The sequence below is a fragment of the Dyadobacter koreensis genome, assembly GCF_900108855.1.
Lineage (GTDB): Bacteria > Bacteroidota > Bacteroidia > Cytophagales > Spirosomataceae > Dyadobacter > Dyadobacter koreensis.
This window is the reverse complement of record NZ_FNXY01000003.1, coordinates 115,343-346,028: the sequence shown is the minus strand read 5'-3', so window position 1 is coordinate 346,028 and position 230,686 is coordinate 115,343. Positions and strand designations below refer to the sequence as shown.

At 40.6% G+C, this 230,686-nt stretch carries 200 protein-coding genes and 1 other RNA gene (2 of these 201 cut by a window edge); 131 read left to right on the top strand and 70 right to left on the bottom strand.

Annotated elements, in window-relative coordinates; genetic code table 11:
- Both BMY70_RS10185 and BMY70_RS10180 read right to left on the bottom strand, forming a co-directional pair.
- Positions 1–68: the 5' end (the start) of a DEAD/DEAH box helicase gene (locus BMY70_RS10185; RefSeq protein ID WP_090335071.1), read on the bottom strand. 1,075 nt of this gene lie to the left of the window's left edge; 68 of the gene's 1,143 nt are visible here — the first part of the coding sequence; its start codon is at positions 66–68; its stop codon lies off the left edge, out of view.
- A 496-nt stretch (positions 69–564) separates the two neighbouring features.
- On the bottom strand, positions 565–1,017 hold the full coding sequence (locus BMY70_RS10180) for a cupin domain-containing protein (RefSeq protein ID WP_090335070.1): 453 nt from the start codon (positions 1,015–1,017) through the stop codon (positions 565–567).
- Between the two features lie 111 nt (positions 1,018–1,128).
- Between BMY70_RS10180 and BMY70_RS10175 the strand changes: the two genes are divergently transcribed.
- Complete coding sequence (locus BMY70_RS10175) at positions 1,129–1,689, top strand: DUF1697 domain-containing protein (protein WP_090335069.1); 561 nt, start codon at positions 1,129–1,131, stop codon at positions 1,687–1,689.
- A 305-nt stretch (positions 1,690–1,994) separates the two neighbouring features.
- Positions 1,995–2,405 carry a Dabb family protein gene (locus tag BMY70_RS10170; RefSeq protein WP_090335068.1) on the top strand — a complete coding sequence of 137 codons (411 nt, stop codon included), beginning with the start codon at positions 1,995–1,997 and terminating at the stop codon, positions 2,403–2,405.
- Between the two features lie 38 nt (positions 2,406–2,443).
- Here the strand turns inward: BMY70_RS10170 and BMY70_RS10165 are convergent, their stop codons facing one another.
- Positions 2,444–3,295 (bottom strand): pirin family protein, encoded by an 852-nt coding sequence (locus BMY70_RS10165; protein ID WP_090335067.1) that lies wholly within the window; start codon positions 3,293–3,295, stop codon positions 2,444–2,446.
- Positions 3,296–3,656: 361 nt separating this feature from the next.
- Here BMY70_RS10165 and BMY70_RS10160 point away from each other — a divergent pair, with 361 nt between their 5' ends.
- Entirely contained in the window at positions 3,657–5,345 is a 1,689-nt protein-coding gene (locus BMY70_RS10160) for a glycoside hydrolase family 9 protein (protein ID WP_229209583.1), read from the top strand.
- A 71-nt stretch (positions 5,346–5,416) separates the two neighbouring features.
- On the opposite strand, the gene BMY70_RS10155 is transcribed toward BMY70_RS10160, so the two are convergent.
- Complete coding sequence (locus BMY70_RS10155) at positions 5,417–5,629, bottom strand: hypothetical protein (protein ID WP_090335066.1); 213 nt, start codon at positions 5,627–5,629, stop codon at positions 5,417–5,419.
- A gap of 259 nt (positions 5,630–5,888) precedes the next feature.
- On the opposite strand from BMY70_RS10155, the gene BMY70_RS10150 reads away from it, so the two are divergent.
- The 4 genes from BMY70_RS10150 (at position 5,889) to BMY70_RS10135 (ending at position 8,936) form a co-directional block, all read left to right on the top strand.
- On the top strand, positions 5,889–7,247 hold the full coding sequence (locus BMY70_RS10150) for an acyl-CoA dehydrogenase family protein (RefSeq protein WP_090335065.1): 1,359 nt from the start codon (positions 5,889–5,891) through the stop codon (positions 7,245–7,247).
- A 74-nt stretch (positions 7,248–7,321) separates the two neighbouring features.
- Positions 7,322–7,708 (top strand): hypothetical protein, encoded by a 387-nt coding sequence (locus tag BMY70_RS10145; protein ID WP_143072081.1) that lies wholly within the window; start codon positions 7,322–7,324, stop codon positions 7,706–7,708.
- 116 nt (positions 7,709–7,824) lie between these two features.
- Positions 7,825–8,484, top strand: a complete 660-nt coding sequence (locus BMY70_RS10140) for a Rossmann-fold NAD(P)-binding domain-containing protein (protein ID WP_090335063.1) — start codon at positions 7,825–7,827, stop codon at positions 8,482–8,484.
- Positions 8,485–8,495: 11 nt separating this feature from the next.
- Complete coding sequence (locus tag BMY70_RS10135; protein WP_229209559.1) at positions 8,496–8,936, top strand: GNAT family N-acetyltransferase; 441 nt, start codon at positions 8,496–8,498, stop codon at positions 8,934–8,936.
- Between the two features lie 73 nt (positions 8,937–9,009).
- Here the strand turns inward: BMY70_RS10135 and BMY70_RS10130 are convergent, their stop codons facing one another.
- Both BMY70_RS10130 and BMY70_RS10125 read right to left on the bottom strand, forming a co-directional pair.
- On the bottom strand, positions 9,010–9,405 hold the full coding sequence (locus tag BMY70_RS10130) for a hypothetical protein (RefSeq protein WP_090335062.1): 396 nt from the start codon (positions 9,403–9,405) through the stop codon (positions 9,010–9,012).
- 416 nt (positions 9,406–9,821) lie between these two features.
- Positions 9,822–10,559 carry a lysophospholipid acyltransferase family protein gene (locus BMY70_RS10125; protein WP_090335061.1) on the bottom strand — a complete coding sequence of 246 codons (738 nt, stop codon included), beginning with the start codon at positions 10,557–10,559 and terminating at the stop codon, positions 9,822–9,824.
- 141 nt (positions 10,560–10,700) lie between these two features.
- On the opposite strand from BMY70_RS10125, the gene BMY70_RS10120 reads away from it, so the two are divergent.
- Entirely contained in the window at positions 10,701–11,687 is a 987-nt protein-coding gene (locus BMY70_RS10120; RefSeq protein ID WP_090335060.1) for an acyl-ACP desaturase, read from the top strand.
- Positions 11,688–11,752: 65 nt separating this feature from the next.
- On the opposite strand, the gene BMY70_RS10115 is transcribed toward BMY70_RS10120, so the two are convergent.
- The 3 genes from BMY70_RS10115 to BMY70_RS10105 all read right to left on the bottom strand — a co-directional run bounded on the left by BMY70_RS10115 (position 11,753) and on the right by BMY70_RS10105 (position 15,416).
- On the bottom strand, positions 11,753–12,520 hold the full coding sequence (locus BMY70_RS10115; RefSeq protein ID WP_090335059.1) for an SGNH/GDSL hydrolase family protein: 768 nt from the start codon (positions 12,518–12,520) through the stop codon (positions 11,753–11,755).
- An 85-nt stretch (positions 12,521–12,605) separates the two neighbouring features.
- Complete coding sequence (locus BMY70_RS10110) at positions 12,606–13,448, bottom strand: endonuclease/exonuclease/phosphatase family protein (protein ID WP_090335058.1); 843 nt, start codon at positions 13,446–13,448, stop codon at positions 12,606–12,608.
- Positions 13,449–13,577: 129 nt separating this feature from the next.
- Positions 13,578–15,416: an alkaline phosphatase gene (locus tag BMY70_RS10105; protein WP_090335057.1), complete on the bottom strand. Its 1,839-nt coding sequence runs from the start codon at positions 15,414–15,416 to the stop codon at positions 13,578–13,580.
- A gap of 255 nt (positions 15,417–15,671) precedes the next feature.
- Between BMY70_RS10105 and BMY70_RS10100 the strand changes: the two genes are divergently transcribed.
- The 4 genes from BMY70_RS10100 (at position 15,672) to BMY70_RS10085 (ending at position 20,550) form a co-directional block, all read left to right on the top strand.
- Complete coding sequence (locus BMY70_RS10100) at positions 15,672–16,382, top strand: NUDIX hydrolase (protein ID WP_090335056.1); 711 nt, start codon at positions 15,672–15,674, stop codon at positions 16,380–16,382.
- 241 nt (positions 16,383–16,623) lie between these two features.
- A complete protein-coding gene (locus tag BMY70_RS10095) occupies positions 16,624–18,294 on the top strand; it encodes a ribulokinase (RefSeq protein ID WP_090335055.1) in 1,671 nt (556 codons plus the stop codon).
- Between the two features lie 42 nt (positions 18,295–18,336).
- Positions 18,337–19,827, top strand: a complete 1,491-nt coding sequence (gene araA / locus BMY70_RS10090) for an L-arabinose isomerase (RefSeq protein WP_090335054.1) — start codon at positions 18,337–18,339, stop codon at positions 19,825–19,827.
- 24 nt (positions 19,828–19,851) lie between these two features.
- Complete coding sequence (locus BMY70_RS10085; protein ID WP_090335053.1) at positions 19,852–20,550, top strand: L-ribulose-5-phosphate 4-epimerase; 699 nt, start codon at positions 19,852–19,854, stop codon at positions 20,548–20,550.
- Positions 20,551–20,603: 53 nt separating this feature from the next.
- Here the strand turns inward: BMY70_RS10085 and BMY70_RS30860 are convergent, their stop codons facing one another.
- From BMY70_RS30860 to BMY70_RS10055, 7 genes are all read right to left on the bottom strand, one after another.
- On the bottom strand, positions 20,604–20,747 hold the full coding sequence (locus BMY70_RS30860; protein WP_177196996.1) for a hypothetical protein: 144 nt from the start codon (positions 20,745–20,747) through the stop codon (positions 20,604–20,606).
- A gap of 189 nt (positions 20,748–20,936) precedes the next feature.
- The gene (locus BMY70_RS10080) at positions 20,937–21,119 is read right to left on the bottom strand and encodes a hypothetical protein (protein ID WP_090335052.1); all 183 of its coding nucleotides are present in this window, start codon (positions 21,117–21,119) and stop codon (positions 20,937–20,939) included.
- Between the two features lie 285 nt (positions 21,120–21,404).
- Positions 21,405–21,794 carry a response regulator gene (locus tag BMY70_RS10075; RefSeq protein WP_090335051.1) on the bottom strand — a complete coding sequence of 130 codons (390 nt, stop codon included), beginning with the start codon at positions 21,792–21,794 and terminating at the stop codon, positions 21,405–21,407.
- A 5-nt stretch (positions 21,795–21,799) separates the two neighbouring features.
- A complete protein-coding gene (locus tag BMY70_RS10070) occupies positions 21,800–22,891 on the bottom strand; it encodes a sensor histidine kinase (RefSeq protein WP_090335050.1) in 1,092 nt (363 codons plus the stop codon).
- Between the two features lie 3 nt (positions 22,892–22,894).
- Positions 22,895–25,054, bottom strand: a complete 2,160-nt coding sequence (locus BMY70_RS31460; RefSeq protein WP_090335049.1) for a sensor histidine kinase — start codon at positions 25,052–25,054, stop codon at positions 22,895–22,897.
- Positions 25,055–25,062: 8 nt separating this feature from the next.
- Positions 25,063–25,749: a hypothetical protein gene (locus BMY70_RS10060; protein WP_090335048.1), complete on the bottom strand. Its 687-nt coding sequence runs from the start codon at positions 25,747–25,749 to the stop codon at positions 25,063–25,065.
- Positions 25,749–28,046 carry an Rv1355c family protein gene (locus tag BMY70_RS10055; protein WP_090335047.1) on the bottom strand — a complete coding sequence of 766 codons (2,298 nt, stop codon included), beginning with the start codon at positions 28,044–28,046 and terminating at the stop codon, positions 25,749–25,751. The genes BMY70_RS10060 and BMY70_RS10055 overlap by 1 nt, the downstream gene beginning before the upstream one ends.
- A gap of 378 nt (positions 28,047–28,424) precedes the next feature.
- Between BMY70_RS10055 and BMY70_RS10050 the strand changes: the two genes are divergently transcribed.
- The gene (locus BMY70_RS10050; protein WP_090335046.1) at positions 28,425–28,892 is read left to right on the top strand and encodes a response regulator; all 468 of its coding nucleotides are present in this window, start codon (positions 28,425–28,427) and stop codon (positions 28,890–28,892) included.
- Between the two features lie 63 nt (positions 28,893–28,955).
- On the opposite strand, the gene BMY70_RS10045 is transcribed toward BMY70_RS10050, so the two are convergent.
- The gene (locus BMY70_RS10045) at positions 28,956–29,159 is read right to left on the bottom strand and encodes a hypothetical protein (RefSeq protein WP_090335045.1); all 204 of its coding nucleotides are present in this window, start codon (positions 29,157–29,159) and stop codon (positions 28,956–28,958) included.
- A 150-nt stretch (positions 29,160–29,309) separates the two neighbouring features.
- Here BMY70_RS10045 and BMY70_RS10040 point away from each other — a divergent pair, with 150 nt between their 5' ends.
- On the top strand, positions 29,310–29,525 hold the full coding sequence (locus BMY70_RS10040; protein ID WP_143072080.1) for a hypothetical protein: 216 nt from the start codon (positions 29,310–29,312) through the stop codon (positions 29,523–29,525).
- An 84-nt stretch (positions 29,526–29,609) separates the two neighbouring features.
- Here the strand turns inward: BMY70_RS10040 and namA are convergent, their stop codons facing one another.
- Complete coding sequence (gene namA / locus BMY70_RS10035; RefSeq protein ID WP_090335043.1) at positions 29,610–30,674, bottom strand: NADPH dehydrogenase NamA; 1,065 nt, start codon at positions 30,672–30,674, stop codon at positions 29,610–29,612.
- A gap of 178 nt (positions 30,675–30,852) precedes the next feature.
- On the opposite strand from namA, the gene BMY70_RS10025 reads away from it, so the two are divergent.
- Positions 30,853–32,994, top strand: a complete 2,142-nt coding sequence (locus BMY70_RS10025) for a right-handed parallel beta-helix repeat-containing protein (RefSeq protein WP_143072079.1) — start codon at positions 30,853–30,855, stop codon at positions 32,992–32,994.
- Between the two features lie 59 nt (positions 32,995–33,053).
- Here the strand turns inward: BMY70_RS10025 and BMY70_RS10020 are convergent, their stop codons facing one another.
- Entirely contained in the window at positions 33,054–33,911 is an 858-nt protein-coding gene (locus BMY70_RS10020) for a dienelactone hydrolase family protein (RefSeq protein ID WP_090335041.1), read from the bottom strand.
- A 46-nt stretch (positions 33,912–33,957) separates the two neighbouring features.
- Entirely contained in the window at positions 33,958–36,231 is a 2,274-nt protein-coding gene (locus BMY70_RS10015; protein WP_090335040.1) for a cation:proton antiporter domain-containing protein, read from the bottom strand.
- Between the two features lie 361 nt (positions 36,232–36,592).
- On the opposite strand from BMY70_RS10015, the gene BMY70_RS10010 reads away from it, so the two are divergent.
- Both BMY70_RS10010 and BMY70_RS10005 read left to right on the top strand, forming a co-directional pair.
- Positions 36,593–37,210, top strand: a complete 618-nt coding sequence (locus BMY70_RS10010; RefSeq protein WP_090335482.1) for a biliverdin-producing heme oxygenase — start codon at positions 36,593–36,595, stop codon at positions 37,208–37,210.
- A gap of 1 nt (position 37,211) precedes the next feature.
- Positions 37,212–39,521: an ATP-binding protein gene (locus BMY70_RS10005; RefSeq protein ID WP_090335039.1), complete on the top strand. Its 2,310-nt coding sequence runs from the start codon at positions 37,212–37,214 to the stop codon at positions 39,519–39,521.
- 52 nt (positions 39,522–39,573) lie between these two features.
- On the opposite strand, the gene BMY70_RS10000 is transcribed toward BMY70_RS10005, so the two are convergent.
- Genes BMY70_RS10000 through BMY70_RS09990 form a run of 3 tightly spaced genes read right to left on the bottom strand, consistent with a single transcriptional unit; the run spans position 39,574 to position 41,634 of the window.
- Positions 39,574–40,296, bottom strand: a complete 723-nt coding sequence (locus BMY70_RS10000) for a LytR/AlgR family response regulator transcription factor (RefSeq protein WP_090335038.1) — start codon at positions 40,294–40,296, stop codon at positions 39,574–39,576.
- Positions 40,262–41,032, bottom strand: coding sequence for a sensor histidine kinase (locus BMY70_RS09995; protein ID WP_090335037.1), 771 nt, complete (start codon positions 41,030–41,032; stop codon positions 40,262–40,264). Before BMY70_RS09995 ends, BMY70_RS10000 begins: the two co-directional genes overlap by 35 nt.
- Before the next feature lie 14 nt (positions 41,033–41,046).
- Positions 41,047–41,634, bottom strand: coding sequence for an outer membrane beta-barrel protein (locus BMY70_RS09990; RefSeq protein ID WP_090335036.1), 588 nt, complete (start codon positions 41,632–41,634; stop codon positions 41,047–41,049).
- 168 nt (positions 41,635–41,802) lie between these two features.
- On the opposite strand from BMY70_RS09990, the gene BMY70_RS09985 reads away from it, so the two are divergent.
- Entirely contained in the window at positions 41,803–42,135 is a 333-nt protein-coding gene (locus BMY70_RS09985) for a MerR family transcriptional regulator (RefSeq protein ID WP_090335035.1), read from the top strand.
- A gap of 18 nt (positions 42,136–42,153) precedes the next feature.
- Positions 42,154–43,383 carry a M20/M25/M40 family metallo-hydrolase gene (locus BMY70_RS09980; RefSeq protein ID WP_090335034.1) on the top strand — a complete coding sequence of 410 codons (1,230 nt, stop codon included), beginning with the start codon at positions 42,154–42,156 and terminating at the stop codon, positions 43,381–43,383.
- A 114-nt stretch (positions 43,384–43,497) separates the two neighbouring features.
- Here the strand turns inward: BMY70_RS09980 and BMY70_RS09975 are convergent, their stop codons facing one another.
- Entirely contained in the window at positions 43,498–44,010 is a 513-nt protein-coding gene (locus BMY70_RS09975; protein ID WP_090335033.1) for a metallophosphoesterase family protein, read from the bottom strand.
- A gap of 413 nt (positions 44,011–44,423) precedes the next feature.
- Between BMY70_RS09975 and BMY70_RS09970 the strand changes: the two genes are divergently transcribed.
- The 4 genes from BMY70_RS09970 to BMY70_RS09955 all read left to right on the top strand — a co-directional run bounded on the left by BMY70_RS09970 (position 44,424) and on the right by BMY70_RS09955 (position 50,542).
- Positions 44,424–47,150 carry an outer membrane beta-barrel family protein gene (locus BMY70_RS09970; RefSeq protein WP_090335032.1) on the top strand — a complete coding sequence of 909 codons (2,727 nt, stop codon included), beginning with the start codon at positions 44,424–44,426 and terminating at the stop codon, positions 47,148–47,150.
- Between the two features lie 45 nt (positions 47,151–47,195).
- The gene (locus tag BMY70_RS09965; protein WP_229209558.1) at positions 47,196–47,930 is read left to right on the top strand and encodes a GLPGLI family protein; all 735 of its coding nucleotides are present in this window, start codon (positions 47,196–47,198) and stop codon (positions 47,928–47,930) included.
- Positions 47,931–48,241: 311 nt separating this feature from the next.
- Complete coding sequence (locus tag BMY70_RS09960; protein ID WP_090335030.1) at positions 48,242–49,129, top strand: OmpA family protein; 888 nt, start codon at positions 48,242–48,244, stop codon at positions 49,127–49,129.
- A gap of 180 nt (positions 49,130–49,309) precedes the next feature.
- Entirely contained in the window at positions 49,310–50,542 is a 1,233-nt protein-coding gene (locus tag BMY70_RS09955; RefSeq protein WP_229209557.1) for a serine hydrolase domain-containing protein, read from the top strand.
- 82 nt (positions 50,543–50,624) lie between these two features.
- Here the strand turns inward: BMY70_RS09955 and BMY70_RS09950 are convergent, their stop codons facing one another.
- A complete protein-coding gene (locus BMY70_RS09950; RefSeq protein WP_090335481.1) occupies positions 50,625–52,298 on the bottom strand; it encodes a fatty acid--CoA ligase in 1,674 nt (557 codons plus the stop codon).
- 155 nt (positions 52,299–52,453) lie between these two features.
- On the opposite strand from BMY70_RS09950, the gene BMY70_RS09945 reads away from it, so the two are divergent.
- The 8 genes from BMY70_RS09945 to BMY70_RS09910 all read left to right on the top strand — a co-directional run bounded on the left by BMY70_RS09945 (position 52,454) and on the right by BMY70_RS09910 (position 60,658).
- Positions 52,454–53,407: a threonine ammonia-lyase gene (locus tag BMY70_RS09945; RefSeq protein WP_090335028.1), complete on the top strand. Its 954-nt coding sequence runs from the start codon at positions 52,454–52,456 to the stop codon at positions 53,405–53,407.
- 143 nt (positions 53,408–53,550) lie between these two features.
- Positions 53,551–54,027, top strand: coding sequence for a hypothetical protein (locus tag BMY70_RS09940; RefSeq protein WP_090335027.1), 477 nt, complete (start codon positions 53,551–53,553; stop codon positions 54,025–54,027).
- A 98-nt stretch (positions 54,028–54,125) separates the two neighbouring features.
- A complete protein-coding gene (locus tag BMY70_RS09935; protein WP_090335026.1) occupies positions 54,126–54,470 on the top strand; it encodes a DUF4174 domain-containing protein in 345 nt (114 codons plus the stop codon).
- A gap of 308 nt (positions 54,471–54,778) precedes the next feature.
- Entirely contained in the window at positions 54,779–58,348 is a 3,570-nt protein-coding gene (locus BMY70_RS09930; RefSeq protein ID WP_090335025.1) for a sensor histidine kinase, read from the top strand.
- A gap of 11 nt (positions 58,349–58,359) precedes the next feature.
- Positions 58,360–59,109: a LytR/AlgR family response regulator transcription factor gene (locus BMY70_RS09925; protein WP_090335024.1), complete on the top strand. Its 750-nt coding sequence runs from the start codon at positions 58,360–58,362 to the stop codon at positions 59,107–59,109.
- A gap of 95 nt (positions 59,110–59,204) precedes the next feature.
- Complete coding sequence (locus BMY70_RS09920) at positions 59,205–59,576, top strand: hypothetical protein (RefSeq protein ID WP_143072078.1); 372 nt, start codon at positions 59,205–59,207, stop codon at positions 59,574–59,576.
- Positions 59,577–59,696: 120 nt separating this feature from the next.
- Positions 59,697–60,434 (top strand): glycosyltransferase family 2 protein, encoded by a 738-nt coding sequence (locus BMY70_RS09915; protein WP_090335022.1) that lies wholly within the window; start codon positions 59,697–59,699, stop codon positions 60,432–60,434.
- Positions 60,435–60,460: 26 nt separating this feature from the next.
- The gene (locus BMY70_RS09910) at positions 60,461–60,658 is read left to right on the top strand and encodes a hypothetical protein (RefSeq protein WP_090335021.1); all 198 of its coding nucleotides are present in this window, start codon (positions 60,461–60,463) and stop codon (positions 60,656–60,658) included.
- Positions 60,659–60,663: 5 nt separating this feature from the next.
- On the opposite strand, the gene BMY70_RS09905 is transcribed toward BMY70_RS09910, so the two are convergent.
- From BMY70_RS09905 to lpxK, 3 genes are all read right to left on the bottom strand, one after another.
- Positions 60,664–63,576, bottom strand: coding sequence for a PD-(D/E)XK nuclease family protein (locus BMY70_RS09905; RefSeq protein ID WP_090335020.1), 2,913 nt, complete (start codon positions 63,574–63,576; stop codon positions 60,664–60,666).
- 113 nt (positions 63,577–63,689) lie between these two features.
- Complete coding sequence (locus tag BMY70_RS09900) at positions 63,690–65,588, bottom strand: putative porin (protein ID WP_229209556.1); 1,899 nt, start codon at positions 65,586–65,588, stop codon at positions 63,690–63,692.
- Between the two features lie 101 nt (positions 65,589–65,689).
- Positions 65,690–66,721: a tetraacyldisaccharide 4'-kinase gene (gene lpxK, locus BMY70_RS09895; RefSeq protein ID WP_090335018.1), complete on the bottom strand. Its 1,032-nt coding sequence runs from the start codon at positions 66,719–66,721 to the stop codon at positions 65,690–65,692.
- A 67-nt stretch (positions 66,722–66,788) separates the two neighbouring features.
- On the opposite strand from lpxK, the gene menC reads away from it, so the two are divergent.
- Complete coding sequence (menC, locus tag BMY70_RS09890; RefSeq protein WP_090335017.1) at positions 66,789–67,886, top strand: o-succinylbenzoate synthase; 1,098 nt, start codon at positions 66,789–66,791, stop codon at positions 67,884–67,886.
- 6 nt (positions 67,887–67,892) lie between these two features.
- Here menC and hemF read toward each other — a convergent pair whose 3' ends face one another.
- The 4 genes from hemF to BMY70_RS09870 form a co-directional block, all read right to left on the bottom strand.
- Positions 67,893–68,810 (bottom strand): oxygen-dependent coproporphyrinogen oxidase, encoded by a 918-nt coding sequence (hemF, locus tag BMY70_RS09885; protein ID WP_090335016.1) that lies wholly within the window; start codon positions 68,808–68,810, stop codon positions 67,893–67,895.
- Positions 68,811–68,911: 101 nt separating this feature from the next.
- Positions 68,912–69,346, bottom strand: coding sequence for a PepSY-like domain-containing protein (locus BMY70_RS09880; RefSeq protein ID WP_090335015.1), 435 nt, complete (start codon positions 69,344–69,346; stop codon positions 68,912–68,914).
- 83 nt (positions 69,347–69,429) lie between these two features.
- Complete coding sequence (locus BMY70_RS09875) at positions 69,430–70,821, bottom strand: M56 family metallopeptidase (RefSeq protein WP_090335014.1); 1,392 nt, start codon at positions 70,819–70,821, stop codon at positions 69,430–69,432.
- Entirely contained in the window at positions 70,814–71,188 is a 375-nt protein-coding gene (locus tag BMY70_RS09870; RefSeq protein WP_090335013.1) for a BlaI/MecI/CopY family transcriptional regulator, read from the bottom strand. Before BMY70_RS09870 ends, BMY70_RS09875 begins: the two co-directional genes overlap by 8 nt.
- A 189-nt stretch (positions 71,189–71,377) precedes the next feature.
- Here BMY70_RS09870 and BMY70_RS09865 point away from each other — a divergent pair, with 189 nt between their 5' ends.
- Positions 71,378–73,687 (top strand): TonB-dependent receptor, encoded by a 2,310-nt coding sequence (locus tag BMY70_RS09865; protein WP_090335012.1) that lies wholly within the window; start codon positions 71,378–71,380, stop codon positions 73,685–73,687.
- 7 nt (positions 73,688–73,694) lie between these two features.
- On the opposite strand, the gene BMY70_RS09860 is transcribed toward BMY70_RS09865, so the two are convergent.
- The gene (locus BMY70_RS09860; RefSeq protein WP_090335011.1) at positions 73,695–74,927 is read right to left on the bottom strand and encodes a C40 family peptidase; all 1,233 of its coding nucleotides are present in this window, start codon (positions 74,925–74,927) and stop codon (positions 73,695–73,697) included.
- Positions 74,928–75,195: 268 nt separating this feature from the next.
- Here BMY70_RS09860 and ssrA point away from each other — a divergent pair.
- From ssrA to BMY70_RS09805, 11 genes are all read left to right on the top strand, one after another.
- Positions 75,196–75,568: a transfer-messenger RNA gene (ssrA, locus tag BMY70_RS09855) on the top strand.
- Between the two features lie 59 nt (positions 75,569–75,627).
- Positions 75,628–75,852 carry a hypothetical protein gene (locus BMY70_RS09850; protein ID WP_090335010.1) on the top strand — a complete coding sequence of 75 codons (225 nt, stop codon included), beginning with the start codon at positions 75,628–75,630 and terminating at the stop codon, positions 75,850–75,852.
- A gap of 105 nt (positions 75,853–75,957) precedes the next feature.
- Entirely contained in the window at positions 75,958–76,176 is a 219-nt protein-coding gene (locus tag BMY70_RS30855) for a hypothetical protein (protein WP_090335009.1), read from the top strand.
- A gap of 19 nt (positions 76,177–76,195) precedes the next feature.
- Positions 76,196–77,506, top strand: a complete 1,311-nt coding sequence (locus BMY70_RS09840; RefSeq protein ID WP_229209555.1) for a hybrid sensor histidine kinase/response regulator transcription factor — start codon at positions 76,196–76,198, stop codon at positions 77,504–77,506.
- 446 nt (positions 77,507–77,952) lie between these two features.
- Positions 77,953–79,212: a hypothetical protein gene (locus tag BMY70_RS09835; RefSeq protein WP_090335007.1), complete on the top strand. Its 1,260-nt coding sequence runs from the start codon at positions 77,953–77,955 to the stop codon at positions 79,210–79,212.
- A 5-nt stretch (positions 79,213–79,217) separates the two neighbouring features.
- Positions 79,218–79,589, top strand: coding sequence for a hypothetical protein (locus tag BMY70_RS09830; protein WP_090335006.1), 372 nt, complete (start codon positions 79,218–79,220; stop codon positions 79,587–79,589).
- 21 nt (positions 79,590–79,610) lie between these two features.
- Positions 79,611–81,107, top strand: a complete 1,497-nt coding sequence (locus BMY70_RS09825; RefSeq protein WP_090335005.1) for an FtsZ/tubulin family protein — start codon at positions 79,611–79,613, stop codon at positions 81,105–81,107.
- 11 nt (positions 81,108–81,118) lie between these two features.
- On the top strand, positions 81,119–84,694 hold the full coding sequence (locus tag BMY70_RS09820) for an acetate and sugar kinases/Hsc70/actin family protein (RefSeq protein ID WP_143072077.1): 3,576 nt from the start codon (positions 81,119–81,121) through the stop codon (positions 84,692–84,694).
- Complete coding sequence (locus tag BMY70_RS09815; protein WP_090335003.1) at positions 84,694–85,905, top strand: hypothetical protein; 1,212 nt, start codon at positions 84,694–84,696, stop codon at positions 85,903–85,905. The genes BMY70_RS09820 and BMY70_RS09815 overlap by 1 nt, the downstream gene beginning before the upstream one ends.
- Before the next feature lie 18 nt (positions 85,906–85,923).
- Positions 85,924–87,633, top strand: a complete 1,710-nt coding sequence (locus BMY70_RS09810; protein ID WP_090335002.1) for a hypothetical protein — start codon at positions 85,924–85,926, stop codon at positions 87,631–87,633.
- Positions 87,630–87,938 (top strand): hypothetical protein, encoded by a 309-nt coding sequence (locus BMY70_RS09805; RefSeq protein ID WP_090335001.1) that lies wholly within the window; start codon positions 87,630–87,632, stop codon positions 87,936–87,938. The genes BMY70_RS09810 and BMY70_RS09805 overlap by 4 nt, the downstream gene beginning before the upstream one ends.
- A 182-nt stretch (positions 87,939–88,120) precedes the next feature.
- Here BMY70_RS09805 and BMY70_RS09800 read toward each other — a convergent pair whose 3' ends face one another.
- Positions 88,121–88,741: a hypothetical protein gene (locus tag BMY70_RS09800; protein ID WP_090335000.1), complete on the bottom strand. Its 621-nt coding sequence runs from the start codon at positions 88,739–88,741 to the stop codon at positions 88,121–88,123.
- A 145-nt stretch (positions 88,742–88,886) separates the two neighbouring features.
- Between BMY70_RS09800 and BMY70_RS09795 the strand changes: the two genes are divergently transcribed.
- The 7 genes from BMY70_RS09795 (at position 88,887) to BMY70_RS09770 (ending at position 97,947) form a co-directional block, all read left to right on the top strand.
- Positions 88,887–89,066 (top strand): hypothetical protein, encoded by a 180-nt coding sequence (locus BMY70_RS09795; protein ID WP_090334999.1) that lies wholly within the window; start codon positions 88,887–88,889, stop codon positions 89,064–89,066.
- Between the two features lie 193 nt (positions 89,067–89,259).
- Complete coding sequence (locus tag BMY70_RS31265; protein WP_229209554.1) at positions 89,260–89,652, top strand: hypothetical protein; 393 nt, start codon at positions 89,260–89,262, stop codon at positions 89,650–89,652.
- Between the two features lie 230 nt (positions 89,653–89,882).
- The gene (gene treZ / locus BMY70_RS09785) at positions 89,883–91,730 is read left to right on the top strand and encodes a malto-oligosyltrehalose trehalohydrolase (RefSeq protein ID WP_090334998.1); all 1,848 of its coding nucleotides are present in this window, start codon (positions 89,883–89,885) and stop codon (positions 91,728–91,730) included.
- A complete protein-coding gene (gene treY, locus BMY70_RS09780) occupies positions 91,723–95,946 on the top strand; it encodes a malto-oligosyltrehalose synthase (RefSeq protein WP_090334997.1) in 4,224 nt (1,407 codons plus the stop codon). Before treZ ends, treY begins: the two co-directional genes overlap by 8 nt.
- Positions 95,947–95,976: 30 nt before the next feature.
- On the top strand, positions 95,977–97,182 hold the full coding sequence (locus BMY70_RS09775) for a DUF748 domain-containing protein (RefSeq protein ID WP_090334996.1): 1,206 nt from the start codon (positions 95,977–95,979) through the stop codon (positions 97,180–97,182).
- Between the two features lie 18 nt (positions 97,183–97,200).
- Positions 97,201–97,374, top strand: a complete 174-nt coding sequence (locus tag BMY70_RS30850; protein WP_177196995.1) for a hypothetical protein — start codon at positions 97,201–97,203, stop codon at positions 97,372–97,374.
- A 30-nt stretch (positions 97,375–97,404) separates the two neighbouring features.
- Positions 97,405–97,947: a hypothetical protein gene (locus BMY70_RS09770; RefSeq protein WP_090334995.1), complete on the top strand. Its 543-nt coding sequence runs from the start codon at positions 97,405–97,407 to the stop codon at positions 97,945–97,947.
- A gap of 11 nt (positions 97,948–97,958) precedes the next feature.
- On the opposite strand, the gene BMY70_RS09765 is transcribed toward BMY70_RS09770, so the two are convergent.
- Positions 97,959–98,891 carry a glycerophosphodiester phosphodiesterase family protein gene (locus tag BMY70_RS09765; RefSeq protein WP_090334994.1) on the bottom strand — a complete coding sequence of 311 codons (933 nt, stop codon included), beginning with the start codon at positions 98,889–98,891 and terminating at the stop codon, positions 97,959–97,961.
- Between the two features lie 316 nt (positions 98,892–99,207).
- Here BMY70_RS09765 and BMY70_RS09760 point away from each other — a divergent pair, with 316 nt between their 5' ends.
- Complete coding sequence (locus BMY70_RS09760) at positions 99,208–99,903, top strand: hypothetical protein (RefSeq protein ID WP_090334993.1); 696 nt, start codon at positions 99,208–99,210, stop codon at positions 99,901–99,903.
- Between the two features lie 29 nt (positions 99,904–99,932).
- Here BMY70_RS09760 and BMY70_RS09755 read toward each other — a convergent pair whose 3' ends face one another.
- Complete coding sequence (locus tag BMY70_RS09755; RefSeq protein ID WP_090334992.1) at positions 99,933–102,230, bottom strand: GAF domain-containing protein; 2,298 nt, start codon at positions 102,228–102,230, stop codon at positions 99,933–99,935.
- A gap of 197 nt (positions 102,231–102,427) precedes the next feature.
- On the opposite strand from BMY70_RS09755, the gene BMY70_RS09750 reads away from it, so the two are divergent.
- The 9 genes from BMY70_RS09750 to BMY70_RS09705 all read left to right on the top strand — a co-directional run bounded on the left by BMY70_RS09750 (position 102,428) and on the right by BMY70_RS09705 (position 114,273).
- Complete coding sequence (locus tag BMY70_RS09750; RefSeq protein ID WP_090334991.1) at positions 102,428–102,937, top strand: RNA polymerase sigma factor; 510 nt, start codon at positions 102,428–102,430, stop codon at positions 102,935–102,937.
- 3 nt (positions 102,938–102,940) lie between these two features.
- Complete coding sequence (locus BMY70_RS09745) at positions 102,941–103,516, top strand: hypothetical protein (RefSeq protein WP_090334990.1); 576 nt, start codon at positions 102,941–102,943, stop codon at positions 103,514–103,516.
- Between the two features lie 9 nt (positions 103,517–103,525).
- On the top strand, positions 103,526–104,434 hold the full coding sequence (locus BMY70_RS09740) for a DUF4097 family beta strand repeat-containing protein (RefSeq protein WP_090334989.1): 909 nt from the start codon (positions 103,526–103,528) through the stop codon (positions 104,432–104,434).
- Between the two features lie 28 nt (positions 104,435–104,462).
- Complete coding sequence (locus tag BMY70_RS09735) at positions 104,463–105,719, top strand: hypothetical protein (RefSeq protein WP_090334988.1); 1,257 nt, start codon at positions 104,463–104,465, stop codon at positions 105,717–105,719.
- A 28-nt stretch (positions 105,720–105,747) separates the two neighbouring features.
- Positions 105,748–107,049 carry a hypothetical protein gene (locus tag BMY70_RS09730; RefSeq protein WP_090334987.1) on the top strand — a complete coding sequence of 434 codons (1,302 nt, stop codon included), beginning with the start codon at positions 105,748–105,750 and terminating at the stop codon, positions 107,047–107,049.
- A 167-nt stretch (positions 107,050–107,216) separates the two neighbouring features.
- Positions 107,217–107,630, top strand: coding sequence for a hypothetical protein (locus tag BMY70_RS09725; RefSeq protein WP_143072076.1), 414 nt, complete (start codon positions 107,217–107,219; stop codon positions 107,628–107,630).
- Between the two features lie 1,073 nt (positions 107,631–108,703).
- The gene (locus tag BMY70_RS09715) at positions 108,704–112,831 is read left to right on the top strand and encodes a PAS domain-containing protein (RefSeq protein ID WP_177196994.1); all 4,128 of its coding nucleotides are present in this window, start codon (positions 108,704–108,706) and stop codon (positions 112,829–112,831) included.
- Positions 112,828–113,259 (top strand): response regulator, encoded by a 432-nt coding sequence (locus tag BMY70_RS09710; RefSeq protein WP_090334983.1) that lies wholly within the window; start codon positions 112,828–112,830, stop codon positions 113,257–113,259. Before BMY70_RS09715 ends, BMY70_RS09710 begins: the two co-directional genes overlap by 4 nt.
- Positions 113,260–113,265: 6 nt before the next feature.
- Positions 113,266–114,273, top strand: coding sequence for a PAS domain S-box protein (locus BMY70_RS09705; RefSeq protein ID WP_090334982.1), 1,008 nt, complete (start codon positions 113,266–113,268; stop codon positions 114,271–114,273).
- A 34-nt stretch (positions 114,274–114,307) separates the two neighbouring features.
- Here BMY70_RS09705 and BMY70_RS09700 read toward each other — a convergent pair whose 3' ends face one another.
- Entirely contained in the window at positions 114,308–114,823 is a 516-nt protein-coding gene (locus BMY70_RS09700; protein WP_090334981.1) for a DinB family protein, read from the bottom strand.
- Positions 114,824–115,157: 334 nt separating this feature from the next.
- Between BMY70_RS09700 and BMY70_RS09695 the strand changes: the two genes are divergently transcribed.
- From BMY70_RS09695 to BMY70_RS09685, 3 genes are all read left to right on the top strand, one after another.
- On the top strand, positions 115,158–119,303 hold the full coding sequence (locus tag BMY70_RS09695; RefSeq protein ID WP_090334980.1) for a hybrid sensor histidine kinase/response regulator: 4,146 nt from the start codon (positions 115,158–115,160) through the stop codon (positions 119,301–119,303).
- Between the two features lie 733 nt (positions 119,304–120,036).
- On the top strand, positions 120,037–120,306 hold the full coding sequence (locus tag BMY70_RS09690) for an Ada metal-binding domain-containing protein (protein ID WP_090334979.1): 270 nt from the start codon (positions 120,037–120,039) through the stop codon (positions 120,304–120,306).
- 13 nt (positions 120,307–120,319) lie between these two features.
- Positions 120,320–120,862 (top strand): alpha-ketoglutarate-dependent dioxygenase AlkB family protein, encoded by a 543-nt coding sequence (locus BMY70_RS09685; RefSeq protein WP_229209553.1) that lies wholly within the window; start codon positions 120,320–120,322, stop codon positions 120,860–120,862.
- Here the strand turns inward: BMY70_RS09685 and BMY70_RS09680 are convergent.
- The 3 genes from BMY70_RS09680 to BMY70_RS09670 form a co-directional block, all read right to left on the bottom strand.
- Positions 120,859–121,803 (bottom strand): DNA-3-methyladenine glycosylase family protein, encoded by a 945-nt coding sequence (locus BMY70_RS09680; protein WP_090334978.1) that lies wholly within the window; start codon positions 121,801–121,803, stop codon positions 120,859–120,861. The two genes, BMY70_RS09685 and BMY70_RS09680, sit on opposite strands and share 4 nt — an antisense overlap.
- 177 nt (positions 121,804–121,980) lie before the next feature.
- Positions 121,981–122,949: an LLM class flavin-dependent oxidoreductase gene (locus BMY70_RS09675; protein WP_310590634.1), complete on the bottom strand. Its 969-nt coding sequence runs from the start codon at positions 122,947–122,949 to the stop codon at positions 121,981–121,983.
- Positions 122,950–123,386: 437 nt separating this feature from the next.
- Positions 123,387–123,581, bottom strand: coding sequence for a hypothetical protein (locus BMY70_RS09670; RefSeq protein WP_090334977.1), 195 nt, complete (start codon positions 123,579–123,581; stop codon positions 123,387–123,389).
- 415 nt (positions 123,582–123,996) lie between these two features.
- Here BMY70_RS09670 and BMY70_RS09665 point away from each other — a divergent pair, with 415 nt between their 5' ends.
- The 13 genes from BMY70_RS09665 (at position 123,997) to BMY70_RS09605 (ending at position 137,752) form a co-directional block, all read left to right on the top strand.
- The gene (locus BMY70_RS09665) at positions 123,997–124,599 is read left to right on the top strand and encodes a TetR/AcrR family transcriptional regulator (RefSeq protein WP_090334976.1); all 603 of its coding nucleotides are present in this window, start codon (positions 123,997–123,999) and stop codon (positions 124,597–124,599) included.
- A gap of 828 nt (positions 124,600–125,427) precedes the next feature.
- Positions 125,428–126,633 (top strand): serine palmitoyltransferase, encoded by a 1,206-nt coding sequence (spt, locus tag BMY70_RS09660; protein ID WP_090334975.1) that lies wholly within the window; start codon positions 125,428–125,430, stop codon positions 126,631–126,633.
- Positions 126,630–127,754 carry a GNAT family N-acetyltransferase gene (locus tag BMY70_RS09655; protein WP_090334974.1) on the top strand — a complete coding sequence of 375 codons (1,125 nt, stop codon included), beginning with the start codon at positions 126,630–126,632 and terminating at the stop codon, positions 127,752–127,754. Before spt ends, BMY70_RS09655 begins: the two co-directional genes overlap by 4 nt.
- Positions 127,751–128,743: an NAD-dependent epimerase/dehydratase family protein gene (locus tag BMY70_RS09650; protein WP_090334973.1), complete on the top strand. Its 993-nt coding sequence runs from the start codon at positions 127,751–127,753 to the stop codon at positions 128,741–128,743. The genes BMY70_RS09655 and BMY70_RS09650 overlap by 4 nt, the downstream gene beginning before the upstream one ends.
- Positions 128,744–128,936: 193 nt before the next feature.
- Complete coding sequence (locus BMY70_RS09645) at positions 128,937–129,395, top strand: phosphatidylglycerophosphatase A family protein (protein ID WP_090334972.1); 459 nt, start codon at positions 128,937–128,939, stop codon at positions 129,393–129,395.
- 1 nt (position 129,396) lies between these two features.
- On the top strand, positions 129,397–129,768 hold the full coding sequence (locus tag BMY70_RS09640; RefSeq protein ID WP_177196993.1) for a GtrA family protein: 372 nt from the start codon (positions 129,397–129,399) through the stop codon (positions 129,766–129,768).
- A 77-nt stretch (positions 129,769–129,845) separates the two neighbouring features.
- A complete protein-coding gene (locus BMY70_RS09635) occupies positions 129,846–132,401 on the top strand; it encodes a DUF5686 and carboxypeptidase-like regulatory domain-containing protein (RefSeq protein WP_090335479.1) in 2,556 nt (851 codons plus the stop codon).
- 15 nt (positions 132,402–132,416) lie between these two features.
- Positions 132,417–133,148, top strand: coding sequence for a CDP-alcohol phosphatidyltransferase family protein (locus BMY70_RS09630; protein WP_090334970.1), 732 nt, complete (start codon positions 132,417–132,419; stop codon positions 133,146–133,148).
- Entirely contained in the window at positions 133,126–133,695 is a 570-nt protein-coding gene (locus BMY70_RS09625; RefSeq protein WP_090334969.1) for a DUF4833 domain-containing protein, read from the top strand. The genes BMY70_RS09630 and BMY70_RS09625 overlap by 23 nt, the downstream gene beginning before the upstream one ends.
- A gap of 7 nt (positions 133,696–133,702) precedes the next feature.
- Positions 133,703–134,338, top strand: coding sequence for a sterol desaturase family protein (locus tag BMY70_RS09620; protein WP_090334968.1), 636 nt, complete (start codon positions 133,703–133,705; stop codon positions 134,336–134,338).
- Positions 134,331–135,254, top strand: a complete 924-nt coding sequence (locus BMY70_RS09615) for a phosphatase PAP2 family protein (protein ID WP_090334967.1) — start codon at positions 134,331–134,333, stop codon at positions 135,252–135,254. The genes BMY70_RS09620 and BMY70_RS09615 overlap by 8 nt, the downstream gene beginning before the upstream one ends.
- A gap of 134 nt (positions 135,255–135,388) precedes the next feature.
- The gene (locus tag BMY70_RS09610) at positions 135,389–136,777 is read left to right on the top strand and encodes a hypothetical protein (RefSeq protein ID WP_090334966.1); all 1,389 of its coding nucleotides are present in this window, start codon (positions 135,389–135,391) and stop codon (positions 136,775–136,777) included.
- Positions 136,778–136,858: 81 nt separating this feature from the next.
- Positions 136,859–137,752, top strand: coding sequence for a glycosyltransferase (locus BMY70_RS09605; RefSeq protein WP_090334965.1), 894 nt, complete (start codon positions 136,859–136,861; stop codon positions 137,750–137,752).
- Here BMY70_RS09605 and BMY70_RS09600 read toward each other — a convergent pair whose 3' ends face one another.
- Genes BMY70_RS09600 through BMY70_RS09590 form a run of 3 tightly spaced genes read right to left on the bottom strand, consistent with a single transcriptional unit; the run spans position 137,753 to position 141,537 of the window.
- Entirely contained in the window at positions 137,753–138,715 is a 963-nt protein-coding gene (locus BMY70_RS09600; protein ID WP_090334964.1) for a glycosyltransferase family 2 protein, read from the bottom strand.
- Positions 138,716–138,774: 59 nt separating this feature from the next.
- Positions 138,775–139,710, bottom strand: coding sequence for a glycosyltransferase family 2 protein (locus tag BMY70_RS09595; protein ID WP_090334963.1), 936 nt, complete (start codon positions 139,708–139,710; stop codon positions 138,775–138,777).
- Entirely contained in the window at positions 139,711–141,537 is a 1,827-nt protein-coding gene (locus BMY70_RS09590; protein WP_090334962.1) for an ABC transporter ATP-binding protein, read from the bottom strand. It abuts the gene before it with no gap.
- Positions 141,538–141,793: 256 nt separating this feature from the next.
- On the opposite strand from BMY70_RS09590, the gene BMY70_RS09585 reads away from it, so the two are divergent.
- Positions 141,794–142,723: an aldo/keto reductase gene (locus tag BMY70_RS09585; RefSeq protein WP_090334961.1), complete on the top strand. Its 930-nt coding sequence runs from the start codon at positions 141,794–141,796 to the stop codon at positions 142,721–142,723.
- A 216-nt stretch (positions 142,724–142,939) separates the two neighbouring features.
- On the top strand, positions 142,940–145,093 hold the full coding sequence (locus BMY70_RS09580) for a M43 family zinc metalloprotease (RefSeq protein ID WP_229209552.1): 2,154 nt from the start codon (positions 142,940–142,942) through the stop codon (positions 145,091–145,093).
- A gap of 88 nt (positions 145,094–145,181) precedes the next feature.
- On the opposite strand, the gene dinB is transcribed toward BMY70_RS09580, so the two are convergent.
- The 3 genes from dinB to BMY70_RS09565 form a co-directional block, all read right to left on the bottom strand.
- The gene (gene dinB, locus BMY70_RS09575; protein WP_090334960.1) at positions 145,182–146,285 is read right to left on the bottom strand and encodes a DNA polymerase IV; all 1,104 of its coding nucleotides are present in this window, start codon (positions 146,283–146,285) and stop codon (positions 145,182–145,184) included.
- 24 nt (positions 146,286–146,309) lie between these two features.
- Positions 146,310–146,912, bottom strand: a complete 603-nt coding sequence (locus tag BMY70_RS09570; protein WP_090334959.1) for a DUF1684 domain-containing protein — start codon at positions 146,910–146,912, stop codon at positions 146,310–146,312.
- A 96-nt stretch (positions 146,913–147,008) separates the two neighbouring features.
- On the bottom strand, positions 147,009–147,542 hold the full coding sequence (locus BMY70_RS09565) for a hypothetical protein (RefSeq protein WP_090334958.1): 534 nt from the start codon (positions 147,540–147,542) through the stop codon (positions 147,009–147,011).
- A 252-nt stretch (positions 147,543–147,794) separates the two neighbouring features.
- Here BMY70_RS09565 and BMY70_RS09560 point away from each other — a divergent pair, with 252 nt between their 5' ends.
- Entirely contained in the window at positions 147,795–148,217 is a 423-nt protein-coding gene (locus tag BMY70_RS09560) for an OsmC family protein (protein WP_090334957.1), read from the top strand.
- Positions 148,218–148,288: 71 nt separating this feature from the next.
- On the opposite strand, the gene BMY70_RS09555 is transcribed toward BMY70_RS09560, so the two are convergent.
- Positions 148,289–148,786: a DinB family protein gene (locus tag BMY70_RS09555; protein ID WP_090334956.1), complete on the bottom strand. Its 498-nt coding sequence runs from the start codon at positions 148,784–148,786 to the stop codon at positions 148,289–148,291.
- Between the two features lie 384 nt (positions 148,787–149,170).
- On the opposite strand from BMY70_RS09555, the gene BMY70_RS09550 reads away from it, so the two are divergent.
- The gene (locus BMY70_RS09550; RefSeq protein ID WP_177196992.1) at positions 149,171–150,622 is read left to right on the top strand and encodes a collagen-binding domain-containing protein; all 1,452 of its coding nucleotides are present in this window, start codon (positions 149,171–149,173) and stop codon (positions 150,620–150,622) included.
- Between the two features lie 82 nt (positions 150,623–150,704).
- Here BMY70_RS09550 and hemW read toward each other — a convergent pair whose 3' ends face one another.
- Together hemW and BMY70_RS09540 are read right to left on the bottom strand one after the other, a co-directional pair.
- Entirely contained in the window at positions 150,705–151,829 is a 1,125-nt protein-coding gene (hemW, locus tag BMY70_RS09545) for a radical SAM family heme chaperone HemW (RefSeq protein WP_090334954.1), read from the bottom strand.
- Positions 151,830–152,038: 209 nt separating this feature from the next.
- On the bottom strand, positions 152,039–154,105 hold the full coding sequence (locus tag BMY70_RS09540) for a TonB-dependent receptor (RefSeq protein ID WP_090334953.1): 2,067 nt from the start codon (positions 154,103–154,105) through the stop codon (positions 152,039–152,041).
- A gap of 278 nt (positions 154,106–154,383) precedes the next feature.
- On the opposite strand from BMY70_RS09540, the gene BMY70_RS09535 reads away from it, so the two are divergent.
- Positions 154,384–154,842, top strand: coding sequence for a phage major capsid protein (locus BMY70_RS09535; RefSeq protein WP_090334952.1), 459 nt, complete (start codon positions 154,384–154,386; stop codon positions 154,840–154,842).
- A gap of 61 nt (positions 154,843–154,903) precedes the next feature.
- Here the strand turns inward: BMY70_RS09535 and ctlX are convergent, their stop codons facing one another.
- Together ctlX and BMY70_RS09525 are read right to left on the bottom strand one after the other, a co-directional pair.
- Complete coding sequence (ctlX, locus tag BMY70_RS09530; protein WP_090334951.1) at positions 154,904–155,860, bottom strand: citrulline utilization hydrolase CtlX; 957 nt, start codon at positions 155,858–155,860, stop codon at positions 154,904–154,906.
- Between the two features lie 72 nt (positions 155,861–155,932).
- The gene (locus tag BMY70_RS09525; protein WP_090334950.1) at positions 155,933–157,384 is read right to left on the bottom strand and encodes an arginine deiminase family protein; all 1,452 of its coding nucleotides are present in this window, start codon (positions 157,382–157,384) and stop codon (positions 155,933–155,935) included.
- A gap of 263 nt (positions 157,385–157,647) precedes the next feature.
- Between BMY70_RS09525 and sufC the strand changes: the two genes are divergently transcribed.
- The 8 genes from sufC (at position 157,648) to BMY70_RS09485 (ending at position 164,128) form a co-directional block, all read left to right on the top strand.
- Positions 157,648–158,415, top strand: a complete 768-nt coding sequence (sufC, locus tag BMY70_RS09520) for a Fe-S cluster assembly ATPase SufC (protein WP_090334949.1) — start codon at positions 157,648–157,650, stop codon at positions 158,413–158,415.
- Positions 158,416–158,493: 78 nt separating this feature from the next.
- Positions 158,494–159,813 carry a Fe-S cluster assembly protein SufD gene (gene sufD, locus BMY70_RS09515; protein WP_090334948.1) on the top strand — a complete coding sequence of 440 codons (1,320 nt, stop codon included), beginning with the start codon at positions 158,494–158,496 and terminating at the stop codon, positions 159,811–159,813.
- 88 nt (positions 159,814–159,901) lie between these two features.
- Positions 159,902–161,128, top strand: a complete 1,227-nt coding sequence (locus BMY70_RS09510) for a cysteine desulfurase (protein ID WP_090334947.1) — start codon at positions 159,902–159,904, stop codon at positions 161,126–161,128.
- Positions 161,129–161,179: 51 nt separating this feature from the next.
- Positions 161,180–161,560, top strand: coding sequence for a DUF5618 family protein (locus BMY70_RS09505; RefSeq protein WP_090334946.1), 381 nt, complete (start codon positions 161,180–161,182; stop codon positions 161,558–161,560).
- A gap of 18 nt (positions 161,561–161,578) precedes the next feature.
- Positions 161,579–161,998, top strand: coding sequence for a SufE family protein (locus BMY70_RS09500; RefSeq protein WP_090334945.1), 420 nt, complete (start codon positions 161,579–161,581; stop codon positions 161,996–161,998).
- A 61-nt stretch (positions 161,999–162,059) separates the two neighbouring features.
- Positions 162,060–162,371, top strand: coding sequence for an SUF system Fe-S cluster assembly protein (locus tag BMY70_RS09495; RefSeq protein ID WP_090334944.1), 312 nt, complete (start codon positions 162,060–162,062; stop codon positions 162,369–162,371).
- A 123-nt stretch (positions 162,372–162,494) separates the two neighbouring features.
- Positions 162,495–162,923: a BrxA/BrxB family bacilliredoxin gene (locus BMY70_RS09490; RefSeq protein ID WP_090334943.1), complete on the top strand. Its 429-nt coding sequence runs from the start codon at positions 162,495–162,497 to the stop codon at positions 162,921–162,923.
- Positions 162,924–163,018: 95 nt separating this feature from the next.
- Complete coding sequence (locus tag BMY70_RS09485; RefSeq protein WP_090334942.1) at positions 163,019–164,128, top strand: vWA domain-containing protein; 1,110 nt, start codon at positions 163,019–163,021, stop codon at positions 164,126–164,128.
- Positions 164,129–164,151: 23 nt separating this feature from the next.
- On the opposite strand, the gene BMY70_RS09480 is transcribed toward BMY70_RS09485, so the two are convergent.
- Together BMY70_RS09480 and BMY70_RS09475 are read right to left on the bottom strand one after the other, a co-directional pair.
- Entirely contained in the window at positions 164,152–166,629 is a 2,478-nt protein-coding gene (locus BMY70_RS09480; protein ID WP_090334941.1) for a PIG-L family deacetylase, read from the bottom strand.
- Positions 166,630–166,699: 70 nt separating this feature from the next.
- On the bottom strand, positions 166,700–167,323 hold the full coding sequence (locus BMY70_RS09475; RefSeq protein ID WP_090334940.1) for a 4'-phosphopantetheinyl transferase family protein: 624 nt from the start codon (positions 167,321–167,323) through the stop codon (positions 166,700–166,702).
- 87 nt (positions 167,324–167,410) lie between these two features.
- On the opposite strand from BMY70_RS09475, the gene BMY70_RS09470 reads away from it, so the two are divergent.
- The 15 genes from BMY70_RS09470 to BMY70_RS09400 all read left to right on the top strand — a co-directional run bounded on the left by BMY70_RS09470 (position 167,411) and on the right by BMY70_RS09400 (position 181,329).
- Positions 167,411–169,096, top strand: a complete 1,686-nt coding sequence (locus BMY70_RS09470) for a C45 family autoproteolytic acyltransferase/hydrolase (RefSeq protein ID WP_090334939.1) — start codon at positions 167,411–167,413, stop codon at positions 169,094–169,096.
- A 47-nt stretch (positions 169,097–169,143) separates the two neighbouring features.
- Complete coding sequence (gene flxY, locus BMY70_RS09465) at positions 169,144–170,403, top strand: flexirubin biosynthesis putative acyl-CoA ligase FlxY (protein ID WP_090335477.1); 1,260 nt, start codon at positions 169,144–169,146, stop codon at positions 170,401–170,403.
- A 28-nt stretch (positions 170,404–170,431) separates the two neighbouring features.
- Positions 170,432–171,064 carry a hypothetical protein gene (locus tag BMY70_RS09460; RefSeq protein WP_090334938.1) on the top strand — a complete coding sequence of 211 codons (633 nt, stop codon included), beginning with the start codon at positions 170,432–170,434 and terminating at the stop codon, positions 171,062–171,064.
- 31 nt (positions 171,065–171,095) lie between these two features.
- Positions 171,096–171,725, top strand: coding sequence for a hypothetical protein (locus BMY70_RS09455; protein ID WP_090334937.1), 630 nt, complete (start codon positions 171,096–171,098; stop codon positions 171,723–171,725).
- Between the two features lie 146 nt (positions 171,726–171,871).
- Positions 171,872–172,558 (top strand): YdcF family protein, encoded by a 687-nt coding sequence (locus tag BMY70_RS09450; protein ID WP_229209551.1) that lies wholly within the window; start codon positions 171,872–171,874, stop codon positions 172,556–172,558.
- Between the two features lie 18 nt (positions 172,559–172,576).
- Complete coding sequence (locus tag BMY70_RS09445; RefSeq protein ID WP_090334936.1) at positions 172,577–173,638, top strand: methyltransferase; 1,062 nt, start codon at positions 172,577–172,579, stop codon at positions 173,636–173,638.
- A 55-nt stretch (positions 173,639–173,693) separates the two neighbouring features.
- Positions 173,694–174,176: a hypothetical protein gene (locus BMY70_RS09440; RefSeq protein ID WP_229209550.1), complete on the top strand. Its 483-nt coding sequence runs from the start codon at positions 173,694–173,696 to the stop codon at positions 174,174–174,176.
- A 37-nt stretch (positions 174,177–174,213) separates the two neighbouring features.
- Positions 174,214–175,116, top strand: a complete 903-nt coding sequence (locus tag BMY70_RS09435) for a hypothetical protein (RefSeq protein ID WP_090334935.1) — start codon at positions 174,214–174,216, stop codon at positions 175,114–175,116.
- 64 nt (positions 175,117–175,180) lie between these two features.
- Positions 175,181–176,323 (top strand): dialkylresorcinol biosynthesis protein DarB, encoded by a 1,143-nt coding sequence (gene darB, locus BMY70_RS09430; protein ID WP_090334934.1) that lies wholly within the window; start codon positions 175,181–175,183, stop codon positions 176,321–176,323.
- A 38-nt stretch (positions 176,324–176,361) separates the two neighbouring features.
- Positions 176,362–176,760, top strand: coding sequence for a flexirubin biosynthesis protein DarG (DarG, locus tag BMY70_RS09425; protein ID WP_090334933.1), 399 nt, complete (start codon positions 176,362–176,364; stop codon positions 176,758–176,760).
- Positions 176,761–176,764: 4 nt separating this feature from the next.
- On the top strand, positions 176,765–177,796 hold the full coding sequence (darH, locus tag BMY70_RS09420; protein ID WP_090334932.1) for a BtrH-related acyltransferase DarH: 1,032 nt from the start codon (positions 176,765–176,767) through the stop codon (positions 177,794–177,796).
- A 28-nt stretch (positions 177,797–177,824) separates the two neighbouring features.
- On the top strand, positions 177,825–178,574 hold the full coding sequence (locus tag BMY70_RS09415; protein WP_090334931.1) for an ABC transporter ATP-binding protein: 750 nt from the start codon (positions 177,825–177,827) through the stop codon (positions 178,572–178,574).
- Between the two features lie 4 nt (positions 178,575–178,578).
- Complete coding sequence (locus tag BMY70_RS09410) at positions 178,579–179,856, top strand: ABC transporter permease (protein WP_090334930.1); 1,278 nt, start codon at positions 178,579–178,581, stop codon at positions 179,854–179,856.
- Positions 179,857–179,861: 5 nt separating this feature from the next.
- Complete coding sequence (locus tag BMY70_RS09405; protein WP_090334929.1) at positions 179,862–180,128, top strand: phosphopantetheine-binding protein; 267 nt, start codon at positions 179,862–179,864, stop codon at positions 180,126–180,128.
- Positions 180,112–181,329 carry a beta-ketoacyl-[acyl-carrier-protein] synthase family protein gene (locus tag BMY70_RS09400; RefSeq protein ID WP_090334928.1) on the top strand — a complete coding sequence of 406 codons (1,218 nt, stop codon included), beginning with the start codon at positions 180,112–180,114 and terminating at the stop codon, positions 181,327–181,329. Before BMY70_RS09405 ends, BMY70_RS09400 begins: the two co-directional genes overlap by 17 nt.
- Here BMY70_RS09400 and scpA read toward each other — a convergent pair.
- Entirely contained in the window at positions 181,326–183,470 is a 2,145-nt protein-coding gene (gene scpA / locus BMY70_RS09395) for a methylmalonyl-CoA mutase (protein ID WP_090334927.1), read from the bottom strand. The genes BMY70_RS09400 and scpA overlap by 4 nt on opposite strands.
- 45 nt (positions 183,471–183,515) lie before the next feature.
- Positions 183,516–184,889 (bottom strand): methylmalonyl-CoA mutase family protein, encoded by a 1,374-nt coding sequence (locus tag BMY70_RS09390; RefSeq protein ID WP_090334926.1) that lies wholly within the window; start codon positions 184,887–184,889, stop codon positions 183,516–183,518.
- Positions 184,890–185,140: 251 nt separating this feature from the next.
- Between BMY70_RS09390 and dnaA the strand changes: the two genes are divergently transcribed.
- On the top strand, positions 185,141–186,595 hold the full coding sequence (gene dnaA / locus BMY70_RS09385; protein WP_090334925.1) for a chromosomal replication initiator protein DnaA: 1,455 nt from the start codon (positions 185,141–185,143) through the stop codon (positions 186,593–186,595).
- Positions 186,596–186,601: 6 nt separating this feature from the next.
- A complete protein-coding gene (locus BMY70_RS09380; protein ID WP_090334924.1) occupies positions 186,602–187,606 on the top strand; it encodes a hypothetical protein in 1,005 nt (334 codons plus the stop codon).
- Here the strand turns inward: BMY70_RS09380 and BMY70_RS09375 are convergent.
- The 3 genes from BMY70_RS09375 to BMY70_RS09365 form a co-directional block, all read right to left on the bottom strand.
- Positions 187,572–188,369 (bottom strand): DUF3108 domain-containing protein, encoded by a 798-nt coding sequence (locus BMY70_RS09375; RefSeq protein ID WP_229209549.1) that lies wholly within the window; start codon positions 188,367–188,369, stop codon positions 187,572–187,574. The genes BMY70_RS09380 and BMY70_RS09375 overlap by 35 nt on opposite strands.
- 12 nt (positions 188,370–188,381) lie before the next feature.
- Positions 188,382–189,419, bottom strand: a complete 1,038-nt coding sequence (locus BMY70_RS09370) for an aminopeptidase (RefSeq protein WP_090334923.1) — start codon at positions 189,417–189,419, stop codon at positions 188,382–188,384.
- Between the two features lie 179 nt (positions 189,420–189,598).
- Positions 189,599–190,345, bottom strand: coding sequence for an acyl-CoA desaturase (locus BMY70_RS09365; protein WP_090334922.1), 747 nt, complete (start codon positions 190,343–190,345; stop codon positions 189,599–189,601).
- Between the two features lie 241 nt (positions 190,346–190,586).
- On the opposite strand from BMY70_RS09365, the gene BMY70_RS09360 reads away from it, so the two are divergent.
- Entirely contained in the window at positions 190,587–192,071 is a 1,485-nt protein-coding gene (locus tag BMY70_RS09360) for a hypothetical protein (protein ID WP_090334921.1), read from the top strand.
- Positions 192,072–192,321: 250 nt separating this feature from the next.
- Positions 192,322–193,392 carry a recombinase RecA gene (gene recA / locus BMY70_RS09355; RefSeq protein WP_090334920.1) on the top strand — a complete coding sequence of 357 codons (1,071 nt, stop codon included), beginning with the start codon at positions 192,322–192,324 and terminating at the stop codon, positions 193,390–193,392.
- 85 nt (positions 193,393–193,477) lie between these two features.
- Here recA and BMY70_RS09350 read toward each other — a convergent pair whose 3' ends face one another.
- The 6 genes from BMY70_RS09350 to BMY70_RS09325 all read right to left on the bottom strand — a co-directional run bounded on the left by BMY70_RS09350 (position 193,478) and on the right by BMY70_RS09325 (position 200,770).
- Positions 193,478–195,013 carry a sigma 54-interacting transcriptional regulator gene (locus BMY70_RS09350; protein WP_090334919.1) on the bottom strand — a complete coding sequence of 512 codons (1,536 nt, stop codon included), beginning with the start codon at positions 195,011–195,013 and terminating at the stop codon, positions 193,478–193,480.
- A gap of 16 nt (positions 195,014–195,029) precedes the next feature.
- Positions 195,030–196,601, bottom strand: coding sequence for a ribonuclease Y (gene rny, locus BMY70_RS09345; protein WP_090334918.1), 1,572 nt, complete (start codon positions 196,599–196,601; stop codon positions 195,030–195,032).
- Positions 196,602–196,769: 168 nt separating this feature from the next.
- The gene (locus tag BMY70_RS09340) at positions 196,770–197,081 is read right to left on the bottom strand and encodes a cell division protein ZapA (RefSeq protein WP_090334917.1); all 312 of its coding nucleotides are present in this window, start codon (positions 197,079–197,081) and stop codon (positions 196,770–196,772) included.
- Positions 197,078–197,422, bottom strand: coding sequence for a hypothetical protein (locus BMY70_RS09335; protein WP_090334916.1), 345 nt, complete (start codon positions 197,420–197,422; stop codon positions 197,078–197,080). The genes BMY70_RS09340 and BMY70_RS09335 overlap by 4 nt, the downstream gene beginning before the upstream one ends.
- Before the next feature lie 138 nt (positions 197,423–197,560).
- A complete protein-coding gene (pheT, locus tag BMY70_RS09330) occupies positions 197,561–199,975 on the bottom strand; it encodes a phenylalanine--tRNA ligase subunit beta (RefSeq protein ID WP_090334915.1) in 2,415 nt (804 codons plus the stop codon).
- Between the two features lie 138 nt (positions 199,976–200,113).
- A complete protein-coding gene (locus BMY70_RS09325; RefSeq protein WP_090334914.1) occupies positions 200,114–200,770 on the bottom strand; it encodes a DUF1684 domain-containing protein in 657 nt (218 codons plus the stop codon).
- Between the two features lie 191 nt (positions 200,771–200,961).
- On the opposite strand from BMY70_RS09325, the gene BMY70_RS09320 reads away from it, so the two are divergent.
- The 7 genes from BMY70_RS09320 (at position 200,962) to rodA (ending at position 209,325) form a co-directional block, all read left to right on the top strand.
- Positions 200,962–201,339 carry a response regulator gene (locus BMY70_RS09320; protein WP_090334913.1) on the top strand — a complete coding sequence of 126 codons (378 nt, stop codon included), beginning with the start codon at positions 200,962–200,964 and terminating at the stop codon, positions 201,337–201,339.
- A gap of 8 nt (positions 201,340–201,347) precedes the next feature.
- A complete protein-coding gene (locus BMY70_RS09315; RefSeq protein ID WP_090334912.1) occupies positions 201,348–202,109 on the top strand; it encodes an MBL fold metallo-hydrolase in 762 nt (253 codons plus the stop codon).
- A 176-nt stretch (positions 202,110–202,285) separates the two neighbouring features.
- Positions 202,286–203,152: a CPBP family intramembrane glutamic endopeptidase gene (locus BMY70_RS09310; RefSeq protein ID WP_090334911.1), complete on the top strand. Its 867-nt coding sequence runs from the start codon at positions 202,286–202,288 to the stop codon at positions 203,150–203,152.
- A 132-nt stretch (positions 203,153–203,284) separates the two neighbouring features.
- Positions 203,285–204,355 (top strand): PLP-dependent cysteine synthase family protein, encoded by a 1,071-nt coding sequence (locus BMY70_RS09305; protein WP_090334910.1) that lies wholly within the window; start codon positions 203,285–203,287, stop codon positions 204,353–204,355.
- A gap of 38 nt (positions 204,356–204,393) precedes the next feature.
- A complete protein-coding gene (locus tag BMY70_RS09300; protein ID WP_090334909.1) occupies positions 204,394–205,968 on the top strand; it encodes an NFACT RNA binding domain-containing protein in 1,575 nt (524 codons plus the stop codon).
- Between the two features lie 94 nt (positions 205,969–206,062).
- On the top strand, positions 206,063–207,988 hold the full coding sequence (gene mrdA, locus BMY70_RS09295) for a penicillin-binding protein 2 (protein WP_090334908.1): 1,926 nt from the start codon (positions 206,063–206,065) through the stop codon (positions 207,986–207,988).
- A 53-nt stretch (positions 207,989–208,041) separates the two neighbouring features.
- The gene (gene rodA, locus BMY70_RS09290) at positions 208,042–209,325 is read left to right on the top strand and encodes a rod shape-determining protein RodA (protein WP_090334907.1); all 1,284 of its coding nucleotides are present in this window, start codon (positions 208,042–208,044) and stop codon (positions 209,323–209,325) included.
- Positions 209,326–209,388: 63 nt separating this feature from the next.
- Here the strand turns inward: rodA and BMY70_RS09285 are convergent, their stop codons facing one another.
- Positions 209,389–209,766 carry a DUF423 domain-containing protein gene (locus tag BMY70_RS09285; protein WP_090334906.1) on the bottom strand — a complete coding sequence of 126 codons (378 nt, stop codon included), beginning with the start codon at positions 209,764–209,766 and terminating at the stop codon, positions 209,389–209,391.
- Between the two features lie 186 nt (positions 209,767–209,952).
- On the opposite strand from BMY70_RS09285, the gene BMY70_RS09280 reads away from it, so the two are divergent.
- Positions 209,953–211,023 carry a glycosyltransferase family 9 protein gene (locus tag BMY70_RS09280; RefSeq protein ID WP_090334905.1) on the top strand — a complete coding sequence of 357 codons (1,071 nt, stop codon included), beginning with the start codon at positions 209,953–209,955 and terminating at the stop codon, positions 211,021–211,023.
- A 19-nt stretch (positions 211,024–211,042) separates the two neighbouring features.
- Here the strand turns inward: BMY70_RS09280 and BMY70_RS09275 are convergent, their stop codons facing one another.
- The gene (locus BMY70_RS09275) at positions 211,043–211,705 is read right to left on the bottom strand and encodes a YggS family pyridoxal phosphate-dependent enzyme (RefSeq protein WP_090334904.1); all 663 of its coding nucleotides are present in this window, start codon (positions 211,703–211,705) and stop codon (positions 211,043–211,045) included.
- 137 nt (positions 211,706–211,842) lie between these two features.
- On the opposite strand from BMY70_RS09275, the gene BMY70_RS09270 reads away from it, so the two are divergent.
- The 4 genes from BMY70_RS09270 to rplI all read left to right on the top strand — a co-directional run bounded on the left by BMY70_RS09270 (position 211,843) and on the right by rplI (position 214,026).
- A complete protein-coding gene (locus BMY70_RS09270; RefSeq protein ID WP_090334903.1) occupies positions 211,843–212,784 on the top strand; it encodes a DUF8428 domain-containing protein in 942 nt (313 codons plus the stop codon).
- 139 nt (positions 212,785–212,923) lie between these two features.
- Positions 212,924–213,304 (top strand): 30S ribosomal protein S6, encoded by a 381-nt coding sequence (gene rpsF / locus BMY70_RS09265; RefSeq protein WP_090334902.1) that lies wholly within the window; start codon positions 212,924–212,926, stop codon positions 213,302–213,304.
- Between the two features lie 3 nt (positions 213,305–213,307).
- Entirely contained in the window at positions 213,308–213,559 is a 252-nt protein-coding gene (rpsR, locus tag BMY70_RS09260) for a 30S ribosomal protein S18 (RefSeq protein ID WP_015811483.1), read from the top strand.
- Positions 213,560–213,579: 20 nt separating this feature from the next.
- A complete protein-coding gene (gene rplI / locus BMY70_RS09255) occupies positions 213,580–214,026 on the top strand; it encodes a 50S ribosomal protein L9 (RefSeq protein ID WP_090334901.1) in 447 nt (148 codons plus the stop codon).
- Between the two features lie 108 nt (positions 214,027–214,134).
- Here rplI and lysM read toward each other — a convergent pair whose 3' ends face one another.
- Positions 214,135–214,590 carry a peptidoglycan-binding protein LysM gene (lysM, locus tag BMY70_RS09250; protein WP_090334900.1) on the bottom strand — a complete coding sequence of 152 codons (456 nt, stop codon included), beginning with the start codon at positions 214,588–214,590 and terminating at the stop codon, positions 214,135–214,137.
- Between the two features lie 213 nt (positions 214,591–214,803).
- Here lysM and BMY70_RS09245 point away from each other — a divergent pair, with 213 nt between their 5' ends.
- Together BMY70_RS09245 and BMY70_RS09240 are read left to right on the top strand one after the other, a co-directional pair.
- Positions 214,804–216,450 (top strand): glycerol-3-phosphate dehydrogenase/oxidase, encoded by a 1,647-nt coding sequence (locus BMY70_RS09245; protein ID WP_090334899.1) that lies wholly within the window; start codon positions 214,804–214,806, stop codon positions 216,448–216,450.
- A gap of 24 nt (positions 216,451–216,474) precedes the next feature.
- Positions 216,475–217,521, top strand: a complete 1,047-nt coding sequence (locus BMY70_RS09240; RefSeq protein ID WP_090334898.1) for a beta-ketoacyl synthase chain length factor — start codon at positions 216,475–216,477, stop codon at positions 217,519–217,521.
- 61 nt (positions 217,522–217,582) lie between these two features.
- Here the strand turns inward: BMY70_RS09240 and BMY70_RS09235 are convergent, their stop codons facing one another.
- The 3 genes from BMY70_RS09235 to BMY70_RS09225 form a co-directional block, all read right to left on the bottom strand.
- Positions 217,583–218,824 carry an NAD(P)/FAD-dependent oxidoreductase gene (locus tag BMY70_RS09235; RefSeq protein ID WP_090334897.1) on the bottom strand — a complete coding sequence of 414 codons (1,242 nt, stop codon included), beginning with the start codon at positions 218,822–218,824 and terminating at the stop codon, positions 217,583–217,585.
- A 2-nt stretch (positions 218,825–218,826) separates the two neighbouring features.
- Positions 218,827–220,356 (bottom strand): phytoene desaturase family protein, encoded by a 1,530-nt coding sequence (locus BMY70_RS09230; protein ID WP_090334896.1) that lies wholly within the window; start codon positions 220,354–220,356, stop codon positions 218,827–218,829.
- A gap of 110 nt (positions 220,357–220,466) precedes the next feature.
- A complete protein-coding gene (locus BMY70_RS09225) occupies positions 220,467–224,264 on the bottom strand; it encodes a trifunctional MMPL family transporter/lysophospholipid acyltransferase/class I SAM-dependent methyltransferase (protein ID WP_229209548.1) in 3,798 nt (1,265 codons plus the stop codon).
- 213 nt (positions 224,265–224,477) lie between these two features.
- Between BMY70_RS09225 and flxA the strand changes: the two genes are divergently transcribed.
- The 8 genes from flxA to BMY70_RS09185 all read left to right on the top strand — a co-directional run.
- A complete protein-coding gene (flxA, locus tag BMY70_RS09220; protein WP_090334894.1) occupies positions 224,478–226,007 on the top strand; it encodes a flexirubin biosynthesis tyrosine ammonia-lyase FlxA in 1,530 nt (509 codons plus the stop codon).
- The gene (flxB, locus tag BMY70_RS09215; protein ID WP_090334893.1) at positions 226,004–226,735 is read left to right on the top strand and encodes a flexirubin biosynthesis SDR family reductase FlxB; all 732 of its coding nucleotides are present in this window, start codon (positions 226,004–226,006) and stop codon (positions 226,733–226,735) included. Before flxA ends, flxB begins: the two co-directional genes overlap by 4 nt.
- Position 226,736: 1 nt before the next feature.
- Complete coding sequence (locus tag BMY70_RS09210) at positions 226,737–227,954, top strand: beta-ketoacyl-[acyl-carrier-protein] synthase family protein (RefSeq protein ID WP_090334892.1); 1,218 nt, start codon at positions 226,737–226,739, stop codon at positions 227,952–227,954.
- Between the two features lie 280 nt (positions 227,955–228,234).
- Positions 228,235–228,501, top strand: coding sequence for an acyl carrier protein (locus BMY70_RS09205; protein WP_229209547.1), 267 nt, complete (start codon positions 228,235–228,237; stop codon positions 228,499–228,501).
- Positions 228,502–228,504: 3 nt separating this feature from the next.
- On the top strand, positions 228,505–229,374 hold the full coding sequence (locus BMY70_RS09200) for a lysophospholipid acyltransferase family protein (protein WP_090334891.1): 870 nt from the start codon (positions 228,505–228,507) through the stop codon (positions 229,372–229,374).
- Complete coding sequence (locus BMY70_RS09195) at positions 229,371–229,787, top strand: hotdog family protein (protein ID WP_090334890.1); 417 nt, start codon at positions 229,371–229,373, stop codon at positions 229,785–229,787. The genes BMY70_RS09200 and BMY70_RS09195 overlap by 4 nt, the downstream gene beginning before the upstream one ends.
- Before the next feature lie 40 nt (positions 229,788–229,827).
- The gene (locus BMY70_RS09190) at positions 229,828–230,241 is read left to right on the top strand and encodes an acyl-CoA thioesterase (RefSeq protein WP_090334889.1); all 414 of its coding nucleotides are present in this window, start codon (positions 229,828–229,830) and stop codon (positions 230,239–230,241) included.
- Between the two features lie 34 nt (positions 230,242–230,275).
- Positions 230,276–230,686, top strand: the 5' portion of a protein-coding gene (locus tag BMY70_RS09185) for a beta-ketoacyl-[acyl-carrier-protein] synthase family protein (RefSeq protein WP_090334888.1). It continues 672 nt past the right edge of the window; 411 of the gene's 1,083 nt are visible here — the first part of the coding sequence; the start codon lies at positions 230,276–230,278; its stop codon lies off the right edge, out of view.

Genomic DNA, 230,686 nt, shown 5'->3' with positions numbered 1-230,686 from the left:
GTGGTGTATCCTTCTTCTGTCAGAGCCTTTCTAATTGGCTCAATGAGATCTAAATCTTGAAATGTCATTTGGTTGTTTTAAGCTGCCCATGTGTATAGCTTTATGTATAAACAGAGCCGAAATAGTATTACGATACCTTTTTAGGTTCTACGGATAACAGCAATACGTTTTTTATCGTTCATTAAATTTTACTTATGACCTAACCGTTTTACAATAACTTTACATTTTGTATTCGCTATGTAATAATAATCATGTATTGTTTTCTATTATTGCTGTTGGGAGCTAATGTTACGCCTGGATTTCTAAAAAGCTTGATAGTTAATTCGTTTCTGGCCCTAACGGAGGAGGATATTACTATAACACTCAGAAAAATAACTTTCTCCTCGGATTATTGATCAACAATTACCTTAATTTCCACATTACTTCCCGGATAAATCTCGGGCTGAACGGCGGATTAGGCATGCGTTATCTCAATCGTACTAAGTCATCGTCGACAGGAATTTATGGAAACCAATTGGACGTAACGAGAGAATTTTCTTTCAGCTTCGGATTCGGATTTTAAAATCATTTTGCTGTTCCAGATTTCATTGTTCCCGGCGAGTGCCAGCTGAAAACGTGATACGTAGCACGGATCGTACCGACATTCCGGATGGAATGCATTTGATTCGAAGCCTGGAAAACTACCGAACCCGGACCAACCCTTTTCATTGTTCCGTTAACCAGAGCTTCCAGCGTGCCTTCCTTAATAATAATTATTTCTTCTTCCTGATGTTTGTGCGGCGGGTGAGAACTTTCATTCGGATTGAGCGTCGTTACGTGACATTCAAGTTCGTCCAGCGTAGCCGTCCGTGACCGGAAGAAGGTACGGACCGATCCCGTTTTTGTTTCTTTTACGGCTATATCATTCCAATCAAAAATAGAGGAATCGAGTGAGTCGATTCTGGAATTGGCAAATACAAATGTTAAAGTCAGTCCGGCTGTCACGACTGCAACGGTAATATCTCTTTTTGTCAACATCTTTTTCTCAGTATTTTAGTGGAGTATATTTAGAAGATCGATCTATGCGTATTATACTATTCTTTCAGATTTTTGAATTGAATAAAGAAATAATAAATAAGCCAGCACCAAATGAAGACTTATATAGCCATTTTAAGAGGGATAAATGTGAGCGGTCAGAAGCTGATCAAGATGACTGATCTCAAAAGGATGTTTGAATCTCTGAATTTAGAAGAGGTGAAAACCTATATCCAAAGTGGTAATATCGCGTTTAAAACAAAGGAGGAAAGTGAGGAAGTTTTGCAAAAGAAAATTCATGGAGCAATTCAAAAAACCTTTAATTTCGACGTTCCGGTGACAGTTTTGGATGAAACAGAATTGAAGAAGACGCAGCAGAATAATCCATTTATTAAGGAGGGGAAAGAGGACGAATCCCAACTTTATGTTACCTTTCTGTCGCAGGAACCGGAAAAAGGTGTGGTAGAAAAACTTAAAGAAACTGCTCAATTTTTACCTGATGAATGGATTTTGTCAGGACGCTCTGTTTATATTTTCTGTCCCGGAGGTTATGGAAAGACAAAACTGAACAATAATTTTTTTGAAAAGAAGCTTAAAGTAACTGCGACAACCAGGAACTGGAAAACAGTGAATGAGTTGGTGGCTATGGCAGGTACCAATGAAAACCAGGATTAATCACCCTTGCATTTAATTTTTATTAAATACGTGTAAAAAGTATATTGCATAAAACAAATCCTGTCATTGTCAAGAAAAGGAATTAGAACCGGCAACATTATTAAATCGCTAAAATGCTCTTTTAAAGCTCCGGAAAATTTTGATTACAAAGAAGAGCTGATCCAAAGTTTATCAGAAAAATATCTTGGGAAATGAAAGGGATCTTAATAGCATGAGCCAGATTTAGGTGTTAACGCCGGATGATTTTTTAAGATTAAAACGAGAATAATTAATTATAAAAAAAGTAATTGACCTACATCCAAATCATGGAAGATTCATCAAGACGCAAATTTTTACAAAACGCCGGATTGGCTTCACTGGTATCCATTTCTCCATTGGATGCTGCACCGGAAAGAACCAAGGAAGTTTTTATTCACCATGTTCTTTTCTATCTGAAAGATCCGAATAATGCTCAGGATGAGGCCAAGCTTTTAGAAGGGCTGAAAAAATTAGCGAAAGTTCCACAAATAAAATATGTGAACATCGGAAAACCTGCTCCAACAGATCGCTCTGTAATCGTGAAAGATTATACTTTTTCCTGGATGTGTTTTTTCGATAATATCATTGAGGAAGAGTTATATCAGACACATCCGATTCATGACGAATTCAGGAATAATTACGCTCACCTTTGGGAAAAGGTTGTTATTTATGACTCCGTTGGTCCAAAAAAGGTTTAGCATAAAGAGAATCGGCAGGTTTATTCCTGCCGATTTTTTTACTCTTCGATCAAAATTCCCATTTTACCCATTCGGTAATCCCGGTAAGCTTCCATGATCTCAATTTCCTTGCTTACCACGAAAGGGCCTTTTGCAATAATGGTCTCATCAATAGGCTCACCGCTCATAAATAATGCTTTTGTATTTTCCAGAATTTCAAGCTGTATACCATCTCCGTTGTTATCAAAAACAATCATATTTTGAGAATCAACCTGCTGGCCTGCAATTTTTACTTTTCCTGATAACACATATAAAAAAGCATTGTGTTTTACTGAAAAAGGAATAAAAACACTTCCTCCTTTATCCGCCCATATCATCGCCGAATTTATGTCTGTCAATGTTGGAACCGGGCCTTTTTTTCCTAATAAATCACCGCTCACAACTGATAATTTCACTTTTTGGTCATCACTTAAAACCTGAGGTGTGTTTTCGGCAGTTAGTGGGAAATAAGTTGGCTGATCCATTTTGTTTTTTGCAGGAGAATTGATCCACATTTGAATAATTTCCTGACGACCACTTTCCGCTGGTCGCTCGCTATGGATTATACCCATACCTGCATGCATCCACTGCACACCGCCCGTAAACACAGTACCTTTGTTGCCACGACTATCCTGATGATAAACCCCGCCTTCGAAGACAAAAGTCACAGGTGCAAAACCTCTGTGAGGATGTGGGGCAACACCGGAATGTTTCAAATTGAAATCTTCCGAAATCTCATTTTCTGCATGGTGCAATAATATAAAAGGATCTAAATAATCTACCTGGCTGGATGGGAGAGGCTGTTTTGCAACGATTTCACCCATATCTTGTACCTCCGCAAAAACGACTTTCAAAATTCCCCTGCTTTTCATAGTTTGTTTGTTTAGCATTAAAGTCAATTTATTGAGTATGGTTTATCGCATCCCTACTTTATTTCGTGGCGGGCTATTAACATTTGCTCAGTCTAAAATTGACATTACAAAGATCGCGAATTTTACTATATAATCGTAAGTAGTATACAATAGTATAGTACTATACTATTGGTAAGTAACACTTGAAATCCAGTAATTTATTACAACTCAAACCATATCATCATTGGGAAAATCGTTAAATATTTCAATTGCCATTTTATTATTGGCTAACTTATCTGCTCTGAGTAGTATTGCTCGCGGCGCTGCCGATACTAAAACAGAACTCCCTGATTCGTTACGTGTTTGGGAGAATGAAAAGCAAATCGCTCAGCCAACGAACGATATTCGATTGAATCAGGTTGGATTTTACCCGGTTGCTCAGAAAAAAGCTATTGTTGTGGGAGAAAAAGGTGCGGAATTTTTTTTACGCGATCTGAAAACCAAAAAAGTTATTTTTAAAGGTAAGCTTGGCCCTGTTCTCAAAAGTCCATACTCGGGAAAGAAGAGTCGTGTAGCTGATTTTTCCTCTGTCCAGAAAGTTGGAAAATATGTCCTGGAAGTATCATCGCTGGGTGTTTCGTATCCTTTCGAAATAAAGAATGAAATACATAAAAGTGTTGCCACTGCTGCAATCCGGGGATTTTATTATCAGAGAGCATCTGTTGCTTTGCCCGAAAAGTTTGCAGGGAAATGGGCACGTGCGGCTGGACATCCTGACGATAAAATCCTTATTCATCCTTCCGCTGCTTCGCCTGAACGTCCTGCGGGAACAGTGATGAGCTCACCCCGTGGCTGGTATGACGCCGGTGACTATAACAAATACATTGTCAATTCAGGAATAACGATGGGCACACTACTTTCGGTGTATGAAGATTTTCCTGTTTATTTTAAAAACTTGAAAACAAATATTCCTGAAAGTCAGAACGCCATTCCAGATTTGCTGGATGAAGTTTTATGGAATCTTCGCTGGATGCTTACCATGCAGGACCCAGCTGACGGAGGTGTTTACCACAAACTGACCAATCCCCGCTTTGACGGCATGATTATGCCGGATGCGTGTAAAAATCCTCGCTATGCAGTTCAAAAAAATACGATCGCGACGCTGGATTTTGTAGCCGTAATGGCCCAGGCAAGCCGTGTGTTTAAAGTATATGAAAAACAATTACCGGGATTATCCGATTCGTGTCAGATTGCTGCAACAAGAGGATGGGGCTGGGTCCAGAAAAATCCTGCCGTTCTATACAATCAAAATGAAATGAACACAAAATTTGATCCGGACGTCGTTACTGGTGGATATGAAGATAAAGATGGAAGCGATGAACTGATTTGGGCGGCTGCTGAAATGTATATCACGACTAAAGACGAAAATTATCTGAAAAATATTTCCTTTGAAACCGATAAGCCGATGCCGCTTCCTTCTTGGAGCCAGGTTAAGGCACTTGCTTATTACACAATCATCCGACATGAAAAACAGCTGGGGCCTGTCGATCAGCAATATTTGAGATCGATCAAGAATACTGTGCTTAATTTTTCAGATGACTTATTAAAAAATCTTGATAACCAACCTTATCAGACAGTGATGGGAAAAGTGGCGAAAGATTTTGCCTGGGGGAGCAGTGCAGTGGCTGCCAACCAGGGAATCGCTTTGATTCAGGCGTATAAACTGACAAAAGACAAAAATTATCTCAATGCTGCTTTAAGTAATCTGGATTATATTCTGGGCCGAAACGCGACAGGGTATTCGTTTTTGACGGGCTTTGGATCAAAACAGGTCATGCATCCGCACCACCGACCGTCGATTGCAGATGGAATTGTTGAGCCGGTTCCGGGACTTTTATCAGGAGGCCCTAATCCGGGTCAACAGGATAAATGCGAAGGATATCCGAATAAGTTCGCCGATGAGTCTTTTGTCGACGCGGATTGTTCCTATGCTTCCAACGAAATCGCCATAAACTGGAATGCGCCATTTGTATATCTTGCTGCTGCAATCGAAGCACTTTCTTACAAATAAAAGATATTGTAAATAAAAAATGACGCTCCATAGGGGCGTCATTTTCTGGTTATATGGTCGAATTATAGTTGTTATTTCTTCGTGCTTTTTACGGGGACGTTCGGGTCCGTCTCGTTATAACCTCTCTGGTCGGTCATGTTCTCCGACTCAGATTCGTCGATTGCTTCCTTCTTTATCTCCTTTGAAGGTTTTTGGCTATCATCCTCCTGTAAAATCTCGTCCCCTGGGCCGGATCTTGATGGCGAGCCACCTTCAACATTTTTATTTTTGTCTTCCTTGTTCATGACTTTGTCAGTTTTTATTAATGCGTTTCAAATCTTGTACCGGCTGTTTTTTAATGAAAATCAGGGTAGAAATCAACCCCGGTGTTCATAAAATTCTACATATTGACACAAGCCAGGATCGTTCAGAATCTATAAGAAATGGAAGCATCCTGATTTCGTCAGCGTTAGCTGCAAAGGATTTCTTCTAAAATTAAGGAATAGATTTATTGCCGTTCCTACTTCTTTAGGAATATCATTCAACAATCTTAAATCCATTCAGATGAGTTTCTTTGAATCTTTTTCTCAAATACGCGGAATTTTAAAAAGTATAGATTTAAATGCGGTTAGTAAATTGTCCAAAAGAGTTGACCTGAATAAATTGATGGCAACTGTCTCTAAAATGGACGATGCCGATCTCGCTAAAATGGTGAGGATGATGCAGGCCGGAGCTGCAAAAAAGAAAGAGCATCCTCCCGTCAATGGAGACTTTTATGAGCTTGATAAAACACTTACGGAAGAAGACCGGGAAATTCAGTTGAAAGTAAGGGAATTCATGAATAACGAGATTCGCCCTATTGCGAATGAATATTGGAACAAGGCACATTTTCCGATGCATATCATTCCGTTAATGGCAAAGTTGAATATTTGCGGGTTGACGTATCAGGGGTATGGATGTGCAGGAAAGTCAGCTTTGCTGGAAGGATTTATTGCTATGGAAATGGCGCGTGTCGATTCGTCTATTTCAACGTTTTTTGGCGTTCATAGTGGCCTTGCGATGGGTTCGATATATTTGTGTGGTTCAGAAGAACAGAAAGCATACTGGCTTCCTATTATGCAGCGCATGGAAATTATCGGCGCTTTCGGTTTAACTGAACCGGAAGTGGGCTCAGGTGCTGCCGGCGGCTTGACCACGACTTGCAAAAAGGTTGGTGACGAATGGGTTTTGAATGGTCAGAAAAAATGGATAGGTAACGCCACGTTCTCGGATATAACAATTATCTGGGCAAGAAATCTGGACGATAATCAGGTGAAAGGATTCATTGTTAAAAAGGACAATCCGGGTTTTGAAGCAAAAAAGATGGAGGACAAGATGGCTTTGAGAACCGTTCAGAATGCTCTTATTACGCTGACAGATTGTAAAGTGCCGGAAATGGACAGGCTTCAAAACGCCAATTCTTTTAAAGACACTGCCAATGTTTTAAGGATGACCAGAGCGGGCGTTGCCTGGCAGGCCGTTGGTTGTGGACGCGGCGCTTATGAACTTGCGCTGAAATATACCATGGAAAGAAAACAGTTTGGCCGTCCGATTGCGGGATTTCAATTGGTGCAGGATCTGCTGGTGACCATGCTGGGCGATCTGACGGCAATGCAAACGATGGTATATCGTCTGTCGCAATTGCAGGATAGTGAGCAACTTGCAGATGAACACGCTTCACTTGCCAAAGTTTTTTGCACGCTGCGTATGCGTTCAATAGTGGATCATGCCCGTGAGCTTTTTGGAGGAAATGGTATTTTGCTGGAATATGATATTGCCCGGTTCGTTGCGGACGCAGAGGCAATTTATTCTTATGAGGGAACCAAGGAAATTAATTCACTGATCGTGGGACGAGCTATCACAGGGGAAAGTGCTTTTGTATAATTTCTCCCACCGAGCTTATTACAACGTTTTTAAATTTATGTGTGTCATAGCTGTAATTCTAAATGAATAAATCTATGAGAGCTACTGCTATTGTTCTACTACTGGTTTTTGTTTTTTCTTGTAAAAAGGATGAAATAGAGAGAAATAAATCTGGCGCAATAAAGGCGACTGTCTGCGGAGTAAATTATCCGGTTCAGGAATTGCCATGGCTCCGTAAATTGATCCAAGAGGCAAAGGATCGAAAGGAAGATAATATTCTGACCGTCAAGCTTGTTGAAGTAAATGGCAATCCTATATTTAATTATTATACTAGTTATATGTCCTGCATTGGATGTATCAGTTACGGGTGCGATGGGAGCCGAATAGATATCAGTAAATTATCCGCTACGGAAACTCAGGAATACAATAATAAAATTATAAGCGGATCGGGGAAGGTCACTGTTCTTTGGCCCGAAAAATAAAATAGCTAAGTTTTAAATATGCAGTTAAAAATGTACGCGTTTTACGTATACATTTTTTGATATACTTGTCAACTTGACGGTATACTTTTTAAATTGCATTTTTTAAACGTTATGCTATGACTAACCCACGATATAAAACTGCATTATTGATAGGAGCTACCGGACTTGTCGGTAAACAAGTACTTCAAAATTTATTAAACTCAGAAGACTATGGTGAAGTAAAAATTCTGACCAGGCGAGATACCGGAATACAACACCAGAAACTAAATGAGATTTTCTTCAACTTCGATAATCCCGATGCGTCACTTGTTAAGGCGGATGATATTTTTTGCTGTCTGGGAACGACTATAAAGAAAGCCCGATCAGAAGAATCTTTCAAAAAAGTAGATTTTCTCTATCCTCTGCAAATTGGCCGGCTTGGCAAATTGAACGGTTCCACAAAATATCTGCTTGTCTCTTCCATGGGCGCTGATGCAAAATCCATGATTTTCTATAATCGGGTGAAAGGGGAAATTGAAAGAGAACTTACAGACCTTCATTTTGAAACATTACATATTTTAAGACCATCACTGCTATTAGGAGATCGCGGCGAAACCCGTACGGGGGAAAAAATTGGCGAGATATTATCGAAAATTTTGAATCCTGTTATGATTGGCCCATTAAAAAAATATGCAGCGATCGAATCATCCAAGGTTGCAAATGGAATGGTAAGATTAGCTCAGTTACCGGACAAAGGTACATTTATTCACGATTCGGCGGAGTTACAGCAATACTAATCAACTGATCTATGATTTCTTCTAAACTTCATATTCGAACGGCAACAGACAAGGATGAAGAAATTATTTACAATATGATCTGCCATCTTGAAAATAAAATTTTAAGCCGGGAGTCGTTTAATTTTGTTTTTCGTCATAACCTTGCGCAGCCACATATTTGTTACCTAATTGCCGAGTTTGACCAGGAACCGGTTGGGATGGGTAGTTGTCACGTTCAGCCGTTGCTGCATCACGTTTGTATGGTCGCGGAAATCCAGGAAATGTTTGTGAAGGAGGAGTATCGTTCAAAAGAGATCGGTAAGGCATTAGTCGAAGCCTTGGTTTTTTTTGCCAAAAGTAAATCTGCTTTACAGATCGAGGTAACTTCAAATAATGTTCGTGAAAATGCCCACCGATTTTATCAAAAAGAAGGTTTTAAAAAATCCCATGTGAAGCTGGTGCGATATTTCTGAATAAAAAAAGCATTTCCCAAAACCGGGAAATGCTTTTTCGAATTACCTAAACCTTCAACTGCTCTTCAATTTTTTAGTATCTGCCTCTTGGGCTTCTTGCCCAATTGTCGCCTCCACGTCTGTGACTCATCTGACGTGTTTCTGCCATTAATCTCTCCAGATCGTTGGTTAATTTTCTGGCTTCTTTTGGAGACAAACGCCCGTGAGAACTATATCTTCTTTCACGATCGGCAATGCGGTCGTATTCGTTCATCAGGATGGCTGCCTCGCGTGAATTCAAAGTTCCCCGCTGAATGCCCGCTGCGATTTGCTGACGTGCTTCTCTCTGCAAAGAATTTACCCCGAAATCACGCTGTTCACGCGGGCTATTGCGGTATACGTCACCCCGGCCCCGGTCGTAGCCGTATTGAGCTGATGCGTTAGTAAAACCAAATGCTAAAATTGCGGCTACAAAAAGTATCTTTTTCATGGTAGTAATTTTTAAAGTTCGTCGGTTAGAGGCACATTTTTAAGATAGGTTTAAAGCGCACTTGTTAATGATTGTTAAGGCAATAAATAAAGATAAAGTTGAATTTTTTGGTGTTTTCCAACTGCTTTATTATCAGGGTAATGCACAGTGGTGTTGTTCGGAATTATAACGGTAGCAGTGGTTGATCTGGCGAGATACTTTCGCTGTTGGGAGAAGAACAATATTTAAAGTAATAACACCTGTTACGGGTTTTCGGATATTGTTTCGTTCGGTTTTTCCATAATTATTCCATCACTTCGGGATTTGGTATCCGAAATGCAGAATAGTATATAAGAATTGTGCGAAAGCAATTAGCAGCAATTCACAACCCGGCAAAGGTTTAAGTACGTAGTTAGTTTAAATTTAAGGCAAGAGTTCTACCCTAATTTCAATTCTGCCCGGATCGCTTCCTGGGCCTCAATCAAAATCTCCTCTACTTTTCTTCCGGCAGGTTCGATAGCCGGCAATGCTGTCCATGACAATTTAGAAAAAGACTTCAATGGAAAAATTCCTTTTGGATTAAATGCCCCGGTTCCAGCGACGGCAATTGGAATAATAAGCGAATTGGGAGCTTTTTTTAGCAAAGTTGCCACACCACCTGCAACAAACGGCTTCATTATACCGCTGGCCGTACGCGTTCCTTCCGGAAATATAATGGCAGCACCAGTTGTTTCTTTTATCAGATTTCCTAAACGTAAAATTTCACTGACTGCCTGTTTTCCATCTTTTCGATTGATTAACGCCGCGCCGCTTTTTCGAAGGTTATAGGAGATGCTCGGAATTCCTTTTGCAAGTTCTATTTTCGAAACAAACAGAGGATGACGTTTTCTCAAAAACCAGATCAGCGCCGGGATGTCGAAAGTGCTTTGGTGATTGGCTACAAAAATAATTGGGCGATCGTCGGGGATAACTGTTCGATTTTTCAGGGAAACTGTTGAGCCGGTAAAATACAAACCATAGGTCAGAAAAAAATTAAGATAATCAACTACTTTTTCATGTGCTTTCTTCCCGAAAATATTGAGCGCTATAACCTGTAACGCATGAAAAATCAATAACGTAAGCCCGAAATGGATAAGGTAAATAATGCTCAGGAGGTAGTCTATAATTTTTTTCATTCCCTTTTTTACACAAAAATAATCCAAATGTACACCGATTGTGAAAATTTGTAAAGCATGAAATGAGATTTGTCATGTATAACTTACATTAAATTCACGTACTTTGTGAAAGTATAATATGAGTTTAAAATTGAATCAACAATGGAAACCGAACTTTCAGCAGCACGACTAGAAGTCATGCAACATGTAGGAAAGGACCTCGATGCCCTGATGGCAGAATATCTGAAACCGATTGATCAAAATTGGCAGCCAACTGATTTTTTGCCGGACGCCAGTAATGAAAACTTTTTCAGCGAAGTGAAATTATTGCAGGAAAGTTGCAGGGATTTACCGTACGATTATATAGCAGTTTTGATCGGAGATACGATCACCGAAGAGGCACTTCCTACCTACGAATCGTGGTTAATGGACGTGATTGGCGTAGATCAGGTGGATAATCCTTCCGGATGGTCGAAATGGGTGAGGGCCTGGACAGCAGAGGAAAACCGTCACGGAGATTTACTGAACAAGTATTTATATCTATCGGGCCGCGTGAACATGCGTGCGATGGAAGTGTCAACACAATATTTAATCGCCGATGGTTTCGACATTGGAACAGACCGCGATCCATACCGTAACTTTATTTATACTTCGTTCCAGGAATTAGCCACGAACGTATCTCACCGCCGTACAGCCACACTTTCTAAGCAGTTTGGTAATCCGCATCTTTCGAAAATCTGCGGTGTGATCGCTTCCGATGAGATGCGTCATGCAAAAGCTTACAAAGCATTTGTAAGCCGTATTTTGGCAGTCGATCCTTCTGAACTGATATTGGCACTGGAGGATATGATGAAGAAAAAAATTGTAATGCCAGCTCATTTCCTTCGTGAAACAGGCGTGAAAATGGGAGATACATTCTCACATTTCTCGGATGCTGCCCAGCGTCTTGGAGTTTATACAACGATGGACTATATTGAAATCCTTGAATCTTTGCTTGCAGAATGGGAAATCGGAACTGTAAGAGATCTTAATTCAGGTGCAGAAAAGGCACGTGATTATTTGATGGCTTTGCCTGCACGTTTACGCCGCATTGCAGATCGCACACGTATTCCCGAATTGCAATACGAATTCAGCTGGATAAGCAGATAAAATACATAGAAAATATGAAAAGCAGAAAACCGGACAAAATGCCCGGTTTTCTGCTTTTAGATAATTCATTTTATGAATTTTATATTTCTATGCACTTCTTTTATCCAGACTCTTGCCATTAATTCATGTCCGGCTGGCATAGGATGAATGCCGTCCCAGATCCAGTAATCCGCCGGGGCTTTTGTCAAAGCGTGATCAAATTCCGCCTGAAAATCAATTTCTATGGCGCTGAATTCTTTTGCCAGTTTTCGAACAATTTCCTGTCTTGGTTTTAGTTCGTTCTGATAAATTTCCAGCTTGTCTTTTACTCGTCCGACAGGTAGTATAAACGGAATTCCCAGGACGATCTGAATTTCCGGTAATTCTTTCTTTGTCCGTTCCAAAAGCGCGCGATAGTCTGATTCAAATTGTTTTAGCGTCTGTTCTTTATTGCCTTTCACAGCGGCTTCTGTATCGTTGATACCTGCCAGAATATTAATCAGATCCGGTTTCAGATCGATTGTATCTGCCTGCCATCGTGCTGCAAGATCAGTGATTTTATTTCCGCTAACTCCACGGTTGAAGAATTGAAATTTCCTTTCAGGATCATCAAACCAAAGTCGGCTGGCTATCAGGTAAGCAAAGCCGTGGCCCATCACATGGTTCCAATCTGTATTTCTCGTCCTGTTTCCATCTGTTATGGAATCGCCCTGGAATAAAATGGTGTAACCGGTCGCCTCTTTTTCAGGAAACTTTTGTCGCTGCGAAAATTCTGCTGATGAAATCGTTGGAGCTACTATCGCCGCGGCACTTCCCAAAAAGGCCTTCCTCAAAAATTCTCTTCGTAATGACATGAAAAATCCTTGTAGTGATTGAGATTTACTTCAATAACCACAAGGATTTTCTAGGTCATTCTACTGGTCAGGCCTTTAAATTCTGTTAATTAATGATCGCTTTGATTACCACAGGTTGGTGGTCCGATGGATAACGCTGCTCTTTTGCATCAGTAAGGACCCCGTATTTCAAAACTCTGATGGGTTTGCTCACAAAAATATAATCGATTCTCTTGTCCATTGGAGCATCAAATTCAAAACTGTTGAACGTTCCTTCCGGACCATATTTCGGTTGTTCTGTCACTTCGTGAGAATCGCTCAAAAGTGTCTGGATCGCTTTAATCTGTTCAGTTTCCGGTGTGGAGTTAAAATCACCCGTTAAAATTGTCGGTGAATTTCCGGCGATTTCCTTTATCTTTTTAACCATAAGAGTCCCTGACTGGCGACGTGCTTCTACGCCCTGATGGTCAAAGTGAACGTTAAAGAAATAAAATTCTTTTTTTGTGTTAAAATCCTGGAATTTAGCCCATGAACAAATTCTGTTACAGCAGGTGGCATCCCAGCCCTTGCCAGGTTTATCAGGAGTTTCGCTCAGCCAGAAGTCACCATTTTTTAATACTTTGAAACGATCTTTTTTATAAAAAATAGCTGAATGTTCTCCGCCTTCTTTTCCGTCATCACGACCTTTGCCAAGGAAAGCAAATTCTTTTAGTTCTTCGACGTCATGCAGCTGATTGATCAATACTTCCTGTGTCCCGAAGATATCAAATTCGTGGAACCGTATCAGGCCTTTAACCATTTCCTTACGGTTAGGCCATGCATTAATACCATCACCTTTATTGTCATAGCGCAGGTTGTAAGATGCAATATTAATAGTTTCAGGTTTTTTCTGCGCATAAACAGCCGTTGTAATTACCAGAGCCAGCAGAATTAAAAATACGTTTTTCATTAGTAAGAATTTAGTAGTAAAAAATTGGTAAAAGTATGGATACGAAGTAAAGAGGTAAAATTAACAGGTCTTTACTCTGATCCGGTTTGCTCTTTGAATGGACGAAATTTTCCTGATTGATTTTGTATATTATTTCTTGCTGTATTTCCTGAAGATCGTAAGCATCTTATTGAAGATTTCAGTGTTTTCATAAATACCACGGAAATCTATTGCATGAGGGCCATATGCAAAAACAGGAACCATTACGGCGGTATGATCATTCGTACTAAAACTTCCGTCTACATAACCCTTTTTCAAATCACCGTCCAGCAATGTTAAACCGCCTGTTTCGTGGTCGGCCGTGACAATAACCAGGGTTTCGCCATTAGTATCGGCAAACCGTAAAGCTTCGCCGATAAGCTGATCGAAATCGAGCATTTCTGTTACCACATATGGGATTTTATTGGCGTGTCCACCGTAGTCGATCTGCGCTCCCTCTGCCATTATAAAAAAGCCTTTTCCTGATTTAGAAAGAGTTTGCTGTGTTTTTGCAAATGATTCAGTGAGAGAATTTCCTCTTCCTTTCAACATGGAAACCGTCTTTGAATCATCTAAAAGTACAAATGGTGCTTTTAAAGAAGTCAGATCTTGCCATTGATTGGAAACCTGAAATCCTTTGGTACGAAGTGAGTCTGAAACTTTATTTTTGTTGAAAACGCCTGCACCGCCTCCGATCATAATGTCGACAGTTGATTTTAAAAAATCAAGTGCGATGGTACTGTCCATACTGCGTTCCGGTTGATGAGCATAAAAAGCAGCGGGTGTGGCATCCGTGATATTACCGGCAGAAATTAAACCTGTCTTGATCCCCAATGGTTTGATTATATCCGGAAGATTTTTCAATGGAATATTATTGGTATCGACACCAATTGCCCTGTTTCGGGCTTTTTGTCCGGTTGCCATCGCAGTTGCGCCAGCAGCAGAATCGGTAATGTAGCTATCAGCCGCATTGGTTTTGGAAAAACCAATATTTAAAAATTGGGAAAGGTTAAGTTCTCCGCGATTAGCTGTAAGGCCTGAATATATCTGAGCCAGACCCATTCCATCACCTATCAATAAAATGATATTTTTAACCCTGGATGCTTTGTCATTATTCTTGTAAGATGGTTTGTAAATAGGGTGTGCCTGTGATGCGGTATACTCAGCGTTAGCCCGGTTTCTAAGGTATGGTCCCAGTTCTTCGACTTTGTCTGTATTCAAATAATCTAAACCCATATTCATCAGCATCTTCCATGCGTTTACTTCGTCAGGTGTGGCCCAAAACCGGATTTTTTTTCCTTGCCCGTGAACCTGCCTGATTACGGCTTCAAGAGCCTCTTTTTCTTTTTTGACCAGAATTCCCTTGCCGTTCCATTTTGTATAATTTGTAAATGACTGACTGATTAAGCCGATACGTTCCAGCTCCGCTTTGGTATATTGAATGTCCGGGCGGCCATCAAAAAATATATAATCAGGGTATTGACTGAACTGTGCTGGTGGCGGCGTATCACCGCTCAAAACAATTTTAACCGGCCCTTCTGGAGCAAGTATTGAAGCATAGGGCTGCAGCTCTTTAACAAGCGCCGGAATTGTTACGCTCCCAGGCGTTTTCAGATCGACCAGCAATTGCAATCCCAACTTTTTGTCGGGATAGATACTCCCGTTATTTTTCTTGATCAGTGCTAAGATCGGTTTCAGATAGAGATTGGAAAATGTATTTTCTGACGTAATATATTTCTGATCATGAGCGACAAAAAGGCTGTCATTCCTCAAAAAAATATCTGCTTCGATTGACCCGAATTGTTGATGATAAGCGCGTAGAAAAGGAATATTTTGTTCGTAATCGTTATGCGAATGTGCTTGTGCAGTGGTATAACGAAGAGGTGCCTGGGCAAAAATTGCTGTCTTGAAAAACAGAATAAAGAAAAAAGTGTAAATAATAGATTTCATAATTAGCGTCAGAATACGGACGAACGAGATAAAATTCAATACTTGTTAAAGGCAGTACAACCTGAAAAGAAAACTTTGGCAAAAATCACTCTAAAAATGTTCTTATATTTTACTTAAATGTTAAGTCAGTCCGGGATTTTACGCCTTTCAATAACTTTCCGTTAACAAAACTTAATTTTTTTACTGAATTTCGTAACTCTGATAATTCGTGTTTAATTTGCCCGGACGTTTTCCGCTTCACAAGTTTTGTATTTTATGTATACTTATCCTCTCTCTTCCAGAATTCTGCTTGCTATCGATTGTATCATATTTGGCTTTGACGGGAAAGATATCAAGTTGCTTCTCATCAAAAGAAATTTTGAACCTGAGAAAGGAAACTGGTCTTTGATGGGCGGTTTCCTGAAAGAAGAAGAAGACCTGGAAGCAGGTGCCGGGAGAATCCTTCACGATCTTACCGGTCTCACAAATATTTACGTTGAGCAGCTGGAAGTTTTTGGTAAAATCAATCGCGATCCGGCAGAAAGAACAGTTTCCGTTGTGTTTTTTGCATTAATTCAAATTGATGAACATGATGCCGAAGCTGTAAAAAGTCATAATGCCTCCTGGATCAGCCTGGATAAACGCCCGCAACTTATTTTTGATCATAATCAGATGGTTGACCGGGCGATTGAACATCTGCGTTATAAAGCCGCACTGCATCCGATCGGTTTTGAACTCTTACCGGAAAATTTCACCATTCCACAGCTTCAGAAACTTTACGAAGCAATTTATAACACACCGCTTGACCGTCGTAATTTCAGCAGAAAGCTGCTTTCAACAGGTCTTTTGATCGACACAGGATTCAAGAATAACAACTCGGCTACGAAGAAAGCAACTTTGTATAGGCTTGACACAATCCGATATAAAGAAAAATTTCACGCGTTCTGGAATTTTATGCCAGATGCGATGAAGACGCCGCAGTCCTGATCTTCTGAAAACGTCATTTCAAAACTGTTAAAATTTCCAGTTTAAAAATAAAAATATTAATTGTGTCAATTTTACACCATAAATAAAATATATTATATTTACAGGCCGATTATTTATAGAAATGAAAATGCTTGTGAGAAGAAAATCCGGTGAAGCAACTTTTATCTTGTCAATAATATTCATAATCAGTTGATTGAATTTTGTATCATAACTAACCTTATTTCGTGTTCCGCAGCGTGATATGAAGAATAAATATGTAATTGGAATAGATTATGGAACCGACTCTGTAAGAGCTTTGGTCGTCAATGCTCACACTGGAGAAACTGCCGGAACTTCGGTTTTCGAATATCCCCGGTGGAAAGCGGGAAAGTATTGCGACCCGGCGGTTTCACGTTTCAGGCAACATCCCCTGGATTATCTGGAAGGTTTAGAGTCATCTGTTGCCGGTGCGTTGAAAAACGTAGATGCCGAAGTCAGGCAAAATATTACGGGAATTTCAATTGATACGACGGGTTCTACACCGGTTGCTGTGAACAGAAATGGAACACCATTGGCTTTACTTACCGAATTTGCTGAAAATCCTAATGGTATGTTTATCCTCTGGAAAGATCATACAGCCAATGCGGAAGCAGAGGAGATCAATGAGCTTGCGCACAGTCTGGAAACGGATTACACAAAATACGTGGGCGGTATTTACTCTTCGGAATGGTTTTGGTCAAAAATATTAAAGACACTGCGAATTGATGAAAAGGTTCGGGAAAAAGCTTTTTCCTGGGTCGAACATTGTGACTGGATTTCTGCTGAATTGACTGGAAATACTGATCCCTTAACGATGCGCAGATCACGCTGTGCCGCCGGCCACAAAGCATTATGGCATAGTGAATACGGTGGGTTGCCTCCAGAGGCATTTTTTGCCACGCTTGATCCGCTTTTGACGGGACTGCGTGAGAGGTTGTTCAGTGAAACTGAAACTTCGGATAAACCAATGGGGACAATTTCTTCTCTCTGGGCAGAAAAACTGGGCATTCCTTCTGACGTAGTGATTGGCGTCGGCGCATTCGATTGTCATATGGGTGCTGTGGGTGCTTTGATTGAGCCATACTCACTCTGCAAAGTGATCGGAACTTCTACCTGCGATATGCTTGTAGCGCCAAATGAAGAAATCGGACATTTGCTGATCAACGGAATTTGTGGTCAGGTGGATGGATCTATCGTTCCGGGGATGCTTGGGATGGAAGCTGGACAATCCGGTTTTGGCGATATTTACGCCTGGTTTGCAAAATTGATAACCACGCCTGTTTCTGATCTTTTAGGGGAAGAAACGGCAAGGCAGCTTTCAGATAAACTTCTTCCGCATTTGGCCAAACAAGCCAGCCTTTTACCTGTCACGGAAAATGATATCATAGCGATCGACTGGTGGAACGGAAGGAGAACGCCGGACGCCAACCATACTTTAAAAGGAGCAATTCTGGGCTTAAATCTGGCTAGTGACAGTGCGCATGTTTTCAAAGCACTTGTAGAGGCAACTGCTTTCGGTTCAAGAAATATAGCCGATCGTTTCAGGAGCGAAGGTGTTCCGATCAATGAAGTGATTGCGATCGGCGGCGTTGCGAAAAAATCGACTTTCGTTATGCAGACGCTCTCTGACGTATTGAATATGCCTATTAAAGTAGCATCGTCAGATCAGGCCTGTGCGCTGGGTGCGGCAATGTTTGCGGCGGTAGCGTCAGGCGTGCATCCCACATTGCAGGATGCACAGAAAGCAATGAGTTCCGGCTTTGATGCTGAATATCACCCGAGACCGGAGGTTGTGGAAGTCTATGAAAAATTATATCAAAAATATCTCAGGGCCGGCGACTTTGTTGAGCATGAAACGAAGGCACGAAAAGTTATGGACTTGAAAACAGCCTAATGAAAGCTCATTCCCATTCTAAATATTTATCAGTTATTATCAATGTTGGATTTAAAGCAATTTGAAATTTGGTTTGTCACAGGTAGTCAGGATTTATACGGAGAAGATACACTTCGGCAGGTTGACGAACATTCCAAAATAATAAGTGAATTTTTTGACGGGAAAACCGAAATTCCGGTTCGTGTCATATTTAAACCTGTAGTAAAATCTTCAGACGAAATTTACAGGATTTGTCAGGATGCGAATGTTACGCCAGATTGTATTGGAATCGTTGCCTGGATGCACACGTTTTCCCCAGCGAAAATGTGGATTCGCGGTTTACAGATTCTTCAGAAACCTTTGCTTCACCTGCATACACAGTTTAACCGCGATATCCCCTGGGCAGATATTGATATGGATTTTATGAACCTGAACCAGTCTGCCCACGGCGACCGTGAATTTGGTTTTATCATGACCAGAATGCGGTTAAACAGAAAAGTGGTAGTAGGGCACTGGCAGCAGGACGATGTAATATCTTCCATTGCGGACTGGACCCGTGTCGCAGCCGCCAGACATGATTTGAAAGGAGCAAAATTTGCACGTTTCGGTGATAACATGCGCCAGGTCGCCGTAACCGACGGAGATAAAGTTGCTGCCGAAATGACTTTTGGTTTTTCTGTGAACACTTACGCAGTGGGAGATCTTGTTTCGGTGATCAATCAGGTTTCTGATGAGGCCGTGAATCAATTGACAGAGGAGTATGAAAACACATACAGTCTTGTTTCTTCACTGCGCAGGGGAGGAGAACGATTTCAGGCTTTGCAGGATGCCGCACGTATTGAATTGGGGATGAAATATTTTCTCCAGGACGGTGGGTTCAAAGGTTATACCAATACTTTCGAGGACTTGCACGGCATGAAACAATTGCCGGGAATCGGATCTCAACGAATGATGGCTGCCGGGTTTGGATACGCCGGCGAAGGAGACTGGAAAACTTCGGCAATGGTTCGTGCGCTCAAAGTCATGGGGAGCGGATTATCTGGTGGCAATTCCTTCATGGAGGATTATACGTATCATTTTAATCCTGCAAACAATCTCGTGCTGGGTTCGCATATGCTTGAAATTTGCCCAAGTATTGCCGAAGGAAAGCCGTCCTGCGAAATTCATGCACTCGGAATCGGTGGAAAAGAAGATCCTGTTCGTTTAGTATTTAATGCTCCGGCGGGTCCGGCAATAAATGTTTCGCTGATAGACATGGGTAATCGTTTCCGACTTTTGGTCAATGAAGTTGAAGCTGTGGCCGTTGAGGAAGCACTTCCAAAATTGCCGGTTGCAAGAGCTGTCTGGAAACCAGCGCCGGACATGAAAACAGGTTGTGCAGCCTGGATTTACGCGGGCGGAGCGCACCATACCGTTTACAGCCAGAACCTTACCACAGACCATATCGAATCTTTCGCAGAGATGGTCAGAGTGGAATTGGTCGTAATTGATAAAAATACAAACCTTCGCCAGTTCAAAAATGAATTGCGATGGAGCGAGGCATCTTTTAAATAAACATCGTCGTTAAAAAAATCAGTAATGGCATATACCTATTTGAAAGAGCTGGTCTACGAGGCCAATATGGAAATCCCGAAGGAGGAACTAGCGATTGTTACTTTCGGAAATGTAAGTGGGATCGACCGGGCTGCCGGAGTTATTGCCATAAAGCCGAGCGGTGTTCCTTATAGAAAACTGAAGGTTGAAGACATCGTCATCGTTGATCTTGATAATAAACTGGTTGAAGGTTCGATGCGTCCGTCTTCTGATACAAAAACTCATACCCTTTTGTATAAAAATTTCCCAACAGTCGGTGGCGTGTGCCATACGCATTCAACCTATGCAGTCGCTTGGGCGCAGGCAAAACGAGCGATTCCGAACTTGGGAACCACGCACGCTGATCACCTGGTTCAGCCTGTTCCGGTGACCGAAATCATGTCGGATGAAATGATTATGAATGATTATGAACATGAAACAGGAAATCAGATTCTGGATCTTTTTACAAAAGAAGGATTAAGTGCGGAAGAGGTGGAGATGGTATTGGTGGCTTGTCATGGACCGTTTACCTGGGGGAAGGATCCTGCGAAGGCTGTTTATAATGCCGTTGTCCTCGAAGAAATTGCAAAAATGGCATATCTAACCTTGCAGATAAATCCTGAATGCCCAACGATCAAACAAACGTTAATCGATAAACATTTTTTTCGGAAGCACGGAAAGAACGCATATTACGGACAGGAATAAATAATTAAGGGTAAACTTCTGCCGTTGAGCTGTTGTTTACCCTTAATTAAATTTTACTTTTTGCCTGATTTTTTAGCCAATTCTCTCATTTGCTGGAATGCTTCCTGACGCGTCATACGCTTTTCACTGGATTTTGCTGCCTGAATCGAGTCTTTATCAAAACGCCCTTTCAAAAAATTTAGCAATGCGAGTATCATGTTCTAGGTATTAAATTTCTTGTAATTACCAACTTAACTATGCTCAAAGCTAAGTAAAGAAACTGAAAATATCTAGTTAAAAAGGTGTCAAGGTGAAGTGTCGATAATACTTTTTCAAATGTTTCAGCCGAAAGCAAGAGGCTGCGTCAGTGGAACCATCAGTGGAATCAAAAGCTAGATCAGAGGCTCTTAAATTTGCTTTTTCAGCTTAGCTCCCGGCACAAAATCACCGCCGATCCATCTAACGAAATTTTTGGAGTGAGATTTGTAAATCTCCATTGAAAGAGGTTTTATTCCGCTGAATTCTACCTCTTGTACATACTGGTCATGAAGTTTTTGAATTTCAGTTAACGTTTTACTGTCGGTTTTCATGCGGGGTTATGGTAGTTAAGGTTAATGTAATTAGAGCCGTTTGAAATAAAAAATATACCTGTTTCAGTACTTTTATTCTTTATGGGTAAATATTTATATAATAAGTCGGTATTATTATACTTAACTACCTGATTCAAATTTAATTCTTCTGGTTATCGTACCTGAACTGTTGAATAAAGATACAAATTGGGCATATTCCGGAAAATGCTCGGGAATTGGAGAAGTATAAGATATGAAAAGTCTTTCTGGCTTATCAGCGATTTTCGAATGGTAAGGAGCGTTGGCCTAATCCTGAAGTATAGCTTTCAAAGTTCCTATTTCCAGAGGTTTAGAAAGCAACTCTATAATGTGTATGCTGGCCTTCGCTTTCTCTATATCGCGGGTGTCAATTGTAGAAGAAAGCATGTAAATTTTAATTTGACTTTTCAAAGATACTGGAAGCAGGTCAAACTGATCGATAAACTCAAACCCGTTCATGCCTGGCATCTGCAAATCCAGCAGAATAACAGTTTTGGGCAGCCGGTCTCCCTCTCCCGTCAAATATTCCAATGCGTCTTGTGCGGAGTTGAAAGGGCGCACAGAATTACCGATGCCACTTTTTAAAATTAATTTTTCATAAATAAATAAATCAAAAGCGCTATCATCAATTAAAATAAAATCAAATTGACTGGTCATAGTTTCTATTTATTTACTGAAGGAATATTTATCTCAAAAATACTCCCTTCACCTGCAGTCGAAGTTACATTGATAGAACCTTGAAGCTTCGTAATGGCTTCGTGAACTATGTAAAGTCCTATTCCTGAGCCGCTATTTGTTGCCCCTGCACGATAAAACATTTTGAATATCTTTTCTATATCGTCTTTTTTTATACCTAGTCCGTTATCTTCAAAAGTAATTTTTGTATGCTCGGGTGTAGCATCGACTGTAAGTTTAATAAAAGGGCTTTCTTTTTTTATATCCTGAAACTTTACCGCGTTCGTAATCAAATTATTGAAAATGATCCGCAGTTTCATTGCGTCTGAATAGAATACTCCGGTTTGATTGATTTTGGTAACCATATCAATTTTACCGAATTCCGGCAAAAATTTAATCGCTTCGGTTACGTCATTAACAAGTTGATTGAAATCTATTTCTGTTATTGCCTGGACACCCCGGGCATTTTTATAATAATCAATGATGTTAATAATGAAAGTATCAAGTTTTTTTACTGACTGTTTGATCAGATCGAGATATTCATTTTGCGACTGTACGTCGTCTTCCATCAGGGCAAGGTTCACGATTCCCAAAACGGACATCAATGGAGCACGTAAGTCATGAGAAGCACTGTACACAAATTTATCGAGCTCTTCATATGCTTTCTGTAAATCGAGGTTTCTTTGTTTTAATTCAGCACGCGTTTTGTAGATATCATATGCATGAGTAATCGCATTTTCGACGTAAGTGTAATCCCATGGTTTGTCAATAAATCTAAAAACTTCGCCCTTGTTTATCGCATCGATAGCAGCACTGATGTCTGTGTGTCCGGTGATGAGTATTCGTATGGATTCAGGAAATTTGCTTCTTATTTTCTCAAAAAATTGTACGCCCGTCATACCTGGCATTCGCTGGTCGGCGAGGAGAACATGAAATTCCTGATTTTCCATAATCTCTTCCGCCTCTACAACCGAAATTGTTGTAGTGATATCATATTGCCTCCGGAAAGATGCCTTAAACGATTGTAAGTTATGCTCTTCGTCGTCTATGTATAAAATACGTATCTTGCTGTCACTCATTTATTATGATAGGGCTAATTTCTTAGTTATTGGAAGTGTAATTACAAATTCTGTTCCTTTGTTGACTTCGGATATTACTTCAATTGTGCCGTAATGTACCTCAATAATTTTAAAAACTATAGACAATCCTAATCCGGTACCCTCACCAACATCTTTAGTGGTGAAAAACGGATCATAAATTTTGGCCTTGACCTCAGGACTCATGCCGATTCCGTTGTCTTTAATCGAAATCGTGATATGTTCACTGTCTTTCAGGAAGGTACGCACCCAGATAGTCGGTTTTCGGTCAATCAGGTCTTCTTTCTGAACAGCATAGATAGAATTGGTCAGAATATTCATAAAAACCTGATTCATTTTACCACCATAACATTCAACGTTTGGTATGCTTCCCAAATCTTTTATCAAATTGAGGTTTGTCCCCATCTGATAATTTAGAATAACTAATGTAGATTCAATTCCCTCGTTAATGTTCACAAAGTTAAGATCAGATTCATCGACTCTGGAAAAAACTTTCAGACCTTTTACAATTTCTACTGTACGGCGCGCACCATCCTCCATTCCGGTCAGTAACTGTCCAAGCTCCGTCTTGATGTATTCAATATCAAGGTCAGCTTTTAGCTTTTCAATTTCGCCCATTTTTTTATGAACGCCTTCTATGGAATCGATCTGACGGATTTCGTTGTAAGAATCCAGAATTTCCATAACATCGTCTATATCTCTTCTGAGTGGCCGTATATTGGAGCTGACAAAGTTGATTGGATTATTTATTTCATGTGCAATTCCGGCGGTCAGCTGACCAAGAGAAGCCATTTTTTCGGACTCAATAAGTTGGGACTGTGCGTCTTTAAGTTTTGTGAGCGTGTCGTTCAGGTCGGAATAGGACTTTCTCAATTCAACAGTTCGTTCATCAACTCTTTTTTCCAAAACAATATTTTGCTCTTTGATTATTTTCTGATTTTCCAAAGAAACGCGAAGTGCCTGTTCCTGAGATAATTCTCTTTCTTTTTTCAGAATATTAATCTTGTCTGCAAGTGCAAAAGATAGCAGAATTACTTCAATGGCAGTCCCGAACTGCATCGTGTAATTCGTAAAAACATTATATTGAAGTAAGTTCAGATTGCGCATCACAAACAGGATCAATCCCAATAGGAAAATCGACCAGGCGAGTAGAAAAAATTTCGCAGGTCGATAGCCAAGCAAAGAAAGCTTCAAAGCGATTACAAAGGTTAAAATGGCACCTGTAAGCCCTCCCAGATCTACAAAACGGTAGCTTAACATCCCATTCCCCGTTATTGCAAAAAATACGGCTATCACATAAAGCGCAACAATAACGTAAAGCAGTTTTCCCCAAATCGGTGCACGTTCGGAAATGTGTAGGAATTCTTTGATGAAAAATATGGCAAAAATTCCCGCCAGGGCAGAAAACCAAACAATTGCTGTATTGTTAAAATAATGCGCCTGAGGCCACAAATATTTAAAAGTATATCCGTTTAACGTTGTTTGGGCAAGACCGATAAAGAGTATATAAAGTACGTAATACAGATAACTTTTATCACGGGTTGAAAAGTAGATAAACAAGTTATAGAGAATCATTACGAGAATAATCCCTATAAAAATTCCTGTTATAATTTCGCTGAGAAGCGCCGACTGAAAAAATCCGTTTTCTGATCTCAGGATCAACGGAAGCACAACTTGCCTGCCTCCTTTGATCTTAAGATAAAAAGTTTTGGCAGAGCCCTTATTGATCAGTAACTTAAAAACGATACTTTGATGATTTACCTCCCGTTCACGGAAAGAATAGGTTTCCAGAATGGACCTGCTCTCAATTTTACCGGAATCCAGCGAAAAAAGTTCGCAGGAATGCAGCATCGGGTAGGCCAGTTCGAGAAATATTTTTGGATCCTCACTTGTATTCCGGACCGTAAATTTTATCCAGTACGTTGATTTACTTAAACCCAGATTTGGCGTTTCAAATTCACTTCTGACAAATTTTACTGTTTTCGGAAAATTAGGAAAATCGTAATTATTGTTTGTGTCTTCTGCCATCTCCAGATATTTCCCGATCAGGATATCCTTTCCGTCAAAATCTATTTCCTCTGCTTTCAGGGAAGATGAAAATAAAACGAACAAAGGCAAAAAAACAAATCTGATGAAATTCATCATTTCAATAATTACAATTTAGTATGATAGATAATATTCATTTCACCTTTTGGGCCTTTCTCGATTGCTTCCTGGTTTGGGGTTTCACGAAGATCAAAAATGCGTTCTCTTTCCTCAGAATTGGCGCCTGGCAGGTTTACGATATCTTTGATAATCAGTGCTGTTGCAACCAAACCTTCTTTCGGATAGTAAAATGTTCCGTTGTTCCCAAGTTCACGGATAATTTCAAATCCAACGCGGGCACAATTTCTTAAAGTTGCAGGAGAACACAAAGCCATCAGGTATTGGACATCGACCTGCGTAGCGATTGCTACACCGATACGCCCCAGAAAAATGCTTCCGATCCCGTATCCGGCAACTTCCTTTGAATTGAAAAGACCACAGAATTCTGCAACGCTCTGGCTTCCGACATTATCAACGTAATCATAAATCCCTTTATCGATTTTCGCGATTGCGTCCTCCATCGGCATTTTCATTTCCTGTGTCCTGATCTGAATCCTGCCTCCGCCATAAATTTTATCCCCGTCTTCGGACTCCACCAGGACAACATAGGTCTGCGGGTCATGCAGCCAGTCGACACTTGCCGATGTAACTTTCTTAACACCGTAAGACTCTAAAACTTTTCTATGTCCCTCAACGTAACGAAGGCTCGTTTCAACATCATCCGGAGATTTGAATGCTCTGATTTTGGCTACCATTATAATGCTTTGTTTTCAATAAACAATATCTCAGATAAGGGTAGTCGTTTTGATTTTATCGCAGGCTTATCTGCCTTGGCGATCTTGAATAGGAACGTTTCTGCCACATCTTTTCTGACCGGGATTATATCCAAAAATTTTGTGCGCAGCTCTCGTATTTGTTCTATCTCTTTTGGATCCAGGGTTTCATCCTGATTTGAGTTCAGGCGGGCAAATAAGTATAGCGGCGCATTAAGAGGATGAATTGCGAAGCCCATTTTTTCCGCTTTCAACCAGAGCCGCTGTAAGGCTATTCCTCCGGCAAAGTAATCAGCTGAACTTGTGCCAGCAACGGTAACAAGGCCAATTCCGGAAGCGAGACTCGCTGTTCGTAAGGCGCCGTCAACAAGCGCATTGGCTCCACCGATGGTTTTCAGCACTTCGGCTATTTTGGGCTCCTTAATAATTGACAGTGCAGCTATCTGGGCAGGAACCATCCCCATGCCGCGGATATCTATTCCGTCGCCCGACTTTTCTGTATGGTCTGGTGTCCAGCGAATATTTCTTTCGTAGAAATCTTTGTGACCGGCTTTATTCAGCAATGTGATACGCTCGCTTTCGCCAATTATCTTTCCGAGCAGTAGAATTTTTTCTCGGTCCGTTATGAAATGAATTTCCCCTCCCTGCACACTTTTAACAGACTCAGTCAGACTTTCCAATTCTGCCTGCGTAATTTCTACTGGCTGAGAGAGGTTTCGATTGGATGATCTGTTCGCAATAAACGCAACTGATTCCGGAGAATATATAGTTTCGAAAACGGTTTCATTTTCTTCCTTATAGAAATCAACAATCGCAACGAGGCTCTTGTCATTCTTCAAGGGGAACAGCTCACTTTTAACTTTTAAATTGTGCTGATTCGTTTTTAAAAGCAGATTTTCATAGGCGGCACCCAACGAAACATGCGCTGAAATATCAGAGAAATTGGCAAAAGAAAATGATCTCTTTTCGTCATGAAAGAGGAATAGTCTTCCGTTTCGGTATACCCACTTCCAGGGTTGGTCGTTCGCATTTGAAGGCGCCAGGCCAGCGGCTTCAACAATTTCGGATACTATTTCAGGAGCGGGAGAGTAAGAATTTTCCGGAACCGGAAAAGTATCTGCAAGTTTTATGGCGTCTTGAAGCGAGAACGTCGGGTGAGGATTGTCAGCGTTCCAGGATTTATCAACCGGTTTCTTGTTTCCAATTATTTTTTCAAGATCGACGTAATATCTTCCGGATTCATTGTACTGATCCAGAAGAATTCTTCGGCATACATCAGTAACTACTCCGCCTCCCAGCGTCACGGCACTCGCTAGTTGTGGCCATGTGCTGATCGATTGTCCAACCTCAATTAAGGAAAGCTGGCCTCTCAGCGAACTGTTTTTAGCGTCGACTATTTTCAGCACCAACGGAATTCTGTCTTCCGGACTTATATTTTTTAATCTTTCCGGCGGGACGTCGTCAAGAAATCCATGCAAAATCGATCGGTCGGCTTCCAGATCAAAACGCTCGACATCCAGCATGCCTTTGTCGCTCGTTTCCATAACAACCGGGATTTGATATTTTTTTGCCATCTGACGGCTGGCGATTTTCATTTCAAGACCATCACACTCGTCAATCAGGATATCCAGCTTTCCGCCTTCAAGTAAAAAGGCTTCCAGATTCTCATCGGTAAGCCCTTCCTGGTAACATTCAATTTTAATAAAGGGGTCGATCTCAGCGATTTCGCGCGCAGTGACAATACATTTGTTGAGTCCAATATTTTGTATTCCGGTTTTTATCCGGTTCAGGTTGCTAAGTTCAATGGTGTCAAAGTCGGCCAGTTTCAACGTACTGCAAATCCGCTCGGTGGCGATACTCAGCGCCACGGCATGACCCACGGAAAGACCGATTATTCCGATTTTTTTATTAAACAGACTACTCTGTTCGGATGGCGTGATCTTGAATTGATTCCGGCTGGTCCTTAATTCGATGAACTCCTCCTTACTTAATGTATGGATCATCTTATTCAGCCAGGGGTAGTAAACCCACGTGCCCTCATTCTCGAGACTCCTACCTTCTGTCCAGGTGTTGTAGAGCGCATCCAGATCATCAGGTGATAATCGTTTTTTAGGGCTTCGGATTTTAAAGATTTCTTTTTTCTGGGAAGCAAACAAATCCAGGATTATTCTGTCGGTCTGAGCTGATATGATATCGCTGAATTTTTCCTTGTCCGCCTCCTGGCTCAATTCAAATAAAACTGGTAAATAGGTTTCATTTAATTCTAAATCTTGATACATCTTTAAGCTTGCGTTGAGCGGTTATATTCCGGAAATTTTCATAAAAAACTCGCATATATCTGACAATCTAAACATAATTTCAGAAGAACAATAATTACTCAGGCAAGTTATTCGAAAGTTAGTCCGGTTAGGTAACCGTTGATAACGCAGTCCATGTTAAAGAAACGGAATACATTGAACAGATACTGTCGCTCTGATAACAATATCACCGCGGATTTGTTCTATTATTCTTAGAATATGTTAATTTATAATCAAACATATATATTTGTAAGGATACAATAAAATTACCGTAGAAATAATATTACCTTATTTGAAAATAATCTTGTATTTTTAGAAACATGAATTTATAAGTTTATTTCAGAGTTTACAACCAAAAAAATGGAAAGCCCCGAGAAAATTAGTATCCTCTATGTGGATGATGAAGTAAATAATTTGAATTCTTTTAAAGCGGCATTCAGAAGAGATTTTAATGTGCTGACCGTTACTTCGGGCAAGGAAGGATTGGAAGTTTTGAAGTCTAACAAAGTTCATGTAATTATTACTGATCAGCGTATGCCGGAGATGACCGGAGTTGATTTTTTAATCGAAGTTTTAAAGGAGTACACAGACCCTATCCGTATATTGCTGACCGGATATTCTGATATCACTGCTGTAATTGATGCTGTGAATAAAGGACACATTTACTATTATCTCAACAAGCCCTGGGACGAACAGCAACTTCGCATTATCATCAAAAATGCTTACGAAATATTTAGTCTGAGAGAGAAAAACAGGGATCTTTTGGAAAAACTGATCGACGCAAATAATCAGCTGGAGTTCCTGCTAAGACAAAAACTTATTTCCTGATCAATCAGTAGTTTGCTTAAAATTTTGATTGCTTTATATTAAGAACGATCAACCCTAATTAAATTATCTCCTTCTGAAATTGATACCTTTTTTAAGAAGAGGTGTCAATTTTATCTCTTTTACCACATAACCCAAAATGTAGTAAATTGTGGTAAAAATCAACGCTGAAAATAGAATTGCAGCAATAAATAGGTTGCCCAAAACCTGCATAAAAGTGAGTAAATCGGCCATAACGTTTGTTGATGAAGTGTTTTTGTATGTTTTCATTAAGAGATTTTTAAAAAACTGTTCCCATGTTTTTCGGGAAGGCAATTCCCCAAAGGCTTCAAGTACAGAAGCTTGGGTGATTGGTATCTTTTTTGCAGAACATTTTCTGTTGGAAAAAACAAAATACTCTATATCAACAAACTGAAAAAGATGATGAAGAAGCTAATATCCACTTTAATATGCGCGTCGATTTTCACAACATTTATGCTTTCTTCCTGCTCCCACAGGATGGAAAAAAATAAAAGCAAGGTTCAAGCGACTGAAAACAAGGTTCAAGCGACTGAAAATAAGACAGAAGGTTACTTGTATTATCAGAATGATCATAGCCTGAAAGGCGATTCGACAACTGTTAAAAAGACGCCTTGAAACAAGTAATTGACAATCTTCATCCGTTAAATTTTCATTTCACGGATGAAGATTAGGTAAACAGCTTAATTATAAAGGATGTAGTCAGGGTTTAGATCTTTCATACTGGATCGGCCACTCAACTTCGTCGTGAAGTTCTTTTGCAGCCTGCAAAGGAAAGTATGGATTTCGAAGTATTTCGCGCGCCATGATGATCATATCTGCATCTTCATTTACGAGTATTGTCTCTGATTGGGCAGAATTTGTGATCAGTCCAACCGTACCGGTTAGCATACCGGTTTCCTTTTTTATTCTGGAAGCAAAAGGAAGTTGATACGCTGGACCGACTGGAATTTTCTGATGAGACGCCAAACCGCCAGTCGACACGTCAATCAGGTCCACTTTTTCCTCTTTAAGTTGTAGAGCTAGTTTGACAGATTCTTCGATCGTCCAGCCTCCTTCGGCCCAGTCTGTCGCTGAAATTCTTACAAAAATCGGCAGGTCTGATGGCCAGACTTTTTTTACGCTATCTATGATTTGTAATAAAAACCGGATTCTGTTTTCAAAGCTTCCGCCGTAGCTGTCGGTACGCTGATTACTTAGCGGCGACAGGAACTGATGAATCAGATATCCGTGGGCTGCATGTATTTCTACAACTTTAAAACCTGCATCAAGTGCTCTTTTCGCAGCATTGGTAAAATCCAAAATCACTTTATCAATTCCTTCCTGATCGAGAGCAACCGGCATCGGATAAGAATCAGAAAAAGCAATTGCCGACGGCGCTACTGGCTGCCATCCACCATCCTCTGCTTTAACTTTACCTCGACCGAGCCAGGGAGTGGCTGTGCTCGCTTTTCTGCCTGCATGGCTCAGCTGGATTCCCGGTACGGTTCCATGCTGCGAAATGAAGGAAGTAATTTGTGCTAATTTCTCAATATGATCATCCTTCCAGATACCTAAATCTTGTGGAGAAATTCTGCCTTCCGGTGAGACTGCAGTGGCTTCCGAAATTATTAATCCAGCCCCTCCAACAGCGCGACTTCCAAGGTGAACAAGGTGCCAGTCGTTTGCAAACCCGTCAACGGATGAATATTGGCACATCGGGGAAACTGTAATTCTGTTTTTTAATTTAATGCTCTTTATTTCAAGAGGAGAAAAAAGCTTTGACATATTTTGTGATTTTGACTTAATTTTTAAAATCTGGTATCAATTAATTTTTTCTGACGTTATAAATTTTGAGCCAATCGCTGGTTTTCTGGTCCGTAAAGTTGCAGAAACGATGTATGTGCTTGAATTTTGTACTCAAGTTTCCAATTTTTAACAAGTTTTTAGTATAAAAGAGTCCTTTATGGCCAGTAGTATCAGAAAGTTTTTAAGCAAAATTGCCGCTTTTTTTATATTGCTGATGATTACATCGGCGAGTTGGGCAGCTGATACTTTTTTCGTTTCATTGAGTGGCAGCGATACCAATCCGGGAACTAAGGAAAATCCGTTTGCAACAATTGCAAGAGCAAAATCTGCTACGCGAAATTCAGGACGGGAAACAGAACCTTCGATTATTTACGTCAGAGGAGGTACTTATATTTTTCAAAAGACTCTTGAATTTGATGAGGGTGATAAGCATCTTCTGATCAAACCATGGCAGGGTGAATCTGTCTATTTTACAGGGGGGATCTCGGTTAATCCCACGAAGGTGAAGCGGCTCAGCCGGACGGAATACAGAAGTGAGTTTCCAGAGTCATTACAAGATAAAATAGGAGTATTAAATCTTCGGGAGTTGGAGATTTCAGATTACGGTAAGTTGAGAAGTGTTGGTTTTGCCAGACCCTATGCACCCGCCTGGCTCGAAATATTTATAAACAATAATCCGGGTCGCCTGGCGCGCTGGCCCAACGATTCGACGGTAGCGATGGGTAGAGTCCTAGATAAGGGATCAGTCGTTCGCGAGGGTGATAAGACAAACCGAGGAGGGAAATTTGCTTATGAGACAAGCCGCCCTTCGGGCTGGAAAAATTCAAAAGATATCTGGCTTTCAGGTTATTTTAATGTAGGTTATGCCGAAGATGCAGTCAGAATTGCAAGTACGGATACGCTTGCCAAAACCTTTACAACGGGCCAGCCACACATTTATGGATTTGCTTCCGGCAAAGCCTGGAACCGCTGGTATGCATACAATATTCCCGAGGAAATTGATCAGAATGGAGAATATTATCTGGATAGAGAGCGGGGGCTGCTGTTCTTTTTCTTGCCGTCTGTTATCTATAAACTGGATTTGTCGATACTTCAAACGCCGATTGTTTCGATAGCAGGCTCTGAAAATATTACTTTTCAGGGAATTACCTTTGAAGTTTCCAGAGGCATTGGGGTTTACATGGAGCGATCTGAAAGCTGTATCATAACCGATTGTGTATTTCGAAATCTCGGTTCCGTTGCAGTTTCGATAGGTAAAGGTATAGTGGCTTTTGATGATCAAAAACACGAAGGGACTGGAAAAGAAGCCCCTCAACTGATCGGAAGCCTGGATCAGCATATGTACGAAAATTCAACATTTGAACGGGAAGGCGGCAAGAATAACCGGATCGTTAATTGTCACATTTATTACACTGGCGCAGGTGGAATCAGGCTAGGCGGAGGCGATCGTAAAACATTAACACCTGCTGGCAATAGCGTTGAAAATTGCCGGATTCATGATTTTAATCGTATTGAAAAATCCTATCGCCCGGGTGTTGGGATTGACGGCGTTGGCAACAGTATCTTGAACTGCGAGATTTATAACGCGCCAAGTATGGCGATTTTGCTGCACGGCAACGACCATAGTCTGGAATATAATAACATCTACGATGTATGCCGTGAAGTCGACGATCAGGGAGCATTTTATTACGGTCGGGACCCGTCCGAAAGAGGGAATAAGCTGAGATTTAATTACTTCCATCATCTTGGAAATAACCACCGGACATCCGCGGTTTATCATGACGACGGAGCGTCTGGCATGGAGGTTTTCGGGAATATATTTTATAAAGCGGGAACTATACCCGTGTTGATCGGCGGCGGCCAGGATATATCCTACAAGAACAACTTGTTCATCGACAGTCCTTTGGGTATCCATGTCGACAATAGGTTTCAGAACTGGTCGAAGGCTGCACTGGCAAAAGACGGTGTGATTGATAAGCGCTTGAAAGCTGTAAAATTTGAACAGCCGCCTTATGCAACAAAATATGCCGAACTGCCTCAATACTGGAAACAGGATCCCTCAATGCCGAAGCGTTTATATTTTGATACTAATGTTTTTGTCAAAGTTGCGACAACGAGAAAAGGGGAGGACAACTGGTATAACTGGTCAGATAACAACCGGGTGTTGGACACTTATCCATACAATTGGAAAATGATGGACAGCAGACATTTTATCCCGGACGATTCGCAATTGATCACACCGTCGGGCTGGCAAACGTTACCTGTCGAAAAAATCGGGATTCTTAAAAATTACAAATAGCAAAAAAGCTTTTCTTATGAATTAGATGAGCCTTTTTGCTATTGTTCATAAAGCTAAAATCAGGAGATGTGATCTTTAAAAGCTTTTAATGTTCGTTCCCACGCAAGTTTGGCAGCTTCCGGATTGTAACGCGTCGGAGCTGAATCGTTGAGAAATGCATGCTGCGCACCTTCATAAATATAAACCTCATACTTCACGCCAGCCGCTTTTAACGCTTCTTCGTAAGCGGGAATTCCTGCATTTATCCTTTCGTCAAGTCCTCCATAATGAAGCTGCACAAATGCTTTGATTTTAGGCACATCCGCAGCTTCCGGCTGACGGCCGTAATACGCCACTGCTGTCTTTAAAGTGGGCGAATGAACGGCCAGTTGGTTAGACAAAGCGCCTCCCCAGCAAAATCCAACGCAGGCTGTTTTACCATTACTTTCCGGTCTGCCTTTCAGGTAATCAAGTCCTTTCAGAAAATTATTCAGGTTTTTTGTGACGTCGATTTTCGCGAATAAGGCGCGTGCTTCATCCTCATTCCCTGGCGTTCCGCCAAAGGGTGCGAGTGCATCAGCAGCAAGTGCAATATAACCCGCCTTTGCAATTCTCCGGGCGATATCCTTTGTATGCGGATTCAGGCCGCGGTTCTCATGAATAACCAGGACTGCTCCAAATTTACCAGGCTTTTTAGGTCTTGCCAGGTAGCCCCCCATCGGGGATCCGTCGCCATCATATTTGATGTCTTCTGTAATGATATCTTCGTCGGTTTCAGCTACAGTTGCTGCGTTGGCATAATTTACTTCTAACAGCGGAAGCAATGCCAATGCGGCTGTCGTCCCGCCGGCAAGATTTGCCAGTCGCTTCAAAAAGGTATCGCGGCTTAACGGCTTATGCGTATACTCGTCGAAAAGGTTAATTATTCGTTGATCCATGCGGATTTTGGGTTAGTGATAACAGGTAAATATATCGAAATTTTCGTTATGACCTGATCATCAAAACTGATGGTGAATGTGATAGCCACAAACTGTGGGTTTCGACGGCTTTCTTCCAGCTGTCCAGGCTGATGAGCATAAGATCCTGTTGCTCCAGAAATTCTTTTTCAATTTTTTTGTCGTGATATAAAGCGATATGATTTGGTGCTATCTGTTCAATCGCTGAAATGGTTTCTTTCAATTCCGGATTTTGGCGAATGACACCAGTAGCATCCAGAATGATCACGCGGGCATCGCTGTGATGGATAAGTTTTTGCGCGAAAACCAGAAGAAAACTGTCACTCAGAGAGAATATAGGAATGAAGATATTCTCAATTTTTGTAAGATTTTTTTCTACTAAAATTCCGACCGGGACCTTGACAGATTTTATGATATGCTTGGTCCGATCGTCAAAAACACTGTAATCAAAAAATTTTTCCTTGCCGGTTATGGTATCGTATAACCTTTCCGGACTGATTATTTTGGTGGTAAACCCTAAAACTTTCCCTAGAATTGTACCTTCAAAAACGTTTCTGCCAATCCCAACGAGCAAAAGGTCAAAGTTTCCCAGGTTGGCCGTCTCAATGATATCGCGGTCGATGTCCTGAGAAGGTTTGAACAGTGTAATCAAAGGAAGTTTCAGCTGCTGAGCTTCCTGTCTGATGGGCTCAAAACTTTCCTGTTCATACTCATCCGAGTTAAACTGGTTAAGGTCATTGCTTGGAGATAAGTGCAGGGCAGTAATGCTTGCATTCGACGGTGCTTTTCTGATAAAACTATGGGCAAGCCGCAGCATGGACCTGCCGCTTTGCGGACTGCCGAAAGATACCAGTATTGTATATTTGCCTGTTTGAACAACAGAATCAGGGAGTTCTATATTTTTTTCAGGAAAATACCGGTTAACCAGGTCCAGTGCCGGGCCTGTCATACATGTGGTCACTAAGGCCATTATCACCATCATTGCGAAAATTTCCGGGGTCAGAACACCGAGGTCGTAACCGATGTTCAAAACGACGAGTTCCATCAGCCCGCGTGTGTTCATCAAGGCACCCAGCACAAGACTATCACGCCAGTCCTGCCCGACAAATCTGGCAGCAATCGTGCTTCCTGCAAATTTTCCAATAACGGCCGCAGCGATGATAAGTCCTGTGATCTGCCATAGGTAAGGATCATTCAAAAGACCAATCTGTGTCCTCAGACCTGTAAAAACGAAGAATAGCGGAAGCAATAAAACCAGGGCGACGTCTTCTACCTTTTCTATGAAAATATTCCGGAAATTCTGATTGGCCGGCATGATGACGCCTGCCATAAACGCACCGAAAAGTGCATGGATCCCAATGACTTCTGTTGCATAAGAAGAAACGAGCAGTGTAATGAAAAATATGGCGACAACGGGTTTTGTCAAGCCTTCCTTGTAAGAATAAACGTCACCTAGTTTTTTCAAAAATGGCTGAACGACTTTTAGCATGACCAGTACATAACTTCCGGCCATTAATATTGTGTAGACTGAGCTTACCACAGATCCTGCCTTTACGATTGCAATCACAGCGGCCAACAGACACCATGCAGTAATATCATCTGTTGCAGCGCAGGTTATGGCCAGTGTTCCCAGCTTCGTTTTGGATAATCCTCTTTCTTGTACAATGCGGGCAAGTACCGGAAAGGCTGTGATACTCAGGGCTATACCTGTAAACAGGGCAAAAGATAAAAAGTTAACTTCGGTTGGCGCAAATTGTTTGTAGATAACAAACGCTAGTCCGATACCTAAGGCAAAAGGAAAAATAATACTGGCGTGACTGACCACAACAGCTTCCTGCGCTTTGTTTTTCAGTATTTTCAAATCAAGTTCCATACCGATCACGAACATAAAAAGTATCAGCCCGATCTGGCTTAGAAACTGGAGATTGCCCAGTGACTTCAGCGGAAACAGAAATCCTGAAAATTCCGGATAGTACATGCCTATAAAAGAAGGCCCCAGAAAAATGCCGGCCGCAATTTCACCGATTACGGTAGGCTGTTTTATTTTTTTGCACAGATAACCAAATGCTCGGGCAACCACGATAATCGTGATGATCTGCAATAGTAAAATGGCTAACGGGCTGGTGATGTTCTGCTGATAAGTTTCGATGAACTGCTGCCAGGAGGAAGTCGTTTCCGCAGCTTTTTTTATTGTGACTTTGCCAATTTCGAGCTCTTCTCCCTGGACAATAATGACGTACATTAGCCCAGAAAACAGACCGATTGTAAGGGTATAGAAAAGTAGATTTCTGATGTTCTTCATACTTTGATCTTGAAGTAAGAAATGAGGCAAAACGAGAATGCTGATGCCTTTTGTCGCTGTAAATTTACGTCTTTAAACGACTCAATTTCCCCTTGACAGTGCTGCAGCCACCTTTTATGTAACAAAGAGGAAGTATTATGTAATAAAAAATGCGAATGACAAATCGTCGTATTGAGATACGCGTTCAAAAGATTGACCAAAATGAAATTCGATACTAATTTGAAAATCTGGTGTTTTAGAAAGACAAAGATTTTATATTTTGCCATAATAAATTAAAGTTACCCTAAACCAAGGGTTGTTGTCTTCTGGTGGAACAATTTTTGTATCGGTTTTTTTAATACACAATTTCAAGTTGAACAGCATGGAGGAAATAGTTGTTTCTAAGGAGAAGCAGGATCTGTTTTTGAAAAACTTAAGAAAAAAGACAGACGAAAGTCATAAGCGTTTAGAGGAAAATCGTTATTCAAAAGCAATTCTGGATCCGTCCGTTACGCTGGCTGACTATCAAACTTATATAGCCAAACTTTATGGTGTTACACGCGCATGTGAGCGCGATATATTTCCTGAAATTGCATCTGTACTGCCTGATTTAGAGGAGCGTTACAAATCGGGATTAATAGTGAAGGATTTGGCCAATACCGGATTTTCGAGAATAGCTATTGATAATATTCCGGTTTTTCAATTTACCACGACTGGGATCGCCAAGGCTTTGGGCGTAATGTATGTACTAGAAGGTTCGACACTCGGTGGGAAGTTTTTATACCAACAGATAAATCATACGCTAGGACTCAACAGCGAAACAGGCGCGGCCTATTTCTGGGGATACGGGCAAAAAACCGGGATGTTGTGGAAAAGATTCATCTCTTCGCTTGCAGAATTTGCTGTAGAAGAAAACTGTGAACAGGAAATTATTAAAAGTGCAGTCCATACATTCACGACAATAGACAAATGGCTCAACGAAGCAGAAATAATTTTTTAAGATGAATATTACCGATATCGTTAACAGGGATATTGTAAATCTGACCAACTGCGAAAGCGAGCCGATTCATATTCCAGGAAGTATACAGCCACATGGATTTTTATTGGGGCTGAAAGCTGATGATCATTTGATTGATTTTTGCAGTGCCAATGCTGAGAAGTTTTTAGAGCTCTCTCCTGAAAAATTATTAGGGAAATCTCTGACCGAAATCTTTTCCGAAATACAATACGACAATTTCGTAACCTATCTGAGTGAGGACAAATCGAATCAGGCAAGGCCCTTTGTTTTTACTTTTGAAAATATTCCCTACAATACGTCTGTCAATATTAGCGGCGTTAATATTATTCTGGAACTCGAACCATTTCCCGACGGAACGCTCGACCTTCCAAATCTTTATAATCAAACAAGAAATTTTGTTTCGCTGATGGAGCAACACAGCTCCCTCTTGGAATTATGCAATGATATCGCCGTCGAAACGCGAAGAATTACTGGCTATGACCGTGTGATGATCTATCGTTTCGATGAGGAATATAATGGCGAAGTTGTTGCCGAAAACAAACGCGAGGACCTGGTTTCCTTTGCCCGGCAAAAATATCCGCATACTGATATTCCCGCTCAGGCAAGAGAGCTGTATTTGCGAAGCCCGTTACGGATGATCGCCGATGTATATTATGAACCTGTGCCTCTTCTGACCTTAAATGAAAGCGGCAATAAAAGTAATAAGTCGCTGGACCTGAGTTTGTCTGGTTTGCGAAGCGTTTCGCCAATCCATATCGAATATTTGAAAAATATGGGCGTTGGTGCTACGTTGACAATATCACTTTTACAAAACAATAAACTCTGGGGTCTGATTGCCTGCCATCATTATTCTCCCAAAATTTTACCGCATTATACCAGGTTGGCAGCATTGCTGCAGGGACATTTTCTTACCTCTCAAATCTCGGTTAGAGAAGTGGCTGAGGAATTTCAAATTGCGCAGGCTTCAGATAAAGCGCTTTTGGAGTCACTGACTCTGCTCCATGAAAACGAAAACTTTATTGGAGAAAAACATACTTCAAAGTCGTTATTGAGTCTTGCAAACGCGCATGGTTTTGTGATTTATACACAAGGGAAATTCTATAAGAATGGGTTAGTGCCCTCGGACGGAGAATTGACCCCATTGATGAGAGCATTATCTGAAAAATATCCAAATACGGGATTCCATACGGAGCAGCTGATAGAGGATTTTCCAGAATATGAGCGGCTTTCAAAATATGCTGCTGGAGTTATTTACCATTCGCTTGCTGCCGGCACGCCGGACGGGGTTTTATGGATGCGTGCTGAACGTCCCGAAACGATTAATTGGGCTGGGAATCCACATAAGGCAGTTGTCCATAAAGACGGCAAGGATGGCTTAGCACGTCTCTCTCCAAGAAAATCCTTCGAATTATGGCTTGAAGAAGTAAAGAATAAAAGTGCAAAATGGAGAAAAGCGGAGCTCAATTCTTCGGCAAGTTTCACCTACGCGCTTCAAAAACATATCAATCTGCATTACGTCAGGGCACAGGAAAATAAGAACAGGATCCTAAATGAAGAATTAAAAGCGGCTAATAAGGAGCTTGCGAACCTAAACTGGATCAGTACACACGATTTAAAAGAGCCGCTTCGAAAAATCCAGATTTTTGCATCCAAGGTGCTTGACAGAGAGAATCCTGATTTGTCAACTCAGGTGAAAGATTCAGTAGAACGGATGCGGTTTGCAGCTGAAAAAATGCAGCTATTGATTGAAGATATTCTGACCTATTCCAAAACCGGCAATATGGAAAAGGTTTTTGAAGAAACCGATCTTAACGAGCTGTTGAAAAAAGTGCTTGCTGAATTGTGCGATAACGTCGATGAAAAGAACGCGTTGATCGCTGCTTCACCGCTGCCGGCTCTGAAAGTTATTCCATTCCAGATTCATCAGCTTTTTGTAAATCTGATCACCAACGCGCTGAAATTTTCGAAACACGATGTTGCTCCAATGATTACCATTGGCGTGGATGTTGTCCGGGAAGATCAGGTTCCGAGTGATAAGGCCCATAAGTTTGAGTCCTATTATTCGATCTCGTTTGTCGATAACGGCATTGGATTCGAGAAAGAATATGAGCAAAGGATTTTTGATGTTTTTCAGAGGTTACATCCTGCCCACAAGTATCCGGGAACAGGTATTGGTCTGGCTATCTGTAAAAAAATCATGGAAAATCATGCAGGGTATATCGTTGCAGATTCTGAGTTAGGACAGGGTTCCAGATTTACATTGTTTTTCCCGATTACTGATGATAATTTTTGAGTATAAAAAAAGTTGCATGCTCGGTGGGACGGCGACCAGGCCTGTAACTTTTTTATCCTGAAACTTTATCCAAAAAATCTTTTCGAAAGTTTTCACCGAGTGAAAGGACCAGTTCTTTGTCAGAATTTTCGGGAAGAATGGTCGTTTTAATTTCCTGGTGCGTGAAAAATTTTACAGCTCTCAATGCGATAATATCCTTTTTACTTACCCTGCAAAAACCGTCGGAAGGAAGCAGAGACAAAAGCTGTTCGAAAGAAATATTCTTTAGCGTGATTTCGTGGCCGGTATCGAGATAGGCAAGTTTGTCCCGTTTATCTTTTTCGGCGGAAGTGATTAAAAGTAATTGATCAAAAGCAACGAGAGCCTTCCCTTTATTGGTATTCAGCTGCATAAATTGTTTTTCAATTTTTTCTTTCTCGATCAGTCTGGCGGCTTTGAAAATTGCCTTTTCCAGGCGCTCTTTTTGAATCGGTTTCCGGATATAATCAACTGCGTCAAGGTCAAAAGCCTCGGCTGCAAACTCTTTGTAGGCCGTGATGAAGATCACCTGTTTTCCTTTTAATAATTGAGCTAATTCCAGTCCGCTAAGTCCCGGCATTTCAATATCGGTAATACACAGATCAAATTCCAGATCTGCGCTGGCCTGTAAAAGTTTCAGCGGATCGTTGAATGCCTTGACTACTTCAAGTTCAGGAATTTGTTCGCAAAGCATACGCAGATACGTCAATCCCGGTAATTCATCATCCAGCAGCAGGCATTTGAGCTTTGTGTTCAAGCAGATTAATTTTCAGATGAGCAATGTACACATCATTTTCAACGGTGTGTTCCAGTGTATAGTTCGATCGGTAGACCAAATCAAGCCTTTTCCGCAGATTCTCTTTTCCAAAACCGCTTTTTTCCTTTTTTAGTATAGGTTTTGCGCTGATTTTATTGGAAACAATGAGAGAAAAAGTCGTTTCGTTCAGGTCAAAAACAATCGAAATGAAGGCGTCCGGATTTTGAATGTCTGCATGTTTAAAGGCATTTTCGATTAAATCGATTGTAATCAGCGGAGCGATCACTTTTGCATTAACGAACTGATTATTAGAGTCAACCTTGTTTTTTATTCTTAGATCGAATAACGGACTGACTTTTAACCGGTTGATTTCGATCAGATTTAATGCAAAATCAGTTTCTTCTTTTAAAGAAACATACTCGCAATCACTTTCGTAGAGAATATAATCCAGCACATTCGAAAGCTTATCCAGTGCGTAATAACTTTGATAAGCGTGCGATTGAATAGAGTTCAGTACATTTTTAAACAAATGAGGATTGAGTTTTGACTTGATCGTTTCAAGTTCAAAATTTTCTTTCCTTGCATCTGTATCACGGAGTTTGTGTTCAAAAAAAAGTTTTTGATTGGTTTCCGATTTTAGTCTGACAACAAGAAAAGTTATCAGCAAAAAGCTGACGATCAACGCCAGGATCAATAAATAGAGCAGAAGGCCAGATATCGTGACAGTACTTTCCATTCTGCAAATTAAGTTCAAAAACGGTATCCAACACCAAACCGGATGCCCGCTTCTATAAGTCGCTCCTGATATTTTGCTTTTTCAATAGCAATGATCGCATGTTGCTGCAGGAATGGGTTGATCGAAATCATGATATGTTTGAACTCATATTTTCCACCGATTCCAACACCGAGACCAACACCTGATTGTCTGTCGACGGTGTCAGTTTTTCTTTTGTTAATTTGAAAGTCTGCGATCACACCTCCGTTTACAAAAAGATATTTGGCGAAAGTATAACGGGCATAAAGCGGAACTGATACGAACTCAACATTTTCTTTTCGAGCCGTCATATCGATATCAGGATGATAAGCAGGTTTTATCGAAAATTTAAAACGGGAATATTCCAGACCTGTTTCCAGTGACATTTTTCCATCTGTCGAGCGGATATAACGTAAACCGATAACATTTCCACCCTTTCCGTCTTGGCTCCCGCCTCCTTCCAGGCTTTTTCCAACCAACACCTGGCTGCTGATTCCGTAATTGACAATCAGGTGGTTGGCGGGTTGACTATAAGAATTAACAACCGAAATAAGAATAAATAAAATAACGTAGTGATTTTTCATGTTCGAAGATATCGGTAATTTTAGGGAGTTACATGGAAACTTTTGAAGTTACATAGGGCTTTTTAATTAATTGGTAAGTTGGCTAAGTTTAATAATTTTCAACTTATTGTTTAGAATAATTATAATTAACAAAAATAGGTTAGTACATTTGTTAAGACCAGGATTGATATGGAACCCAACACAAAACTTTATTACGACACCAATGAAGTTGCCGCCATGGTAGGATGCGAAGCTTCTGCCTTACGTTTCTGGGAAAAAAAATTTCCGCAGCTGGCTCCCAAAAGAGATTCCCGAAATCGGCGTAGGTATACCGAACGCGATATTGAAGTGATTCGTAAGATCATGCATCAAAAGGAGAAGCAGGGAAGGACAATCAAAGGTGCAAGAGAGCAGCTTCGCAGAAAGGAGGAGTCGCAATTAATGATTTACAGACTTACCAGAGTGAGACAATTTCTGGCCGAATTCCGGGAAGCTTTGTCGATTCCGGAAAAACCGCTTTAATGATTATAATTAAATAAAATGAAAAAAATACTTCTCTCAATTGCGCTGTTTGCGGCAGCTGATAGTTTGGTACATGCTCAGAAAATCACAGCTTCTGACGTGAAAAAACATATTGATCTTCTTGCTTCTGATGAGTTTGAAGGAAGGGGGACGGCCACTTTGGGAGAGATCAAAGCAGCGAATTATATTGCAGGATTATTCAAAAAATCGGGTCTGAAACCGGCAGGAACCGAGGGGACTTATTTTCAGCCTTTTCAGCTGACAGCAGGAGTGGACGGCGTTTCTCACAAAATGACAGCGAGAAATGTAGTTGGATTTTTGGATAACGGGGCTGAAAAAACGATTGTAATTGGTGGGCATTATGATCACTTGGGGAAGGGCTATCAGAGCGGATCTCTATCACCTGATAGTAAAAATTATATCCATAACGGTGCAGATGATAATGCGTCCGGAACTGCCGGGGTGATTGAACTGGCGAGATATTTCTCATCCAATCCAGCCAAAGAAAAACATAACTTTTTATTTATTGCCTTCTCGGGGGAAGAACTCGGGCTTTTGGGCTCGAAACATTTCACTGAATCGCCAACGATTCCGCTTACTTCTGTTTCGGCCATGATCAACATGGATATGATCGGTAGATTGAACGATGAAAAAGGATTGATCATCTCGGGTTGGGGGACCAGCCCTGCATGGGGAAGAATAATTCCGGATCTGGCCAGAAAGCAAGGCTTGAAGTATACGATTGATTCGTCAGGTGTTGGTGCTTCAGATCACACGTCTTTTTATCTGAAAAATATTCCGGTGTTACAGTTCTTCACAGGCGTGCACAGCGATTATCACAAAATCAGCGATGATGCACAAAAGATTAACGCAGAAGGGGAGGTGAAGATTCTGAAACTGATTTCTGATATGGTTGAAAAATTGGATAGTGAGCAAACTGAGCCAGCTTTTTCGACAGCGGGCAATCCTCACCAGGGATCAACAACTTCTAATTTCAAGGTAACTTTGGGCGTTATGCCTGATTATAGTTTTTCTGGAAAAGGTTTGAAAATTGATGCGGTTTCAAAGGCACGTCCAGCTGAAATAGCCGGAATTTTGGCGGGTGACGTCATTATAAAACTGGCTGGAAAAACGATCAATACGATTTACGATTACATGGAAGTGCTTGGGGAATATGAAAAAGGTCAGCAGGTGGAAGCAGAGTTTTTGCGCGGTACCGAAAAAAAGGTAGCTAAGGTGACTTTTTAGCGTTGAAATTTTAAGCCTGTCGTCGGCGTTCCTTAGCTAACCAAAGAGGCCGGGTTTTATAAAATCCGGCCTCTTTTTAGTCTAATCCTTCACCAGTGATCCGGAGATTGTCAGTTACACCTCGATAGCCCCGCGTTTCCCTAGCTCGATCACTTCCATTTGAGTAATCAATCCTTCGTGTAAATTGAAGCGTAAAAGCGTTCTGATCTTGTGAAAACCTTCACGGCCAGCCGCGCCTGGATTAATATAAAGCATATTTTTTAAATCCTTATCCCGAATTACGCGCAGGATATGTGAATGTCCGCAAATAAAAATATCAGGTGTATCTTCTCGTAAAGTCGGCATAACCATTGGATTATAACGAGGTGGAGCCCCGCCGATGTGAGTCATCCAGACACGAAATCCTTCCAGCTCGAAAAACAGATTTTCATGACTACGCAGCTGCACCGCTTTGTCGTCAATATTTCCAAAAACAATACGCGTAGGTTTGAAGGCCTCTAATTGTTCAATTATTGCTACTGAGCCAATATCGCCCGCGTGCCAAACTTCATCACAGTTGGCAAAATATTCAAATATGCGGGGATCAAGATATCCATGTGTGTCAGAAAGCAATCCTATACTTTTCATTTATTGTGTTTGAACATTCGGTGTAATCTGGTGTCTTTATTGCAATAATTGGACTATCCCAATTTTAATTTTAAATATAAATTTCCTTTTTATCTTAAAGTCACGCAAATTAAGTAATTATTATTTTAATAATTTTAATGTCACCCTTTGTTGCAAAAGTGTACATTTGTTAAATTATCTTTCATAATAAAAGTTAAAATATTATTGAATGGTTACAAAAATTGATAAAAACTAAGTATTTAGTTGTATATGATGCCTTGATTTTATATTATTGTGCAATGCAATTGTTATAAAAATTCCCTCTTACGTATTCACCTTAATTTAATTTATTAGCCTTGAAAAAAATCCTACTTCTACTCTTTAGTAGTCTCATTTGTCTTGCCTCGTATGGGCAAAACACGGGACGTTTTACCATGAAAGGAATCGTCGCAGACACTGCCGGCGCCGGCCTTCCCGAAGCTACTGTTATGCTGCTGCTTCCTAAGGATTCTTCGCTCGTCAATTTTGGCCGAACAGCCAAAGACGGGTCTTTTGAATTCAAAAATCTTCGAAGGATTTCTTACCTTTTAAAAGTGTCTTACGTTGGCTATTTGCCTTATCAACAAAATGTTACGCCGAATGATGGCGATGTTACGAACGTGGGTAAGCTGGATATGAAATTTCTGAATCAGGATCTTTATGAAGTCGTAATCAAAACGGCTCGGGCACCATTGAGTATTCGTGGAGATACGGTCGAATATGACCCGCGGGCTTTTAAAGTGCCACCCGGATCAACGGTTGAGGATCTGATCCGTAAGTTACCCGGGATGCAGGTAGATGCTGATGGCAACATAAAAGCACAAGGCGAAGAGGTCAAACGTGTGACGGTCGACGGTAAGCGTTTTTTTGGGGATGATCCCAAGATGGCTACCAAAAACCTTCCCGCCGAAGCAATTAATAAAGTTCAGGTTTTTAATGGAAAGACAGAGCAATCGAAAGTGACCGGTGTTGACGACGGGAAACGTGAAAAAACAGTCAATCTGGAATTGAAAGACAGTCATAAAAAAGGTGGTTTTGGAAAAGCGGTGGCAGGAGTCGGGACAGATTCCAGGGTAGAAGGAAAGGTAAGTTACAACCGCTTTGATGACAAACAGCAATTCGCAGTGCTCGGTTTTGGAAACAATACCAATCAATCAGGAATTGCACGAAATGATTATCAGGATTTTAAAGGAAGCCAGTCTTTTAATTGGGGCGATGACGGCGATTTCGGATTTTCCGGCGGTATAAGGTATTTTGGGGGCGAGGGAGACGGGATCACGATCTCACCAAGTTACGGCAGCGGTTCGCCTGGATTTACGAAAAACTGGGCGGGAGGAGCTAACTATAATTATGATACTAAAAAGACGAAAGTAAGCAGCAGCTATTTCTATAATTCAACGGATGCCATTACAGATGTGATGTCCAGCAGGGATAACTTTTTAAATAACAGTACTTTTAAATCGACTGATAAGAATATAACCAAAGCCTTCAGTGGAAATCACAGACCAAGTTTTCGACTGGAAAAAGTACTCGATTCTCTAAATACGATCATCCTGATCAGTAATTCCAGGATCAACAATGGCGATAGCGACTACGATAGTTTCCAGCAATATTTCAGAGGCGGTGATACTTTATCGAATCGGTCGACGATCGATAACAGTAGTTTATATAATTCCTTCGCGATGTCGAACCTGCTTTTGTACCGGCATAAGTTTAAGAAAAAAGGAAGAAATTTCGCTGCCAGTGTCGGATATAATATCAATAATTCGGATGGGAGCTCACACCTGAATTCTATTAATGAGTTTTTCCTGGACCCTTCCAAAAACAGTTCAATCAATCAGCAAAACGAAACAGAGAGCAAGCGTAACCAGTTTAAAGGAAGTTTGTCCTTTATCGAGCCTTTCGCTAAAAAGTTTTACTGGGAAACATTTTACAATTTCAGTTTACGGAAAGACGAGGTTGACAGAAATGTTTTTGATGTAAAGGACAATGACCTTCTGGGTAATGACTTTCTCACGCGATATTATACCAACGATTTTACTTACAATCGCCTAGGTTCGAGTGTGCGTTATTCAAATAAAGGCCTTAACATTTCTCTCGGTCTTGCTGCGCAGCAGTTTGACTTGAAGGGGAAATTTGGAAAAGACCAGACTTCCACGAATTTCTCATACGTAGACAGGTCCTTTTTTAAAGTTACCCCAAATGTGACATTGAATTATGATTTAAAACAGAACCGGTATCTGTTCATGGAGTATGGACTAAGTGTTCAGGAGCCGACAATTGCCGATCTTCAGCCCGTAGTGGACAACAGCAATCCTTTAAATATTGTGGAAGGAAATCCTGATCTTATCCCGCAGTCGAACCATCACGTTTTTGCAGGATATAATATGTTTAACCCGGCGAGTTTTACGAATTTATATGTCAATGTAAATTATAGTTACAATGTAGACCAGATTGTTTACAACAAAACAATTGACGAAAATCTGATCACCACAACGAAACCGATGAACATTTCGGGCGGAAAAAATTATGGAACCTACGTATATCTTGGCTTTCCGTTGAAAAAGACAAAGGTATCAATGAATGTGAATGCTGGAATTAATTTCAGGGATAACCCGATTTACATAAATAACGTAATCAACAAAACGAAAACAGATGCGTACAATTTTGGTGCGCGTCTTGACATTACGCCAAGTGATTTTTTTACCTTGTATACCAATGCAAACTGGAATATCGCTGATACACGTTATTCTATTAATACGAACCAGAACCAGAAAGTTATCAACTCGACTTATGGGGCGGATATGAATATAAAAATGCCGAAAGAGATATACTTTAACGCGCGTTTTAATTATAATAGTTATGTCAACAACCAGTTTGGTTTCGATCAGAAACAGCCAATCCTAAATCTTTCAGTTTATAAAATTGTGCTGAAAAATAAGCGTGGAGAGGTTCGTTTAACAGCTAATGATGTGTTTAAAAAGAACCTCGGGATTTCTCAGTCGGCTACTTCCAATTATTATATGGAAACGAGGACGAGGACTTTATCACGTTATTTTATGCTGAGTTTTACCTACAATATGAGGGGAATGTCAGCATCGGTAAAGCGTAGTAACTATTAATGCAAATATCGGGTACAGTTCCTTGAACTTTTCAAATATAATCCAATGAAACTACTTGTAATAATGTTTTTTTTGTCCGTTTCAGTAGCCTTTGCTCAGAAAATGGAAGGGGAGATAATCTATGAAAAAGTGACATCCTGGCCAAAACTTTATGGTACACTGACCTACATGAGCAATGAAGAAAGGGACAGGATCAAACAAACCTGGGGCGACGATGAATCGAAACAGGAAATGAGACTTCTGTTCAGCGGAGATAAAAGTTTTTATACCACTTCAAAACATCTGGACAATGACGCAGGGTGGTCTTGGAATGACAAGGAATACAAGATTTATCGTGATATGGAAACAGAAAAACGGACCGATATTATTGAAATGCTGGGCAAAATTTATATTGTCGAGGACTCCGTCCGTGCGCCTAAATGGAAGATAATGAACAAGATTAAAGAAATCGGTGGTTATATGTGTATGATGGCGGTCACGGAGGACACTGTTAAAAAACAAAGAATAACTGCATGGTTTGCAGACAATATTCCACTTGGCGTCGGACCGGATCTTTATGGAGGATTGCCGGGGATGATCCTGGAACTTGATATTAACGACGGAATCGTAGTAACGACCGCCAAAAAGATCGAAATGAAGCCCATCACCGAAGATATTAATGTGCCGAAAAAAATGAAAGGCAGGAAGATCAATGAGCAACAGTATAATACATTGGTGACCAATCATGTCAAGGATAGTTTCAAGGCCCGGCGCGCATTTTTCTGGGCCATGCCATATTAACAAATCTATCAGCTGTTAAGATTTATTAACAAAAGAAAAAAAGATCATTGAGACAGAATTAAATCTTTGTTTTTGTACCTTTGCGGTCTGAAAGTGAAGTTAACAGATTGCTAGACTAAGCATTATCTCTTCAAAAACAGGGGGTAATGCTTATTTTTTATGAGACTGAATGGCCCATTTCCGGTATTGTAAGTAATAATTGTACACTTTGGAAATGGAAAAATAAGGAAGCGTGGCACGGTTTTCTTCATCAGTTCTCTATAAACTATGTCGAACTTTAAATTGTATTATTTTTATAACCCTGAATAACTATGAAAAAAACGCTCTTAGCTGTTGCTATGCTGTTTGTACTTGGCTCATGTGCAAGCAAAAAGAAAATGACTGCCGCTGTTAACAAAGCAAATGAAATTCAAATTCAGCTTGATAAAGCAAGAGCTGATCTAAACGATTGTGACAGTAGAACTGCAAGTTTGAACAATGATATTAAGCTTAAAAATGACGAGCTTACTACTAAAAATAACAAACTTAAAGAATTAGAAGACCAGGTTGAGTTTTTGAAGAAAAACAACAACAGCCTTCTTGACCGTATGTCTGATCTTTCTGTGATCAGCAAGGAAGGTTCTGAAAGTATTAAGAAATCACTTGAAATGATGAACGTACAGGGTGGCCAGATCCGCGACCTCAATGCGAGCATTCAACGTAAAGATTCTTTAAACATGGCACTTGTCTTGAACCTGAAACGTTCTTTGGCAGATGTTAGCGATGAAGATGTTCAGATCGAAGTAAAAAAGGGTGTGGTTTACGTATCATTATCTGACAAAATGCTTTTCAGATCAGGAAGTTCTGTAATCAACAGCCAGGCTGAAACGGTGTTGGCGAAAGTTGCTAAAATCCTGAATGACTACAAAGAAATCGAAATTCTTATCGAAGGTCACACCGATAATGTACCTATTGCTACTGATAAAGTGGCTGATAACTGGGATTTGAGCGTTTTGCGTGCGACGTCTGTTGCTCGTACACTTCAAAAGAAATACGGTGTTGAGCCGGTTCGTTTGATCGCTGGCGGCCGTGGAGAATATCTTCCTAAGGTTGCGAATGATTCTCCTGCAAATCGCAGCCTGAACCGTCGTACTGAAATTATCATCACGCCTAAATTGGATCAGTTCTTTAATCTGTATACTCCAAACGCAGGTAAATAAAAATAAACGATCTAATATAATGAGGCCCGTCGGATTTTCTGACGGGCTTTTTTTATCTTGAATTTGAAAAATTTGTACTACTTTGCTAATCTTTTAAACACAAAACTGTCGTCGCTTATGGCCTTGATTTTATCTTTCACAAAGCGGAATATTGTTAGATTTTTATGTCTTCTAATTTTTTTGCCCACACAATCGCTTCATGCTCAGGTACTCGTTGAAGCCAAGCCGGAAAGTGTAGGGATCAGTAGTGAAAGGTTAAAAAGAGTGGATAATGTTTTACAGGAATATATTGATAAGCAGGAAGTTGCCGGCGCTGTCGCATTGCTTGTAAAAAACGGAAAAATCGTTTACCACAAAGGATTTGGGCAAGACGACGTGAATGCGAAAACGCCGCTGAAACAGGACGCGATATTCAGGATTGCTTCGCAAACAAAAGCGATTACTAGCACAGCGGTAATGATCTTGTTTGAAGAAGGCAAATTTCTATTGGATGATCCGATTTCAAAATATATTCCTTCGTTTCAAAATCCGAAAATTCTGAGCAAATTCAATCGTGCGGATTCTACTTACACGACAAAACCAGCGAAGCGTGAAATTACAATTCGTGATCTGCTGACCCATACATCCGGAATTAGTTACGCGCTTATTGGTTCGAAAGAAGCGACAGCAATTTATGCAAAAAATGATATTCCAAGCGGTATCGGAACCCCCGATTACGTTCTTGCCGATGTTATTAAGCGACTTGGGAAAATGCCTTTGGTTCATGAGCCGGGCGAGCGTTTTACATATGGCTTAAATTCGGACGTGCTTGGATATCTGGTAGAAGTGGTTTCTGGGAAATCACTTAGTGACTTTTTTAAAGAGCGGATTTTTGAGCCTCTTGGTATGAAAGATACGTATTTTTATCTGCCTGAAAACAAGAAGAACCGACTGGCAAGATTATACACGCAGGACGATAATGGAAAGATGATTTTTGCCGAAAACCGCCCTGATTTCAATAATGATTTTCCGAAAGAGAATGGAAAATTCTATCCTGGAGGGGCAGGTCTTTCATCAACAGCATACGACTATGCGATCTTTTTACAAATGTTGTTAAACGGCGGAGAATACGACGGAAAACGTATACTGAGTCCTGCTGTGGTAAGTCTAATGATTAGAAATCAGATAGGAGATTTGAATCAGGGGAAAAACAAATTTGGGCTGGGTTTCTCGATTGCGTCCGCAAAAGAGGCTGCAAGAATACCAATTCCTGAAAATACATTTGAATGGGGCGGTATTTTTGGTACAACTTATTGGGCTGATCCAAAAAATAAAATTATCGGGCTATTAATGACCCAGAAATTTCCAAACAGTAGCTGGGGAGAGATGCAGGATAAGTTTAAAGTTCTTGTTTATCAGTCGGTTATGGAATAATTCTGCTGAGGTTAAGTATCATAGATAAAAAGCCGGGACGAAAAATTGGAATACCCTACGTCCGGCTTTTTATTTTCTTCCTCTAAACTTTCTCCGCGAGCTCTTTACGGATTTTCTTCTTGTCTATTTTTCCGACGCTGGTCTTCGGGATTTCTTTTACTAACTGGATCTGATCGGGAACATACCATTTATTGATCTTGCCTGATGTTACCCGTTTTAACATTTCCTCTTTCAACAAGTCGGCGGTGACATAATCCTGATACTCCGGTTTCAAGACAACATATGCATAAGGTCGCTCACCCCATTTTACATCGGACACACCAACAACTGCAACCTCGGCAACGCCTTCGATCTGGGAAAGTAAATTTTCAATATCCAGCGACGAAACCCATTCACCTCCTGTTTTAATGACATCTTTAACCCGGTCGGAAATTGTCAGGTAATACTCATGATCAATAGACCCGACGTCTCCCGTATGTAACCAACCGTTACCCCAAAGTTTTTCTGAATTTTCCGGATCTTTGAAATATCCCTGGGTCATCCACGGACTGCGGCCAACAATTTCTCCAACCGACTTGCCGTCATGCGGCAGAAAATTTCCTTCCTCGTCCACGATGCGAAGTTCGGAGAACGGAGAGATTCTTCCTGCTTTGGTCGTATATTTTAATCGTTCTTCTGCTGGCAATTTTTTTTGCTCTTCACTAAGATGCGCGACCGATAAAACCGGTGCGGTTTCGGACATGCCGTAGCCGGCTGAGACTGTTATCCCCATCGCACTTGCGGCTTTGGAAAGGCCGATCGTGAGCGCAGAGCCACCTATTAAAACTTTCCATTTAGACAAATCGGTCTGTTTGGCGAGCGGGCAATTGATGACCATTGTCATCACCGTTGGAACGCAATGCGAAAGTGTCACCTGATGTTGAGCTAGCAGGCTTGCAATCATGTCAGGCTCATATTTTCCCGGGTAAACCTGCTTGTTATTCAGCATGGTTGCGACAAACGGAAACCCCCAGGCGTGGACGTGAAACAAAGGCGTCAGTGGCATATACACGTCTTCATCCGTAAAAGGCAATGCCCGATAGCTGCAGAAATATGCCATTACACTCATAGTATGCATGAATAACTGGCGATGCGAGAAATAGACACCCTTTGGCTCGCCGGTCGTACCCGTAGTGTAAAATGTCGTCGCCCAGGTATTTTCATCAAAATCCTGAAACTCGTACGTATCATTTTGTTCAGAGATTAATTGCTCGTACTCGCCTGAAACCTCGAAGGTGGTTTTTGAAATTTCAGATGTTAAATCCTTGTAAACCTTATCGCTAAGAATTATGTATTTTTCAACAGTTGTTATCTTTTCGTTTATGCCCTCAATAATTGGCAGGAAATCTTCATGAACCAGGATGATCTTATCCTCTGCATGATTAATCGTGTATAAAATTTGTTCAGGCGAAAGTCTGACATTGATCGTATGCAAAATTGCACCATAACACGGTACTGCGAAGAAACTTTCCAGATACCGGTGGCTATCCCAATCCATAACGCCGACTACATCTCCCGGTTTCAAGCCCAGGCTTTCAAATAGACTGGCAAGTCTTTTTACTCTTTTATTAAATTCGTAATAATCCATCCGAAACAAATTCCGATAGATAATTTCCCGCTGCGGGTTATATTTCAAGGTTTGTGCAAGAATGGATTTTATAAGTAATGGCATATCATAAGCCGACGGAGTTCTGGGAATTAATCGTGTTTGAATCATATTTTTGGTACTTTTAAATACAATGGTTCCGATAACTGTTTTTATGTTCCGGAAAAACTGATAATTTGAAATCCTGTTTTCCGGTGTCGGCAAAAGTAGATTTGTATTTGCTGTAATTGTAAAAATAAAAGAAAAAACGTAAGATTATTTATATTATGGGCGAAAGTATTCCAGATAAAGCGGTTATTGAAAAAGCGCACAAACTTATTACTCCATACATTCACAGAACGCCTGTCTTAACATCTCAATTTATAAATCAGCTAGCCGGAGCGGAACTGTTTTTCAAGTGTGAAAATTTTCAGAAAATTGGAGCTTTCAAGGCAAGAGGCGGTCTGAATGCTATTTTATCTCTTTCGGAAGAACAGCTGAAAAACGGGGTAACAACACATTCTTCCGGTAACCATGCACAAGCGATAGCTTTTGCGGCAGCCAAAGTCGGCGCAAAAGCCTACATTGTAATGCCGGATAACTCCGCCACTGTTAAGGTGAACGCCGTGGAAGGTTATGGTGCAGAAATCACATTTTGCCCCAATACACCAGAGGACAGGCAAGGCGCTGTGGATAAGATTATAGAAGCGAAAGGAGCGGCTTTTGTACATCCTTTCAATAATTATGAGGTCATAGCCGGGCAAGGCACAGCTGCGAAGGAGTTGATTGAAGATGTAGGCGTTCATCTGGATGCGATCATCGCCCCGGTTGGCGGCGGAGGTTTGCTTAGCGGAACAGCCTTATCGGCCCACTATTTTTCTCCGGGAACAGAAGTTTTTGCAGGGGAACCGGAAGGCGCTGCGGACGCGGTTTTGTCATTCAAAAGTGGTAATGTAGAAAAGGCACCTTATGTCAAAACAATAGCCGACGGTTTGTTGACACCGCTCGGACCAAAGAATCTGGAAATAATCCGCGAGTATGTAACAGACATTTTAACCGTTTCAGACGATGAAATTATTGCAGCCATGCGGCTTATGTGGGAACGAATGAAAATTGTTGTTGAACCTTCGGGAGCGGTTGTGCTCGCGGCTGTATTGAAGAATAAAGAAGTTTTTAAAGAAAAAAAGGTGGGCGTTATCATATCCGGTGGAAATGTGGATCTTGGTAAATTGCCTTTTTAATCAGTTATTTACCAAAATAAAATACATCCGTATCAATAAAAATTTTGCCCGCGGTTATGCATATTTGATAATATTACCGTTATAACTGGAATATATTTAATGTGTAATTAAATTTGCGTCATCAAACTACTTTAAAATTTAACATGAGAAAATTATTTGTTCTGTGTCTGATTGTTTTGTTCACTTCTTGTAAGGATAAAGACAATAGTTCCACGCCTGAACCGGATTATGCACCTGAGTTTGCAGGCACTTATTCAACCACTACGGTGGCGGGGATAGAGACTACCGTTCAGGATTGGGTTGTTACAAACACGGATAAAAATATTCTGGCAATTGATTATACGAAAAGTATCAAGATAACTACCTCAGGAACTACGTTAACTGCTGTTCAGATTCGCAAATTGAAAGATGTCAAAGTAACGTCTGCTGATAGCTTTACCATCAACGAAGTGGTTGATGTAGAGCAGACAACGCAAGGTGCTCTGACGCAAAAGCTTGAAGGAACTGCTGCGAAAATAACGAACGCCAGTGGGACACCTCAAATTAACGTGACTATTAAGTTTACGAATTCTGGTGGCGGCGCACCGACAGAAGAATATCTCGAATTCAAGAAAAAGTAACTTATTAGAAATACTAAAAACGGCCTGGTGATTATTTTTCATCAGGCCGTTTTTGCTTTTGGAACAGTTATTTAGGTTTTTCCAAAAACATTTCAATCATGAAAATATTACTGATAGTCTTAATGCTATTACTGACCGACCAGCCCCGGAGGGTATTGTTGTTTTATAAGAATGAAAACAAAGAAGTTTGGAATAAACAAACTGCTGAACTGGAAGCTAATAAGGCTGGGGTAAAAGACCGTGATATTAATATAGAATCATACGAATTTTCTAAAAATCCGGAGCTTTGGAAAAAATGGAAAATTGACCCTTCCAAGTCTTTTACATTTATCCTGATTGGCCGTGACGGAGGGGAAAAACATCGGTCGGAAAAGGTCGTGTCGCATCAGGAATTGTTCGGTAAAATTGATGCGATGCCTATGCGGAAGAATGAGGTAAGGTAGCTGAGTTTTGATATTTGTTAGGTTTTGTTTCTGCATATTGCGTTGCAAATGCTTCACCATGGCGCTACCGATTGCAGGTCGGTGTCAGCGGTGTGTAAGCCGTTTATGCTAAATAGCTAACGGTTAGTTTACTGCTTTTTATTTTGTCATCTTGCCGTCGATTAGAATAAAATTTTCAGAAAATCTGATTGTATTATTAACTAAAAAAATGAAAGTATTTTTAGTTAAATTACTGATCGTATTGGTTCCGTAAAGGAATTAACACGATCAAATCAGCTCAGCATGGCGGGACTTAACAACTCAACAATATGTATAGGAAGATTTTTACAATTGTATTGTTTTGTTTTTTTCCTTTCTTATCGATCGCTCAGACCATATTTCAAAATCTCAAATGGCAGGATGGTTTGAGCGCCAAACAGGTTAGGGGACTATATAAGGATAAGGAAGGTTTTTTGTGGATTGGTACTACCAATGGTTTGAACCGTTACGATGGTGCTGTTATCAAACAATACAAAAATGGCAATTTCAAAAGTCTTTATATCAATGCAGTAGAACCATTCGGAAATGATAGTTTGCTGATCGGTACGCGAAAAGGACTTTTTCTGTTTGATAAAAAGACTGGACTTTTTTATGACGATGAACGTTTTTCTGAGCTGAGAGAACATGTAATCGTTTGTATAAAACAGGATGGCCGTGGGCGTATCTGGATAGGCACTCGTTATCTTACATCTTCTAAAATTTATATCTGCGACCAAAATAAACTTCTGCCGGTCGAGGCTGTTTATCCTGATGCGAAGGTTTTTAACAAACACGATTTCGCGCTCTCCATTATGGTGTATGATACTGCTCGGCAGGGATTCTGGATTGCCGCTAGTAAGCCCTTTTTTATAGATTTTAGGAACAGAACGGTGTATCATCGCGATAATAACCCGCTTCATTTTCCGCCGCTAAAAGTTGATAACGTGAATGCTATTGCTGTCGATAGCAAAAGTAATGTGTGGTATGGCTGCGACGATGACCCTTCGCTGAATTTCTGGGATTGGCGAAAAAATATCATTGAAAAATATTTTCAGCTTGATGGGACCGTAATCAATGAAGGATGTAACCGTCTATTTATTGACAGCAGAGATCGCTTATGGATTTCAACCTGGCTGTTTTCTGCATACATCAAGGAGCCTGGCAAACCGATAAAAAAAATACCATACAGCCAGAATGAAACTTATACCATTGGTTATGGTCATTTTCGCGAGGCTATTGAGGATGAGGAAGGTAATGTCTGGCTCGGTACGATTAACGGGGTTAGTAAAAGCCAGGATAATTATCCGCTCCTTGCAATTTATCAGTTGCCCAGTTTTCGGTTCTTCCTGCAAACAGGTTTTGCGCAGGCCAATCATATCAGCGTTTGGGGAGATACGATTATGGCAAGTAAAGAGGAGGGGATTGTGGCATATAACATGGCAGATGGAAGTTATAAAAGATTTATTGTACCGACCTTACTTCGAAACCGCTTTTTAATGTCGGTAAGGCAAAACGATACATGGTGGTTTGCAGGAGACGAAGGGTTGTACAAATTGAAGAACGGAAGTTCCCGACTTGAAAAACTGAATTTGTTTAGAAAAGACCCATCTAAAAAATTTACCAATTTTGTATTTGTGGATCACGAAAAAAAGGTTTGGTTTCAAGTCATGGATGATGCTGTTTATTGCTTCGATCCCCAGACAAAAAAGCTGGAACGTTTTGACGGGAAGGATGAAACCCGCGGAATTTTCACATTTGCCAATTGCCAGAGTTTTGTGCAGCTGAGAAATAACAATATTTATTTTTCAAGGAATGGAAGAGGGTTTTTAAAGTTTGACTATGCTGCAAAAAAGTTTTCTGAACTTCCCGTTTTTAATCCAAATGAGTTTTATGTAAGTAAGCTGGTCGAAGATTCAGACGGAAATATCTGGGCATCAGCAGCGGGAAGAGGTATTTTGAAAATGAATCAAAAAGGCGCTGTCCTGGACAGCATTGATACGAGCAGCGGGCTTTTGTTTGATCATATCGCCAGTATTGGAATCGACGACCGTGGCGCCGTCTGGGCAGCCAGCAGAGAGGGTCTGATGTTTTTTAATCCAAAAACAAAAGCTGTTACCAAGGTGGAAATTGATCTTGGAAAAACTTTGCAGGATTACTGGAATAATCTCACGATTGCTAATGGAAAGGTTTATGCGGTAATGCTCGACCATGTTGTCGTGATTGATCCGTTTCGATTCGCTGTCATGCCAGTGAAAAAAGCTCCTCACATTACCTCGGTTAAAATTTTTGGCACTGAAAAAACGCCTTATGAAAATGAGGGGATCCTCGAACTAGAGCCTACGGAAGACGATATGACATTTCAATATGCGTCATTGAGTCATCGCGATATTCCCTGGCTGCAATATAGTTTTCAGCTGGAAGGAGTTGACAAACATTGGGTCAACGCTGGCCGGCGGATCGTGGCTTCTTACACGAACCTTATGCCTGGAAAATATACCTTTAAAGTACGCAGCACAGACGAAAAAGGGCAGTGGATGAAAGAAGAGACGGTCTTAAAAGTGCATATCAAACCAAACTGGTGGCAGACCTGGTGGTTCACGGCACTTTGTCTTTTGGTGCTGCTGCTGATTTCCTATATGTTTTATCGGGACGCAAATTCCCGTAAAGAAAAGCGGCGGATCGATAAAACGATCGACTATTTTGCCAATTCCGTATATGGCGAAAATTCGGTGAATGAAATATGCTGGGACATTGCGCGAAACTGCATTTCACAGCTTCGTTTTGAGGATTGTGTTGTATATCTGCTGGACGAAGAGAAAAACCGGCTGGTGCAAAAAGCTGCCTACGGGCCTAAAAATCCGAAAGGGCATGAAATTATAAATCCGATTGAGATCGATATTGGCATGGGTATCGTTGGAGCTGCTGCGGCAAGCGGAAAACCGCTGATTATCGGCGATACGACGAAAGATGACCGATACATTATCGACGATGAAGTCAGGTATTCTGAAATCGCGGTACCCATTCATCATGACGGAAAAGTGATCGGAGTTATTGATTCTGAGCATAGCAGGAAATATTTTTTTACGGATGAGCATGCCAAGGCGCTGACAACCATTGCTTCCATCAGTGCCAATAAAATCTCGGAGGCAATCGCGGAAGGTCAGGCGCAGGAGAAGGAGATTATGCTGCTGGAAATAAATAAAATGCTCGCGGAAAGTCAGCTGATGGCGTTACGTGCACAAATGAATCCGCATTTTGTTTTTAATTGCCTTAACAGCATTCAGGAATGTATCGTCACGCAGAAGTATGGGGAAGCTAGTAAGTACCTGAATAAATTCTCCAAGCTTTTCCGGATGGTTCTGAATAATTCGGGTAAAAATCTTGTAACCGTTGAAGAGGAGCGCGAGGTACTGGAACTGTACTTGGAATTAGAGCAAATGCGTTTTGAAAATAGCTTTTGCTATAATATTATTATGGACGAAACACTGGAAGAAGATCAAATATCGCTTCCTTCAATGCTCGTGCAGCCCTATGTAGAAAACGCGCTTTGGCATGGATTGATGCATAAAAGCGGAGAGCGAAGGCTGACAATTGAATTTAAAAGAGTAGACGAAGAGACTTTTGTCTGCCGGATTGATGATAACGGAATTGGACGTAAAAAATCCTTTGAGCTCAAAGAAAAAAACAGCAAATCGAAGCGGCATGAATCCAGAGGCCTGGCAATTTCCCAGGACAGAATTGATTTACTTCAGCGCCAGGGAAATCATGCCCGTTTAACCATCACTGATAAATATGATGAGGGAAAGGCCATCGGAACGTTGGTCGAAATTGAATTATCAACTTACCTGAAAAATCTTTAACCCAGGACATTATGATAAAAACTTTAATAATCGATGACGAGGCCAAAGCCAGAAATGTATTAAATCATTATTTATTGAATCTGGTGCCTGAAATTACAGAGATAAGGCAGGCGGACTCTGTGGACGCTGCGTTGGAAATACTGAAAACGTATCATCCCGGCATTGTTTTCCTGGATGTAGAAATGCCATACAAAACCGGATTCGACTTTTTACTGGCACTTAAAGAACCAACATTTGAAATTATTTTTACAACTGCCTATAATCAGTATGCGATCCAGGCGATAAGGTTCAGCGCATTGGATTATCTTTTAAAACCGGTAGATCCTGACGACCTAAGAAACGCGATCAATCGCTACCTTGAAAAACAAAAGCCCGCTAAACAGAAGAAGGAGTTGTTTGATAATCTGGTTCAAAACATTGGCAAAAAGGAAGTTAAAGATTTTAAGCTTGCCGTGCCGTCCAGTCAGGGCGTATTCTTTTTTACTTTGGATGAGATTCTCCGTTTAGAGGCAGATAGAAATTATACGATTATTCATCTCGTAGGAAAACGACCTTTCGTGGCCAGTAAAACATTAAAACATTTTGAAGAAATGCTGGAAGAATTCAGTTTTATCCGCACTCATAAATCCCATCTTGTAAACTCTTTTCATATTGTCCGGTTGAGCAATGATCATGAATATGTGTTGCTCTCTGACGGTGCTAAGATTGAGATATCCCGGAGAAAGAAAGACGAAGTGCAGCAGCAGCTAAATTTCCGGTAACCTTTACCATTCGTTCTCCCACAGCCCGCCGTTAAATTACTATTGTTGACCACCGAGACGTCCTGATGTTTCTTTGTAATGTCAAAGCAAACAAAATGGAATTAATAGCAATACAGATCGTGGGAATATTGGAAGGGGCGATTGTTATAATGATGCTTCTGGCAGCCTGGCGACTTGTCAAAATGTTGGGGCGCCCCCGGAAAATGACCTTACAGGAAATTGAAAAGAACGGAACTCTCGCCGAAGCTATCGTTTTAGATGTAAACGAGACTGGCATGATAATCAATGATCTTCCGCAGGTAAAATTGCAAATGCAGGTCTTACCGGAAAAGGGAAGAAACTTTGTAGCCGAGGTTAAACAGGTTCTACCCAACTCGTTAAAGACGTTATTACATTCGGGAAGTAAAATTATGGTGAAATATGATCCGGGAAATCCGCGGGAAGTTGTAGTTTTACGCGCATTATAGGCATAGAATGTGTTGTATTTAGCCAGAAATAAATATCTCGAATTTATTCTATGACTTTTTCAGTCAAAATTACGATCTTCGTTCGTATCTCGGAAACGTTGTGAAATTTAACCTTAGCAAATGATCAGTAATCCTTTTACCAAGCTTTCTATAATTATTCCCGCTTACAATGAGGCCAGAACGGTACATTTTATCCTTGATAAGATTAAGGCAGTTCAGCTGAATCATAATATCGAAAAAGAGGTGATTATCGTCAACGATTTTTCAAGCGATGGTACAGAACAGGCGATTCTGAATTACAAGGCTAATAACCCGGAACTAAATATCAGATATCTCAAGCATGAGGTTAACAAGGGAAAAGGAGCGGCTCTGCATACTGGCATCCAGCACGCGACAGGCGAATATCTGATCATTCAGGATGCGGATCTGGAGTATGATCCTGAAGAATACAATATACTTATACAGCCAATCTGGGACGGTCATGCAGACGTAGTATTTGGTTCCAGATTTATCGGCGGTAAACCTCACAGAATTTTATTTTTCTGGCATACAATCGGAAACAAATTCGTGCTGACTTTCTTATCGAATATGGCCACGAACCTGAATCTGACCGATATGGAAACTTGCTATAAGTTATTCCAAACCAGTGTAATACAGAAATTAAATCTAACCGAAACAAGATTTGGTTTCGAACCGGAAGTAACTGCGAAAATTGCCCGCGTTCCAGGGTTGAGAATTTATGAAGTGGGGATTTCATATTACGGACGCACTTATGCAGAAGGGAAAAAGATCAATTGGAAAGACGGTGTTCGGGCGATTTATTGTATCTTCAAATATGGCTTCTTTAACGCCAAATAACGATACATACAAAACCTTCGCATAAAATGGAATTTGAAGAATATTTGACGGCTAAAAAAATTGACAGCGTCGCTTTTAAAAAAGCAGATCAGGATCGGTTTGCAGAGTGGGAGAAGATTTTTCAAACCATGCATCCGGAAAGTTTTACTGCTCAGAAAAAGTTTTTAATCAACGACATCAGAAGGAGATATCACCTGAATGACCAGGCGATATCTGCATCCTGATTATGTTATCTTCCACAAATTCCGACAAAATCACAATAGGTGCAGACATTCAGATCTTCTGTTTTACGGAACGGGATCTGAGGGTCGAGCAGATCGTTGAGGATTTCGGACAACAATCTTTCCGAACGCTGAATGAAATGTTCGGCGTCCAGCCCTTCAGTTAACTCCAAAGGATTGGCGATAAGGTTTGTTGGATCACGGAATGAGTAAAAACCTGATTTTACAAGATACTTACCAAATTCATAGGTTTTTCCGCCGATGGTCAGGCCTTTCTCGTCCTGCATTTTCCGGTACATCAGATATTCATAAAGCCATAACTGACGGACATAACCAGCTTTTCTATCCGGATCTGTCCTTATAATTTCTTCTTTTCTTTCCGGATCAGATACTTTTTGTTTTCCCGTGAGCTCCACACTGCCGGTTTTGTAATCCATGACGTACAGTGTATTTTCTCCGCTCAATTCGATCCGGTCAATTTTTCCTCCGATATTCACCAGAGTATCTTCGTTTTGAAGATTCATCGTCAGAGCGGTTCGGAGCGGCTGTTCCGCGGCTAGTATTTTACGCCTGGATTCCTGGTTGATCTGGTGTGTCATGAATGCAAGAATCTGCTGCTCGCCGACGTGATAATATATTTTATTCAGCCCCAGATCTGTAATGTATCCCTTAAATAAATCGTCAAATTCTTCTTTCAGGATGATCTTAATCTGTTCTACTGTCGGATCTTTTTCGAGAAGGAAAAAATCCTGGTCGAGTCGTTCCAGACAGGCGTGAATCCATGTTCCGATTTTATCCATACCCAATTCTTCCTCCACATCTTCAGCTTCTTTAACGCCGACGATATGTTTTAGATAAAATTGCATGGAGCAGCGTATCAGCTCGTTCAGGTGCGTAGGATAAATTCCCTTTCCTGAAAGATATCTGCGAATCGCTGCGAGCATTGCAGCATCTTTCGGAACATCTTCACTCAGTTCCTTCGAAGGCTCTTTAGAAAAAGAAACAGTTTTATTCTGAATTTTTATTTTAGGATTATATGAAGAAAGTTCGTACTCCACTTGCTGAATAAAACGGCTTTTTTCTCCTCCGCCCGGCGCGTCATTCGTACTTGTGTAAAGCATGTGAATTTCTGAGGCGCGCTGTAATAAACGGTAAAAATGATAAGACATCACAGCTTCCTGATGCTGGTGTGTCGGTAGTCCGACAGCTTGCGCTGCGTCGTAAGGAATAAGTGAATTCTGACGTTTTGCTTGCGGAAGCGTGCCTTCGTTGAGTGACAGAATAATAATCCGGTCAAAATCCAGCGCGCGGGTTTCAAGCATACCCAAAATCTGAAGAGAGCTGATCGGTTCCCCGCTGAATGGAATTCTGGTCTGTTTGATCAATTCGAACATAAAAGACCGGAGTGTTTTCAAGGTAATAACTTCCGGGCGATCTTCCAGTGTTTGTTCAAATTGTTTGAGAAGGGTATAAAACAAATATAAATATTCCGTTTCCAGCGCGTTTTTATATTCCTTATAAACCTCACGCAAAATATCGATAAGCGTGTAAAACGTCTGGATGACGCGTTTGGAATTATTTTTTGGCCAGTGTGTAAATAATGTTTCGAAAAGGAGATTTCCCTGACCCAATTCCCGCATTTCATCGGCACTTAAAAATACGCGGTTTCCATCGGTAATTTGCCAAAGCGTTTCCTGAACAATGGTGTTCGTCTGGCTTGTCGAAGGTCTTAAAACAGCATGTTCGTAGTGACGGATAAAGGGATGATTCAGGACTTTACTGATCGATTTGTGGTTAAATTTTGGTATCCGTACATTTCGACCAGACTTGTTTTTAAACTCTACAACATTCTGCTGCAATTCGAATACACTATCGATCAGCGTATAGAGCATCGAATTCCTGAGCGACAAGCCCATCGTGATATTGAAGTCCGTCACGCCTTCGTCGAGCGAATAGATCATCGGAAGCAGCAGGTTTTCATCCGCCAGAACAATAGCTGTCGAGATCGGTTCATCGGGATTATCGCCCGCTTTCATCGCAGCATAAAGTTGCCCGGCAACCTTGGTCTGCAAAGTCGCGTTAGGAACCCCATAGATGGTTATATCTTTTTTTGTGGTCAAAAGATTATTATCCGTCCAGTTCCAGTCACGAAAAATTTTCTGGCTTTGATATTCACGAAGACTTTTTCCTGCTTCCACACCCGTATTTTCAGACATGTAGTAGCGGTCCGTATCCCATAAAACTTCCGCTTTTTCAGCTTTGATCAACGCCGTGATGATCCTTTTTTCAGATTCTGTAAACGCGTTGAAACCGGCAAAATAAATTCTGTCGTTATCACTTTTGTTAAGCAGCAAATCGTCAACATTTTCCGCCAATTGCCGATAAGCCATACCCCGGTATGCTTTTCCGTTTGCCAGCAAACGATCTCTAAATGTGCTGTAAACCTGTTTTATATTCTCAAAAAGCGTGAAATACTGTTTCGTCCCGGAGCTGTCTTTCAGTGTTTTTCCTTCGGGAAGATTTTCCTGCCAGCGGTTGATCGCTTTTGCCTCTGATAAATAATCAAAGAGATAATCGGTACGGACAAGATACTGGTCAATTTTATCCAGGTCACTCAGTAAAACAGAAGCCCAGCCCATAAACCGGTCAAACTGAACATCCGGATCTATTTCCTTGAATGTCTCGTAAAGCTCAAAAAAAAGATGAACTGAATCCTCAATTTCAAGCGTGCAGATTCCTTCAACGAAATCATCAACCGCTTCAATTTTCGGGCTCATAACCGCTTTTGTCGTACTATTTGCCAGTTCCTGCATGAGGAAAAAGGCAGCCCGGCGTGTGGGCACAACAATTCGTACACGGTCTAGTTGGGTACCGTTTTGTTCAAGAATGTGATTGGCAACCTGATTTAAGAATGACGGCATGGAGCTTTGGTGGCTGACAGCAATTAGCTTTTAGCTTTTGGCAAAAATAAGCTTTTGGCTAGGTAAATAATTTTAAAGAAGAAACTTTTAATATTAACACTTTCGCTAACAGCTTAATCAAACAAGGGCCAGTTGATTCCGAATGAAAAGGCACGTCTGAGCCCGAGATAACCCGGTGTCTGATAATATCCCGGTGCTCCAAAACCCTGATTCACATGTGCCATTTTGAAAGACAGCCTGATCCGTTTGATACGGACATTTGCGAATACGTCGGCAACGGTATATTGATCAACCATGAATGTGTTCTGCAAGTGAAATTGCTGTGTAATAGGCATATAAGCATCCGCAAAATAGGATGACCGGTACATGGCAGAAAGTCCAACCTGAATGAAAAGCACCTTTGCATACGTAAAATCATACGTGACCTGGCCACTTGCAAAATACTTGGGCATTCTGATAATATCGCTATTTGAATTGGCCGTATAATATCCCATTCCTGAAAAAGTCCATTTTCCAAGCGGGATGTTAAAGGTCGCACCCATCCGTAAGATACTGAATGCACCACTAAATTGCCGGGGAAGTGAGGCCGTATCATAATAAACATAATTGTTTACCAGATTATACTGAACCTCCGGTGTGAACAGAATATTTTTTGTTCGAAGCGGTAAGAAACCGTAAATAGTATTAGTCCCGGTCAGCTTAAAATTGTTTTGCCAGTCGAAATGATTGCCAATATAATTTTGGGCAATTAAATCGGGCGAAGTAAAAATGGTTTGATATCCGACTTTTGCCCATTTGGTATCAAGCTCTCCTTTTAATCTGAAATCACGCCCGAGAATATGCTCTCCTTCGGCTGTCAGATGCTGAACCGAATCCTTCAAATAATAGCTAAGCCAAAGCCCGACAATATTATCAAATTTTACGCCAGTTCTGTATTCCGTACTTACCGTCCCGACCGTATTAGGAGACTGGCTAAATACGCGCATTCCATACAATCGCTGTCGGATATAAGCCCGGTAGTTGAAGCCGGAAAATGTACCTTTTATCCCGATTTTATTATCGAATAATTTAAAAAAGATATCCTGTCTCGTAGTGTCGGCATTGTATCGGTATGCCGGGTAAATTCCTTTTTCTATACCACGCGTTATATCATAATCTGAATACCTGTTGATGGTGCTCTGGTAGTCCGTTTGCGCGAAAACCTGAAAACCATTAACCAGCTTATACTGCTGATAAATGTGAAATGCATTCCGTCTTTCCCAGGAGTTGGCATCATCACTTATCCTCGCTGCGCCGTCATACGTCCAGATACCTTTTCCGTCTGGCAGTGTGTCGGGAATAACACCGCCCTGCTCCCTTGCTTTTTGGTTTAAATAGCGGTAATTAGCCAGTAGAAGATATTTTTTATCTTTCGAGAAATAATGTCCATGTGCCAGAAATGTCCAGTTTTGCCCAAGCAAAGCTTCCGAAACCACGCCGGTGTAAGCACCATATTGCTTATTGGAAGTAAGTCGCGCTCCTCTGATGCCAAAATTGAAACGGGAATGTACATTTTGGGAATAACCAAAACTGCCGAGCGTAGTTTTTCGCCCGCCCGACCGGAATGTCAAATCGGTGTACTGCGATTTAGTATCAATATATTGAACGTCATCCTGTTGAATGGCATAAGGATCATAGGCACGCATACCAAGCTGTGCACCAATATCCTGACGTGGTGTGAAAAATAAATTCCGCGTTGCCGTAGCCGTATTTCCAAGATCTACCAATTTTCCATAGGAGCGGTCAACGGGTGTCCAACGATTAAAATCCGGCAACAACGTATCGACACGGTACCGAACGGAATCGCGGTTATTAATAATGTCATTTTCGAAAAAATGGAGCGTGGTTTTTGGACCGTAAATGGTTTTGGTACTATCGTCAAGTATGGCTCCGCCACCTTTTCCACCTTGCGCGCCACCACTTCCGCCGCCTGTTGGCATTCTGATGCCGCCGGGAAGTTGGACTTGTGCCATAGCAGTATGTTGGAAGAGCAGAAAGCTACACGAAATCCAAAAAACAACAGCAAATATAATTCTCATAAACGATTCAATAATTCCACCGATTTAAGGACGGGTCAAGGGGTGTTTTTTAAAATCCATTGATCAAAAGCTTCGGAATCGGCCCCGAAATCCATTTCCATTGGTAAATATGCAAAACGATCTGCAACTCCCGACAAGACAGCAAGTGGTTTTAATTTCACCATATCCTTTTCAGTCGTAACTACAAAAGTATCGTTTTTTATGTACTTAATTAGATGTTCCAGATCGGCAATTGTGTAATTATGATGATCTGGAAAAATTATCTCATCAATAACGTGATACTGAGTCCGAAGGTATACAGTAAAGGGCAGGGGATTAGCTATGCCAGCGACGATTATAACATTTTTTAACAAAACATGGGACCAATCATAGCCAACCGGCGCCGAATAACGGATGGTTGTAAAAAAAATCGGAGCCGTCTTTCTGCAATAAGTCCGGATTGCTTTGCGAATTTCTTCCTTATTTAGTTCCGGTAATTCCTTTGGCGCTTTGGTGACAATAATTGCATCTGCTCTGTTTGCACCCCGCCTTGTCTCCCGCAGCCGCCCGGCAGGAAAGGGGAGATCTTTATAAAAAGGCCGGTTGAAATCATTTAATAAGATATTGATCTGCCGCTGGATGGCTCGGTGCTGATAGGCGTCATCAAGTAGGAGCAGATCTCGCTCCGGACTTATTTCGTTTATGGCGAGAGCGCCATTTATACGTTTTTCAGAGACTGCAACAACAATATTTTTTCCAAATTTTGAAAAATATTGCAAAGGTTCATCACCGATATCTGAAGCGCTGGAAGACGCGTCCGCAAAAACCAGGCCCTTTGTTTTCCGGCCATAGCCCCGGCTTAGAATCGCAACCTTGTATTTTCGGGATAAAAGTTTGGTAAGATATTCAACGACAGGTGTTTTTCCCGTACCGCCAACGGTTAGGTTTCCTACGGATATGGTGAATTGAGGTGCTTTTTGGGTTGATAAAAATCCCTGGGCGTAAAGGAAATTTCGCAGCAGGGTTATCAAACCATACACCCACGAAAAGGGGGTTAATATTAATTTTATCCAATTATGTTCTGCCATATTATCTGCATAATTACATATTTTTTGGTTAATATTGTTCCCCGAAAAAAAACTGACACTGCAAAATATGCCTTTAAGAATTGTGTTTCAACCCTATACACTTCATTTTCGAATGGAGGCTGGTACTTCACGAGGGGTGCTGAAACAAAAAACTTCCTGGATTCTTAAAGTTACGGACGAGGAGCAGCCGGGCGTTGTCGGTTATGGTGAGTGCGGGCCGCTACCCGGATTGAGCGTTGATGATATTCCTGATTTCGGAGCGCAGCTAGCAGAAGTTTGCGAGCTTTTTAATCAGTTGGACCTGGAAGTTTTTCCATTTAATCTGTCTATTATTCTGGAGCAGGTTGTTCCTGAACATTTGCCATCTGTTCGTTTCGGAATTGAAATGGCATTGCTGGATTATATGAATGGGGGAGAGAAAATGCAGTATAAAAATGCGTTTTCGAAAGGGGAAAAAGGAATTTCGATGAACGGCCTGATCTGGATGGGATCTTATGATCACATGGTCAGTCAGATCGAAGATAAGCTGGCCCAGGGGTATACGACACTTAAAATGAAGGTTGGCGCGATCGATTTTGATCAGGAATGTCGTGTTCTGCAATCTGTAAGGTCGCGATTTTCTCCTTCTGAAATTACTTTGCGTGTGGATGCGAACGGCGCTTTTCAGCCAGAGGATGTGCATGAAAAGCTAAAACGTTTATCCGGGTTTGACCTCCATTCCATCGAGCAGCCGATTCGTGCGGGACAGACAGAATTACTCGCGGAACTATGTGTTTCGTCGCCGGTACCTATTGCTCTGGACGAAGAATTAATCGGGATTTTTGATTATCGCAAGAAGTTTGCTCTGCTAAAAAAAACGCAGCCGCCATTCATAATTTTAAAGCCAACCTTACTGGGAGGTTTTCAGCATTGCAAGGAGTGGATCGAGATCGCAACGAGACTTTCGATTGGTTGGTGGATGACTTCTGCACTTGAATCAAATATTGGCTTAAATGCAATTTCCCAGTTTACGGCTTCTTTCGATAATCAATTACCACAGGGTTTAGGAACGGGCCAGTTGTATCATAATAATTTTGCATCACCACTTAAAACGGATCAAGGTTATTTGTTTTATGACAAACAGGAAAACTGGGATCTTTCTTCACTTGGTGATGCTTGGGAATGAAACTGCTTATTTGGCCCAGTCAATTCCTTTTCTCAACAATGTCAAAGTTTTTGCTTCCAAAGAGTTTTCTTCCGGAATAAAGTTATATTCCCAATTCGCCTGCGGCGGCAGGCTCATCAGAATCGATTCTGTGCGACCGTTTGTTTCCAACCCGAATTTCGTCCCACGATCCCAAACCAGATTGAATTCCACATATCTTCCACGGCGCAAGTACTGCCACTGTTTCTGTTCTTCCGTAAAAGAATAATCTTTGTATTTGGTCATCAGGTTTGTATAAAACGGCGCAAAGCTTTCTCCGATTTCCTTAACAAAAGCAAACAATTCCTCTTTTGACAAATTGCTTCCATAGCCTGCTTCGTCGGGTTTCAGATAATCAAAAAAGACACCGCCAATGCCACGGGTTTCATTTCGGTGTTGTATAAAAAAGTAATCATCCGCCCAGGTTTTAAATTTTGTGTAAAAATCGGGATGATGTTTGTCGCAGGCTGATTTTAAGACATTATGAAAAACAATAGCATCTTCTTCGATCACGTAATGAGGTGTCAGATCAATTCCGCCTCCGAACCAGCAGGTTCCGTTACTAAGTTCAAAGTAGCGGACGTTCATATGAATGATCGGCACGTGCGGGTTTCTGGGATGCATTACAATGGATACACCTGTTGCTGTAAAATGAAAGTCATCGGTATCTCCCAGCTGCATTTGCTGACGAAGTCTTGGATGAACCTCGCCCTTTACACTTGAAAAATTAACTCCGCCTTTTTCAATAACGTTTCCGTTTTGAATGAGCCGTGTCCTTCCGCCGCCGCCGGAATGGTGTTCCCATAAATCTTCTTTGAATTTACCTGCTCCGTCAGCGTCTTCAACCGACAGACAAATTCTGTCTTGTAAATCTTTGAAAAATGACTCTATATCTTCAACCTTCATTCTAAATCTGAAATTGTACTCGCCAAAATTACGATAATTTTGAACGCTGACCGGTTGGAAACAAAAAAACGGAGCATTTGCTCCGTTTTTTTGTTTGGTTTTTATTTATCGATTCGTAGAAAAGTCCCGCTCAGATCAAATTTCAGTTCGAGGTTGTTGGACAATTTAACTTCCTGATCAGTCCTGTCCTTTTCCCATTCGATGATTTGATGATCTGGATAATTTTCTGTCACGTATTCCAAAACTTTTGCAGGAATGACAGAGTCCGGCAATTTTGTTCTGCTTTCGATATCTTCCACATTGCCGTCTTTGTCGAACGCCAGCCTCGTACCATTGTCAAGAGTTACATCATAATCAACTTCGTTATTATCCTTATCCCGAACTACCTGATTTACTTTCGCAGCCGGAAAGTGGGTTTGTACAAATTCCTGGGCAACAGTCGGAAGCCTGGTTTCATCTACTATTTCATCTTTGTCATTGTCACAAGACATGCAAAATACGAATACAATTAAGGCGAGTGTCAGTAAGTTTTTCATAAATTAAAAATTGGTGCAACAAATAATTTTGTTCCATGACAACTCAGATCAGACATCCCCCTATGCGATAGTAAACTTTTTTTTTATTTTTTTGGAATTGATTCGTAAGGAATCTGGGCATCATGCCATTTTTTGAAATATTCTGGTGTGGACAAATCGATTTGAAAATAGTGTTTACCGTAATTTATCGCATTTTTTTCGAGTTTGCTTAAAGAGAAGTGCGCGAAGTCGGCGGCGGCATAGTGCGTTAATTTTTGATTGCTAATTCGTTTGCCATCGACCCAAACCCCATATTTTTTCCCATCTTTCCAATCATTTAGTTGTTGCTCCGTAGGTGGTTCAGGGTCTGTCGGAGGAGACATTGGTATAAAAAACACTTTTGTAGCCAACGCCTGCTGGGTTGTGTTCATTGACCGGTAAATAATATCCATTCTCCTGACATCGATAATTTCCAGGTCATAAAATGTACGCGGCTTTCCATATTTAGATGTTCCTAACCGCGTCCCTCTTTTCAGGGTATTTTGATATTCATCGAAATGTTCTTGCGATACGCCGCTGTTATTGAAAGCAGGTTTTGTTAATTCGGATTTCGCATTTGGCTGCTGCGCGGTTACCTTAGTAATAAGAGCAAAAGTTAGGATCGCCAAAGTTGGGATTAAAGCTATTGTTTTAATAATAGCGGCTGTTTGGGAAGTTTTTTTAGTCATCATGGCTAATCGTTTTTTGGTTATGGAATAATTAAAACTACTTGTAAGGCCGACATGATGGCGGTATAGTATCTTGTCTAAAAGCAGGAGTTTGTAGGTTTTGGGATCCTGGTATTTCAGCAAAACAGCCTCATCTGCCAAAAATTCATGATTAAGCATAATCGCTTTTTTAAATAAAAAAACGAACGGGTTAAACCAGAAAAAAATGATGATTAACTCGATGAAAATAATGTCAAAAGTATGTTTCTGCTGAACATGCGCCAGTTCATGTGTAAGAATTTCCTCTTCAATCTCTTTGTTGTAAAAGTCGGAGCTACTTACGAAGACATAATTAAAAAAAGTATATGTAACCGCATTTTCAGAGAGTAAAATGAACTTAGCTTTCCGGTAATGGACTATTTCATTTCTATGCTTTTTTATTAAAACAGAATAAAGATTTCGAATGAACCGAGCTAGTAAGAATGCCGCAACCAGGCTGTATACCAGAACCAGCCAATCAGTTGATTTCACACTGTTTTCTTCTGGAACAAAGGCTGTGCTCTTCTCAGGCTTATCGAGAACTTCAATCGGAACTTGTTTATAAACTTGTGCAATTGCATCATTTTGAACTGTTTTTACAGAAATAAGTGGAATTGCCAGACTGAACATAATACTGAAAAGCAAATAAAAACGGTTGAACCGATATGTATTTTCCTTTTCCAATAACTGATGATAAAAAAGGAGCAGTATGCCGGAGCAAATCACAAATTTGATAATATAGCTAGTCATTTTTCTTTCTCTTGATTTCTTCGTCTATAACTTTTCTAAGTTCTTTTAATTCGTCTACATTGAGATTCGCGTCTTTTGCGAAAAATGAACCGAACTGAGAGGCGGAGTCATTAAAGAAATTTTTGATAAGTCCGTTGACATGTTTCGCGAAATAGTCTGTTTTACTTACCAGCGCACGATACTCGCGGGAATTTCCATATAGAGTGTATCCAACAAAACCCTTATCCTGCATTCTTTTCAACAGAGTGGCCACTGTTGTCGTAGCCGGTTTAGGCTCAGGAAAGGAATCGATAAGATCCTTCATAAAAGCTTTTTTTAGCTTCCATAAGTAATGCATAAGTTGTTCTTCTGTTTTTGTCAACTCCATGATTCTACGAGTTTAGAATATACTCTACAAATGTAGAGTATAAATTCAAAAAGTCAAATATTGTGTTGAAATATTTTTAATTTCGTTGTAGGGAATTTTTTAGGAAAATATCTTTTAGCCTTTTGATTAGTTCAAACCAGCAAGCGTCTTATATTCATATTGGAAAGATATCCACCTTAATCAGCCGCAATGCATATCCGTTTACTGTTTTTATTCTTGTTAATATCTTTCGCTGCAAAAGCTCAAAATATAACTTCAACAATTCGCGGTACGATAAAAGATGCCGATACCGGGGTGCCGCTCGCCGGTGCAAATGTTCAATTATCACCTTTACAAAAAGGAAATGTCACTGACGCTTCGGGAGCTTTTCGATTTGATAATCTTGCGTCAGGGCGTTATTTTTTAACAGTTTCATTTGTGGGGTATGACAAACTTGCGGTGCCGGAAATATTATTAGAGTCGGGAAAGGAAAGTGTGCAGGACTTAAAGCTGGGTATACATTCCGGAGAGTTGGCGGAAGCGACTGTCGTGTCTTCGCGCCCGGTTGCTTTCAATAGTGTGCAGGCAATTACCATAGAACAGACACTTCGTTACGCAGCTACGTATCTGGATCCCGCGCGTGTAACGACTTCATTCGCCGGCGTGGCGACAACTAATGACCAGGCGAACGGTTTGGTCATCCGCGGGAATTCTCCCAATAGTATGCAATGGAGACTGGAAGGAGTCGAAATTGTAAATCCCAATCACCTTTCCAATGCCGGAACATTCAGTGATCGCGCTACACAAACGGGTGGGGGAGTGAATATTTTGAGTACACAATTGCTTGGAACATCGTATTTCCTGACGGGTGCTTTTCCGGCACAGTACGGCAACGCATTGTCGGGAGTGCTGGATATGAATTTGCGTAAAGGAAACGATGAAAAAACTGAATTTACAGCGCAGGCAGGATTGATTGGACTTGATCTTGCAGCCGAGGGGCCTTTTTCAAAGAAATCGAGAGCATCTTACCTGGCCAATTATCGCTATTCGTTCACGGGGCTATTGGGAGCGATGGGCGTAAATTTTGGTGGAGAGGATATCAGGTTTCAGGATTTTTCATTCAATATTAATTTACCAACAGTCAAGGCAGGAACTTTTACTTTTTTTGGTTTAGGCGGAATCAGCAGCAATACTTTTAACGCTGATACGGATACCACAACCTGGGAATTTGAAAAAGACCGGCAGGACATTATTTACAAGAATAAAATGGGCGCGGCCGGAGCGACGCATCGTGTGTCACTTGGGTCCCGATCATCATTAAATTCAACGATCGTTGCATCCGGTTTGAAAATGTCACGGTCGGGATTTCTTGTAAATCCTTCAAATGTTGATGAGAAAAGCTTATTCGAGCGTGACGAACAAACGAAAGGACGGATATCTTTTAGTAGTATCCTGACTTACAGGTTCAGTGAAAAGAGCCGCCTTAAAACCGGGCTTTATGCAACATGGCAAACAGACGGAATTGCATCACCTGATATTAGCAGCAAGGTAATGAACAAAGTTGATGGATTTATAATACAGCCTTTTGCGAGCTGGAATTATAATGTATCGTCACGTTTGAGCACGGAGATCGGCGTTCATAATCTTTATTATACAACTTCAAAGAGCAATTCCATTGAGCCGCGCGCAGCTGTACGTTTTCAGGTTAGTACTTCGCAGCAAGTTAGTTTTTCTTACGGACTTCATAGTCAGTTACAGCTTCAGCAGGTTTATATTTCCGGAAAAAATCAGGATTCTCCTCTTCGTGATAATCTGTTTCTGGGGCCGAATAAATCGCATCATTTTGTTTTTGGTTATCAGAAAAATTTCAGTCATAGTACCTATTTGAAAGTTGAAGTTTATGATCAGGAATTATATAATATTCCTGTCAGTGCTGCCAATGGATCGTTTTCGACACTTAACCTGGTTGAAACTTTTATAGATCAAAAGTTATCAGATACTGGAAGAGGAAGAAATTACGGAGTCGAAGTAACCTTTCAAAAACTGCTGACCGGGCAATACTATTACGTAGTATCGGGTTCTCTGTATAGTGCCACCTACCTGGGCGCCGATGGGATCAGGAGAAAAAGCCGATTTGATGGAAGACACACATTTAGCTTTACCGGCGGGAAAGAATTTAAATCCGGAGAAAATACCTGGGGAGTAAACGCCAAAATTTTATGGATAGGAGGGTTTCGGGAAACGCCGATAAATGTGGAAGCATCTACTTTTGAAAACAAAACCCTATATGAAGAAAACCAGGCATTCTCGTTAAAAATGAAAGACTATTTCCGGCCGGATCTAAGAATCTACTGGAAAAAAAGCAGGGCAAAATACAGCCGGACACTTGCGCTTGATATGCAGAATGTTTCAGGAACTAAAAACGAAGCATATAGCTATTTTGATACTTTTCAGAAACAGGTAGTTCGCAAAGATCAACTTGGCCTGATTCCTGTATTAAGTTATCGCTGGGAATTTTAAAACTGATTTATTTTTGCATATAGGCAGGATGTTTGAGCAATGGCGTAATTCCTGCCGTACCGATATTCCCGATATAGCGTCTTGCTGCGACCACGGTTCGTGTTTCAAAATCACCATAATTCGGAGCGTCGGGTTTCATACTATTGATTCGTACCTGTCCGGCCGAATGGATAAACTCGCCATTACCGAGATACATTGCAACGTGAGTGACACGCGCATTAGATGGCCTGTTTTTCCCGCCTGCAAAGAATATTAAGTCCCCCGGTTTTAGGTTTTTGAGCGCGTCAGTCAAATTTAAAACTCCATTTTTTAGAATAGTCACTGAATCGCCAACAAGCACCTGCTGTGATGCATCTCGGGGAATTACTACGCCGTTCATGAAAAAAGCTGTCTTCGTAAAGCCACTGCAATCAACTCCTTTTACGGAGGTTCCACCCCATAAATAGGGTACGCCGATCATCGTTTTGGCAACTTCTATCACCTGAACGGAATTTGGTGCTGGCTTCTTCGTCCATTCATTAAAATTTTTAACCTGATTTTGCGGGATAAAGCCTTCCCTTCCATCAGGGTAAATTACTTTAATAAAATCCTTCTGGCTGGCAGTCTTAACCAGCACATCGCCCATAACCAAATCCGATATTCTTTGTGATTTAAGATTAGGTTTTTCGTAAGAATGACCATAATCTGCAACGAAAACTACCTTGTTGCTAAGCTTCCAGGCTTCCATTTCAGAGTCTGTTTTGAAAGCAATTGCACCCGCATCAAGCCAGGAAATGTAGCCATCCGGTGTGCGGACCAGATAATAGTAACCTTCCTTTTTAAGAATATCCAAAGGAGTACCAAGTAATGCTTGTGTTGCCAATTCAGCCGCATTACGCGGATCGGATCTGACATTGCCTACAGAAACATTGACCAGCCCAAACTTTTTATCCGCAAGTTCTTTCGCGGGAAGTGTTTTTATTGGAATCGGAATTTTAATTCCCTGGCTGACTATCGTATCGGCCAATTTTTTAGCCGCTTCAAATTCCGTTGTTTCGAAAAAATGGTTTCCTGTACTGTCTTTTAAAATTTGGAAAAGCGCAGTCCGCTTGTCGGGAGCATATACTTTCCGAACAGCTTCTGAAAGATCGAAGATTTTTCTTATTTGTAAAGAATCTGCCGCAACCGTCTGACCCACAACTTTTGAAGTGAAACAGGTCAATAATAAATAAAGGGGCAGAGTAGCGAAACAAATTTTCATAGTAAGGCAATTAAGAGGGAAAGCTACTATATAAGGAAAAAGAATGCAAGCTGTGGCTGAACTTAAAATCTGTTCTTTTTATGAATAAAAAAGTGAATTTCAAGAATAATGGATAGGGCTGATTTTGAGTTTGTTAATATCCGCATATGTCGACATCACAAGACTTATGCTACTATTTTAAAAAAATAATGAACTATTCGAACTTCATTCTTGTAATTTACCCGCAGCCAACCGTGTGATTAGTCACCGGAAATTTCTGCGCCGCACTGGGGGCGACTGGAATTGACAGCGGGTTGGAGTTCTGTGTGTAAGCATGTCGGGAGCTGGGGGTACCTCCCGTAAATAATACCTTTCAAACAATAACTGGCGAAAATACTTACGCCATGGCTGCCTAATCCGGAGGATTTAGCAAATGCCATCATCCCTCCAACCTACGCACTGATGGTTGGGCTCCGGGGTGTCGCAAATCAGTGCTGGTTGGAATAGTGGTACGGAAATCCAACGAGACCCTAGTATCTAAGGCCAAGACGCGGGTCCGCCGTGAACCTTGTCTGGCTCGAAAATTTAATCGCGGATAAGCATGTAGAAGGCGCAGGGTTTCCCTGTTCTGGACGAGGGTTCGAATCCCTCCGTCTCCACAACCCGTAAATATCTTTAAGCCAGATAGTTACGGGTTTTTTAGTGACCGAAAAGTACCTCTGTGCCAGTTTTGTGCCACAACATTATCGAAAGCCAGGGAATTGCTATAAGTACTGATAAGGGAAATTATCCTTTCAGGGAAGCAGTTTTATCAGATTATAAAGGAGATTTATCAAAAACGTGGTGGGTTGATTATTACGTAAGGTCAGAGCTAAAAGGTGCACTTGTACTTAAAAGATCACGATTCAGCCAGCCAACCGAAAAAGAGCGTTACGAACAAGCCTAAGAATTTATTGCAATTATTGACGATACACTAACGGAAGGTCGATTTGTTGATGAAATTACAGCCCAAAATATTGGATCAGACAAAAGGAGTTCGGTTAAATCTGCGATGGAATCCTACCTTAACGCCAAAAAGAAAGTTGTTTCGCAATACACGATTGAAAAATATATCAAAGATCTGAAAAGTTTCAGGATTGTCATGTATCCTTCGCCTCTGGACTTCCGTGGTGAGTATCCGGATGTTTTAAGGTTTCCCACCCGCACATTCGATGAAATTTCTTGTCACGGAATGAAGTCTGAAAATACTCCCATTACATCTTTACAATAAATTTCGGGTAATTAAAACCGTGATCGCATCATTTGAGCATATGGCCAGCGAGAAAGATATTGAAACAACCTTCGTTAGTCCGGAAACGCCGGTAATGTTATGGTTTGATATAGCTCAGATACAGAAGGTATTTTATAATCTGCTAAGTAACGCCTACAAATTCACACCCGAGGGCGGCAAGGTTACAATATCAATTATAGAAATTTCGAACGAAGTGATCATTTCTGTGGTCGACAATGGCAAAGGTATATCTGATGATCACTTGCGGAAACTGTTTACCTATTATTATCAGGCAGATTCTGAAAAGCCCGGCTACGGCATCGGGCTGGCGTTGTCCAAAAGTATTGTTGAAGAGCATCGTGGTTACCTGACCGCCGAGAGCCGTCTGGCCACGGATTCATCACCGGGCGGAACGAAACTAACCGTCCGGTTGCTGCGTGAAAACAGTCACTTTTCCCAGGATCAGATTGCTGCGAATGGCGGAGATACTTTTGATAAAATGATGGCGGAGACAGTTGTCACTCCGGAAGCTAGCACTGTTTCTCAGACAAAACGGGCTAAAACAATCCTGATTATCGAAGATAATGACCAGTTAAGAGTTTTTATCAGGGAGCTCTTTGAAGGGGAGTATATGACGCTGGAAGCTGAAAATGGTCTCAAAGGAATAGAAATGGCCTATGAATATGTTCCGGACCTCATCTTGTCTGACGTGATGATGCCTGAGTTGGATGGTTTAGAAGTTTGCAGACAACTGAAAAACAACATTGTTACGTCGCATATTCCGGTCGTGCTGCTGACAGCCAGAACACAAAACTACCAAATTATCGAGGGGCTTTCAACGGGAGCAGATGACTACCTGATCAAGCCCTTTGATCCTAGAATTCTCGAGTTAAAGGTTGGTAATCTGATCCGGCTGAGAGATCAGGAAAAACAAAGATATCGTCAGTCCGTTTTAACGAATAATTATGCAGCCGAAAGCATTGCCAAAAATGTAAATGATGTTTTTATTGCAAAACTCAGAGACCAGGTTCTTGAAAATCTGTCAGATCCTGGTTTTGGTGTAAATGAACTGGCCATGCAAATGGGTATGAGCGTTTCAGTGTTATATAGAAAGATGAAATCCCTTACCGGCATGACGGTAAATGATTTCGTAAAATCTATTCGTTTTAACGAAGCTCTAAAACTTCTGGAATCGGGCGTTTATCAGGCAAATGAAGTTGCCATGATGACAGGTTTTGAGGATAGTAAATATTTCAGCAAAGAATTCAGAAAAGTGTTTGGAAAGACACCCAATGAGATCAAAAAACCTGCCACAAGTCCCGGATTATAATTGTGAACGATACTGACAGTACAATTACTGTTACATCGTATTTTTCAAATCAGCAAGGTCAGCCCTCGTCAGCTTAGCGAACCGGAAGTGCCACAATGAAGCTAATCCGTCTGTGACATTATATAAAGGAGGCTAGATATCAGTCCCTCCATATGTTTTTCAGAAATTCCGACTGTTCGAAACATCAGGTTCGAGCCATTTTTGTCTCATCGAGGTCAGCCACATCACTATAAAACCGTGTCAGTAAGGTCACTTGTGTAAAAGCCTGGAAATGTCTTCGCGACCAGCTAAAATAATCCGCACTTCCGTTCGTACTAATTCTGAAAATTTGTTGTGGAAAGTCTGTTTATTTGCCTGGAAGGGTATTCTGAGGAATAAATGTCGTCAGCAACCAACAAATATCTCTATATTGGTGATCAATTAGCCTCAATATAATATTATAATCGATGAAGAAATATTTTTATTTGCTTGCTTTGTTAATCGTGGTTGTCAGTTGCACGAAAAAAGAGCACAAGGAAGAAAAAGAACCTGTTAAGGAAGTTGGCAAGATTAACTTTTTTATGGAAACCTCAGCCAGTATGGCTGGTTATTTCAGCGGCTCTACGCAATTTGTGAAAGACATTCCAAATCTTCTGGTTGATATCGAAGGAAAGGAATCTTTTGGAAAAGAACCTCTGAAAATTTATTATGTAGCAGATTCATTAACGCCATACAAAGGCTCCACAAAAGATTTTATCCGCGAGATTTCTACAACAAAAGTTGCAGGCGAGAAAAGCTCTGAGATGCACAAAATCCTGGAAATGATTGCCAGTAAAACAGATTCGAATGATATTTCTCTTTTTGTTTCTGACTGCATTTTATCTTATCCGGATAATGTCATCAAAACGAATTCTGAAATTAATAAGCAAAAAGCTCAGGGAGAACTGAAGGCGTTGGTGAAATCTACTTTTTTGAAATTAAAAAGAGATAACATTTCGGCTTCATTGTACGGGTTCAATTCTGCGTTTTATGGTAATTATTACACCTATCAGAATGCAAAATTGAAGCTGGACGGGCAGGAGAGACCTTATTATTTATGGGTTATCGGTAACAAAGAACTTGTCGGCAAATTCAACAAAAATCTGGCTGAGCTAAACAATTTCAAACCTGTGCTGGATCTTAACTTTGGATTATTTGACAAAACCATTGATGATTTTGAAACTTTCTATACCTACGAAAGAGTCGGAAACTGGAAAGCCGAGGATAAAAGCATTTCTGATCTGGAAGCAAGCAAAAAGAAACCTTCCACATTTGCTATTGCCATAGATTTGTCTGCGCTGCCAAATTCGATCAGTGCGCCGGATTATTTGACTCAACATCTGAAAACTTCATCTGAAAATCTGGAATTTAAGATCAAAAATATTCTATTCACAAAGGATCTTGACAAGTCTAAATTGAAGCCGAGAGAGAAGGAATATCTGGAAGATAATACCCACGTCATTGTGATAGAAGTTTCGGATATCTACAAAGACAAGGGAAATATCGATCTCAAACTTCCGCTGGTTTATGACAATGGATACAAAGCCATGTCGACGATGGATGACAGAAATATAGATTCGATTCCCGGAAAAACCTTCGCTTTTGAACATCTGATCGACGGCGTGCGTGAGGCTTACGAAAATTCGAATGACAACTTTATTCACATTTCAATACCTGTAAAAAAATAGCTTCCATGTTTGAATTTCTTTATGAGCTGCTTTGCGGACAAAATCCGGATCCCATTTTTGCCTCTGATATTTACCCATTTGTGGGTTTGTTTACGCTGGTTTTTGCCTTTGTTTTCACGCTTGTATTTTATATTGTTTTGGGCAGGAGTAAGCCAATCTGGGACAAAACCATTCACTGGGTCATCACAATGATCATTTTGCTGATCATCGCTTTTGGCTTCGCCTATAATCACGCGCAGACAGTTACGGAAGAAGAGGAGAATTCTTTCTTCTATACTTTTGCAATGGTCAACACGCTCTACGCGTTTATTTACTACATCCTGTTTTCAATCTTGTTGAAAAGATTTTCGATTTTCGCCAAGCGCACTCCCTTTTAACCCGTCGATACAGCACAGATTATGCCTACAAGAAATACGTTTGTTTTTGGAATTGGTGGAACAGGGGCCAGGATTGTCCGATCGCTGACAATGCTGCTTGCGGCTGGTACAAAACTTAATGATACCAATAAAATAATCCCCATCATCATCGATGTGGATGCTGATAATGCCGATACGAGCCGGGCGTTGGCGGCGCTGAAAACCTATAAATATATCCGCTCTCACGGTTACAGCAATACCGAAGAAATTCGAGATGGTTTCTTCAATGCGAACCTGAATACGCTGAGTTCGATTACTAATGAAAATGATTATTCAGAAGGGCTGGATGATTCTTTTCAGCTGCAATTTGAAAATCTTGAAAAATCGTTCATCGAATATCTTGATCCAAGGGGCGAGCTCGTTGGCGATATCAATATGGATTTGCTGGAAGCGCTTTATGATAATTCAAGCCACGATGATCCGAATACGGAACTGAACCTGAAATTAAACCAGGGTTTTAAAGGGAATCCAAACATCGGTTCTGTTGTTTTTAATAATCTTTCCAATACGAAGGAATTTAAATTTGTATTGAAAAGTATCGGTGAAAATGACCGGATCTTCATCGTGAGTTCTATTTTCGGCGGAACGGGTTCTTCCGGATTTCCGCAATTGGTGAAACTGCTGCAACAGGAAGAAAAACTGCGTGGCAATAAATACGGGGCGCTTACGGTGATGCCTTATTTCAATGTGACGGACGATAGCAAAAGTGCGATCAACTCGGATATGTTTAATTCCAAAACCGAGGCTGCACTTTCTTATTATCTCAAATATTTGAACGGTAAGATCAACTGTTTCTACCAGCTGTGGGATCGACCATTGAAACAATACGAAAACAAACAAGGCGGAATCGAACAAAAAAACAGTGCGCATTTAATAGAATTAATTGGAGCCACCGCGATCATTGATTTCGTTAATAAACCGGATGGTAATTTTGCTTCAAAAGGTCAGACGCAGTATTTTGATTTTGGAATAAAAAAAGAAGATCAGGTTATTGACATCAGGCATTTTTATCCGAATACAGCAAAAACGGTGATGGAGCCGCTCACGCTTCTGACGTACGCGATGAAAGTTTATCTGGAAACAATTCCCGATATGCGCAACGAGGCTTTTTTCAAGGAATTAGATTTGGGCGATAAAATTCCAAACAATGCATTTTATCAAAATCTCACGGCTTTCCTTTCCATCCATTACAAAAACTGGCTGGTAGAAATGTCCGGAAATGAACGGACTTTTCAGCCTTTCAACCTGACGCAGGATCTGAATGCTTTGGTAAGGGAAAAACCGATTGAAGTTAAAAAAGTTTTAGGGATCGTAACCAAGCCGGGAATTTCAGAAGCGTTTCTGAAAACTGAACTTGGAAAACTGGAAGACGAATTGAAGAAAAGTATCCCCGATCAGGACAAGCGTTTCTTTAAACTGCTCAACCGTATTTCTATGGAATGCTACAAAAAACTGGAAGCACTTCCATCCATGATCTAAATTTCAAAGCCATGTCTTCATACATTTTTAGAAAATATCCGGGTTATAATCCAAACGAAATACAAGACTGGAGCCAAAGCACGGGAATTGATCCTGCAAGTTTTGATCCTGATAATATAGCTTTTGGCAGAGGTGCCTCCAAGGCGGGAACTTCCATTCCGTCGCCCATGGCAAGACTTGAACTTTTTGATACTGCCTTTCAAATTGTCGCTTCGGACCGTGGAAATCTCGATGGAAATACCATTTATCATCAATTGGTGTCCGATTGTCTGGATGTTTTTCAGCTTTTGTTCAATGCCAAGAATTCTGAGATCGGACCGGGGAAGAAGATTTGGTTTAAGGAATGGAAAGTGCAGGAAAACATTGGCAGACTGAAAGAAAGAGGAAAAGATCATCCGCATAACTTGCTTGCCAAATCGCTTGAACAGATTTTCAATGACAGAGACAGCAGCAGATTTTCGGAAACAGACAGTCTGTTCCTGATTTTTTATGAGAATAAATTATTGGGCGGGACTTCACCGCTTTCTCTGTTTTTTACCACGCCAAACTGGGCAAGGTATATCAAAAACAATGATATCAAGACAGTTCCGCAGAGCGCTGACGGTAAATTATTTTTCAGTAATGATTACAGGCCGCTCTACAAAAGGGATCAGGAATTCATTGAATATATTTACAAACTTTCGCTTCAATTCAAACACGCATTTGCCAAAGCAGACGGGTTCCGGAAGTATCTTAATAAAACGGTAGACCGCTATTTTCCTGATTTCAGACATCAGTTCACTGACTATCAGCAGGCTGGAACAAGCCTGATGGATAATGAATACAGCAAAATTAAAACGAATGTAGACGGTAAGTTTCTGACTGTCAATGGACTTTTCTTTTTCCACCAAAAAGAGGAAAAGGAAAAAGAAAAAATTAAGTCTGTCAGCGACTTTATTATCCGCGCTACCGAATCAAAGTTTAAGGATCAATACAATGATAAAAACGAGCAGCAGCTTGTTGAGCCGCCATTGGTTTTGGTCGACGGGATGAATATTCCGGGGGACTATATGGAGAAAAATATTCCATGGAATTCATCAACCAGAGTTAAAGATTTTTATCACCGGGGCGTTCCTTTGTTTGAGAGGAAACTGCCGCAGGGAAATGCGCTGACGACGGTTACTTATCCATTCCTTACCATTGACGATTTTCTGGAAGATGCACTGGTAGAAATGCCGTTTAACATCAACAGAGGGAAATTTTATACTGGTTTTGGCGGAGATTTTAAGTATCTGTTACCTATCAGAAAAGAATATTTCAACTTCTTTAACCTGTCAGATTTAAAGAATAATCTGTCGGTTGAAGTGAACGACGGGCAGGTTACAGCGAATCTTAAAATTCCTGTAAAAAACAGAAAGGGAGTTTCTGAAATCGTTTTTTCAAGGAAGTATGAAAAGGGGAAATCCATTGTCGAGTACCGCTCGGATTTGGGGATTTTTCCTTTTTATCAGATAAACGATCCGGATCCGAGATTAAAAGAGCTGAACGATTATACCATTCTTTTAGCAGAGAGAAATGAAAGAATGGCGCTTAAAAAATTGGAGTTTTATTCTTTCAAAAACTTTGCTTCCGACACTACGAATCTTAATGCGACTGTGGATGAGCGCTCAACCTGGTCTGATATCAACGCAGGGAATTCTGGTTCAACGTCAAGGTTTTATAAAATTAAAGAAGCTTTTGATTATATCCAGTTGGCCTATACCGACCCAAACGGCATCGATTCCAGCGGGTTGATCATCCCGAATTTTGAAACAAAAACTTTCAATAAAGACAACCTGACCAAGGCATTTACTTTCGCCATAGATTTTGGTACATCGAACACACACATTGCTTACATGCAAAATGGCGAGGCATTGCCAAGGCCATTTGACATCGGTGAGCCGGACCAACAAATGGTACTGCTAAACGCGCCTGGAAGAAATGAATCGGGAGGAAATAAATTTGATTCCTACGGAAATTCCGGTTGGATGGATTTGACGTTAAGAAGGGAATTTTTGCCGCCACTTTTGGGACCGGGCCAAAACATTTCTTATCCCTTCAAAACGGCAACCTGCGAGATTGTTTCTTTTAACAATATTCAAAATAAATCGCTGTTCAGCCACATCAACATCGGTTATTATATTGATCAGGAAGAAGTTCAGGCGAGTAACGTGAATTACACGACCAATTTGAAATGGTTGCTGGAAAACGATAATAACGATTCCAATAAGAGCCGCGTAAGTGCTTTTTTAAAACAGCTTTTGCTTCAAATCAGGGCGAAAATAATTCTGAATTACGGTAATCCTGCTGACCTGAAAGTGGTATGGTCTGTTCCGCTAAGTATGGAACGTGGTATTAAATCAGAATTAAGAAAAGTGCTGGACGGCGCTTTTAAGGATGTGTTTAAAAATTCCGGGGCCAAATTGCTGGATCCAATTCCGGAGTCCGTTGCGCCTTATTTCTTCCTGACTAAATCTGACACGGATATTCAGGATACAGCCAATGTGATAAACGTGGATATTGGTGGCGGAACGACGGACGTGATGATGTTTATGGAATCGTCCGGTAACCGGGTGGATAAATATCTGACCACTTCTTTCCGTTTTGCTGGAAGTGATATCTGGGGGAATGGCTATCGTAATAAGCTGAAAGACAACGGTTTTATTCGGAATTACCTAAGTTATCAGAAGAAAAATTACATCAGTCCGAACGAGATAAAATATTTCAATAAAGTAAAGGATGATACCAATCTGAGCGCGGACGATCTGGTAAGTTTGCTTTTCCGATATGATGATTTCAAATTCAGTGATTCTATTACAATAGGAAATCCCGATCTGCTGATTATTCCTTATCTGCATTACAGCGCTATTATTTTCCATTTGGTGCAGTTGATCGAGATTAAGGATTATCCTTTGCCGAGATATTTGTCATTTACAGGGAAAGGAAGTCAGTATATCAAACTGCTTTGCGGCGGAGATGAACGCGATCTGGAAGATTTTACCCGTCTGCTCATCAATGCTTACACAACCAAAACGCTGCAATCCGGATTTAAAATTCATTTGAATACAAATCCAAAAGAGATCACGGCCAATGGTTCGATTCTGTATGCACTGGCTTCTGAGGATGAGAAGGAAAAGTATAGAAAAAACATGGATTTTATACATCCGGGTTTTGATCCTAAGACAAATTCTGAACTTGAATTAAAGCTTTCGACCGGTACAGGCAAATTTAACATTTCTGATACATTTGAAATTGACAGTCCACTGAATGTGGCGGTGCTGAACAATCTAAATGAGTTTTTAGAGAAAACGCTCAGTAATCCGGAAATCTCCCGGTTCCTGAAAGACTTTAAAATAAACGGTCTGAAAGAGTCGTTGCGGCTCCTGCAGTGGAATCATAATATTTTCAACGGGGAAGGTTTGATCTACGATAGTTACCGTAAGGTTTTGCAGGATCTGCATAAGCAGGAAGGTGAAAACGAAATTGCTGAATCACTGTTTTTCTTTGCTTTGAAAGATGCTTTATATCGTCTTTCAAAAAGTATAACGGAAATTAAACCAGTTGTTTAATGAAGAAGTGGGTGATTCTCTTTGTGCTTCTGGTTTTTCAAATTTCGGTAAAGGCTGAAAATGGAGCCGGTATGCAAATCAAAGAAGCCAAATTTCAGATTGTAAAAGCGACCATTGAATTTTTAGCTTCTGATAAAGAAACGTTTAGGGAGGTAAAGGAAAAGCAATGTGTGAATTGTAAAGGTTATGAAGATCTTTTAAAATTCGTTGAAAAAAATAAGATCAGAAAAGCGGATGCGCTTATCGGCGAATGGAAAAAAGTTTCTGTGGATACGTCTTTTTCTAATTGGGAAAAAAGTATAGAGAAATTTAAGAATCTTGTGGTCAATGATATCACATCCGGGATAAAGAGTAAGCGCAAGAAGCTTTCCGGTTATTCGAATTACGAAGGGAAACTTGAATCAATCATAGCAAATATTTCCATTTCTGAACCGATTGAAGATGTGCCCGATATTCAAAAAATAGAAGAAGCGCCAGAACCTGTTGTTGTACAAAAAGTAACGGAACCAGTTAAAATAATGTCAGAAAAATCTTCGGAAACAGCCAGCTTTTTTGCGTTTTTGCCAGACATTTCAAAAGATATGTCTTACACAATTATCCTGCTCCTTTTGCTTGGAATCCTGTTTTTGTTATGGATCCTTCGTAATAAAAGCGAGATCATAGAAAAGAATAGCAGGGAGTTAAAAGATCACCTGCACAGAAGCGGAAGCACGGAATGGCAATCTAAAAACATAAGCAATGAACTGAAAGCGGTTAAGCATAAACTTAAAGAAGCAGAAGCTGAAATTGCGATTCTTCGGGATAATGTCAGAGCTGAAATGGAAAGAAATGAAAGGCTTTCTGTTGTGACGGAAATTGAAAAACCGGTTGAACAAGTTGCAGAGCCTGTTTTGGAATCACCGATAAAATATGCAAGATATGCGGATCAGGGAGACGGATTTTCTGTTCAGGAATTATTGGAGGAAGAGGATAGTGAAACCATTTTTGAGCTGACAATTTTATCTCCAAATACTGCTTCTTTTAAAATATCGAACAACCAGAATGCGCAACGTTACGCGCTCTCAAACTCTCCTTACTTTCTTGGGAAAACAAGTCAGTATGATATATTTCCATCCGGTAACAGTTTGATTAATACGGATATACCTGGTGAATTAAAACTTCAAGGTAACAAGTGGCTGATTGTGAAGCCGGCCCAGATCAGTTTTAGTTAACGGAAATATTCGAAAATAATGGCGTCAATTGAAAGTCTGAAACAGCAGTTAAAAGATCTGCTGATATTAAATCATGGAGATATAAAGATTACCGAATATCCTAATCTGGTATACGAGGGAAGGGAACTTGATTTTAATCTCGGACAATTAAATCAGCTGATTCAACAGGTTTATTCAGAAATTGACTGGCGGCCGTATGAGATAATTAATACAAAACTTGAACTGGTTATTAGAAAAGGAATTTTGTCCACGGATCAGTTTGAAGAAATCGTTTCCTTGGTCGGCGACAGTATCAATAGAAATATTGTCGAGCAATACATAGTTGCGGAATTAACCAAAAGAAATTTTAAACCACGTGAGATCAATCACCCGGATCCGTTATCCATTCAGAATAAATGGATGACAGATGTGGTCTGGCCGGAATATAAAGAAAGTCTGATCGAAGTGGAGTGGCTTGGTGAAAAGGCCAGTTCTCTAAGCAAATTGGCTGATATCTCGTTCAATAATAGGGATGATGCGAAATATTTTTTAAGAAATGGAAATTACCTGCCTGGTCTGGTCACAGCCTTAACAAAAAGCGCGACAAGGGCGGATGAATTTGCCAGAATTATTGAGGAGGAATTTGATTCGGAAAAACGTTATTTACGTATTCTTTACAAGTTAAATCCACGTTTGCCGTTTCGGTTTGAGGATGAATTGTATTCAGATGTATCTGTTTTATTACAAAAAGCTTGTGACACTCCGCAAGGATATCATGCCTTATTGGAATCTTACAGAAAAGGGATACTTCAAATCTGGATTCAGGAAGCGGATCCGGTTGTTGCCTTAAATCTTTCAACACAATATGATCTGAACAGCTTTTTGAGATTTTTATACAAGACGGATTCGACGCTCCCATTTTATATAGAAAATCATCGGTTCTTAACGCCTGATGCACTGGCGGATTATGCAAAAAAAGACTTTTCTATCTGGCTGTCCGTGGCCGAATCCATGGCTGCTAAAAATATCCAGGAATGGTTTACGGGGATAGGGAAAGAAGATTGGAATGATCAGATCACCGACAGCTATGCCTTTCTTTCGCATGCCGGATATTATTCGGAACGTGAAATCAGGCTTGCAATGGTTCAGGCTTTGTTTCATATTATCAATCTGCTTTCGGATAAACCAAGGCTCAAAATTGATCAGGAAAAAGTGCAGCTTTTATCCGTAAATGGCGGCGCTGTTTTAAATCATCAAATCAGCATTAGTTTGAAAAATGAAGGATATGTCAAAGTAAAACTTTATTTCAAATTTCTCAAAGAAGGGATTTCGGTTAGTAAGGATATCCTGGAATTCAACAATCTGGAAGGCAAGTTGAGAGAGAACATTGACATTGTAATTGATACTTTTTTATTTCAAAAAGATCAGCTTTATAATCTGGAACTTGTAGTTTCTTCAGTATATGAAGACATTACTGTACCTGTTGAAATAAAAGTAATTTTCCCTAAGAAAGCATATATCACTAAGCTTGTTTTGTACGGATTTATGACTGCATGTTACTTCGGAGCTTTCAGATTTCTCCTTGGTGTTTTTTTAGATTATAAGGGTTGGCTGGTTCATAACCCTGAAATTGGGAACCCCGATGACGTGCTCGGTAATTCACCCCTGTTGTCATTTTTTCTATTCGCTATGTTTATTTTAGGAGGCGTGTTTTCTTTCAGTCTGGTTAAAAAATACGAGAAGATATGAAAGACGGGAAATCAGTATTCGTGGTATTGGCGCTGATCGTATTCGTGGTTTACGTGATGCGCAATTTTCTGGGTAAGCTGAGCGCATTTTTCTTTGTTCCAGTCGATAACTTGTTGTTCATCTCTCAAAGTATCCCGCCCGTTATAATGTGGATGATATTAGGGTTGCTCGTCGGACTTATCTACGGTTCCTTCGTTTCGATCAAGAAATTTAAGCTTGATTATAAGCTACTTGTGTATCCTGGTTTGGCTTTGCTCATTGGTGTGAGTTTGATTTTGATAGCGTCATTTATTGTGAAAAAATGAGTGACTACCGCAGATATAAGCAAAGCAATGCGGTGGAACGAAAGTCTACAAAAGAAGATGTGCACCTGGAAGTTGATCAAAACAGTGCTGATCGATCAGACAAGGGCAAACCTGGTCGATGTGGCCAGGGTAGCTAAAAGATAGAGCCTGCCAAAATACAAAAACAACAGCAAGACTATGTCTTAGCAGTTATTATCTTTTATCAAGCCGTCCGTTAGGCTCTCCCATTGAATTTTGGAAAATGCGAGAATTCCCACTGCTCCTGTCAGCATATTTCTGAGCTTGTCCAGAAAACCAAGATCGTCCGTGTTGGCTTTTGTATTCCGGTCATAAACAGCTGCGGTAACCTTTGTGTTTTCCCTAGTAATTGTAAATGTACTTGTAGTCTGTGGTGAGTAAAAATGAGCGATTTCCTGATCCATATTTTTGGGGTTTGACGCCGGACGAACTCTTATTCCTATACTTTCGATGTCTTCCAGCTGATATTCGCTTATTTTTTCAACAAGGACCCAATCGAAACCATTGCCGGTTTTAGTGCCGGGACCAGGGATATCAATCCGAAAATACATGCCTTCCTGAACAGGACCTGATACCTCATTACCGTTGGAATCTGTAAGGCTGAATTCTGCTATGGGTTGTTTGGAGATTTCCTTCCAGTTATTTACATCCAGCAATCTTTTTCGCGCCGCAATAAACAATGCTTTTGCAGCGGCGATATTATGCAGTTCCGCAACACGCTCAGCATTAATATTCCCCCCATCAAATTTTTCGGGAACTGTGCCGGTATAATCTTTCTCCTCCATGCCTTAAAAGTTTAGGCTTTACCCTGTTAAAAAGCTGTGCCACAAGTATTTTTGAAATGAATTGATTGCAAATCAATTAAGTGATTCAAAATTGTGCTGGCATTATTTTGATTTGTATTTGATAGATAAACTTTAATCAAAGAATATGAAACCATCAGATACTCCCGACAACGGTGCCTTAGTGAAGTTTAAGCGAATTGATGATGACCAGTGGAGAGACGGTGAGTTTGATCTCGAAAATCAAATGTATATCGAAATCTATTCTGCTGAATTAACTACCCACAACCGGAGCGATGTCGAAAAATGGGAATACGTCAAAGACTAAATACCCGGATAATCTGAAAATTTTTTATTCGTAATATCCGGTTTTAGCATTCTCCGGTTAGCATATTTATGTTGCCTTTTGGACCCGGTTCAGGTTAGGTAATCTTGTAAAATAAAATTTTGAAAAAATAGAATATACGTTTTTTTAAGGCATACTTTTTTTAATTATGTCTGCAAATCAAAACTTTAACGTCATGGCAACAGCAACAGTTAAACATACAAAACAGTCTTCTGAAACGGACAAACCTAAGGCTAAGGCTTCGGCTAAGAAAAGTACTACCAAGACCGGCGCGGCGAAGGATTCGGGCAGTGCGAAATCATTAACAACAACGGATCATAAGAAAATCCAGAAATGGGTTGAAGCGCGTGGAGGAAAACCTGCAACCGTTAAAGGAACGGAGGAGAAGGACGAAACGGGAATTCTGAGGATTGATTTTCCCGGATATTCCGGAAAAGATACGCTGGAAGAGATAAGTTGGGATGACTTTTTTGCCAAGTTCGATGAGAGCAATCTGGAATTCTTATATCAGGAAAAAACAGCCGACGGAAAGGAAAGCCGGTTTAGCAAATTTGTCTCAAAAAAATAGGATTGTGTAAGCCGGATAACTATCTGGCCTGAAAGATTGAGGCGGTTTTTCGATTCAAGTAGTGTGTGATTTCGTAGGTGGTTAACAGGAAAGCTGATTCAGCTTTCCTGTTTTTTATTAAAAACCTTATGTGACAACAATTAACACGGGATGATTAGCAGACTGGCACAGTAATTTATCAGGGAAGACTCGACTGAGACTCAGAAAAAATTCAGTCCTATATAAATCCTATGGAAGAAATTGATGTAGAAAAACGCAGATTAGGAGTAAATTTTAACAAAGAGGGGAAAGCCGAGATTGCCTTATGGGCGCCCAAGGTCGAATGTGCCGAGATATATTATGTTAATAAAGATAGAAGCGAGCCGCTCCGTGGTGACAGTTATGGATTATGGACATTAACAACAGAAACCTTAAAGCCTGGCGATCTTTACTTCTACCAGCTCGACGGAAAAGTTCAGTTTCCTGATCCGGCTTCTTTATCACAGCCTGACGGTGTGCACGGGGCTTCGCAGGCATACGACATTCTGGATTTTGGCTGGACCGATGACAAATGGAGAAATTTTCCGCTTAAAGATTATATATTTTACGAACTGCATACAGGTACTTTTACGCAGGAAGGGACATTTGCAGAGATTGAGAAAAAGCTGGATTATTTGATCGATCTGGGCATCACAGCCATCGAGATTATGCCTGTTGCTCAATTTTCCGGAGACCGAAACTGGGGATATGATGGTGTTTTCCCTTTTTGTGTTCAGAATTCCTACGGCGGTGCAAAGGGTCTGCAGATGCTGGTTGATACCTGCCATAACAAAGGTCTGGCCGTCGTTCTTGACGTGGTTTTTAATCACGTTGGTCCGGAAGGAAATCATTTTGAGAACTTTGGGCATTATTTTACCGATAAATACCATACGCCATGGGGAAACGCGATCAATTTTGACGATGCCTGGTGTGATTATGTAAGGAAGTTTTTTATCGAAAATACGCTTATGTGGTTTCGTGATTTTCATATTGACGGACTACGGATGGACGCAGTTCATGCGATAAAAGATTTTAGTCCGGTTCATATTTTACAGGAAATCAAGCAGCATGTTGACGTCCTGATCCGCGAAACCGGGCGGAATCATTATCTTATCGCTGAGCTTGACCTCAATGATACAAGGTATATTAATCCTATCAACAAGGGTGGCTTCGGGCTGGACGCGCAATGGATTGACGAGTTTCATCATGCGTTACGTGTGAGTTCCGGTCAACCAAAAACCGGATATTACTCAGATTTCGAAAGCGTAGTCTCGCTGGCAAAATCGTATGAAGATGCTTACGTATATGATGGTTCGTATTCAGATCACCGTAAGAAAAAATTCGGAGTAAAGGCAGCGGAAAATCCAGGACAGCAGTTTATTGTTTTTTCCCAGAATCACGATCATGTGGGTAATCGGATGTTAGGCGAAAGAACGAGTGTTTTGGTGAGTTTTGAAATGCAGAAATTGCTTGCAGGAGCGGTTCTTGTCAGCCCATATCTGCCCATGCTGTTTATGGGCGAGGAATATGGTGAGAGTAACCCGTTTCAGTACTTTGTCAGCCATACCGATCCTGAACTTGCCGAGGCAGTGCGGAAAGGCCGAAAGAAAGAATTTGAAGCATTCCATATAGAAGGTGATGCGCCAGACCCGATGTCAGAGGAAACTTTTGAAAATTCAAAACTGCAATGGGACTTAATCGGGCAGGAGCCGCATAAAACGATGCTCAGTTATTATAAAAAATTAATCACTATCAGAAAGGAGCACGCGGCTCTGCATATTTTGAACCGGAAAGATGTCTCTGTCGAATATACGGCTGATCAGGGTGTGATTGTTTTACAAAGACAACATAAAATTCAACATACAATCTGTATGATGAATTTTTCAAAAGAACCGCAACAGGTTAAAGTTCCGGTTTTTGCAACGACTTGGCACAAATTACTCGCTTCATCTGACCTGAAATGGAAAGGTACAGAAGATTTGCCAAGAACTATTTCAGAAGAAATTTCCCTGGTTTTACCTCCAGAATCTTTTACCCTTTACAGCAACGAGCATGAATAATCCAATCGCTACATATCGATTACAGTTTCATAAAGATTTTACGTTTAACGACCTGGAAAAACTGATTCCATATCTAAAAAAACTGGGAGTAAGTACCATTTACGCATCACCAGTTTTCAGATCGACGGCTGGCAGCATGCACGGATATGACGGTGTAAATCCAAATAAAATTGATCCTGAAATTGGCAATTTAGACATGTTGAAGTCAATCAGTGAGCAATTAAAGCAACAACAAATGGGATGGCTTCAAGACATTGTACCTAACCATATGGCTTTCCACTCAGAAAATCCATGGCTAATGGATATGCTCGAAAAGGGCACAAAATCCATGTATTCTACGTTTTTTGACGTAGCTTGGAACAGCAGGTTGTTTCAGGGAAAGCTAATGGTGCCCTTTTTGGGATCGGATCTGGAAGAACTGATAAGGGATGGAAAAGTGAAATTGAAATACGATTCAAACCGTCTGGTGATCAAGTATGAAGACTCGGTTTTTCCTGTTAATCCCAGGTCTTATCTGAAAATATTATCTTCGGAACCGGTTTCTAAAAGCCAGGCCGTTGAACAGATTATTTCTCAAATTCAGGAAGCAAAGGAAATCGAAGATTCGTACTTATTTTCGCAGCGATGGAATGAAATTCTTCTACAGCTAAAATCACTGCTGACTGACGGGAACGTCAAACTCTGGCTTGATGAAAAATTAGCCGAAATCAATAATGATGAGTCGAAGCTTTTGGATCTTGTGGACAACCAGACCTATGCTTTATGTCATTGGCAAAAAACCGAACAGCAAATAAATTTTCGCCGTTTCTTTACCGTTAATGGCCTGATCTGCCTAAATATCCAGAATGAAGAAGTTTTTCAGGAATACCATCAATTAACTAAGACACTGATCGAAGAAGGAATTTTTCAGGGGATACGTATCGATCATATCGACGGATTGTATGACCCAGACCTTTATCTTGAACAAATCAGGGAACTGACGGGAGATGAAACTTATGTCGTCGTTGAAAAAATTCTAGGTCAGGATGAAGAGATGCCCCGCCAATGGCCGATTCAGGGAACTACCGGTTATGAATTTCTGGCGACAGTCAACAATGTCCTCACGAAGGCTTCGGCAGAAAAACAGTTCACAGATTTTTATCACGAGTTAACCTTTGAGCAGGAGTCGGCGCAAACGCAACTTTTAGAGAAGAAAGCATATATTCTTTACGAGCATATGGGTGGTGAGCTCGAAAATCTTTATCAGCTATTCGTTGAATTAAATTTAACGGAACAGGAGCGTATAGAAAAACTGGGCAAAGAAAATATAAAAAATGCGATAGGTGAATTTCTGATTCACTGTTCTGTCTACCGTTATTATGGTTCTTTACCTTTCGAAGACGACGAGAAGTCAGCTTTAAAAAATATTTTTACGGAAGTAAAAGCGATTCATCCTCAACTTTCTGATGCCATTGAGTTATTGGAATCTTGTTTCTTTTCTGTTTCGGAGAGCGACGTAGAAGATTACAATCAACGATTAGCGGAATTTTATCATAGATGTATGCAGTTCACCGGTCCGATTATGGCGAAGGGTGGGGAAGATACGTTGATGTATACCTATAACCGCTTTATCGGTCACAGCGATGTGGGTGATTCTCCTGAAAGTTTTGGAATTTCTGTGGAGGCTTTTCATAAAAAAATGAAATACCGGAAAAAGCACTGGCCGTTGTCTTTGAATACAACATCTACGCACGACACGAAGAGGGGAGAGGATGTGCGTGCCCGCCTGAACGTTTTGACGGACCTCAGTGAAGAATGGTTTGCGAATGTCAGGGAATGGCAAAAAATAAATGCTTCGCTGAAAGAAGCGCCTTCGACGCCGGATATCAATGACGAATATTTTATCTATCAAAACCTTCTCGGAGCGTATCCGATGCCTGGTGAAGGTGAAGACGATTTTGGAAGCCGCTTCGAAGAATATCTTCAAAAAGCGTTTCGGGAAGCTAAGGTGAAAACGAACTACACTGAACCAAACGAGGAATATGAAGCCGGGGTCAGGACTTTTACAAAAAACCTGTTAAATAAACAGAATCCATTTTGGGGGAAATTTTCAGCGTTCCAGGGGAAAATATCTGATTATGGAATTATCAATTCTTTAAGTCAGCTTTTATTGAAATTCACATGCCCGGGTATCCCAGATGTATATCAGGGGTGTGAAATGTGGGATTTAAGCTTGGTTGATCCTGATAACCGCCGGAAAGTTGATTTTACAAAAAGATCCGAAGCGTTGAAAAGTTTTGACGACTATGAAGATCAGGATAGATTATTGGAAAAGCTCTGGGAAAACAGAAATAATGGAGCAGTCAAACTGTGGTTGACTCATCAGCTTTTCGATTTACGCAGGAACAATAGCGCACTTTTTGCAGAGGGAAAATATACACCCTTAAAAGTTGAAGGTGTTTACAAAAATAACCTTCTGGCTTTTACAAGGTCTTATAAACAATCGGTTATTGTTACGGTTGTACCGTTGAACACTGCTTCGCTTTGTAAGGAACAAAATAAAGATTTCTTCGAACTTGATTGGGGAAATACACGTGTCATTTTGCCCGAAGGGCTCAATAGCGAATGGGAAAATCTGGTGTCAGGAAATCAGCAAGAATTTCAGCATAAAATTGCACTGGGGAATTTATTTACAAATCTGCCAGTTGGGATATTAAAAGGCACAAAAGTGGATAAGAAGCGGAATGCGGGTATTTTAATCCATATTTCCTCTTTACCTTCTCCTTTCGGAATAGGTGATATGGGTCCCGAGGCATATGCATTCGCCGACTTTTTACATCGGAGTAATCAAAAAGTGTGGCAGTTGCTTCCCTTGAACCCGACGGAATCTTCGCAGGGGAATTCGCCTTACAGCGCCCTTTCAAGCCGTGCCGGAAACCCGATACTAATCAGTCCGGAAGTGCTAGCCAGAGATGGATTGCTACCAGATGTTGATCTTTCTGGTTATCATCTGGCGACGACAGATAAGGCAGATTACAGTTCAGCAGAAAGGATCAAAATGGAACTGCTGCATAAGGCATATGCCGTTTTTAATGAGGGGAAAGATTCATCTTTCGTAGATGAATTTGATAAATTCTGTGAAGAAAACGAAGAATGGCTGAATGACTTCTCGCTTTATATGGTGATACGAAATCATCACGACGGAAAGCCCTGGATCGAGTGGGAGGACGAGTATAAACTTCGGGATACTGAAACACTGGGAAACTTGACAAAAACGGATGCGGAAAAAATTCGTTTTGTGAAATGGGTGCAGTATATTTTTGATAAGCAATGGAAGTCGCTACGGAAATATTGTAATGAGAGCGACATCGAATTTCTGGGAGATCTTCCCTTTTATGTAAGTTATAATTCGGCTGACGTCTGGGCACACAGAGATTTATTCTTGTTGGACGATCATGGAAAAATAACCGGCGTGGCCGGTGTGCCTCCTGATGCTTTTTCAGAAAGCGGACAACTATGGGGTATGCCTGTTTTTGACTGGGATGCGCTAAAAAAACAACGTTATCAATGGTGGATCGATAGATTGAAAAAGAATATTGAACTTTTTGATGTCGTGCGTCTGGATCATTTTCGTGCCTTTGCAGATTACTGGGTCGTTCCGGGTGGTGAAAAGACAGCTGAAAACGGAGAGTGGAAATTAGGTCCCGGCGATAAGTTTTTCGAGATACTACAAAATGCTCTTGGAAGTCTGCCTTTTGTAGCAGAAGATCTGGGCGAGAGCAGCCCGGCAGTTTATGAGCTACGCGACAAACTGCATCTTCCTGGCATGAAAGTGTTGCAGTTTGCATTTGAGGAGAATATGCCGCAATCAGAATATATTCCTCATCGCTATAAAGAGAATTTTATCGCTTATACTGGCACGCATGACAACAATACAATCAGGGGATGGTTTAGGCAAGATATTGATGATGAGACCAAAACCAGGCTCGAAAGTTATGTGGGGATGCCATTAAAGGAAGAAAATATTTACGCTGTTATGGCAAGACTTGCTTATGCATCGGTGGCGAAAACGGCGATCTTGCCCATTCAGGATGTATTGAATTTAGATGAAAGCAGCAAAATGAATAGTCCTGGTTCAGGAGATGATAATTGGCTCTGGCGGCTTGTACCCGGGCAAATTACGACTGAAAATGAATCCTTTTTGAAACAATTAACGATTTTATTCGACCGGGATTAGCGGTTAAAATTACCACGAAACGAACAGACTATGGAAACGCGTAAGCCAAGGCATCGCAAGCGAAAAGCATTTTATTTCTTTGTTGGGTTCATCGTATTGATCGTGATTGCTAGGCTTGTGTTGCCTTATGTGGTTCTTCATCTGGTAAACAAAAACCTGGCGACTATGAAAGGTTACTATGGCCATGTTAAAGATATTGACCTGTCGATCATTCGCGGCGCGTACAAGGTTGACAGTATTTATCTGGATAAAAGAGATACGGTGACTAATAAGCAAACGCCTTTTTTCGCGGCTTCGGTTATTGATCTGTCTGTTGAATGGAAATCTTTGTTCAAAGGATCCATTGTGGGAGAAGTTGCTTTGAAGGAACCCACGATCCGTTTTACAAAAGACAAGGTAGAGCCGAAGGATGTTGCAAAAGACTCCTCGGCATTGAAAGAGCTGCTGGATGATTTTATGCCGCTTCGAATCAACCGTTGTGAGATTATTAACGGGAAAGTGCAATATATCGACGAGTCGACGAAGCCGAAAGTTGATCTCCAGATGACCGAACTTCACATCCTGGCTCAGAACCTTACAAACAGCTATGATTCGACGGTTGTCTTACCTGCTACAATCGATGCATCGGCGAATTTATATGAGGGAACTTTAACTTTCGATGCAAAGGCGAATCCATTGGCCGTTTCGCCGACCTTTGATATGAGTGCCGAGCTGAAAAATACAAACATGGTCAAACTGAATGATTTTTTTCAGGCTTATGCCAAAATTGACGTGAATAAAGGAACGTTTGGTTTGTATACAGAAGTTGCAGCAAAGGAGAAGAAGTTTGCGGGTTATTTAAAGCCGATCATCAAAGATCTTGATGTGTTGGGAAAGGAGGACAGAAAAGATAATCTGCTTCAAAAATTGTGGGAAGGCGCAGCAGGAACAGTAGCTGAGATCTTTGAAAATCAGCCGAAAGATCAGCTTGCGACGAAAATCCCATTCAAGGGAGATCTTGCCGATCCTCAGACAAATGTCTGGTACGCTTTGTCGAATGTGTTGCAAAACGCGTTTATACATGCGCTGCAACCGGCGATTGATAATGAAATTTCGATTGGGTCGGTTAAAGTCGGAAAAGACGAAAACAAGACTTTCCTGCAAAAGATCTTCTCGAAAAATGATAGTAAGGACAAAGCCGGCAAAGACAAAAAAGACAAGGATAAAGAAGGTAAGAAAAAAGATAGTAATAAATAACATAAAACCAAACGAATTATGAGCAGTCCAAAATTTGAAGAAGGAACCTGGGTGAAGGAAAAAACCGGAACCACTGGAATGACCGTGATCAGCAACATAGACGGAGAAGTACGCTGTAAATTTGATGACGAAAATGGTGAGCCGACAGAAAATACTTTTCGGGAAGAAGATCTTGTTCCGTTGAATGATTAAATCAATAAATTACAGAAAAAATAAACATCGATGGCAAATTCTGGTTTTTCGGCAGGTTCTCTTGGGACAGTCTCAGCGGTATTTTTCAATAAGATAGATGCTGATAACGCTTACAATGCGCTGATCAGACGCGGACATACGCCTGATGACATCTCAGTTTTGATGTCGGATGAGACACTGAGCAAACATGAAAACGAAGTGGTTCAGACTTCCGATGATGTCGAAAAACCGGAATCGGCCGTCGAAAAAGCGACGGACGCAATCGCAGATGCCATTATTTCGATCACCTCTATGATCTCGTTGCCCGGGCTTGGTATTGCGATTTCCAAAACACTATTTAAAAAAATAACGATTACGAAACCCGGAGAGGTAAAAGAGGAGATTGATAAGGAAAAAGCCTCAAAATTAATGGAGGATCATACCGATTCTTATGGTGACAGTATGAAGGAAGGCGGAATAATTGTGAGCGTCGATCCGCGAAGTTTCGAGGAAAAGAAAGCGATTGTTAAAGATTTTCATGACAATAATGGGCATGATATTCTTGGAGACGACGGCTACACCGAACTCGACTAAAAGTCAGAAACTTACTTTCTGCCAAAGAATTTTTGTTTGGATTTACCCGCTTTTTGGAAATCACGAATTGCTTCCGCAGCCTCAATCGGCATATCGGTTTCGAGAATGGATGCTCCGTCTTTTGCAATGGAAACATATGCCCCTTTTCTTTCTTCCGGATCTTTTAGTTTGTCATATGAAGATGCCGAAGAAATCATGCACATAGTTCCTTTTTTATGCAGAAGCCGATATAATTCCAGGTTTTCAGGTTTGACCAGCGGGCCGATATAGGCTATTAACTGAGAAAATGGGATTCCTGAATTTTCGTAGTCCTCAAACTCTTTTTTGTTTCTGATAAAAGCTGAAAACATCCGGTCTTTATTATCTGCCAGATAAAATTTTGCCTCCGAAGAACTGTGAACAGTCAGCATCATGAAGGCATCCGCATTGTGTTTTCGAAGCAAATCTGCCGTCATTTGAAGTGGAACATCTTTATGGTCCAGATTTAGTACTGTCTTTCCGCGCGCCCAATCAATGGTTTCTGTGAGCGTTGGAATAGAATATTTTGTAACATTTCCCTCAGCATCTTTCAGACGAAACTGATTCAATTCCTCAAAAGTATAATCTGACAACTTTCCTTTTCCGGTAGTGGTTCTGTCCAGAGTTGCGTCATGAAGCAACACGATCACGCTATCCTTAGTCAAACGCGGATCAATCTCGAAAAACGCCGGCGTATGTCTGAGTGTATTTTCAAATGTCGCGATGGAGTTTTCTGGGAAACCCGGAACCATACCTCCACGATGCCCGGAAATCAAAATAATATCATTACCTGTATATCTGAAAAGGTCATGTAAATCCTTAGGCGATTTCAGCTTCAAAACATTCATTTTCTCCTGTGCTTTGACAGAACAAACGGAAGATAGAAGGACAAATAAAGCAGTAAGTCTGATCATTTTGGCTTTCATTGCTAATATCAATTATTACGGTCTGATAAAGACGCAATATTACGATAATACTGAGACGTGTGGTGTTAATAAATTGTGATGTATCGTATAGAAATGACGTATACCGACGACCTGATTTTTAAACATTTTATCGAACCGGTTTTAATTAATAAGTATTTAAAAAATAATTTTATTTCCTGCAAATAGAGTATAACAAATTAAAAATGACATCCTTATAGCAGATCATTAAAATTGCATTGAAGTAAGAAAAAATAATAGCTAGCGTGCATTTTGCTTTTGAATTCCAACGAGTCTATCAAATCTAAACAGCCTGGGCATGAAAAAGACACCTGTTCTACTATTGTTGGTTATAGCCTTTTTACAACCTGATTTTATTGTCGCGAAGGCAAAGCATAATTGCCCTGAGCTTAGTCATTCAGCAGAAGGGAAGTACCAGTTTGATGAATTTAAGGATGGAAAAGTGCATTTTAAGAACGGAAAGTTCACGAAGGCTAAATTGAATTACAATTACCTTCTCGGCGCGATTGAATTCATCTCTAATGGAAAGGATACGCTCATTATAACCAACAAGTCGCGTGTAGACTACATCGCTCTTAATGAAAGTATTTTTTATTCACAGGAAGGTCAAGGTGATATGGAATTGGTGGCGGAATTTGGGACGGTATTACTAGCAAAAAAGACGCATTTGGTAATAAAAGGCAGTAAAGCAAATTCATCAGAGCAAAAATATATTTCGAATCCTGAAAGTGTTACACCGACTTCGTTATTGATCTCTAATCAGACAGGAGAGTTTCGCTGGCAAAATACGACCGCAAAACCAGAATATAAATACAAAACTGATTATTTTCTCATTGATCAGAACCGATTATTTCATCTTGCAAAAAAATCCAACTTTATGAAAATTTACGGGAAACACAGAAGCGCGCTGTCGGATTATTTTCGGAAAAATGATGTGGACTTTAATAATCAGGATGCGCTGAGATCGCTTCTCAGATATTGTAGTTCGCTTTGATTATCTAAAACAGACAAACTTGTTCATTTTTATTGATGGAAAAGTTTTATCCGCAAAGCTTTAAGACCGGAAATACCTTGTAAATCTTCAATCTCAAATTTTTCTATTACATCTTCCAGCAAATTTTCTGCCTGGAGTAGCTTAATATATCCGACATACTCTTCCTTATGACTATCGTTGGAGTAAACAATCGTGACATGACCTACCTGTGTGATACGCTCGTTTGTACCCAGGATGCATGCTTTATCGATTCGTTTTTTTACTATTTCAAATCGTGTGTTATAGCTTCCGTGTACGTCGAAGCGTTTTTCATCCATTCGGAATCGAATGTCAATCGTTGAATGGTAGACTAAAACCAGTGTCGTTACGTCTAGTGGATAGGGCAAATAAGGTTTAATGTGCGAATGGGCGATTTCCATTTCGCAAAGGACGCGAAGCTGCCACAAACGGATCGCATAAAGCTTATCTAGGTGAAACGCTATTTTTGGGGCAATCGATTGTCCGATGTAAAGATTATGTTCTACACCGTCTGTCTTAAATCTTTCATAGTAATGTGGATAAACAGACTGCGCGTCTGTTTGTCTTTTGTCAAGAATAGCTGCAACCTTGTTATTGATTTTGGAAATTGTCATTTCATATTTTCTGCGCGCAATATGAAAATCTCCGTTTTCTTTGTGGGTTTGGGCAAAGTAATTTTGAATCAGTGGTGCCAGTTCAGGATGAGATATTTTATACAGTTTGAGATGGATATCACCTTCAAGATAGCTGTTTATGTATTGTTCAGTACTTGCCTTCACAGAGAGTGCCAATTCGGCAAGATAACTAGTTATTCGCTCGGTTTCCGCCTGGAATAATCCGGCCGTTTCGTTATGATTATCAAATTCCTGCAAAAGCAGCAGTAAGGATTTTAAGTGATATTTCAGATCTTTCTGAACACTTGAATTGCGTGCTTCGGAAGAGCCCTTGATATCGATTTGACCATATAATGGAAAAACATCAGGGAAAGTAATTTCCTTCAGATCGTATTCTTCTCCAACTTGCCGGTGGTCGATCAGTTGCTGTGCTTCTGAATGAAACTTCCATAGAACACTTTCGTGAATGGAAGTGTATTTATCCTGAATAACTGCCTGAACCTGATTTTGAAGCTCATAAGCCAATCTTTCGATGCTGTCAACAAGAAAAGGCATGACGATTTCAAGCTTTTTGACATTGACACTATGCAATTCTTTTTTCCGGTGTGATACAACTTCCAGTATACCAAATAATCGGCCGTTTTTGGCTATCGGAGCCAGAATGAAACTCTGTATATTTTGGGATAAAAAATTGATGGCTAAGGGACTTTCAGGATTGTTTGCCAGAAAATCTTCGGTGTCGGAAACTGCAAAATCCTGTTGTTTTACAATCAGCATCTCCTTCGATTTGTCACAAAGCATCTTCCTGACATCGGTGGATTTATTGTGTTGTAAAATAAAACTCGGCATCTGCTGACCAAATGTGTCCGGGCTCAGTTTATCTTCTTCATGATTGAAAACAGTAAAACCAACCTGAATTCCAGGTATTTGATAAATGGACTGGAAAATGGATTCTATGCTCTTCCGAAAACCGGCTGCGTTAATCGCGAGCAATTTTTCTTTGAGCAGGGAAACAGCACTTTCGATTGTAGCATCAAACAATGTCATGATGGAAAAACCTTTTAGCAGCCAGCTGTCTTTCGGAAATTTCGATTTCCACAAATCCAGATTGTCATAGCTATCCATCAGCAAATCGATATCCTCCTGCGTAATAGGAAGTGATCTTTCAGTTGGCATAATTTCCAGGAAATCAGCATTGTACAGTATCCTGTAATGTTTTATTATTCCTTTCGCGGTAGGAATATCATAAAAAAATGGCCGGTTGAAATCAAGACTTGCCCCGTAATGCTCATACAATATCATACAGCAGCTGATGACGTAGAATTGGTGTTCATCAAAATCCCGTATGAGGACATTAAAATCAGGTCCCGCAGCTTTTAAAATATTTTTAAACCGCTGCGTGTGGTTGAATACCATCTGTGCATAAGGGATATTAACCGCTTTTATCTCATTTAATGTAAGATCTTTGGCGAAATAGGGAGCAAGCAGTCGGGCAATAATATCTTCGAGCTCATTAATCTGGGACATATCCGTAATTCCATTTCTTAACTCCGGATATTGCAGAACTTCATCCAGCAAAGCCTGGTCGCGAGCCCGATATTCATTTGTCGAATCAGCAGCTGATTTTTCAAGTTTTTCGATAACCTGGTCAAAGCAAAGCTGAAGTTTAAATGGAGTTTCGAGTGAAAGGTTCATGGCAGTGATATTATCTTACCGGTAAAAGTATACCTTAATTTGTCCGGCATGATAAAATTAAATATTTACCCGAACTTATAAAAGTGTATCCGGATACACAAAATTTCATTTTAGCAGTTCTGAAAAAAATATTTTGGCACTATACAACCATTTGGTATGCTGCCTGCCTCTTTAAAACAAATACTTAAAAACTCCCTATGACGACGGAGGCAGAATTGATTACTGGTTGCCTGTTACATGATCGGATTGCCCAGCGGCGTTTGTACGACCGTTATAAAAACGCTATGTACACACTTGCTTACCGCATCACGGGGGATTATGATGACGCAAACGATGTATTGCAGGATGCTTTTCTGGAAGTTTTTAAACACCTCGACCAGTTCAGAGGAGATGCGACGCTGGGCGCCTGGATCAAGCAGATTGTCATAAGAAAGTCGACGAAAAAGAAAAAGATTGTCATCTGGCAAAACATCGAAGAAGAGAGTTGCGAAAATATAGACTGGGCGGAAGTTGATATGAATGTGGCCCATCTTCAAACGGCGATCTTATCGCTCTCCGACGGGTTTCGGGCCATTTTTGTGCTGGCTGAAATTGAAGGATATACACACCGCGAAATCGCCGCGATGCTGAATATTTCGGAAGGCACTTCTAAGTCACAGCTTTTTCATGCAAAAAGAAAGTTACGAAGCATGCTAACATCGAAATAACTTATGGAAAAGAATATTAACATATTAAAAGAAATGCTCGCAAAACTTCCGTCTTCGGGCCCGTCAGATTTTGTCTGGACGGAAATTGACCGGAAGCTCAATGAATTTCCATTGAAAAATGCTTTGGGGCAGCTGCCGGAATTCGAACCGGATGAATTTGTTTGGGAAAGTATTGAAAATAAAGCTTCACGTTCAAAATTGAAAAATACGAACTGGTGGTTTGCAGCCGCCGTATTGCTCGTTGCAGGCATCGGCGGACTGTGGATATCCCGGGAAAATTCGGCCCCTGGTATTGCCTTTTCGCAGGAGTTGATCGACAAGCGGCTGCAACCTCAGAACGAGCAGATTACTGATGAACAATATGCAAAATTGAAAGCCTATTGTGAAGCTGAGACGACGGTATGCAGTAATCAGAACTTTAGGCGGCTGCAGCATGAATATGAGACGCTTCAGACAGCCGCAGAGCAATTGCAGCAAGCCATGGGAGAATATAATACGGAGCCCGAATTGGTGCGTCAGTTCAGTGTTGTAGAGCGGGAAAAAGCGGAAGTTTTGAATGAAATGGCTAAAATGATTTAACTCGGTATCATGAAATTATATAACAATATTTTTCGAAAACTGACGGTTCTTGTACTCCTCTTTTATTGGGTTGCTGTCAACGGTTTTCAATCAGTTTATAGCCAGAGTATATTGCAGGTGGCGACTAAATCGATTGAAAAAACCGTGACAGCACGCACTATACGCACACTTTACATTAATGCAGAAAAAGCAGATATTGAACTTATCTCCTGGGATAAAGCGGAAATTACCGTTTTGATGGAGCTTTCGGCCAGGCATCCTGATAAACGCACGGCCGCCTCGGATCTTGGTAAAGTTCAATATGTAGCAGAGCGCAGCGGAAAGGATTACTTTCTGAGAAATTACATTTTACTTCGGGAAGGAGAAAGTAAGCCTTCGTCAAATCTGAAAGCGCGTTATACCATTCACCTTCCTTCTAATTGTTCGGTTGATCTGAAAAATACTTTTGGAACCATTCAGATGAAAGGGCTGACAAATAATTTAAAACTGAGTGCAGATTTTTGCACGACCTCGCTTGCAAATATTAAAGGAAAGGGACTTCTGGAAACAACTTTTGGAGAACTTAGAGCCATCGAAATTTCAGGAACTTTTTCTTTTACCAGTGATCATACCAATCTGCAACTGGAAAACATCGCCGGGGCTATTCGCATGAGTACTCTTTATGGAAATGTTGAAATCGTTCCATCCGCCGGGTTGACAAGCCTTTCGATCCAGTCAAAAAAGGCAGTAGTCACCATGATTACGAAAAACTGGCAGCACTTTGACTACGATATCAACAGCGCATACACGACAATGAAACTACCCAACGGGTTCAAATGGAAACGAAATACGCCGGATTTTAAGGATGCATTTTTTTCCAGAAATCAATTGGCGAATGTGCAGATCAGCACCGAATTTGGCAACCTGACAATCAGATAAGTCTCTCGCTTACCCTCAACAATTGGCCATGAAAAGAATTATCCTCTTTTTGATTTCATTATTTTTAGTTAAATCAGCATTAGGACAAGACTCAACAAAGATCATTTTTACAGAGGAACCGGATACGCTTGTAAATCAGCGTTTTATTGACCGCTATGACAATGTTTTCATGACGAAGGTGCCGACGCGGCATATGTTTAAGATTGGGATTTCGCAGTATTATCAGGCTATTCCTTTCACACTGCATGATGACTTTTTGTGGAATAACACTTCACTACAAGTGGGGTATGAGTTTAAATTTTTACCGGCTTTTTCCGTAGCAATTTCCGGGCACATCCCATTTTATGGTAAGGAAATTCCGTTCAGACGAGCTTGGGGAAACAGTGTCATCGATGCACAATTGCGATGGTTTTTTAACATGCGCAATAGAATTCAAGTTGGGAAAAGTGCAAACAATTTTAGTGGAAATTATCTTGCTTTAAATTATACACTGCCCAGTACTATTCAAGACAATCCTACAATAGGAATAAAATTAGGATTTCAAAGACGGTTTCTTAATAATGGATTCATGGACTTTGCGATTGCATTGCAACAGGAAGTGCCTTGGTTTCATTATGGGATTCTTGATAACTGGGCGTTTTCGTCCCAGGCCAATTTTGGGTTTGCCTTTGGAGATTGGAAAAAGGCTGACAAGACTCCGCTTTGCGATCTGTTACTGTGTGATGAATTTGTTGTCGACCAGTTAAAAATAAAATTGCCAGAGCTAACTTTTGGTTACAATTTAAATAGGATAAGACTTGGTGTTGCCTACGAGCGTAAGATTAAAACTTCCCCGTTTTCTTTAAACGTTCAATTCGATATCGGTCTGAGCAAGGGTTATAATTATATGAAAATGGAGAAAATCCGCTATCCGGATTTTTACGGTACTTTCGATAGGTTCCTTTCAAAAGAAATGTCAATGATAATTGCAGCTCAGCCCCGGTATTATTTTCTTCAAAACAGGCAACGGTTGCGGGCAAGAGGTGGAAATGGACTGTCCGGTGTGTACGCTGGAATAAACACGGAATATAACTTCTACTCAGGCAGGCATAATGAGATCTTTAAGCGAGACAAGGTTATTCAACGAAAGGTTATTAGTTATGGTCCTTTAGCCGGTTTCCAGCAAAGACTTTTTGAGCATGGGTATGTAGATTTAAATATTTCTTATAATGTTCATAATGAAGTGAATAAGAATGAGCGTTCGTTGGGTTTTCGCGGCAATTTGGGACTTGGATTTGCATTTTAACAACATTTAAAAATATCGACGTGATCCAATGAAAAAGATAGTAGCCCTGATTTTTTTTAGTTTGCTTATAAACATATCCTTCGCGCAGGATACCACGAGAATATTCTTTAAAGAGGAAAGTGATACGCTTGTAAAACAACGGTTTATTGACAGGTATGAGAACGTTTTCATGACGAAGGTGCCTACACGGCATATGCTGAAAGTTGGTTTATCACAATACTATCAGGCGGTACCTTATCCATTGACCGATGATAAGACATTGAATAACTTGTCGCTTCACGTCGGTTATGAGGTTAAATTTCTTCCCGCATTTTCATTGGCATTATCAGGTCATTTCCCCTTGTATGGAGTTCACAGACCCGTTAAAGAGTCTATTCAAAATACTGTATTAGACGCGCAGCTGCGTTGGTTTGTCAATATGCGTAAAAGAATCAAATTGGGAAAAAGTGCGAATAATTTCAGCGGCAACTATATGGCCCTCTTTTACAATATTCCAGGAACACTCAATAATGATCCCAAGGCAGGACTTAAACTTGGGTTTCAAAGAAGGTTCTTGAATCATGGATTCATGGACTTTTCATTTGCTGTATTCAAACCCGTCTCTGATTACTACAATTATGGGTTTGGAACCCTTGGGTTGCAATTTTCAACGCAAGCCAGCTTTGGCTTTGCTATTGGAGATTGGAAGAAATCAGCTACCGCACCTTTTTGTGATATCCTGTTCTGTGACGAATTCCAAGGGCAACAATGGAAAATCCGGCTTCCTGAAATTACTGTTGGCTATTACCTGAACAGGATCAGAGCAGGTGTGGCCTTCGAGCGAAAGATCAAAACCTCTCCCTGGACTATCAATGCGCAGTTGGATGCCGCAATGAACAATGGTTTCAATTATATCAGATATGATCACGATGTCACAATAGGATATAATGAAACTGATCAACTAATTACAATGACAGTACCTTACGCTAATGTCTACTCGCGAGAAAAGATTTTAATTCTTTCTGTACAGCCAAGATATTATTTTTTACAAAAACGGCAGAGGCAAAAAGGTAAGGGAGGAAATGGACTTTCAGGTTGGTATACCGGATTAAATACCGAATATAGCTATTATAAGGGCAAACATAGCGGCTGGCAGATTCCAGGGGAAGACTTAAAAAGCGAAACAAACATAATCCAGGCGGGTCCATTGTTAGGCTTCCAGCTTCGCGTATTTCGGCGCGGATATCTGGACATAAATACTTCCTACAACTTCAAAGACCAATTGAAAAGTACAGAAACCTCTTTCGGTTTTAGAACAAATATTGGCATCGGATTAGCACTTGGACGGTAATAATAAGATAACTCAATTAAATTAAAGTAATGGTGAAGCAGCTGAATTGCGAAACTGGCATTGGTTTCAAAATGTGATTTGGATTAGCCTTTTAGTTTATATATGCATATGTCTTAAATCGAATGCAAAAGTTTTCCAATACTATATTAGCCATAATAATTTTAATCATGCTGTCAACAATCGCGTATTTACAGAATCAGGGTGCAGTTACGTCACCGGTTAGCAAAATGAGTCGTAACGAAACGGGATTTTATCAAGGGATATCTAAGATTAGCGAATACCTTTTTCACCTTGGCAACGAATGCCGTCGTGGGCAGTTTGAAGTCGCCCAGAATACTTTTCTGGATATGCAACAGCACTGGCAACGGCTCGATGTATTGATAAATTCAATGCCAGATTCCTCAATTCAGAAGAACTATTGGCCATCAGATAGTTTGCAGATTCTAGAAAAACACCTGAACGAAATTTATTTGTGCGAAGATCAGGAGAAATATCCTTTTGAAATATTAAAGGAGATAAACAGGATAAGCAGTAAAGTTGAGCATATACAAGACTTGAAAATTTGCCGTAGAACATTTTAAAAGACGACATTTATTTCTGTTCCCACACCCTTAGCCAAAGTTTTAAGCCAGCTGCGATTAAGGGTGTGGTTTTTTTCTAATTAAGATAGTGAAACCGAATGAGGAATCCATCTCTCCTTGACATCAGCACTCCCTCCGGCGCGGCGTACCAGCCCATGTCATATAGTCGAAAACATTCATAATTTAATTCGGGCGGTATTTCAGACATTCGGTAATGGTCATTCCCTTTTGAAAACATCAGCCCGGAACATTAAAAAAAGGTGGCCAATTCCCGCACCCAGAGTTAAGCAATAACTCCATCTCCCGTATGCCATTTACGCAGATTCGATCTTCTTTGAAAGATTAGGATGAGCGATTGCCGAGAGCATCAAGTGAATGTCGTTGTTCGATGGAAATACTTTTTTTCTTTTTGTGCGAAAGTGAAAAACGAAATGAAAAATAAAAGAATCGGCAGATATCCCGGGTTCATTTGAATGGATATCCGGAGCGTATCCAACGTTGAAGATCATTGGAATATACGAAGATGTAAATTTTCTTCCCAAAATTATTCGTTTCGGGGATGTTATAAAATCGTATTTGTAACCGATAATTACATTGATGTTATATAAGTCTAGTTCATCAGGCTTTATTGAGTGAAGTTCGGTGAAACGATTTTTTTAATTATGTTTTAGCAATGAAAATATCCTTCCAAGAGAAGATTATCACACCATAAAACAATAAATCCTACCTTTTTCGTATATACAACATAGTTAGAATATCCTCAGATCATTTGGTATGTTTCAAGTATCTTAAACCGTTTGATCAATGAAAGGATCCGTTAAATAAGTGTTGTAAGCAAGATTTCGTTGAGTCATTAAAATGTGTTACAAGCTTTGGTTTTTTCTGGAAATTGCAAATCAATAATTTGTGAATTGTTTAATTTGTACTACATAAAGTAGAAAGTTTTTGACTTTTATTTTTTAATTTTAATCTTTATAGGAATTAAAATTATTCTAACTTAGAATTTAACCCTCTTGCAGCAAGTTCTTATCAATAACTTGAAAACTGCGTTGTGATTATCAAGGATGGATTATGTGGACCAGAATTTTCCGGAATCAGTATTTAAGGCGTTGCCAACGCCGATGATCGTTTTGTTGCCAGATTCTCCCAAGTTCACTATCGTTTGTGCGAATGATGCCTACAGGGAAATTGTGCAACTGGATGTTTCAGACCTGGTGGGCCGAGGTTTTTTTGATGCTTTTCCTGATCATCCTTATTTCAGATCGCCGGAGTGGCAAAATCTATTAGAAAAACTTCTTGAAGACAAAAAACCTAACAAAACTCCCGTATTTGAATTCCCTGTGCCAGACAGAATAACCGGTGAGGTGCAGCTCAAAAGCCTTATGTCGTCGAATACGCCTGTCTTTGACGAAAATAACGAGATGAAATACATCATTCGTTCCGTTTCGGATGTTACGGAATTAATCAAAACAGAGAAAAGCGAACAAACATCGACAGCGAGTCTTGCAAAAAATGAACAATTTCTCTCAGAAACGCAAAGGATAGCAAAAGTTGGAAGTTGGGAGGCTGATCTGGTGAATTATGTTTTGATCTGGACGGATGTTGCAAGAGATATTCATGAAGTGGAATCGGGAAATCAGATTGATTTCGAAACCGTAAGTAGTTTTTATAATCAGGGAAAGGATTGGCAATCGTTGGTTTTCGTAATCAGGAAAGCAATCGAGCTTGGAGAATTTTTCGATCTGGAAGTGACGATGATCAGCGCAAAAGGAAATTTGCGTTGGGTTCGGGTAACAGGTGTGGGAGATTTGAAAGACGGCCGGTTTACTCGTCTGTATGGTTCCATGCAAGACATTACAGACCGCAAAATAATTGAAGAAGAACTTCTGGAATCCAAAAACAAGTTCGAATCGCTAATCCAGACCGTTGATGGAATTGTCTGGGAAATGGACGTGGTAACGCATACCTTCACTTTTGTGAGTGATCAGGCTGAGGCAATTTTAGGTTATACACCGGAAGAATGGGTGAGTGGTCCCGAATTCTGGGAAAGCCACATTCATCCTGAAGATCGCGCGGAGGCGGTGAGATTTTGCACTGAAAAATCAAAGATAACGTCGAATTATGATTTCGATTACCGGATGATCCATGCTGACGGAAGCCTGGTCTGGATCAAGGATATGGTGTCGGTGATTCAGGAAAACGGAAAAATCTCGAAACTTCGCGGTGTAATGATCGATATCACCGAAGCAAAACGTTTTACAGAATTGGAACGTTTGGAAAAATCGGTATTGGAATTGAATTCACAGAGGAATTCGTCGATCGAGGATGTACTCACGACTTACATTCTTGGGATTGAAAATATCTTCCCAAAAATGATCTGCTCTGTTCTTCAGGAAAAAAATAACAGACTTTACAATTGGGCTTCGCCTTCCTTACCTCAAGAGTATATCGATTCTATTGAAGGAATACCAGTCGCAGAAAACATGGGTTCGTGCGGTACTGCTGCCTATCTGAAGGAAAAAATTTTTGCAAATGATATTGAATGCGATCGACATTGGACGGACTTTAAACATCTGGCGCTTCCATTTAATCTTCGAGCCTGCTGGTCACATCCAGTGATCAATTCCGAAGGCAGCGTAATGGCCACATTTGGTATTTACTACCGGGAAGTGAGGGTTCCGGACGCTGAGGAAATTGAGACAATCGGGAGATTTATGGCCATTCTCAAAATTATTCTAGAAAACAGGTATAGCTCCGAACTTTTGGAAGAGAATACTTTTTTAATGAAACAAGGGCAGGAACTGGCCCGGTTGGGCAATTGGCAATGGGACATTATAAATGATAAAGTGACCTGGTCAGATTCGCTTTACGAAATTTATGGAATAGAAAAATCGCTTTTCAAAGCTAGTTTCGAGGGATACAAATCGATGTTACATCCAGCCGACAGAGAACGTGTCATCGATACCATTTATGATGTTCTGGCAACTAGAAAAGACGTCGTTTTTGAAGAAAGTATTATTCGGCCAAACGGTGAAATCAGAAACCTAAAATCATGGGGACGGTTAAAAACAGATGAAAAGGGGCTGCCTGTAAAGATGATAGGAGCCTGTCTGGATATTACAGAAAGCAAAAAAGTACAGCAAGAGCTGGTTTTAAGTGAATCGCGTCTGCGGACGATGGTGGATGCTTTGAAGTTAAGTAATGAACGATATGAATACGTAAACAAAGCGACGCGGGATGCGATTTATGACTGGGATATGGCGACAGACCATATTGCCTGGGGCGATGGATTTTATCGTCTCTTTGGTCATGAAATGAGTAATGAACGATTTCCTGTGCAAAAATGGCTGGATCTGATCCACGATACGGACAAAGACTTCGTTAATAAAACTTTAACAACTGCTTTGGCAAATCATTCGCTCAACAACTGGCGAGCGGAATATCAGCTTCAGAAGGTGAACGGCAATTATTCCTTCGTACAGGAAAACGGATACATCATTAGAAATTCTGAGGGCGAGGCGGTCAGGATGATTGGGGTGCTCAGAGATGTTTCGCAACGAAAAAAAACACAGCTTAAACTACTCCGTAAATCCGGATTGCTTGCGGCAATTGCAGAGGTCAATAGTTGTCTTTTACTGTATGACGACTGGTTGTCTGCTATTGACCATTCTTTTAATCTGGTTGGAAAAGCGGTAGATGCAGACCGGGTTTATTATTTCGAAAATTATACCGATCCTGAATCTGGTAAAGTATTTTGCAATCAGAAACTGGAATGGAATTCGGGTGAATTTCAACCACAGATCAACAATTCGGACTTACAGCATGTTCCGCATGAAACCTTACAGGAATTGGTCTCTTTGTTGACGAGAAAAAAGCCGTATTTGGGTATTGTCAGTAACTTACCAGATTCAGAGTTTAAATCCGGACTCATTGCTCAAGAGATAAAATCTCTGCTTATTTTTCCGGTTTTTGTTAAAAATAAATTTTTCGGGTATATCGGTTTTGATGATTGCAAGAGTGAGAGAAAGTGGAACGATGATGAAATTTCTTTTCTCAAAACAATCTCTGTAAATCTGGCGAAAGCGATCGAAACAGAGGAAGCTGACAGGGCACTTTTAAATGCTTACGAAGAAAAAAACAAGACGCTTGAAAGTATTAGAGACGGATTTTTCTCAGTTTCGAAAAACTGGACTGTAACGTACTGGAACCGGGAAGCGGAGAATCTTACTGGTATAGAACGGGAAGAAATAGTTGGCAAAAGTATTTGGAAAACATATTACCGGACGATTCCTCTGCGCTTTTATAATCTTTATTTAAAGGCCATCAAAGATAATATCCCTGTGCGTTTTGAAGAGCATTCTAACCGACTGAATAAATGGTTTGAGGTCAATGCATATCCAACCGGCGATGGCCTGACGGTGTATTTTAAAGATATAACGGACAGGAAAACGACAGAGTCACAGTTGAAGGAAATGCATGAAGAATTGGAAAAACACCTTAAAGTGCTGGCTGCTTCAAATTTAGAGCTCGAGCAGTTTGCTTACGTAGCTTCACACGATTTGCAGGAACCGCTGCGGATGATTACCAGTTTTCTGACATTACTGGAAAAAAAGTATAGCGAATCTCTGGACGATAAAGCCAAAGTCTATATTTACTATGCTGTGGATGGTGCCAAAAGGATGCGTCAGATCATCCTTGACCTGCTCGATTTTTCGAGGGCTGGCAAGACTAAGGAAATCCCGGAAAAAGTTGATGTGGGCGAAGTGATCCATGAAATCCAGACATTATATCAGAAAAAAATAAAAGATAAGAAGGCCAGGATCGAATATTCAGAAATGCCTCAATTGATGGCATTTAGAGCTCCTTTGCGGCAGGTTTTCCAAAACCTGATAAGCAATGCGTTGAAATATCATAAAAAAGATCAAATACCGCATATCCGGATTTTAAGTACTGAAACGCCTACGCATTGGCAATTTTGTGTAGCTGACAATGGAATAGGCATTGATAAGCAGTATTTCGAGAAGATTTTCATTATCTTTCAACGTCTACACAACCGGGAAGAATATTCAGGGACTGGTATGGGGCTGGCAATCACAAAAAAAATTGTAGAAACCCTCGGGGGGGAAATTTGGGTAGAATCCGAAGAAAAGAAGGGAAGCAGCTTTTATTTTACTATTGCTAAGAACTTGACAGCGTTATGAAAAGCATTCATATTTTACTGGTAGAAGACAATGAGGGTGATATTTTACTGACGACGGAAGCGTTGCTGGAGGGGAAAACTGTTAATAAAGTCAGTGTGGTCCGAGATGGAGAACAAGCCCTTGATTTTTTAAACCAGAAACGCAAATTTGTAAGTGCTGACGCCCCTGATTTAATTTTACTTGATGTAAATCTTCCCAGAAAAAACGGGCACGAGGTACTTCACTACATCAAAACAAATGAAAAATTAAAGCATATCCCTGTCATCATGCTAACTACATCATCATCAGACACGGATATAAATAAATCTTACAGCAATCACGCGAACTGTTATATAACCAAGCCGGTCGAGTCTGAAAGTTTTTTGAACGTGGTTTCCACTATCGAGAATTTCTGGATCAATGTCGTCAAACTTCCGTCAGCTAAATAACAGTAGATGGAAAAGGATAATAACATATATCGGATACTGGTCATTGAGGATAACCCCGGAGATTTTGCTCTGATCGAGGATTTTCTAGAAGATCAAATCTATCTTCCGGAGATTTTTCAGGCTAAAAACTTCAAAGAGGGAGAGCAATTTTTGAAAGAAACGGGTTGGGCTATCAACGTAATCCTGCTTGACCTTTCGTTGCCAGACAAAAGCGGGGAGGAATTAATTACGGAGATCCTTGCGATTAGTTCGGGGATACCGATAATTATCCTTACCGGCTATCCCGATGTCGCATTCAGTGTCAGATCTCTTTCGCTCGGTGTCGCTGATTATTTGCTTAAAGACGATCTTACTGCTTCTTCTCTTTTTAAAAGTATTCTGTACAGCATAGAGCGTAAAAAGAAATCGCTCGAACTTGAAGAATCTCAAAAACGATACAGCGATCTTTTTCAGCTTAGTCCGCAGCCGATGTGGGTTTATGATATCAATACGCTTCGCTTTCTAAATGTCAATAATGCGGCAATCAGGCATTATGGATATAGCTACGAGGAATTTCTGACAATGACTATTCGTGAGATCAGGCCGGTCGAAGATTTGCCAAAACTTGATGAGCAAATCTCCCTTTTGCGGAACAAGACCGATGTTCATTATGGCGGCATTTTCAGGCACTGCAAGAAAAACGGAGAGATTATATGGGCCGAAATTCAAAGTAATGCAATTCAGCTTGACAACATCGACGGCCGGGTTGTATTGGTTAATGACGTTACTGAACGTTTGAAATACATCCTCGAAATTGAAGATAAAAATAAAAAGTTACGGGAAATTGCCTGGATGCAATCCCATGTCTTCAGAGCACCTGTAGCGAGGTTGATGAGCCTGATCGATCTGGCTACCAATTATGAAAACACTGAAGTTGAGCAAAGGGAGTTTCTTGACAAAATGCTTACTTCCGTAAAGGAGCTGGATACTGTGATCCGATGTATAGCAGGAAAAACCGACGAAATAGATCAGTAGGTCCGGTACCGGACCTACCATATAGTAATTATTATTAGCTTCTGTCCCAGAACGCAGGAGGTTCAATGTCGAGTGCGCGGAGATAAACGTAACACTGGCCACGATGGTGAACTTCGTTTTCGATCATATAAAACAGCATATATTGAACGGTGCCCTCATACATGCCAAAGGCCAGATCATTTTCCTGGAACCGGCCTGCCGGGATTTGCGGCCATAATTCATTGATCTCTTCAGTTACCGAGTCCCAAAGAGTGAGGACTTCTTTTTTTGTCGCCGGTGGTGGTGTTGAAAAGTCGGACGGGAATTTTTCAGATGACCAATTTCCTGAAACGATTCCGTTGATACCGGGAGCAGCAAGTACAATCATTTCCATAGTAAGTTTAGCAAAAGGGCGCATACCTCCAATGGAAAAATTGTAAAAATCATCCTCAGGAAATGCTTCAATAGCCCGACGGGTAAGGCGCCGGTGCGCTTGCCAGTGTTCCAACAACACTTCGGGAGTAATAACCAGGTTCGACAGTGTTTCCGAAGACTTTACATTCGTTTCCATATTTCAAAGATTTAATTAATGATGATATGCAAATCACGCACGGTGAAATGACAACTGTGTGTCAGCAGTGAAAAATTAAGTTTTTCCATCATCATTTGGAAAACCGAAATAGTGGTATGGTATTTTCTGTTAAAAAAATAGTAATACTTTCGGATCGTAAGGTTAGAAGTTTCAAACTGTCTGATCAATCGCAGAAGGTAATATTGCAAGCCAAAAAAGATCTAGAAACAAGAAATATGTTTAAATTTAGAATATGATAGAACTTGTTCTATTTTGAATTGGCCAGCGTTTTTAAAGATTTAAGACTCCTCAGATAATAATAGCCCAACACGCGATGAAAGCAAAATTACCTGTTACTGTTGTATGGCTTTTTTTATTAGGTTCTTGTCCCTGTTTTGCACAAATACCAAATCCCAGATTTAAACATATAACCACAAATGATGGTCTGTCACAGAGCCATATCAGTGCTATTTTGAAAGATAGGCGAGGGTTTATGTGGTTTGGCAGTGAGGATGGTCTCAATAAATATGACGGCTATGAATTTATACATTACAAACATGACCCGAATGACAGTTCGAGCATAACTGACAGCTACATTCAGGATATTCTTGAAGACAAAGAAGGAAATCTATGGATCGGTACGTCGAACGGTCTCGATAAATTTGATCGGGAAAAAAACAGTTTTGTTCACTATCCGGATAAAAATGGGAATCATGATATTCAAGATATTTTTCAGGACAGTAAAAACCGGATTTGGCTGGCTACCAATCAAGGTTTGTTTCTTTTTAATGTTCAAACCGGAAAGTATATTTCCTATCAACACATAGGCAAGAAAAGATATGGATTAGCCTATGCGTATGTATATCAGGTCACAGAAGACAAAAACGGAGCACTATGGCTGGGCACAGATCAAGGTCTTTTTAAATTTGAGCTGCCGGGCGGTAAAACTACTGGTTACTTCAATGATTCAGAGAATAAAAAGAGTCTGGTATCGGACTGGATCATAACCCTCTTTACCGACAGCCGGGGAAATCTGTGGGTAGGCACCCACGGAGGGGGAGTGTCGCTTTACAATTTTAAGACGGATTCTTTTACGAATTTTCTCAACAATCCGAAGGATGGCAGCAGTATAGCCCACAACGATATTCTTGCGATTAATGAATCAGACGATGGGAATATCTGGATTGGTACGGAAAACGGAGGTGTAAGCGTTTATAGTTTTCGAACGGGACGTTTTACCAATTATTCGCAAAATCCTAACGACAATTCCACACTCAGCAATAATTCTATTTACTCCATTTACCCGGATGATGCCGGAAATGTTTGGTTAGGTACTTATGCCGGAGGAGTTAACTTTTTGCCGAAATTCGGTGAAAAATTTACGTCATATAAACAGATTCCCGGTAATCCCAACAGTTTGAGCAACAACACCGTACTGGCAATTAAGGGAGATTTAATCGATGATTATATATGGATCGGTACCGATGGCGGTGGCTTAGATCTCTTCAACAGGAAAACTAAAACATTCAGGCATTTCAGAAATGATGCAAGCAATCCAAAATCAATAAGTAATGATTACGTCATTGCAATCACCCAGATCTCACAGGATGTACTTGCCCTGGGGTTCCACAACGGTGGGTTTGATTTTTTTAATGTAAAAACAGGCGTTGCAGAACATCACCTGCCCAAAGAAAATGATCAGAACAGTCTGTCCATTTCAGATGTAAATAACATTTTCAGAGACCGAGACGGGAATATCTGGCTGGGGACATGGAAGGGCGGACTGAATTTTTATGACAATAAAACAGGAAAAATAACAAGGTATCGCCATAATCCGCTGTCCAAAACAAGTTTAAGCGACGATATTGTAACTACTGTTTTTCAGGACAGGAAAGGCAATATATGGGTAGGTACATACAACGGACTCAATCTGCTTACGCCGGACAGAAAACATTTTATACATTATCAAAGAGATGTTCGTAATAAAAAAAGTCTTTCACACGATAAAATTCAATCAATTCTTGAAGCGGATAATGGAAATTTATGGCTGGGTACCGTCGGTGGAGGGTTGAATTATTTTGACAGGAAAAATCAGACTTTCACATCTTTTACAGAAAAAGACGGGCTGGCGAGCAACGTTGTTTTTGCAATCAGGAAAGATAAGGATAATGATTTGTGGCTCAGTACAAACAAAGGTCTGTCTCAGTTTAATCCTGATAAAAAAACTTTCAAAAATTTTTCACCATCCGATGGCTTGCAAGGAAATGAATTCCGGGATAATTCTTCTTTCCAGACAGCAGATGGACAGATGTTTTTTGGCGGAGTCAACGGTTTCACTACCTTTTATCCCGACAGTATCAGAGAAAATAGTTTTATCCCGCCGGTCTACATTACAGGGTTTCAGATTTTTAATAAGCCGGTCGCTGCAGGAGATGAAACCGGCACCCTGGAAAAGGATATTAATGAAACTAAAAGAATTACATTGTCCTACGATCAATCCGTTTTTACTTTCGAATTTGCTGCATTAAGCTATACTGTTCCGTCTAAAAACAGATATGCCTACAAATTGGAAGGATTTGATAAAGACTGGAACTATATTGGAAACAAGCGAACGGCAACATATACGAACTTGAATCCGGGAACATATATTTTTCGTGTTAAAGGGTCCAATAACGATGGTGTCTGGAACGAACTGGGAAATTCTGTCGAGGTTATCATAACGCCTCCTTTCTGGCTGACATGGTGGTTTAAACTCGGTGGGTTCATACTTCTAATCGGTTCAGCAATCGCATTTTACAAAATAAGGACCTATTCCATCAGAGTGCAGAAGAGGGCACTGGAGAAGCAGATCCGAGAGCGTACGCAACAATTGGAATATTCAATTATTGAGGAGAAAAAAGCAGTTCAAAAGGCTGAACTGGCTAATAACGCGAAAAGTGCTTTCTTAGCAACGATGAGCCACGAGATCAGGACACCGATGAACGGCGTGATCGGGATGTCTGCCCTGCTGGCGGAAACTCCCCTGAATGAAGAACAACAAAATTTTACGAAATCTATTCGGGCCTGCGGGGAAGATCTTCTGGCAGTTATAAATGATATTCTGGATTTTTCCAAGATTGAGTCTGGTAATATGGAATTAGAACGAGGAGATTTCAATATCAGAACTTGTGTTGAGGAGGTAATGGATTTGGTTGTGACAAGCATTGCTGATCCAAAGCTTGATTTGATTTACCAGATTGATCAGGATGTTCCTGTTCAGCTTATAGGTGATGGTTTGCGTCTTCGACAGGTATTGATTAATCTGATCGGCAATGCACTTAAGTTCACCAGAGAAGGAGAAGTTTTTTTACATGTAAGTCTGGCTAACAGCGGGGTTGATTTTGTGGAAGTTGGGTTTGACGTACGTGATACAGGAATAGGTATCCCTGAAAATAAAATGGATCGATTGTTCAAAGCTTTTTCGCAAGTCGATTCGTCAACCACGAGGCAGTATGGAGGTACTGGTTTGGGTCTTGCAATCTGTGAAAAACTGGTAGGGTTAATGGGTGGGGAAATTAGCGTTAAAAGTATTGACGGTAAAGGTAGTAACTTTCATTTTTCGATTATTGTTGGCGTTAATCGGGCGCTGCGGTCGGGATATGAACTTGATTTTCTAAAAGATTTTGAGGGAAGTAAAATCTTGATCGTCGACGATAATCTTACAAGTCTACGCGTTCTGAAAGAACAGCTTGTGTTGTGGAAGCTTAGTCCGGTATTAGCCAATTCGGGCAGGCAGGCACTTGATATTCTGAAAAGTGAGGAGTTTTCTCTTGTGATTACAGACAATGAAATGCCGGAAATGGACGGAATTGAACTAGGTAATCTGATCTCTGAAAATTATCATGGCTTACCCGTAATTCTATTAAGTTCGCGCTTCGGCGAAACGCAAGTGAACAATCCGGAATTATTCTGCTCAGTGTTATCGAAACCTGTCAAACAGGATACTTTGTTGAAGGCACTGATGAGTGAGCTGGTAAAAGTCAAGACTTTGACCAAGCTTCCAACAGGGATATCCAAAGAATCAAAAAATATTCTCCACTTGGATTTTTCCAAGAAATATCCTTTATCAATTCTTGTGGCGGAAGATAACCGTGTAAATCAGATTTTTATCATGAATGCCCTTTCCAAGTTAGGATACGCAGCGGCTTTGGTTGAGGACGGTTTAAAAGCTATCAAAATCAGTGAGCAGAAACATCTTGACATTATTTTTATGGATGTTCAGATGCCGATAATGGATGGCCTGGAAGCGACGCAACGCATCAAGATAAAGTTTCCCGTAAAACCTTATATCATCGCTATGACGGCTAATGCTTTGCAGGAAGACAAGGATCGATGTCTTGCAGCGGGAATGGATGATTATATTAGCAAGCCTGTGAAATTGGAAGAACTGATTCTGATGTTGGAGAAGTGGTCGCTTCAGTTGCAGATCGCAACTTCCTGAAATATTGTCTTGAGTGTTTGATAGCAATTGATCAGCTCGTATTTTACGTACAGAGTTGTCTGTTTAGATTTTCAGCAGAGGCTTCTGCTTGGTGAAGGCCGCCTTTTTGGTTGTCGAATTTATAAGTTCAAAAAGCCTCAGCTTGCATAACGGCTTTCATTTTCAGCAGTTCCATAAGGTATAATCGCTGGAGATTTTCACTGCGTCGCTGACCAGAAAGAACAATGTGCTTCAAAATCCCAATAACAATATGGCAGAGTATTCCCTGGCTGATAAATCATTGACACAAATCAGATTTTAGCTGGATTTAAGATCTGACGTAACAATTTCCTTCATCAGTTTTGGACGGAGAAAGTCTTGGATATCAACTGTTTTCTGTCTGCATTGCTGTAAATGCGGCGCATGGGATGCTCCGTGATCCATGTCATGATTATGCTGACAATATATACGCTAATCAGGTCAGGGTGAGAAGAGCGGTCGGTGGTATTTTTAACTTTTGATGGCGAAATCTTTTACGATAACAAAACCGAAAAGTGGTTATTTATGATGCATCAATTTGATATAATTATTTAAAATTAATCAAAGAATGTACGTTCCTGATTCAGTTGAATAAACGCCTGGATAGTCTGGGAATTTACCTTCATAGCGGTATAGAGACGAATAGGTTTTTAGCAAGATTCAGGTTTGGCAAGATTTTAGGAAAGCATACTTTTGAAAAAAATAGTTTTAAAGCATGGTCCGTCATAGCGAACTGGGGGAAAACAGGGAAGAAAGAAAGAGGAGCCTGGCGAAACTTATAAAGGAGGGTGAGGTGACTTTGGGCGGATATCGAAAAGCCAAAATTTACGGAACTTTAAGGTGTGGATCAGGAAAGCAGATGAAGCTTGAAAACCGCGTTTTTTTCAAAAACGAACAGGAAGCGCTAAGCGAAGGTTACCGGCCATGCGGAAACTGTCTGCCTGAAAAATATAAACTTTGGAAAGCAGGAAAGAACTGGATTTGAATAAAAAAAGCAAATGAGGCCTGAAAATTTATTATCGCAGGAGGGAGAAGTATATTTTTATCCTGACTTTTTCAGTGAAGGTGAGAGCCGGGAATTATTTGAAATACTGAAAGAGACTATTCAATGGAAGCAAGAGCCGATAAAAATTATGGGGAAGGAAATTATGCAGCCTCGCCTGACTGCTTGGTATGGCGAACAAAAAACATACCGTTATTCGGGAATCACCATGTTGCCACAAATCTGGACGAAGGAATTACTGATGATCAAAGAGCGAATAGAAAGTGAAGCGGGTTGCAATTTCACGAATGTTTTATTGAATTATTATCGAGATGGGAACGATAGTATGGGCTGGCATAAAGACAATGAAAAAGAGCTTGGCCCAAATCCCGTCATCGGCTCGGTGAGTTTTGGAGTTTCCAGAAGTTTTCAGTTCAAGAACAAATCCGATCAAAATCTGAAAGAAAAAGTACTTTTGAGCAGTGGCAGCTTTTGCTCATGGCTGGTTCTACGCAACATCATTGGTATCACCGTGTTCCAAAGGAGCCAAAAATTTTAGAAAGCCGAATCAATCTGACCTTTAGAAGAATTATCTAACTGGTCATTTTTTGCCAGGCTTCTCCACAAATAAAAGACAAGATAACTTTCCCAACCCTCGAAATTTGTAAAAAACTTTTCAACGGGCGCGTAGTCTTTCTTATGCTCGATAATCTGATGGGTGAATAGTGCCTGCATCAGTCCTGTATCTCCATAGGGAATGCTGGTTTGTTCTTTCAAGCATTTCATCAAAGCATAATTAGCCGTCCAGACTCCGATTCCTTTTATGGAGGTCAATGCCTTTTGCCGGGCAGCCACATCTGGTAACAATTTTAATATACCCTTGCTAAGTTTTCCATCGGTAAAAATTTGTGCGAGTCCGATAATATATTCTGCTTTTTTAGAAGAAAACTGCATTGCTTTTAAGTCTTGCAAATCAGCTTTTGCAAGAACTTCGCAGCTTGGAAAAATGTGGTAGGCTTCGTTTTCGAACTCCATCTGTGTTCCATATTTTTCAACAAGTCTGCGTTTCAATTTGTAAGCGAATGTCAGATTTATTTGTTGTCCGATGATACCCCAGCACAACGCTTCGAAAAGGTCAGGTATGCCAACCAGCCGAAGTCCGGCAAACGAGAGTGTCATATATGACAGTCGTTCGTCACTGTTTAGCAGTTTGTAAAAGAAAGAAACGTCGCGATCGAGATCAAGCCATTCGATTATGTAAGCAGAGATTTCTGATTCGTCCTCATTCTGATAGTCACCCGATAAAATTTCAATTTGCAATGAATCATTCTTTTGTGCAATTTCAAGTAACAACGGTTTGTTGTTGATCAGCAAAGCCTTTCTGACAAGATTTGTGGAAACGGAGTGAAGACAATCGTCGAAATTTCGGTTCAAAAACCATAGAGATTCGTTAAAACTAAATGTGTATCCAATCGGTATTGAAATGAAATTTGGCTGCATAAGTTTTGTGCGGAGATGTAAATTTCGAGGCAAAATTAAATTATTCCCGTAACTGGTCCGAACCGGATCTTGCGTTTGTGGTAAGAAATAGTCGTGTTTCAATTGCAAATTTTATCCGGCAAAAACATTTGCCGGACAAAATTTGCAATTAAAGGTATTTGTGGAAAATCTACCGGTTTAAATTATTTTAGGAGATATGCCCAGTTCTTTTCTTACCGCGGGCGCTACTTTTGTTCCATACAATTCAATAGCTCGTAAAACATTCTTATGTGAAATATAGCCAGTTACAAGCTGTGCCAGAAATCGGGTGTTATTAAAAAGCTCGTGTTGGTAAAGAATTTTGTCAATGACTTGCTGCTCGTTGCCAACCATAAGCGGGCCGTCGTTGCGCATGTACTCAAATTGCGGACGGCTAAGCGGAGACCAGCCTCTTTCGCGCCCGACACGATTCATCAGGATTTCATAAGAGGGGTAAAATTCCTCAACCGCGCGCTGTTCATTATCAGCTACATAGAACTGAGAACTGATTGCCAGCTGCAATTTATCAACATCATGACCAGCATTTTTTGCCGTTTCACGGTAAAGATTGACAAAAGGAACAAACTGGTCAGCTCTGCCGCCCAATAGTGCAACAGTCATCGGGAGATTCATTTTGCCCGCACGAATTGCAGAGGCCGGCGTTCCGCCGACAGCAAGCCAGATAGGTAATTTTTCCTGCAAAGGCCTCGGATAAACCCCTTTATTATCTATTGGAGCCCGCAGTTTTCCTTTCCAGGAAACCTTCTCACTTTGATTAATTTTAACAAGCAGATCAAGCTTTTCAGTAAATAATTCGTCATAATCATTTAGGTCATATCCAAAAAGCGGAAATGATTCGATGAAAGAGCCGCGTCCGGCCATAATCTCCGCCCGCCCGTCGGAGAGAAGGTCCACGGTAGCGAAATTTTGAAAAGTCCGGACAGGATCTGCTGAGCTAAGCACAGTTACTGAACTTGATAATTTTATATTTTTAGTTATCGCGGCGGCGGCTCCAAGAATAACCTCAGGGGCAGAAATTACAAAATCCGGACGATGATGTTCGCCAAATGCAAAAACATCAAGACCGACTTCGTCGGCTAGCTTAACTTCTTCAAGCAGTTCTTTCATGCGCTGGTGCGCGTTGATCGCTTTTCCTGAAACACCATCCGGCTTTACTTCTCAAAAGTACTTATTCCTAATTCCATCGTTTTTAATTGTCTTGATTTAACAATTTAATCCTCAGGGTGATTATCGCATACTGAATCAGCGTCGACTTCCCTTGTTGGGGAGACAACGTCAGCCTTCGCGGTTTTGGTTTCTTTCAACCTCGCACTTTCTGAGTTGAAACAGAAACCAGGATGTTTTTGAGATTTCGAAAGGTTTGGGTGAATGTTTTGATTCTATTCGAACCGCTCGCTTCAAAAATTTAAAGAAAATTATTTTATCTGATGAGAAAACCAACGAATTCGACAAAGATGAAATTGAAGATGCGTAGGAGCGGGATGCTCCGGGTATTTTAAGAGGAATGCCGAAGGCCTATAGTGTGTGTAATGTGTCCTTAAAAATTAGCTCAATAGTTCGTTTGCTTTTTTGAGCCTGCCGCCAGGAACAAATTCACCTTCGATCCAGCGAACAAAGTTTTTTGCGTGCGTCAGGTAGATATTTGCTGCTAAAGGTTTCAGTTCAGAGCTTTCAATTTCTGACATGTACTTTTCGAGCAGTCGATTAATCTCGGTAAATGAATTTTCATCAGTTTTCATACGTCTGGGTTAAATAAGATGGTTGGAGATGTTACCTGTACTTTATTAAGAATGTTGCTGGTATTTATTTGGAACCCAAGTTGGCCCTTATTTACTTAATTGCCTAACCGTTAAATAAATGCAATTTGTTAGGTTTTGATTTTTCTCAATAATAGCATACCCATTCATTCGCTCAGAATGGCATTTTGTCACCGTTTATAGGAAATTTGGAAGCTATTTTATGAGATATTTCAGTTATTGTCCGGTAATATTTTAATCGATTGCATTTTCGTGAAAAGAGTTAAATAATGAGAAGAGTTTATAGCATTTTATTTAGAACATTTGAAATTATTATGAATATTATATTGTTCTGTAACAGGCATAAGTTAATTTTGGACCGTAATACGGTTTTAGTCGAAAAAACAGTTAAGACCAGATGTTAAATAAAGATGAAATAATTAAGGCAAAAATTTTGGAAGGCGCTGACCGATTGTTCCAGCGATACGGTTTGAGCAAAACCACGATGGAAGATATTGCCAAAGACGCCGGTAAGGGGAAGAGCACGCTTTATTATTATTTCAAGAGTAAAGAAGAGATTTTTGACGCGATCATAAGCAGGGAAAAAGATGAGTTTTTCCAAATGCTTAAAGGCGAAATTTCAAAGGCTCCGACTGCGCTTGAAAAATTCAAGACCTTTTATGTGAAGCGTTTTGAGATGATGAAGAAGATGGCTAATCTGTACACCGTTCTGGTGTCAGAGACGAGGGACGCAATGTTTTCGGTAGGAGGAGATTGTACTTGGCGAAAAAAATACGATGAGAAGGAGATGATTATTCTTAAAAGTATTCTCGAATACGGAATGATCAGCGGGGAATTTAGGATTTTAAACGAAAGTGAACTTGAAAAATTAGCCTTCGTTATGGCCAGTGCTCAAAGGGGAATCGAGTTTGATCTTTTAATGTATGATAAATTGGAAGAAATGCATGACTATTTAAGTTTGCTTATGCAGCTTGTCATGAATGGAATTAAAAAGTGTTAGGCTTTTCACCGGTCGCTTCGACCCGCATAAATTTACCGTTTATCGTTTTATACTTCGTCGTATCTGGCAAGAATTATAAGGTATAGATTTGCAACAGACTTACGGCCAGAATCATTGTAACATCTTTGTCTTTCAGGCCAGCGTTAATTCTGGTACATTCAAACGAAAGAAATTGAAAAGCGTTGCTGCTTAATCGTTTATTAATGCTTATTTTAGTGAGAACTTGGATTTCTATATCTGGATTTCAACAAGATTTGAATGCCATTCCAACATTAAATAGAAATTAAAATATTCAGATTCTGAATTGTTAATCAGGTTAAGTTAGGTAAATGCATTTTCTTTGCCGGTTAATAATTTCTTATTGATTCGATAATATTGTTTGGTACATGATATGAATTAATTGAAGTATGGAACGTATTAAAATACAATTTATCTATCTTTGCAGGAACAGTATTAAAACAGTTCTAAATAGTGATATTCGGTAACGAAAATGTGAGCTAACAGCGTGACTATGATCTGATTTTGCGCTAATTATTATGTTGACAGGCTTTTATAATGCTAGCTCGAAACAGAAAAAATTGTCTGAAAACAATTCGCTAATATTCCCGGTATTTCAATAAAAACTGTTTTTGTTATAAATTTTTTAAATAAATCAATTCAAGTAAAAACCTTTATTGAAGTAAACATGTTAGGTAATGCAGGCGAAATACTGAGTTAACATTGCCGAAATCTGATAAAAATTACTTTTTAATGATGAACACGATACATAACCCACTTGAACGAGTTGAAAATCAGGAAGTAGGTGCATGTTTCTGACACTAAATATTTATGGGGAATAAACTACATGCCCGGGTTTCTGAATTCAGAGATTCGAAGGTAATTAAGGAGAAGGGGCTGTACCCTTATTTTAGACCAATTGAGTCTGGTCAGGATACTGAGGTCTATATCCATGGTAAAAAGGTGCTGATGTTTGGTTCTAATTCCTATTTGGGACTTACAAATCACCCAAAGGTTATGGAGGCAGCTCGTGAGGCCATCAGTAAATATGGGACAGGATGCGCGGGCTCCCGTTTCCTGAACGGCACGCTTGACATCCATGAAGAATTAGAGGAGAAACTCGCAGTTTACACTGGAAAAGAGGCGTCTGTTCTTTTTAGTACGGGATTCCAGGCAAATTTAGGCGCGCTTTCCTGTATTACAGGAAGAAATGACTACCTGATACTTGATGATGCAAACCATGCATCTATTATTGATGGCAGCCGTTTGTCGTTCTCCAAAGTGGTTAAATATCAGCATAACAATATGGCTGATCTTCGAAACAAGCTCCGCAATCTTCCGGAAGATGCAATTAAGTTGATTGCTACAGACGGAATTTTCAGCATGGAAGGTGATATTGTGAAACTTCCTGAAATGGTAGAAGTTGCAGAAGAAGTTGGTGCAAATATCATGGTTGATGATGCGCACAGTTTGGGTGTTATTGGAAAGAATGGTGCTGGAACTGCTTCACACTTCGGGCTGACTGAAAAAGCGGACCTTATCATGGGAACATTCAGTAAATCTTTTGCGTCTCTTGGCGGATTTATCGCTGCGGATGCCGAAACAATAGAATTTTTAAAGCATCGGGCACGTGCATTGATGTTCAGCGCCAGCATGACGCCTTCGTCGGTTGCGAGCGTTCTGGCATGTTTGGAAATTGTTCAGACGGAACCGGAACATATCGAAAAACTCTGGGCTAATACAGATTATGCGAAAAGGCTTTTGCTTGAAAGCGGATTCGATCTAGGGCGTACAGAAAGTCCGATCCTGCCGATTTATATCCGTGATAATGAAAAGACTTTCCATATCACCAAGCTTTTACAGGAAGATGGTGTATTTGTTAATCCGGTAGTCTCACCAGCTGTTCATACTACAGAATCATTAATTCGTTTCTCACTGATGGCTACGCATACTTTTGACCAAATTGATGAAGCGGTCGAAAAAATGTCGAAAGCGTACAAGCAAATATACTCTTATCCTGTTACCGAAACCGTATGACCAGAGTTTTACCCGTTACCTCTAAAAAGGATTTAGACCGATTCGTGGATTTTCCTCATGATTTATATAAAAATGATGTCAATTACGTGCCGGAAATTTTTATCGGACAAAGAGATTTGCTCACACCTGGTAAACATCCTTTTTACGAACATTCAAAAGCCCAGTTGTTTCTGGCTTTTGATGGCGACAAGATAACGGGACGGATCGCTGCGATAAATAACAGAAATCATAACGAATTTATCGGTGCAAAAGATGGTTTTTTCGGTTTTTTCGATTGTATTGATGACCAGGAAACGGCCAATTTGTTGTTTGATAGTGCAATCAGCTGGTTGAAAAGTGAAGGGCTTAATAAAATTCAAGGTCCTGCAAATCCTTCAACCAATGATGTTTGCGGAATGCTCGTGGATGGCTTTGATATGCCTCCGGTTGCGATGATGCCTTACAATGCTCCGTATTATTTAAAGCTTGTTGAGAATATAGGTCTGAAGAAGAAGACGGATTTGCTGGCTTATAAGGTAATGCATGAGTCTGTAAATGATAAATCACTCAGGATGCTGGAGACGCTCCAGAACCGTTTGCTCGAAAGGCATGGTATCGTGATCAGGAAAGTAAATCTGAAAGATTTTAAGAACGAGGTAGTTAAGATCCGTGAGATCTATAACATTGCCTGGGCGGAAAATCTGGGATTTGTGCCGACAACAGAAGCAGAATTTGAATATCTGGCAAAAGATCTGAAAATGATCCTGAATCCTGATTATTGTCTGCTGGCAGAAAAGGATAACAAAATAGTTGGATTTATTCTCGCCATCCCGGATATCAACCAGATTCTGATTAAGATAAAAAAGGGAAGATTGTTGCCGACGGGTATTTTTAAGCTTCTGTTTTTGAAGAAAAATATTGACATGTTGCGTATTCTCACGCTGGGAGTGGTTGATGGTTATCGGAAAATGGGTATTGAAGCGTGTCTATATGGTGGAATAATCAAGAATTCTAAGGGCACCAAAATTAAGGGAGGGGAATGCTCCTGGATGTTGGAGGACAATTATATGATGAACCGTGCGCTGGATCAGATGAACGGAGAGCTTTATAAACGTTACCGGCTTTTTGAAAAAGAAATATGAGTGAACGAATTCTGATAACAGGTGCGAGTGGTTTTATAGGATATCATCTTATAAAAGCAGCACAAAAGGCCGGCTTGGAAGTCCATGCTGCCGTGCGTGCAACGAGCAAGTTATCACATCTGGATTCTCTTGCTCCTAAATATATATATCCAGATTTCAGATCGAAAGAGTCACTTGTTAAAAGTCTGGAAGAAGGACAATACGCATACATTGTTCATGCTGCCGGAGCAACCAAGGCAAAGGATGAGCGTGAGTACAACACAATCAATGCAGATTATACAAAAAATCTGGCATTGGCTGCGAAAGAGGCCAATATTCCTCTTAAAAAGTTTGTTTTTTTAAGCAGTCTTGCTGCCCTTGGGCCCTCAGCTTATCAGGATCATCATCTATTCAAGGAAGATAGGAGACCGAATCCTGTGACAGCTTATGGGAAAAGCAAACTGTTGGCTGAGCAATATTTGAAAGAAATTGAGTTGCCGAAAGCCGTCTTACGACCTACGGCAGTGTATGGCCCGGGAGAAAAAGACCTGTTTATTGTCTTTAAAATGTTGCAGGATGGGCTGGATGCTTATATCGGAAACAGTCCCCAGCGGTTCAGTTTTGTATACGTACAGGATTTGGTGAATGCCACGATGCTGTCGTTAAAGTCTGAAAATAAGAAGGATCATACATATAATATTTCGGACGGGAATGTATATAACCGTTACGAACTCGCCGATACTTTTAAAGATCTTACAGGAAAGAAGACGGTGCGTTTTCATATTCCGGTAGGTCTGGTAAAAGTAGTGGCAAATATGCTGGAACTGATGTATTTGAATTCTAAGAAAACTCCGGTTCTTAATAAGGAAAAGTTGAATGAACTAACGGCACCCAATTGGGCTTGTAGTATTGAAGCAGCAAAAAAGGATCTGAATTATCGGCCTGTTTATAATTTAAAAACGGGATTGGCGGAATCAATGCCTTGGTATACAGAGAATAAATGGCTTTAAAATCACCTCTTACACGAAAAATATATGATCGATATTGACCAGCACATCAGACCGCCGGGAGTTGTGGGCGGTATTATGCTTTCCTGACTTGGAGCATAATCATAAACAGAAATCAAAAGGTCAGGGACAAAAGATTGGTTCGCTTCTCAAATGAGATGCAGGAACCTTGTAGAGTAGATTTAACCTGAAAATAATGAGTCAGTTGCATAAATTAATTGCAACATCCTTGGGAATAGGATACGTCGGAAAGGGTGGAGGAACAGTTGCTGCTGTTTTCACATGTATTTGCTGGTATTTTTGGCATGAACATTTTATGCCAAACCTGTGGCTGGCGGTAGGGATAACGCTCGTTATTACCGTAATTGGGATTATTTCTTCGGATGCTGTTGAGCCTTTTTGGGGAAAAGATGATAAAAAAGTGGTGATCGACGAGGTCGCGGGAATGTGTATCAGCTTATTATTTTTACCTGCATCAATTGTCTACATCGTAGCAGGGCTCGTCTTGTTTAGGTTTTTCGATATCGTAAAACCCTTATATATCAGAAAAGCAGAAAAATTACCCGGAGGTCTGGGGGTTATGCTTGATGATGTGTTGGCCGGTGTTTGTGCAAACATACTTCTACAAATCGTATTCAGATTCAATCTCTTGTAAAATGTTAACGTTTATCAAGGCGCAAGCTTCTTCTTTGATAGCAACATTTATCGACTTTTCGACTACAATCGTTCTGTTGAACTTTTTTTTGCAAGAACCGTTTATCAGTAGTATAGTCGGTACAACCTGCGGAGGCATAGCCAATTTCATGATAAACCGGTATTGGGTTTTCGAGGCGACAGAAAATAAAATGAGCGGTCAAGCTTTCAAATATTTTCTTGTTTGGGTCGGAAACTTAGGTCTTAACGCCGCAGGAATGTATATGATATTACACGGAACAGAATGGAACTATGTCATCTCAAAGGCAGCGATAGCACTTGTTGTAGGTTTTGGCTATAACTATGTCTTTCAGAAAAAACTGGTTTTCAGATAGCACGTGAAGAATAAAATTAGATGAAAGATTCTCCTGCATTTAAAGCCCGCAGCAGGAGACGGCAAAAAAAAATAGAAATGATAGTACGATTTAAAATAGTTGCTGTATTCTTCCTGATTCTGTTTGGAGCAGACTTTGTCAGTGCACAAACTACAATCATCAGGGGAGTACTTACAGATTCTGCATCTAAGGAGACTTTGCCTTATGCGAACGTTCTCATTCCAGGCACCACTATCGGTACGCTGGCTGATGACGAAGGCCGTTATGCCATCAAACTCGAAGGCACTTACACAAAGATTCAATTTGGCTATATTGGTTATAATACCGCTGTCAGAACCATCGAGCCTGGTAAAGATCAGGTTATCAATGTAAAACTGAGTGTCAATACTTCCATGCTGACCGAGGTAGTCATCAAAGGGAAGGCGCGATATAGAAATCGTAACAACCCTGCGGTTGAGCTGATCCAGAAAGTGATTGACCATAAGAAGGAAAATCAGATGGAGGCTAATGATTATGTGCAGTATGAACAATACGAAAAAATATCACTGGCACTGAGTAACTTATCTGATAAATTCAGGGAGAAAAGAATTTTTAGAAATTACCAGTTCCTATTTACTGAACAAGATTCCAGCACCATTGGAGGCAAGAATATGCTGCCTGCTTATTTAAGAGAACGTCTTTCGCAGATATATTTTCGTAAAAATCCATACAAGAAAAAGCAGAGAGTTCTGGCGGATCAACGTGCAGAATACGATGCACGATTTATTGATAATGATGGTTTAAGCACGTATTTCAACAGGCTTTATGAAGATATCAATATTTACAACAACAATATTTCTGTCGTTACCAATCTGTTATTGAGCCCGATAGCCAATAGTGCTCCTACTTTTTACAAGTTTTTTATTACTGATACAATCAAAACCCAGCAGCCTTGGCTGGTCGAACTGAGCTTCATTCCTCGTAATAAAACCGATCTTCTTTTTCAGGGAAAACTTTATGTTACGCTCGATGGGCATTATGGAGTTCAGCATGCGTATCTGACAGTAAATAAGGATATTAACCTGAATTTTATGCGCGACCTTGAAGCCAAGCTGGAATTTGAGAAAAGTTCGGATGGAAGGTATCACATGAGCAAGAGCACGCTTGGAATGGAATTCGCCTTTGGAGATAAAGGGGGAGGGCTATATGGAGAGCGGACGGTTACATTCAGAGATTATGAGATAAATAGAGCGCAGAAGGACAGCGTTTATCAGGGGCCTGCTGAGGAGATTATGTACAACCCTGATGAAAAGAAGAATCCTGACTTCTGGGTGAACTCGAGACATATCCCGCTGGAACGAAGGGAAGTGGAGATATATAAAAATGTAGATACACTTCAGACAATTAAATCTTTTAAACGTACAATGGATATCGGTACGTTATTGTTTGCTGGCTATAAAACACTTGGGCCGCTTGAAATCGGACCGGTTAATACATTCTATAGTTTTAATCCGGTTGAAGGGTTAAGATTACGTTTCGGAGGAAGAACGACGCCTCAGTTTAGCAAACGGCTTTACTTTGAAACCTACGCTGCGTATGGGTTTAAGGATATGAAATGGAAATATTTTGTCAGCGGTACCTATTCGCTGAACAATAAATCCGTTTATCATTTTCCGCTCCATTATTTCCGGGTAAGTTATCAGCACGATACCAAGATTCCAGGCCAGGAATTGCAGTTCGTTCAGGAGGACAATTTCCTTTTGTCATTTAAAAGAGGAAACAATGATCGCTGGCTTTATAATGATATTTATAAATTCGAATACGTTCGTGAGTTTCCAAGCCGCATTTCCTATAAATTAGGTTTTACACAGTGGGCGCAAAGTCCGGCTGGTGCCTTGGTATACCAACGCTATGATACCACAAGCGATGGATTGATCAATATTCCTAAATTGTCAAATTCTGAGGTGAGTCTTGAACTTCGGTATGCGCCGAAAGAACAATACTATCAGGGAAAATTATATCGTATTCCGATCCCTAATAAATATCCTGTTTTCACTTTCCGGTACGCGGCCGGGATCAAAGGTTTTCTTGACGGGGAAACGAGCTATCATAATTTCACCGGAAACATCGCCAAACGCTTTTTCCTTTCTCAGTTTGGTTACGCGGACGTGACTGCCGAAGGCGGTTATCTGATTGGAAAAAATATTCCTTTTCCGTTACTGACGATCCACCGGGCTAACCAGAGTTATGCGTATCAGCTAAGTTCTTACAACCTGATGAACTTTTTAGAGTTTGTCAGTGACCACTACGCAAGTCTGGGTGTCGAATATTATCTGAACGGATTTCTGTTTAATAAAATACCTTTGTTAAAAAGATTGAAGCTTAGAGAAGTCGTGGCGTTCAAAGGACTTTATGGTGGATTAAGAAATGAAAATAATCCGGCAAATAACCCCGAATTGTACCGCTTTTTAAGAAATGATGACGGAACATCGGCCACCTATTCTCTTAATAAAGAACCCTATATGGAAGGAAGTGTAGGGATCGCGAACATTTTTAAATTATTAAGAGTTGATTTGGTTAAGCGCTTCAACTATCTTGACAACCCTAATGTTTCAGAATGGGGGATTAGGGCAAGAGTAAAGTTGGATTTTTAGTATAAAGGTAAAAAAATGAATAAGGACGAATTAAGGGTGGCCTTGCAACAGGGTATATATAAAGTAATCAATCCGTTTGTAAGGTTTTTAATCAAAGCCGGACTAACTCCCAATATGGTAACAACCATTGGTTTAATCCTGAATATCGGGGTTGCCGTGATTTTTATTTTGGGAGTTGAGGAAGGAAACAGGGGAGATTTTGACTACGTTGGCTGGGCTGGGTTTCTGGTTTTATTCGCCGGAATCTTTGATATGCTCGACGGGCAAGTAGCCAGACTTGGGAATATGAGCTCAACTTTCGGAGCTTTTTATGATTCTGTTCTGGACAGATACAGCGAAATGGTGATGTTTCTGGGAATCTGTTATTATCTGGTTGGTCATCACTATTTTTTTAGTTCGCTGTTTGCTTTTATTGCTCTGATCGGATCTGTGATGGTAAGCTACACGCGCGCCAGGGCAGAAGGCCTCAGGGTTGAATGTAAAGAAGGGTTAATGCAACGTCCTGAACGGGTTGTTTTGGTAGGGATTTCCGCAATTTCCTGCGGCGTGGCATCTAACTATATTGGTGGGGATTATAAATTATTTATTCCCGGAATACCTTTCCATGTATTTGAAACAATGTCAATTTTTACAATTCCCATTACAATCATGGCTGTTCTCACCAATATCACCGCTGTTAATCGATTGTTAAGTGTAAAAAAAATATTGGATAAAAAAGATTCCGATGAGATTTCTATTAATCGTTAGTTTGTTTGCATTTTTTGCAACAACTGACAACGCGTTTGCTGACAAAAAAAATGGGGAGAACGTAGCTGTCATGCCTGTTGATACTTTCCCGGTTCCAAGAGTTGCTAATCTTCTCTTTTACATCCAAAGAGATCCTAACACCAACACGATCTGTTATGAACTTAATGTTAATGACAAGGGGCAGTTGGATGAAGAAAATCCGGTTCACCCTTTCTGGATCCGTTATCCCGAGGGAGGAATGCGCAAAGAATTGAACTATGTTCAGCGCAAATTTGCTTACGGTATAGTAGTGAAAAAATCCGGTAAAGATTATTACCAGTTAAAATCAGTTGCCTACGCTAAAACTCCGTTATATTTAAAAAGAGGTACGAACAACAAATATCAGGTTTTCATGCAGATCAACCAGAAACAGTGCGTGCTGACCAAAATTTTTGTAAGAATCGATGGAGGAACTTTCTGGGTTCCCAACGTTAAATATATAGAAGTTACAGGTACTGATCCCTCAACTGGTAAAACCGTAGTCGAAAGAATTACTAAATTTTCCTGATGTTGTCATGCCCAAGAACTATGTATCCAACTCCAAAGAATCGGTTAGGATGTTCAAAAGCGATCTCCTAGAATCCGTTTCGAAAGTGCACTATTCTGTGCCATTATTCATTTTTGTTCCGGTAATTATTTATTTCTGCTGGAAAGCAATCTGGGAGCAGCAGCTTTCTGCCGTACAATTTGCCGAATTTTACCTTTTAGGTTTGTTTATCTGGACATTGACGGAGTATGTAATGCATCGTTTTGTTTTTCATTGGGAACCCAAGAAGGGAAATAAAATGCTGGAACGAATCCATTTTATTTTTCATGGTGTTCATCATGATTACCCAAGTGATGCGCACAGGCTGGTGATGCCTCCGTCGGTAAGTATACCACTATCGGCCGCCTTCTATTTTCTGTTCTCGCTTTTTCTGGAAACGGGGCCGCTGGCAGCATTTTTTTCAGCATTTATGACGGGTTATTTGTTCTACGACATGACACATTACATGCTGCATCATGCTAATTTTAAAAATAAATTCTGGAAGAAACTGAAAAAACATCATATGTTGCATCACTATGATGACGCCTCCAAAGGATATGGAGTGAGTTCTCCATTGTGGGACAAAGTTTTCAGCTCCGATTTTTTAAATAAAAAAGATGATTAACAATTTAGAAAGCCCGGTAACGAGTATTACGAAAAGCGATTTTTACGGCCCGAAAGCAATTCTGATGATGCTGGGATTATCCGCGGGTTATCTTTTATTATCAAGGTATCTTATCGGCTTCCGTAGTGAGCAGGTTGTTTTATTAGTACTAACCAACGGATTTTACTTCTTTTCCGACGCAACACGTAAATTCATTACCGCATTTTCTATCTTCATTGTGTACTGGATTTTGTTTGATTATATGAAGGCTTTCCCGAATTATAATTATAACACGGTGCACATTAAAAGTTTATATGATCTTGAAAAATCGATTTTTGGTATTAAATCCGGCCTTACGGTGTTGACTCCAAATGAATTCTGGATCAAACATCAGCATCCCTTTTTGGATGTAATGTCCGGCTTGTTTTATCTGACCTGGATTCCTCTGCCATTGTCACTGGCGGGATATCTTTTTTTTAAAAATCGTTCTCAGTTTTTCAGTTTCGCTTTTACTTTTTTATTGGTAAACCTCATTGGTTTTGTGATTTATTATCTGTACCCTGCTGCTCCGCCCTGGTACAGCCAGCAATATGGTTTTGAATTTATCGCAAACACACCGGGAAACACGGCGGGGTTGTCAAGATTTGATTCATTCTTTAATGTCGGGATTTTTAAGTCGATATACGAAAAAAGCTCAAACGTGTTCGCTGCAATGCCGTCTTTGCACTCATCGTATCCGCTGATCGCATTATACTATGCAATAAAAAGCAAAATCAGTTTAGGGCTGACGATCATTATTGGAATAACACTGCCCGGGATCTGGTTTGCAGCGGTTTACACAAGTCACCACTATGTTTTGGATGTTTTGGCAGGAGTTGCCTGTGCGATCGCTGGAATTATTCTGGTAAATTTGTTTATAGCAAAACGGTTTCGTTAGAATAAATATAGATTTTAACCGACGAAAGTTGAAGATAACCCGGGTTGTGCGTTATCTTCAACTTTTTGTTTTAAGCCAACTGTCAGCAATTTCATCATCAAGGTGAATTGTCATGAAAAGTATGATTTTCTAAAATGTATAATAAAGACTTTCAGCTTAAATGGCGCCAGCAAATCGAAGAACATAAAGAAATCCTGAACGCTTTATTTTATGTTATCTTTGCCGCTGTAATCATTATACCGCGGTGGTGGTATCTTCAAAAATATGGTTTGTCATTTCCGTTCTGGGATCAGTGGGACGCCGAGGGGGAAGATGTGGTCAGGCCGCTGGTAGAGGGACGTTTCAAAATTTCAAATCTCTGGCTCGCGCACAATGAGCACCGCGTTTTTCCAACAAGGATAGTGACATTGCTCTGCTTCAAACTTACAGGTGTTTGGAGCAATCTGAACGAAGCGAGAGTAAATGTATTTATTGCAGCATTAACTCCCGTATTTCTGGTTTGGCTGATGCGCTTTAAAAACGAATTGTATGGACTCAGATGGCTTGTCCTGCCAATCATTATTTCGCAATTTGTCCTTCCGTTTGGCTGGGAGAATATCCTGGTCGGTTTCCAAAGCCAGTTTTTCTTTTTGATGTTTTTTGCGTTGTCAGGTTTTACGCTTGCAACATTCAAACCGGAAAATGTCTGGGCTTTTACGGGCGTTATATCCCTAAGTATATTGAGTATTCTAACCATGGCATCTGGCGTGCTTTTGCCATTGATCGCGTGTGGGATTTATATTTTTCACAGCATCGTCGATCGCCGGAATTATCTGCTGACCCTTGTTTTTGTTTTGCTCTTATTAGTAGTAGCCGTTACGGGATATCAGATGGTTTCCCATGTTGACGGTCATGAAAGGCTTCATGCGACCGATTTTAATCAGTTTTTTGACGGATTTACAAGGATGCTAAGCTGGCCTTCAAGGCTCAACCGATGGTTGGCTGTACCTCTCTGGCTGCCGGTTTTTATAGGCATTCCGATTTTGTTGATAAGGAAAAGTTTTACTGGATTTGACTTGTTGATGACAGCCTGCTTTGCCTGGACCATGGCTCAGGTTTTGGCTATTTCCTATGGACGAGGCCATGAACTTGCTCAGGTAACTTCCCGGTATAGGGATCTTCTTACGCTTGGACTTATCAGTGTGAGTTGGTTTTCGGTTCGTTTACTGGATGAATTTCAACGAAATGCCCGGGTTTGGGTGCTAATGTTCGCTGTTGGCCTTTCTTTTTACATCACACTGTACAAGGCTCACAAACTACGTTTTGCTGATGATGTTATCGATATGAAAAATCAGTATGCTTTGATGTCACTAGAAGTGAGTAACGTCGCCGCTTATTACAAAACGCATGATAAATCGGCGCTTGATAAGCCTCGTTTTGAGATACCATATCCTGATAAAGAGCGGCTTCAACAGATGCTGGACCTGAAAACGTATCAATCCGTACTGCCGAAAATCGATAAGGGTATTAAAAACAACAAATAATTTATTCAGCATCTCGAACCTCGTCCTTATCACACAGGATAAGCTGACAATAATTTTACTTTTTCAAACCGTCTAAAATAAATGATATCCATAGTAATCTGTTCGGCTAACGCAAATGATTTAAGGTTGGTTTCTCGCAACATCGAGCAAACCATTGGCGTCCCGTTTGAAATTATTTCATTTGATAATAGCGATGGGAAGAAAGGTATTTGTGAGCTTTATAACATAGGCAGAAACAATGCAAAGTATGATATTATATGTTTCATGCATGAAGATATCCGGATTGATACGTCGGACTGGGGGAAACTTGTACTGGATAAATTTGCCGGCAAGGCTGAAATCGGTGTCGTTGGCGTCGCCGGTGGTGGATATAAATCTCTTACGCCGTCTGGTTGGTATTGTCTTGAATATAAATCGGTCGATCGTTACTTCCAGAATCTTTTACAGGGTTTCAAGCTTGATGATAAAGATGAAATACTCGCTTATCACAATCCTTATGACCAGAAAATTTCAGAGGTTATCTGCGTAGATGGCTTGTGGTTTTGTGCGAGAAAAGAAATTTTAGACGAAAAGCCGTTCGATGAAGATTTGTTGAAAGGTTTCCATGGCTACGATATCGATTTTTGTCTCAATATTTATGGTAAACATAAAATCGTTGTTGTGTATGATGTTCTGATGAAACATGCTTCGGAAGGGAATTTTAACAGCAGCTGGTTGAACGAAATTTTAAAGGTCCACAGAAAATGGACAAAGAGCCTGCCCTTGACTATTTCTGACATTTCCGATATGGAACTATATGATACAGAAAAGGCCGCTCTGAAAAATCTGGTAGAGCAAATGATCGAATGGAAATATTCATTTTACCAGATTCACCGGATGCTTTTGACTGTCGGTAAATCTGGTAAAATGCCTTTAAGATTGTTTTTCAAGGGTTACGTTCATCTGGTGGAGCAGAAATTAGGGATTAGGAAATAATTACCCGAAGATCCTGGTCCAAAGAAGTTTGGCTCTCATACCCCAGATATGGCGGTTAATAAATCCCTTTTTATTTGACTTTCTGTATCTTGGAATGTAATACAATGAATCATAATCTTCACGCAGCAAATTCGAGTATTCGAACGAAAAGAAAGTGTCAAGGCGTTCTTCGAACAACGTAACAAGTTTGTTTACAAACTCGGGATACTTGTTGTATTTGTAACCGTTGCAATGTTTCAGCCATTTGAGCTCTTTTCTCATTTTGACGATATCCCGGTTCTCGTGGTATTTCTTGTTAACTTTTTTACGTTTGTTCAAAATATCCGTAGAGCTCGAACTATGCTGTCGATATTGAACAAGACATTGATTTATTACGGCAATACTCCCGACATTTGCTGCCACGTAAGCGAGCCATTGGTCATGGAAAAAGTCTTTGTGAAAAGGTAACGCCCAGGAAAGAAGCTCTTTTTTGATCATGCAGCTGTGCCCCGAAATACAGTTGAAAAGCAGGAAAATTTTTGGGTTATCGCCGCTATACAAGTTAACGATATCCGACATTTTCTTATCCGCATCGGATCCGTCTTCATTGATCAGCGCAGAATCGTGATAGATCAAAAGGCTGTCACCAATTCCCTCGACCTGCAGCCTTATTTTATCCAGATCCCAGATATCATCCTGATCCGAAAGTGCAATTAAGTCGCCTTGGCATAAATTAACCGCCTTCTCAAAATTCTTTACGTAGCCAAGATTCTGCTCGTTCTCAAAAATTTTGATAAAAGGGAATCTTTGCTGGTATTCGCGCACGATGGCCATTGAGGAATCGCTGCTGCGGTCATCAACAGCAATAATTTCAATGTTCCGGTACGTTTGATTAACAAGTGAATCGAGTTGCTCACGGAGAAATTTCTCTCCATTATAAACACATAACGCAATGGAAACCAGGGGTGTATTTTGTTGATTCATCTTGGATACTTACTTATTTTATACCGCTTTCAGGCGGCAGGGAATTTCCTGTACAAAAACTAAAACAAACGTTTTATACCTATTCCCCATATTTTTCTTACTGTATAAAAGAACCGGCTGGCTTTATTTTTTTTCATCAGATACAAAAGCTGCTCCTGATGTTTCCAAATTTCGAACCCATAATCCGGAGAGGCCAAGGAAGAGTTTCTTTTCAGACTTAACTGATAAAGCGTCGAAATAAGCTCGAAGTTTTCTTCCGAACTATGGTCCATACAAACTTTTAACCAGTCGCTTTCCTGTTTGAGTTTCTCTATTTTTCTTTCGGTACTGTTCTTTCTCGGTGTTCTTATTGCCAGAAGATCCGTACTGTTGTGCTGGTGCTGACGATATTTGACCAAGGGCTTTTCAAGAAAATCAATCGATCCCATATTTGTTGCTATGTAGGCAAGCCATTGATCATAATGAAAACCGGAAGGAAACGGCAAAACGTGTTTCACCAGAGACTTTTTCATCAGAATACTATGCCCTGAAACGCAGTTCATAAAAAGAAATGGCGCGGGATGATTTCCTCTGTAAAAGTTAAATTTATCCGATATTTTCAGGTTCATCGACTTTCCGGCTGAATCAATAAATTCTGAGTCGTGATAAATTAACTGGTTGGTTCGTATCGCTTCGGCCTGCAATTTTAGCTTATCCTTGTCCCAGATATCATCCTGGTCACAAGGCGCAATTAACTCCCCCGAGCAGATGCTCAGAGCCTTCTCAAAGTTTTTATTATAGCCTAGATTTTGCTCGTTTTGAAAAAGATGAATGAAAGGATATCGCTCTCGGTAAGCTTTGATAATATCAGTTGTCTTATCAGAAGAGCAGTCGTCTACGACAATAATTTCAATATTTTTATACGTTTGTGCAAGCAAAGAATTCATGAGTTCTTCAAGAAATTCTTCGCCGTTATACGTACATAAAGCAATAGAAATTAATGGCAGACTATCCATTTACGCTTCCGTGAACTGCTGCATATCGATCAGCTTTTTATACAAACCGTGGCTGGCCATAAGCTGAGCATGCGTGCCTGTTTCAATAATTTGTCCATCTTCCAAAACCACGATCATATCCGCATTCTGAATCGTGCTCAACCGGTGCGCGATAACCAATGAAGTTCTGTTCTTCATCAGATTGTTTAACGCATCCTGCACGAGTTTTTCTGATTCTGTGTCCAAAGCAGAGGTTGCTTCGTCCAAAAGCATGATCGGCGGATTTTTCAAAACAGCTCTGGCGATACAGATCCGCTGTTTCTGGCCGCCGGAAAGTTTCATTCCACGATCACCAATATTACTTTCGTATCCGTTGTCTGTGTTCAGAATAAAATCATGTGCGTTAGCGACTCTGGCAGCATTTTCAACTTCCTGCTGCGTTGCATTCGGCATACCAAAAGCGATATTATTAAAAATGGTATCGTTGAACAACATCGATTCCTGATTGACGACGCCGATCATGGACCACAAAGATTCCATTTTCAATTTTTTAACATCTATGTTGTCAATCGTCACACGACCGCTTTCTGCATCGATAAATCTTGGAATTAAATCCATAAGCGTTGATTTTCCACCGCCTGACGGCCCAACCAAAGCAATCGTTTTGCCTTTTGGAATTGTAAGATTAATGGATTTTAATACCTGACGCTCTGAATAAGAGAAAGATAGGTTTTCAAGCTGAATGGAATCATTGAAAGAAGTTATCGCAACAGCATCTGGAGCGTCAGAGATTTCTGGCTTTTCATCGATCAATGCTAAAACACGTTCTCCCGCCGCGATACCTGTGTGAATACTACTAAATGATTCCGTAAGCGCCTTTGCCGGACGCATCACTTGAGAAAAAAGCGCGATGTATGATACGAATGCGGGTCCTGTCAGGTCCGATTGATTGTTCAGGATTAAAGAGCCCCCATAAAGGACAATAGTAGCTACCATTGCAACACCCAAAGTTTCCGAAACCGGGCCGCCCAGTTGCTGTCGTCGAGCCATTTTTCTCCCCAGGTCAGAATAACGCACATTCTCTGAATCAAATTTATTTTTAATCGCTTCTGTTGCGTTAAAGGATTTTATAATTTTAATTCCTGAGAGAGCTTCGTCCAAATAGCTGATCATCAGTCCAAACATATGTTGCGCCATAGCCGCTTGCTCCTTTAAGCGCTTTACAATTTTAGAAATAATAAAAGCCGAAATCGGAATTACCAGTATAGCAAAAATTGTTAGCTTGAAAGAAATTGAAAAAAGCATAAATATATAGGCAAGAAGCTGCAAAGGCTCCTTAAAAACAACCTGCAAGGTTCCTGTAACTGAAAATTGAACAGCGCCCACGTCTGAGGCGATTTTTGCAATGATATCACCTTTCCGTTGATTACTAAAATAGCCGACATGCAGGTTCATGACATTATTAAATACTGTCTTTCTCAGGTTCAGTAAGGTATAGATTCGCAGGTTCTCCATTATTCTTTGGGAAAAATATTTGAAGACATTTCCCAAAACAACGGCAAGTACAATTACTCCGCAAACATATTTTAAAGCACCAAAAGGACCATAACTAATACTGATCTGCTGGGCGAAATAATTAAGATAGCCAGTGATGTCAACCCAGCTTTTAGGCTCCTTAAGTAATGTTGCGTTACTGGATCCACTTATGAACAATGTATTTAACAGCGGGGAAAGAAGTGCTAACTGTAATGTACTGAAAATTACACCTAGAACGGTACAAAATACATAGGGAATGGCGAATCTTTTAATCGGCCTGGCAAAAGATAATAATCGAAAGTATGTTTTCATTTTTTATATAAAGGCACAAAGATACGTTTTTATGCCATTCTGTAAAGTTTCGGAAGCAAAACCGTCTTTTGTTAAAGTGAGACAAGATATATGGTAACGCAAAAAAGCTGTTTTTAATTTTAAATTGCTTCCCGGTTTTTGTGTTTTAGCCAGAATTACGTATAGTATTGAGACCCGCAGATTAGGAAAAGGTTGGAACGGGTACTAAAAAACCTTATTTTGAGGATCGCTTTTCTTATATCTACAGATAAAAAATATGAAAAATCAATTATCCAGACGAGAAGCTTTAAGTCATATATGCACATTAACTTCTGCTGTGGCTCTGAGTGCTTCTGAGTTAATGGCTAACAATCAACAGACTATGATGCTTAGAGAAATTCCATCTTCAAAAGAAAAGCTGCCTTTGGTCGGATTAGGTTCGTGGATTCAGTTCGATGTTGGAAAATCTGACGACGAAAGGCAGGGATTGGTACAGGTTTTAAAAAGTATGAACAGTTTGGGAGGAAAACTAATCGATTCGTCGCCGATGTATGGTAGAGCGGAGGAGGTTATTGGTGACCTGACCGCAGGTTCAGGAAATGCTGATAAGTTTTTTTATGCTACAAAAGTCTGGACGACCGGTAAACAGGCGGGAATTGATCAAATGAATGAATCGTTCAGGAAAATGAAACGGAAGAAAATGGATCTTATGCAAATTCATAATTTACAGGACTGGCAGACGCACATAAAAACGCTTAAAGACTGGAAGGAACAAGGAAAAATTCGATATGTTGGTATTACGCATTATGCAGTTTCGGCACACGAGGAATTGGAACGAATTGTGAAATCAGGAGCCGTCGATTTCGTTCAGTTTAATTATTCGATAAAAGTCAGGAATGCAGAGAAAAGCCTTTTGAAAGCAGCGAAAGATCATGGAGTTGCTGTCATTATAAATGAACCTTTTGATAGTGGAAATTTATTTAAACTCATCAAAGGAAAAAGTTTGCCCGCCTGGGCAGCAGATTACGAAATTAACAGCTGGGCCCGGTTTTTTCTGAAATACATACTTGCGAACCAAGCCGTGAATTGTGTAATTCCTGGAACTTCTGATGAAAAACACCTTATCGATAATCTGGGTGCGGGTTTTGGAAAATTGCCAGATGAAGCTGGGATTGCTAAAATGGCCCGTTTTATAGAATCAATTTGAAGAATTAATTCGAGAGGTGGCGAACGTAAATATGAACATACCGGTTACATAACCATCAATCCAGCATAATTAAAGCTACTGCATATATTAAATTACAATTAAATGGCTCGGGGTTTGCATCATTCCGGGCTTTTTTGTCGTAAATAATCATGAAAGAAATTAGTATAACTGAAGACCCGAAAATCAGTACGATTCGTCAATCTTTGCACCCTTGAAATGATAAAATTGTATTTTAATGCCATAAATCTACTTCGTATCGCAGTCGTTTTAGTTCTTGTTACGCTGTCTTTCTTTGCAAGAGCGCAGGAAAAATGTGGGACGATGGAATTGTTAGAACAAAAGTTCCAAGCCAACCCCGCACTAAAACTAAGGTTTAGCGCCAGAGAAGTTCAGTTCCAGGATAGGGTCCGGCAGAGGATTGCTTCCCGTAAATCATCTAAAACTGCTGAATTGGTGACAGTGCCTGTCGTTTTTCATATTGTTATGAACAATCAGTCGGCTGTGACTGACCAGCAAATTATGGCGCAGCTGGATACAATCAATAAAGATTATGCGGGGTTAAATGCCGGATCTGCAAGAATTCCTTCTTATTTTAAGTCTCTTTTTGGTCAGTCAGGAATTCAGTTTTGCCTTGCACAACGTACGCCGACGGATGAACCAACAACAGGAATAGTCAGATATAATACGACTCAGACGTCATTTGATTACACAAACAATTTTGTGAAACACCCTGCAATGGGCGGAGCTGATGCCTGGGATCCGAATAGTTATCTGAATATATGGGTCTGCGTTCTTGACAATGAAACGCTTGGTTACGCTACATTTCCGGACGACGGTGCAGAGGATGAACAAGGTGTCGTAATTGCGTACAATAGTCTACCGGGAGGAACGGCAACTAATTATAATGCGGGAAAAACACTTACGCACGAAATTGGACATTATTTTAATCTGCACCATATCTGGGGTGACGATCGTGGAACTTGCAGTGGAACTGATTTTGTGAGCGATACGCCTAATCAGGGAAACAGTACTTCTGTGTGCCGTACGGGTGTTGTGACCGATAATTGCAGTCCGTCCTCTCCGGGCATTATGTATCAGAATTTTATGGATTATTCTCCTGACAATTGTCTTTTAATGTTTACCGTGGAGCAGGTTGCGCGAATGGAAACAGCCTATTCAACCTATCGCTCTTTGCTTAGTGATTCGAAGGGGTGTCAGCCGTTGGATCTAAAGAAAAAGGATGCGTCTTTAAAACAGATTACCCAGCCTGATCAAAGACTTTGTGGCAATACCTTTACACCTGCGGTGCTGTTGAGGAACCGTGGCAGTGAGACACTTACTTCCCTGACGATCAATGCAAGTGTCGATAATGGACCTGTCACCAGTTACCGCTGGACGGGATCGTTAAAAACTTATGGAGAAGTTTTAGTCACGCTGCCATCAATGACTACGGTTGAGGGTGATCATCAGTTGACTGTGACAGCTGCGAGCCCAAATGGAGGGGAAGATGAAGATACCTCAAACGATACCCAAACTTTTGATTTTATTTACTATCTGCCGTCTTCTCCACCAGTTAGTGAAGGGTTCGAAGGTACGTTCCCTGCAACGGCCTGGGATATTGTAAACCCGGATGGCCAGCAAACCTGGGAAAAAACCAGTGTGGCTGCAAAGACAGGTAACGGGGCAGCTCGAATGAGGAATTTTGACTATTTGGCAATTGGCCAGAAGGATTATTTAAGAACGCCGTCGGTTAATATTTCAGGGGTCGATTCAGCCTTTGTCTCGTTCCAGGTAGCTGCCGCCACTTATACTAATTCCACCAATTTCAGCAGCAGCTCATGGGATACTTTACAAGTATTGGTAAGCACAGATTGCGGACATAGCTATACCAGTATTTATAAAAAATGGGGCCCGAATCTGGTAACGAGAACAGCGGCTACCAGAACTGCGTTTACGCCTTCTTCCGAAGAATGGAGAAAAGAAGAGCTTAATATCAGCGACTTTGTCGGCAAGGGAAATGTAATAATAGCTTTTTTGAATATCAATGGAAATGAAAATGATATTTATCTCGATGATATTAATATCAGGACGGTGACGGTTAATCCAAATTTGAAAGAAGCAGGATTTTTGGTAACGCCAAACCCAACGAGTGGAGAAATAGCAGTCCAGTTTTATCCGCATCCAACCGGATTGAGATCAATTCAGGTTTACAATATCAGCGGGCAGGAGGTAGCAAGGATTACACTTCCCGATGGCGAGATTAGTACTAATATTTATAATTTCAACCTCCATAATTTTGCGGCTGGCATGTACATCGTGAAGGCAGTTTTTGATGATAGAACGCTTACCAAGAAAATTGTGAAGTACTAAAAAGTTTATTTAACCTGGCTTAATTGAATGTCGCTTTATCTTGCTAAGGTAAGTAGAGCGGCATTTTTTATAAAGCTATTGCAGGAAACTAAAATAATTCCAGCTGTTCAGGATCTCGGGGTTTTCTGGGTTTTATTTCCGGTTGTCCGAAATTGGAGAGCGAAATTCCCAGCAGCCGGACCGGTTTTTCTTCCCGGTCAACTTTTTCTAAAAGTTGTTTTGCAGTGTTAAATATCGTCTCAAAATCTCCGACTGGGTGAGGATAAGAATGATTTCGGGTAATTTGTGTAAAATCGCTGTACTTTACTTTTAACGTAATAGTCCGCCCTTTTAATTGTTTCTTTTGCAATCGATTAAAAACGGTTTCGGCGATAAGGTCGAGTTCCTTATGCATTTCATCGATCGTCACCAGGTCATAAGTGAAAGTATCTTCCGCGCCAAGCGACTTTGTTTCCCTATGAGTCTGAACTTCCCGTTCGTCGATTCCCCTTACGATTTTAAAATAAAAATGACCTGATTTTCCAAAATGTTTAACCAGTTCATTTTCTGAGAGTTTTCGCAGATCGGCGCCGGTGAACAACTGCATTCCGTTCATCTTCTGAGCCGTGACTTTACCTACACCAAAGAATTTCTCAACCGGGAGATTATTGATAAATGACTCAATTTTTGAAGGACCGACGAATGTCAATCCATCCGGCTTGTTGATATCTGACGCGATTTTTGCAACAAATTTGTTGGTGGAAATACCAGCGGACGCGGTGAGATTCAACTCATCTTTGATCGCTTTTTTTATTTGCTGAGCAATTTCCAAAGCAGAACCGATGTTTTGCTTGTCATTCGTAACATCCAGAAAGGCTTCATCCAGCGAAAGCGGTTCTATGATATCCGTATAGCGCTCAAAAATTTCCCGGATACTTCGGGAGACAGATTTATAGGCTTCAAATCTTGGGTAAACAAAAATGATGTCGGGACACAACTGAATGGCTCGCCGGGACGACATTGCGGAGCGGACACCAAATTTCCGCGCTTCGTAACTCGCCGTTGCCACTACGCCGCGACCGGTAGGCGAGCCGCCGACAGCCAACGGTTTTCCTCGATATTGTGGAAAATCCCGTTGCTCAACCGACGCGTAAAATGCGTCCATGTCAATATGGATAATTTTACGGTGAGATGGTTTTGGCGTGTCTGACATTAATCTAAAACCAAAAAAAAGGTCTTAATGTTCTTTTCCGAAGTTTTTCTCACCGGCTTCTATCCTGGCAGAAAGGTGATTTGAGGAAGGTGGAATCGGGCAATGATACCCGTCGCTGTATGCGCAGTAAGGATTGTAAGCCTTATTGAAATCAAGAATGACAATATTTTCCTTAATATCTCCCGTCCGTAAATCGATATATCGACCGCCACCGTAAGATTCTACGCCGTTCGTTTTGTCTTTAAAGGGTAAAAAAAGATAATCTCTATACTGCGGAAGCGTTTGCAGACTCAGACTCCTGTAAACGGTCAGCGACTGTTTTCTTCCATGAAGCCGGAATTTTAATTCGCCATATTTCACATATGTTTTGTTGGTATCGCTGTATGTGGGCATTTCAAAAGGACGACTTTTCTGAATTCGTTTGAACACAGCAGTAACACGGTAGGTAGAATCAGGTTCAAAAAACCGCAGGTAGGAGAGATCGTCTTTCTTCAACGGAGAATTTTTCGATTTTAAAAAATCTTCCTTGTAATTTTTCCTGAATTTTTCGGTTTCCTCATTAAAGTTCTGTGCGATAACGTTGGTACAGAGTAAAAGAAGAATAGCTAGGTTGAGTATGTTTTTCATTGTGTATTAAAAAATAAATCCGGCAAAAATTACCGGATTTTGTTCACATTGTCAAGATTTCAGACCGGACAGCAGACATTAGCTGCCGGCTGAAATTTATTTTGCTTTGTATTTAATTATTTTGCTTTCGTCGATGTGATAGTAATTTTTTACAGCTTCGTAATTGCTAACATCCACAGCGCCGCTTTTTCTTGCGTTGAAGTCAGAAGGAATCACTACCACACGAATGGTCTGATTTTGCAAAGTTGCAGCATTAAGCGATCCAAGATTAAAACTGGGATCATCTGCATCAATAAATACGCTGAAATCAACCGGCGAATAATCAAAATTATATCGCACAGATGTGTTGATTGCCTGCGGTAATAATCGCCAGATAGGAGTGGATCCGTTTACCTCCCAAAGAATATAGACCAGAACTGCATCTGATTCAACTACTTCCAAATTGGCCACGTCAGCAAATCTGATCGTGTAAGAGTATTGGTTGGCTGCTGTGAAGTTAATATTTTCGGCTTCAAAAGTAGTTCCGATCAATCCATCAGCGCCAGGAGGTCCCGGTGCACCATCATCTCCTTTACAGCCCGCAAAAAGTACAGAAATAACTAATAAGAGCGGAACGAGTTTTTTCATCATGAGTTTAAATTGGCTAAGTGAATTTTACTGGTAACAAACGTATGTTATGTTTTTTAATTGCCCTAATAATTTCGGGCCATTAACTTTTCATTGACAAAATGAAACTACTCTGGAACGGTATTAGTTGGGTATTCAGGTAGCAAAAATACGGCTAATCATTAACGATTAATTAATTTGCAATGATTAGAGTAAGATAGTATTTTTCTGACTTGTAATATCAAAACAATTATTTATTCAAAAAAAAAGAAGGCTATGATCAACCGTAAAGCTAATGCCGTTTGGAAAGGTACAGGAAAAGAGGGTACCGGGGTAATGAGTACTCAAAGTACTGTCCTTGAAAATACACAATATTCTTTCAATACACGTTTTGCTGATGGCGTGGGGACAAACCCTGAGGAGCTTATTGCTGCCGCTCATGCAGGATGTTTTGCAATGCAATTGAGCTTCCTTTTGAACGAAGCTGGTTTTACCGCAGACGAACTAAATGTTTCTGCTACCATCACGCTGGATCCTTCACAAGGAGCGATTACTAAAAGCGCTTTGGTATTGAAGGGCAAAGTTCCTGGTATTTCGGCTGAAAAATTTGACGAAATCGCTCATGCAGCCAAAGAAAAATGTCCGGTTTCAAAAGTATTAAATGCTGAGAAAACACTGGAAGTTGAATTTATCTCTTAATTCAGGGTTACGACAATAAAAGAAGCGGGCTGAGAGGATTTTCTCAGCCCGCTTCTTTGTATTTTCACATATCAGAAATTCGGGTCGTCGGCACTTGGGCCGTAACTTCCCGGAATAGGAATGTTTAAAAGTCTTAGAGAAACACCCAGCTGGGCTCTGTGGTGGATAATCTGGCTAAAAGTTATCCTGATAAATTCTGCCTTAGACGTTTTACTATAAATTTCTTCTCCGTTTCTAAGTACCCAAATATCATGCAACTGTTCTTCATTAGCAGTCTGAAGGGCAGAAGAGCCTTCCGCTAACGATTTTTCAAAGAATTCCAGTAAACCAGGAGTGTCCTTAATATCCTGAGGAGTATATGGACTGCTTGCAAAGTCAAGTTCATCTGTATTTAGAACCAAAGGTATCCAGGTAGGTAATTCAGCGATATGCGTTGTCAATTGCCTGATGCTCATGCTTTTCGGATGGGGTTGCCAGTCAAAGTTGTTACCAGGTACACGTTCAAGCATTTTGCGGGTCGTGAGTGCTTCTTGTGCAAATTCTTTCAGGAGCAAGGGCGTTAATTCCATTATTTTTCTGTTTAGTGATGCTGCAAAGAAAAAGACAGCCAGTGACAACCCTATGTCAGTTGTGCGGATTAAATCCGAAAAAACAGTAAAAAATAACTTCGTAAAGTGTTAACTACAATCACTGCTATTTTTGTAGAAATATATGTAAAATACAACACGACCTAATTCGTATTGTGGAAAAATTTTGTGTTTTTTCTGGTGATAATGCTAAATTATAAGCGGCATAAATATATATTTGTACGAGTTAACTATCTGTACAATAGTTACTTAGTTTTTTGTAGAAACACTTTGCAATGTGTATTAAACAGTTTAGAATTGGTAATAAATTTCATTGAATGTTTTCTACAAAATTTAAATAATTCAATTGTTGTAAACCCAGACTTTATGAAAACACATTTTAGGAATGTTTACTTTTTAAGTTTGTTCGCTGCGGGTATTTTTACAAATACATCAAATGCTGTTTTTGCGCAGTGCAGTTCGACCACCGTTCTTACAGTTCCCAGTACTTACCTGAGTAATGAGTTGGTGGGAAATGGGAATTTTAACGCCATTATTTTTGGAAATTTACACGCAACGGGCGGTGATAGTGAAGGAAGGCTTGTTGTTGCCGGCGACTTTACAGCACCAGGCAGTTATAGTGTAGGTTCCGGCGGCGGGAGAGATGCAACTCCTAACACTGACAATTTTATTGTCAACGGCATATTCACAAATGCTAATAATTGGGGGATGACCGGTAATTTCGTGTATAATGAAGCCTCGGTAAATACTCAGTTTCCTACACATCCAGCAGGTACAGGAGTAAACAAAGGTCCCGGTAATACTGATTTGTTAGCTTATGCTAACTTAAAAACATATTACAAAGATTTGTCGGTCACGCTTTCAAATCTGACACCAAACGGAATAGTGACCTATTCTCCTTACAATTTTGTAACAATCGATCTCACGGGGACAAGTACGAGTTTAAATGTTTTTTCTGTAACGCTGCCCTTGGATAAGCCGTTCGGAATTAATATCAATGTGCCCGCTAACTCGTCTGTTTTGATTAACGTAACAAATAAAAACGTCTTTGTAGACGGCGGTGCAATCAACGGAGGTCAAGCCGAAAAAACGTTGTTCAATTTTCCTTCTGCGACAGATATCTCTTTGAAAAGCTTTGCATTGCAAGGTCAGTTACTGGCACCGCTGGCGACGCTGTCCGGTGATGGAGGCAATATTAACGGACAAGCTGTTATCGGTGGAAACGTAACTCAGAAGAATGGTTTTGAATTCCATAATTATTGCTCAAGTTTCCCAATGCCGACAGTCACTCCGCTCCCTGTAACGTTAACTGCTTTCACAGCGGCGAAAGAGGGAAGCCAGGCTTTATTAAACTGGGAGACAACGCTTGAAGCTAATAGTGATCGTTTTGAAATTCAGCACAGTGCAAATGCAAAAGAGTGGAATCTGATCGGAACAGTCGCGTCGAAGGGTGAAAGCAAGAGTTTGGTTCGCTATCAATTTGTTCATTCCAATCCGGTAAATGGTCAAAATTATTACCGTCTGAAAATGATAGATATGGATGGAACGTATGCGTTCAGCCGTGTACAGGATGTTGTAATAAATACACCCTCCGTTGTGACTGCCTATCCTAATCCGGTTGTTAGCGATCTAACGATCGAAACAAATGATTTAAGTAAGGTAAAAGGCATTTATCTGATCAATGCTGCGGGACAAAAAATCGCAATGTCCATTTCATCGGATAAAATCGATATGTCAAAAGTGCGTGCAGGTATTTACATTCTTGAGGTAAACCAAACGAACGGTGCGGTGAGTACAACAAAAATTGTAAAGCAATAAATTTGATTACCTAACTAAATGGAGCACATATCAGTCAGATCGGGCGCGTAATTGATTTATGTGTCCGGTTTGATTTATTATTTCAGTCAATAAATAATTCGCTGGCGATACGATCTGCAAATAGTTTTCCTGCCTGCGTGAGTAAAATCGTTCCATTTTCTGCGATCAGCCAACCCTTTTGCGTCATTTCCAAAATTCCGTCACGGTTTTGCTTCTCGAATTGATTATCAGATAAAATGCCTAGTGTGGAAAGTTCGCATCCCCATTTTGTGCGTAGTCCCGTTAACAAGTACTCATTGGTCTGGTCTGCCTGAGAAAGAATCTCGACGGTCGAAGGAATTTTATTCTGTTGGATTGCTGTAAGATACTGGGCGTTGTTCGAAATATTATATTCCCGGCTCAGACGATTATAAGAATGCGCACTTGGCCCGACACCAAGATACGGACGTTGTTTCCAATAGGAGCTATTGTGTTTACTGTATTGCGTATCCCTCGCAAAATTTGAAATTTCGTATTGTTCATATCCTTTTTCGGCAAGTCCGGCTATCAGGATTTCAAACTGGCGGGCGGCAAAATCTTCATCGATCGGTTTCATTTTCTTCTTTTTTAGCCAGCTTCCAAAAGCAGTTTGCGGCTCAATTGTCAGGCAGTATGCTGATATGTGTGAGACATTCAAATCAAATGCTTTCTGCATATCCAGTCGTAAAATTGAATGATCCGGGGCAGGTATCGCATAAATCAGATCAATGGAAATATTTGTTATTCCCGCATCCTGAGCAAGTTTGACGCAGTTTCCTGCCTCGTAAGAATCATGAACCCGGTTAAGAAATTTCAGATGTGGTTCATAAAATGACTGAATTCCGATGCTCAACCGGTTAATTCCCGCTTGATGTAGCTGTACAAGTTTTTCCAAGCTAAGATCGTCCGGATTGGCCTCCAGGGTGATTTCGGCGGCAGGGCTTACATTAAAGTGCGTACGCACTGTATCCATTAAAAATTCCAGCTCGAAAGTATCCAGCAAAGACGGTGTTCCGCCACCAAAGTAAATTGTCTCTAAATCAAAAGAATCCAGGTAATTTTTTCTCAACGCAATCTCCTTTGCAATGGCTTCCACAATGGCCCGTTTGTTGTTGGTATTCGTGCTGAAATGAAAATCACAGTAATGACAAGCTTGCCTGCAAAAAGGGATATGGATGTAGAGATGCAATTTTCGAGGATTATTAGTTAACGATAAATTCTAAGGATATTACGAGAATTCATCTGCGAAATTGACGTTCACGGACTGTAATAAAACAGATAGCAGAACAAAAGTTCAAATTTGCCTCGGAACAATGAAGTTGTTGATAAAATGATTACCGATCAAAATCGTAACTGCCGGATAAGTCAAATTAAATCAGTTTTAATTATCCATGAAAATTATCTCTTACCCCATTCCCAGCCGAGCTTAACACCAATCCAGAAATTCTTTTTCGGCGCGGAATTGTAATAGCGGTTTCCAAAAGCATTCAGATCGTAACCCAGACTGTAAATTCCTGCGTTGACTTTTTCGGCGGAGGCGGAAAGTTCGCTGTAAAGGTGTTCCCCCCAACTTTTTTTCCAGGCTGCACGTGCGGTAAATTGGTTATAGGGAGTATTTTTTAAGGTATTGGCATCGTTCAGATAAAGAGAGCTTCCATGTTGGTAAGTCGCGAAAAGTGAAAAACCATATTTAAAAATTGCGTCGATACCAGTCGTCTGAATAAAACGAGGTATTCCTGGAATCAGTTTGCCACTTAGGTCCGTATCGGCCTGCTGGTAATCATCGTAAGTGTATTTAGTATAAGTTCCGGAATCCCAGATGCGTAAAGCAACAGGCAACTTAGGATCAGAAAGGAGATCATAACTGAGATTCCATTCCAGTCCAAGCTGTTTGGTTTTTCCCGCATTCACAAAAAATTCTGAGCCTGCTTCGTCGCTTCTTCTTACGATTGTCTCCTTCAGGCCGAAGTGGTAAGCACTGATTTCTGCGGTGAAATGCTCAGTTATTTTACGAATCCCAATTTCTGTATTCATACCTCGCTCAGCTTCCAGCTCTTTTCTGAATCCACCGGCGGAAGGGCGCACTTCCTGCAATGTAGGAGGTGAGAAACCGCTGCTATAAGATGCAGTCACTGCCCAGGTCTTTGCAATAATTTTGTTGATTGCAAATCTTGGAACAAAAATTCCATCGAATGTTTTTTGCTCTTTGCTGTACGGAAGTACAAAAAAGCGCTCGTATTTGTATTTTGAGGTATTATAACTCAATCCGACAGTCGCTGTCAAATCTGAAAATAAAATAGCTTCCAGTTGACTGAATGCTGTTAAATTGGTTGTGCGGACATCTTCAACTGTTTGTTGTTTACCTGGAACTCCACCGTTATTATCATAATTTCTTTGTGCGGAACGCCCATATTGCCATTCAAATCCGGTCGTCCAGTTCGTTTTAATATCACCGATCCGGGAGCTATTTTTCCAGCTGTTTCTCCCCCCGATTCCTTGCTCATCACGTTTTTCGTAATTGCTTATGAATGGATTGGCAAAATCATTGGTAGTCAGGTACAATGCTGTGTTCTGCGTCCAGGTATCAGAAAGTGCCAGCGAATAATTTCCACCCAGAAGAGCAAATTTTGTATAAATTCCTGCATTTTGAGCCTCGCTTCCAGGAACGGTTGCAGTGGATTGCCTCGCCAGTGTAGGGTCGGTCTGATATTGAGCAAGTGTAATTCCCCCCGGTGTCTGGTAAGACAAATCTGAATACATTCCTAAAAGTGATAAGGTTCCTTTTTCTCCAATTTTAGAAGTCGAGGTGAATCGGATTGCATCACGTTTCATAGCACTTTGCTTGCGATAACCGTCTTGTTCCTGATGTCCGTACTGAATTGAAATATCGCCCACCTGCAGCGTCGTGCTTCTGCTCTGAAAACCATATTTGCCATAGCCTGCGCTTTGTTCTATGCGGTTTAAGGCGGGATTGTCCGTACGGCTCTGCATTAAAACAACACCGCCGGTTCCTGCTCCATACAAGCTGCTTCCCGGACCTTTTATGACTTCCATGCTCTGGATTGCACCAAAGTCTACGGAGTTTAACGGCGTATTTCCGCCCGCATCTGTAAATGGAATTCCATTCCAGTAAAATTTAACATTTCTAATTCCAAAAGGAGACCGGATCATGCTTCCGCGCACAGAAAATCTGTAACTTCCAGGAGACCGTTCTTCCATACGGACACCGGCGATGGAATTGACAGCATTTGTCCAGGTAGTAGCAGAAAATCGTTCAATCGATTTTGGAGTAAGCAGCCCGACAGTTGCTGTTGTAGCAAGCCGGTTTGTTTTTGTTTCAAAAGCATTAACAGTAACTTCTTCCAGCAGCTTAGCTTTAAGCGTATCAGTTGGTACAGAAATCTGACCAAAACTTTCAGATATAATTAAAATTGATAAAACCGGAACAGATAAATATCGGAGCATACTTTGTAGAATGGGAATTTACGGCAAATCTCTCTATTAAAGAGGATACTAACAAATTAGTATCGGTATGAAAAGCTACTGTGATTAAAACCATACTATCAGATAATGGATAAAACGGTAATGGAAATGAGTGGGACTGATCTAATTGTCTTGGTCCTGAGTACTTATTTCCACATTTAAAGCCATATTATTACCGAATTACCGTTGGTAGGATATTTTCTACGTATACAGAGATTATATTTCTACGATTAACAAATTTTAATCTAAACACAGAAAAAATGAAAAAGATCAGTTGGTTGGTAGCTTCAATGCTTACACTTGGAATGTTAACTTTTAGCAGTTGTTCTGAGAAGACCAAAGACTCGGCAAAAGATACAGTAGAAGGAGCCAAAGAAGACACTGAGGAGGCCCTTGACGAAACTAAGTCAGATATGAAAGAAGCTGGCGATGATTTCAAGTCAAAATTGAATGAAGATAAAGAAGCATTAAAATCCGATATAGACGGTGCGATCGCTAAACTTGATACGAAAATAGATGAAGCGGATGCCAAAATGGATAAGGCAACTGAAAAAGAAAAAGAAAAATGGAAAATGCGTAAAAAGGAGCTTCAGGATGAGAAAGACGATCTAAAAGTTTCTCTTAACAAGCTTCAGGCTGAAACAGATGAGAAGTGGGATAACTTCAAAATGGAGACAAGAACCAAGATTGATAAAGTTAAGGCAGATCTTAACGACTAATCTGATCAATATTTAAAAAATAAAGCCCGACCTGCCAAATGGTAGCTCGGGCTTTATTTTTTTACCTCAGAGGCAAATGAATCTCAGTCATCATGCAGCGGGCTGAACCTCCACCGTAACCTTCAATAACAGATAAATCGGTATGAATAATTCTTGCGTAATCGAGCAGGGATTTTCGCTGTATTTCTGTCAGTGAGTCAAACGCCTGGGTGGACATCATCAGGAATTTATTTCCTTTCAAATTTCTGACCATCAGCATATTACCTGCGAAATGTCTCACCTGATCGAGCGAAATTTCGACAATATATTTATTTGTTTCTTCAAGGGCAGATCTGACCATTTGCCGCTCGTCCGGATCTTTGATCGCTTCCAGACAAACGATTGCAAAAATATCTCCTACACACATCAGCACATTTGTGTGATAAACAGGCTTATCATTTTCATCGGAAGCAGAAAAAGTGACGAGTTCATAACCTAATGCTTCTGAAAACGCGTTGAGAACGTCCGGATGGGTACGCGGAGATAAACAGGCATAAGCAATTTTATAGCGCCGGTCCAGAACCATGCTTCCGGTTCCTTCCAGATATTTACCTTCTTTTTCGAAATGCGTAAGGTCAATAATCTCTTCAATCAGAAAATCTTTTTTCAAATTTTCTATGATATCCATGCGACGCTCTGCACGACGGTTTTCTGCCATCATCGGATACAGAACAACTTTTCCACTTTGGTGAAATGAAACCCAGTTATTTGAAAAAACAGCATCCGGGCGGTAAATATCGTCGGTATCTTCAAAAACATAAAGATCAAGCCCCGTAAGCTGAAGCTGGGAAATCATCAGGTCAAATTCTTCACGAGCTTTCTCCTGAGCAATGTTAAAGTTATGCTCAGCAAGCTCTTTCTGCTGAAATTCATTGCTTCCGGCTGTTTGGGCATTAAAACCAAAATGAACCGGCCTGATCATCATGATTCTTGCGGTAGACTGTGGCTGTATTTGTGCGGTTGTTGATATGGAGCGCATAGGAGTATTTGATTCAATGGTTGAGAAGTATAGATGCAATTTACAACCGAATTGGCGAGATTGCAATCCCTCTTAATCTCTTAGCAAGGGCATACTCATGCAATGCGATCCCCCGCGCGCACGTGACAATTCCGCGGATGGCAGTGTGATAAAAGTGTCCGTTAAAGTTTCCGGAGAAAGCTCGTTTCTTTCGAATTTTTCGAGCAGATCTTTCGCCTTTATAATCCTGAATCCTTTTTCACGAAAAGAATCAAGCGTTTTATCGTTTCTGTCGTAGCCGATGACGACACCATCTTTCAACGCTAAAAGGTTGCAGGAATCTGTCCACTGCTCCCGCTCACCATAAGGAAACTGATTGTTGCCCGAATAAATAAATTGAATTTCTTCTTTGCTTCCAAGATCATTCCGGCTGATATCAGCAAGCAGATCTTCGAGGTTTTCAATTTCTATTGGTTTGTGTTCCAATCCCTTGATGAACTGGAGAATCTGAAACTCTGGATTTGTTTGTTTTGGAGCAAAAAAGTGAAGCACATCTTTCTTTTTTGCTTCGTCTCCTAATCTTCCCAGGCTGCTCAGTAAAACCCATACATTTTTCTTTACCTGTGTGAAAATAGTGTCGATATGCATATAATCCCTTTTTTTTGGAATTTTGATGATGGTGATGGTATCTACGACATTTTTCTCGAACAGAATTTTCATCACCTCCTGAGCTGCGTAAAGTGAAGTTCTTTCACTACATCCGATCAGTAAATGTTTCGGTGCGACCATCATGACGTCACCGCCTTCTAATGTGCACCGGTGATAATCACTTGCTTTTTCATCATCGGGAAGCAAAAAATGTCTTTCATTTTCCGGTATTTCAATGATATTTTCCTTCAAAAGTGAAAACATCGGATGATGGAAAAAAATAAACTGCGCCAGGATGGATTCTCTCGTCCTTGCTGATTTAGCAGGTTTATTAAGCAGGATATGGTCATTAATCACAATACCGATATCCCGCATGAAAATCAGGTTTGGAAGTGGAGCGAATAACATACGCTTGTCCGGCAGCGAGCCTGAAATAAATATTTTTGCCAGTTCATTCGGTTCAAAGGCGTGCAGTTCATTTTGGGTCTGGTATGAACAACGCTCGATACCACAAATCGCCGCCGTAAGTTTTATTCTGATATTTTGGTCCTGTAAAATCTCGGCAAGAAGTTTCTGAATATCAACAACTTTGTCTGAATTGAAATATTTTTCAGAGCCAGGAATGTAAAAAGCCCGGGAGGGGTCCGAATCAATTTCTGTGAGTTTTCCTTTGATTTTTTCAGGGTCAAGAAAATATAAAAGGAGCTTTACGTAAAAATCATATTCACCTTTACGCATGGTATCCAAATGTACAATATCTTCAAAAAGCCAATCCTGCGCTTTTGAAGGTACGACTTTCCCGAGACCACGGTCGGGACTGTGAATTAAGAGCCTTCTTAATGTACCAACTTCTGAGGAAACATGTATTGCTGAGGAAAATGATTTATCTGATTTCATAGACTGTAAAACTTAGAACTCTGATCACAAAGTACGGCGTATAATCGGGAATAAAGTTATTTGTTGATTGCTTTGTCTACATTTATATAGACTATGTTCGAAATTCTCCGGAATGATGGAACATACATGCCAGGAAAAAGGTTAATAATGTTGTATTAAGATAATGTTTGCTTTGCACGGGGTGGTTATTTTCATATACGACCAAAGCTTACTACTTTTGCGGTAAATTACCAAGAACTACATATACAAGTATAAATTTAGTTATGCTCTCAATTAATGGATTACGCGCCTCAATCGAAGGTAAAGAAATATTAAAAGGCATCAATCTGGAAATCAAACCAGGTGAAGTGCATGCCATCATGGGGCCGAATGGATCGGGAAAAAGTACTTTGGCTTCGGTTTTAGCAGGAAGAGAAGAGTACGAAGTTACGGGTGGAAACGTAATTTTTGACGGAAAAGAATTATTGGAACTTGCAGCAGAAGAAAGAGCGGCGGAAGGAATTTTCCTTGCATTCCAGTATCCGGTTGAAATTCCTGGTGTTACTACCATCAACTTTTTGAAAACTGCGGTTAACGAAATTCGTAAATATAACGGACAAGAACCTTTGGATGCAGCACGGTTCCTTAAAATGGTACGTGAGAAAGCGAAATTGGTTAGCATGAACGACTCGTTGCTGAAACGTGCTTTGAATGAAGGATTTTCAGGTGGAGAGAAAAAAAGAAATGAGATTTTCCAGATGGCGGTTCTTGAACCGAAGCTGGCTATTCTTGACGAGACCGATTCAGGACTTGATATCGATGCATTAAGGATCGTGGCAGAAGGTGTTAATTCGCTTCGTTCTCCTGAACGTTCTGCTATCGTGGTAACGCATTATCAGCGTCTTTTGGATTATATCGTGCCTGATTTCGTTCACGTCCTTTACAAAGGAAGAATTGTTAAATCCGGTGGCAAAGAACTTGCATTCGAATTGGAAGAAAAAGGATATGACTGGATCAAGGCCGAAGTTGAGGCTGAGGAAGTAAATCAATAATCTGCTTTTAATTTACCAGGTTATTGTAAGGCTAACCGAAAGGGCAGCCAAGTAAAATCACTTTCAATACCAAAAGGAATGAGTACCGAAACCATAGATTTAAAAACGAAGTTAATCACTGATTTTCATGCACGGGAATCCGTGATGAATGGTGAGGCCAAATCGGCTTTTCATCAAAAGAAACGTGCTGCCATTGCACAATTTGATGAGTTGGGCTTTCCAACCATCAAAAACGAAGAATGGAAATACAGCAACGTTCGTGATCTGATCAGTGCTTCATATAATTTTAATGCAAGCGATACGCTTTCAGCAGACGATCTGGTAGATCTCAAAATGCCTGAGCAAGCTGCAAATATTTTGTATTTTGTCAACGGCCACTACAATGCCGCTTTGTCAACGATGGTTTCCTCTACGGATCAGATTATCATTGACTCTTTGCAAAATGCATATAAAAACAATCCTGAACTTGTCAATTCGTATTTTGATGAACTGGTAAAAGATGATACTGACTCATTTACATCACTAAATACGGCTTTTGCTCATGACGGTGTCTTTATCCACGTTCCGGATAATAAGACTGTTGAGCATCCGGTAATTTTACGTTTCGTAAGTGATTCCCGTCAGGAAAACATTGGAAGTCAGCCTCGCAATATTATTGCTGTTGGTAAAAATGCGCATGTCAAGATCGCAGAAGCTTTCAGAACAATAGGCGAGCAGCGCTCTTTTACAAATGTTGTGACGGAGATCAATGTGGGCGAGGAAGCAGGTGTTGAATATTACAAAGTTCAGAATGAAAGTGAAAATGCGTACCACATCGGAACCACACAGGTTCGAATGCTGGAAAAGTCGCACTTTTATGCGGCAACGGTAACTCTGAATGGAAAGTTTACGAGAAATAACCTGAATATTGTGATCGATGGCGAGCATTGTGAAGCATATATGTACGGTTTATATTTCCCTGACGGAACTCAGCATGTTGATAACCATACTGTTGCAGATCATCGTAAGCCAAATTCTGAAAGTAACGAATTGTATAAAGGAATTTTGCGCGACAAGTCGAAGGGTGTTTTCAACGGGAAAATATTTGTTCGTCCCGACGCGCAGAAAACCAACGCTTTCCAGTCTTGTAAAAACATAGTGCTGTCCACAGAGGCAACCATGTATACAAAACCTCAGCTTGAAATTTTTGCTGATGACGTGAAGTGTTCACACGGAACGACGACAGGGCAGATCGACGAGGAAGCCTTGTTTTATATGCGCTCACGTGGAATTTCGAAGCCGGAGGCTATGTCACTTTTGATGTTTGCCTTCTGTGCTGATGTTGTTTCTCAAATAAAGATCGACTCCATCCGTGAATACCTTGAAAATGTAATTGCAGAGAAACTTTCTGAGAAGTAATTCTCGTTCTGTTTTTGCAACATAAACTTTTTTGTAATGCCCAACCTTCTCTTCAATTGGGTTGGGCATTTTTCTAAATAACGGTATAATGACTAATTTCCCAGATATCGCGTCCATCCGTAAAGATTTTCCTATTCTTAATGAGGTAATTGGTGGAAAACAACTTGTGTATTTTGACAACGCCGCAACAACTCAAAAACCTCGGATTGTACTGGACGCGTTGTCAGGTTATTATGAACATTACAATGCCAATATCCACCGTGGTATTCACCATCTGGCGGAAAAAGCAACCGGTGCTTTCGAGGATACGCGTCGGCGGATGCAGAAATTTATCAATGCGCCTTTGTCCGAAGAAGTTATTTTTACGTACGGGACAACTGATAGCATTAATCTTGTTGCGCAATCTTATGGACGAAAATTTTTGAAGGAAGGTGATGAGATCATCATTTCAACGATGGAGCACCACTCGAATATCGTACCGTGGCAGATGCTTTGTGAAGAAAAAGGCTGTGTCTTGAGAGTTATCCCAATCAATGATGAAGGAGAACTTTTAATGGATGAATACGAAAAAATGCTTTCTGGAAAAACGAAGATTGTTTCCGTAGTACATGCTTCCAATGCATTGGGGACCATTAATCCGGTTTCTGACATTATTAAAAAGGCACATAAAGTTGGTGCAAAGGTGCTGCTGGACGGCGCCCAGGCGAGTTCTCATTTATTTTTGGATGTTCAGGCTCTTGACGTTGATTTTTACGCGTTATCGCTTCACAAAATATACGGGCCGACCGGAATGGGTATTTTGTATGGTAAAAAAGAATTGCTTGATGCTATGCCTCCTTACCGTGGCGGTGGAGAAATGATCAAAGAAGTGACGTTTGAAAAAACGACTTACAACGAATTACCCTATAAATTTGAAGCGGGTACGCCCAATATTGCGGATGTGGTTGCTGCTAAATATGCGTTGGATTATGTCGATACGCTAGGCAAAGATAACATTGCAAAATATGAAAGTGAACTTCTGAAATATGCTACGGACGCTGTTCGTGAGATTCCTGGATTGAAAATTATTGGTCAGGCGAAAGATAAAGTAAGTGTTCTATCGTTTGTTATTGAAGGAATGCACCATCAGGATATTGCTGTGATTTTGGATAATCAGGGAATTGCTGTCCGGACAGGCCATCATTGTACCCAGCCTTTAATGAGCCGTCTGGGTATTTTAGGAACCACCCGTGCATCATTTGCTGTTTACAATACAATTGAGGAAATTGACAGTTTGATCAAAGGACTTCACAAGGCGAAGAAGATGTTGGGTTAGCTGACATGGAAATGAAAATATATTATATTTACACACTATAAAATCTTAAAAATGAATTCGCAAATCGTTGAAGCGAGAAGGTATCTTGACAATGCCAGGGAAATTCTGACGGAGAAGGCTCAGAAAGTTGATGGTTACTATCAGGATACGAAATACGTAAAGATGGCTGGTCATACGGCATACGCTGGTGTCTTAGTTGCATTGGATTCATTTTTAGGCAAGAAGGGTAAAGGCAGAAAAGATGTGGATTGGTACAAACAGAAATTGTCAGCTTTAGACAAAAAGCTGCTGGCCAGATTTGTTTCGGTTTATGACATTTTACATTTATCAATGAGTTATGATGGTATTCCGAACGCAGGAGTTGCCAGAATAGGTTTTGAGGAAGCAGAAGTAGTTATTCATTGGTTAGAAACCCGAATGGCTGAGGCCTGAAAATAGGAATTGTTGATTATGACAATTAAAGAAGCACAAGACGAACTTATCGAGGATTTTGAATTGTTTGATGATTGGGAAAGTAAATACGAGTATATTATTGATCTCGGAAAACAATTCCCTCCTTTGGAAGAGCAATTCAAAACCGAAGAAAATATTATTAAAGGCTGCCAGTCCAGAGTATGGCTGAATGCGTACATGGATGGGGAGCTTTTGAAATTTGAGGCAGACAGTGATGCAATTATTGTAAGAGGATTAGTGAGTATGCTTGTAAAAGTTTTGTCAGGGCATACACCCGAGGAAATTGCAAGTGCCGATCTTTATTTTATGGAAAGAATCGGTTTGCACCAGCATTTGGCACAAACCAGATCGAATGGATTAGCCTCAATGCTGAAACAGATGAGAACTTACGGCATCGCTTATCAGGCTGCTGAGTAAAAAAATAGTGTAAAGTGAAAACTAAGATTCTTCACTTGATGTTATCATAACTAAAAAAGAAATGACTGAATCAGAATTACGTGAAGAAGTTGTCAGAGCGATTAAAACAGTTTATGATCCGGAGATTCCGGTTGACGTTTACGAGCTTGGCCTGATATATGATTTGAAAATATTTCCGGTAAACAATGTGTTTGTTTCCATGACATTAACTTCGCCTTCTTGCCCGTCTGCGGGTACGTTGCCAGGAGAGGTTGAGCAAAAAATCAGAGAGGTGGAAGGCGTAAATGATGTAAGTATCGAGCTTACTTTTGATCCTCCTTATACAACAGAAATGATGTCTGAAGAAGCAAAGCTTGAACTTGGATTTATGTGATTGAGGAGGTCGGCTTTCAGCTATCGGCAATCAAAACCTAAGATAATAATAATTTGTACAGTCAGAAGCGCACTGCTAATGACGACTAGATAATCAAATTTTAACTTTAAACTTTAAGAAAATATGTATCCTCCACAATTAGTAGCGCCTATGAAGGCGGAGTTGACTAATGTCGGTTTTCAGGATTTGACAAGTGCGGAAGAAGTGGATAACTTCATGCAGAACATGAAAGGTACTGCTTTGGTAGTGATCAATTCAGTGTGCGGTTGTGCGGCTGGTGCAGCACGTCCGGGTGTTAGAGCTTCTTTGGATCGCAGCGAAGTGAAGCCAGATCAATTGGCAACTGTGTTTGCTGGTTTCGATATCGAAGCAGTTTCAAAAATGCGTGAATATACCTTGCCATATCCTCCGTCTTCTCCTGCGGTTGCGCTTTTCAAAGATGGCGAGTTGATCCATTTTGTAGAACGTCACCACATTGAAGGTCGTTCGGCTGAAATGATCGCACAACATTTACAAATGGCTTATGAAGAATTCTGCGCGGAAGAAGCGTAAGTCAATTCTTTGTTAATATTTTAAGCGGCTACTTTCAAAATAAATCGAAGGTAGCCGTCTGTTTTTTAAAGATTTATTTCCAGATCTGATTTTTTATGCGAGGACATCGTTTCACCAAATTTATACCAGCAGAACAAACCGGAAATAGCAAGTTTGATCAGCTTTTTGATATTTTTCAGCAATTACTGCTGATGACGTCAGGTGATGTAAGCGAGGCTATGTCCTGGCTGAGCGAGCTCGACAGGCAGTATAACCTCACGAATGATTCCTATGGGATCGGCGATTTCTTCGATGATTTGAAGAAAAAAGGATACATAACGGAGGAAAAGCGCGAGGGGGAGAATAAGTTGATCATGACGCCGAAAGCGGAAAAAAGCATTAGAAAAAGTGCTTTGGACGAGATTTTTGGTAAATTGAAAAGATCGAAATCAGGAGGTAATCATCATACGCCTTACATGGGAACGGGTGATGAGTTGAGCAGTGATATCCGCCAGTTTCAGTTTGGTGACACGCTGGACCAGATTGCTATGACCGAATCAATCAAGAATGCTCAGGTCAATCATGGAATCGGCGACTTTATGCTGATGGAAAACGATCTTGAAGTAGTTGAGCGTGAGCAGAAAACGACGACGGCGACGGTAGTTATGATTGATATCAGCCATTCCATGATTCTTTACGGAGAAGACAGGATTACTCCGGCGAAGAAAGTAGCATTGGCTCTTGCCGAATTGATCCGGTCAAAGTATCCCAAAGATTCCCTTGACATCATTGTTTTTGGAAATGACGCCTGGCAGATTCAACTGAAAGATCTTCCCTATCTTGAGGTGGGGCCTTATCATACAAATACAGTTGCCGGACTCGAACTTGCAATGGATATCTTACGCCGTAAGAAAACCCGGAACAAGCAAATATTTATGATCACTGACGGTAAGCCAACTTGCTTGAAGGAAGGGATTAAATATTACAAGAACAGTTTCGGGCTTGATCGAAAGATCATCAGTAAAACGCTGACACTGGCTGCGCAGTGCCGCCGTCTGGAAATTCCGGTGACAACGTTTATGATTGCAACAGATCCTTATTTAAAGCAGTTTGTCCAGAACTTTACAAAGGTGAATAACGGACGTGCGTATTACAGCAACCTTCAGGGCCTGGGCGGGTTTGTGTTGGAAGATTTTCAGCGTAACCGTAGGAAGAATATGAAATAACCGGCTATTAACCGGTTATTTTTTTATTTTTTACCCACTGAAATCATATTGGCAAAAAGTCGGTAGGCGCCTGTCACACCTGCCGGAAGTTCACGGAAAAATGAAAGACCTGTGTAGATATAGTGGCCTTTTCCATATTGGGCATAAAGCACGCTTCCTTCTTTCAAACTTTCATCAGTGTCGTTACTCGAAAAGATTGCCTCATACTTCGTTTTATCCCAATCCGCTGCGAAATACAAACCCCGTTCCTGAATCCAGCCATTAAAGTCCTTTTGGGTAATCTTGTTTGGATAATTCAATAGCTGGTGATCCGGCTTTAAAAATCGCATTTCTGCATCTTCTTCTGCAACTCTTTCTGCGCTTAACTGAATCGGATATGGGCCAATCTGCTTCACTAACAAACGCGCAGGAATCGTATACTGAACGACCATTGTTCCGCCATTTTTAACATAATCCATTAATTTTTCCTGATAATAGGCTAGCCGGTTCTCTGTGTTATAAGCACGAATGCCGACAATAATTGCTTCATATTCGCTAAGATCTTTCGAAAGTGCAGACTCGCTCAACATGGTTACCGTACAGCCCATTTGTCGAAGTGCCATCGGGACATCGTCGCCTGCGCCTGCGATGTAGCCAATTTTTGAAACTGTCGTTTTTACATCCAGTTTGGCAAGTTTAGACTCTGCTGGTGGAAATAACGTCTGACTTGGGATATGGCGATAGTTGATTGTGCGGATCGATTTATCATATGTTCTTCCATCAACAACAGCAACGGATTTAATGACAGCCTCTTCATTTTTGGCTGGCGGTGTTATCGTAAAAGAGAAATTTTGTTCCTGGTATTTTTCGGTAAGATCAAATTCAGCTTTCGCGGGTTGGGACTTCCACCCTTTGGGCAAGTCAAGTTTAACTTCACCTTTCACATGCGGTTTTTGCGCCTCCACCATAACGGTCAGCATCTTGGGAGCAGTGTTTGCGAAGATGAAAACAGGCTCGTTAATGTTGGTTGTTACGGCAGGACGGATTTCAAAGGGACGGTAAATTTCACCAATAGCCGGATCAGTAAATTTGTAAATCCATGACCTGGTGTAACTGAATTTTTGTCCATCGATCTCAAAAACAAAGTCTGTCTTTGTCTCCGGTCTGTTTTCCGGATACCCAATATCCTGCTGATCGTCAATTTGGAAAATTCCTTTATCGATTGGCTTTTCCAACCAATATGGCTGTGTCGTCTGCAATGATTCCGGCAAATGAGCTTTTATCGAAAATGTATTCATTTCATTGGAACCCAAGGCCAGATTAAGAGCACTGTCTGATTTAATTCCGGTCCAGCGTAAAGAAGTCAGCTTAACGGGATAGGGAGAACGTTTCACAACGGTGATTTTTATATCTGCCAAATCGCCGGCGACAGCAGAGAATTCATTTGGATTTGTTTCGAAAAATAAACCGACACATTGCGCCAGTAAATCGCAGATTTCCTGTTTTTTCGCTTTTACATAAATATTTGCGGTGTCCAGTTTATTCAGTTCAGCATTGATTTTGAGCAAGGAAGGAACAGAAGCCGAGGGATTGGCGATTTCATAATTCTTGATAGCCTCCGTCACCAAAGACTGCACTTTCTGGCTTCCCGAAACGCGGTTCCACGTAATATCAACATCATCGAAAAGCGTTTTTTTGGCAGGCGTTCCTTCCTTATGAAGAAAATAATCAATTCTTTCCCCGCGAACTGGCGAGCTTCCAAATCCCTGACTTTTATGCTGACTACGGCTTTCTGCGGCAATCTCCGTATAAGATTTGCCAAGAATTGGATTATAACCTCCGATTTCAGTAGAAATAAACGGATTCTTTTCGCCCTCGGGTTTTTTGTTAGTGAAACCTGGCGTAAATGTATTCCAGACCAAACGTTTTGCCTGCCATGTTTTTACATATTTAAGTTGGTCGGGATATGCTTTTGCGTCAGCGGCAAGCTTGACGGCCTCTTCAGCAAGATAGGCAGATGTTTGATGATGACCATGCCCCGCTCTCGGATCCGGTGGAAAACGGGTAATAATCACATCCGGCTGAAACTTACGGATCATCCAGACAACGTCTCCCAATACCTTATCCTGATCCCAGAAATTCAATGTTTCCTTACGTGTTTTCGAAAAACCAAAGTCATAGGCCCGTGAGAAGAATTGTTGAGCGCCGTCAATTTTCCGGGCTCCTAACAATTCCTGCGTCCGAATGACACCAATATTATAACCCTGCTCAGCTCCGATGAGATTCTGTCCGCCGTCACCACGAGTTAAAGAGAGATACCCTGTGCGAACCAGTTGATCTTTCGACATATACGAAAGCATCAACGTGTTTTCATCATCCGGGTGCGCGGCGATATGTAATACTGAGCCAAGAACATTTAATTTTTTTATACCCTGATAAATTTCACTGGAAGAAAGTGCCGGAACCTGAGCATGAATTTGGTAGGAGACAAACAGAAATAGGAGGAACGTAAATTTTTTCATACAGAAATGTCAAATGGGCCTGGTGTTTAGGGGCAAAAAAATAAATAAACCGAATACACAATGTTTCTTTCTACAATGTACGTGTAAGCACGTAATCTTCAAAGACTTCATAATGAATCGACAGGATTTCCTGGTTTTCGTTGCGGATGATCACTTCAATCTCTCCATCTGTTTGTGCGTCAAATGAATTGCAAAAAATCTGGTTTCTAATATCCAGCTCGTATGAAGAGACATATTTGAACACCGATTCTTTGCAAGACCACAAAATATTTAATGTGATAAAGTCTGTCTTATCAACCCATAACTGCTCCTGATTGTTCAGAAAATAATCAATTCCTTTTGCGATATCCGGTTTTATTTTTTGAATATCAACGCCTACCGGTTTTTCTTTATTCAGGTAAACTGCTGAATAATTCTCGGAATGTGAAATCGATATGTGATATTCTCCGGTTTCAAGGATCGGTTTTCCATGTTTGTTGTAGCGAATTTCCGATGGGGCAGGCAGGATTGTCCTGGCAAGGCATCGCGCAGACAGCCATTCTTTTTTTCGTCTATCACTGACTTTTTTTGACAAAATTTCCTTTTCCGTCGCCGAAAGATTTGCTGTTGAAAGCAGCTCCTGCAAAGATTCCGAGATTTCCCAAAGCCCCAGAAATGCATCACCAGACAATATCTTTTTATATACCAAGCCCATTTAATTTGTAATTTTGCGCGTTAATTAATTGGAGGAAGACGAAATGTCGTCATTATTTGCCTCTGAAATTATCATTCCCAGCGAAATATGTGGCCTAAAAATAGATTAGCGCGTACCATTCTCAAATTTCTCAGTATTACATTTCTGGTCGTTGGGCTAGCCTTTGGATTGTTTATCTGGCTGGTGAAATTGCCTACACCCGAAGTTAACAGTACAAAAACGCCACAAAGTTACAAACGTATCAAGCTTGGTCCTGATTCTTATAAGGTGGATAATTGCTGGCTCAGAAAAAATAAAAACGGTATTTGGGAAATGTACCTCGAAGGCGCGCCTTATGAACGAGGACTGATCTACGGCGTTCTGGCCAAAGAACTGATGGAAAAACAGGAAGTCCATTTCGTCGCACAAATTAAGGAAATCATTCCCAATTCGTTTTTTCTTCAAGTATTGAAAGGGTTCGTGGCCTGGTTTAACAAAGATATTTACAAATATATCCAGGACGAAAACTTGCAGGAAATCTACGGTGTCTCCCAGTCGTTTTCTGATCAGTTCAATTATATCGGGCCAAAATATTACAGGATTCTAAATTATCATGCGGCCCACGATATAGGTCACGCGCTGACTGACCTGAATATGGTTGGATGCACGTCATTCGCGGTAAATAATTCTCTCTCAAAAGACTCAACTTTGTTGATCGGAAGAAATTTTGACTTTTATATGGGCGATGCTTTTGCGGAAGATAAGCTTATCGTTTTTATCAATCCGGATAAAGGCTACAAATTTGCCTCCTATGCCTGGGCCGGGCTTACCGGTGTGGTTTCCGGGATCAACGAAAAAGGTATTACTGTTACGCTGAATGCTTCAAAATCCGATATTCCCTATGGCGCAAAAGAACCGATTTCTTTGTTGGCACGGGAAATTTTACAGTATGCCGCAACCATTGATGAAGCAAACGCGATTGCAAAAAAAAGAGATACGTTTGTTTCCGAATCGCTTTTGATCGGTTCTGCTCAGGATAATAAGGCCGTTATTATTGAGAAATCGCCCAAAAAAATGGATGTGTATTCGTCCGGGAAGGATTATCTGGTCTGTGCTAATCATTATCAGGGATCTGCTTTTATCAAAGACTCGGTCAATATCAAAAATCTGGACGAAACAGATTCGAAAGCGCGTTTTGAACGGATGAATCAATTGATGACCCGAAATTATCCTATGGATGTTAACAAAGCGGCAGAAATTTTGCGTGATAAAAAAGGTTTGAATGACACCTTTATTGGCTACGGAAATTCCCGGTCGCTGAACCAGCTGATTGCACATCACGGTGTTATTTTCAAACCTGCTGAGCGAAAAGTATGGGTATCGACGCCGCCTTACCAGCTTGGAAAATTTATTTGTTATGACCTGAATGACGTCTTTTCCCATAAGGAAACTTTTCATGCGATTGATTCGCTGGCGATAAAAGCGGATACTTTTTTGCTATCAGGGGATTACAAAAAATTCGAAGCTTTTAAGGCTACCAAACAGAAAATCCATAAGTATGTCATGTTAGGAATTCCATATAAACTTACGCCGGCGGACGAGTTTGCGATGGTTACTAATAATCCTGAGAGTTATGTGACCTATCTGACTTTGGGAGATTATTATGAGAAACAAAAAAACTATGACAAGGCGATCGGGTATTATCAGGAATCATTGCAGCATGTAGTTGCTTCCAAGAGCGAGATAAAAACTATAAAAGCCAAAATCGAGGCTTGTAAAAAGGAAAAATCCTGATCTGATTTTTTTGCAAAGAAATGGATCTATTAGAAAATTACCTCAATATGACAAAGGAAATTTTAGCATCACAAAGTAAAAAGCTTGAAGAAATTCTTGATTACCTAAGTACAAACTCTTCCTACTATAAGCGGGTTTTTGAAGAAAATAGAATTGATATTAAAGAAATAAAATCGCCAGATGATCTGTCGGTAATTCCTTTTACGACAAAAGATGATCTGGCACTCTACAATGATGATTTCCTTTGCGTGCCAAAAAATAAAATCGCGGACTTCGTCACAACCTCAGGAACATTAAGTGATCCGGTCGCTTTTTATCTTACGGATAAAGATGTGGAACGGCTTGCTAATAATGAAGCGGAAGCTTTTCGTTGTGCAAATGGTACCGAAGATGATATTTATCAATTAATGACGACCATTGACCGGCGTTTCATGGCGGGGCTCGCTTATTGGATGGGGGCCAGAAAAATGGGTGCTGGGATGATTCGGGTCGGGCCAGGAGCGCCGTTTTTGCAATGGGAGTCAATTCAGCGATTTTCGCCAACTGTTCTCATCGCGATTCCCTCATTTATCCCGAGATTGATCGAATACGCAGAAGCAAACGGAATTGACTATAAAGCATCGTCTGTGAAGTCTATTCTGTGCATTGGAGAACCGATCCGGAATCCGGATTTTACCTACAATGAGCTGGGGAAAAGAATCACGTCGCAATGGGATGTGAAGTTGTTTTCAACCTATGCCTCCACGGAAATGGGCGCTGCTTTTACCGAGTGTCAGGAAGGAAAAGGCGGACACTTAAATCCCGATTTGCTTATTTTGGAAGTCGTTGACGAAACCGGAAATGTGGTTGGCCAGGGAGAAATGGGCGAAGTAGTAGTGACGACGCTGGGTGTTGAAGGGATGCCTTTGCTGCGTTACAAGACGGGGGACCTCTGCCATGTTTACTATGAACCTTGTGCGTGTGGAAGATTCTCGACCAGACTCGGTCCTGTCGTCGGGCGGAAGCAGCAGATGATAAAATTCAAGGGAACGACCATTTTCCCTCCGGCACTTTTCGATGTACTGGATATGGTTCCTGAAATCGAATTGTACCAGGTCGTAGTATCAAAAAACGAGTTCGGAAATGATGAAATCTCAATACTGCTGACGATGAATCTGGAAACCGCATTGTTTAAAGAAAAGCTTCATTCGCTGTTTAAGTCACGTTTGCGCGTTACGCCGGCACTTCAGTTCATCACCGCTCAAGAACTAAACCACCGAATATTCAAACAGGAAAAAAGAAAACCTGAAAAGTTGATATATCTTTGATCCTTAGTCAAAATCATATATCTATAGCATGAAAAATTTAAAATTTGCCACATTAGTATCAGGTTTGTTTCTGGCCTTTCAGGTCAGTTTTGCTCAGAGAATTGACCTGAGATCAGGAGACGTCGCTGTTCTGGAAGGACAGAAAGTCCTTAATGTTCAATATGATTATTCCGATTTTGGAGTAGGGAAATTCGCCACTGAAAAAGAGTATCTCGATAAGAAATCTGCCGAGTATAATGCGAAGGAAGCAGGAAAAGGAGACGAATGGAAGAAGGCTTGGGTAGCCGATCGCAAAAATCGTTATGAGCCAAAGTTTGAAGAATTATTCAACAAAGGATTGGAGGAAAAAGGATTAAAGGCAATTCAGGGGAGCCAGGATGCAAAATATACGTTAATCATAAAAACCGTTTTTCTTGAACCAGGATTTAATGTTGGCGTAATGCGTAAAAATGCGTACCTGAACTACAAAGTTGATCTTATAGAAACTTCAGGTAAGTCAACGGTGGCAGAAATGGTTTTGAACAATGTTCCGGGCGGACAATTTATGGGTATGGATTATGACGCAGGAACCAGGATTGCTGAATCTTATGCGAAAGCGGGTAAAATACTGGCGGCTTATGTTGACAAAAAACTTAAATTATTGCATTATTATCTATTTTGAAAGATTTCCAACTCATCTAAATTCTATCTTCATGAAAAAGTTTCTACTCTTTTTAGCTGTGTTATTTGTCGCAGGACAGGTTTCTGCGCAAAATACGATGTCAGATCTTTATAGTGGAAAAGCAAAGCTTACTTTTCTGGGTCTTGACTTCACGCAGGCCAAATATATCGGCCGAGCCGGATTTACAGATCCTGTTGCAATCAAAAATCAGCATATGGTAAGCTGGAATAATCTGATCGAATTTGAACCTAAAAAGTTCTCACTGCAAGATGCGTTTAAATTAAAGCCGGACCAATATCAGTCCAAAGTCGCGGATATGATTAAGCTGAATGAATCCGCGGACGTTAAAGACAATATCACTGAGGAGGCTTATACTATCACCGAAGATCAGGTTAAGAAATCAGTTTCGAAGTATTCGTTAAGTGAAAAGGATGGCATCGGACTTGTTTACGTAGTTGAAAGTCTGAATAAAAATGCTGAAAAAATGTACGCATGGGTTACCTTTATAGATCTGAAAACGAAAAAAGTTCTTTACACAGAAAAACTGGAAGGTTCAGCGGCAGGTTTTGGATTCCGCAATTATTGGGCAGGTGCGGTGTATAAAATCAATAAATCCATCGATTCAAAATATTACAAGCAGTGGAGCAAGTCTGCTAAATAATACTTGATGAAGAAGAATTTTCTTCGTTCATTTAAATCGTTGACTAAATAATGGAAGCTGTGCAAGATCCCTTTTATCAGGACTTTGCGCAGCTTCCTCCTTAAATAATAATCCCGGCTTTGAGACGAAACTGTATCTTATCAATCTTGATTTTATTCCTGTTTTCAGGATGTTCGAAGATATATTACCGGTCTGCTGCGAAAGCATTTCACGAGGGATTGAAAGGCCAGCCATACGATGCCATAATTGTGCCGGGCTTTCCCTATAAAGACGGGGAATGGGATATGGTTCACAAGATGAGAATCCACTGGGCAAAATATTTATATAGCAGGGGTTATACGAAAAATGTGATTTTTTCTGGCTCGGCTGTGGCGACGCCTTATGTAGAAAGCAAGCTGATGGCACTTTATGGAGAGGCATTGGGTATTCCGAAAGAACATATTTTTACCGAGCAGAAGGCGGAGCACAGCGTTGAGAACGTTTATTATTCTTACCGGATGGCCAAGGACATGGGTTTTACTAAAATTGCCCTGGCATCTGACCCTTTTCAAAGCAGTTATATGGGAAAGTTTATCAGGAAGTTTGAATTACCCGTTGCGCTTTTGCCAACGGTAATTGATACGCTGAAGGTGCTAAATTTATACGAACCAACGATAAATCCTGAATCTGCATTAAAAAAAGATTTTGTAAAATTGTCGGACAGAGAGAATTTGTACCAGCGTTTGAAAGGGACAATGGGCAAATATATTATCTGGCATGAGGAAGATTTAAAAAAGAAAAAATATAGAAGACGATTCAAAGATAGAATGGTGCCGAAGTCAGCATCTAAGTAAGGAACCTTAATCAGCACAATGAAAAAAGAAATTTCGGCAATTGATGCCAAGTATGAAGCACAAAAAATAGCATTTGGACCGATGTATTTTCAGTCGGTAATCGCGCTAAGAGATCTGGGGATTCTGGAATTTATTAATAATAACAGGAAAGGTGTGTCAATTTCCACAATTATTGAAAAACTGGATGTCTCTGAATATGGCGTCGAGTTATTAATTGAAGCTGCCGAAATTCTTGGAGTTGTCGAGTGTTTTGGAGATGGCATGGTAAAAATTACCAAAGTTGGCTTCTTCCTTTTGAAGGATGAAATGACAAAAGTGAATGTCAATTTCATGAATGATGTCTGTTATTTAGGTGCCAAGGCCATGACTGACAGTATCAGAAATGGGAAACCGGAAGGGTTGAAGGTCCTTGGCGACTGGCCGACGATTTACGAAGGATTGTCCATCTTACCGGAACCGGCAAAGAAATCATGGTTTGATTTTGATCATTACTATTCGGACGGCGCTTTCCCGTCGGCCCTGAAAATTGTATTTAGTAAAAAGACGGGTACAATTTTTGATATAGGAGGGAATACGGGAAAATGGTCGTTTGCTTGCTGTGCATATGATCCAGATGTTAAAATTAAGATACTGGATTTGCCTGTTCAGTTGAATGTGGCCAAGCAAAATGCAGCGGAAAAAGGGCTGACAGACCGGATTGAATTCTATCCGATCAACTTGCTCGATACGGAACAAAAAATTCCGCAGGGAGCAGACGTGATCTGGATGAGCCAGTTTTTGGACTGCTTTTCAAAAGAAGAAATTGTTTGTATCTTGAAGAACGCTTATCAGGCTGCTTCGGCTGAAACAAGGCTGTTCATTCTGGAGCCGTTTTTTAACAATCAGAACTATCCTGCGGCACATTTCAGTTTAGTAGCTACCTCGTTATATTTTACGATTATGGCTAACGGGAACAGTAAAATGTACAGCATTGATGTAATGAAGTCTTTGGTAGACGAGGCGGGTTTCGAAGTCATTGAAACCTATCCGTTGATCGGGGACAGTTACCATACAATTTTAGAATGCAGAAAAAAGGCGTAACCAAATTTATTGGATCAGGCACTTTTAACGGTGTTTTTAAGAAAAATGTCATGTTATGAAACCAGTCAAGTTTTTTGGCTTTATCTTTATTATTCTTTTTTCGTCTTTTGTAAATATCGCCGTTGATAAAAGCGAGTTTTATAAAGCGTTTTCGGGAAGGACCGAAGTCGAGATTGATGAAATGATAATGCTGTTGGAAAAGGAAAAATCTTCATCAGCCACGCTGGCGTATCAGGGTGCACTTTATATGAAGAAAGCCAGCTTTGTAAAAGGGGTAAATGGAAAAGTTAAGACGTTTAAAAAAGGTGCGCATTTACTGGAAGATGAAATTTCAAAAAAACCTTCCAATACGGAGTACCGTTTTTTAAGACTGGCGGTTCAGGAACATGCACCTAAGGTATTGAAATATAATAAAAATCTTGATGCTGATAAAAAAGCTGTTGTCGAAGGTTACAAAAGTCTTGATCCCGAATTAAAGAAAATAGTTAAAAATTACGCATCAGGTTCGGAAATACTTAAAGTGGATGACTTACAATAGCTGCATCTGAGTACTGAAAATTTGAATAAATAGTTGAATGAAAAAGGTGCTTGTAATTAATTATTCGCAGTCAGGGCAATTAAATGAGATCATTGACAATTTTTTGTTGCCATTTAATTCTGCTGAGATAGAGAGAAAACAGATTGAAACGGTTAAACCAATCCGGTTTCCCTGGAAAAGCGAAGTGTTTTACGATACCATGCCCGAATGTGTAAACGAAGAAGCAATAGCATTGCAGCCTATTACATACGCATCTGAAAAATATGATCTGATTGTGCTGGGCTATCAGCCTTGGTTTTTATCTCCCTCACTACCTGTGACGTCACTTTTGCAGGATTCTATATTCCAGCAGAAGATGAAAGACACACCAATCGTGACTGTCATTGGAGGAAGGAATATGTGGCTCAATTCGCAGGAAAGTGTTAAGGCTTATATAAAAAAGGCAGGTGGAATTCTGGTCGGGAATGTGCCGCTTATGGACCGCGAGCCGAATCTGATCAGTGTTTTGACAATCTTCCACTGGATGCTTTCCGGTAAGAAGGAAAGAAAATGGAATTTGCTTCCGCTGCCTGGTGTAAGCCAGGAGGATATATTAAGTGCCGACAAGTTCGGAGCGATCGTGCATACTGCGATGGTGAATAATGATTTCCAGGGATTACAAAAGAAAATCCTCTCTCTGGGATTAATCGATATCCCGACCGACATTTGGTTTATCGAAATGAGGGGGAAAAAGATTTTCAGGATATGGGCGGGACTGATCAAGAGAAAAGGAACAACACCGGAAAAAAGGAAGTTTCTGGTTAACCTGTTTAAATATTATCTGTTGATTGCTTTGTTTGTGGCATCACCGATTATATTGTCCGTTTACTTTATTCTGATTGCGCCGTTCAGTCAGAAATCCATCAAGAAGTCGAAAGAATATTACTATGATGTGAGCTGAAAATAATCAGTATAAGGCGATTAAAAGCTGCATCAACTTTTTAAATAATCAATATTTTATTGCAATGTCAGAAGCGTTTATTACCAGGGTATCAAAGTTCGTGCCCAACCAGGCGGTTGCCAATGAAGAAATGGAAGAATATCTGGGGTTCATCAACGGGAAATCATCCAAATCAAAGGCGATTGTTCTTAGAAATAATAAAATTAAGAGCCGTTATTACGCATATACCAAGGAGGGTGTTCCCACACACACAAACGCTGAAATGGCCTCTCAGGCGGTTAGGCAGTTGTTTCCCGGAAACCCGGATGAGTTGAAAGAAATAGATTTATTAAGTGCGGGAACGTCGAGCCCGGATCAGATCATGCCTTCACATGGCGTGATGATTCATGGATGGCTGCCCGAGACAGGTACTATTGAAGTTGTATCGCCGTCGGGAGTATGCTGTGCCGGAATGCATGCGTTGAAATATGCATATATGTCGGTGAAACTTGAAGACAAGGAGAAAGCCGTAGCCGTTGCTTCTGAGCGTTTCTCGCCCTCGTTACGTGCCGAGCAATTTGAAGAAGAAGTTCAGGAATTGATCCGTTTGGAACAAAATCCGTATGTATCCTTTGATAAGGATTTTTTGCGCTGGATGCTTTCTGATGGTGCTGGTGCTTTTCTGATTGAAGGTAAGCCAAATGAAACCGGAAATTCCTTAAAGATCGAATGGATCGACGGCTGCTCTTTTGCTAATGAGGAAGAAGCTTGTATGTATATGGGTGCTTACAAGCAGGAGGACGGAACGCTGAAAAGTTTCAAGGACTTTACAAACGAGGAGATTTTCAATAAATCGATTTTTAGTATCAAACAGGATGTGAAGCTGTTAAGCGAGAAAATCGTTAAGCTCGGCTTTAACAACCTGAAACAGATATTAGATAAAAAAGGATTTGATATGAATGATGTGGATTATTTTCTGCCCCATATTTCGAGTTACTTTTTTGAAAGCAAAATTGAAGAAGTCCTTCTTGAAAATGGCATCCCTGTTCCAAAAGAAAAGTGGTTTACCAATCTGGCGACTATGGGAAATGTTGGAGCAGCTTCAATTTACATGATGGTTGAGGAAATTTTTAACAGCGGAAAACTTAAAAAAGGGGAGAAAATTTTACTCGCCGTTCCGGAAAGTTCGAGATTTTCCTACATGTTCTGTTTGCTTACTGTTTGTTAATAAAGAATTTTATCATTCAGATTTAATACCCATGTCTAATGAAAAAAGAAGATTTGCCACAGGAACCAGGCGCACTTTCCAGACTTACCAGGGAATTGTGTTATGTGAAAAATGAGGACGGTAAATATGAAACAGCACTAAGCAAAGGCTGGGATATTAAAAAAGAAGCTCTCGACAGTGCATGGGTTGAAGTGAACGACAGGGTAGAAGAGGCGAGAAAAGCTGTCGCCAACGGAGAGAAAAGTCCGGTTTACTATTTTATGGAACTTAATCTTATGGATCTTGCCGTACTTTCAGGTTACACCGGCTTCTTTGTTTTCTTTATCAAAAGGCATTTAAAACCTTCAGTATTTAGTTCTTTGAGTGATAAAAAACTCGAAAAGTATGCGAAGGCATTTGACATAACAGTCGACGAATTGAAAAATTTTAAAGGTTAATTAAGTGAACATCGATACCAAAACAGAAGAATTTCATCACGTCCACGCTGCCCATTGTGAAAATGGCGTAACGACTGCTCTATTACGTTATCACGGTCTCGATTTTATGACCGAGCCGCTTGCTTTTGGCATGGGTTCCGGTCTTTTTTACATACAAATTCCTTTTCTGACAATCAACAACGGTCCGGCTATATCCTTCCGGACGATGCCGGGCGCAATTTTCAAGCGGACCTGCAGAGCGCTTGGTGTTGAGGTTACCCGGAACAAATTCAGTGATCCTGCCAAAGCGCAGTCATTTTTAGATAAAAAAATTAACGACGGGGTTCCGGTTGGATGTCAGGTTGGTGTTTTTCATCTTACTTATTTTCCCAAGGAATATCGTTTTCACTTTAACGCACATAATCTGATCGTATATGGGCGTGATGACGATCGCTATCAGATCAGCGACCCGATTATGGAAGAAGTCACCTCACTTTCGGCAGAAGAATTATCGCGTGTGCGTTTTGCTCAGGGGCCGCTGGCTCCAAAAGGACATATTTATTTTCCTGAAAGAGTGGGTGTCATCACCGACGATTTAATTCGTAAAGGTATTATCAAGGGAATTAAACGCAATGTTCGCGATATGATCAGTATTCCGGGAAACTTTGCGGGGGTGAACGGGATTCGGTATACTTCCAATAACATCAGAAAATGGCGCGATAAACTTGGACTGAAAAAAGCCGGTTTATATCTCGGCCAGATTGTGCGGATGCAGGAAGAAATCGGCACAGGCGGGGGAGGTTTTCGTTTTCTTTACGGCGCTTTTCTTGAAGAAGCCGCGGCATACTTGCAGGACGATCGCTTAATAGGGATTTCTGAGGAATTTACTAAATCAGGAGATATGTGGCGTGCAAGTGCGATCCAGATGGCTGGCGTTTACAAAGGCAGACTAACCGAGCAGCAAAGTTTCGACGAGATTGCGGACCGTCTTCTTCAAATCCGTTCTGTCGAAAAAGAAGCCTTTTTAAAACTTTCTAAATTGAATCTGGGGAAATAATTATTTTCTCATTCAGCATAGCTGCAAGATGTACAAAGGCCCGTCCATTCAAATTGAAAATATTACCAAAAGATATAAGTCTGCGGAAGAGGATAGTTTAAGCCTTGTGAGTCTTCAGATCAATGAGTCTGATGTATACGGTCTGCTTGGACCAAACGGTGCGGGCAAAACGACGCTTATCTCAATTCTTTGTGGTATCATTCCACCTTCTCAAGGAAGTATCCAGTATTATATTGCCGGAAAAAAAATAAATGAACAGGAGCGCCGCAGCCTTTTAGGATTCGTACCTCAGGAATATGCCTTTTACCAGGAGTTGACGCCCAGGCAAAATCTCGACTATTTCGGGGCTATGTACAATTTATCTAAAACTGAACTTTCTGAGCGCATTGACAAATTGCTGGATGAACTTGGTCTGGCGAAAGTGGCAGATAAAGAAGTTTTTACTTTTTCAGGAGGTATGAAAAGGCGCGTTAATCTTGCTATTGGCTTGATTCACAGACCTTCAATCTTATTTCTCGATGAACCGACGGTAGGTGTTGATGTACAGAGCAAAAACGCTATTATAAAGTATCTTGAAGAAATTAACAGGGCTGGCACAACGATTGTGTATACTTCTCATCATATGTCGGAAGCGGAAGAATTCTGTAATCGTATCGCCTTAATTGACCATGGAAAAGTAGTTGTGGAGGGCGGATTGAGCGAATTATTGATTGAAAACGGAGCTGCAAATTTACAGTCATTATTTATAAAACTGACAGGAGAGGAGTACCGCGATTAACCCTATGTTTAAAATTTACTCATCTATTCGTAAAGAGTTTCTTCTGCTTGTCAGCGACAAAGTTGGGTTGGCGCTTATGTTTGTCATGCCGCTTTTACTTGTTTTTATTATTACAATAATCCAGGATAGTGCCTACAAAATTGTGAATGAAAATGAGATTCCGATGTTGGTGGTTAATCACGATCAGGGAAGCGGGGGCGAAAAATTGCTGGATTTGCTGGCGACATCCCGGCTTTTCAAAATTGATACGCTGAATAGTCTTCCGGAAAGTGCTTTAAAGAAAGAATTGCTTGCCCGGGGAAAAATGATCGCCTTATATATTCCACCCAATTTTACGAGCGGACTTGAAAGTAATACCGGCGAGATCAGCCACATGATGATGCGGGATATGGGTTTGGAAACAGATTCTTCTCACGCCGTTGTGGAAAAAATGCCGGTTTTGTCTTTTTATCACGATCCTGTTTTACAGGAAAATTACAGTGCATCTGTAATGGGAGTAGTCGATTCGTATCTTGGCACGATTGAAAAAACCATGATGATCGATAGGATTTATTCCGACATGGATATTGCTTCGAAATCGATTCAGCTTAGTGAAAAGATGGCATCCAACCGGGTGAAAATTAATCAGATCGTTGCCACTAACAGTAACTCGGTAGCTGTTCCGAATTCAACGCAGCACAACGTACCAGCCTGGACGATCTTCGCTATGTTTTTTATGGTTGTTTCTTTGGGAAGCAATATCGTTAAGGAACGGATCAATGGAAGTTTTCTGAGATTGAAAACAATGCCCACCAGTTTTATGCTGGTGATGCTCAGTAAGATGGCTATTTATGTAATTGTTGCGATTTTACAAGTTACTCTGACTTTTTCAATCGGTGTTTGGATTTTGCCTGAAATCGGCCTGCCTAAGCTTACTATTCCTGGAAATTTGCCTGCCTTTGCAGCTGTGGTTTTTATCAGTAGTATGTCGGCGGTGAGTTACGCACTTTTGATTGGTTCTTGGGCAAAAACACAAGAGCAGGCAAACGGGTTCGGCGCGATATCCATCATTATTTTTGGAGCCATTGGCGGGATTTTAGTGCCTGCATTTGTGATGCCGGAATATATGCAGTTTGCCAGTAATTTTTCTCCTTTGCACTGGTGCCTGGAAGGGTTTTATATTCTATTCCTGAAAGGAGGAAGCTGGCATGAGCTCAGGTCTGTCATGTTATTTTTGGGAGTATTCATTTTGATTTGCCAACTTTGCACGTATATTAAACTTAGAATAGAAAAAATTATCTGATACTAATGGAAATTGAAAGCTTAAAACCAGTTATAAAAGGACAAATTGTACAATACTTAAATTTATTGGATATAAATCCGGAAGATATTAAAGACGACGAGCCGCTTTTCGGGGGCGATTTGGGTTTGGATTCAATCGATTCATTAGAACTGGTTGTTTTGTTGGAAAGAGAATACGGAATTAAGATCACCAATCCAGCCGAAGGAAGAAAGATTTTAGTTGATGTAAACCATATGGCCGAGTATATTATTAAAAATGCAAAAACAGCGTGATAAGCCGGTAAGGGTTTTTGTAACCGGAATTGGAATAATTTCTGCCTTGGGTGACAATGTTGAAAAAAATCATGAGAGTCTGGTAAAGAGCCAGGCCGGGATAAGAAATGCTGTTCATTTTGAGTCTTACTACACCGCTGTCTTACCATTTGGGGAGATAGAAACAAGCAACGAAGAGTTAAAAGAAATTTTGAACCTTAAAGATGAGCCGGGATATACCCGGACTTGTCTCCTGGCTGTAAAGGCTTTTGAAGAAGCGATTGCAGATTCTCGATTATCCTCTTCCGAGCTTTCTTCATTTGATACTGCGTTAATTTCAGCTAGTACTGTCGGAGGGATGTGTCTGACAGACCAGTTGTACGAAGATGCGAATTGTAAATCTGACGGCTCTGAATATCTGGAAGCTTACGGGCCCGGGTCTCACACGCTGAAACTTGTTGAAAAATATAAGATTAATGGGTTTACAGATACCATTAATACTGCATGTTCTTCGTCAGCAAACGCAATTATGCTGGGTGCCAGACTTATTAAATCAGGGCGCGCCAACCGGGCTGTTGTTGGGGGTGTGGATGCGCTGGCAAAATATACGGTCAATGGATTTAACGCCCTGAAAATTCTTTCCAAAAATCCTTGTAAACCTTTTGATGAAAATCGTGACGGATTAAATCTGGGAGAAGCGGCAGCGTATCTTGTTTTAGAATCTGAGGAACTTGTCGGTGATAAAAAGATCTACGCGGAAATTCTTGGTTATGGAAATTCAAATGATGCACATCATCCGTCTGCTATGTCAGAAGATGCTGTCGGGGCGATCAGATCCATGAAAGACGCGATTGAATCAGCGGGGATCTCTCCGGATCAGATCAATTATATCAATGCGCATGGCACAGGAACGCCGAATAATGACAGTGTGGAGCTGACAGGAATAACAGAGATTTTTAAAAATGTTCCTCCATTTAGTTCAACGAAATCATATACGGGGCACACATTAGGAGCGGCAGGAGCGGTAGAAGCAATACTCAGTATTTTGAGCATAAATAATTCCGAGATTTATCCAAGTTTGCACATAGAAACCGCAATGAAGGATTTTGAAGATTTACCTGTCACGTCATATCAATCCGAGGCACAGGTAAATTATGTGCTTTCCAATTCGTTTGGATTTGGGGGGAATTGTACTTCTTTAGTTTTGGGTAAAGTCCTCTAGCTTTCCATTAATTCCTTTAAAATTTGCTGAGCCGCTACTGAAATAATTGTCCCCGGACCGAAAATTCCTTTTACGCCTGCATCATATAAAAATTGGTAATCCTGCGACGGAATCACACCACCGGCAATGACCAGGATATCTCCACGCCCCAGTTTTTTAAGTTCATTAATAAGCTGTGGGATTAATGTTTTGTGTCCTGCTGCCAGGCTGGAAGCGCCCACGACGTGCACATCATTTTCGGCCGCATGTCTCGCAACCTCGGCTGGTGTCTGGAAAAGCGGACCGATATCAACGTCAAAACCTAAATCTGCGAAACTGGTTGCGATAATTTTCGCGCCCCGATCATGTCCATCCTGACCCATCTTGGCTACCAGAATGCGGGGTCTTCTGCCATCTAATTCTTCGAATTGATCAGCCATTTCCCTGGCAATCCGAAAATTTTCATCATCAGATACTTCTGACTGATAGATTCCGGATATCGAGCGGATGACTGCTTTGTAACGGCCAAATTCTTTTTCCATAGCCTGTGATATTTCGCCCAAAGTAGCTCTTTTTCGGGCCGCATGAACTGCAAGAGCAAGTAAATTATTATTGAAATCTTTTCCGCCTTTCTCTTTGCACGCAGCCGTAATGGCCCGTAAAGCTGCATCAGTATCTTGCTGATTTCTTTCTGTTTTTATCTTTTCAAGCCGTGCAATTTGCTCTGCTCTGACACTGTCGTTATCAATTTCCAGAATATCAAAAGCATCCTTGATTTCCGGTTGATATTTATTTACACCAACGACGACATCGCGGCCAGCATCAATTCTGGCCTGTTTTCTCGCCGCCGCTTCCTCAATCCGCATTTTGGGAAGTCCTGTTTCGATTGCCTTCGTCATTCCACCAAGTTTTTCAACTTCTTCGATCAGTTCCCAGGCTTTTTCTGTTAATTCCTTTGTCAGATATTCAACGTAATACGAGCCTCCCCAGGGATCAACAGCTCTACAGATATCAGTTTCGTGCTGCAAAAAAAGCTGAGTGTTTCTGGCAATCTTGGCAGTGGAGTCGGTAGGCAGCGCGATGGCTTCATCAAGCGAATTGGTATGCAGTGATTGCGTATGTCCAAATACCGCCGCGAGTGCCTCCACGCAAGTTCTTGCTATATTGTTGTACGGGTCCTGTTCGGTCAGGCTATAACCGCTGGTTTGGCAATGTGCACGTAATGCCAGTGACTTGTCTGACCCAGGTTGAAATTGGCTGACAATTTTTGCCCATAACAATCTGCCGGCACGCATCTTTGCGATCTCCATAAAATGATTCATTCCAATACCCCAAAAAAATGAAAGTCTTGGCGCAAATTCGTCGATCTCAATTCCGGCACGCAATCCGGTTCTGATATACTCCAGACCATCGGCGAGCGTGTACGCAAGTTCAAGATGCGCAGGCGCACCAGCTTCGTGCATATGATACCCACTGATACTGATCGAATTAAATTTAGGCATAAATTTGCTAGTGTACGCAAAAATATCGCCAACTATCCGCATGGATGGTTCGGGGGGATAAATGTAGGTATTCCGCACCATGAATTCTTTCAGAATATCGTTTTGAATTGTTCCAGAAAGTTTGTCAGCAGAAACGCCCTGTTCTTCCGCAGCGACAATAAAAAATGCCATTACCGGAATCACAGCCCCATTCATAGTCATTGAAACGGACATCTGATCCAACGGGATCTGGTCAAAAAGAATTTTCATGTCCTCTACCGAATCGATAGAGACACCGGCTTTTCCAACGTCACCGACGACTCTCGGGTGATCGGAATCGTAACCGCGGTGCGTTGCCAGGTCAAAAGCCACAGAAAGGCCTTTTTGCCCGCCCTCCAGATTTTTTCGATAAAATTTATTAGAATCTTTGGCTGTGGAAAAACCGGCATACTGGCGGATTGTCCACGGCCTGTCGAGGTACATACTGGCATACGGACCACGAAGAAAGGGTGGAATTCCAGCCGAGAAACCAAGATGTTCGGCATCAGCAATATCATCCTGCCGATAGATTGATTTGACCCGTATGCCTTCCTGAGTCTGAAAAGTCTTTTCAGACTGTTTATCTTCGGGTCGAGGCTGGGCCGCTTTCTGAAGCACAATATTTTTAAAATCCGGCTTCATACGTGTGATTAGTTTGGAACTACAAAAGCATTAGTAATGTGAAATTTACCAGTACTCCGATAAATTTTTAGCGACCAGCCGGTTGGTTATTTCTGAATCAGTCACTTCTGACGGCTTTTGCGTATTCCTTCTTTCGACCTTCTCTTCGGTTCTATATTTATTTACACCCACAAATACCTTTCCATTTTCTAGCGAGTTGCGTTTTTCCTGCCAGGATATTTCAATTTCGTTCTTGATAAATCCCGTTTCAAAACAAGGAATAATCCCGCCTTTATCTTCGGTCTCTAAAAACAGGGCCCAGGCCGTATCTGCCATGTTAATCGTCATCATTTCTAACTGATAGGAACCAGCGGCGGGATCGGCAACGCGATCAAGATAACCTTCTTCGGATAATAAGGAAGAAACGTTCCGTGCCACACGCTCACTGAATTCAGTTGTATCTTCAAAAGACTGATTATAAGGCAGGACAGTCAACGCATCGCAGCCACCTATAACCGCGCTCATCGCCTCGCAGCCTGACCGTATTAAATTTGTTTTCTGAGCGTATATCGCGTTATAAAAAGTTGACGTCTGTGCATGGATAAAGCTGTTACAAAGCTCCATGGGGACCTGGTATGCCTGTCCGATTTTCTTGTGCAAATATCTCAATGCTCTTAATTTCACAATCTCAGTCAAGTATTCGGGGCCGATTGAGAGAGAATAAAAAAAACGGTTCAAAGCATGCAACGGTGAGATTCCTGAATCGGTTAGTTTATCAAGGTAATAAACAGTTGAAGAAATTAAGAAAGCCAGCTCCTGAACAGGATTTGCTCCAGCATTATGATACACGTGGCTTTCCACCATTAAGGGACGAAATTCCCGCATCATTTTTGTTTTGTTCAGTGTCTTACCGATATTTTCGGTGGCCTCGGAAAAATTACTTCCATTTCGCATCCAATTCGCCAAAGGATCGTTGGCAATTCCTCCTTTGAGGTAATATCCGGCTCCGCGGGACACTTCATCAAATATTTTTTCGGAATTTATTTCTGTTTGAAAAAAAATCGGCGTGTCACAAAGTTTTACCGAGTGAAGTGTTTTTGAAAGCTCATTTTTTTTAAGATCAGACTCTGTTAATTGAAGCAGAACTGCATCAGCTCCTGCATGAAGAGCGGAGACTATCTTGTAATTTGTAGTAGCGGGTTTGTCAAATTTGGTCAGCGGAGTATTGAGCCACCCTGCAGTATTTCTCTGGCAGATTTGTAACTCCGAAATTCGCCCCGGATCCAGGTCAGATGCTGTGTAATATGCGTCCAGAGGCAGGTTTTGCCCAATTTTAAAGCTTTTTATTTTGTCTGATTTTTCTCCTAACTCATTTTTTGCCTGCTTCTTCCAGGCTATTTTATCTGGAAATCCAAACTCTGAAAACAGGTGAGAAGACATAATAGTACGGTTGATAAACAGTTTTTTAACCGCCTTGCGACAAAGTCCAGAGACGTTAACAAAGCTACAAATTTGAGATTACATTTTTTCAATTGTTACGTTACTGTTAAGCAAAGCTAACGTCTATAACGTAGGATTATTCCAATGGATTTAGTTCATGGCTTGGTAATCGTACAGATTGGAATTAAATTGAACACTGGTTTAATCTGCAGAGACCATCTATTTTCTTATCTTTGCCGTCCTTTTGATTTATGATATCTGATTACGCAAGTTTGACATTGGAAAGAGTAACCGCACATAGAGAAGTAGACCAAATATGGGATAGTTGCCTTCGGGTTATTAAGCAACATATTCCTGAAGAGAGTTTTAGAACGTGGTTCGAGCCAATCCGACCGCTTAAAATCTATGGAAAGGTTCTTACGATCCAGGTTCCGAGCCAGTTCTTTTACGAGTGGCTGGAAGATAATTATGTCAATTTACTTAGGAAAGCGCTGGATTATGCAATTGGGCGTGACGGGCTGTTGGAATATTCGATTATTGTCGATAAAGGAAATGAGAAGCATCAGCCTCTGACCATGAATGTTTCGACGGTTAAATCACCAAAATATTCCGGACCTGATAATTTTGCGACGGATCCGAGAATGGGTTCGAACCTGGTTGTAAAAGATCAGGATTCGATGAATCTGGATACTTATCTGAATCCGAATTATTCGTTCGACAACTTTATCGAAGGTGATTGTAACCGACTTGCTCGTTCTGCCGGTTTTGCAGTGGCGCAACGTCCCGGTTTAACCTCCTTTAACCCTTTGATGATGTATGGTGGCGTAGGTTTGGGGAAAACCCACCTTGTGCAGGCAATTGGGAATTATATCAGAAATCATTTCGACAATAAGTTAGTTCTGTACGTTTCTTCTGAAAAGTTCACGAACCAGTTTATTAACTCTATCAAAAATAACACGCTTCAGAACTTCACGGACTTTTACATGAAAGTGGATGTTCTGGCGATTGATGACGTTCAGTTTCTGTCGGGAAAAGAAAAAACTCAGGATACTTTCTTCCATATTTTCAATCACCTGCACCAGTTAGGAAAGCAGATTATTATGACCAGTGACCGTCCGCCAAGAGAGTTGGAAGGTTTACAGGACCGTTTGCTTTCCCGCTTTAAATGGGGACTGACTGCCGATTTGCAAACGCCTGATTTTGAGACTCGTATTGCAATTATTCAGAAAAAAATTCAGGCAGAAGGTATTCAGATTGACTATGATGTAATCGAATATATTGCGCACAGCGTTAATTCAAACGTTCGTGAACTTGAAGGTGTGATTGTTTCCCTTATGGCTCAGGCATCCCTGACGCGCCGTGAGATTGATGTTGAGCTGGCAAAAAACACGCTCAAAAACATCGTAATGAACGAGGATAAGGAAGTTACTATCGATACAATTCAAGAGATCGTAGCTGATTATTTTAAGGTTACAATAGCTGATTTAAAAAGCAAGAGCAGAAAGAAGGAGGTTGTTTATCCGCGTCAGCTAGCTATGTTCCTGGCGAAAGAATATACCGATCTGCCACTCAAATCGATCGGATATCATTTTGGCGGTCGTGATCACAGTACTGTTATTCACTCGATTCAAAGCGTTAATTTGCTGATGGACGAAACCCCGGACGTTGAAGAAACCCTGCAGAAACTTCGCAGTTATTTTAAATGATCCATCATGACGGCGCCGTTGTTGCTTTCAAGAAATGAAATTGACGACGTACGTTGGAATGAAACGGTGAAAAACTCCGAACAGCACATCATTTATGCCTATTCGTGGTATCTGGATGTGGTTTGTGAGCAATGGATGGCATTAGTATGGCCTGCTGCCGAAGACTATCAGGTTATCATGCCATTGCCTGTGAAGAAAAAATGGTTTATTGAAGTAATTCAACAGCCTTTGTTCTGCCAATACTTAGGCATTTTTTCTTCTCGTGATCTGTCAAAAAGTGTGGTAGAAGAGTTTCTGAAATCTCTCGACCGAAACTTCCGGTACATTTCAACCTACAATTTCAATCCCTCCAACACAGCGAATCTCCGGCCTCTCATACGGAGATTTAACACTTTCCGATTATCAGAAAATACTACGTTCCTGCTGTCACTTCGAAGCTGCTATGAAAACTTATCGGCAGGATATTCTTTGGACAGAAAAACTAATTTAAAAAGAAGTTTTAAGGAAAACTGGAGCTTTGAGAAAAGTCAAGATTTCAAACCTTTGGTTGAAATGTTTCAACAGAATCATGAGTCGAAAATTGCTGGTGGCGTGAGAAAGAGCACTTATGAAATACTGAGCCAATTGCTCGAACAGATTAGCGAAAACCAATCGTTAGAGATCTGGTATGCCATAAAAGATGATTTGTTGCATTCCGGCGTATTAATTGTGAAGTCTGAAAACAAAGCTATCTATCTTTTCAATGCCGCTGACAAAATAGGACGGAAAGGCAACGCCAGAACCATAATGCTGGATAAATTTTTTCAAGAAAATGCTGATTCTTCGATCTTGTTCGATTTTGAAAGTCCTGATGTTGAATCTATTGCGAGCTTTTATCGAAGCTTCGGTGCTACTGCGGCAAACTATTTTGGGATCAAGAAAAATGATTTATTTTTTCCTTTTAAACAAATACAAAACCGGCGGCTGAAAAAAATGCTCAATACCAGGCCAACTCTTTCTGAAGATTTTTAACAGACTTGATGTCCATTTCGAGTGACCCGATAGCCAGTTCGACCTCTGCTTTTAGCGGAATTCTGTTAATATCATCAGATACCCAAAGTTTTACAGCTCCCTCTCCCTTGAACAGCTTATTATCCGGGATTAACGGATTAAGTCTCAGGACCTTTATTTTTCCAAACTTTGTTTTGATTACATCTCTTCCAACATAACGAATGCGTAGTTTATAGACTTCGCCATCAAAAAATGTGGGTACCTCAATCACTTCCCCTTCTGTAACCCGTTCAAAATTAATGGTGCGCAGGTAGAAATACCCACTGATAATGTCGTGAATGTTATTTGGAGTTTTATATGTTTTGGTTTCCTCTTTAACCGTTGAGGTTGCCTGATCTTTGTCATGATTAAAGACAACCGTTTCTTCTTTTCGATACTTGTTTTCCTGAATACTCCGATAGAACATTTGAGGCACGATCGCAACTGTATCAACATAAGACCGCCAATTGTCTCTGACCCTTGAAATCAGGTCGAACGCGCCTGTTGTCCGGCCCGTCACATTGATCTTGAAACATGGTTTATTGTTGACAACGGAAATGTTTTTCGCGATTTCAACCCTCGCTTCTGCTGCGTTTATAAATCCATAGTGAACCCGGTATTCAACCCTTTCACCAAAACTGAAACTTTTGTTTACGATAACTCTATTTGGCTCATATTGCCTGAATGCAAGAATTGTAACAAGGCATAAAACGACAAAAACCGTAATTTTTAATCTTTTCATCATGTGCGATAGTATCTACAACGAGGGGTATTTTTCTTTTAAATAAGACAAATATTTTTTAAAATCCCGACCGAATTTTGTCTCAAACTCTTCCCGGAATTGATTTTGTTTCGATTTATACGTTTGATAACCGATAAAATATGCATTATTCGGGACGTTTTTTTCCGTCCACACGCTTTTGGGTTTCAACGTAATTTGGTTAGCAAACAGTGTATCAGCATCATTAAGTATTTTTAAAATCGTCTTATTTTTTAAACTATCCTTTATCAAACTATCTGGATTGTTATAACCGAATGTTTTATACAGACTATCAAGTTTGGAAATTCCCCTTAACATGTGCTGCGCATATGCATCATTATATTTCTTGGAAAACTCATACGCTTTTAGCTGCTTCGAATCTGCGCCATACTTTTGTGTTAAAAATCTTATCGCTCCAAGATCCCCGACGAAGCTGGCCAGATTTTCATTCAGTTCGAGGTCATTCTTTACAAAAAGTGTACCATGTGTGAGCTCGTGGAGGATCAGGTTGGCTAAACTCCCTTCGCGCCTCCTTAACATACTCGAGAGGATCGGATCTTTCAAATACCCTAAGGTTGACCATGCAGATGCTTCCCCGATATCAGTATCAAGACCGGATTTTATCAACTCCTGTTCTTCGACAACGGCTCTTGTGGAATCGAAATAACCTTTATAGGGGAAAGTGCCTATAATCGGAAAAGTCCATTTATAAGCTTTTATCTGGTACCTTTCGGAAGCATTTATAACCCACATCAGAGGCTTTCCATGCTGATTATAAAACGTTGTATAGTTTTTTGAAGGACTAAGCCCGAGGGAGTCAACACCGAATTGTTTTATTTCTTCAATAAGCCGTATCCGCGATTTTAGAGAATCCGGATATGAGGGGTCTCGCAAAATTTCTTCAACATCCTGAACATTCAGCAAAATGGTTGCCTGTCCCTTTGCTTGCATCCAGCCGTAACTGATCAAATCGCGATAATAGAAACCGAGTATGAGAAGTAAGATAACTATTACAGCTGATATTTTCCTGAACACCAGAATTTCCGTTTTATGATTTTGAAAACAAATAAAAAAGGCTGGTTATGAAACCGGCCTTTATATTAAACAAAAATACAGAAAACCTTACGGATTAATTTGCAATGCTACAATTTCTTAATGACCGGCAGTTTTTTTGATTTGATAAATTGTTAAAATTATTACTATGTCCTGCGATGTCACATGTAAAGTAGATCATTGTTTTTCTTCAATTTGATAATTTTCAATTTGTTCAAAACCAGAATGAACGGATAGGTTGGATCGAACTCGTGCCATTTAATTCCGAAATTCGCGCGGCCTCCAAATTTATGATGGTTGTTATGGTAGGATTCACCCATCATCAGAAAGTCAAATGGTAGCAGATTTTTGGCAGTGTCGTCAACTTTAAAATTAACGTAGCCATAGCGGTGGGCGTACCAGTTAATGATTACTCCATGAACCGGACCCATCAAAAAATGAATTGGCAGTAAAAGAAACATCCACCAGAAAGTGGCAAATTGAATGTAAAACAGAACATATAAAGTGCCCCAGCCAATTCTTGAGATCCAGGAATCTCCGATTTTTTCCATCAAGTCCCAATGCGGAACTCCTTTTTTGAACTTGGCATCGATCTGGTCTGTTTGGCGGACTATGTTGTTATAATAATTTTTTGTCTTCCACATCATATCAGCTATACTGTCCGAAAAGCTCGGAGAATGCGGGTCAAGTTCTGTGTCCGCATAGGCATGATGTAGCCGGTGCATAACGCCATATGCATACGGGCTTAAAAAAGACGATCCTTGAAATATCCAAGTTGCAGTATAGAAAAATTTCTCCCAGGCCGGACTCATAGTAAACATCTTGTGAGCGGCATATCGATGTAGGAAGAAGGTTTGCATCAATAGTGAAAGATACCAGTGCGCGATAAAAAAGACTAAAATGGTCATTGTTTAACTCAGGAAAAGACAAGTTTATTATTTTAACATGTCAAAGTTATTTTCATTTTTTTGGGAAAAAGATGATAACTATCAGTGAGAAAAATTACTTGCATTAGTTCATTTCAAGAACTGTCATGAATGTTAACAGATATAGCGTGAAGGATGACCATAAACTCAAAATAATTAGGATTTTTTAAATTAGGGCAGTAAGTTTAAATCGTCTTCTAATCATCCCTAACTATACATCTTTATGAGTGTCTATCTTCTCAGATGCATCAGTATTGGATATTTGCTTCTTCCAAACCTTATTTTTTTTATTTATTGGACAAGAACCTCGATTGCATTTTTTGGAGTTTTACTATTGGGTTTTTTATTTTTTGAAGTCCTTAAAAACAATGACTTCGGGAAGTCGGAAGTTCTTAATAAGCGTAATTTAATTTCCCTGTTAATCATAGCGTTGGCGGCAACACTCATTTCCGGGGTGAGTGGAATCTGCTTTCAGACGCTGGATCACTGGGCGCACAATACAAAACTTTATGAGCTATTTATTTCGGACTGGCCGCAACGAATTCCTCTAAAAGGGCCCGTAGTGTCCTACTATTACGGTTACTATGTTGTTCCTGTTTTTTTATCCAAAATGGCTGGGCAAATACGGGAAGACATTATTTTTATCTGGAGTTATTTGGGGTTTTTTCTAGGGTTGACATGGGTTTATCTTGCCTTGAACAAAAAGTTGGTTTTTGTAATTCTTGCGCTTTCAGTAGGAGATACGCCGAGATTTATCAAGTCGGTATTGAGCCAGATTGCTGGCCCGCTCTACAAGCAAAGCGAGTTTGCCATTGAGCCCTGGTCCAACTTTGAGAACCTTTTATGGGTGCCAAACCAGGTTATTCCAACCATGATCATTGCCGGAATGTTTGTTTATGTTTTAAGACATAAATTGAATGCAGAATATATTGTCCTGCCTGTTGCATTGAGTTTTTGGTGGGCTGTTTTTCCATCAGTTACAAGCGGGACTGTTGTAGCCATCGTAGTTTTACGGAAATGGATTTTAAACGGCCTGAGGCTGGATTTTTGGGGCTCGGCAAAACGTGTCGTATTTCCGTTCTTGGCTTGCCTTCCGGTCCTGCTATTTTATTTATCACATAAGAATATGCCGGCTTCGGGTTTTATCTGGCAGTTTTCGGGAGATATTGCCAGCCGGTTTGTTGAATATGGTGTAAATATCGGCTTGAATCTTGTCATTTTCACGCTCGTCTATTTTTATTACAAGCGGTACAGTAAAAATTTCTTACCGATGTTTCCCATCTTCGTAACGCTTTGCGTCATTATGTTTTTTCCACTTTACAGGATTGGAAAGCTAAATGACTTTCTTTTTCGTGGAATGATGCCGTGCCTATTGATCGCGGGCATTTATATTTTTTACCCGTTAGCGCAGACTTCAAATTATCAGAGAAGTTGGGCAGTGATTAAGAAAACGCCTTATTCAGTAATCATAATATTACTGTTAGTATCATCTTCGGCAATTGCAGCTGCAAGGATCTACAGAGCTGTTACCATCAATCAGGCTACATCTAACTTGTTTCCCGATAAAGTCGCTTTCAAACCTATTCCTTACGATGCTTATCCAGGTATATATCAGGCACTTCAAGCCAAGTGGACGCAGGAAGAAGCGGATCAGTATCTCGGCAAAAAGAATTCGTTCTACGAATTAAATGTCTCTCCCAAATTGTGAAAAAATATTATTTAAATTTCTGGTTTTGATACAGATAATATCATATCTTTGTTACTGATATTATCTCATCCCACATTTGATAGTATCTGGTGGCGTTATAATAATGTGTAAATGATCCTGAAAATATCCTTTTAAAAGAGGTTGGAAAAAGGTAAATTTACATCTCAGAAATATGCTGGTGGGAGCGGTTTTTGTTTTTCATAAGCCGCTATTTTTATGTTCAAACCAAAAACACAACTAGTCCTGCTTTATGGCACAACCAACAACATCGGATAAAGACAACAAATTAAAAGCGCTTCAGACTACACTTGAAAAATTGGACAAGACTTACGGTAAAGGTACTGTAATGCGTCTGAGTGATACCAAAGTGTTGGATATTCCGGTTATTTCTACCGGTTCTCTTGGACTGGATCTGGCACTTGGTGTAGGCGGGGTTCCCCGTGGCCGCGTGGTTGAAATTTATGGTCCTGAATCTTCTGGTAAAACAACTTTGTCGATGCATTGCATTGCCGAAGCACAGAAGAGAGGCGGACTTGCAGCATTTATCGATGCAGAACATGCGTTTGATCGTGCTTATGCTGAAAAATTAGGTATTGACACAAGCAATCTTTTGATCTCTCAGCCGGATAATGGCGAGCAGGCATTAGAAATTGCAGAACATTTGATCAGCAGTGGTGCCGTCGATATTATTGTAATTGACTCTGTTGCAGCACTTGTTCCGCGTGCAGAGTTAGAAGGGGAGATGGGAGATAGCAAAATGGGTCTTCAGGCTCGTTTGATGTCTCAGGCATTGCGTAAACTTACCGGTGTAATTAATAAAACAGGCTGCTGCTGTATTTTCATCAACCAGCTTCGTGAGAAGATTGGTGTGATGTTTGGTAATCCTGAGACAACAACAGGTGGTAATGCTTTGAAATATTATGCTTCGGTACGGTTGGATATCCGTCGTGTTGGACAGATCAAGGAAAGTGCTGACCAGATTCTTGGTAACAGAACACGTGTAAAAGTTGTAAAAAATAAAGTTGCCCCTCCGTTCAAAGTGGTTGAGTTTGACATCATGTATGGCGAAGGAATCTCAAAAGTTGGAGAGATCATCGACCTTGCTGTTGAACTGGATATCGTTAAGAAGTCGGGTTCATGGTTTAGCTATGACGGAAATCGTCTTGGACAGGGCCGTGATGCTGTAAAGGCGCTTATCAAGGATAATCCGGAATTGATGGATGAACTGGAAGCGAAGGTACGTGCAAAGGTAAATCACGAACCAGAGGTTTTAGTTGATACATTGGAACCAAATATTGCTGACGACGGTGCACCTGAATGATATTCAGCCAATTGGTAATATAAAGTAAAAGGCCTCAGGAAATTTCCTGAGGCCTTTTACTTTATATTTGCTGTTATTATTATGATCAAAAAGGATTTTTATCATCCTCGTCTTCATCAAAATCATAATCTTCGTCGTCCGGCCCTGAGAACATGCTGCTGACCAAATCCTGGAATTTAATTCCCTGATCAAGCGATTGTTTTCCAATAAGAGAATATTCTGCCATTCCATGAAGCGCAAATTCCATCATGAACAATTTTTCGTTCACGTCTCCGTAAGCACTTAGCATATCCACAAAATCATCCAGACCGTCGATTGTTTTAAGACGGGCATTGTATTCACGATCGGTCATATCGCCGATCATTTCCATTTCATTTCCAGAACCAAACCACTCGATCACTTTGGCGAAAGGATTGATTTTGCTCTTTTTGGATTTTTCTGGATCCGGGAAGTAATTAAGGAATTGCGTGCGAATTGCTTTACCAATCAGATTTTGAGCCACAATAACCGGACCTTCTACTTCTCCTTCGTAAACCAGTTCTACTTTACCGCAAATTGCTGGTATCACGCCGTAAAGGTCCGCAATTCTAACATAAGTAGATTCTTCTCCATTTATGAGTGCGCGACGTTCGGCAGCACTTAGAAGACTTTCATAAGCGGAAATTGTCAAACGGGCAGAAACACCGCTTTTACTATCCACATATTCACTTTCGCGCGCTTCAAATGCTATTTGTTCAATCAAGGTTTTTACTAACTCGTTAACCTTAACAATCTCTTTTTGTTCCTTTTTAACGAAAGCTTCCTGTTCGGTAATCTTCTTACCAACTTCAAGTGTTTTCGGGTAATGGGTAACGATCTGGCTTTCAATACGGTCTTTTAGCGGCGTAACGATACTGCCCCTGTTGGTATAATCTTCCGGGTTTGCTGTAAAAACAAACTGGATGTCCAGGGGAAGACGAAGTTTGAACCCGCGAATCTGGATATCACCTTCCTGCAGAATGTTAAATAAAGCAACCTGGATACGTGCCTGTAAATCAGGCAATTCGTTAATTACGAAAATCCCTCTATGTGAACGTGGTATCAACCCGTAATGGATCACGCGTTCGTCGGAATAAGGCAACCTTAAGGTTGCAGCTTTGATAGGATCAACGTCACCGATCAAATCTGCTACTGACACATCCGGCGTTGCCAGTTTTTCTGTATAGCGCTCATCTCTGTGAAGCCAGGCGATAGGCGTATTATCACCTTTTTCTTCTATTAAATCTTTGGCAAATCTTGACAACGGTGCCAGCGGATCGTCATGCAATTCGGAATCCTTAACATAAGGAATGTATTCGTCGAGCAAATTAACCATCATTCGGGCAATACGCGTTTTTGCCTGGCCACGTAAACCTAAAAGATTGATGTTGTGCATGGATAGGATCGCACGCTCGACGTCTGGAATAACCGTTTCTTCATATCCCCAGATTCCAGGGAAAACCGATGTTTTATTTTTTATTTTTTCAATCAGATTATCCCGAAGCTCCTGTTTGATCGAACGGGATTCATAACCTGCTTTTTTTAACTCACCAAGCGTCTGAATGCCTAATGTTTCTGTACTTGTAAGCTCTGAATATTTCATGTATCATTAGGCTGTTTTACCGCGCATAGGCAACAGAGCGCATTTCGCGGATTACGGTAATTTTTATTTGTCCGGGATACTGCATTTCTTTCTCAATTTTCTGAGAGATATCGAAAGAAAGCATTCCCGCTTTTTCATCTGAAACGTTGTCTGCATCAATTATAACACGAAGTTCGCGGCCAGCCTGGATTGCATAACATTTTTCTACACCGTCAAATGACATCGCCATGTTTTCAAGATCGCGTAAACGTTGGATATATGATTCCATCATTTCGCGACGAGCACCTGGACGAGAACCTGAAATTGCATCACAAACCTGAATGATCGGAGACAAAATACTCGTCATTTCGATCTCGTCATGGTGAGCTCCGATCGCGTTGCATACTTCCGGATTTTCCTTGAATTTCTTGGCAAGTTCCATTCCCAGAATTGCGTGCGGCAGATCAGATTCTTCCGGCCATACTTTTCCAATATCATGAAGCAGACCAGCACGTTTCGCCAGTTTAGTATTTAACCCCAATTCTGACGCCATAGTTGCACAAAGCTTGGCAACCTCTCTTGAATGCTGCAAAAGATTTTGTCCGTAAGAAGAACGGAAACGCATACGGCCAATCATTTTTACAAGCTCAGGATGCAATCCGTGAATTCCCATATCAATAACCGTACGTTCGCCTATCTCAACGATTTCGTCGTCGATGTTTTTGCGTGTTTTGGCAACAACTTCTTCAATACGTGCCGGGTGAATACGGCCGTCCTGAACCAGACGGTGTAACGCAAGACGGGCAATTTCCCGACGAACCGGATCAAAACCGGAGATTACAATTGCTTCCGGAGTATCGTCCACAATAATTTCAACTCCTGTTGCGGCTTCGAGAGCACGGATATTTCGTCCTTCGCGACCAATAATTTTTCCTTTGATATCATCGTTTTCAATGTTGAAAACCGATACACAGTTTTCGATCGCATGCTCTGCTGCGGTACGCTGAATCGTTTCGATCACAATCTTTTTCGCCTCTTTCGTTGCAGTAAGACGAGCTTCCTCCATTGCACTTTTTACATACGAACCAGCTCTTGTATCAGCTTCTGCTTTTAGCGCATCAACAAGTTGTTCCCTTGCCTGATCAGCTGTAAGATTGGCCAGTTTTTCAAGTTGGGAAACTTGCTGACTAAGCATTTTCTCAGCTTCCTCGCGCTTCTTCGTAGCCGTCTCGAGCTGTCCGTTAAGGTTATTTTTAAGTGCTTCAAGCTCGTGCTCGCGACGCTTGTTTTGCTCAACAGTTTGCTGCAGACTTTGTTCGCGCTGTTTAAGCTTTTGTTCATTAGTCTGAAGAATAACTCTTTTCTTGTTAGACTCTTCTTCAAATTCTGTTTTCAGGCGCAGATACTTTTCTTTTGCTTCCAGGATACGGTCTTTCTTAATATTTTCAGCAGATTGTTCCGCATTACGTATTATTTCGGAAGCTCTGTCCTGAGCATCTTTTTCCTTTTGATCGAAAGATTTTTTGAAAATGTATTTACCTGCAAATACCCCGACGCCAAGCGCGATGATATCAGATAGTAGGATAATAAATGTTAAAGAATTTGACATTTTAGTAATGTGTTTACAATAGTTGGGTGCTACCGACTACATGCGCTTAAAATGCCGAACTTATCTGTTGTACGATGATTAAAGATGTTATCTTATCGCCTGAGTTAAAGATTAAATTGTATCAAACCTCTTCATAATTTTTCGGTTTGTACCGGAAATATCACCAACTTAATTGGGAATTGCATCTGTAACATTTGTTTCCAATGCATCTATCCTTTTTTCGAACATCGCCAGAAGATTTTTACTTTCTTCCATATTTCTCTGTAATGCAACCAGGCATTCAATAGAAGTTAACGCTATGGCCTCAATATCGTCGTATCCTTTTCCTTTGTCTTTCAGCGTTTTCACGCGTTCCTTAAAAGCATCATAACCATCCCTGTAAAATATTTCCTGATCCGCCGGAACACTCAACTTGAAACCTCTGTCAAGTATTTTTATGAATACTGAAACATCAGGATTAGGTATATGATTCTTTTTCATAAGGTATCTTCAAGCAATTCTATGCACTTATCGATCTCTTCAATATATCGTTCAACTGCTTCTTTCAGTTCGGCCAAACCGCCTGTTGGTGTCAGTTTACTAGTGACAATTTTAACGAAAGTTTTAGACTTATTAAAGTCTTTTTGCAAACTAGTGTATTTTTTCTTTATTTCTTGTACTTCTACCTTTAACGCTGCATTACCCGTTCGTAGTTCATCATTTTCACGCTGCAATTCTGAAACTGACCAACTTAGTTTCTCTTTCGTCAGGATTAAGATGTCCAACTTCTTCTCCAAGTCGGATAATTTACGCTCAATCATGCGTGGATTGCTTGGGTCCATTTTTTATCGAATGCGGTGCTGGCCGCGGTTAAAAATGAAAACCAGACGGCCAAACCGCCCGGTTTCAGTGTAATCTAAATTTTACAAAACCAACAGGTGCGTTAAAATTCGTGCTCGTTGAGACAGTTCAAACCCAATTTATTTCCTGATCACTGCTCCCAGTTCACGCTCATAGGTGGCAATCAATCGCTGCATCGATTTGTCAATCACTTTGTCAGTCAATGTTTGTTGGTCATCCTGCAAAATGAAACTGATCGAATATGATTTTTTTCCGTCCAGATTTGCTCCTTCATAAACATCAAAAACGTTTACAGCCCGTAATAGTTGTTTTTCTGTTTTATATGCAATCTGACGCAGCTCTTCAAAAGTGATTTTCTTTTCAACAACAAGAGATAAATCGCGTCGCACTTCCGGGAAGCGGGAAACTTCTTTAAACTCAACGGCCGAATTATACTGTTTCAAAAGATAATCCCAGTCAAAATCAGCGAAGAAAACCGGAGCTTTGATGTCGGCCTTTTTGGTGATCGATGATTTCAACAAACCAAACGACACGATAGGCTTTTTGTTAAGTGTCAACGTAATTCCCTGCGAGAAAATGTTGCTGTCAGCAGCTTCTTTTTCAACACTCTTCACTTTCATGGAAACCAGAATCTGATTAACCGACGCCGCCAGGTCATGAAACGCAACATCTCTTGCTTTTTCCAGCCAGGTTTCCTCCTGGATATTTCCGGAAATGAAAAGAGCCAGACGTTCCTTCTCTGTGTACTTTCCGTTTAATTCATGATATGTTTTGCCAAATTCAAAAAGTTTGAGATCTTTCTGTCTACGGTTGGCATTGTAAGCGACAACTTCCAATCCTGTGAAAATTAATGTCTGCCGCATAACCGACAAATCTTCACTCAGATAATTGAGGATCTTGACCGGATTTCCGAACACACTTTCGCCAAGGGTAGATTGTGGCTCAGGCTTCGTCAGCGAATTAGTAATGGTTTCGTTAAATCCGTTGGCAGCCAATAATTCGGAAACACGCATTTTTAACTTTTCCGGATCGTTGACGGGAAAGTCGGAAAGGTAATCAGAGCTTAAACCCTGGGATAATTCGATTTGATCAAAACCGTAAATGCGTAAAATCTCTTCGATTATATCAGCTTCACGCTGCACATCCACACGGTATGGAGGAACGATAGCGGTAAAACCAATCTCATCTTCGTTTTCAATTTTAATATCCAGCCCGTTAAGAATGGATTTGATCAACGATTTTTCCAACGATTTCCCAAGTAGTCTGTCGATGTGACGGTATTTGACTTTTACTTCAAAATCTGCTACCGGATTTGGATACAAATCTGTAATTTCAGAAGATATCGATCCGCCGGCAATTTCCTTAACCAACAATGCAGCTCTTTTCAAAGCATAAACCGGCATATTGGGATCAGTTCCTCGTTCAAAACGGAAAGACGAATCTGTTTTCAAGCCAAAACGCTGAGCAGTGCGACGAACCCAGATTGGAGAGAAATAAGCTGATTCAAGGAAAATTGAAGTAGTTTCAGTAGTAACCCCCGAAGTTAATCCCCCGAAAACGCCGGCAATACACATCGGTTCTGCTTCGTTGCAAATCATTAGATCGCAATCGGAAAGTTTTCTTTCCTGCCCGTCCAAAGTTACAAATGGTGTTCCGGCTGCTACGGTTTTAACAATTACTTTTTTGCCTGTAATTTTATCAGCGTCGAATGCGTGCATCGGCTGACCTAGTTCGTGGCAAATATAATTGGTGATATCAACAATCGAGTTGATCGAGCGGATACCGATCGTATTCAGGCGTTGTTTTAACCATTCCGGAGACTCCCCAACTTTAATTCCTGTAATAGTCAAACCCGCATACCTTGGGGCTGCTTCATCATTTTCAACGCTTACCTGAATGGGAAGATCATTGTTGTCGGTAGAAAAGGAATCAATTGCAGGTAATTTTATCTCACGATTCAAAACTGCTTTCAAATCGCGCGCAACACCGTAATGAGACGCAGCGTCGGCGCGGTTCGGAGTTAATCCGATCTCGATTAAATAATCAGAAGAAATTCCGAAATATTCCGAAGCAGGCGTACCGTTTGGTAAATCGGTATCCAATACCAGAATTCCGTCATGCGATTGTCCCAATCCTAATTCATCCTCAGCGCAGATCATGCCTTCCGACAATGCTCCTCTGATCTTTGATTTTTTCAAAACCAAAGGTTCCTCGCTTCCGGTAGGATAAAGCGTCGTTCCGACTGTGGCCAAAATTACTTTTTGTCCGGCAGCTACATTTGGTGCACCACAGACAATATTCAGCGGCTGTTCTAAACCGATATCGACTGTAGTAATTTTCAAACGATCCGCTTCCGGGTGCTTTTCGCAAGTCAAAACTTCACCGATCACTACACCTTTCAGACCTCCTCTGATGGATTCTACTTCCTCAATCCCCTCTACTTCCAATCCGGTCCCAGTCAGTAATTTGCCAATTTCTTCCGGAGTTTCGGTTATTTCTATTAACTCTTTAAGCCACTTATACGAAATTTTCATGCGGGTATTTTATATGCGTACCAAGTCGAAAATGCCCGAAATTTATTCGAAAAATTGAGACTAAAATCTCTTTCGTCCGTCTGCGCTTCGGGAGCGACTTTTACTTCCTGGTCCTGAATTTTATTTATTTCTACAAAATTAATGATTTCCTTCTTCAGTTTGTTCTCCTGCGCGAATTGCTACAGACAAAGTATTTTCAGCAGGAGGAACCGGGCAGGCATAACTTGGGGCGTACACGCAATAAGGATTATATGCCGTATTAAAATCCAGCACCAACGAATCACCTTTTATTTTTGAAACAGGATAGTCCAGATACCTTCCGCCGCCGTAGGTTTCTTTGCCGCTGGTTGCATCTTTGAAAAGGACTGAAATCACTGCCTCGTTTTTTAATAATAGTAGTTTTTCAGCAACGCCGTTAATCGTGAAATTGGCGTAACCAATTCGTTCATAATCCGTTGTTGTTCCGTCTGTATAGGTCACCTTCATTTCCTTATCTTCTTTTTCGTAAGGGGTAATAAAAGCTTTCACGCGGTAAGCCGGGTCAATGTCAAAATAATGAAGGCCGTGAAAACTTTCTTTATCCTGGATAGGCGAGTCTTTTGTCGTTTTAAACTGATCATCTTTTGCAAGTCGTTCCTGCGTAATTTTGTCGATATATTGTTGCGGATTTGCGGCGATAAGATCATCTTTATCTGCCTCTGCGTTTCCTGAACTAAAATTTTCAATAAAAAAATAAGCCAGTATAGCTATCAGCATCGCGAGGGTACTCCAGCGTATTACTTTGTTTTTGAACATAATTTTTCAAATCAATTAGTAAAATGAATTACAAACTTACACCTGAAACCTACGTTTGAAAAAATCAGAGCCGGATTATTTATTTTTTTATGATAATTTTGGAACTTCCAGGCAGCGGAATTTGCGTTCTTGAATGAAATATACCTAAATTCACCTGCCAAATAATTAAAAAACAATACCTGATCCATTATATGTCCTACACAAAACGAGTACTCATTGCCGAAGACAGCTCAGTAATTCAAAATCTGGCAAGGAAGATTCTGGAATTTCAACACTATGAGATTACTTCCGTAAAGAATGGAGAACAAGTGTTACAACTTCTTGAAAAGGAAGATTTTGACATCATTTTGCTGGATATCAATATGCCTGTGATGGATGGAATGGAGTGTGCGCGGAATATTAGAAAATTGGCAGATGCTGACAAAGCTAAAACACCAATTGTAGCAATAACTGGCAACGCCAAAAACTATTCAGAAGAAGACTTTAAAGAAGCTGGATTTGATGATGCGCTTATGAAACCATTAAACTTTGACCGTTTGGTAGAAGTGGTTGCGCATTTGACAGAATAGTTCGTTGCATGAAGATTACATTCTTAGGAACCGGCACATCACAAGGAGTACCAGTTATTGCTTGTGACTGTGCCGTTTGCCGTTCAACTGATTTTCATAACAAACGTCTCAGAACCTCCGTCTGGATTCAGGTTCACGGAAAATCTTTTGTTATTGACAGCGGTCCCGACTTTCGTCAGCAGATGCTGCGCGCCAATGTCAGGCAATTGGATGCAATTATTTATACACATCAGCATAAGGATCATACCGCCGGTCTCGACGACTCCCGTGCTTTTAATCACCGCCAGCAACAAGACATCCCTCTCTACGGCCGTCAGGAAGTTTTAAACCAGATTCAGGTTGAATTTGCTTATGCGTTTTCAGAAAAACGGTACCCTGGCGTCCCGCACTTTGAACTTCATCCGATAGAAAATCAGCCGTTCGATGTACAAGGTGTTCAGTTTGTTCCAATTGAAGTGATGCATCACAAACTGGCCGTCTATGGTTATCGGATTGGTGATTTTACCTACATTACAGACACCAATTATATCTCAGAAATTGAACAGGAAAAAATTTTAGGGTCTAGAATACTTGTCCTTGATACACTTCAAAAAGAACCTCATCTTTCACATTTTACTCTTTCCCAGGCACTTGAATTAATTGATAAATTGAACGTGCCGGACGCGTATCTTACGCACATCAGCCATAAATTAGGGCTACATGCTGAGGTAGAAAAAGAGCTCCCGCCAAATGTTCACCTGGCTTACGATGGATTGGTTTTAGAGTTGTAATACATGGTGCAAAATATCTGGAATACACATTTACTATTACGAAAATGTTGCTATCGTCATTAAATCACGTATAATTCAATTAAATTTGAATGTAGAAATGATGCAATGTGTCTAGTCTTTTTAATCCGTTAAATGACAAGCGGCGATTTAGATCATATGATACAATTACTCCTCTTTTGAAAAATCAAACATACAGCAACAAAGGCTGGAAAAATGTACTGCTAATTGTTGTTCCATATCTTGTTGTTGGAGGAGCTTTTCAATTCATCGCACTTCGCGTGGCAGGTCTGGAATTCTCTTCGGAAGTTCTTACCACAGACAAGCATTTTTTTATCATTGCCTTATTTGACCTTCTTGTCGCATTCCTCTTGGTTGCAGTTTTTACAGTTTACTTTGTTAAGGATAGTTTTATTTCTGTCGGTTTTCGACCCGGTTTTATTTTAACAGATATATTTGTCGGCATTAGTACCGGATTTGTGATCATGTTTATTTCGCTGCTGATTTTGGTTCAAACCGGGCAGGTTGAGGTTAAAAACGTTGATCGGAATGTCGTCGATGGTTTATGGATTTTCGGAACCTTTGTGTTTGTGGGGATATCAGAAGAGTTGCTGCTTCGCGGTTATGTTCTGAACAACCTGATGGTTTCTTTCAATAAATATACTGCTTTGGTTATTTCGTCAGCACTTTTTGCTTTCATGCATATAGCCAATCCAAATCTGGATATGCTGGGATTCGCCGGATTGTTTTTTGCAGGATTGTTTCTTGGTTATGCGTATATCATTACGCAAAATTTGTGGCTTCCGATCGCATTACATTTCAGCTGGAATTTTTTTCAAAGTTTTTTTGGATTCAACGTCAGCGGGAACGACTTCTACTCTTTTGTGATAACTACTTTTCAAAAAGAAAATATCTGGAATGGAGGTGATTTTGGGTTTGAAGGCTCGTTAATCTCTCTCATTTTTCAGCCATTAATGATTGTGTCTCTTTATTTTATATTTCGAAAAAGAAATATTGAAACGCGGATGTCGGACCGGTTGAAGTAATTCACTGGTTGTGACAACCTGAAAGGAGTACTGGCTTTTATTGCTTTCTATTAATATGCTGTAATCTTTGCATTATTAATAAAAACACCCAACGTCACATACTGGGTATCGAATTCTAAAAGCCAGCAGCCAATGTGTCATCAGTCCAACGCAGATCATAAAGCAACCTGGGTAGGAAGCGCAATTTCCAAAATTGAAGCAGATTATCAGCGCTCTGCCGATACGCACTTAATATTTCTGAAACTTCCGTCTTTTCCGGAAATAGATTTTTACTTCAAAGACGAATCTACGCATCCATCCGGCAGCCTAAAACATCGGCTGGCCCGTTCACTTTTTCTTTACGCGATTTGCAATGGCTGGGTACAAGAAGGAACTACGGTAGTGGAAGCATCCAGCGGATCAACGGCGGTATCCGAAGCTTATTTTGCAAGATTACTCGGGCTTCCTTTTGTGGCGGTTATGCCAAAATCCACAAGTCCGGACAAAATCCAGGCTATTGAATTTTACGGTGGAAGATGTCATTTTGTTGACCATCCTGCAGAGGTCTACGAGGTTTCGCGGCAAATCGCTCAGGAGACAAACGGTCATTTTATAGATCAGTTTACCTATGCGGAACGGGCGACAGACTGGCGTGGAAACAACAATATTGCCGAATCAATCTTTCGTCAGATGGCTCATGAAATTCATCCCGTTCCGCGCTGGATCGTGACAGGGGCGGGTACAGGAGGAACTTCTGCAACGCTGGGCCGGTATGTGAGGTATGAACAACATGCGACACAAATCTGCGTTGTTGATCCTGAAAACTCAGTTTTTTATAATTTCTGGAAAAATAACGATCCCTTACTTTGCGGCGAACTTGGGTCAAGGATTGAAGGTATTGGACGCCCAAGAGTTGAACCGTCATTTTTAAGAACCGTTGTAGATCACATGATCCAGGTGCCGGATGCCGGAAGTTTTGCAGCCATGCAAGCTTTGACATCTTTACTGAATAAAAAAGTTGGCGGTTCTTCGGGAACGAATTTCTGGGGCGTGCTCGAACTTGCAAAACAAATGAGGGCAAATGGTGAATCAGGTTCCATTGTGACGCTGATCTGCGATTCGGGCGACCGCTATCTGAATACCTACTATAATGAAAGTTGGCTGAAAGAGCATGGTTATGCGGATGAGGTTCTGAGACAACAATCGTTGTTGGAAGTGCTTTAAAAAGAGTAGAAACGGTACATAATAATCAGTAAAACCAAGTGCATCAAAATTATTATTTCTTAAAACAACTCGCCCCACGACTAAATCAGGAATTAAGCGGGAAAAAATTCATCGAGGCATTTAGTCAGGAAAAAGATGAGATCGTACTGGTATTCGCAGAATCGGAAGTCGATGAAGAATTAAAGAAACCATTTTTTATTAAGGCAACATTACGTTCTGATTTCGCTTGTTTAAGTTTTCCGGAAAAATTTGATCGCGCCAGAAGAAACAGTGTAAACCTTTTTACCGATATATACCAGCAGCAGATTATTCATGTCCGGGTTTTTATTAACGAGCGGGCAATTGAAATTATCTTTAAAACCGGGGATGTCCTGGTTTTGAAGCTTTTTGGAAACCGGTCAAATTTAATCTCTTTTGGCAGGGATGGGAAGGTTAACCAGTTATTCAATAACAAACTTGCGACCGATCTTACGATTTCGCTTGACACGATGGACCGGAAGATCGATCAGTCTTTTGAAGCATTTTTGAAAAATGATTCCCGTTTTGAGCCGTTGTTTCCGACGTTTGGGAAGTTGATTAATAAGCATTTAAATGAATTGCTGGAACGAATAACTCAGCCTGAAGATCGCTGGGCTGTTATTCAGGATGTTTTAAAAAAACTGGAACAACCAACTTTTTATATTACGAAAATTGAACGGATACCTACACTTTCCCTCTTACCGGTTGGTGAAATTATCGATACTTATAAAGATCCGATTGAGGCATTAAACACATACTATTATGCTTTTATCCGTCTCACGGGTATTGAGAAAGAAAAAGCCGAAATTTTAAGAATCCTGAAAAAACGTATTTCTCAAACAGACAATTACCTGGAAAATACGTTTAAGAAACTGGTCGAGCTGGAAGAAGGGACGAAGAACGATGAAATAGCCAATATCCTGATGGCAAACCTGCACCTGATTCCGGAGCGGGCAGAATCTGTTGAGTTGTATGATTTCTATCGTGACCAACCAATAAAAATTCGTCTGAAAAAGGATCTTACCCCGCAGAAAACGGCTGAGGGTTATTATCGAAAATCTAAAAATGAAAAGATAGAAATAGCTCGTCTGCATGATAGTTTGCAAGCCCGTGAAACCGAGCGGGAGAAAATGCTTGGATTTGTTAAGTCAATAGAGAAAATCGAAGTTTTACGTGAGCTGAGAACCTTCATAAAGTCAAACGGGTTAGCTGGCGGCAACACCGTTTCAGTAGAACAAGCAGATCTGTTTAAAAAAGTCGACTTTTTAGGTTTCACTATTTTGATCGGCAAAAACGCTAAAAACAACGATTTGCTTACCAGACAGTATGCACATAAAGAAGATTTGTGGCTGCATGCCCGAGACGTTACCGGTTCGCATGTTGTTGTGAAAAATCAATCAGGGAAAAAATTTCCATCGCCGGTGATCGAAAGAGCTGCACAACTCGCAGCCTGGCATTCCAAAAGACGAACGGATAGTTTATGTCCGGTTATTTTTACCCCGAAAAAATATGTGCGGAAGCCAAAAGGACTACCTGAGGGAGCCGTTGTAATTGATAAAGAGGAAGTAATTATGGTCGTTCCGACGCCAGAATAATGAGTGATATTTTAGGTATCAAAGAACTTTGATAAGTCTTTCGATATCACGAACTTCGTAGCAAAATTGAGAGAACAGGAATATTTAGTGCAGAATGCTTGAAAATCGCCGCTTTGTAATTATTGGCTTCTTTACTTTAATAGGTATCATTTACTTATTTCGTTTATTTTATTTACAGGTACTCGACGAAAGTTATTCTATCGAATCATCCAGTAACTCCATCAAACGTGTAATTGAAGTACCCTTCCGCGGCCAGATCTATGACCGGAATGGGAAACTGATTGTATATAATACTCCTGTGTATGATTTGCTGGTAACCCCGAATAAAGTCAAAGTGGACGACACACTGCGATTTTGCAGAGTTCTCGGGATCGAAAGGCGTGAGTTTGACAGCCTTATCAATGCGGCAGGGTCTTATTCAAGGAATAAACCATCGTTATTTTTAAGGCAGCTGTCAAAAGAAGATTTCGCATCAATCCAGGATATTATGGTCGATTATTCAGGATTTGAATTTGCGAAAAGTTCCATGCGAACATACAAAGCTGCGACGCTGGCGAACACACTTGGTTATGTCAGCGAAATCAGCAAAACACAGCTTGAAAAGCAGGAAGAGCCTTATTATCGCCAGAGTGATTATATTGGTCAAACTGGTATTGAGAAGATTTACGAGCATGAACTGCGGGGAAAACGCGGAACTAAATTTATCATGCAAAATGTCGCCGGAGTATATAAGGGTGCCTGGAAAAATGGTGAATTGGATACGATGGCTGTGGCTGGCGAGAATTTGTATTCCGGGATCGATATCGATATTCAGCAATACGCGGATAGTCTGATGGTGAATAAGGTGGGCAGTATCGTAGCGATTGAGCCGAAGACGGGTCAGATCTTATCCATGGTTTCGGCCCCAACTTATGACCCCAATTTTCTGGCAACCCGACATTTTTCGAGAAATTATACAACACTTTATAGGAATCCTTATAAGCCTCTTTTTAACCGTCCGGTTATGGCGAGTTATCGCCCGGGATCGACTTTTAAATTAATTCAGGCACTGATCGGTTTACAGGAAGGTGTAATTACGCCCAACAGTGGGTTTACGCACGCTAATTGTCCGATAGGCTGTCATAATCATCCGGGAACTCCCACGGTTGCGCTTGGAGTAACGCACTCATGTAACCCTTATTTTTACAACGTTTTCCGCCGGATCATTTACAATAACAAGATTTCAAATACTTTTAAAGCCTCTGCGGTCGGCCTGGATGACTGGCATGACAAGATCAGTAAATTTGGAATTGGTCAGCAGCTTGGAATAGATTTGCCAAGTGAACGTAAAGGAAATTTGCCGGACAAAAAGTATTACGACAAAATATATGGTGAAAATCGCTGGAAGTTCTCGAATATTTATTCGTTGAGTATCGGTGAAGGTGAAATTTTGATCACACCTTTAAAAATGGCAAACGTAGCGGCTATTATTGCAAACAAAGGTTATTATTACACACCTCACGTAATTCATGGGATTGGAGAGAAAAAAGTATTAAAACCTGAATACGCCGTACGTCATGAAACTGGTGTTGCAGCTCACAATTTTGATCCTGTCATTGAAGGTATGCTTGGCGCTGTGGAAGGTGGAACCGCTAGAAGATCAAGGGTAGAGGGCATTTCCATTGCTGGTAAAACGGGAACATCGCAGAATAAGCGTGGTATGGACCACTCGATCTTCATTGCATTTGCGCCGGTGGAAGATCCGAAAATTGCCATTGCTGTGTTTGTCGAAAATGCAGGCGCAGGAGGATCGGCGGCAGCACCGATTGCCAATCTAATCATAGAAAAATATCTGACACGGAACGTGACAAACAAGGCGCTTGAGAAACGAATCATGGAAGCTGATTTTATGAAAAACGTAATTTTGCCCGCTCCGCCAAAACCAGTCATAAAAGATACCGCGAAAAGAAGACAGGGAATTCCGATGGTGCCGGTTGAAAAACCAATGCCAAAAGTGATTAACTGGTTTAAGAGATTCTAGTTGGGCCAGTCTCGTTAATAGTCAAATCATCAAAATTTTTAATAGTTAAGTTAATGGAAGAGGGAAAACCTATAACCAAAAATGTCGATTGGATGGTCGTATTGATCTATATCGCTTGTCTTGGCATAGGGTGGGTCAATATTTATGCGGCAGTCTATAATCCGGAGACGCATAGCAGTATTTTCGATTTGTCAAACAATGCTGGAAAGCAGCTCATGTGGATTGGGACGACATTTATACTGATCATTTGTATTCTGGTTATCGATTATAAATTCTATGAGACTTTCTCATTTATTATCTATGCCATCGTAATATTTCTGCTCGTCGTTGTCCTTTTTGCAGGCTCTAATATCAACGGCTCGCGCTCCTGGATCAAGTTTGGGGCTATCTCATTGCAGCCTGCGCAGTTTGCCAACCTGGCGGTAAGTCTCGCGATTTCGAAATATTTGAGTGACCCAGCGATTAGTTTGACGCGAAAATTAAAGGATTATTACCCGATTTTAGGGATCATAATTCTGCCGTCCATCCTGATCCTTCTTTCAAATGAAACTGGTTCGATGCTTGTTTTCGCATCTTTTGCAATCATACTTTACCGCGAGGGAATGCCGGGGTTTATTCCTGCCATAGGAATTGTATCAGCTGCATTATTGATTATTTCTCTGCTATATAACTCCTGGTATATCGCAGGCGCCATTATTTTTATCGCTGGAATTGTTATCTGGCTTATGCCGGTAATGACGCGTCGAAGGGGTGGGCTGATGGCAACTGTATTGATTGCAATTGTCATGATTTCCATTGTTTTCGGGGTCGATTTTTTTATGAATAATGTGTTGCAAAAACATCAGAGAGGCCGGATTATGGTGCTTCTGGATCCGGATTCTGATCCGCGCGGGATCGGCTGGAACGTTATTCAATCCAAAATAGCGATTGGTTCAGGGGGATTCAGCGGAAAAGGATTTTTACAGGGAACCCAAACGAAGTTTGATTTTGTACCCGAGCAGAGCACCGACTTTATCTTTTGTACCGTAGGAGAGGAGCACGGCTTCATCGGGACGGCCGTTGTAGTGACCTTATTTATTTTGCTAATATCCCGTCTCGTGATCCTGGCGGAAAGGCAGCGAAGCCGATTTGCGAGAGTATATGGTTATTGTGTCGCCGGCATTTTCTTCTTTCATTTCCTTGTCAATGTCGGAATGACAATCGGTTTGATGCCCGTGATTGGTATTCCATTGCCATTTTTTAGCTATGGAGGTTCATCTTTATGGTCGTTTTCAGTATTACTTTTTATCTTTTTGAAAATAGACGCGCAGCGACCGTTCACGTTATCCCGCGGATAATATTAGATTTTATCAGTTAAGGCTTAATAACGGATTTTGTTTTAAGCCTTAACCGATACTCTATCAAAGTTTTGATGCTGCCATAATTAAAAGCACCCATCCAACGATTAACAATAAACCGCCGATAGGAGCAGTGGCTCCAAATTTTGTGATTCCTGTAAAGCAAATGGCGTAGAGCGAACCTGAAAATATCAACACGCCAAAAATGAAAGCATGACCAGACCATCCTAACAATTTGACGGCGTCTTCGCCAGCTCTTTGTAATAACAATCCCACCAAAACCATCGCCAGGGCATGATAGAACTGGTATTTAACGGCCGTTTCGAAAGTATCCATCCTTCCGGAAGCTTCCAGCATTCCTTTGAGTGCATGTGCTCCAAATGCGCCGAGTGCAACGGCCAGGGCACCAAACAAGCCACCAGCTTGAATAATAAATTTCATATAGATAAAAAGGAAAGTTGATAATTGCGGACACCGGTGTCATGCTCACTGTGGATCACTAAATCGGCTGGTGGCAAAGTTAGGGTTGAGAAAAAGGCTAACCAACTCTTGATTCATATTTCTTTCTTAACTTGCATGCATAAAATATCCGGTGAAAAATTATTTGGTCCGGGCAAAATTTAGAAAATGAATATTGAACGTTTTATCCAGCTTTGGACACACCGCTATTTTAAGTATACCCACATATTTAAAGCTCATTTTTCAGGTTACAAGGCTTGGCTTTATTTTAAGTCCAGGAAGGCAGGGTTTTTGAGAGGGAAGGAATTAATTGCCATTATCAGAACTGAGCATTTTGGTGATATCGTCGCGGCCGAGCCCATTTCCAGATATGTCCGCTCACTTCATCCTGATGCGCATATTGTGTGGTTTGTCAAGCCGTCTTACCATGAATTGGTGGATCATAATCCTGCAGTTAACGAGACTTTCAGCGAGTTTTGTGTAACCCAGCGCCGAGTTTTACTAGATACCGGCGTTTTTGATAAAGTATATCCGCTTCAATTCAGCAACAATAATCATTGTGCCAAGTGCCAGGTTTTTGTCGATAATCCGATCGCGGAACAGAAAGGTATCAATGTGCATACATACTTCAATTTTGGCAATCTGCTGGAAGTTTTTGCCCAGACTGCTGATTTGATCGGAGAGAAAGTCCCGTTCCCGGCGGATGATAGTCCCAGATTATATTTGCAGGAAAGTCACCGGAAAAAAGTGGATACACTGGCGCTGCCAGAAAAGTATATTGTACTTCATTGTCAGTCAAATTATGCACCAAAAGATTGGCCGGCAGCCCGGTGGAATCAACTTGTTGAATGGCTTGCTGCAAACTATTCTTATCATATTATCGAAATCGGACTGATCAGTAACTTGTCTGTGAATACACCGGCGTACCGCGATTTGTGCGGGAAACTTTCGATTCTGGAAACTGCTGAAGTGATCAGAAGAGCTGATTTTTTCATTGGACTTGATAGCGGCCCTTCTCACCTGGCGAATGCCGTCGGCACAAGTGGAATTATTTTGATGGGTTCTCTTGGAAGTTTTCCTTCTTATAATCCGTATTCCGGAAAGTATGGGCGTCAGGAAAATGCAGTTTTTGTCAGGAAGGATGGCTCTCCCTGTGCGGATTTAACGTTAGAATTTGTAAGAGATAAAGTTGTTTCAGCATTAGGCACTAATGCAAAAAAGGAAAGCAGTACATCATGATACTGCTTTCCCGGAACATTCATCGTGCACCAAAAATTGCACTTCCGACGCGAACCAATGTACTTCCTTCTTCGACCGCAATTGGAAAATCTCCGCTCATCCCCATCGATATTTCTTTCATTTCCACATTTTCCTTTTCATATGCTTTGAAAGATTCGAACAGGTTTTTTAACGTACGAAATTCCTGACGCACTTTATCGTCATCATCTGTGTTGGAAGCCATACCCATCAAACCGACAATTTTTATATTGGTTAAGGAAAGCAATTCAGCAGATTCGAGGATCTCACGCGCTTCTGCTTCGGAAAGCCCGAATTTCGTTTCTTCCTCTGCAATAAATATCTGAAGAAGACAATTAATCGTCCGGTCGTTTTTTCTGGCTTCTTTATTTATTTCCTTCAAAAGCTTAAACTGATCAACTGAATGTACCATTGAAACATAAGGTGCCATATATTTTACCTTATTCGATTGCAGGTGACCGATCATATGCCATTCAACGTCTTTGGGCAATGCTTCATATTTGGCCGTCATTTCCTGCACCTTGTTTTCACCAAAACGGCGGAATCCGGCTTCATATGTTTCTTGTAAAACTTCAATTGGTTTTGTTTTAGTAACAGCGATTAATCTGGCTTTTCCATGAAGTTGTTTCTCAATTCCGGCTATATTTTCAGCAATGACAGACATGTTGGCGTAAAATTTATGATAATGAACAGCTTAGATCGATGAAATGGAACTTACTTTGCACAAATCGAGCTTAACTTATTTCAAAATTGAAAAAAACATAGTTCTTTTACCAATTAATTTAAAATTTAACTCTCTATATGGACTATAACCAAGAACAAAAGCAAGATCGGAAAACTCTTCTATGGGCTGCCCTGGCCGTTTTAGCATTGCTTAATTTGGTACTTGTTTATTTTATCTATCACGAAAAACAAGAGAATAAGGTTAAAGATGATATTATCACGGCTAAAACAGAAGAGGTTTTGTTTACAAAAACGAAACTGGATTCAATTTCTGCCGAATTAGATACTAAGATTGCTGAGATTCAAAAGCTGGGAGGCAGTGTGGATTCTTTGATAGAGTTGAAAAAGCAACTGGAAAAGGACAAACAGGATTTGAAAAATGTTAATAATTTCTCAGCTGCCAATTTTGAAAAGAAAATTAAATCTTATGAACAGGTTTTATCTCAAAAAGATACAGAACTAGCGAATTTGCGTGAGGAACTTGGCATTGTTACCAACAAGAATCAGGAATTGAGCCAACAGGTTTCAGGTCTGGAATCAGAAAGACAGCAGCTGAATGACTCGGTGATCAACTATTCTGCACAAAATCGTGAACTGGCTGAAAAAGTAACGCTGGCTTCTGCTTTGCGTACCGAGGAGCTCGCAATCAATGCGGTTTCTTCAAAAGGTAAAGAACGGGAAGGTGGAAAATACAAATCGAAACGTATTGACAAACTGAAGGTCAGTTTCAAATTAGGTGAAAATGCGGTTGCGAAACAGAATGAAAAAGATATTTTCCTCCGAATCCTGGACCCAGAGGGCGCAGTACTGTCCGACATGGCGACTGGTTCCGGCGCATTTACTTACAACGGCAAGGAAATGATCTACAGCTCGAAGCAAACAATCAACTTCACAAACACGCGCCAGGCAGTAGATATTTATTACGGTCGTGGAGGAATTCCGATGAAAGACGGGAAATATTCGATCGAAGTATACAGTGAAGGATTTAAAATTGGCCAGGGTGATTTTACGGTAAAATAATCCGTAACCACTTAACTTTGTGTTAAATACAAATAGGGCTTGGAATTGTCAATTCCAAGCCCTATTTTTGCACCCTCATTATGGATTCCAGCAATCTTTGATGAGGTCAAAAATCAATTTATATTTAAATATTTGCCGTATGTCTAAGCAGTATGAAACGGTGTTCATTCTAACTCCCATCTTGTCTGAGGCTCAGATGAGGGACGCCGTTGAAAAATTCCGTACGCTTATCACTGATAATGGTGGTTCGCTTGTACACGAAGAAAACTGGGGATTGCGTAAGCTAGCCTACCCCATCCAAAAGAAAAACACAGGTTATTACACTGTGTTTGAATATGCCTCTGAAGGTGGAGCTGTTGTTGACGTTTTGGAAACAGAATTCCGTCGTGATGAACGCGTTATGCGTTTCTTAACTATCGCCCTTGACAAAGATTCTCTTGCTTACAATGAGAAAAAACGTAAAGGACTAGTTGGAAGAAAGAAGGAAGAAACAACAACTGAATCTAAAACCGAAGCATAAGCTATGTCACTCGTAAACGAACCGGTTGAAAAAAATATCAACCGCAAAAAATACTGCCGTTTTAAGAAAGCGGGTATTAAATACATTGATTACAAGAATCCTGACTTTTTGTTGAAACTTGTAAATGAGCAGGGAAAAATCTTGCCACGTCGTCTTACAGGTACTAGCTTGAAATACCAGCGTAAAGTATCTCAGGCAATTAAAAGAGCACGTCACTTGGCTTTATTGCCATTTGTTGCTGATCAATTGAAATAAAATAGAAAGAGATACTAACAATGGAAATCATACTAATAACTGATATTGCCGGAGTAGGTTATAAGAACGACATCGTGAATGTAAAAGCGGGTTTCGGTCGTAATTACCTTATTCCGCAGGGTTTTGCCTTATTGGCTAATGACTCTAATCGTAAAATCGTTGCAGAAAACGTACGTCAGGCTGCTCACAAAGCTGAAAAGCTTAAAAAAGACGCAGAAGACATCGCAGCAGCGATCGGCGATTTGATAATCGACATTCGCACTGTAGTTGGAGAAAGCGGCCGTATTTTCGGACGTGTTACCAATACACAGGTTGCAGATGTACTTAAATCAAAAGGTTTTGATATCGACCGTAAGAAAATTACTGTTGATGACGTAAAATCTGTTGGTACTTACTCAGCACTGATCGATCTACACAAAGAAGTGAAACACAAAGTAACTTTGAACGTAATCGCAGCAGAAGATTAATATTCAATCTTCTTCGACATAAAAAAATGACAACCCGAAAGAGTTGTCATTTTTTTATGTCGTTTTATTAATAAACTGACGGCTGAATGCCGCAAGCCGATCACTCCCTTATAATGCAGGAATTCTCAAAACCTGGCCAGGATAGATTTTATCCGGATGTGTCAGCATAGGTTTGTTTGCTTCAAAAATAATCGGATATTTCATCATATCTCCATAAACTGCTTTCGCTATAAGAGAAAGTGTGTCGCCTTTCACAACCGTATGATATGTTGCTTCCGGTGCCGGAGTAGCAACTTTCAAACGATTGTCTACGATCTTCACACCTTCAACATTACCAACAGCAAGTGCGATTTTCTCAGCATCTTCCTGTTTTGCAACTTCTCCTTCTATCGTAACTGTGTCAACTGAAGTTTTAACTGATAACGAGTTGTAAGCAAGTCCAAGTTGTTTTACATGAGCCAAAAGGGCACTGGCGCGTAATGGTTCTGCTTCCGGTGTTGGAGCAGCTGCTTCCTTATGGAAAATTTTTTCTCCCACTCCTTGAAAAAAAGAGATTAGTCCCATCGTAAAAATTTGGTTTTGTGTGTAAAAAATTGATTTAATCTTAGAGCCAAAGCTACTCTATTTTTTGAATAGAACAACTGTCAGACGGTTATTTAACACATTCGTCACATATTGCCGCAACTTTATTTTATACATTTTTTACTGCGTTTACAATGCTCAACTTTGTACTTTTGCATATCACTTCAATAAGTACAATTATTATACCCGCCTGGCATGAATCGTAATGAATCACTTGTGAAATTAGAAAATGAGCAGTTTGATATCTGTATAATCGGGGGAGGAGCAAGTGGGGCAGGCTGTGCACTTGATGCTGTGCTGAGAGGTTATAAGGTAGCATTAATTGATAAAAGTGATTTCGCATCCGAAACGTCTTCGCGCTCTACAAAATTGATTCACGGGGGAGTTCGATATTTGGAACAGGCTTTCAAAAATCTTGATTTTGCCCAACTAAAACAAGTTCGTCACGGACTTGAAGAAAGGCATATTGTCTTGAATAATGCGCCGCACCTGGCGCGGCCACTGGCTTTGATGACACCGGTAAGTTCCTGGATTGAAGGACTTTATTTTAGTATAGGGCTCAGAATGTATGATTGGTTTGCGACGACCGATACGCTGCCAAAAAGCAAATGGCTGAAAAAGGAGCAGGTATTATCAAAAATTCCAACACTTAACAAAGCGAAGCTGCACAGCGCAGTCATGTATTATGATGGCCAGCTCGATGATGCACGTTATTGCCTGGCTCTGGCACAGTCTGCATCCGAAGCGGGAGCGACGGTGGCCAATTATATAGAAGTTAAAGGTTTTGAAAAAGACGAAAAAGGGAAGCTGAACGGGGTTCAAATAACAGATAAACAATCTACAAAAGAATTTACGGTTCGTGCAAAACTGGTAATTAACTGCACAGGTCCGTTTTCTGACAAAATACGTCATTTTGCCAATACAAGTTTACCGGGGAGAATCCGGCCAAGCAAGGGTGTTCATGTGGTGCTTCCTTACGAAGTACTTAATAGTGACCACGCGATGCTTATTCCGAAAACCCCTGACGGACGGGTCGTTTTTGCCATTCCTTTTGAAGGTTCGATGTTGTTAGGTACAACAGATACAGATTCAAATGACGTTGAAAATGAATCCAAGCTTAATAAAGGTGAAGTTGATTACTTGGTCAGTACGCTGAACCCATACCTTGCGGATAAGATAGATATCTCCAAAATAAAAGCAGGTTTCGGGGGCCTGAGACCCTTACTTTCTGCGGACCCAAATAAGTCAACCAAGACTTTGCTGCGTGACCATGAAATTGAAATCGATGCTGTATCAGGACTTGTTAGTCTTTTAGGTGGAAAATGGACGACCTATCGCCTGATGGCGAAGGATACCATTGACCAGGCAGATCATATTTTCGGGCAGACAAATGAGTGTTCGACAGCGAAGCATATGTTAGTTGGAGGAGCAAATTATGATTTTGATTCGTGGAAATTCCTCGCCAAGGATTTCAACCTGCCTGACGATATCAGCCAGCATCTTGTGAAAAAGTATGGTTGCAGAGCTGGTGAGGTGGCCAAGTTGACAGCCTTTAACGAACCATTGAAAGAAAGACTAAATTCGCAGTATCCCTACATCAGAGCGGAAGTTGTATATACAGTCAGGCATGAGATGGCCGTTATCCCGAGAGATGTTCTTGCAAGAAGAATTCGCCTGGAAATAACGGATTGGAAGGCGACATTGCAGGTTTTGCCAATGGTTGCCGAGCTGATGGCGACCGAGCTGGGTTGGGATAAGGCAGAAAAGGAAAGACATATCACAGAATATGCCCGGCTATTGGAACATTTTATGGCGGAAGCGACAACAACGGAGGTGAAATAGCTGTTGAACAATGATTAATTAAACATGTTTATAAAAGATTTATTCTGCATATCACCGCAGCAGACTTATGACAATACTTTCTTCGAAAGCCAGCCAAAAATCTATTTTGGGAACCGTTATGAGGCTCTGGAGCCAGCTTACGGCTCTTTAATTCCGGCGAGTTTGCTCAGGAGAATGGGGAAGGCGGTTCGAATGGGCGTAGGAGCCGGCCTACCGTTAATCCAGAGGAATCCGGATTTAGATGGAATTATTCTGGGTACAGCAAATGGCGGACTTGAAGATTGCCTGAAATTTCTTAATCAGATCGTCGATTATGATGAAGGTACACTAACACCGACAAATTTTGTTCAAAGCACTCCAAATGCCATCGCTGGAAATCTTGCGTTGATGAGCAAAAACACGGGTTATAATACTACCCATGTCAATAAAGGTCTTGCTTTTGAAGCTGCATTGCTGGATGCAATGTTACTTTTGGATGAGAAAAAAGCCAAGTCACTGCTGCTCGGCAGTATAGAGGAAATCTCGGATTATAATTACAACATAGATATGTTGGCAGGGTCTTTTAAAAAGGAAGAAATAAGTTCTGAGAGCCTGTTTGAATCGGATACACCGGGGACTGTTTGTGGAGAAGCTGCTGTCATGTTTGTCGTGGAAGCGGAAAAGTCCGAAAATTCGCTTGCTGAGATAATTGATGTCGAGCAGATCAGTTATGCAAATGAAGCCAGACTAGAATCGAAATTGTCATACTTTCTGGCACGTAACCATATTCAATTTTCTGAAATCGATACGCTTATCTTAGGTTTTAGCGGTGATAATCGCAACGATTACTGGTATAGCTGGTTGATAAAAGAATTTTTTCCGGAATGCTCCGTTTACAACTACAAAAATCTGACCGGTGATTATCCAACAGCCTCCGCATTTGCAACATGGCTAGGCGTTCAACTTTTAAATGGATATCAGTTGCCGGAAAAGGCAGTTCATTCGCGGAAATCAGATAAGAAATCAGAGAAAATCCTGGTCTACAATCATCATAAAGGTACGCAACACGGGTTTATCCTGTTATCAAAATAAAACATCCACCATCCAAAAGGTATTTTGCATGGTGGATTTCTGTTCAGGATTGCCAGGTAAATTATTCTTTATTCAAACTTTTTTCTTTCATTTTGATCACTTTGGCAAGTGTCGGAAGAATGGTGTCGTGTTTTTTAACGAATGGATTAGACTGATCCCAGACATAACCTGCTAAAACCGAGCAAATCTGGTTTTTGATATCATTTTGAATTTGATCAGCAAAAACAATTGTTTGAAAATCTCCACTGTACCAGCCTGTTACGTAGCTTCGGAAAACGTTAATTCCGCCTTGTACTACATCTTCATAATCCTTTTTCCAGTCGACGTTTTCTCCCTGCAGATGCCGATGCGTCATTTTTGCAGAAAGCAGGCCGGATGCTGTTGCGAAGGTCACCCCTGAAGAGAAGATCGGATCAAGGAATTCAGTGCTGTTTCCTGATAATACAAAACCTTCGCCATACATCTGTTTGACTCCCACCGAATAACCAAGGATATGTTTTGGCTCCCATTTTAGTTCCGAATTAACGAAACGGCCGTTCAGGTCCTTAAATTCGCGAATGAACTTCTTGTATTTCTCTCCATTATTTTCAGCCAGTTCTTCCACTTTTTCCTTATCACCAACGATCCCGACTGACGTTGACCCGTCAGAAAATGGAATCGCCCAAATCCAGGACTTATTGTTATCGAAGGAATGAACAAAAATATTATTACTGGCCTCCTTCGTTCTGTTTTTATCTTCAAGATGAGAAAAAACGGCACCCCTTGGCGTAAATGCCGAAGGTTTGCTAAGGTCAAAAAGTCTTGGTAAAACACGCCCATAACCGCTGGAATCAATGATGAATTTTGATTCTAGTGTGAAAATATTTCCGTCAATATCTTTGTAATCAACGATTTGTCTATCCTTGCTGCAAGTAACATTGAGCACCTCGCACTCGAAATTTACATCCACACCCTTTGCTCGCGTTGCTTCCGCAAGTGTAAGATCGAAATCGGCACGTTTCACCTGCCAGGTCCACGTCCAGCCACTGGTGTATTGTTCTTCAAAGAAAAACTCACATCGTTTATCTCCTTTCATAAAGGCGGCTCCGGTTTTCTTTTGAAAGTTTTTTGGAACAACAGCATCAAGCAATCCTGATTGGTCAAGGTGTTCCATACAGCAGGGCAAAAGACTTTCACCGATCTGAAAACGCGGAAATTTCTCTTTTTCTAAAATAATGACGTCGTACCCCTGTTTTTTCAAATAGGATGCAGCTACGGTTCCCGCGGGTCCGGCGCCAATAACTACAACATCAACTGTTCGCATGATTAAGCATTTTTGACTTTTTGAATGATTTTCTCCTTATCTACAAAAGCAAAGCAGGTTACAAATGCACTGACGGTAACCCCCAATATTCCATGCATGGAAATATTTTGCCCGGTCAAATGTAAATTCGGAATTCTTGTTTTTGTATTAATCTGAGTTCGTGTCGGTGATGCTGAATTTTTCATCACACCGTATAAGGAACCATCTTTATTACCGATGTAGTCGCGAAAGGTGAGAGGGGAAGCACTGTGCACCGCCTTTATTTTTTCCCTGATACCAGGAAACACTTCTTCAACACGCCTTATTACCTGTTCTTCTTTTTGTTTTTTAAATTCTTCATAACCTTCTCCGCGTTTTCCTGGTTCTGCGACGGTGTGCATTGTTTCACTCCAACGCGCGGTTTCGTCGGCGTCCATATAGGTCATGATAGACATGGACTCGGCATATTTTTTGTGTTTTGAGATGAATGGGGTACAGATGAAATAAGTCTGCGGCCAAGTCTCCTTGTCATATTCCACGCCTCCCCATACGTCTTCAATATGATGTTGGTAAATGTTATAATTTAAATATTCGAAAGCATTTTCATGGAAGGAAAAGTGCACCAAAAAAGTAGAAATGCTGTTTTTGAGGTTTTTAATCCTGTTTCTGTAAACCTGCAAAAATCGGTGCTCTCCAAAGATATCGATTGTTACCGCTGGATGAATGTTTGAAATATATTGTTTTGCCCGGAATTTTTCTCCGTTTTCCAACACAACAGCACTGACTTCTCCTGCCTCATTGTATTCGGCAGCAACGACTTTTTTACGTTTTAAAATTTCTCCGCCAAAGTTTCGGATTCCTTTGCTGAGCTGAATTGCTATTTGCGAACCGCCATCAATAAATTTATACGCTCCTGACAAATAACTGTTCATAATAAGCGCGTGTACATAAAATGGCGTCATTTCCTTTACACCGGCATACAATTGATTTGACCCGGCAAGTACATTTCTTAACCGTTCATTTTTTGTAATTGAAGCAATATATTCGTAGGCATTAAGCTCCATAATGCTTGAATCCATCTGATAATTTTCTCCGGATACTTCAAGATTGTACAGCGGAAATTTTTTGCAGGTATCTTTTATCTTTTTGCAATAAGTTAAAATAGCTTCTTTTTCATCCGGAAAATAACCGATCATGTTTTTCTGAAACTCTTCATAGCCCTGGCCGTAGGCATATTCGAAGCCGTCGTCAAACCGTATGACATCAAATTTATCATCATCCAGACGTTTGAATTTCATCTTATCCAGAATCCCGAAATATTTAAAAAACTGGTATAGATTTTCACCTTTATTCATACTCCCGACATAATGCACGCCGGTATCGAAAATTGCTTTGTCTCGGCTATAAACCTGTAAATGGCCACCGATCTGGTGATTTTTTTCAAGAACCATGACGCTGTAACCCTCCGAAGCCAGGATATACGCACAAGCCAATCCGCCCAATCCACTTCCAATAATGACAAAATCGTATTCCTTTCCGGGCTCTTTCTGCATGAAATTCAGATGTAAAACGTAATCTTAATTGGTTAATCGTCAGAAATCTCTGCAAGTTTTATAGAAAATCTGATATAATCGTTTTTTCCTGATTAAACGGCTGGTTTGTATTATGACGTTAGCCCTAAACGATCTGATACCACTCCTTTTCTTAAAATAAACAAAACGTTTGAGGTGTTTTTTGAATGTTCCTTCATTTCAACACTGAGGTTATTTCTTTGAGCAAAAATTTTGATGTCGTTTGAAGAGAAAAAATGAAAAGCGCCATCTTTTTTGTTAAAAGAAAATAAGCCGGTAGACAGTGCTTCCGTGCGTTCGGTGTTTTTATGCTTTTCCCCAAGGTCTGTAATTCCATCCCGGATAAACAAGATCCCATCGGGATTAAGTGCTTCGGCGCAGCGGTTTAATACAATCTGCTGCCTGTCCTCCGAAAGGTAATGCAGGATATCATTTAAAAATATCACATCCTGTTTTTCTACTTTAACACTACCGATATCACCGTATTCAAATTTAAGATTGTCTGTTTTATTATAACTGTTTTGTGCGATCAGAATTTTATCTTCATCATAATCAATGCCTGTAATAATTCGCGTTTCGTTTTTATAATGGAGGAAAAAAGAAAGATAACCATAACCGCAGCCAATGTCCAGTATCGTTTTTCTATCGCCTATCAGTTCGTTATAGTAGGCGAAGTTTTTTGCTTCAAGATTCCATTTCGTTTTAAAATACCATTCTAAAACCGGGCCTTTAAAAACGTAGTTGGTAAAAACTTTATGTTTTAGATAGCGTGTATCTTCCATTTCATCTTTGTACAAAGCAAATTCTGACTTGAAACGGGCAGCAATATTTTTCGTTTTATCGCGAAGTGTTTCTCCCCAAACAGGATCGCTGTATTTCAGTCTCGGAAGCACACGCACATTCAAAGCACCGGGACGGATCAGAAAATCATTTTTGGGTAAAACATCCGATGCGCCATGAATTAAAATGGGCTGAATATCAAGATTTAATTCCTGAGCTAAGTGAAAAGCCCCTTTATGAAAGCGACCAATCGAGCCATCTTCGGATCGGGTACCTTCCGGAAAAACAAGGATTGAATAACCTTCTTCGACAAGTGTCCGCATTCTGGCAATGTTTTCATCCGGACCTGCCTCGGTATAAATGTAACCTGCATAACGGATAATCGGCCCAAAAAAAGGCGATTTATAAACCCAGCCTTTGACCATCATTACAATTTTCGGATTGATCATTATGGCCAGCAAAATATCGAGGAATGAGGTATGGTTTGCGATATAGATTACAGGTTTTGATATATCCATATACTCAGTTCCTGAAAAATTCTTCTTCACATGAGGTCCTGAATAGATGACAGTCTTTGCAAAAAAGGCCAGAGAATTATTGATCATCTTCTTTTTCCTGATTTTAGAAATTGGCAAAAGAAGAATCGTCACAAGTTTGGAATGAAGAAAAAGGCAGCCGGAAAGAAAATAGGTAAAACTTGAAATACTGATTAGGAAAGGTAAAAACGTTACAGGTGCTTTTCCCTTTTTAATCCGGTTTTCGACAAACAATCCGAAGATGACCGGCTGGACAATAAAGGATATAAAAAGGATGCAGGCAATACCCAAAACACTGATCAGGGCAATTGAATGGATGGCGGGATGCTCGGCGAAAATTAAGACACCTGTACCGATAATGGTGGTAAATGCTGATAAAATGATAGCGGACTGATAGGAGCGGAGTGTGTCTTTCCCATACTTGTATTTGCTCAGCAAACCTTCCGTGACGAAAATACTGAAATCATCGCCAAGCCCAAAAATAAAAGTAGTTATTACAACATTTACAAAGTTGAACTTTATTCCCAGCATAGCTGCGATTCCCAGGATCCAGATCCAGCTAATTACCATTGGCAAGAACGAGAGAATAGTGAGTTCGATTCGTCCGTAGACGATTAAAAGTGTAAGGAAAACGATTGAAGCGGAAATGACAAGAATATAATTGAAGTCGTCTTTGACCATCGTAAGCAGTTCTTCTGCAAGTTCGCCCCGGTCAAAAATTTCAATACCATCGATTTTTCGAAGTTCTGATTTGACAGTTCTTAACTGATCCTGGCTTGCAACAATGGTGGTAATAAGTGTTGATTTTGCCGCATTACTTTCAATGAGATTATTCAGGCCGAGTTCCCGGAAAAGTTCTTCCTCCTGAACCGGATTTTCGATTTCCCCCGATATCCAGCGCTTAAAGTCGCTGAAAGCGGCACTGTTAAAACCGTTCCGAGAAGCAGACCGGTCAATTGCAGAAAACGTATCGTTCTTTTTGCCAGCGCTCCAAAAATTCCGCCATCTTTCCATGCGCTCTTGCCTTAGAGATTCAGGAACTAAAAAAGAACCGGAGGAAACAAAACTTTTGATCTGATTATCTTTTTTCAGAGCCGTTAGTTTCTGATAGACTTTATAATTAAGGGCTTCTGCCTTTTGCAGATTTTTGTCGATCGAAAAGACGTAAATCCGTTTTTCAGTGGCTGGATTCAGGCCAGTCAGCGCATGTTCTTTTTCTTTCAAATCGACACTGTGAATACTTAAGTTTTCAAAGCTGCTGTCAAATTCAGTGAATTGCGAGTAGTATAGAAAAACAATCGTGAGCACTGCCACCAGCCCCAGAATGACGGAACGGAATTTTCCGGAAATTTTCGGAAAATTGAAGAATTTAACTTCGGCGGGAATATTTTTATAGTCGAACGAAAACGCTTGCAAAATTACTGGAAGCGCGATCAATGTAAAAAGTGCGGCGCCTGATAAACTTAATGAAGCAAATAGTCCGAAGTCCTGCAGAACGACAGAATTCGCGAAGTGGAGCGCGCTGAAAGCCAGAATTGTTGTCAAACTTCCCGTTAAAAGCGGCTCGCTAACTTCCTTCACCGCAATGGTGACGGATCCTGTATGTCGTAAATGTGTAAAAAAGTGGAACGAATAATCAAGCAGGATTCCAAAAATCACAGCACCTGTGGCAAGGGAAATCCCTGAAATCTCAGGACGAAAAAAACCGATAATTCCTAAGGCAAACAGCCCTCCAAAAACCGCCGGGAGAACGATATAAAATGGAATTAACGCTTTTCGATAATAGAAAATGAGCATTAAAAAAATCGCTGACAAAGCGATGATCATTGTCATATAGGAGTCGTGCTTTACCTGGATCGCATTTTGTGCGGCGATTTCAAATGTTCCAAAATAAGTGAATTTATAATCCGGATGCCTTCTGTTCCAGCCGGTTTTGAAGGCTTCGACCTGATTATACAACTCGATATTTTTTAATGAATTTCCAGAGTCAAAGTTTGTTCCGGCCATAACGATCACTTGTTTTCTATCTTTCGAAAACATCAATCCATCATCGACGGTCATACCGTTTGCGTTGTTAATCTCGTTGAGATCCCGGAAATATTTACCTGAAATTCCGATAGGATCATTCAGGATAAATTGCCTGAGAAATGTTCCTCCCGGCGCTAGTAATTGCTTGTAGGAAGCTGTAACAGCGCTGTTGATAGAATCTGTATTTGTCTTGTCCTTAATGTGTTGGTAATAAGTAGAATCGATCAGTTCCGGAAAACGGGAATAAGTGTATTCATAAACGTCCTGCTGAATATTCGGACGAATTGCCTGAATATTTTTTATATATCCGGTCGTATTTTTGGCAAGAGAATCAGCGAAATTTTCAGCGATTGCCTTTGCATCCTCAGTATCGATGTCAGCGGGTACATCGACCGAAAATACAATTTGGTTGATGATACTCTTATTTTCTACCAAACGGTTGAATTCTTCAAAGGATTTGCCTTTAGGCAAGGTCGAAAATATGCTCTCCGTGATTCTTAATTTAGATATTCCCAGACCCAGAATACCGATCAAAAGAAGTAACAAGGTAAAGAAAAGTGTTTTTTTTCGGGAAAGGAGGGAATTTAGTCTAAGTAATAAGTCTCCAATCATTGGATTTTGAACGTGAGTTTGGGGTAAATTTAAACAAATGTAAGAGTCCTGACAATATATTGATGCCTCCCGCCGCTGAATAGCGTTTCTTGTCAAAGCCATAAAAAAAGATTTATTTTACATGGGTTTTAATTAGAGTAACTATAAATGGGGAGTATTTCATTAGCTCAAATCGAGCAATATGCCATCGATAAGAAAGAATTTCAATTAGCAGAGGACGCACTCAACAACGTTTCAAAGTCATTCAATTTCTTAACGGAATTTTCAAAAGATAAGATTATCTATGGAATCAATACCGGATTTGGCCCGATGGCCCAATATCGCATTGATACGGATAAATTAAATCAACTTCAATACAATCTGATCAGAAGTCATTCCAGCGGGATTGGTAATGCATTAGACGAAACGTATGCACGCAGTGTAATGATTGCCCGCCTGAATTCATTTTTACAGGGGAATTCAGGAATAAGTGTTGGTGTCATTCAGCAATTGGTGTTGTTTTTAAATAATGGCATTGTTCCCGAAATTTTTGAACATGGTAGCGTGGGTGCGAGCGGAGATCTTGTTCAGTTATCTCATTTGGGCCTAAACCTGATTGGTGAAGGTTACGTTTATGAAAACGGAGTACGTCAGAAAACAGCAGAGGTTCTGGCGAAACATGGCATTACACCATTAAAAATGGAACTTCGTGATGGTCTGGGTTTGATCAACGGAACCTCCTGCATGACCGGGATTGCCGCCGTAAATTTAATTTTTGCACAGCGCTTGGTTCAGTGGTCAATTGCTGCTTCTTCGATGCTGAATGAGATTATGGAAGCTTTTGATGATTCATTTTCCAACGAGTTGAATGCTGTAAAACATCATAAAGGACAGCAGTATGTCGCACAGCAAATGCGTGAATTTCTTGCCGGCAGTGAAATGATCAGGAATCGGGAGGAATTATTTAAAGATGATAAGGCGCTACAAACGCGTGAATTTGAAAGAAAAATACAGGAATATTATTCGATACGATGTGTGCCGCAAATCATAGGTCCGATCGTCGATACTATTAATTATGCACAGGAAGTTGTTGAAAATGAATTAAATTCTACAAACGATAATCCGATTGTCCGGCCTGATGAGGATAACGTTTTTCACGGCGGGAACTTCCACGGAGATTATATTTCTCTGGAAATGGATAAAGTTAAAATAGTTCTGACAAAACTTTCCATGCTAATGGAGCGTCAGCTTAACTTTTTGATGAATAGTAAGTTAAATGGAAAGTTCCCTCCTTTTTTAAATGCGGGAACATGGGGATTAAATTTTGGATTCCAGGGAATTCAGTTTACGGCTACTTCCACAACAGCTGAAAATCAGGCGTTATCGACGTCAATGTATGTGCACAGTATTCCAAACAATAATGATAATCAGGATATTGTGAGCATGGGAACGAACAGTGCAGTGCTGGCCAAGAAAGTTCTTGAAAACTCGTATCAGGTAATGTCGATCCACATCATGGCGATCTGTCAGGCAATCGATCTTCTGGAAACGGATGAGAAAGAACGATTGTCGCCTAAAACAAAGGAAATATATAATCAAATCCGTTCAAAGGCGCTTTTTATAAAGGATGATGTAGTGCCGTTTGAAAGCATCGCGGAAGTTTGTAAATTAATCAAAGAAACCCCGTTTAATATATGAATTGTGCACTTGTAACAGGAGCATCAAGAGGACTGGGGAGAGCGATTGCGGTTCAGTTGGCAAAAGATCATGGTCTTTTTATATTGGTAAATTATTCTTCAAACGAGGCTGCGGCTCTGGAGACGCTGGCAGAAATCAGGGCGAATGGCGGAGACGGTGAAGTTTTGCAATTCAACGTCCAGACCAAAACCGAGGTTGATGATGCGCTGAATGGCTGGCGTGAAAGAAATACGGAGAAATTTATCGGCGTTTTGGTAAACAATGCCGGCATCACCCGCGACGGGCTCTTTATGTGGATGCCGGAGAAAGATTGGGATGATGTGCTGAATACTTCCACAAAAGGTTTGTTCAACGTAACCCAGAATGTGATCCAGCAAATGCTCCGCAAACGGATGGGAAGAATTATTAACATTGCTTCGGTTTCAGGGTTAAAAGGAGTAGCAGGACAAACGAATTATTCAGCTGCGAAAGGTGCCATGATCGCATCCACAAAGGCTCTGGCTCAGGAAGTTGCAAAGCGTAAGATAACGGTGAATGCCGTTGCTCCTGGCTTTATCACCAGTGATATGACGAAGGACCTGAATGAAGATGAATTGAAACAAATGATCCCTATGAATCGTTTTGGCAAAGCGGAAGAGGTGGCGCATCTGGTAAGCTTTTTGGCATCAGAAAAGTCATCTTACATTACGGGAGAAGTGATTAATATTAACGGAGGAATTTATTCTTAGAATGAACCACAGAGTTGTAATCACCGGAATTGGTATTTATTCCTGCCTCGGAGAAAATCTCGAAGAGGTTAGTAAATCGTTATATGCCGGAAAAAGTGGTATTGTTTTCGATCAGGTAAGAAAGGATTTTGGCTTTCGGTCTGCGCTTACTGGCATGGTTCAGGAACCCGACCTGAAACCATTTTTATCAAGAAGGCAGCGTTTGGGAATGCACCAGCCTGCGATATATGCGTATATGTCGACGAAGGAAGCCATGGAAATGGCCAGACTGGACATTGACTTTCTGGAAACAACAGAGACTGGAATTATCTTCGGAAACGACAGCACAGCAGCCTCGGTCGTCGAAGCGCACGACAAGGCCAGAGAAAAATTCGATACGACTCTGATTGGAAGCGGTGCAATATTTCAGAATATGAACAGCACCGTAAACATGAACCTTTCAACAATTTTCAAGTTGAAAGGCATAAATTTTACGTTAAGCGCTGCATGTGCTTCCGGTTCTCATTCAATTGGAATGGGATACATTATGATCAGGCAAGGCTTGCAGGAGCGCGTTATCTGCGGCGGTGCTCAGGAAATAAATATCGCCGCGATGTGCAGCTTTGATGGTTTAGGTACATTTTCAGTTAACGAAACAGATCCGACCAAAGCATCCCGTCCTTTTGACCGAGACCGGGACGGACTTGTACCAAGCGGCGGTGCAGCGACGGTAATCCTGGAATCCTATGAAGCCGCCGTAAAACGTGGTGCAACGATTCTAGCCGAAGTTATCGGATATGGTTTTTCGTCCAACGGTGATCATATCTCTAACCCTAGTATGGACGGGCAGGTTCGATCATTAAATATGGCTTTAAAACAGGCTGATATTAAGGTTGGAGAGGTTGATTATATCAATGCGCACGCCACTTCTACACCCGTTGGAGATAGCAGCGAGGCAAAAGCAATTGGGGAAGTTTTTGGTGGTAAAGTGCCTGTTAGTTCAACGAAATCTATGACGGGGCATGAATGCTGGATGGCCGGAGCCAGCGAAGTTGTTTATTCCATGTTGATGATGCAGCAAAGTTTCATTGCGCCAAATATCAACTTTGAAAATCCTGACGACGAATCGGCTAAAATCAATATCATAGCAAAAACCAAAGAGCAGAAAATCGATTGTTTTCTATCCAACTCGTTTGGCTTTGGTGGAACTAATTCTACTTTGATAATTAGAAAAGTTTAGCGAATTTTTTACAGGAATTTTCTGTAATTCCCGCTTTGCGAATCGGGATTGTGGTGTTTTGCGCAATTTTCCGTTCGATAAAAACGTATTCCAATTTTACTTTCCGGCATTTAAGTTAAGATTGGAAATCGACATTTTTGTACATATTATTCTGACAAGTAGTTATTTAACAGAAATATTTTGACAGTTGAAGTGCGATTTGTGATGTTTCGTAAGGAATCTCTTAAAATTTAAGGGTAATTTGAAAAGTATAACCAAAGAATAAATTAATTTTGTAGCCATGAATGAAACACTTGTTACAATGGAATTGGGAGATATTATCGAGGAAACCAGGGACTTTTTATCAGAAGAATTTGAGGTTAACCGAAATCTTATTCTTCCTGAGAATAGTTTGAAAGATACACTGGATCTGGATAGTCTGGACTATGTGGACCTGGTAGTTTTGATCGAGGAAAATTTGAATATTAAGGTAACAGGTGAAGATTTTAAAGACATTGTAACCTTTGGTGATTTTTATAAGCTCGTACAAAAGAAATTGTCGCTGTAATTAATGAGCCGTTGGGATGGTAAAACCAAAGGATCTTTATTAGGGTATAAAATTTTCCTTTTTTTTGTTAAAGTCCTCGGGCTGGGGTTTGCGTATAAGCTGTTGAAACTGGTAACGTATTATTACTATATTTTCGCAGCCAAACCGAAAAATGCTCTCCTTGAATTTTACAAGGACACACTACACATTACCGGTAAACCGGCGCTGGCTCTGGTACGGAAAAATTTCTATATTTTCGGACAGACATTATTGGACAGGGCTGCTTTCCTTTTGGGAAAAGAATCGGCTTTTACCCATACTTTTGAGAATGAGCAATATCTGCTCGATATTAGGAACGGTGGAAAAGGCGGGATGCTGCTCAGTGCTCACCTGGGAAACTGGGAAACAGCCGGAAATCTACTCAAAGGAAGAATTACTCCCACGATAAATATTGTCATGCTGGATGCGGAAGTTGAAAGCATTAAAAAATTCATGGATCTTTCTACAGGAGGTTCCAGGTTCAAGGTCATTCCCATAAAAAATGATCTGTCACATATTATCTCTATTCGTAATGCGCTGGTAAATAACGAGTTTGTTGCTATTCATGCGGACAGGTATATGGAAGGGTCGAAATTCATTGAATTGGATTTTATGGGAAAAAGGGCCCGGTTTCCATATGGTCCCTTTATAATCGCCTCAAAATTTACTGCTCCGGTAACCTTTGTTTTTGCAGCGAAAGATGGGGAGCATAGTTATCATTTGAGCGCAACTGCGCCAATTACGCAAAAGATGAAGCCGGAGGAAATAGCCGGATTATACGTTAAGGAATTGGAAAAAAAGGTGCGTCAGTATCCGGAACAGTGGTTTAACTATTTCAATTTTTTTCAGGAATGATTGTAAAGAAAGAAAGAATAGCCGATATCATACCACACCGGCCTCCGTTTGTGATGATTGATAATCTCATCGAAGTAAGCGAAAGCCGTTTTGAATCGGATTTTTTTATTGACGAAGACAATATTTTAGTCCGGTCCGGATCTATGGAAGAGTCAGGCCTGATCGAAAATATCGCTCAGACATGTGCTGCCGGATTTGGTTATCTCGATCGTGAAAAGGAGGGAGAGCCCAGGATCGGATTTATCGGTGCAGTTTCAAAACTTGAATTATTTGAATTACCACTGGCTCATTCCACAATACATACGATCGTTACACCAACGCATCAATTAGGAAATATTTTCCTGGTAAAGGGCGAGAATTACTGTAATGGGCGTAAATTGCTTGAATGTGAAATTAAAATTGTAGTAACCTAATCACATTATATGGTGGTTTTCAGGTTACTTATTAAAATATATGCTCATCTCAGAAATTGAAATTGATATAAGGTTTAGTGAAACAGATGCCATGGGTGTTGTATGGCACGGCAATTATCTTAAGTTTTTTGAAGACGGACGAGAGGCTTTCGGCAAAGAATTTGGATTGGAATATCTAACAATTTTTGGTCATGGATATTTTACTCCCATCGTTAAGTCTGAAATTGATCATAAAGCTCCTGTGCATTATGGCCAGGTTATCAAGGTAATAACTAAATACATTCCGTCAAAGGCAGCAAAAATTATGTTCGAGTATGAGGTGATCAATATCTCGACAGGAGAGCTTTGCGCAGTCGGTAAAACCATGCAGGTTTTTTTAGAAAAGGAATCAAGGACGCTGGAATTGCTTACGCCGGATTTTTACCGGATTTGGAAAGAAAATAATAATATTTAGCCTTCGGGTAGCCGTTCGTAAAGAGGATTTTAAAATGACCTATATAGGTGCTGAGGAAATAATTAGTCCGCTGGGGCAAAATATTCAGGAAAATTTTGAAGCGGTCCGTGAAAACCGTTCAGGAATTTCATTGGTGCCGAAAGTGGGGTTTAATAAGGAAGACATTCATCTTGCAAAAATAATTACGCTGATTAAGAAGAATAAATTCGAGTTTTTACTGATTGATATCCTTGAAAAAGTCTTGAAACGGATTGATGCATCTATTATCCCATCAGAAAAAACGCTTGTTATTATCAGTTCAACCAAAGGGGATCTTGATAGAGATATTTCTAACCCGTTTGCGCCGGCGGTTGCGGCGTTGATGAAATATTTTAATCTGAAAAGTCAACCTCTGATTGTTTCCAATGCTTGTATTTCAGGTGTTCTTGCGATTAATGCTGCTAAT

What these genes read in the sequence shown, in the direction of transcription:
- BMY70_RS09480 (WP_090334941.1), bottom strand. Translation starts at nt 166,629, where the DNA reads ATGAAAAAATTTACGTTCCTCCTATTTCTGTTTGTCTCCTACCAAATT.
- BMY70_RS09595 (WP_090334963.1), bottom strand. Translation starts at nt 139,710, where the DNA reads ATGGATAGTCTGCCATTAATTTCTATTGCTTTATGTACGTATAACGGC.
- BMY70_RS09750 (WP_090334991.1), top strand. Translation starts at nt 102,428, where the DNA reads ATGACGACGGAGGCAGAATTGATTACTGGTTGCCTGTTACATGATCGG.
- BMY70_RS09270 (WP_090334903.1), top strand. Translation starts at nt 211,843, where the DNA reads ATGGACTATAACCAAGAACAAAAGCAAGATCGGAAAACTCTTCTATGG.
- BMY70_RS09940 (WP_090335027.1), top strand. Translation starts at nt 53,551, where the DNA reads ATGAGAAAATTATTTGTTCTGTGTCTGATTGTTTTGTTCACTTCTTGT.
- BMY70_RS09440 (WP_229209550.1), top strand. Translation starts at nt 173,694, where the DNA reads ATGAAACCAGTCAAGTTTTTTGGCTTTATCTTTATTATTCTTTTTTCG.
- BMY70_RS09210 (WP_090334892.1), top strand. Translation starts at nt 226,737, where the DNA reads ATGAACCACAGAGTTGTAATCACCGGAATTGGTATTTATTCCTGCCTC.
- sufC (WP_090334949.1), top strand. Translation starts at nt 157,648, where the DNA reads ATGCTCTCAATTAATGGATTACGCGCCTCAATCGAAGGTAAAGAAATA.
- lpxK (WP_090335018.1), bottom strand. Translation starts at nt 66,721, where the DNA reads ATGGCAGAACATAATTGGATAAAATTAATATTAACCCCCTTTTCGTGG.
- BMY70_RS09950 (WP_090335481.1), bottom strand. Translation starts at nt 52,298, where the DNA reads ATGATTCAAACACGATTAATTCCCAGAACTCCGTCGGCTTATGATATG.
- BMY70_RS09965 (WP_229209558.1), top strand. Translation starts at nt 47,196, where the DNA reads ATGAAACTACTTGTAATAATGTTTTTTTTGTCCGTTTCAGTAGCCTTT.
- BMY70_RS10115 (WP_090335059.1), bottom strand. Translation starts at nt 12,520, where the DNA reads ATGTCATTACGAAGAGAATTTTTGAGGAAGGCCTTTTTGGGAAGTGCC.
- BMY70_RS09320 (WP_090334913.1), top strand. Translation starts at nt 200,962, where the DNA reads ATGTCCTACACAAAACGAGTACTCATTGCCGAAGACAGCTCAGTAATT.
- BMY70_RS09835 (WP_090335007.1), top strand. Translation starts at nt 77,953, where the DNA reads ATGAAGAAATATTTTTATTTGCTTGCTTTGTTAATCGTGGTTGTCAGT.
- dnaA (WP_090334925.1), top strand. Translation starts at nt 185,141, where the DNA reads ATGATATCTGATTACGCAAGTTTGACATTGGAAAGAGTAACCGCACAT.
- BMY70_RS30850 (WP_177196995.1), top strand. Translation starts at nt 97,201, where the DNA reads ATGAGCAGTCCAAAATTTGAAGAAGGAACCTGGGTGAAGGAAAAAACC.
- BMY70_RS09685 (WP_229209553.1), top strand. Translation starts at nt 120,320, where the DNA reads ATGAGGCCTGAAAATTTATTATCGCAGGAGGGAGAAGTATATTTTTAT.
- BMY70_RS09350 (WP_090334919.1), bottom strand. Translation starts at nt 195,013, where the DNA reads ATGAAATATTCAGAGCTTACAAGTACAGAAACATTAGGCATTCAGACG.
- BMY70_RS09635 (WP_090335479.1), top strand. Translation starts at nt 129,846, where the DNA reads ATGATAGTACGATTTAAAATAGTTGCTGTATTCTTCCTGATTCTGTTT.
- darB (WP_090334934.1), top strand. Translation starts at nt 175,181, where the DNA reads ATGTCAGAAGCGTTTATTACCAGGGTATCAAAGTTCGTGCCCAACCAG.
- BMY70_RS10155 (WP_090335066.1), bottom strand. Translation starts at nt 5,629, where the DNA reads ATGAACAAGGAAGACAAAAATAAAAATGTTGAAGGTGGCTCGCCATCA.
- BMY70_RS09460 (WP_090334938.1), top strand. Translation starts at nt 170,432, where the DNA reads ATGAAAAATTTAAAATTTGCCACATTAGTATCAGGTTTGTTTCTGGCC.
- BMY70_RS09820 (WP_143072077.1), top strand. Translation starts at nt 81,119, where the DNA reads ATGTCTTCATACATTTTTAGAAAATATCCGGGTTATAATCCAAACGAA.
- BMY70_RS09490 (WP_090334943.1), top strand. Translation starts at nt 162,495, where the DNA reads ATGTATCCTCCACAATTAGTAGCGCCTATGAAGGCGGAGTTGACTAAT.
- BMY70_RS09400 (WP_090334928.1), top strand. Translation starts at nt 180,112, where the DNA reads ATGCAAAAACAGCGTGATAAGCCGGTAAGGGTTTTTGTAACCGGAATT.
- BMY70_RS09505 (WP_090334946.1), top strand. Translation starts at nt 161,180, where the DNA reads ATGAATTCGCAAATCGTTGAAGCGAGAAGGTATCTTGACAATGCCAGG.
- BMY70_RS09650 (WP_090334973.1), top strand. Translation starts at nt 127,751, where the DNA reads ATGAGTGAACGAATTCTGATAACAGGTGCGAGTGGTTTTATAGGATAT.
- BMY70_RS10125 (WP_090335061.1), bottom strand. Translation starts at nt 10,559, where the DNA reads ATGAAAAAAATTATAGACTACCTCCTGAGCATTATTTACCTTATCCAT.
- BMY70_RS10005 (WP_090335039.1), top strand. Translation starts at nt 37,212, where the DNA reads ATGAATATTACCGATATCGTTAACAGGGATATTGTAAATCTGACCAAC.
- BMY70_RS10095 (WP_090335055.1), top strand. Translation starts at nt 16,624, where the DNA reads ATGAAGAATAAATATGTAATTGGAATAGATTATGGAACCGACTCTGTA.
- BMY70_RS09360 (WP_090334921.1), top strand. Translation starts at nt 190,587, where the DNA reads ATGAGTGTCTATCTTCTCAGATGCATCAGTATTGGATATTTGCTTCTT.
- BMY70_RS10145 (WP_143072081.1), top strand. Translation starts at nt 7,322, where the DNA reads ATGAGAGCTACTGCTATTGTTCTACTACTGGTTTTTGTTTTTTCTTGT.
- rny (WP_090334918.1), bottom strand. Translation starts at nt 196,601, where the DNA reads ATGTCAAATTCTTTAACATTTATTATCCTACTATCTGATATCATCGCG.
- BMY70_RS09625 (WP_090334969.1), top strand. Translation starts at nt 133,126, where the DNA reads ATGAGATTTCTATTAATCGTTAGTTTGTTTGCATTTTTTGCAACAACT.
- BMY70_RS09755 (WP_090334992.1), bottom strand. Translation starts at nt 102,230, where the DNA reads ATGAACCTTTCACTCGAAACTCCATTTAAACTTCAGCTTTGCTTTGAC.
- BMY70_RS09760 (WP_090334993.1), top strand. Translation starts at nt 99,208, where the DNA reads ATGAAAAAGACACCTGTTCTACTATTGTTGGTTATAGCCTTTTTACAA.
- BMY70_RS10045 (WP_090335045.1), bottom strand. Translation starts at nt 29,159, where the DNA reads ATGAAAACATACAAAAACACTTCATCAACAAACGTTATGGCCGATTTA.
- BMY70_RS10110 (WP_090335058.1), bottom strand. Translation starts at nt 13,448, where the DNA reads ATGAAAAACGTATTTTTAATTCTGCTGGCTCTGGTAATTACAACGGCT.
- BMY70_RS09740 (WP_090334989.1), top strand. Translation starts at nt 103,526, where the DNA reads ATGAAATTATATAACAATATTTTTCGAAAACTGACGGTTCTTGTACTC.
- BMY70_RS09915 (WP_090335022.1), top strand. Translation starts at nt 59,697, where the DNA reads ATGATCAGTAATCCTTTTACCAAGCTTTCTATAATTATTCCCGCTTAC.
- BMY70_RS09510 (WP_090334947.1), top strand. Translation starts at nt 159,902, where the DNA reads ATGACTAATTTCCCAGATATCGCGTCCATCCGTAAAGATTTTCCTATT.
- sufD (WP_090334948.1), top strand. Translation starts at nt 158,494, where the DNA reads ATGAGTACCGAAACCATAGATTTAAAAACGAAGTTAATCACTGATTTT.
- BMY70_RS10055 (WP_090335047.1), bottom strand. Translation starts at nt 28,046, where the DNA reads ATGTATCAAGATTTAGAATTAAATGAAACCTATTTACCAGTTTTATTT.
- BMY70_RS10130 (WP_090335062.1), bottom strand. Translation starts at nt 9,405, where the DNA reads ATGAAAAAGATACTTTTTGTAGCCGCAATTTTAGCATTTGGTTTTACT.
- BMY70_RS09870 (WP_090335013.1), bottom strand. Translation starts at nt 71,188, where the DNA reads ATGGAGTTGACAAAAACAGAAGAACAACTTATGCATTACTTATGGAAG.
- BMY70_RS09280 (WP_090334905.1), top strand. Translation starts at nt 209,953, where the DNA reads ATGAATATTGAACGTTTTATCCAGCTTTGGACACACCGCTATTTTAAG.
- BMY70_RS09615 (WP_090334967.1), top strand. Translation starts at nt 134,331, where the DNA reads ATGATTAACAATTTAGAAAGCCCGGTAACGAGTATTACGAAAAGCGAT.
- BMY70_RS09555 (WP_090334956.1), bottom strand. Translation starts at nt 148,786, where the DNA reads ATGGAATTAACGCCCTTGCTCCTGAAAGAATTTGCACAAGAAGCACTC.
- BMY70_RS09800 (WP_090335000.1), bottom strand. Translation starts at nt 88,741, where the DNA reads ATGGAGGAGAAAGATTATACCGGCACAGTTCCCGAAAAATTTGATGGG.
- hemF (WP_090335016.1), bottom strand. Translation starts at nt 68,810, where the DNA reads ATGAAGGTTGAAGATATAGAGTCATTTTTCAAAGATTTACAAGACAGA.
- BMY70_RS09235 (WP_090334897.1), bottom strand. Translation starts at nt 218,824, where the DNA reads ATGCGAACAGTTGATGTTGTAGTTATTGGCGCCGGACCCGCGGGAACC.
- BMY70_RS09930 (WP_090335025.1), top strand. Translation starts at nt 54,779, where the DNA reads ATGTATAGGAAGATTTTTACAATTGTATTGTTTTGTTTTTTTCCTTTC.
- BMY70_RS09190 (WP_090334889.1), top strand. Translation starts at nt 229,828, where the DNA reads ATGCTCATCTCAGAAATTGAAATTGATATAAGGTTTAGTGAAACAGAT.
- BMY70_RS10180 (WP_090335070.1), bottom strand. Translation starts at nt 1,017, where the DNA reads ATGTTGACAAAAAGAGATATTACCGTTGCAGTCGTGACAGCCGGACTG.
- BMY70_RS09990 (WP_090335036.1), bottom strand. Translation starts at nt 41,634, where the DNA reads ATGAAAAATCACTACGTTATTTTATTTATTCTTATTTCGGTTGTTAAT.
- rpsF (WP_090334902.1), top strand. Translation starts at nt 212,924, where the DNA reads ATGTCTAAGCAGTATGAAACGGTGTTCATTCTAACTCCCATCTTGTCT.
- namA (WP_090335043.1), bottom strand. Translation starts at nt 30,674, where the DNA reads ATGTCAAAGCTTTTTTCTCCTCTTGAAATAAAGAGCATTAAATTAAAA.
- BMY70_RS09775 (WP_090334996.1), top strand. Translation starts at nt 95,977, where the DNA reads ATGGAAACGCGTAAGCCAAGGCATCGCAAGCGAAAAGCATTTTATTTC.
- BMY70_RS09495 (WP_090334944.1), top strand. Translation starts at nt 162,060, where the DNA reads ATGACTGAATCAGAATTACGTGAAGAAGTTGTCAGAGCGATTAAAACA.
- BMY70_RS09695 (WP_090334980.1), top strand. Translation starts at nt 115,158, where the DNA reads ATGAAAGCAAAATTACCTGTTACTGTTGTATGGCTTTTTTTATTAGGT.
- BMY70_RS09380 (WP_090334924.1), top strand. Translation starts at nt 186,602, where the DNA reads ATGACGGCGCCGTTGTTGCTTTCAAGAAATGAAATTGACGACGTACGT.
- BMY70_RS09410 (WP_090334930.1), top strand. Translation starts at nt 178,579, where the DNA reads ATGTTTAAAATTTACTCATCTATTCGTAAAGAGTTTCTTCTGCTTGTC.
- flxA (WP_090334894.1), top strand. Translation starts at nt 224,478, where the DNA reads ATGGGGAGTATTTCATTAGCTCAAATCGAGCAATATGCCATCGATAAG.
- treZ (WP_090334998.1), top strand. Translation starts at nt 89,883, where the DNA reads ATGGAAGAAATTGATGTAGAAAAACGCAGATTAGGAGTAAATTTTAAC.
- BMY70_RS09580 (WP_229209552.1), top strand. Translation starts at nt 142,940, where the DNA reads ATGATAAAATTGTATTTTAATGCCATAAATCTACTTCGTATCGCAGTC.
- BMY70_RS30855 (WP_090335009.1), top strand. Translation starts at nt 75,958, where the DNA reads ATGGAATCCTACCTTAACGCCAAAAAGAAAGTTGTTTCGCAATACACG.
- BMY70_RS09690 (WP_090334979.1), top strand. Translation starts at nt 120,037, where the DNA reads ATGGTCCGTCATAGCGAACTGGGGGAAAACAGGGAAGAAAGAAAGAGG.
- BMY70_RS09325 (WP_090334914.1), bottom strand. Translation starts at nt 200,770, where the DNA reads ATGTTCAAAAACAAAGTAATACGCTGGAGTACCCTCGCGATGCTGATA.
- BMY70_RS09865 (WP_090335012.1), top strand. Translation starts at nt 71,378, where the DNA reads ATGCATATCCGTTTACTGTTTTTATTCTTGTTAATATCTTTCGCTGCA.
- BMY70_RS09920 (WP_143072078.1), top strand. Translation starts at nt 59,205, where the DNA reads ATGGAATTAATAGCAATACAGATCGTGGGAATATTGGAAGGGGCGATT.
- BMY70_RS09415 (WP_090334931.1), top strand. Translation starts at nt 177,825, where the DNA reads ATGTACAAAGGCCCGTCCATTCAAATTGAAAATATTACCAAAAGATAT.
- BMY70_RS10150 (WP_090335065.1), top strand. Translation starts at nt 5,889, where the DNA reads ATGAGTTTCTTTGAATCTTTTTCTCAAATACGCGGAATTTTAAAAAGT.
- BMY70_RS09900 (WP_229209556.1), bottom strand. Translation starts at nt 65,588, where the DNA reads ATGGCACAAGTCCAACTTCCCGGCGGCATCAGAATGCCAACAGGCGGC.
- BMY70_RS09620 (WP_090334968.1), top strand. Translation starts at nt 133,703, where the DNA reads ATGCCCAAGAACTATGTATCCAACTCCAAAGAATCGGTTAGGATGTTC.
- dinB (WP_090334960.1), bottom strand. Translation starts at nt 146,285, where the DNA reads ATGTCAGACACGCCAAAACCATCTCACCGTAAAATTATCCATATTGAC.
- BMY70_RS09230 (WP_090334896.1), bottom strand. Translation starts at nt 220,356, where the DNA reads ATGCAGAAAGAGCCCGGAAAGGAATACGATTTTGTCATTATTGGAAGT.
- BMY70_RS09375 (WP_229209549.1), bottom strand. Translation starts at nt 188,369, where the DNA reads ATGATGAAAAGATTAAAAATTACGGTTTTTGTCGTTTTATGCCTTGTT.
- BMY70_RS09565 (WP_090334958.1), bottom strand. Translation starts at nt 147,542, where the DNA reads ATGATGAAAAAACTCGTTCCGCTCTTATTAGTTATTTCTGTACTTTTT.
- BMY70_RS09285 (WP_090334906.1), bottom strand. Translation starts at nt 209,766, where the DNA reads ATGAAATTTATTATTCAAGCTGGTGGCTTGTTTGGTGCCCTGGCCGTT.
- BMY70_RS10010 (WP_090335482.1), top strand. Translation starts at nt 36,593, where the DNA reads ATGGAGGAAATAGTTGTTTCTAAGGAGAAGCAGGATCTGTTTTTGAAA.
- scpA (WP_090334927.1), bottom strand. Translation starts at nt 183,470, where the DNA reads ATGAAGCCGGATTTTAAAAATATTGTGCTTCAGAAAGCGGCCCAGCCT.
- BMY70_RS10060 (WP_090335048.1), bottom strand. Translation starts at nt 25,749, where the DNA reads ATGGTAGCCAAAATCAGAGCATTCAAATCTCCGGATGATGTTGAAACG.
- BMY70_RS10175 (WP_090335069.1), top strand. Translation starts at nt 1,129, where the DNA reads ATGAAGACTTATATAGCCATTTTAAGAGGGATAAATGTGAGCGGTCAG.
- BMY70_RS09315 (WP_090334912.1), top strand. Translation starts at nt 201,348, where the DNA reads ATGAAGATTACATTCTTAGGAACCGGCACATCACAAGGAGTACCAGTT.
- BMY70_RS09725 (WP_143072076.1), top strand. Translation starts at nt 107,217, where the DNA reads ATGCTGTCAACAATCGCGTATTTACAGAATCAGGGTGCAGTTACGTCA.
- BMY70_RS09605 (WP_090334965.1), top strand. Translation starts at nt 136,859, where the DNA reads ATGATATCCATAGTAATCTGTTCGGCTAACGCAAATGATTTAAGGTTG.
- BMY70_RS09640 (WP_177196993.1), top strand. Translation starts at nt 129,397, where the DNA reads ATGTTAACGTTTATCAAGGCGCAAGCTTCTTCTTTGATAGCAACATTT.
- rodA (WP_090334907.1), top strand. Translation starts at nt 208,042, where the DNA reads ATGGAAGAGGGAAAACCTATAACCAAAAATGTCGATTGGATGGTCGTA.
- flxY (WP_090335477.1), top strand. Translation starts at nt 169,144, where the DNA reads ATGACAAAGGAAATTTTAGCATCACAAAGTAAAAAGCTTGAAGAAATT.
- BMY70_RS09195 (WP_090334890.1), top strand. Translation starts at nt 229,371, where the DNA reads ATGATTGTAAAGAAAGAAAGAATAGCCGATATCATACCACACCGGCCT.
- menC (WP_090335017.1), top strand. Translation starts at nt 66,789, where the DNA reads ATGCCTTTAAGAATTGTGTTTCAACCCTATACACTTCATTTTCGAATG.
- BMY70_RS09365 (WP_090334922.1), bottom strand. Translation starts at nt 190,345, where the DNA reads ATGACCATTTTAGTCTTTTTTATCGCGCACTGGTATCTTTCACTATTG.
- BMY70_RS09200 (WP_090334891.1), top strand. Translation starts at nt 228,505, where the DNA reads ATGAGCCGTTGGGATGGTAAAACCAAAGGATCTTTATTAGGGTATAAA.
- DarG (WP_090334933.1), top strand. Translation starts at nt 176,362, where the DNA reads ATGAAAAAAGAAGATTTGCCACAGGAACCAGGCGCACTTTCCAGACTT.
- BMY70_RS30860 (WP_177196996.1), bottom strand. Translation starts at nt 20,747, where the DNA reads ATGATACTCGCATTGCTAAATTTTTTGAAAGGGCGTTTTGATAAAGAC.
- BMY70_RS09445 (WP_090334936.1), top strand. Translation starts at nt 172,577, where the DNA reads ATGAAAAAAGAAATTTCGGCAATTGATGCCAAGTATGAAGCACAAAAA.
- BMY70_RS09830 (WP_090335006.1), top strand. Translation starts at nt 79,218, where the DNA reads ATGTTTGAATTTCTTTATGAGCTGCTTTGCGGACAAAATCCGGATCCC.
- recA (WP_090334920.1), top strand. Translation starts at nt 192,322, where the DNA reads ATGGCACAACCAACAACATCGGATAAAGACAACAAATTAAAAGCGCTT.
- BMY70_RS09735 (WP_090334988.1), top strand. Translation starts at nt 104,463, where the DNA reads ATGAAAAGAATTATCCTCTTTTTGATTTCATTATTTTTAGTTAAATCA.
- BMY70_RS09980 (WP_090335034.1), top strand. Translation starts at nt 42,154, where the DNA reads ATGAAAAAAATACTTCTCTCAATTGCGCTGTTTGCGGCAGCTGATAGT.
- BMY70_RS09970 (WP_090335032.1), top strand. Translation starts at nt 44,424, where the DNA reads ATGAAAGGAATCGTCGCAGACACTGCCGGCGCCGGCCTTCCCGAAGCT.
- BMY70_RS09500 (WP_090334945.1), top strand. Translation starts at nt 161,579, where the DNA reads ATGACAATTAAAGAAGCACAAGACGAACTTATCGAGGATTTTGAATTG.
- BMY70_RS09680 (WP_090334978.1), bottom strand. Translation starts at nt 121,803, where the DNA reads ATGCAGCCAAATTTCATTTCAATACCGATTGGATACACATTTAGTTTT.
- BMY70_RS09340 (WP_090334917.1), bottom strand. Translation starts at nt 197,081, where the DNA reads ATGAAAAAGAATCATATACCTAATCCTGATGTTTCAGTATTCATAAAA.
- BMY70_RS09600 (WP_090334964.1), bottom strand. Translation starts at nt 138,715, where the DNA reads ATGAATCAACAAAATACACCCCTGGTTTCCATTGCGTTATGTGTTTAT.
- BMY70_RS09700 (WP_090334981.1), bottom strand. Translation starts at nt 114,823, where the DNA reads ATGGAAACGAATGTAAAGTCTTCGGAAACACTGTCGAACCTGGTTATT.
- BMY70_RS09435 (WP_090334935.1), top strand. Translation starts at nt 174,214, where the DNA reads ATGAAAAAGGTGCTTGTAATTAATTATTCGCAGTCAGGGCAATTAAAT.
- BMY70_RS10085 (WP_090335053.1), top strand. Translation starts at nt 19,852, where the DNA reads ATGGCATATACCTATTTGAAAGAGCTGGTCTACGAGGCCAATATGGAA.
- BMY70_RS09655 (WP_090334974.1), top strand. Translation starts at nt 126,630, where the DNA reads ATGACCAGAGTTTTACCCGTTACCTCTAAAAAGGATTTAGACCGATTC.
- BMY70_RS09535 (WP_090334952.1), top strand. Translation starts at nt 154,384, where the DNA reads ATGAAAAAGATCAGTTGGTTGGTAGCTTCAATGCTTACACTTGGAATG.
- BMY70_RS10120 (WP_090335060.1), top strand. Translation starts at nt 10,701, where the DNA reads ATGGAAACCGAACTTTCAGCAGCACGACTAGAAGTCATGCAACATGTA.
- flxB (WP_090334893.1), top strand. Translation starts at nt 226,004, where the DNA reads ATGAATTGTGCACTTGTAACAGGAGCATCAAGAGGACTGGGGAGAGCG.
- BMY70_RS09875 (WP_090335014.1), bottom strand. Translation starts at nt 70,821, where the DNA reads ATGACTAGCTATATTATCAAATTTGTGATTTGCTCCGGCATACTGCTC.
- BMY70_RS10080 (WP_090335052.1), bottom strand. Translation starts at nt 21,119, where the DNA reads ATGAAAACCGACAGTAAAACGTTAACTGAAATTCAAAAACTTCATGAC.
- BMY70_RS09910 (WP_090335021.1), top strand. Translation starts at nt 60,461, where the DNA reads ATGGAATTTGAAGAATATTTGACGGCTAAAAAAATTGACAGCGTCGCT.
- BMY70_RS09455 (WP_090334937.1), top strand. Translation starts at nt 171,096, where the DNA reads ATGAAAAAGTTTCTACTCTTTTTAGCTGTGTTATTTGTCGCAGGACAG.
- BMY70_RS09710 (WP_090334983.1), top strand. Translation starts at nt 112,828, where the DNA reads ATGAAAAGCATTCATATTTTACTGGTAGAAGACAATGAGGGTGATATT.
- BMY70_RS10015 (WP_090335040.1), bottom strand. Translation starts at nt 36,231, where the DNA reads ATGAAGAACATCAGAAATCTACTTTTCTATACCCTTACAATCGGTCTG.
- BMY70_RS09825 (WP_090335005.1), top strand. Translation starts at nt 79,611, where the DNA reads ATGCCTACAAGAAATACGTTTGTTTTTGGAATTGGTGGAACAGGGGCC.
- BMY70_RS09610 (WP_090334966.1), top strand. Translation starts at nt 135,389, where the DNA reads ATGTATAATAAAGACTTTCAGCTTAAATGGCGCCAGCAAATCGAAGAA.
- araA (WP_090335054.1), top strand. Translation starts at nt 18,337, where the DNA reads ATGTTGGATTTAAAGCAATTTGAAATTTGGTTTGTCACAGGTAGTCAG.
- BMY70_RS10135 (WP_229209559.1), top strand. Translation starts at nt 8,496, where the DNA reads ATGATTTCTTCTAAACTTCATATTCGAACGGCAACAGACAAGGATGAA.
- BMY70_RS09470 (WP_090334939.1), top strand. Translation starts at nt 167,411, where the DNA reads ATGTGGCCTAAAAATAGATTAGCGCGTACCATTCTCAAATTTCTCAGT.
- BMY70_RS09945 (WP_090335028.1), top strand. Translation starts at nt 52,454, where the DNA reads ATGGGCGAAAGTATTCCAGATAAAGCGGTTATTGAAAAAGCGCACAAA.
- BMY70_RS09975 (WP_090335033.1), bottom strand. Translation starts at nt 44,010, where the DNA reads ATGAAAAGTATAGGATTGCTTTCTGACACACATGGATATCTTGATCCC.
- BMY70_RS09570 (WP_090334959.1), bottom strand. Translation starts at nt 146,912, where the DNA reads ATGAAAAACATACTCAACCTAGCTATTCTTCTTTTACTCTGTACCAAC.
- BMY70_RS10040 (WP_143072080.1), top strand. Translation starts at nt 29,310, where the DNA reads ATGATGAAGAAGCTAATATCCACTTTAATATGCGCGTCGATTTTCACA.
- BMY70_RS09590 (WP_090334962.1), bottom strand. Translation starts at nt 141,537, where the DNA reads ATGAAAACATACTTTCGATTATTATCTTTTGCCAGGCCGATTAAAAGA.
- BMY70_RS10100 (WP_090335056.1), top strand. Translation starts at nt 15,672, where the DNA reads ATGTATACTTATCCTCTCTCTTCCAGAATTCTGCTTGCTATCGATTGT.
- BMY70_RS09985 (WP_090335035.1), top strand. Translation starts at nt 41,803, where the DNA reads ATGGAACCCAACACAAAACTTTATTACGACACCAATGAAGTTGCCGCC.
- BMY70_RS09805 (WP_090335001.1), top strand. Translation starts at nt 87,630, where the DNA reads ATGAAAGACGGGAAATCAGTATTCGTGGTATTGGCGCTGATCGTATTC.
- BMY70_RS09540 (WP_090334953.1), bottom strand. Translation starts at nt 154,105, where the DNA reads ATGCTCCGATATTTATCTGTTCCGGTTTTATCAATTTTAATTATATCT.
- BMY70_RS09905 (WP_090335020.1), bottom strand. Translation starts at nt 63,576, where the DNA reads ATGCCGTCATTCTTAAATCAGGTTGCCAATCACATTCTTGAACAAAAC.
- BMY70_RS09960 (WP_090335030.1), top strand. Translation starts at nt 48,242, where the DNA reads ATGAAAAAAACGCTCTTAGCTGTTGCTATGCTGTTTGTACTTGGCTCA.
- BMY70_RS09745 (WP_090334990.1), top strand. Translation starts at nt 102,941, where the DNA reads ATGGAAAAGAATATTAACATATTAAAAGAAATGCTCGCAAAACTTCCG.
- BMY70_RS09925 (WP_090335024.1), top strand. Translation starts at nt 58,360, where the DNA reads ATGATAAAAACTTTAATAATCGATGACGAGGCCAAAGCCAGAAATGTA.
- BMY70_RS09335 (WP_090334916.1), bottom strand. Translation starts at nt 197,422, where the DNA reads ATGGACCCAAGCAATCCACGCATGATTGAGCGTAAATTATCCGACTTG.
- BMY70_RS09770 (WP_090334995.1), top strand. Translation starts at nt 97,405, where the DNA reads ATGGCAAATTCTGGTTTTTCGGCAGGTTCTCTTGGGACAGTCTCAGCG.
- BMY70_RS09240 (WP_090334898.1), top strand. Translation starts at nt 216,475, where the DNA reads ATGTTTATAAAAGATTTATTCTGCATATCACCGCAGCAGACTTATGAC.
- rplI (WP_090334901.1), top strand. Translation starts at nt 213,580, where the DNA reads ATGGAAATCATACTAATAACTGATATTGCCGGAGTAGGTTATAAGAAC.
- rpsR (WP_015811483.1), top strand. Translation starts at nt 213,308, where the DNA reads ATGTCACTCGTAAACGAACCGGTTGAAAAAAATATCAACCGCAAAAAA.
- treY (WP_090334997.1), top strand. Translation starts at nt 91,723, where the DNA reads ATGAATAATCCAATCGCTACATATCGATTACAGTTTCATAAAGATTTT.
- BMY70_RS09560 (WP_090334957.1), top strand. Translation starts at nt 147,795, where the DNA reads ATGATCAACCGTAAAGCTAATGCCGTTTGGAAAGGTACAGGAAAAGAG.
- BMY70_RS10075 (WP_090335051.1), bottom strand. Translation starts at nt 21,794, where the DNA reads ATGACCAGTCAATTTGATTTTATTTTAATTGATGATAGCGCTTTTGAT.
- spt (WP_090334975.1), top strand. Translation starts at nt 125,428, where the DNA reads ATGGGGAATAAACTACATGCCCGGGTTTCTGAATTCAGAGATTCGAAG.
- BMY70_RS10170 (WP_090335068.1), top strand. Translation starts at nt 1,995, where the DNA reads ATGGAAGATTCATCAAGACGCAAATTTTTACAAAACGCCGGATTGGCT.
- BMY70_RS10070 (WP_090335050.1), bottom strand. Translation starts at nt 22,891, where the DNA reads ATGAGTGACAGCAAGATACGTATTTTATACATAGACGACGAAGAGCAT.
- BMY70_RS09245 (WP_090334899.1), top strand. Translation starts at nt 214,804, where the DNA reads ATGAATCGTAATGAATCACTTGTGAAATTAGAAAATGAGCAGTTTGAT.
- BMY70_RS09705 (WP_090334982.1), top strand. Translation starts at nt 113,266, where the DNA reads ATGGAAAAGGATAATAACATATATCGGATACTGGTCATTGAGGATAAC.
- BMY70_RS10165 (WP_090335067.1), bottom strand. Translation starts at nt 3,295, where the DNA reads ATGAAAAGCAGGGGAATTTTGAAAGTCGTTTTTGCGGAGGTACAAGAT.
- BMY70_RS09730 (WP_090334987.1), top strand. Translation starts at nt 105,748, where the DNA reads ATGAAAAAGATAGTAGCCCTGATTTTTTTTAGTTTGCTTATAAACATA.
- BMY70_RS09275 (WP_090334904.1), bottom strand. Translation starts at nt 211,705, where the DNA reads ATGTCTGTCATTGCTGAAAATATAGCCGGAATTGAGAAACAACTTCAT.
- mrdA (WP_090334908.1), top strand. Translation starts at nt 206,063, where the DNA reads ATGCTTGAAAATCGCCGCTTTGTAATTATTGGCTTCTTTACTTTAATA.
- BMY70_RS09860 (WP_090335011.1), bottom strand. Translation starts at nt 74,927, where the DNA reads ATGAAAATTTGTTTCGCTACTCTGCCCCTTTATTTATTATTGACCTGT.
- lysM (WP_090334900.1), bottom strand. Translation starts at nt 214,590, where the DNA reads ATGGGACTAATCTCTTTTTTTCAAGGAGTGGGAGAAAAAATTTTCCAT.
- BMY70_RS09880 (WP_090335015.1), bottom strand. Translation starts at nt 69,346, where the DNA reads ATGAAAAACTTACTGACACTCGCCTTAATTGTATTCGTATTTTGCATG.
- BMY70_RS09645 (WP_090334972.1), top strand. Translation starts at nt 128,937, where the DNA reads ATGAGTCAGTTGCATAAATTAATTGCAACATCCTTGGGAATAGGATAC.
- BMY70_RS10020 (WP_090335041.1), bottom strand. Translation starts at nt 33,911, where the DNA reads ATGGATCAACGAATAATTAACCTTTTCGACGAGTATACGCATAAGCCG.
- BMY70_RS09630 (WP_090334970.1), top strand. Translation starts at nt 132,417, where the DNA reads ATGAATAAGGACGAATTAAGGGTGGCCTTGCAACAGGGTATATATAAA.
- pheT (WP_090334915.1), bottom strand. Translation starts at nt 199,975, where the DNA reads ATGAAAATTTCGTATAAGTGGCTTAAAGAGTTAATAGAAATAACCGAA.
- BMY70_RS09485 (WP_090334942.1), top strand. Translation starts at nt 163,019, where the DNA reads ATGCGAGGACATCGTTTCACCAAATTTATACCAGCAGAACAAACCGGA.
- BMY70_RS09550 (WP_177196992.1), top strand. Translation starts at nt 149,171, where the DNA reads ATGAAAACACATTTTAGGAATGTTTACTTTTTAAGTTTGTTCGCTGCG.
- BMY70_RS09815 (WP_090335003.1), top strand. Translation starts at nt 84,694, where the DNA reads ATGAAGAAGTGGGTGATTCTCTTTGTGCTTCTGGTTTTTCAAATTTCG.
- BMY70_RS09390 (WP_090334926.1), bottom strand. Translation starts at nt 184,889, where the DNA reads ATGTCTTCTCACCTGTTTTCAGAGTTTGGATTTCCAGATAAAATAGCC.
- BMY70_RS09765 (WP_090334994.1), bottom strand. Translation starts at nt 98,891, where the DNA reads ATGAAAGCCAAAATGATCAGACTTACTGCTTTATTTGTCCTTCTATCT.
- BMY70_RS09205 (WP_229209547.1), top strand. Translation starts at nt 228,235, where the DNA reads ATGAATGAAACACTTGTTACAATGGAATTGGGAGATATTATCGAGGAA.
- BMY70_RS09405 (WP_090334929.1), top strand. Translation starts at nt 179,862, where the DNA reads ATGGAAATTGAAAGCTTAAAACCAGTTATAAAAGGACAAATTGTACAA.
- BMY70_RS09810 (WP_090335002.1), top strand. Translation starts at nt 85,924, where the DNA reads ATGGCGTCAATTGAAAGTCTGAAACAGCAGTTAAAAGATCTGCTGATA.
- BMY70_RS31265 (WP_229209554.1), top strand. Translation starts at nt 89,260, where the DNA reads ATGGCAACAGCAACAGTTAAACATACAAAACAGTCTTCTGAAACGGAC.
- BMY70_RS10050 (WP_090335046.1), top strand. Translation starts at nt 28,425, where the DNA reads ATGGAAAGCCCCGAGAAAATTAGTATCCTCTATGTGGATGATGAAGTA.
- BMY70_RS10105 (WP_090335057.1), bottom strand. Translation starts at nt 15,416, where the DNA reads ATGAAATCTATTATTTACACTTTTTTCTTTATTCTGTTTTTCAAGACA.
- BMY70_RS09935 (WP_090335026.1), top strand. Translation starts at nt 54,126, where the DNA reads ATGAAAATATTACTGATAGTCTTAATGCTATTACTGACCGACCAGCCC.
- BMY70_RS10025 (WP_143072079.1), top strand. Translation starts at nt 30,853, where the DNA reads ATGGCCAGTAGTATCAGAAAGTTTTTAAGCAAAATTGCCGCTTTTTTT.
- BMY70_RS09795 (WP_090334999.1), top strand. Translation starts at nt 88,887, where the DNA reads ATGAAACCATCAGATACTCCCGACAACGGTGCCTTAGTGAAGTTTAAG.
- BMY70_RS09995 (WP_090335037.1), bottom strand. Translation starts at nt 41,032, where the DNA reads ATGGAAAGTACTGTCACGATATCTGGCCTTCTGCTCTATTTATTGATC.
- BMY70_RS09670 (WP_090334977.1), bottom strand. Translation starts at nt 123,581, where the DNA reads ATGAAAACTGATGAAAATTCATTTACCGAGATTAATCGACTGCTCGAA.
- BMY70_RS10140 (WP_090335063.1), top strand. Translation starts at nt 7,825, where the DNA reads ATGACTAACCCACGATATAAAACTGCATTATTGATAGGAGCTACCGGA.
- ctlX (WP_090334951.1), bottom strand. Translation starts at nt 155,860, where the DNA reads ATGCGCTCCATATCAACAACCGCACAAATACAGCCACAGTCTACCGCA.
- BMY70_RS09665 (WP_090334976.1), top strand. Translation starts at nt 123,997, where the DNA reads ATGTTAAATAAAGATGAAATAATTAAGGCAAAAATTTTGGAAGGCGCT.
- BMY70_RS31460 (WP_090335049.1), bottom strand. Translation starts at nt 25,054, where the DNA reads ATGATGAATTTCATCAGATTTGTTTTTTTGCCTTTGTTCGTTTTATTT.
- BMY70_RS09525 (WP_090334950.1), bottom strand. Translation starts at nt 157,384, where the DNA reads ATGAAATCAGATAAATCATTTTCCTCAGCAATACATGTTTCCTCAGAA.
- BMY70_RS09305 (WP_090334910.1), top strand. Translation starts at nt 203,285, where the DNA reads ATGTGTCATCAGTCCAACGCAGATCATAAAGCAACCTGGGTAGGAAGC.
- BMY70_RS09675 (WP_310590634.1), bottom strand. Translation starts at nt 122,949, where the DNA reads ATGAAAGAACTGCTTGAAGAAGTTAAGCTAGCCGACGAAGTCGGTCTT.
- BMY70_RS09475 (WP_090334940.1), bottom strand. Translation starts at nt 167,323, where the DNA reads ATGGGCTTGGTATATAAAAAGATATTGTCTGGTGATGCATTTCTGGGG.
- BMY70_RS09585 (WP_090334961.1), top strand. Translation starts at nt 141,794, where the DNA reads ATGAAAAATCAATTATCCAGACGAGAAGCTTTAAGTCATATATGCACA.